At 65.7% G+C, this 223,941-nt stretch carries 204 protein-coding genes, 11 tRNA genes, 1 other RNA gene, 2 pseudogenes and 1 riboswitch; of the genes and pseudogenes, 121 read left to right on the top strand and 97 right to left on the bottom strand.

The window, feature by feature from the left end:
* Positions 1-7: 7 nt before the first annotated feature.
* The gene (locus BAC01S_RS14360; protein WP_027795392.1) at positions 8-220 is read right to left on the bottom strand and encodes a hypothetical protein; all 213 of its coding nucleotides are present in this window, start codon (positions 218-220) and stop codon (positions 8-10) included.
* Positions 221-454: 234 nt separating this feature from the next.
* On the opposite strand from BAC01S_RS14360, the gene BAC01S_RS31320 reads away from it, so the two are divergent.
* The gene (locus BAC01S_RS31320) at positions 455-652 is read left to right on the top strand and encodes a type II toxin-antitoxin system RelE/ParE family toxin (protein ID WP_456088820.1); all 198 of its coding nucleotides are present in this window, start codon (positions 455-457) and stop codon (positions 650-652) included.
* Positions 653-830: 178 nt separating this feature from the next.
* On the opposite strand, the gene BAC01S_RS31315 is transcribed toward BAC01S_RS31320, so the two are convergent.
* The 7 genes from BAC01S_RS31315 to rph form a co-directional block, all read right to left on the bottom strand.
* Complete coding sequence (locus tag BAC01S_RS31315) at positions 831-2,723, bottom strand: phospholipase effector Tle1 domain-containing protein (RefSeq protein ID WP_084168583.1); 1,893 nt, start codon at positions 2,721-2,723, stop codon at positions 831-833.
* Between the two features lie 23 nt (positions 2,724-2,746).
* Positions 2,747-3,349 carry a DUF3304 domain-containing protein gene (locus BAC01S_RS33845; RefSeq protein WP_156954414.1) on the bottom strand — a complete coding sequence of 201 codons (603 nt, stop codon included), beginning with the start codon at positions 3,347-3,349 and terminating at the stop codon, positions 2,747-2,749.
* A 266-nt stretch (positions 3,350-3,615) separates the two neighbouring features.
* Entirely contained in the window at positions 3,616-3,834 is a 219-nt protein-coding gene (locus BAC01S_RS14345) for a hypothetical protein (protein WP_027795391.1), read from the bottom strand.
* A gap of 612 nt (positions 3,835-4,446) precedes the next feature.
* Positions 4,447-4,536: transfer RNA gene (locus tag BAC01S_RS14340), tRNA-Ser, on the bottom strand.
* Between the two features lie 45 nt (positions 4,537-4,581).
* Positions 4,582-5,799 (bottom strand): radical SAM family heme chaperone HemW, encoded by a 1,218-nt coding sequence (gene hemW / locus BAC01S_RS14335; RefSeq protein WP_027795390.1) that lies wholly within the window; start codon positions 5,797-5,799, stop codon positions 4,582-4,584.
* On the bottom strand, positions 5,796-6,434 hold the full coding sequence (gene rdgB, locus BAC01S_RS14330; protein WP_027795389.1) for an RdgB/HAM1 family non-canonical purine NTP pyrophosphatase: 639 nt from the start codon (positions 6,432-6,434) through the stop codon (positions 5,796-5,798). The genes hemW and rdgB overlap by 4 nt, the downstream gene beginning before the upstream one ends.
* Positions 6,427-7,167: a ribonuclease PH gene (gene rph, locus BAC01S_RS14325; protein ID WP_027795388.1), complete on the bottom strand. Its 741-nt coding sequence runs from the start codon at positions 7,165-7,167 to the stop codon at positions 6,427-6,429. Before rph ends, rdgB begins: the two co-directional genes overlap by 8 nt.
* A 292-nt stretch (positions 7,168-7,459) precedes the next feature.
* On the opposite strand from rph, the gene BAC01S_RS14320 reads away from it, so the two are divergent.
* The 5 genes from BAC01S_RS14320 (at position 7,460) to BAC01S_RS14300 (ending at position 12,325) form a co-directional block, all read left to right on the top strand.
* Complete coding sequence (locus tag BAC01S_RS14320) at positions 7,460-8,395, top strand: YicC/YloC family endoribonuclease (RefSeq protein WP_027795387.1); 936 nt, start codon at positions 7,460-7,462, stop codon at positions 8,393-8,395.
* A 14-nt stretch (positions 8,396-8,409) separates the two neighbouring features.
* Complete coding sequence (gmk, locus tag BAC01S_RS14315) at positions 8,410-9,102, top strand: guanylate kinase (RefSeq protein ID WP_027795386.1); 693 nt, start codon at positions 8,410-8,412, stop codon at positions 9,100-9,102.
* Between the two features lie 40 nt (positions 9,103-9,142).
* Positions 9,143-9,346, top strand: coding sequence for a DNA-directed RNA polymerase subunit omega (gene rpoZ / locus BAC01S_RS14310; protein ID WP_006400783.1), 204 nt, complete (start codon positions 9,143-9,145; stop codon positions 9,344-9,346).
* A gap of 89 nt (positions 9,347-9,435) precedes the next feature.
* The gene (locus BAC01S_RS14305; RefSeq protein WP_027795385.1) at positions 9,436-11,802 is read left to right on the top strand and encodes a RelA/SpoT family protein; all 2,367 of its coding nucleotides are present in this window, start codon (positions 9,436-9,438) and stop codon (positions 11,800-11,802) included.
* A gap of 34 nt (positions 11,803-11,836) precedes the next feature.
* A complete protein-coding gene (locus BAC01S_RS14300; protein WP_027795384.1) occupies positions 11,837-12,325 on the top strand; it encodes a phage protein NinX family protein in 489 nt (162 codons plus the stop codon).
* A gap of 93 nt (positions 12,326-12,418) precedes the next feature.
* Here the strand turns inward: BAC01S_RS14300 and BAC01S_RS14295 are convergent.
* Together BAC01S_RS14295 and BAC01S_RS14290 are read right to left on the bottom strand one after the other, a co-directional pair.
* Positions 12,419-12,495: transfer RNA gene (locus tag BAC01S_RS14295), tRNA-Arg, on the bottom strand.
* A gap of 134 nt (positions 12,496-12,629) precedes the next feature.
* Positions 12,630-12,706, bottom strand: a tRNA-Arg gene (locus tag BAC01S_RS14290).
* A 118-nt stretch (positions 12,707-12,824) separates the two neighbouring features.
* On the opposite strand from BAC01S_RS14290, the gene greB reads away from it, so the two are divergent.
* Positions 12,825-13,391: a transcription elongation factor GreB gene (gene greB, locus BAC01S_RS14285; protein WP_027795383.1), complete on the top strand. Its 567-nt coding sequence runs from the start codon at positions 12,825-12,827 to the stop codon at positions 13,389-13,391.
* A gap of 12 nt (positions 13,392-13,403) precedes the next feature.
* On the opposite strand, the gene BAC01S_RS14280 is transcribed toward greB, so the two are convergent.
* On the bottom strand, positions 13,404-14,561 hold the full coding sequence (locus BAC01S_RS14280) for a porin (RefSeq protein WP_027795382.1): 1,158 nt from the start codon (positions 14,559-14,561) through the stop codon (positions 13,404-13,406).
* Between the two features lie 521 nt (positions 14,562-15,082).
* Positions 15,083-15,286 (bottom strand): hypothetical protein, encoded by a 204-nt coding sequence (locus tag BAC01S_RS31310; RefSeq protein ID WP_043202285.1) that lies wholly within the window; start codon positions 15,284-15,286, stop codon positions 15,083-15,085.
* A 407-nt stretch (positions 15,287-15,693) separates the two neighbouring features.
* Between BAC01S_RS31310 and BAC01S_RS14270 the strand changes: the two genes are divergently transcribed.
* Complete coding sequence (locus BAC01S_RS14270) at positions 15,694-15,897, top strand: cold-shock protein (protein ID WP_027795381.1); 204 nt, start codon at positions 15,694-15,696, stop codon at positions 15,895-15,897.
* Positions 15,898-15,990: 93 nt separating this feature from the next.
* On the opposite strand, the gene BAC01S_RS14265 is transcribed toward BAC01S_RS14270, so the two are convergent.
* Positions 15,991-16,179: a hypothetical protein gene (locus BAC01S_RS14265; RefSeq protein ID WP_027795380.1), complete on the bottom strand. Its 189-nt coding sequence runs from the start codon at positions 16,177-16,179 to the stop codon at positions 15,991-15,993.
* Between BAC01S_RS14265 and BAC01S_RS14260 the strand changes: the two genes are divergently transcribed.
* Positions 16,178-17,359, top strand: coding sequence for an exonuclease domain-containing protein (locus BAC01S_RS14260; RefSeq protein ID WP_027795379.1), 1,182 nt, complete (start codon positions 16,178-16,180; stop codon positions 17,357-17,359). The two genes, BAC01S_RS14265 and BAC01S_RS14260, sit on opposite strands and share 2 nt — an antisense overlap.
* Before the next feature lie 15 nt (positions 17,360-17,374).
* Here BAC01S_RS14260 and BAC01S_RS14255 read toward each other — a convergent pair whose 3' ends face one another.
* The 5 genes from BAC01S_RS14255 to pepN form a co-directional block, all read right to left on the bottom strand.
* The gene (locus BAC01S_RS14255) at positions 17,375-17,965 is read right to left on the bottom strand and encodes a chorismate mutase (protein WP_027795378.1); all 591 of its coding nucleotides are present in this window, start codon (positions 17,963-17,965) and stop codon (positions 17,375-17,377) included.
* Positions 17,966-18,087: 122 nt separating this feature from the next.
* Positions 18,088-18,237: a hypothetical protein gene (locus BAC01S_RS35110; RefSeq protein WP_027795377.1), complete on the bottom strand. Its 150-nt coding sequence runs from the start codon at positions 18,235-18,237 to the stop codon at positions 18,088-18,090.
* A gap of 582 nt (positions 18,238-18,819) precedes the next feature.
* Positions 18,820-18,895 (bottom strand) — tRNA-Thr (locus BAC01S_RS14240).
* Between the two features lie 61 nt (positions 18,896-18,956).
* A complete protein-coding gene (locus BAC01S_RS14235; protein WP_027795376.1) occupies positions 18,957-19,973 on the bottom strand; it encodes a class 1 fructose-bisphosphatase in 1,017 nt (338 codons plus the stop codon).
* 167 nt (positions 19,974-20,140) lie between these two features.
* On the bottom strand, positions 20,141-22,828 hold the full coding sequence (gene pepN / locus BAC01S_RS14230; protein ID WP_027795375.1) for an aminopeptidase N: 2,688 nt from the start codon (positions 22,826-22,828) through the stop codon (positions 20,141-20,143).
* Positions 22,829-23,110: 282 nt separating this feature from the next.
* Here pepN and BAC01S_RS14225 point away from each other — a divergent pair, with 282 nt between their 5' ends.
* Positions 23,111-23,785: a DUF4136 domain-containing protein gene (locus BAC01S_RS14225; protein WP_027795374.1), complete on the top strand. Its 675-nt coding sequence runs from the start codon at positions 23,111-23,113 to the stop codon at positions 23,783-23,785.
* Between the two features lie 68 nt (positions 23,786-23,853).
* On the opposite strand, the gene BAC01S_RS14220 is transcribed toward BAC01S_RS14225, so the two are convergent.
* From BAC01S_RS14220 to BAC01S_RS14185, 8 genes are all read right to left on the bottom strand, one after another.
* Positions 23,854-24,426, bottom strand: coding sequence for a TMEM165/GDT1 family protein (locus BAC01S_RS14220; RefSeq protein ID WP_027795373.1), 573 nt, complete (start codon positions 24,424-24,426; stop codon positions 23,854-23,856).
* An 8-nt stretch (positions 24,427-24,434) separates the two neighbouring features.
* Positions 24,435-24,661: riboswitch (yybP-ykoY riboswitch) on the bottom strand.
* Between the two features lies 1 nt (position 24,662).
* Positions 24,663-25,982, bottom strand: coding sequence for a guanine deaminase (gene guaD, locus BAC01S_RS14215; protein WP_027795372.1), 1,320 nt, complete (start codon positions 25,980-25,982; stop codon positions 24,663-24,665).
* 169 nt (positions 25,983-26,151) lie between these two features.
* Positions 26,152-27,195 carry an adenosine deaminase gene (locus tag BAC01S_RS14210; RefSeq protein ID WP_027795371.1) on the bottom strand — a complete coding sequence of 348 codons (1,044 nt, stop codon included), beginning with the start codon at positions 27,193-27,195 and terminating at the stop codon, positions 26,152-26,154.
* 28 nt (positions 27,196-27,223) lie between these two features.
* Entirely contained in the window at positions 27,224-28,282 is a 1,059-nt protein-coding gene (gene xdhC / locus BAC01S_RS14205; RefSeq protein WP_027795370.1) for a xanthine dehydrogenase accessory protein XdhC, read from the bottom strand.
* A gap of 91 nt (positions 28,283-28,373) precedes the next feature.
* A complete protein-coding gene (xdhB, locus tag BAC01S_RS14200; RefSeq protein WP_027795369.1) occupies positions 28,374-30,791 on the bottom strand; it encodes a xanthine dehydrogenase molybdopterin binding subunit in 2,418 nt (805 codons plus the stop codon).
* Positions 30,788-32,338, bottom strand: coding sequence for a xanthine dehydrogenase small subunit (gene xdhA, locus BAC01S_RS14195; protein ID WP_027795368.1), 1,551 nt, complete (start codon positions 32,336-32,338; stop codon positions 30,788-30,790). Before xdhA ends, xdhB begins: the two co-directional genes overlap by 4 nt.
* Before the next feature lie 373 nt (positions 32,339-32,711).
* On the bottom strand, positions 32,712-33,242 hold the full coding sequence (locus BAC01S_RS14190; RefSeq protein WP_027795367.1) for a disulfide bond formation protein B: 531 nt from the start codon (positions 33,240-33,242) through the stop codon (positions 32,712-32,714).
* 144 nt (positions 33,243-33,386) lie between these two features.
* Entirely contained in the window at positions 33,387-34,775 is a 1,389-nt protein-coding gene (locus BAC01S_RS14185; protein WP_027795366.1) for an amidase, read from the bottom strand.
* A gap of 143 nt (positions 34,776-34,918) precedes the next feature.
* On the opposite strand from BAC01S_RS14185, the gene BAC01S_RS14180 reads away from it, so the two are divergent.
* The 3 genes from BAC01S_RS14180 to BAC01S_RS14170 all read left to right on the top strand — a co-directional run bounded on the left by BAC01S_RS14180 (position 34,919) and on the right by BAC01S_RS14170 (position 39,079).
* A complete protein-coding gene (locus BAC01S_RS14180) occupies positions 34,919-36,676 on the top strand; it encodes a cation:proton antiporter (RefSeq protein ID WP_027795365.1) in 1,758 nt (585 codons plus the stop codon).
* Positions 36,677-36,800: 124 nt separating this feature from the next.
* Positions 36,801-38,111: a gamma-glutamyl-gamma-aminobutyrate hydrolase family protein gene (locus BAC01S_RS14175; RefSeq protein WP_043202241.1), complete on the top strand. Its 1,311-nt coding sequence runs from the start codon at positions 36,801-36,803 to the stop codon at positions 38,109-38,111.
* A gap of 248 nt (positions 38,112-38,359) precedes the next feature.
* Positions 38,360-39,079: a DUF2968 domain-containing protein gene (locus BAC01S_RS14170; RefSeq protein ID WP_027795363.1), complete on the top strand. Its 720-nt coding sequence runs from the start codon at positions 38,360-38,362 to the stop codon at positions 39,077-39,079.
* 88 nt (positions 39,080-39,167) lie between these two features.
* Here the strand turns inward: BAC01S_RS14170 and BAC01S_RS14165 are convergent, their stop codons facing one another.
* The gene (locus BAC01S_RS14165) at positions 39,168-40,286 is read right to left on the bottom strand and encodes a hypothetical protein (RefSeq protein ID WP_027795362.1); all 1,119 of its coding nucleotides are present in this window, start codon (positions 40,284-40,286) and stop codon (positions 39,168-39,170) included.
* 230 nt (positions 40,287-40,516) lie between these two features.
* Positions 40,517-41,047: a GNAT family N-acetyltransferase gene (locus BAC01S_RS14160; protein WP_027795361.1), complete on the bottom strand. Its 531-nt coding sequence runs from the start codon at positions 41,045-41,047 to the stop codon at positions 40,517-40,519.
* Positions 41,048-41,351: 304 nt separating this feature from the next.
* On the opposite strand from BAC01S_RS14160, the gene tcuC reads away from it, so the two are divergent.
* On the top strand, positions 41,352-42,647 hold the full coding sequence (gene tcuC, locus BAC01S_RS14155; protein ID WP_027795360.1) for an MFS transporter: 1,296 nt from the start codon (positions 41,352-41,354) through the stop codon (positions 42,645-42,647).
* 24 nt (positions 42,648-42,671) lie between these two features.
* Here tcuC and BAC01S_RS14150 read toward each other — a convergent pair whose 3' ends face one another.
* The gene (locus BAC01S_RS14150; protein ID WP_027795359.1) at positions 42,672-44,573 is read right to left on the bottom strand and encodes a tetratricopeptide repeat protein; all 1,902 of its coding nucleotides are present in this window, start codon (positions 44,571-44,573) and stop codon (positions 42,672-42,674) included.
* Between the two features lie 133 nt (positions 44,574-44,706).
* On the opposite strand from BAC01S_RS14150, the gene BAC01S_RS14145 reads away from it, so the two are divergent.
* The 3 genes from BAC01S_RS14145 to BAC01S_RS14135 all read left to right on the top strand — a co-directional run bounded on the left by BAC01S_RS14145 (position 44,707) and on the right by BAC01S_RS14135 (position 47,834).
* Positions 44,707-45,027: an ArsR/SmtB family transcription factor gene (locus BAC01S_RS14145; protein WP_027795358.1), complete on the top strand. Its 321-nt coding sequence runs from the start codon at positions 44,707-44,709 to the stop codon at positions 45,025-45,027.
* Positions 45,027-46,061: a cation diffusion facilitator family transporter gene (locus BAC01S_RS31305; protein WP_043202237.1), complete on the top strand. Its 1,035-nt coding sequence runs from the start codon at positions 45,027-45,029 to the stop codon at positions 46,059-46,061. The genes BAC01S_RS14145 and BAC01S_RS31305 overlap by 1 nt, the downstream gene beginning before the upstream one ends.
* A 96-nt stretch (positions 46,062-46,157) precedes the next feature.
* Positions 46,158-47,834, top strand: coding sequence for an FAD-dependent monooxygenase (locus BAC01S_RS14135; protein ID WP_027795357.1), 1,677 nt, complete (start codon positions 46,158-46,160; stop codon positions 47,832-47,834).
* Positions 47,835-47,864: 30 nt separating this feature from the next.
* On the opposite strand, the gene BAC01S_RS14130 is transcribed toward BAC01S_RS14135, so the two are convergent.
* Genes BAC01S_RS14130 through BAC01S_RS14115 form a run of 4 tightly spaced genes read right to left on the bottom strand, consistent with a single transcriptional unit; the run spans position 47,865 to position 53,145 of the window.
* On the bottom strand, positions 47,865-48,104 hold the full coding sequence (locus tag BAC01S_RS14130) for a formate dehydrogenase subunit delta (protein ID WP_027795356.1): 240 nt from the start codon (positions 48,102-48,104) through the stop codon (positions 47,865-47,867).
* 4 nt (positions 48,105-48,108) lie between these two features.
* Complete coding sequence (fdhF, locus tag BAC01S_RS14125) at positions 48,109-51,048, bottom strand: formate dehydrogenase subunit alpha (protein WP_027795355.1); 2,940 nt, start codon at positions 51,046-51,048, stop codon at positions 48,109-48,111.
* A 13-nt stretch (positions 51,049-51,061) separates the two neighbouring features.
* Positions 51,062-52,630 (bottom strand): formate dehydrogenase beta subunit, encoded by a 1,569-nt coding sequence (locus BAC01S_RS14120; RefSeq protein WP_027795354.1) that lies wholly within the window; start codon positions 52,628-52,630, stop codon positions 51,062-51,064.
* Positions 52,627-53,145 carry an NAD(P)H-dependent oxidoreductase subunit E gene (locus tag BAC01S_RS14115; RefSeq protein ID WP_027795353.1) on the bottom strand — a complete coding sequence of 173 codons (519 nt, stop codon included), beginning with the start codon at positions 53,143-53,145 and terminating at the stop codon, positions 52,627-52,629. The genes BAC01S_RS14120 and BAC01S_RS14115 overlap by 4 nt, the downstream gene beginning before the upstream one ends.
* Before the next feature lie 131 nt (positions 53,146-53,276).
* Here BAC01S_RS14115 and BAC01S_RS14110 point away from each other — a divergent pair, with 131 nt between their 5' ends.
* Together BAC01S_RS14110 and BAC01S_RS14105 are read left to right on the top strand one after the other, a co-directional pair.
* On the top strand, positions 53,277-54,362 hold the full coding sequence (locus BAC01S_RS14110) for a substrate-binding domain-containing protein (protein ID WP_027795352.1): 1,086 nt from the start codon (positions 53,277-53,279) through the stop codon (positions 54,360-54,362).
* 105 nt (positions 54,363-54,467) lie between these two features.
* Positions 54,468-54,734 carry a hypothetical protein gene (locus BAC01S_RS14105; protein WP_027795351.1) on the top strand — a complete coding sequence of 89 codons (267 nt, stop codon included), beginning with the start codon at positions 54,468-54,470 and terminating at the stop codon, positions 54,732-54,734.
* A 113-nt stretch (positions 54,735-54,847) separates the two neighbouring features.
* Here the strand turns inward: BAC01S_RS14105 and ssrA are convergent.
* The 4 genes from ssrA to ompA form a co-directional block, all read right to left on the bottom strand.
* Positions 54,848-55,217: a transfer-messenger RNA gene (gene ssrA / locus BAC01S_RS33470) on the bottom strand.
* Positions 55,218-55,308: 91 nt separating this feature from the next.
* Complete coding sequence (gene gph / locus BAC01S_RS14100; protein WP_027795350.1) at positions 55,309-56,040, bottom strand: phosphoglycolate phosphatase; 732 nt, start codon at positions 56,038-56,040, stop codon at positions 55,309-55,311.
* A gap of 25 nt (positions 56,041-56,065) precedes the next feature.
* The gene (gene ubiG, locus BAC01S_RS14095) at positions 56,066-56,764 is read right to left on the bottom strand and encodes a bifunctional 2-polyprenyl-6-hydroxyphenol methylase/3-demethylubiquinol 3-O-methyltransferase UbiG (protein WP_027795349.1); all 699 of its coding nucleotides are present in this window, start codon (positions 56,762-56,764) and stop codon (positions 56,066-56,068) included.
* Positions 56,765-56,935: 171 nt separating this feature from the next.
* The gene (ompA, locus tag BAC01S_RS14090) at positions 56,936-57,583 is read right to left on the bottom strand and encodes an outer membrane protein OmpA (RefSeq protein WP_027795348.1); all 648 of its coding nucleotides are present in this window, start codon (positions 57,581-57,583) and stop codon (positions 56,936-56,938) included.
* Positions 57,584-58,124: 541 nt separating this feature from the next.
* On the opposite strand from ompA, the gene gyrA reads away from it, so the two are divergent.
* From gyrA to cysM, 17 genes are all read left to right on the top strand, one after another.
* Positions 58,125-60,737, top strand: a complete 2,613-nt coding sequence (gene gyrA, locus BAC01S_RS14085) for a DNA gyrase subunit A (RefSeq protein WP_027795347.1) — start codon at positions 58,125-58,127, stop codon at positions 60,735-60,737.
* Between the two features lie 202 nt (positions 60,738-60,939).
* Entirely contained in the window at positions 60,940-61,551 is a 612-nt protein-coding gene (locus BAC01S_RS14080) for a DUF2059 domain-containing protein (protein WP_027795346.1), read from the top strand.
* 208 nt (positions 61,552-61,759) lie between these two features.
* Complete coding sequence (gene serC, locus BAC01S_RS14075) at positions 61,760-62,842, top strand: 3-phosphoserine/phosphohydroxythreonine transaminase (protein ID WP_027795345.1); 1,083 nt, start codon at positions 61,760-61,762, stop codon at positions 62,840-62,842.
* Positions 62,843-62,930: 88 nt separating this feature from the next.
* On the top strand, positions 62,931-64,013 hold the full coding sequence (gene pheA / locus BAC01S_RS14070) for a prephenate dehydratase (RefSeq protein WP_027795344.1): 1,083 nt from the start codon (positions 62,931-62,933) through the stop codon (positions 64,011-64,013).
* Positions 64,014-64,070: 57 nt separating this feature from the next.
* Positions 64,071-65,177: a histidinol-phosphate transaminase gene (gene hisC / locus BAC01S_RS14065; RefSeq protein ID WP_027795343.1), complete on the top strand. Its 1,107-nt coding sequence runs from the start codon at positions 64,071-64,073 to the stop codon at positions 65,175-65,177.
* A gap of 34 nt (positions 65,178-65,211) precedes the next feature.
* Positions 65,212-66,147: a prephenate dehydrogenase gene (locus BAC01S_RS14060; protein ID WP_027795342.1), complete on the top strand. Its 936-nt coding sequence runs from the start codon at positions 65,212-65,214 to the stop codon at positions 66,145-66,147.
* A 53-nt stretch (positions 66,148-66,200) separates the two neighbouring features.
* Positions 66,201-67,505, top strand: coding sequence for a 3-phosphoshikimate 1-carboxyvinyltransferase (aroA, locus tag BAC01S_RS14055; protein ID WP_027795341.1), 1,305 nt, complete (start codon positions 66,201-66,203; stop codon positions 67,503-67,505).
* A 105-nt stretch (positions 67,506-67,610) separates the two neighbouring features.
* Positions 67,611-68,324: a (d)CMP kinase gene (gene cmk / locus BAC01S_RS14050; RefSeq protein ID WP_027795340.1), complete on the top strand. Its 714-nt coding sequence runs from the start codon at positions 67,611-67,613 to the stop codon at positions 68,322-68,324.
* Positions 68,325-68,504: 180 nt separating this feature from the next.
* Entirely contained in the window at positions 68,505-70,235 is a 1,731-nt protein-coding gene (gene rpsA, locus BAC01S_RS14045; protein WP_156954415.1) for a 30S ribosomal protein S1, read from the top strand.
* Between the two features lie 26 nt (positions 70,236-70,261).
* A complete protein-coding gene (locus BAC01S_RS14040) occupies positions 70,262-70,585 on the top strand; it encodes an integration host factor subunit beta (RefSeq protein WP_027795338.1) in 324 nt (107 codons plus the stop codon).
* Positions 70,586-70,867: 282 nt separating this feature from the next.
* Positions 70,868-71,161 (top strand): lipopolysaccharide assembly protein LapA domain-containing protein, encoded by a 294-nt coding sequence (locus tag BAC01S_RS14035; RefSeq protein ID WP_027795337.1) that lies wholly within the window; start codon positions 70,868-70,870, stop codon positions 71,159-71,161.
* Positions 71,162-71,225: 64 nt separating this feature from the next.
* On the top strand, positions 71,226-72,401 hold the full coding sequence (gene lapB / locus BAC01S_RS14030) for a lipopolysaccharide assembly protein LapB (protein ID WP_027795336.1): 1,176 nt from the start codon (positions 71,226-71,228) through the stop codon (positions 72,399-72,401).
* A gap of 79 nt (positions 72,402-72,480) precedes the next feature.
* A complete protein-coding gene (locus BAC01S_RS14025) occupies positions 72,481-73,887 on the top strand; it encodes a UDP-glucose dehydrogenase family protein (protein ID WP_027795335.1) in 1,407 nt (468 codons plus the stop codon).
* Positions 73,868-74,857: a D-glycero-beta-D-manno-heptose-7-phosphate kinase gene (gene rfaE1 / locus BAC01S_RS31300; RefSeq protein ID WP_084168581.1), complete on the top strand. Its 990-nt coding sequence runs from the start codon at positions 73,868-73,870 to the stop codon at positions 74,855-74,857. Before BAC01S_RS14025 ends, rfaE1 begins: the two co-directional genes overlap by 20 nt.
* A 12-nt stretch (positions 74,858-74,869) precedes the next feature.
* Entirely contained in the window at positions 74,870-75,862 is a 993-nt protein-coding gene (gene rfaD / locus BAC01S_RS14015) for an ADP-glyceromanno-heptose 6-epimerase (protein ID WP_027795334.1), read from the top strand.
* 78 nt (positions 75,863-75,940) lie between these two features.
* Complete coding sequence (locus BAC01S_RS14010) at positions 75,941-76,300, top strand: ComEA family DNA-binding protein (protein ID WP_027795333.1); 360 nt, start codon at positions 75,941-75,943, stop codon at positions 76,298-76,300.
* A 265-nt stretch (positions 76,301-76,565) separates the two neighbouring features.
* Positions 76,566-77,468 (top strand): cysteine synthase CysM, encoded by a 903-nt coding sequence (gene cysM / locus BAC01S_RS14005; RefSeq protein ID WP_027795332.1) that lies wholly within the window; start codon positions 76,566-76,568, stop codon positions 77,466-77,468.
* Between the two features lie 63 nt (positions 77,469-77,531).
* Here cysM and mltB read toward each other — a convergent pair whose 3' ends face one another.
* On the bottom strand, positions 77,532-78,845 hold the full coding sequence (gene mltB / locus BAC01S_RS31295) for a lytic murein transglycosylase B (protein ID WP_084168580.1): 1,314 nt from the start codon (positions 78,843-78,845) through the stop codon (positions 77,532-77,534).
* 208 nt (positions 78,846-79,053) lie between these two features.
* Here mltB and BAC01S_RS13995 point away from each other — a divergent pair, with 208 nt between their 5' ends.
* Together BAC01S_RS13995 and BAC01S_RS13990 are read left to right on the top strand one after the other, a co-directional pair.
* Positions 79,054-79,980: a histone deacetylase family protein gene (locus BAC01S_RS13995; RefSeq protein ID WP_027795331.1), complete on the top strand. Its 927-nt coding sequence runs from the start codon at positions 79,054-79,056 to the stop codon at positions 79,978-79,980.
* A 139-nt stretch (positions 79,981-80,119) separates the two neighbouring features.
* On the top strand, positions 80,120-80,872 hold the full coding sequence (locus BAC01S_RS13990; RefSeq protein ID WP_407667935.1) for an enoyl-CoA hydratase: 753 nt from the start codon (positions 80,120-80,122) through the stop codon (positions 80,870-80,872).
* A 4-nt stretch (positions 80,873-80,876) separates the two neighbouring features.
* Here the strand turns inward: BAC01S_RS13990 and BAC01S_RS13985 are convergent, their stop codons facing one another.
* Positions 80,877-81,722 (bottom strand): alpha/beta hydrolase, encoded by an 846-nt coding sequence (locus BAC01S_RS13985; protein WP_027795329.1) that lies wholly within the window; start codon positions 81,720-81,722, stop codon positions 80,877-80,879.
* Between the two features lie 367 nt (positions 81,723-82,089).
* Between BAC01S_RS13985 and BAC01S_RS13980 the strand changes: the two genes are divergently transcribed.
* The 5 genes from BAC01S_RS13980 to BAC01S_RS13960 all read left to right on the top strand — a co-directional run bounded on the left by BAC01S_RS13980 (position 82,090) and on the right by BAC01S_RS13960 (position 87,602).
* On the top strand, positions 82,090-83,124 hold the full coding sequence (locus BAC01S_RS13980) for a methionine ABC transporter ATP-binding protein (protein ID WP_027795328.1): 1,035 nt from the start codon (positions 82,090-82,092) through the stop codon (positions 83,122-83,124).
* The gene (locus tag BAC01S_RS13975) at positions 83,114-83,767 is read left to right on the top strand and encodes a methionine ABC transporter permease (RefSeq protein WP_027795327.1); all 654 of its coding nucleotides are present in this window, start codon (positions 83,114-83,116) and stop codon (positions 83,765-83,767) included. The genes BAC01S_RS13980 and BAC01S_RS13975 overlap by 11 nt, the downstream gene beginning before the upstream one ends.
* A 215-nt stretch (positions 83,768-83,982) precedes the next feature.
* On the top strand, positions 83,983-84,732 hold the full coding sequence (locus BAC01S_RS13970) for an electron transfer flavoprotein subunit beta/FixA family protein (protein WP_027795326.1): 750 nt from the start codon (positions 83,983-83,985) through the stop codon (positions 84,730-84,732).
* A 21-nt stretch (positions 84,733-84,753) separates the two neighbouring features.
* Positions 84,754-85,689 carry an electron transfer flavoprotein subunit alpha/FixB family protein gene (locus BAC01S_RS13965; protein WP_027795325.1) on the top strand — a complete coding sequence of 312 codons (936 nt, stop codon included), beginning with the start codon at positions 84,754-84,756 and terminating at the stop codon, positions 85,687-85,689.
* 125 nt (positions 85,690-85,814) lie between these two features.
* Complete coding sequence (locus BAC01S_RS13960; protein ID WP_027795324.1) at positions 85,815-87,602, top strand: acyl-CoA dehydrogenase; 1,788 nt, start codon at positions 85,815-85,817, stop codon at positions 87,600-87,602.
* A gap of 91 nt (positions 87,603-87,693) precedes the next feature.
* Here the strand turns inward: BAC01S_RS13960 and BAC01S_RS13955 are convergent, their stop codons facing one another.
* The gene (locus BAC01S_RS13955) at positions 87,694-88,980 is read right to left on the bottom strand and encodes a D-amino acid dehydrogenase (protein WP_027795323.1); all 1,287 of its coding nucleotides are present in this window, start codon (positions 88,978-88,980) and stop codon (positions 87,694-87,696) included.
* 180 nt (positions 88,981-89,160) lie between these two features.
* Between BAC01S_RS13955 and BAC01S_RS13950 the strand changes: the two genes are divergently transcribed.
* Together BAC01S_RS13950 and BAC01S_RS13945 are read left to right on the top strand one after the other, a co-directional pair.
* Positions 89,161-89,649, top strand: a complete 489-nt coding sequence (locus tag BAC01S_RS13950; protein ID WP_027795322.1) for an Lrp/AsnC ligand binding domain-containing protein — start codon at positions 89,161-89,163, stop codon at positions 89,647-89,649.
* Between the two features lie 99 nt (positions 89,650-89,748).
* Positions 89,749-90,891 carry a PA0069 family radical SAM protein gene (locus BAC01S_RS13945; RefSeq protein WP_027795321.1) on the top strand — a complete coding sequence of 381 codons (1,143 nt, stop codon included), beginning with the start codon at positions 89,749-89,751 and terminating at the stop codon, positions 90,889-90,891.
* Between the two features lie 16 nt (positions 90,892-90,907).
* Here BAC01S_RS13945 and BAC01S_RS13940 read toward each other — a convergent pair whose 3' ends face one another.
* Positions 90,908-91,372, bottom strand: coding sequence for an NINE protein (locus BAC01S_RS13940; protein ID WP_027795320.1), 465 nt, complete (start codon positions 91,370-91,372; stop codon positions 90,908-90,910).
* Positions 91,373-91,481: 109 nt separating this feature from the next.
* Positions 91,482-92,591, bottom strand: a pseudogene (locus BAC01S_RS31290) (PQQ-dependent sugar dehydrogenase).
* A gap of 222 nt (positions 92,592-92,813) precedes the next feature.
* On the opposite strand from BAC01S_RS31290, the gene rpsP reads away from it, so the two are divergent.
* From rpsP to BAC01S_RS13905, 6 genes are all read left to right on the top strand, one after another.
* The gene (gene rpsP, locus BAC01S_RS13930) at positions 92,814-93,068 is read left to right on the top strand and encodes a 30S ribosomal protein S16 (RefSeq protein ID WP_027795319.1); all 255 of its coding nucleotides are present in this window, start codon (positions 92,814-92,816) and stop codon (positions 93,066-93,068) included.
* Between the two features lie 26 nt (positions 93,069-93,094).
* Positions 93,095-93,811: a ribosome maturation factor RimM gene (rimM, locus tag BAC01S_RS13925; RefSeq protein WP_027795318.1), complete on the top strand. Its 717-nt coding sequence runs from the start codon at positions 93,095-93,097 to the stop codon at positions 93,809-93,811.
* Positions 93,812-93,860: 49 nt separating this feature from the next.
* Entirely contained in the window at positions 93,861-94,628 is a 768-nt protein-coding gene (gene trmD / locus BAC01S_RS13920) for a tRNA (guanosine(37)-N1)-methyltransferase TrmD (RefSeq protein WP_027795317.1), read from the top strand.
* 161 nt (positions 94,629-94,789) lie between these two features.
* The gene (rplS, locus tag BAC01S_RS13915) at positions 94,790-95,185 is read left to right on the top strand and encodes a 50S ribosomal protein L19 (RefSeq protein ID WP_027795316.1); all 396 of its coding nucleotides are present in this window, start codon (positions 94,790-94,792) and stop codon (positions 95,183-95,185) included.
* Positions 95,186-95,269: 84 nt separating this feature from the next.
* Positions 95,270-95,959, top strand: coding sequence for a CoA pyrophosphatase (locus BAC01S_RS13910; RefSeq protein ID WP_027795315.1), 690 nt, complete (start codon positions 95,270-95,272; stop codon positions 95,957-95,959).
* A 137-nt stretch (positions 95,960-96,096) separates the two neighbouring features.
* Positions 96,097-97,038, top strand: a complete 942-nt coding sequence (locus tag BAC01S_RS13905; RefSeq protein WP_027795314.1) for a CobD/CbiB family protein — start codon at positions 96,097-96,099, stop codon at positions 97,036-97,038.
* Positions 97,039-97,148: 110 nt separating this feature from the next.
* Here the strand turns inward: BAC01S_RS13905 and BAC01S_RS13900 are convergent, their stop codons facing one another.
* The 3 genes from BAC01S_RS13900 to BAC01S_RS13890 are packed head-to-tail and all read right to left on the bottom strand — an operon-like array spanning position 97,149 to position 99,769.
* Positions 97,149-97,472, bottom strand: a complete 324-nt coding sequence (locus tag BAC01S_RS13900; RefSeq protein WP_027795313.1) for a putative signal transducing protein — start codon at positions 97,470-97,472, stop codon at positions 97,149-97,151.
* 15 nt (positions 97,473-97,487) lie between these two features.
* Complete coding sequence (rsgA, locus tag BAC01S_RS13895) at positions 97,488-98,501, bottom strand: ribosome small subunit-dependent GTPase A (protein WP_027795312.1); 1,014 nt, start codon at positions 98,499-98,501, stop codon at positions 97,488-97,490.
* Positions 98,498-99,769 (bottom strand): M48 family metallopeptidase, encoded by a 1,272-nt coding sequence (locus tag BAC01S_RS13890; RefSeq protein ID WP_043202227.1) that lies wholly within the window; start codon positions 99,767-99,769, stop codon positions 98,498-98,500. The genes rsgA and BAC01S_RS13890 overlap by 4 nt, the downstream gene beginning before the upstream one ends.
* Before the next feature lie 127 nt (positions 99,770-99,896).
* On the opposite strand from BAC01S_RS13890, the gene orn reads away from it, so the two are divergent.
* Positions 99,897-100,541: an oligoribonuclease gene (gene orn, locus BAC01S_RS13885; RefSeq protein ID WP_027795310.1), complete on the top strand. Its 645-nt coding sequence runs from the start codon at positions 99,897-99,899 to the stop codon at positions 100,539-100,541.
* 28 nt (positions 100,542-100,569) lie between these two features.
* Here orn and mog read toward each other — a convergent pair whose 3' ends face one another.
* Positions 100,570-101,193 carry a molybdopterin adenylyltransferase gene (gene mog / locus BAC01S_RS13880; RefSeq protein WP_043202224.1) on the bottom strand — a complete coding sequence of 208 codons (624 nt, stop codon included), beginning with the start codon at positions 101,191-101,193 and terminating at the stop codon, positions 100,570-100,572.
* Positions 101,180-101,788, bottom strand: a complete 609-nt coding sequence (gene yjgA, locus BAC01S_RS13875; protein WP_043202221.1) for a ribosome biogenesis factor YjgA — start codon at positions 101,786-101,788, stop codon at positions 101,180-101,182. The genes mog and yjgA overlap by 14 nt, the downstream gene beginning before the upstream one ends.
* 184 nt (positions 101,789-101,972) lie before the next feature.
* On the opposite strand from yjgA, the gene pmbA reads away from it, so the two are divergent.
* Positions 101,973-103,343 carry a metalloprotease PmbA gene (gene pmbA / locus BAC01S_RS13870; protein ID WP_027795307.1) on the top strand — a complete coding sequence of 457 codons (1,371 nt, stop codon included), beginning with the start codon at positions 101,973-101,975 and terminating at the stop codon, positions 103,341-103,343.
* A gap of 5 nt (positions 103,344-103,348) precedes the next feature.
* Here pmbA and BAC01S_RS13865 read toward each other — a convergent pair whose 3' ends face one another.
* From BAC01S_RS13865 to BAC01S_RS33840, 9 genes are all read right to left on the bottom strand, one after another.
* Positions 103,349-103,846 (bottom strand): dihydrofolate reductase, encoded by a 498-nt coding sequence (locus BAC01S_RS13865; RefSeq protein ID WP_027795306.1) that lies wholly within the window; start codon positions 103,844-103,846, stop codon positions 103,349-103,351.
* A gap of 84 nt (positions 103,847-103,930) precedes the next feature.
* Complete coding sequence (locus BAC01S_RS31285) at positions 103,931-105,463, bottom strand: sigma-54-dependent transcriptional regulator (protein WP_043202219.1); 1,533 nt, start codon at positions 105,461-105,463, stop codon at positions 103,931-103,933.
* Between the two features lie 17 nt (positions 105,464-105,480).
* Positions 105,481-107,001 (bottom strand): hypothetical protein, encoded by a 1,521-nt coding sequence (locus BAC01S_RS13855; RefSeq protein WP_407667934.1) that lies wholly within the window; start codon positions 106,999-107,001, stop codon positions 105,481-105,483.
* 139 nt (positions 107,002-107,140) lie between these two features.
* A complete protein-coding gene (locus BAC01S_RS13850; protein WP_027795304.1) occupies positions 107,141-107,965 on the bottom strand; it encodes a hypothetical protein in 825 nt (274 codons plus the stop codon).
* Positions 107,966-107,980: 15 nt separating this feature from the next.
* Complete coding sequence (locus BAC01S_RS13845; RefSeq protein ID WP_027795303.1) at positions 107,981-108,694, bottom strand: C39 family peptidase; 714 nt, start codon at positions 108,692-108,694, stop codon at positions 107,981-107,983.
* A 121-nt stretch (positions 108,695-108,815) separates the two neighbouring features.
* Positions 108,816-110,234 carry a hypothetical protein gene (locus BAC01S_RS13840; RefSeq protein WP_027795302.1) on the bottom strand — a complete coding sequence of 473 codons (1,419 nt, stop codon included), beginning with the start codon at positions 110,232-110,234 and terminating at the stop codon, positions 108,816-108,818.
* Between the two features lie 27 nt (positions 110,235-110,261).
* A complete protein-coding gene (locus BAC01S_RS13835; RefSeq protein WP_027795301.1) occupies positions 110,262-110,867 on the bottom strand; it encodes a hypothetical protein in 606 nt (201 codons plus the stop codon).
* The gene (locus tag BAC01S_RS13830) at positions 110,864-111,355 is read right to left on the bottom strand and encodes a hypothetical protein (protein ID WP_043202217.1); all 492 of its coding nucleotides are present in this window, start codon (positions 111,353-111,355) and stop codon (positions 110,864-110,866) included. Before BAC01S_RS13830 ends, BAC01S_RS13835 begins: the two co-directional genes overlap by 4 nt.
* 88 nt (positions 111,356-111,443) lie before the next feature.
* Complete coding sequence (locus tag BAC01S_RS33840) at positions 111,444-111,956, bottom strand: hypothetical protein (protein ID WP_027795299.1); 513 nt, start codon at positions 111,954-111,956, stop codon at positions 111,444-111,446.
* Positions 111,957-112,507: 551 nt separating this feature from the next.
* On the opposite strand from BAC01S_RS33840, the gene BAC01S_RS13820 reads away from it, so the two are divergent.
* Positions 112,508-113,899: a sigma-54 dependent transcriptional regulator gene (locus BAC01S_RS13820; protein WP_027795298.1), complete on the top strand. Its 1,392-nt coding sequence runs from the start codon at positions 112,508-112,510 to the stop codon at positions 113,897-113,899.
* A gap of 126 nt (positions 113,900-114,025) precedes the next feature.
* The gene (locus tag BAC01S_RS13815) at positions 114,026-114,997 is read left to right on the top strand and encodes a thymidylate synthase (RefSeq protein WP_027795297.1); all 972 of its coding nucleotides are present in this window, start codon (positions 114,026-114,028) and stop codon (positions 114,995-114,997) included.
* Between the two features lie 113 nt (positions 114,998-115,110).
* On the opposite strand, the gene BAC01S_RS13810 is transcribed toward BAC01S_RS13815, so the two are convergent.
* Together BAC01S_RS13810 and BAC01S_RS13805 are read right to left on the bottom strand one after the other, a co-directional pair.
* Positions 115,111-117,432: a DUF6600 domain-containing protein gene (locus BAC01S_RS13810; protein WP_027795296.1), complete on the bottom strand. Its 2,322-nt coding sequence runs from the start codon at positions 117,430-117,432 to the stop codon at positions 115,111-115,113.
* 212 nt (positions 117,433-117,644) lie between these two features.
* Positions 117,645-118,355 carry an ArsR/SmtB family transcription factor gene (locus tag BAC01S_RS13805; RefSeq protein ID WP_027795295.1) on the bottom strand — a complete coding sequence of 237 codons (711 nt, stop codon included), beginning with the start codon at positions 118,353-118,355 and terminating at the stop codon, positions 117,645-117,647.
* A 200-nt stretch (positions 118,356-118,555) separates the two neighbouring features.
* Between BAC01S_RS13805 and BAC01S_RS35105 the strand changes: the two genes are divergently transcribed.
* The 3 genes from BAC01S_RS35105 to BAC01S_RS13790 all read left to right on the top strand — a co-directional run bounded on the left by BAC01S_RS35105 (position 118,556) and on the right by BAC01S_RS13790 (position 120,437).
* A complete protein-coding gene (locus BAC01S_RS35105) occupies positions 118,556-118,702 on the top strand; it encodes a hypothetical protein (protein ID WP_169740121.1) in 147 nt (48 codons plus the stop codon).
* Between the two features lie 92 nt (positions 118,703-118,794).
* Entirely contained in the window at positions 118,795-119,814 is a 1,020-nt protein-coding gene (locus BAC01S_RS13795) for a GlxA family transcriptional regulator (RefSeq protein WP_027795294.1), read from the top strand.
* A 119-nt stretch (positions 119,815-119,933) separates the two neighbouring features.
* Positions 119,934-120,437 carry an acyl-CoA thioesterase gene (locus tag BAC01S_RS13790; protein WP_043202214.1) on the top strand — a complete coding sequence of 168 codons (504 nt, stop codon included), beginning with the start codon at positions 119,934-119,936 and terminating at the stop codon, positions 120,435-120,437.
* Between the two features lie 93 nt (positions 120,438-120,530).
* On the opposite strand, the gene fumC is transcribed toward BAC01S_RS13790, so the two are convergent.
* The 5 genes from fumC to BAC01S_RS13765 all read right to left on the bottom strand — a co-directional run bounded on the left by fumC (position 120,531) and on the right by BAC01S_RS13765 (position 126,684).
* Positions 120,531-121,931: a class II fumarate hydratase gene (gene fumC / locus BAC01S_RS13785; RefSeq protein ID WP_027795292.1), complete on the bottom strand. Its 1,401-nt coding sequence runs from the start codon at positions 121,929-121,931 to the stop codon at positions 120,531-120,533.
* 87 nt (positions 121,932-122,018) lie between these two features.
* Positions 122,019-123,635 carry a phospholipase D family protein gene (locus BAC01S_RS13780; protein ID WP_043202212.1) on the bottom strand — a complete coding sequence of 539 codons (1,617 nt, stop codon included), beginning with the start codon at positions 123,633-123,635 and terminating at the stop codon, positions 122,019-122,021.
* A 181-nt stretch (positions 123,636-123,816) separates the two neighbouring features.
* Positions 123,817-124,791 (bottom strand): ketopantoate/pantoate/pantothenate transporter PanS, encoded by a 975-nt coding sequence (gene panS, locus BAC01S_RS13775; RefSeq protein ID WP_027795290.1) that lies wholly within the window; start codon positions 124,789-124,791, stop codon positions 123,817-123,819.
* A 132-nt stretch (positions 124,792-124,923) separates the two neighbouring features.
* Positions 124,924-126,330 carry an MATE family efflux transporter gene (locus tag BAC01S_RS13770; protein ID WP_027795289.1) on the bottom strand — a complete coding sequence of 469 codons (1,407 nt, stop codon included), beginning with the start codon at positions 126,328-126,330 and terminating at the stop codon, positions 124,924-124,926.
* 132 nt (positions 126,331-126,462) lie between these two features.
* On the bottom strand, positions 126,463-126,684 hold the full coding sequence (locus BAC01S_RS13765) for an RNA-binding S4 domain-containing protein (protein WP_027795288.1): 222 nt from the start codon (positions 126,682-126,684) through the stop codon (positions 126,463-126,465).
* 190 nt (positions 126,685-126,874) lie between these two features.
* Between BAC01S_RS13765 and BAC01S_RS13760 the strand changes: the two genes are divergently transcribed.
* On the top strand, positions 126,875-129,028 hold the full coding sequence (locus BAC01S_RS13760; protein WP_043202210.1) for an ATP-dependent helicase: 2,154 nt from the start codon (positions 126,875-126,877) through the stop codon (positions 129,026-129,028).
* A 37-nt stretch (positions 129,029-129,065) separates the two neighbouring features.
* Here the strand turns inward: BAC01S_RS13760 and BAC01S_RS13755 are convergent, their stop codons facing one another.
* From BAC01S_RS13755 to fdxA, 8 genes are all read right to left on the bottom strand, one after another.
* Positions 129,066-129,827: a DUF4088 family protein gene (locus BAC01S_RS13755; RefSeq protein WP_027795286.1), complete on the bottom strand. Its 762-nt coding sequence runs from the start codon at positions 129,825-129,827 to the stop codon at positions 129,066-129,068.
* 186 nt (positions 129,828-130,013) lie between these two features.
* Positions 130,014-130,337 carry an AzlD domain-containing protein gene (locus BAC01S_RS13750; protein WP_027795285.1) on the bottom strand — a complete coding sequence of 108 codons (324 nt, stop codon included), beginning with the start codon at positions 130,335-130,337 and terminating at the stop codon, positions 130,014-130,016.
* Positions 130,334-131,041 (bottom strand): AzlC family ABC transporter permease, encoded by a 708-nt coding sequence (locus BAC01S_RS31280; protein WP_084168578.1) that lies wholly within the window; start codon positions 131,039-131,041, stop codon positions 130,334-130,336. The genes BAC01S_RS13750 and BAC01S_RS31280 overlap by 4 nt, the downstream gene beginning before the upstream one ends.
* Positions 131,042-131,183: 142 nt before the next feature.
* Complete coding sequence (locus BAC01S_RS13740; protein WP_027795284.1) at positions 131,184-132,089, bottom strand: helix-turn-helix transcriptional regulator; 906 nt, start codon at positions 132,087-132,089, stop codon at positions 131,184-131,186.
* Positions 132,090-132,184: 95 nt separating this feature from the next.
* Complete coding sequence (locus tag BAC01S_RS13735; RefSeq protein ID WP_043202207.1) at positions 132,185-132,664, bottom strand: CreA family protein; 480 nt, start codon at positions 132,662-132,664, stop codon at positions 132,185-132,187.
* Positions 132,665-132,828: 164 nt separating this feature from the next.
* A tRNA-Asn gene (locus BAC01S_RS13730) sits at positions 132,829-132,904 on the bottom strand.
* A gap of 67 nt (positions 132,905-132,971) precedes the next feature.
* Positions 132,972-133,047 (bottom strand) — tRNA-Asn (locus tag BAC01S_RS13725).
* A gap of 143 nt (positions 133,048-133,190) precedes the next feature.
* Positions 133,191-133,514 carry a ferredoxin FdxA gene (fdxA, locus tag BAC01S_RS13720; protein ID WP_027795282.1) on the bottom strand — a complete coding sequence of 108 codons (324 nt, stop codon included), beginning with the start codon at positions 133,512-133,514 and terminating at the stop codon, positions 133,191-133,193.
* A gap of 275 nt (positions 133,515-133,789) precedes the next feature.
* On the opposite strand from fdxA, the gene pncB reads away from it, so the two are divergent.
* The 5 genes from pncB to BAC01S_RS13695 all read left to right on the top strand — a co-directional run bounded on the left by pncB (position 133,790) and on the right by BAC01S_RS13695 (position 139,737).
* Positions 133,790-134,992, top strand: coding sequence for a nicotinate phosphoribosyltransferase (gene pncB, locus BAC01S_RS13715; protein ID WP_027795281.1), 1,203 nt, complete (start codon positions 133,790-133,792; stop codon positions 134,990-134,992).
* Between the two features lie 110 nt (positions 134,993-135,102).
* Positions 135,103-135,765, top strand: a complete 663-nt coding sequence (locus BAC01S_RS13710) for a LutC/YkgG family protein (protein WP_027795280.1) — start codon at positions 135,103-135,105, stop codon at positions 135,763-135,765.
* The gene (locus BAC01S_RS13705) at positions 135,766-137,196 is read left to right on the top strand and encodes a sodium:proton antiporter (protein WP_027795279.1); all 1,431 of its coding nucleotides are present in this window, start codon (positions 135,766-135,768) and stop codon (positions 137,194-137,196) included. It begins immediately after the preceding gene.
* A 43-nt stretch (positions 137,197-137,239) separates the two neighbouring features.
* Positions 137,240-138,229 carry a 2-hydroxyacid dehydrogenase gene (locus tag BAC01S_RS13700; RefSeq protein WP_027795278.1) on the top strand — a complete coding sequence of 330 codons (990 nt, stop codon included), beginning with the start codon at positions 137,240-137,242 and terminating at the stop codon, positions 138,227-138,229.
* Entirely contained in the window at positions 138,226-139,737 is a 1,512-nt protein-coding gene (locus BAC01S_RS13695; protein WP_027795277.1) for a DNA recombination protein RmuC, read from the top strand. The genes BAC01S_RS13700 and BAC01S_RS13695 overlap by 4 nt, the downstream gene beginning before the upstream one ends.
* An 8-nt stretch (positions 139,738-139,745) precedes the next feature.
* Here BAC01S_RS13695 and BAC01S_RS13690 read toward each other — a convergent pair whose 3' ends face one another.
* From BAC01S_RS13690 to BAC01S_RS13665, 6 genes are all read right to left on the bottom strand, one after another.
* Positions 139,746-140,240 carry a GNAT family N-acetyltransferase gene (locus BAC01S_RS13690; protein WP_027795276.1) on the bottom strand — a complete coding sequence of 165 codons (495 nt, stop codon included), beginning with the start codon at positions 140,238-140,240 and terminating at the stop codon, positions 139,746-139,748.
* Complete coding sequence (locus tag BAC01S_RS13685) at positions 140,240-140,515, bottom strand: hypothetical protein (RefSeq protein ID WP_027795275.1); 276 nt, start codon at positions 140,513-140,515, stop codon at positions 140,240-140,242. The genes BAC01S_RS13690 and BAC01S_RS13685 overlap by 1 nt, the downstream gene beginning before the upstream one ends.
* Before the next feature lie 67 nt (positions 140,516-140,582).
* Positions 140,583-141,881, bottom strand: coding sequence for a molybdopterin molybdotransferase MoeA (moeA, locus tag BAC01S_RS13680; RefSeq protein WP_027795274.1), 1,299 nt, complete (start codon positions 141,879-141,881; stop codon positions 140,583-140,585).
* 122 nt (positions 141,882-142,003) lie between these two features.
* The gene (gene mobA / locus BAC01S_RS13675; protein WP_043202206.1) at positions 142,004-142,624 is read right to left on the bottom strand and encodes a molybdenum cofactor guanylyltransferase MobA; all 621 of its coding nucleotides are present in this window, start codon (positions 142,622-142,624) and stop codon (positions 142,004-142,006) included.
* A gap of 7 nt (positions 142,625-142,631) precedes the next feature.
* Positions 142,632-143,744 carry a GTP 3',8-cyclase MoaA gene (moaA, locus tag BAC01S_RS13670; RefSeq protein ID WP_027795272.1) on the bottom strand — a complete coding sequence of 371 codons (1,113 nt, stop codon included), beginning with the start codon at positions 143,742-143,744 and terminating at the stop codon, positions 142,632-142,634.
* Positions 143,745-143,915: 171 nt separating this feature from the next.
* On the bottom strand, positions 143,916-147,056 hold the full coding sequence (locus BAC01S_RS13665; protein WP_027795271.1) for an Rne/Rng family ribonuclease: 3,141 nt from the start codon (positions 147,054-147,056) through the stop codon (positions 143,916-143,918).
* 852 nt (positions 147,057-147,908) lie between these two features.
* Between BAC01S_RS13665 and BAC01S_RS31275 the strand changes: the two genes are divergently transcribed.
* Genes BAC01S_RS31275 through BAC01S_RS13645 form a run of 4 tightly spaced genes read left to right on the top strand, consistent with a single transcriptional unit; the run spans position 147,909 to position 151,092 of the window.
* Complete coding sequence (locus BAC01S_RS31275; RefSeq protein ID WP_043202203.1) at positions 147,909-148,973, top strand: RluA family pseudouridine synthase; 1,065 nt, start codon at positions 147,909-147,911, stop codon at positions 148,971-148,973.
* 26 nt (positions 148,974-148,999) lie between these two features.
* A complete protein-coding gene (locus tag BAC01S_RS13655) occupies positions 149,000-149,659 on the top strand; it encodes an HAD-IA family hydrolase (RefSeq protein ID WP_027795270.1) in 660 nt (219 codons plus the stop codon).
* Positions 149,656-150,048, top strand: coding sequence for a Rieske (2Fe-2S) protein (locus BAC01S_RS13650; protein WP_027795269.1), 393 nt, complete (start codon positions 149,656-149,658; stop codon positions 150,046-150,048). Before BAC01S_RS13655 ends, BAC01S_RS13650 begins: the two co-directional genes overlap by 4 nt.
* A 15-nt stretch (positions 150,049-150,063) precedes the next feature.
* Positions 150,064-151,092 (top strand): S49 family peptidase, encoded by a 1,029-nt coding sequence (locus tag BAC01S_RS13645; RefSeq protein WP_027795268.1) that lies wholly within the window; start codon positions 150,064-150,066, stop codon positions 151,090-151,092.
* Positions 151,093-151,194: 102 nt separating this feature from the next.
* On the opposite strand, the gene BAC01S_RS13640 is transcribed toward BAC01S_RS13645, so the two are convergent.
* Positions 151,195-151,914, bottom strand: coding sequence for an SAM-dependent methyltransferase (locus tag BAC01S_RS13640; protein WP_027795267.1), 720 nt, complete (start codon positions 151,912-151,914; stop codon positions 151,195-151,197).
* Positions 151,911-152,558 carry a Maf-like protein gene (locus BAC01S_RS13635; protein ID WP_043202202.1) on the bottom strand — a complete coding sequence of 216 codons (648 nt, stop codon included), beginning with the start codon at positions 152,556-152,558 and terminating at the stop codon, positions 151,911-151,913. Before BAC01S_RS13635 ends, BAC01S_RS13640 begins: the two co-directional genes overlap by 4 nt.
* A 337-nt stretch (positions 152,559-152,895) precedes the next feature.
* Here BAC01S_RS13635 and BAC01S_RS13630 point away from each other — a divergent pair, with 337 nt between their 5' ends.
* The 22 genes from BAC01S_RS13630 (at position 152,896) to nagZ (ending at position 173,013) form a co-directional block, all read left to right on the top strand.
* Complete coding sequence (locus BAC01S_RS13630; protein ID WP_027795265.1) at positions 152,896-153,543, top strand: DUF177 domain-containing protein; 648 nt, start codon at positions 152,896-152,898, stop codon at positions 153,541-153,543.
* 131 nt (positions 153,544-153,674) lie between these two features.
* Positions 153,675-153,854 carry a 50S ribosomal protein L32 gene (gene rpmF / locus BAC01S_RS13625; protein ID WP_018441573.1) on the top strand — a complete coding sequence of 60 codons (180 nt, stop codon included), beginning with the start codon at positions 153,675-153,677 and terminating at the stop codon, positions 153,852-153,854.
* Positions 153,855-154,001: 147 nt separating this feature from the next.
* Complete coding sequence (gene plsX / locus BAC01S_RS13620) at positions 154,002-155,108, top strand: phosphate acyltransferase PlsX (RefSeq protein ID WP_027795264.1); 1,107 nt, start codon at positions 154,002-154,004, stop codon at positions 155,106-155,108.
* Positions 155,108-156,097 (top strand): beta-ketoacyl-ACP synthase III, encoded by a 990-nt coding sequence (locus BAC01S_RS13615; RefSeq protein WP_027795263.1) that lies wholly within the window; start codon positions 155,108-155,110, stop codon positions 156,095-156,097. Before plsX ends, BAC01S_RS13615 begins: the two co-directional genes overlap by 1 nt.
* A gap of 145 nt (positions 156,098-156,242) precedes the next feature.
* Positions 156,243-157,181, top strand: a complete 939-nt coding sequence (gene fabD / locus BAC01S_RS13610; RefSeq protein ID WP_027795262.1) for an ACP S-malonyltransferase — start codon at positions 156,243-156,245, stop codon at positions 157,179-157,181.
* A 60-nt stretch (positions 157,182-157,241) separates the two neighbouring features.
* Positions 157,242-157,991: a 3-oxoacyl-ACP reductase FabG gene (gene fabG, locus BAC01S_RS13605; RefSeq protein WP_027795261.1), complete on the top strand. Its 750-nt coding sequence runs from the start codon at positions 157,242-157,244 to the stop codon at positions 157,989-157,991.
* A 156-nt stretch (positions 157,992-158,147) separates the two neighbouring features.
* A complete protein-coding gene (gene acpP / locus BAC01S_RS13600) occupies positions 158,148-158,387 on the top strand; it encodes an acyl carrier protein (protein WP_004197638.1) in 240 nt (79 codons plus the stop codon).
* Between the two features lie 209 nt (positions 158,388-158,596).
* Entirely contained in the window at positions 158,597-159,838 is a 1,242-nt protein-coding gene (gene fabF, locus BAC01S_RS13595; RefSeq protein WP_027795260.1) for a beta-ketoacyl-ACP synthase II, read from the top strand.
* 92 nt (positions 159,839-159,930) lie between these two features.
* Complete coding sequence (locus BAC01S_RS13590) at positions 159,931-160,329, top strand: protein YgfX (RefSeq protein WP_156954412.1); 399 nt, start codon at positions 159,931-159,933, stop codon at positions 160,327-160,329.
* 125 nt (positions 160,330-160,454) lie between these two features.
* Positions 160,455-161,054 carry an RNA polymerase sigma factor RpoE gene (gene rpoE, locus BAC01S_RS13585; RefSeq protein WP_027795258.1) on the top strand — a complete coding sequence of 200 codons (600 nt, stop codon included), beginning with the start codon at positions 160,455-160,457 and terminating at the stop codon, positions 161,052-161,054.
* A 76-nt stretch (positions 161,055-161,130) separates the two neighbouring features.
* Positions 161,131-161,766: a sigma-E factor negative regulatory protein gene (locus BAC01S_RS13580; RefSeq protein WP_027795257.1), complete on the top strand. Its 636-nt coding sequence runs from the start codon at positions 161,131-161,133 to the stop codon at positions 161,764-161,766.
* A gap of 5 nt (positions 161,767-161,771) precedes the next feature.
* The gene (locus tag BAC01S_RS13575) at positions 161,772-162,833 is read left to right on the top strand and encodes a MucB/RseB C-terminal domain-containing protein (protein WP_027795256.1); all 1,062 of its coding nucleotides are present in this window, start codon (positions 161,772-161,774) and stop codon (positions 162,831-162,833) included.
* Between the two features lie 20 nt (positions 162,834-162,853).
* Positions 162,854-164,389, top strand: coding sequence for a DegQ family serine endoprotease (locus BAC01S_RS13570; RefSeq protein ID WP_027795255.1), 1,536 nt, complete (start codon positions 162,854-162,856; stop codon positions 164,387-164,389).
* On the top strand, positions 164,386-164,649 hold the full coding sequence (locus BAC01S_RS31270) for a glutaredoxin family protein (RefSeq protein ID WP_027795254.1): 264 nt from the start codon (positions 164,386-164,388) through the stop codon (positions 164,647-164,649). Before BAC01S_RS13570 ends, BAC01S_RS31270 begins: the two co-directional genes overlap by 4 nt.
* Positions 164,650-164,766: 117 nt before the next feature.
* Positions 164,767-166,560 carry a translation elongation factor 4 gene (lepA, locus tag BAC01S_RS13560; RefSeq protein ID WP_027795253.1) on the top strand — a complete coding sequence of 598 codons (1,794 nt, stop codon included), beginning with the start codon at positions 164,767-164,769 and terminating at the stop codon, positions 166,558-166,560.
* Positions 166,561-166,617: 57 nt separating this feature from the next.
* A complete protein-coding gene (gene lepB / locus BAC01S_RS13555; protein ID WP_027795252.1) occupies positions 166,618-167,511 on the top strand; it encodes a signal peptidase I in 894 nt (297 codons plus the stop codon).
* 133 nt (positions 167,512-167,644) lie between these two features.
* Positions 167,645-168,760: a ribonuclease III gene (rnc, locus tag BAC01S_RS34635; RefSeq protein WP_027795251.1), complete on the top strand. Its 1,116-nt coding sequence runs from the start codon at positions 167,645-167,647 to the stop codon at positions 168,758-168,760.
* A 63-nt stretch (positions 168,761-168,823) separates the two neighbouring features.
* Positions 168,824-169,729: a GTPase Era gene (gene era / locus BAC01S_RS34630; protein WP_027795250.1), complete on the top strand. Its 906-nt coding sequence runs from the start codon at positions 168,824-168,826 to the stop codon at positions 169,727-169,729.
* Positions 169,716-170,672: a DNA repair protein RecO gene (gene recO / locus BAC01S_RS13540; RefSeq protein WP_027795249.1), complete on the top strand. Its 957-nt coding sequence runs from the start codon at positions 169,716-169,718 to the stop codon at positions 170,670-170,672. Before era ends, recO begins: the two co-directional genes overlap by 14 nt.
* A complete protein-coding gene (pdxJ, locus tag BAC01S_RS13535) occupies positions 170,669-171,433 on the top strand; it encodes a pyridoxine 5'-phosphate synthase (protein ID WP_027795248.1) in 765 nt (254 codons plus the stop codon). Before recO ends, pdxJ begins: the two co-directional genes overlap by 4 nt.
* A 66-nt stretch (positions 171,434-171,499) precedes the next feature.
* Positions 171,500-171,907 carry a holo-ACP synthase gene (gene acpS / locus BAC01S_RS13530; protein WP_027795247.1) on the top strand — a complete coding sequence of 136 codons (408 nt, stop codon included), beginning with the start codon at positions 171,500-171,502 and terminating at the stop codon, positions 171,905-171,907.
* 62 nt (positions 171,908-171,969) lie between these two features.
* The gene (gene nagZ, locus BAC01S_RS13525) at positions 171,970-173,013 is read left to right on the top strand and encodes a beta-N-acetylhexosaminidase (RefSeq protein WP_027795246.1); all 1,044 of its coding nucleotides are present in this window, start codon (positions 171,970-171,972) and stop codon (positions 173,011-173,013) included.
* A 77-nt stretch (positions 173,014-173,090) separates the two neighbouring features.
* Here nagZ and BAC01S_RS13520 read toward each other — a convergent pair whose 3' ends face one another.
* The 4 genes from BAC01S_RS13520 to earP form a co-directional block, all read right to left on the bottom strand.
* Entirely contained in the window at positions 173,091-174,470 is a 1,380-nt protein-coding gene (locus BAC01S_RS13520; RefSeq protein ID WP_027795245.1) for a sigma-54-dependent transcriptional regulator, read from the bottom strand.
* A gap of 281 nt (positions 174,471-174,751) precedes the next feature.
* On the bottom strand, positions 174,752-174,955 hold the full coding sequence (locus BAC01S_RS13515; protein WP_027795244.1) for a CsbD family protein: 204 nt from the start codon (positions 174,953-174,955) through the stop codon (positions 174,752-174,754).
* A gap of 290 nt (positions 174,956-175,245) precedes the next feature.
* Positions 175,246-175,803: an elongation factor P gene (efp, locus tag BAC01S_RS13510; RefSeq protein ID WP_027795243.1), complete on the bottom strand. Its 558-nt coding sequence runs from the start codon at positions 175,801-175,803 to the stop codon at positions 175,246-175,248.
* Positions 175,804-175,976: 173 nt separating this feature from the next.
* Positions 175,977-177,164, bottom strand: coding sequence for an elongation factor P maturation arginine rhamnosyltransferase EarP (earP, locus tag BAC01S_RS13505; protein ID WP_027795242.1), 1,188 nt, complete (start codon positions 177,162-177,164; stop codon positions 175,977-175,979).
* 131 nt (positions 177,165-177,295) lie between these two features.
* Here earP and uvrC point away from each other — a divergent pair, with 131 nt between their 5' ends.
* The 7 genes from uvrC (at position 177,296) to BAC01S_RS13470 (ending at position 181,846) form a co-directional block, all read left to right on the top strand.
* A complete protein-coding gene (uvrC, locus tag BAC01S_RS13500; RefSeq protein ID WP_027795241.1) occupies positions 177,296-179,575 on the top strand; it encodes an excinuclease ABC subunit UvrC in 2,280 nt (759 codons plus the stop codon).
* Positions 179,576-179,683: 108 nt separating this feature from the next.
* Positions 179,684-180,274 carry a CDP-diacylglycerol--glycerol-3-phosphate 3-phosphatidyltransferase gene (gene pgsA / locus BAC01S_RS13495; protein WP_027795240.1) on the top strand — a complete coding sequence of 197 codons (591 nt, stop codon included), beginning with the start codon at positions 179,684-179,686 and terminating at the stop codon, positions 180,272-180,274.
* 167 nt (positions 180,275-180,441) lie between these two features.
* Positions 180,442-180,517, top strand: a tRNA-Gly gene (locus tag BAC01S_RS13490).
* A 62-nt stretch (positions 180,518-180,579) separates the two neighbouring features.
* Positions 180,580-180,655: transfer RNA gene (locus tag BAC01S_RS13485), tRNA-Gly, on the top strand.
* A gap of 125 nt (positions 180,656-180,780) precedes the next feature.
* Positions 180,781-180,854, top strand: a tRNA-Cys gene (locus tag BAC01S_RS13480).
* Between the two features lie 137 nt (positions 180,855-180,991).
* Complete coding sequence (locus tag BAC01S_RS13475; protein WP_027795239.1) at positions 180,992-181,261, top strand: DUF2164 domain-containing protein; 270 nt, start codon at positions 180,992-180,994, stop codon at positions 181,259-181,261.
* 84 nt (positions 181,262-181,345) lie between these two features.
* Complete coding sequence (locus tag BAC01S_RS13470) at positions 181,346-181,846, top strand: GNAT family N-acetyltransferase (RefSeq protein WP_027795238.1); 501 nt, start codon at positions 181,346-181,348, stop codon at positions 181,844-181,846.
* 23 nt (positions 181,847-181,869) lie between these two features.
* Here the strand turns inward: BAC01S_RS13470 and BAC01S_RS31265 are convergent, their stop codons facing one another.
* Positions 181,870-182,796: a cytochrome c oxidase assembly protein gene (locus tag BAC01S_RS31265; RefSeq protein ID WP_043202194.1), complete on the bottom strand. Its 927-nt coding sequence runs from the start codon at positions 182,794-182,796 to the stop codon at positions 181,870-181,872.
* 25 nt (positions 182,797-182,821) lie between these two features.
* Positions 182,822-183,397: an SCO family protein gene (locus tag BAC01S_RS13460; protein WP_027795237.1), complete on the bottom strand. Its 576-nt coding sequence runs from the start codon at positions 183,395-183,397 to the stop codon at positions 182,822-182,824.
* A 373-nt stretch (positions 183,398-183,770) separates the two neighbouring features.
* Between BAC01S_RS13460 and otsB the strand changes: the two genes are divergently transcribed.
* Both otsB and otsA read left to right on the top strand, forming a co-directional pair.
* Positions 183,771-184,520 (top strand): trehalose-phosphatase, encoded by a 750-nt coding sequence (gene otsB, locus BAC01S_RS13455; RefSeq protein ID WP_027795236.1) that lies wholly within the window; start codon positions 183,771-183,773, stop codon positions 184,518-184,520.
* 82 nt (positions 184,521-184,602) lie between these two features.
* The gene (gene otsA, locus BAC01S_RS13450) at positions 184,603-186,063 is read left to right on the top strand and encodes an alpha,alpha-trehalose-phosphate synthase (UDP-forming) (protein WP_027795235.1); all 1,461 of its coding nucleotides are present in this window, start codon (positions 184,603-184,605) and stop codon (positions 186,061-186,063) included.
* A gap of 117 nt (positions 186,064-186,180) precedes the next feature.
* Here the strand turns inward: otsA and BAC01S_RS13445 are convergent, their stop codons facing one another.
* Positions 186,181-188,016 (bottom strand): ABC transporter ATP-binding protein, encoded by a 1,836-nt coding sequence (locus BAC01S_RS13445; protein ID WP_027795234.1) that lies wholly within the window; start codon positions 188,014-188,016, stop codon positions 186,181-186,183.
* A 719-nt stretch (positions 188,017-188,735) separates the two neighbouring features.
* Between BAC01S_RS13445 and BAC01S_RS13440 the strand changes: the two genes are divergently transcribed.
* The 3 genes from BAC01S_RS13440 (at position 188,736) to BAC01S_RS13430 (ending at position 191,398) form a co-directional block, all read left to right on the top strand.
* Complete coding sequence (locus BAC01S_RS13440) at positions 188,736-189,800, top strand: glycosyltransferase family 4 protein (RefSeq protein ID WP_027795233.1); 1,065 nt, start codon at positions 188,736-188,738, stop codon at positions 189,798-189,800.
* A gap of 203 nt (positions 189,801-190,003) precedes the next feature.
* A complete protein-coding gene (locus BAC01S_RS13435) occupies positions 190,004-190,873 on the top strand; it encodes a hypothetical protein (RefSeq protein ID WP_027795232.1) in 870 nt (289 codons plus the stop codon).
* A gap of 63 nt (positions 190,874-190,936) precedes the next feature.
* Positions 190,937-191,398, top strand: coding sequence for a DUF2214 family protein (locus BAC01S_RS13430; protein ID WP_027795231.1), 462 nt, complete (start codon positions 190,937-190,939; stop codon positions 191,396-191,398).
* A gap of 166 nt (positions 191,399-191,564) precedes the next feature.
* On the opposite strand, the gene BAC01S_RS13425 is transcribed toward BAC01S_RS13430, so the two are convergent.
* From BAC01S_RS13425 to BAC01S_RS13410, 4 genes are all read right to left on the bottom strand, one after another.
* Positions 191,565-191,639, bottom strand: a tRNA-Val gene (locus BAC01S_RS13425).
* Between the two features lie 48 nt (positions 191,640-191,687).
* Positions 191,688-192,434: a DNA polymerase III subunit epsilon gene (dnaQ, locus tag BAC01S_RS13420; RefSeq protein WP_027795230.1), complete on the bottom strand. Its 747-nt coding sequence runs from the start codon at positions 192,432-192,434 to the stop codon at positions 191,688-191,690.
* 47 nt (positions 192,435-192,481) lie between these two features.
* Positions 192,482-192,931 carry a ribonuclease HI gene (gene rnhA / locus BAC01S_RS13415; RefSeq protein WP_027795229.1) on the bottom strand — a complete coding sequence of 150 codons (450 nt, stop codon included), beginning with the start codon at positions 192,929-192,931 and terminating at the stop codon, positions 192,482-192,484.
* Positions 192,928-193,752 carry a class I SAM-dependent methyltransferase gene (locus BAC01S_RS13410; RefSeq protein ID WP_027795228.1) on the bottom strand — a complete coding sequence of 275 codons (825 nt, stop codon included), beginning with the start codon at positions 193,750-193,752 and terminating at the stop codon, positions 192,928-192,930. Before BAC01S_RS13410 ends, rnhA begins: the two co-directional genes overlap by 4 nt.
* Before the next feature lie 21 nt (positions 193,753-193,773).
* On the opposite strand from BAC01S_RS13410, the gene gloB reads away from it, so the two are divergent.
* From gloB to BAC01S_RS13380, 6 genes are all read left to right on the top strand, one after another.
* On the top strand, positions 193,774-194,583 hold the full coding sequence (gene gloB, locus BAC01S_RS13405) for a hydroxyacylglutathione hydrolase (protein WP_027795227.1): 810 nt from the start codon (positions 193,774-193,776) through the stop codon (positions 194,581-194,583).
* A 151-nt stretch (positions 194,584-194,734) separates the two neighbouring features.
* A complete protein-coding gene (locus BAC01S_RS13400; RefSeq protein WP_027795226.1) occupies positions 194,735-196,393 on the top strand; it encodes a transglycosylase SLT domain-containing protein in 1,659 nt (552 codons plus the stop codon).
* Positions 196,394-196,891: 498 nt separating this feature from the next.
* Complete coding sequence (gene carA / locus BAC01S_RS13395; RefSeq protein WP_027795225.1) at positions 196,892-198,049, top strand: glutamine-hydrolyzing carbamoyl-phosphate synthase small subunit; 1,158 nt, start codon at positions 196,892-196,894, stop codon at positions 198,047-198,049.
* Positions 198,050-198,220: 171 nt separating this feature from the next.
* Entirely contained in the window at positions 198,221-201,475 is a 3,255-nt protein-coding gene (gene carB, locus BAC01S_RS13390) for a carbamoyl-phosphate synthase large subunit (RefSeq protein WP_027795224.1), read from the top strand.
* Positions 201,476-201,693: 218 nt separating this feature from the next.
* Positions 201,694-202,170, top strand: a complete 477-nt coding sequence (gene greA / locus BAC01S_RS13385; protein ID WP_027795223.1) for a transcription elongation factor GreA — start codon at positions 201,694-201,696, stop codon at positions 202,168-202,170.
* Positions 202,171-202,231: 61 nt separating this feature from the next.
* Positions 202,232-202,684: a DUF4149 domain-containing protein gene (locus BAC01S_RS13380; protein WP_043202188.1), complete on the top strand. Its 453-nt coding sequence runs from the start codon at positions 202,232-202,234 to the stop codon at positions 202,682-202,684.
* Between the two features lie 109 nt (positions 202,685-202,793).
* On the opposite strand, the gene BAC01S_RS13375 is transcribed toward BAC01S_RS13380, so the two are convergent.
* A complete protein-coding gene (locus BAC01S_RS13375; protein WP_027795221.1) occupies positions 202,794-203,336 on the bottom strand; it encodes a YhbY family RNA-binding protein in 543 nt (180 codons plus the stop codon).
* 237 nt (positions 203,337-203,573) lie between these two features.
* Between BAC01S_RS13375 and BAC01S_RS13370 the strand changes: the two genes are divergently transcribed.
* The 11 genes from BAC01S_RS13370 to phoR all read left to right on the top strand — a co-directional run bounded on the left by BAC01S_RS13370 (position 203,574) and on the right by phoR (position 216,024).
* Positions 203,574-204,236, top strand: a complete 663-nt coding sequence (locus BAC01S_RS13370; protein WP_027795220.1) for an RlmE family RNA methyltransferase — start codon at positions 203,574-203,576, stop codon at positions 204,234-204,236.
* 207 nt (positions 204,237-204,443) lie between these two features.
* Positions 204,444-206,330, top strand: coding sequence for an ATP-dependent zinc metalloprotease FtsH (gene ftsH, locus BAC01S_RS13365; protein WP_027795219.1), 1,887 nt, complete (start codon positions 204,444-204,446; stop codon positions 206,328-206,330).
* A gap of 134 nt (positions 206,331-206,464) precedes the next feature.
* A complete protein-coding gene (gene folP, locus BAC01S_RS13360; RefSeq protein WP_027795218.1) occupies positions 206,465-207,376 on the top strand; it encodes a dihydropteroate synthase in 912 nt (303 codons plus the stop codon).
* A 51-nt stretch (positions 207,377-207,427) separates the two neighbouring features.
* Entirely contained in the window at positions 207,428-208,780 is a 1,353-nt protein-coding gene (gene glmM, locus BAC01S_RS13355) for a phosphoglucosamine mutase (RefSeq protein WP_027795217.1), read from the top strand.
* Between the two features lie 353 nt (positions 208,781-209,133).
* Positions 209,134-210,165, top strand: a complete 1,032-nt coding sequence (pstS, locus tag BAC01S_RS13350; RefSeq protein ID WP_027795216.1) for a phosphate ABC transporter substrate-binding protein PstS — start codon at positions 209,134-209,136, stop codon at positions 210,163-210,165.
* A gap of 177 nt (positions 210,166-210,342) precedes the next feature.
* The gene (gene pstC / locus BAC01S_RS13345; protein ID WP_027795215.1) at positions 210,343-211,329 is read left to right on the top strand and encodes a phosphate ABC transporter permease PstC; all 987 of its coding nucleotides are present in this window, start codon (positions 210,343-210,345) and stop codon (positions 211,327-211,329) included.
* Positions 211,326-212,222, top strand: coding sequence for a phosphate ABC transporter permease PstA (gene pstA, locus BAC01S_RS13340; RefSeq protein ID WP_027795214.1), 897 nt, complete (start codon positions 211,326-211,328; stop codon positions 212,220-212,222). Before pstC ends, pstA begins: the two co-directional genes overlap by 4 nt.
* A gap of 15 nt (positions 212,223-212,237) precedes the next feature.
* The gene (pstB, locus tag BAC01S_RS13335) at positions 212,238-213,098 is read left to right on the top strand and encodes a phosphate ABC transporter ATP-binding protein PstB (RefSeq protein ID WP_027795213.1); all 861 of its coding nucleotides are present in this window, start codon (positions 212,238-212,240) and stop codon (positions 213,096-213,098) included.
* A gap of 19 nt (positions 213,099-213,117) precedes the next feature.
* On the top strand, positions 213,118-213,822 hold the full coding sequence (gene phoU, locus BAC01S_RS13330) for a phosphate signaling complex protein PhoU (RefSeq protein WP_027795212.1): 705 nt from the start codon (positions 213,118-213,120) through the stop codon (positions 213,820-213,822).
* A gap of 30 nt (positions 213,823-213,852) precedes the next feature.
* A complete protein-coding gene (phoB, locus tag BAC01S_RS13325; protein WP_027795211.1) occupies positions 213,853-214,554 on the top strand; it encodes a phosphate regulon transcriptional regulator PhoB in 702 nt (233 codons plus the stop codon).
* Between the two features lie 156 nt (positions 214,555-214,710).
* On the top strand, positions 214,711-216,024 hold the full coding sequence (gene phoR, locus BAC01S_RS13320) for a phosphate regulon sensor histidine kinase PhoR (protein WP_027795210.1): 1,314 nt from the start codon (positions 214,711-214,713) through the stop codon (positions 216,022-216,024).
* Positions 216,025-216,147: 123 nt separating this feature from the next.
* Here the strand turns inward: phoR and ppk1 are convergent, their stop codons facing one another.
* Positions 216,148-218,211 carry a polyphosphate kinase 1 gene (gene ppk1, locus BAC01S_RS13315; protein ID WP_027795209.1) on the bottom strand — a complete coding sequence of 688 codons (2,064 nt, stop codon included), beginning with the start codon at positions 218,209-218,211 and terminating at the stop codon, positions 216,148-216,150.
* 216 nt (positions 218,212-218,427) lie between these two features.
* On the opposite strand from ppk1, the gene ppx reads away from it, so the two are divergent.
* The gene (gene ppx, locus BAC01S_RS13310; protein WP_245616589.1) at positions 218,428-220,008 is read left to right on the top strand and encodes an exopolyphosphatase; all 1,581 of its coding nucleotides are present in this window, start codon (positions 218,428-218,430) and stop codon (positions 220,006-220,008) included.
* 95 nt (positions 220,009-220,103) lie between these two features.
* On the opposite strand, the gene BAC01S_RS13305 is transcribed toward ppx, so the two are convergent.
* Together BAC01S_RS13305 and sixA are read right to left on the bottom strand one after the other, a co-directional pair.
* Positions 220,104-220,922: a GNAT family N-acetyltransferase gene (locus BAC01S_RS13305; protein ID WP_027795207.1), complete on the bottom strand. Its 819-nt coding sequence runs from the start codon at positions 220,920-220,922 to the stop codon at positions 220,104-220,106.
* A 239-nt stretch (positions 220,923-221,161) separates the two neighbouring features.
* A complete protein-coding gene (sixA, locus tag BAC01S_RS13300; RefSeq protein WP_027795206.1) occupies positions 221,162-221,626 on the bottom strand; it encodes a phosphohistidine phosphatase SixA in 465 nt (154 codons plus the stop codon).
* Between the two features lie 137 nt (positions 221,627-221,763).
* On the opposite strand from sixA, the gene BAC01S_RS13295 reads away from it, so the two are divergent.
* Positions 221,764-221,840 (top strand) — tRNA-Pro (locus BAC01S_RS13295).
* Positions 221,841-221,924: 84 nt separating this feature from the next.
* On the opposite strand, the gene BAC01S_RS13290 is transcribed toward BAC01S_RS13295, so the two are convergent.
* The 3 genes and pseudogenes from BAC01S_RS13290 to BAC01S_RS35100 all read right to left on the bottom strand — a co-directional run.
* The gene (locus BAC01S_RS13290; RefSeq protein WP_027795205.1) at positions 221,925-222,620 is read right to left on the bottom strand and encodes a hypothetical protein; all 696 of its coding nucleotides are present in this window, start codon (positions 222,618-222,620) and stop codon (positions 221,925-221,927) included.
* Between the two features lie 34 nt (positions 222,621-222,654).
* A complete protein-coding gene (locus BAC01S_RS33825) occupies positions 222,655-223,188 on the bottom strand; it encodes a hypothetical protein (RefSeq protein ID WP_084168576.1) in 534 nt (177 codons plus the stop codon).
* 6 nt (positions 223,189-223,194) lie between these two features.
* Positions 223,195-223,941: pseudogene (locus BAC01S_RS35100) on the bottom strand (muramidase); the annotation flags it as partial.

Raw genomic sequence — 223,941 nt, 5'->3', positions numbered from 1 at the left:
CCGAGGCTTACTCGAGCGGGAACTGCGCGCACGGGTCGGTCGCGACCGTTGCGCAGGCATACGAGTACTCGCCGCTCTTCAGAAAGAGATCCTTGCCCTGCTGGAAGTTCGCGCGGAAGTCGGGCGAGCTTTCCCAGGCGATGAAGCCGGAGCACATCACGGCAGACAAAACGACGAGCGTGAAGGCGATCTTTTCGAGGATTTGGTAACGGTGCGGCATGGTGGTGATTTCCCGGAATGCGTGGGATTTTACCGTATTATTAGGGTTTTCACCTAGTTTTGTGTTTGGATGGTGCTGGCATCGGGCCCTGTTTTCTGTGTCATTGCCAGGGTGTAGCCAGAGGCTACACCCTGGCAATGATCGAACTGCGCAAAACCACTGAATTCGCCCGATGGATTGATGGTTTGCGCGATCTCCGGGCGCGTGCCCGCATCCAGCCGTATTTAGCGGCTGATGGATGGAAACCCCGGCGATGTGAAGCCGGTAGCGGAGGGCGTTTCCGAGTTGCGCATCGACTATGGACCTGGATACCGGGTGTATTACACACAGCGCCGCGGCGTTTTTATCATCCTGCTATGTGGGGGTGACAAGCGCACGCAGGATGCGGATATTGCTCGCGCACTGCGTCTCGCACGCGAACTGGAGAGTTGACAATGGCTACCATCGCGAACAAGGTTGAAAGTGCTTATCACCGGACTGATTTGCTGGAACAGCGCCGCCCGATGATGGAGGCGTGGGCACGACAAGTCTTGTCGTTGTAAGCGTACAAGGGGACCAACGAAAAGCCGCGCACGAGGCGCGGCTAGAATTCTGTTCCCGTCGAATGCAGTTACAGGACGCCAGCGCCTGGGATCGGATCGGGTAGTGGCGCGACAGGTGCGGGCATGTCGTCTTCAATCGGGCGCACCATGAAATAGCTAACCGTGTTCAACGCCGCGTCGTTCAGCGGTTCGGTCATCGTGTTATGGAAGACGTGGTCGAAGAAAGCCAACACCAGCGGCGGCAGCGGCTGCGGATTTTCCCAAGTCAATCCCAGTTCCTTTGCATGGGGATCCGCGATATCCGTAGCCGACGTACCCGTCATCGTGACATTCACGCCCAGTTCGGGCGAGAACGATCCACCAGAGTTGTCGATCAACGCCTGATACTCGAAGGCGGCACGGTTCGAGAAATGCGTGCCATCATTTCTTCCAAGGCTGTCATTGACCCTGCGCAGATACGACACAAATACCTTCTGGTGCGCCATGAAGTGCTTTTCGAGTGGGCCAGAAGCGCGAACGTGCCCCAAGTACGCCTGAAACAGATCGTCTACTGTATGCTTTGCTCCACCACTTGTAATGGGCTGAAAACTCTGGAACTCGGCCAGTACCGGATGCAATGGCCCCGACATCTGATCGAGTCTCAGTAGCGGCACGCCGTTAAACCAAGCTTCCTGGTGCATGCAACGTACAACGAGTTTCGCGAGTTCATTGCTTTTGCCGCCATCCTCGTTACGCACGCCACCGCCGATATCGGGCTGTGTACCGGGGAAAACGACTTCGGTGATCCGGTCCTGCGCCTGCGATTTGCGCAACGAATCGACACGCTTGTAGAAACGCAGTTCGTTGGCGGCGACGTAATGCACCACGCGCTTGACCTGATCGGGAATCTCCACGGCGTCGAGCCTACGTTTGATCAGTGACACCAGTTGCAATGCGCCATCTGCAAGGTAACGGACAACCGGTCGCGTGATTCCCCCGGTCGGCACCATACCAATTGCGGTAGCTAGCGCTTTGGTGAAGAGGGTATCGGCGTAAGACGCAGATACGCTGTCGAACAGCCCCATGAAATCGCATTCAACCGGGATACCCTGAAACTGCGCCTCACCCTTGACGAGCTTGCATTCCTTCCCGAAAAGCTGGTTCGCGAAAGTTCGTGCAACGAGCGCCCCCCGGTCGTACCCAAACACCGCGATCTTGATCCGCTTGATCTCGCGTGGATTCTTCGCCGCGTTTTTGACGATCTCCTTGAGGTCGCCCACCGCCTTATCAACGCGCTTCGCCACGCCCGTTCCAAGGAATGCAGCCGCTTTTTCATTGTCGCGGATTGACGCGACGTTTTCAGCAATCAGCATGAAGCTTACGCCTGCCCATTTCGCCTTGACGACGCCTTTCCAGTCTGTGATTTTTGCCCAGACCTTCTCACGGTTCACCTGCTCGGCAGCGACGTTTTGTCCTTCCTTGACGATCTCGCTCACCGCCATGTCGGGATTTGCCCACTTAGCTTTGGTCATGGCCGAAAGCGGCTTTTTGTACGGATCGGACACCACCCCCTGGGCTTTGTCCGTTGCGATGGATTCTGCGTCTTTCCCGACCGGCGCAAGCACGTCATGTGCAGTGACCGGGGCATTACTCAGGCGGGTGCCAAGCCCTTCGTAATAGCGCCGATATGCACCTTTCTTCTCGTCGTTCTTGTGCGCGGCAAACAAGCGGCCAATATTCGACAAGGCACCCTTCTGCGCGTCGGCTTTCTGGTCGTGGCCAAAACCGTCGAAGAAAAAGCTGATATACAGTTCCTGCTCGCAGCGATAGCAGCCATCGGGCGGTGTGTCGGGAAAGGTTTTGCTAATCGAAATTGCTCGCTGCACGGTGGCTGCGGCGTCAGGTACTTCACCCACGTACTGGGGACTGGCTGCGTCAGGATTGGACGGCTTCTTGTGGAACATGTCCACCATATCTGTCATGAATGTTTTGTGCTTGGGGGCCTTTAGCCGTTGTACGGGGTGTCTGCGATGCGTCGTCCAACTACCTGGGGTTTAACTTCTGACTCATCTAGATCGGTGGTGTACATCGCACTGATCCGGTTGCCGGGGAAGAAGTAGATTTGAATGTGACCACTCTTCGCCCCCCTTGGCATGACTGGGAGCGGTACGTCGGCTTCGTAGGTTTCCTGCGGAGCGCGGTTTCGGAATTGCTCGTCAGTTTTCCAGCCAAGGACCCACCTGACATGAAGTGTCTTGCTGCCTCGCGGAATGCTCGTGCAGCAAGTCGCACTACCTCCACCACCATTGCCTTTTGGAAAAAGATTTCCGCCCCATTGCCCTTCGACGTAAAACTGAGCGATATAGCGATCAGTTCGGTTAAATCCCATCAGATCAAACTCGCCATACGATCCGGTCTTCGTCACCGCCTGGCAAAATCCGACGCCCGCCACCAACACCAGCGATGCGACCGGTACTACGGCAATCCGGAACCCAACGGCCGGCACCCACTGCCACAATGGATGGCCGGGCTTGCGCTCCGGCAGGAACTTGCGCCGCCGTTTTCCCTGTGCGCTCGGGAACGTCTCATTTGCATTTTGCGTATTCACGTTTTGACTTCCTGAAACAGGTCAATGCGATAGAAACAGAGCCGATCACAATGTGGAGCTATTTCAGCCCCTCTCGGCTTATAACGTGCAAAGCGGGGTGTCTCAATACGAAAATGGTCAACAATTGTCAGGGCGCAATGTCGAGCACTGTCCAACCGGACGCGAGCCTGGGTGGCTCAATTTTGAGATGGTGATCGGTAGCCGCTGATCGAATACGCCGCTGCTCGGCGGGCGCTGTGCGCTTTTTTTCAGGGCGGTGCAATCGTCTAGACAGCCACGGTTTCGTCCGCATCGTCGTGGCCGCTTCCAAACAGGTTGGCGAAGAGAATGTCGTCGTCGTTGTTGGTTTTGGTGCAAACCGATGGGCGACCAAAAGCGCGATCCAGAATCGCGCACGCAGCAGAAAGGCGCACCCCTTCAGTTGTGCCGTGCTGCATGATCGCGATGATCGTTTCGATGGCGGCGGGTGCATGCTTGCCCGGCAAGATCGCGCATCTTAAGTGTCGTCTTGTTTAACGAGCCGGGCAGGCGACCGCCCGTTTTGCGTCCGAGAACCATAGTCCTACTTCCTCCGATCTAGCTTTCTCTAATTTAGACGGGCGGCCCGTCGTCTGTGTATTTGCCGTCGTCTTCTGCGTTGGCTGCTGGCTGCCGGTTGCCCGCAAGCGATACGGGCCGTGCCCAGTTTCACGCTCGACCCAATGCGCGAGTCCCGGCTCGATCTCGCCGCGGACGCGCTCAAACGCCGCCCGTCCTCCTTCGCCGTTGTCCAAAGTGCCCTTGGTGCGAAAATCATGCGGATAGCAACGTATGTTGCGCCCCACTTTGAATACATGCGCGGGCTTCGTAGAAAAGTGCGTGGTGTCCGCATTTGCTCTGGGACATTCGCATGCGTAGTTCGCATTGTCCGCACCCGCATCGGATTCCTTCGGCTCTAGCCGGATTCTAGTGGACTGTAGCGGCAACGACACAGGACGCCCGGATACCGAAAGCGCTTGGAACGGACGCGAGTTTGCGCTTGCTGATGGGCTAATTGATGGTCTGTAAAAACAAAAACCCCGCAAACATCTGAATTTGCAGGGTTTTGTGTTCCACTCTGGCGGAGGCGGTGAGATTCGAACTCACGGAAGGGTTACCCCTTCGCCGGTTTTCAAGACCGGTGCATTCAACCACTCTGCCACACCTCCGGAGCCGCGCATTGTAACCCAAAAGGTTCCCCGCCCGGCAGGGCCTCACTCCGCGTCTTTGAGAAACATCTCCTGCAGGTCGTTCAGGAAGCGCTGCCCCAGTTCGGTCGGCGCGATTTTCTCGTAATCGCGCGCGATCAGACCGCGCCGCTCGGCTTCCTGCAGCGCGGGCTCGATCGACGTCATCGGCAGGCCGGTGCGTTCGACGAACCGGTGCACCGGAAAGCCCTCCACGAGCCGCAGCGCGTTCAGCATGAACTCGAACGGCAGATCGCGCGCTCCGACCTCGCGCTCTTCCTGCACCGGCGTGCCGGCGCGCGCCTGATCGATGAACGTCGCCGGGTGCTTGTAGCGCGCCTGGCGCAGGATGCGGTTGGGAAACGACAGCTTCGTATGCGCGCCTGCGCCAATGCCGAGGTAGTCGCCGAAGCGCCAATAGTTCAGGTTATGGCGGCTCTGCCTGCCCGGCTTCGCATACGCCGACACCTCATAGCGTTCGTAGCCGGCTTCCGCCGTGCGCGCGTGAATCCAGTCCTGCATATCGGCCGACTGGTCGTCGTCGGGCAGCGCCGGCGGGAACTTCGCGAACAGCGTGTTCGGTTCGAGCGTCAGGTGATAGAGCGACAGATGCGGCGGCGCGAACGAGAGCGCCGTCTCGATGTCGGCCCGACATTCGGCGAGCGTCTGCTGCGGCAGCGCGAACATCAAATCGAGGTTGAAGTTCTCGAAGGTCTTCGCGGCGACTTCGACGGCATGACGCGCTTGCGCCGCGTCGTGGATACGGCCGAGCGCCTTCAGGTGCGCTTCGTTGAAACTTTGGATGCCTACGGAAAGGCGGTTGATGCCGCTCGCGCGAAACTGTGCGAACTTCGCCGCTTCGAAGGTGCCGGGGTTGGCTTCGAGCGTGATCTCGGCGTCGGCATCGAGCGGCAGCAGCGCGCGCACGTCCGAGAGCAGGCGGTCGAGTCCCGCGGCGGAGAGCAGGCTCGGCGTTCCGCCTCCGATGAACACCGTATGCACCTGGCGTCCCCAGACGAGCGGCAGTGCCTGCTCGAGGTCGGCGCGCAGTGCGTCGAGGTAGTCGTCTTCGGGAAAGCGCTCGCCTTTCCATTCGTGCGAGTTGAAATCGCAATAAGGGCACTTGCGCACGCACCACGGGAAGTGCACGTAGAGCGCGAGCGGCGGCAGCGAAGTCAGGCGCACGCTGCCGGACGTCGAGAACGCCTGGATCACGCGCTGGCCGGTTTGATGCGGGTCGCTCACGCGTCCTCCTTGAGGCGCGCGAGCAGGTGCTTGAGCGCCATCGCGCGGTGGCTCGAAGCGTTCTTCACGGCCGGGTCGAGTTCGGCGGCAGTGGCGTTCAGTTCGGGCAGGAAGAAGTACGGGTCGTAGCCGAAGCCGTTCGCGCCGCGCGGCGCGTCGAGCACGACCCCCTGCCAGCGGCCTTCGGCGACGAGCGGCTCGGGGTCGGCTGCGTGACGCACGAGGGCGAGCACGCAGTAGTAATACGCGCGGCGGTCCGGCTCGTCCTTCAGGCGTTCGACGAGTAGCGCGTTGTTGGCCGCGTCGCTTTTCTCGCCGCCGGCGAGCTGCGCAAAGCGCGCCGAGTACACGCCCGGCGCGCCGAAGAGCGCGCGCACGCACAGGCCCGAGTCGTCGGCGAGCGCGGGCAGCCCCGTGAGCTTCGCCGCATGGCGCGCCTTGGCGAGTGCGTTTTCGACGAAGGTGGGATGGGGTTCCTCCGCCTCGGGCACGTTGAACTGGCCCTGTGGCAGAAGCTCGATGCCGACCGTGCCGAACAGCGCCGCGAATTCGCGCAGCTTGCCGGCATTGTTCGACGCGAGCACGACGCGCGAAAGCGCGCCGGCGTCGCTGCGAGTGTTACGGCCGTCAGCCATGCGCGATCCCCAGCGCCGCCTTCTGCTTCTCGACGAGCGAGCGGATGCCGCTTTGCGCGAGGTCGAGCAGGGTGTCCATTTCGGCGCGCGAGAAGGGGGCGCCCTCGGCCGTGCCCTGGACTTCGACGAGTCCGCCTGAGCCCGTCATCACGACGTTCATGTCGGTGTCGCACGCCGAATCTTCCGCGTAGTCGAGATCGAGTACGGGCATGCCTTCGTACACGCCCACCGAGATCGCGGCGATGTAGTCGGTGATCGGCGAGCGCGCAAGGCGGCCGTCTGCAATCAGCTTCGACACCGCGTCGTGCGCCGCGACGAATGCGCCCGTGATGCTGGCGGTGCGCGTGCCGCCGTCGGCCTGGATCACGTCGCAGTCGAGGTTGATCGTGCGCGCGCCGAGCGCTCCGAGGTCGAACACGGCGCGCAGCGCGCGGCCGATCAGGCGCTGGATTTCCTGGGTGCGTCCCGTCTGCTTGCCGCGCGCGGCCTCGCGATCGTTGCGCGTGTGGGTGGCGCGCGGCAGCATGCCGTATTCGGCCGTGAGCCAGCCCTGGCCCTTGTCGCGCAGGAAGGGCGGCACGCTTTCGGAGACGCTCGCGGTGCACAACACCTTCGTGTCGCCGAATTCCACGAGCACGGACCCTTCGGCGTACTTCGTGTAGTGGCGGGTGATGCGGACGTCGCGAAGCTGGTCGGCGGGGCGGCCGCTCGGGCGCTGGATCGATTGGATCATCGTGGGAGCGTGCGCACGGGCACGAAAGGGAAGGGGAAAGCGCAATTTTACCGCCTCGACGCGACGCGCGAGGAACGGCGTCCGGGCTCGCGCGCGGGGCCGCCGCGCCGGGGCGGCGGCGCGGCTCGCGTCCTGTCCCGGGCTGGGCCGATCTGGGCGGGCCGCCCCCCAAAATGGGATAATACGGTTTCTCCGCCCCGCGTCATCATGAACACGCCGGGCGCCTCGATCCTTCCGCCGTGTCCCGCGCATCGCCACGCGCGCCGCCACGGTTTTATTCGCGAGACGAACCATGATTTACAGCATGACCGGCTATGCAAGCGTCACGCGCGAGCTTGCTTCGGCCTCGGGCACGGGCGGCGCCAGCGTGTCCGTCGAATTGCGCACCGTGAATTCGCGTTTTCTCGACCTGAATTTCCGCATGCCCGAAGACGTGCGCGTCTGCGAGCCGACGCTGCGCGAAATGCTGATGACGAAACTGTCGCGCGGCAAGGTCGATATCCGCATCAACATTCAGCGCAGCGAGCAGACCGCGAACGCGGGTGCGCTGAATCGCGATGCGCTCGATCAGCTCGCCGCGCTCGAGCGCGCCGTGCTTGAAGCGTTTCCGGAGTCGGGGCATCTGCGCACCGGCGAGATCCTGCGCTGGCCGGGCGTGCTGGCGGAAAGCGGCGTTGCACCCGAGGTGCTGCGCGACGCGGTGCTCGGCTGCGGCAAGGAGGCCATTGCCGAACTGATCAATGTGCGTGCGCGCGAGGGTGCGCAGCTCGCGAACATGCTGCTCGCGAACGTGACCGAAATGGAAGCGATCGTTGCGAAGATCACGCCGCTCGTGCCGGACCTGATCGTCAAGCACCAGCAGAAGATCGTCGAGCGGCTGCAGGAGGCGCTCGGCATCGCGGCGCCGGAGGCGAACGGCAACGGCGCGATCGGCGGCGTTTCGCGCGAGGAAATCAACGAGCGCATCCGCCAGGAAGTGACGATGTACGGCATCCGCATCGACATCGCCGAAGAATTGTCGCGTCTCACGGCGCATCTGAACGAAACACGCCACGTGATCGAGAAGGGCGGCAAGGTCGGCAAGCGGCTCGACTTCATGATGCAGGAGCTCAACCGCGAAGCGAACACGCTCGGCTCGAAGGCGGCGGCGAAGGAACTCGCGGACGCTTCGATGACGCTCAAGCTCCTCATCGAACAGATGCGCGAGCAGGTCCAGAATCTCGAATGAAGGAAGTAGCGAACATGACCGACCAGACCAATGCAGCGAAACCGCGCAATCCCTACGCGGGCGTCTATCCGGGCAATCTTTTCATGGTGGTGGCCCCCTCGGGCGCCGGCAAGTCGACGCTCGTGAACGCGCTGCTCGCCGAAGACAGCGCGATCCGCCTGTCGATCTCGTACACCACGCGGCCGCCGCGCTCGAAGGAGCGCGACGGCGAGCACTATCACTTCACCACCGTCGACGACTTCCTCGCGCGCCACGCTATCGGCGAGTTTCTCGAAAGCGCCGAAGTGCATGGCAACTACTATGCGACCTCGCGCGTGTGGATCGAAGATCAGATGAAGATCGGCCATGACGTGCTGCTCGAAATCGACTGGCAAGGCGCGCAGCAGGTGAAGAAGCAGTTCCGCAACGCGGTAGAGATTTTCATTCTGCCGCCCTCGCTCGATGCGCTTGCCGATCGCCTCAGAAAGCGCGGCGAAGACGAGCCCAACGTCATCACGCGGCGCCTTCTGGCCGCCGGCAGCGAGATGGCGCACGCGAGCGAATCGGAGTACGTCGTGATCAACGAGAACTTCGATCGTGCGCTGCAGGAACTGCGCAACGTGGTGGCCGCAACGCGCCTGCGCTTCGCCTCGCAATACGCGCGTCATACCGAGCTCTTCGTGCAGCTCGGTATCCACCAGCCGCAGCCCGGGTCGTCGGGCACATAAGGTAGAATAAGAACCTGCTGAGAATGAGAAGGAAACCGACATGGCCCGCATCACCGTCGAAGACTGTCTGAAACAAATTCCGAACCGCTTCGAACTGGCGCTCGCCGCGACGTATCGCGCGCGCCAGCTCGCACAAGGTCACACGCCGAAGATCGAAAGCCGCGACAAGCCCACCGTCGTCGCGCTGCGCGAGATCGCGGCTGGCCAGGTCGGCCTGGAAATGCTGAAAAAGGTGCCCGTTTAACGGCGCCACGTTGGCATTGCTCTAGGGCCTGAAGTTGTAACGCGCGCGAGCCGCTTTCACGTCAACGCCAACCTGATACGGAGGGGAACATGAGCACGACGCCCTCGCCGGCCACCGAGGTGGACCAGGAAGCCGAGACCGCGAGCCCCGCGCGCAACTACATCGACGCGGTCCTCGAACAGTCGTTCCGCCATCTGTTCGGACCCACCGCGACACCGGAGCAGCCCCGCAAGCACGGGGTCGTCTCCATCGCCAATCTGACCGCCGCGCTTTCGGCTTACCTCACACCCGAGGAAATCAAGGAAGTCAAAGCGGCGTTCCACTTCAGCGATGAAGCCCACCTCGGGCAGTATCGCCAGAGCGGCGAACCCTATATCACCCATCCTGTCGCCGTCGCGGAGATCTGCGCCGGCTGGAAGCTCGACGCCCAGTCGATCATGGCCGCGCTCCTGCACGACGTGATCGAGGACCAGGGCGTGACCAAGGCGGAGATCGCCGAGCGCTTCGGCGCGAAGGTCGCGGAACTGGTGGACGGGTTGTCGAAACTCGACAAGATGGAGTTCCGCAATCGCGAGGAAGCGCAGGCGGAAAACTTCCGCAAGATGCTGCTCGCGATGGCGCGCGACGTGCGCGTGATTCTCGTGAAGCTCGCGGACCGGCTTCACAACATGCGCACGCTCGGCGCGGTGCCGCCGGCCAAGCGTCGGCGCGTCGCGCGCGAGACGCTCGACATCTACGCGCCGATCGCGCACCGCCTCGGCCTGAACAACACCTATCGCGAACTGCAGGATCTGAGCTTCGCGAACTTCAATCCGAACCGCTACGCCACGCTCGAGAAGGCCGTGAAGGCGGCGCGCGGCAACCGTCGCGAAGTGGTGGGGAAGATCCTGGAAGCGGTGCAGCGCGCCATTGCGGACGCGAAGATCAGCGCCGAAGTCACCGGCCGCGAGAAGACCATCTTCAGCATCTACAAGAAGATGCGCGACAAGCAACTGTCGTTCTCGCAGGTGCTCGACGTGTACGGCTTTCGTGTCGTGGTGGAGTCGGCGCTCGAGTGCTACACCTGCATCGGCGCGCTGCACGCGCTCTACAAGCCAGTGCCGGGCAAGTTCAAGGACTACATCGCCATTCCGAAGGTGAACGGCTATCAGTCCTTGCATACCACGCTCGTGGGCCCGTTCGGCGCGCCGATCGAGTTCCAGGTGCGCACGCGCAAGATGCACGAAATCGCCGAAGCGGGCGTGGCTGCACACTGGCTTTACAAGAACGGCGGCGCCGATCTGAACGACGTGCAGAAGCGCGCGCACCAATGGCTCAAGTCGCTGCTCGACATCCAGAGCGAGGCGGGCGATTCGAGCGAGTTCCTCGAACACGTCAAGATCGACCTGTTCCCGGACGCCGTCTACGTCTTCACGCCGAAGTCGAAGATCATGGCGTTGCCGCGCGGCGCCACGGCGCTCGACTTCGCGTACTCGATCCACAGCGACCTCGGCAACCAGTGCGTCGCGGTGAAGATCAACAACGAGCTGCTGCCGTTGCGTACCGAGCTCAAGAGCGGTGACATCGTCGAGGTGATCACGGCGCCGTACTCCAAGCCGAATCCCGCGTGGCTCGGCTTCGTGCGCACCGGCAAGGCGCGCTCGGCGATCCGTCACTACCTGAAGACCATGCGGCTCACGGAGTCCGTGCAACTGGGCGAACGGCTCGTCGACCAGGCGCTCAAGGGCTACGGCTACCAGCTTTCGGACGTCACACCCGAAGTCTGGGAAAAGCTCGTGCAGTGGACCGGCAACAAGAACCGCCAGGAAATCTTTGCCGACATCGGTTTGGGCCGGCGCGTAGCGGCTGTGATGGCCAAGCGTATCGAAGTGCTGATCAACGGCCTCGAAGCCGACGACGACGAGCACCACCATACGTCGCGCGATCCGAACGCGCCGCATGCGCCGCCCGTCGTCATCACGGGCACCGAAGGCATGTCGGTGCAGCTCTCGGCCTGCTGCCGCCCGATTCCGGGCGACGACATCATGGGCTATATCGGCATTGGCCTCGGCATGGCGATCCACACGACCGACTGCCGCGTCGCGCAGCGCATTCACAAGCGCGATCCGGGCCGCTGGATCGACGTGGCCTGGGCGCCGCAGCCTGGTCGCCTGTTCGACGTGGCCGTGAAAGTGCTCGTGAAGAACACGAAGGGTGTGTTCGCACGCGTGGCCGCCGACATCACGTCGGCCGACGCCAACATCGTGCATATCGCCATGGACGACGACCTCGCACAGGAGTCGAACCTCCTGCGCTTCGTGATCCAGGTGAGCGACCGTGTACACCTCGCGAACGTGATGCGCCGCGTGCGCACGAACCCGGACGTGATGCGCATCGTGCGTGAGCGTCCGAGCGACGAAGGGCACCACCGCCACGATGGCGGCATGCGGATCGAACGCGAGCGCGGCGACTACTGAGCGGTGGGCGGGACTCCGTCCGTAGGGAGTTGCGATGAACGTAGCTGATCTGACCGGCATGACGCTCGACTATTGGGTGGCCCGTGGCCTGCATGATTTCGTCCGCGAAATTTATTTCACTGATAGCGGTACGAAGGTTGCGGTGCGCGGCAATGATCGCGGGCGTCCTTGGGACGGGCGCTTCGCGCCCTCGACGTCCTGGGAGGCGGCGGGTGCCGTGCTCGATCGGGCGCAGCGTTTCGAATTGCGCGAGCGCCATGACGATACGAAGGCGTTCTGCGTTGCGGAATTCGCCGGCAGTCACCGGACGGTCGAGGCCCATGGCGACTCGCTACGCATTGCGTTGCTGCGTGCATTCGTGATGAGCCGCTACGGCGATACGGTGGGTGAGATGCTGCGCCAGCCGCAGGCGCTGAACGGCCCGCATGCCGAGCAAGTGGGGGAGCCGAGCGATATCGGCGACGTCGAGGATCTGCCCCGCCCGGATGCCCGGATAGGCGATATCGGCTCGCCGCCGCGCTAGTCAGGACGCCGGCGCCGGCGGTCGCCGGGCAAGAAATGTGCAGCCTGGAAGACAAAAGGCCTTCCTGAATCATCAGGAAGGCCTTTCGAGAGATGGCGCGGCTGGCAGGATTCGAACCCACGACCCCTTGGTTCGTAGCCAAGTACTCTATCCAACTGAGCTACAGCCGCACGCTAAAACTGTACTACTTTCGCCTTTCGAGCGCAGCCGCGAAATTTTACAAAGTCGCGGCGCTGAAACGCGTTTTCCAAAACGTTTTTCCAAAAATTAAGGGCCTTCGTGTGAGGAAGGCCCTCGTAATAAGTGGCGCGGCTGGCAGGATTCGAACCCACGACCCCTTGGTTCGTAGCCAAGTACTCTATCCAACTGAGCTACAGCCGCACGCAGAAGTGAGATTATAGCAGAGGTTTGAAAAAAGGGAAGACTCTTATCGCGATTTGTCCTCGCGCCGGCATCGTGTAACCTGTGTGCAGGTTACAGGCATCAACACTGACTCATCATGAACAAGGCATTTGTCAAAGAATCGAACGACGGCGACGACGACGATCTCGAGGGCGGTTTGCCCGAGATTCCCGCCGGCGCCAAAAACTATATGACGCCGGGCGGCTACCAGCGCATGCGCGGCGAACTGCTGCAATTGATCGACGAGGAGCGTCCGGAGGTGGTCAAGCTCGTCTCATGGGCTGCCTCGAATGGCGACCGTTCCGAGAACGGCGACTATATCTATGGCAAGCGGCGCCTGCGCGAAATCGACCGGCGCATCCGCTTTCTCACCAAGCGGCTCGACCTTGCCGAGGTGGTGGACAGCAGCCGCCAGGAAAACACCGATCAGGTGTTTTTTGGCGCGACAGTGGAGTACGGCACCGACGACGGCGAACCGCATACGATCACCATCGTCGGCATTGATGAGGTGGATCTGGACCACGGCCGCGTGAGCTGGGTTTCACCCGTCGCGCGGGCATTGCTCAAGGCGAAGGTCGGCGACCAGGTGACGCTGTATACGCCCGCGGGCCCTGCGCCGATCGACGTGCTCGACGTACGGTATCCCGCACCGGGCGAGGCCTGAGCACAGTCGGGCCTAGAACCGGTGGCGCATACCCACCGTCACGGCAACCTGATCTTGCGTCTTCGAGGCCGAACTCAGACCGTTCAGGTAAGCGCCGACTTCCGGGTTTGAAGAGACGTGCTGCCAGTCGCTTTGCAGGTAAACGTCGGTGCGCTTCGAGAGCAGATAGTCGGATTGCAGCGCGACCGTGTTGTAATTCGGATTCACGCCGCCGCCCAGATTCGCGCGAGTGTACGTGTATGAACCGGCGAGGCTCAGGGCCGGCGTCAGAGCGTAGCGGATGTTGCCTTCGAAGTTCTGGAAGCGCGCGCTGCTCGCGTTGAACGGAACGCCGGTAGTCGCAACGCCCGATTTCGTAGGCGAGATGCTGCCGCCCTGCGTGTCGCTCAAATTGGTCTGGGTGTACACGAAGCCTGCCGTTGCCGGGCCGAACGTATAGTTGAGGCCGCCGCCGAACGTGCGCTGACGGCCGGCCAGGAAAGTCCATTCGCCCGTTTGCGCGCCCGCGAACGCAGCTTGCTTGACCTGCGGGTTGTTCATGTCGTTGTTCAGTTGCAGGTAACCGGCAGCGACGTTCAGTCCGCCGTAGTTATACGTGGCGCCAAAGCTGTAAGCCCGGTTGTTCGCGAATTCGGTGCTGTTCGAGAACGAGTATGTTGTGCCGAACTTGAAGCCCGAGTAATTCAGGCTCGAGTACTTCACCGTGTTGTTGAAGCGAATCGAGTTGTTCAGGTTGTCGTTGTCGAAGGGGTGGGCGGAGATCGTGCCGCCGGACTGCGTGCCGGTGATCGACAGCGGCGCGAGGTAGTCGACAACGCTGTCGTACTGGCGGCCGAGCGTCACGGCGCCATATTGATCGCTGGTCAGACCGACGTATGCCTGACGGCCGAACATGCGGCTCGATTGGCCTGCCGTGCCGTTCATGATGCTGAAGCCGCTTTCCAGCACGAAGATCGCCTTCAGGCCGCCACCGAGGTCCTCAGCGCCGCGCAGGCCCCAACGGCTGCCGTTGACGGTGCCGCTCGTGGCTTGCCAGGCGCTATGACCGTTCTGGTTGTTCGTGTAGGTGATGCCGGCATCGATCAGGCCGTACAGCGTCACGCCGCTTTGCGCGTGCGCGGCCGTTGCGACAGCGCCCGAGAAGGCGGTGACCATGAGAGTCTTTTTCATCGTTATGAACTCCGAGTGCAGTATGGGTTTCCAGGAACCCAGGCTTGCGGAAACCGTTCACGCGAGAGCCGGCGAGACGTGACAAGCCGCGTGGGACGCATTGATGCGACGAAATCGGTTTCCGGACAGGCAGAGTGTAGAGAGGGTGTTCGAAAGTGAAATATTTCTAAATTCACAATAAATAATTGTGAAAAGTGGAATTATCTTGGACGGGGCTTCGCGCCCTGCGGGGAGAGCTTTGCCCGTGTCGGGCGCGAATGTAAGCGAAATGTCAACCGAGTGGCGTTGTGCGATCGCTACAGCATGATTCCGGAAATCGGAATAAAGAGACGCCGTGCATCATTGTTGCTGGCGATGTAACACATGATTGTGTTATATGCGCTTAATACGCAGTTCGAGCAGCGCATATACTACAAGTGCTGCTTCTCGAAGCAGACTTTTTCGTTGACGAAAAAGATCTCCAAACCTTTGTCAGCGCGGCCCCAAGCCGCGCCTTTTTTTGTCCGCGATTTGCTGTACGCTTATTTGGCCGGCGCGGCGGGAGGCTCGAGCTGCAAGCTCCAGTCCTCCATCACATAGTGCCGCGCGTCCATTGGTGAGCAAAGCAGGTTGTGCCAGTGGTCCCCGTGCCATGGGCCGTACGCGTCGAGCTCCCCTGTTGTGGACGTCGCCGCGTCTCCCGGTTGTACCAGCCACTTAATACAGCGCCGCAGATTCTTCAGCATGATGACCTCCTGAAGCTTGCCATCCATCCAAATCTTGAGTTGAATGTTTTACTTGAACAACCCGTAAAAACACTTACGTTTGATACGTATTGGTACATATCGGGAATTCTTGCGGTGATCTCATTAACTTGAGTAACTCGGGTAAAAATGACGCAGGCTTGAATGGTGCCGCCGGCGGGTTTTTGCCCGAATTTTGATGCGCGGTGGCTTTATCGTGAAAATGGGAAAGTTGTTATAAAAAATTCGCTTGACTGGCGATTGTCGTTCCCCGTATAACGGCAATGCTGATTTTCCGGTCAAGCGCAATACCCATGCAGTTTGCTGAGTTTGTGATGAGGCGGGGATCGGTTGGCTTACGGCGGCAGGGTTAATCCCCGTGTCATCAAAATTTCGAGGGAAACTGAAACATGGAAACCGGTATCGTCAAGTGGTTCAACGATGCGAAGGGCTTTGGGTTCATCACGTCTGACGCCGGCGGCGATGACCTGTTCGCGCACTTCTCGGAGATTCGCGCGGAAGGCTTCAAGTCGCTGAAAGAAAACCAGCGCGTGTCGTTCGAAGTCAAGGTCGGCCCGAAGGGCAAGCAAGCGGCGAACATCCAGCCGCTGTAAATGCACGCTATGAATGTAGTCTGACGCAGGCGCGACGCGCATGTGACAGAACCGAAGGCCCTGGTAATACCAGGGCTTTTTTATTTTGCGTGATTAAAGATAAAGGCGCGCAATAACGCGGAGCGCCACGTTATTATTTTTGCAATCGGGGAAAATCCGGTGAATGCCGATGTGTGCCATTTGAAAGATTGAGACGTCGTATCGGGGAAGGCTGGGCATGCGGCACCCGAACAGGGCATACTTGGCGCGTTTTCTCTCATCCTTCGCTTGCTGCTTCACCATGTCCGATCTTTCCATGATGCCCGGCGCCTCGCCGACCGATTCTCCCCTGGTTTTCGTGGATCTCGAGACGACGGGCGGGTCAGTGGGGGAACACCGGATCACCGAGGTTGGCGTCGTGGAGGTGGCGGCGGGCCAGGTGACGCGATGGAGTACCCTCGTCGACCCGCGTCAGGCGATTCCGCCCTTCATTCAGCAACTCACCGGCATCACCGATCAAATGGTGCGAGGCGCACCGACTTTCGACGAGATTGCGCCCGCGCTCCTCGAACGGCTCGACGGCAAGCTGTTCATCGCCCATAACGCGGCGTTCGACCGGGGCTTCCTGCGCGCGGAATTCGAACGTGCCGGTTTCTCGTTCAATCCCGATGTCCTATGCACCGTGCGACTTTCGCGGGCGCTGTTTCCCGGCGAGAAGCGTCACGGACTCGACGCACTCGTCGAGCGGCATGCGCTTGTGCCGTCGGATCGCCACCGGGCGCTCGCCGATGCCGATCTGCTTTGGCAGTTCTGGCAGCGCTTGCCCTCACTCGTGCCGGAGGAGATGCTCGCTACGCAGATCCACCGGCTGACGCGGCGGCACCGGTTGGCGGGCGAGATCACGGACGATTTCATCGATACCGCGCCGGCCGGCCACGGCGTCTATGCCTTCTATGGCGAAGACGACGCGCCTCTCTATGTCGGCCGCAGCGTGCGCGTGCGCCAGCGCGTGCGGGCCCATCTGTCGGGCGAGCGGCGCTCGTCGCGCGAGCAGCGGATGGCGCAGCAGGTCAGGCGGGTGCAATGGTGTGCCACCGGGGGAGAATTCGGGGCGCTGCTCGTCGAAGCGCAATGGATCGCCGCGCTTCGGCCCGCGTTCAATCGTGTGCCGCGCGTAACGAGGCGCGATCCGCTATCGGCGTCCTGGCCATTCGAAGGGGCGGTGCTGGTCGAGGAGCGCGACGCGGCCGCAGGCGCGAGCGTCCTGCACCTCATCGATCGCTGGTGCTATCTGGGCGCCGTGGCAAGCGTTGCCGAGGCCGCCGAGCGCATTCAGACCGCGGGCGAACCGTCGTTCGAAGTGGCGACGTGGCGTATCCTGCAGGGCCGCCTCGAGCGTGGCCTGCGCGTGCAGCCGCTGCAGTTGCCCGGGGCAGGCGCTGTTGCGAGCGTGATTCAGGAAACCGGGAGCGCAGCCGGCTGACGCCGTACCGGACTCCTAAACGACGCCGCCTACACCGCCGCCTTCGCAGACATGGCCAAGCGCATCGTTGATCGCGCCAGCCCGTGAGGCATCGTAGCGCGTCAGCTGCTTCCAGTTCGCCAGTGCGCGTCCAAGCCGGGTAGGGCAATCCGCCGCGGCCCGCAGCGGCTGAACTTGCACGAGCGCGCCGATCAATTGTCCGGTAAGCCGGTCGAGCTGGGGGCGCGTGACGGCAGCCAGATCAGGGGCGGCTCCCGCCGGCACCTGCGAGGTGCGCCACGTGTCGAAGAGCGCTTTCTGCACTTCGGTGCTCGCGTCGATCTGGTCGCGGAAAAACGCGTGGGCAAACTCGGGGTCGACGCCGGCTGCGGCCGCCCGCTTCTGGACATCGGAGAGCAGTGCCGCCTCACGCGGGGCATCGGTGATCGGTTTGTGATGCTCCCACTTCCAGTGGGCAACGGGTTCGGCGAGCGAGAGGCGCTGCGAAACGAGCGCGATCAGATTGGTGAGCGCCGTATCGTCGCCATCGGCGCGGGCAGGGGAAAGAGGGAGGGCGAGCAGCAGCGCCGCGGCGCAAGATGCGCTTGCGCGAACGAGGAAATTCATGATGCGGTTTCGGTGGAAGTGAGCCGTCGGCCCGGGATCGCGAAACGCAAATTTAGCATTAGCGCACGGCGAAGCGGCGGGTCGTTCGATCCGCCGTTCAATGCGCGTGCGCGTTTTCCCCGTTACTTTTGTTCGTGGGCCTTACGTTGCTCGTCGAGAAATGCGCGCACGTGGGCGGGCAATTCGTCGCCGAGGAACTCGACGGCCACCGGTTCCGGATCCGGACTGAATACTTGGTCCGGGGTCGGAATCCTTGGCGGTTTGGCGTCCATGATCTTTCTCCTGTATAAGGCAATTATCCGACTCGGCCCTTCAAGCGCGCTAGTGCCGTTCACAGTAACGGTGCTTTTCAGATGTGCGTGTTGCTTTAACCGCACAACGTCACACGGTAATAACCGGCGCGGAATATAATGGGCTGGATCACTCTTCGTGCTTCGCATGCGTGCTGGTTTGGCGCTTGCGCCCGTCAGCACAGAGTTCCTGGATGCCCGCGCCACGCTGCGGCGGGCCGCGCGTGGGACTCGAGACCATCCCCCATCTCTGCGCAACGCGCGATTAACCGTTGTCGTTGACGCGAAAATCCTTAAATTTTCTTAAGCGCAAAAAAAGCGCGTTTGAGTCCATTCGCTCGATTAACTCGAGCGTAAATGCCTTTTCCTGGCGATTTACTGCGTGGTGCGTATAAACCAGGGCGGCGGTGAACGCGGACGTTCCCGCCGCTTTTTCTTGTGGCTGCAAGTCCCCGTGGTTTGCGTATCGCGCGGCGATGAGCTGGGCGACTCTTCGAGAGAGGTGAGGCCGCGGAAAAACAAAAAGCCCAGTCACAAGGACTGGGCTTTTTGCTTGAAGCTTGATGGTGCCGGAAAGAGGAATCGAACCCCCGACCTTCGCATTACGAATGCGCTGCTCTACCGTCTGAGCTATTCCGGCATCAGAGAACGAAGATTATAGGAAGGATTCGTCGCATACGCAAGCCCTCCCCGCGCTTTTTTCATTTTTTGGCTTCGCGATGGTAGCGAGTGACACGCTCGACCTCGTTCTTCGACCCGAGGAACACCGCCACACGCTCATGCAGGCTCGTCGGCTGAATGTCGAGAATGCGCGCTTCGCCATTCGTCGCCACGCCGCCCGCCTGCTCGACGATGAAGGCCATCGGATTCGCTTCGTACATGAGGCGCAGCTTGCCCGGTTTCGACGGATCGCGGCGGTCGGCCGGATACATGAAGATGCCGCCGCGATTCAGGATACGGTGCACGTCGGCGACCATCGAGGCGATCCAGCGCATATTGAAATTTTCACCGCGCGGGCCTTCCTTGCCCGCATTCAGCTCGCCAATGTACTTCTGCACCGGCTCATACCAGTGGCGTGCATTCGAGGCGTTGATCGCGTATTCGCGCGTCTCCTCGGGAATGCGCATGTTGCTTTGCGTGAGCACCCACGAGCCCAGTTCGCGGTCGAGCGTGAAGCAGTTCACGCCGTGGCCGGTCGTGAGCACGAGCACGGTTTGCGGGCCGTACACGGCGTAACCCGCCGCGACCTGCTTCGTGCCCGGCTGCAGGAACGAGGCCTCGGTGGGTTGCTGGCCGTCCGGGCAGCGCAGCACCGAAAAGATCGTGCCGATCGAGACGTTCACGTCGATATTCGACGAACCGTCGAGCGGATCGAACACGAGCAGGTATTCGCCCTTCGGATAGTTGGCCGGAATCGGGAAAAAGGTTTCCATCTCTTCCGATGCCATGGCGGCGAGGTTACCGCCCCACTCGTTGGCGTCGAGCAGGATTTCGTTCGAGAGGATGTCGAGGTTCTTCTGCACCTCGCCCTGGACGTTTTCGCTGCCGGCGGTGCCCAGTGCATCGCCCAGCGCGCCCTTGCTGACGTTGAAGCTGATCGCCTTGCAGGCGCGGGCGACGACTTCGATCAGGAGGCGCAGGTCGGCGGGCAGATTGCGGTGCTCGCGCTGCTGCTCGATCAGGTACTTCGTGAGGGTGGTACGACGTTGCAAAGCCATTGCAGGACTCCGGAAAGGCTTGGGAATAGTGCAATTCTACCCGCTCGATCTTGCCCGGCCCGGGTGCGGCGGCGCGAAAAAAATGAATAAAAAAGCCTGCCGGGCGGGCAGGCTTGCGGGGATTTCGCCGCGGCGCAGCGGCTGGGGCCGCGCCGCATTCCGGCGGCTTACGCCAGCGCCTTCTCGACGATCTCACGCACGTCGCGCGACTTCGCGCCGGCGGCGACTTTCTCCAGCGCGGCGCGCATCGGTTCGCGCAGGGCCGGCGTGAAGCGGCGCCACAACTCGAGGCTGCGCGCAAGGCGTGCGGCGACCTGCGGGTTGATCGCGTCGAGCGCGAGCACCTGCTCGGCCCAGAACGCGTAGCCCGAGCCGTCGGCGGCATGGAACTGAGCGGGGTTCGCTGCGCAGAAGCTGAAGATCAGCGAGCGCGCGCGGTTCGGATTCTTCAGGTTGAACGCGGGATGACGCAGCAGCGCGCGCACGGTCTCGATCACCGGCCGCGCCGCGCTGCCGCGCTGCGCGGCCTGCAGGGCGAACCACTTGTCGATGACGAGCGGTTCCTTTTCGAAGCGCGCGTAGAAGTCTTCCAGCGCCTTGTTCGCGAAGTCGCCGCCCGTAGCCGCCGAGGCGTTTAGCAGTACCGAGAGCGCGGCCGCGCGGTCGGTCATGTTGTTCGCCCCGTCGTACTGCGCGGCGGCGAGGCGCACGGCGTCGGCCGGATCGTCGAGTTCCGAGAGATACGAGAGCGCGAGGTTCTTCAGCGCACGATGGCCGGCCGCCTCGGGTGTCGGCTCGTAGGCGCCCGGCGTGAGGTGCTTCTCATAAGCGGCGAGCCAGTCGGCCTTGAGCGCCGTGCCAAGACGCTTGCGCAGAAACTGGCGCGCCGCGTGCACGGCGGCCGGGTCCGATTCGGCCATCTGTTCGGCCAGATACGTTTCCGACGGCAGCATCAGTGCAAGTTCGCGGAACGACGGCGAGAGCGCTTCGTCGTTGAGCACGCGGCGGAACGCGTCGATCACGTCGTCGGTGACTTCGAGCGGCTGGCCCGCGCGCGCGGCGAGCGCGAGCAGCTCGCGCGTCGCGAGGCGCTGGCCGGCTTCCCAGCGGTTGAACGGGTCGCTGTCGTGGGCGAGCAGGAAGGCCAGTTCGTCGTTGCCGTACTCGTACTCGACGATCACCGGCGCGGAGAAGTTGCGCAGGAGCGAGGGCAGCGGCTTCGCCGGCACGTCGACGAACGTGAAGGTCTGCTGGGCTTCCGCGAGTTCGAGCACGCGAGTCGTGCCTTGCGCGTTCGCCTCGCTTTCGAGACGCAGCGGCAGATCCTCGCCGGTAGCGCCGATCAAGCCGATCGCGAACGGGATCAGGAGCGGCCCCGTCTGCGTTTCGCGCGCGGCCGGCGAGGCGTTGCCGTAGTCCTGCGCGAGCGTCACGCTGTAACGCTTCTGCGCTTCGTAGTAGCGTGTCGTGACCGTCACGCGCGGCGTGCCCGCCTGGCTGTACCAGCGCTCGTACTGCGCGAGGTCGCGGCCGTTGGCGTCGGCCATGGCGGCGCGGAAGTCGTCGCAGGTCACCGCCTGGCCGTCATGGCGCTTGAAGTACAGGTCCATGCCCTTGCGAAAGCCTTCGCGGCCGAAGAGCGTCTGATACATCCGCACGACTTCCGAGCCTTTCTCGTAGACCGTCATCGTGTAGAAGTTGTTGATCTCGACGTAGCTCTCGGGCCGCACCGGGTGCGCCATCGGTCCCGCGTCTTCGGCGAACTGCATCTGGCGCAGCACGCGCACGTCTTCGATGCGCTTGGTCGCGCGCGCCGCTTCGTTTTCGTCGCCGCCCGACATGGCTGCCGAGAACTCCTGGTCGCGGAATACCGTGAGGCCTTCCTTCAGGCTCAACTGGAACCAGTCGCGGCAGGTCACGCGGTTGCCGGTCCAGTTATGGAAGTACTCGTGGCCGACCACGGCTTCGATGTTGGCGAAGTCGACGTCCGTGGCCGTTTCGGGATTCGCCAGCACGTACTTCGTGTTGAAGATGTTGAGCCCCTTGTTCTCCATTGCGCCCATGTTGAAGTCGCTCACGGCGACGATCATGAAGCGGTCGAGATCGAGTTCGAGCCCGAAGCGCGCCTCGTCCCAGCGGATCGAGTGGATGAGCGAGTCCATCGCATGGCGTGTCTTGTCGAGGTCGTGCGGCTCGACCCAGACTTGCAGCAGCTTTTCCTTGCCCGAGCCGCTCTTGATGCGCTCTTCCAGCGCAACGAGCTTGCCCGCGACCAGCGCGAACAGGTAGCTCGGCTTGCGGAACGGGTCTTCCCATTTCGCGTAGTGGCGGCCGTCGGGCAGGTCGCCTTCCGCGATCAGGTTGCCGTTCGAGAGCAGGAGCGGATACGCGGCCTTGTCGGCGCGCAGCGTGACCGTGTAGGTGGCCATCACGTCCGGGCGGTCGAGGAACCACGTAATGCGGCGAAAGCCTTCGGCTTCGCACTGCGTAAAGAAGTTGCCGCCCGAAACGTAGAGGCCCGAAAGCGTCGTATTGGCCGCCGGGTTACAGGCGCCGGTGAGCGTGAGCTCGAAACCGTCGGGCACGTTCTCGACCGTCAGGCCATGCTCGTGCGCGCGCACGTTCGCATACGGCTTGCCGTCGAGCGCCGCGCTCACGAACTCCAGTTGCTCCCCCATCAGTTCGAGGTGCGGCGTAGCGGCGGCAGCGGGGTTGCGGCGAACGCGCAGCGTGCTTTTCACGATCGTGCGCTCAGGGACGAGGTCGAACTCGAGATCGACGGTATCGATCAGGAAAGCAGGTGGCGCGTAGTCGGCGCGGCGAATCACGTTGGGCGTGGCGGTCGTATCGGACATGGTCGGGTGGGATCTCGTCGAATGGGGCGTCGCGCCCGTTCTGCCGCTTGTGGGGCGCTGCTTGTGGGCGCTGCTTTTGGGCGCTTGTGGCGCGGCGCATCGTCTCATTGTACAAAGGCTCGGCCGGCTTGTCCGGGTTGGCCGTGGAGGCGGGCGTCGGGTGCGGGGCCGCGCGCGAACTTTCCCCCATTTGCGCGAGTCAGTATGATCATCGGATTGCCGTGCCGGGGGTCGGGCGCTACCGCCTCGACCGCGCTTTCGACCAATAGACACGAGAAGACCATGAAGCATGACCGATGGACCCGCCGCGCCCTGATGCTGCTGGCGGCGTTTGCCGTGACGCTGTCCGGCTGTACGACCTACGTGACGAGCCAGGTGACGGCGTTCTCGGCGTGGGAAGGCGGCAGCGACGCCACGCGCACCTATGCCTTTGCGCGCAACCCCGACCAGAAGCACAGCATCGAGGAAGAGACCTACGAGCGCATGGTGGCCGACGGGTTGGCGCAATATGCGTTCCGCCAGGTCGACGAACGGCAGGCGCGCTATCTGGTGGGGCTCGCCTATGGCAGCCGCATGGATCAGGTGACGGTGGCGCAGCCGGTGTTCTACAACCCGTGGCCGGCGCCGTACTGGGGGCCGTTCAATCCGTGGGGAGCGTGGGGGCCCTACGCGCCCGCATACGTGAACCAGACCTATCCGGTCTATACGCACGCGCTTGGCATCCGCATCACCGACAAGGCGACGGGCAAGGAGCTCTACAACGTGACGGCGCGCACTTCCGGCGACGAGCCGTCGCTCGTGCGCGCGATGCCGTACCTCGCGCGCAGCGCGCTCTCGAATTTCCCGCTGGCGAACGGTTCCGTGCAGGAGGTCAGGCTGCCGGTCGAGAAGAACGGCGGGGCGCCGAACGAAGTGGCCGCGCCCATGCCCGCTTCGGGCGCAGCCACGGCACAGTAGGCCTTCCTGCCGGGCAAGCGAACGGCGCGGCGCCGTGGGTTTTCAGGCGCCGCCGCCTCTCGTTTCGCCTAGATTCCCACGCCCATCACCGCCAGCACGCCAAGCACGACGAACATGACGGCGGCGATGCCGTGCACGAGCTTCGTCGGCAGCTTGTGCGCAAAGCGGTCGCCCAGCAGGATGGCAGGCACGTTGGCGATCATCATGCCGAGCGTGGTGCCGGACACCACACCGAAGAAGTCGTGAAAGCGCGCGGCGAGCGCCACGGTGGCGATCTGCGTCTTGTCGCCCATCTCGGCGAGGAAGAAGGTCACGACGGTTGCGCCGAACACGCCGAGCCGCGAACGGTTGACGTTGGCTTCGCCTTCGTCGAGCTTGTCGGGCACGAGTATCCATAAGCCCATGGCGACGAACGAGGCGGCCAGCGCCCAGCGCATCACGGAAGGCGTGACGAGCGCGCCGAGCCAGGTGCCGAGCGCGCCCGCGCCCGCGTGATTGACGAGGGTGGCGACCAGCACGCCGAGAATGATCGGCATGGGTTTGCGATAGCGCGCGGCCAGGACGAGCGAAAGCAGTTGCGTCTTGTCGCCGATTTCGGCAAGCGCGACGGCACCCGTGGAAACGAGAAAGGCTTGATCCATTTTCTGAAAATCCTCGGGCCGAGATGAGTGCGAGCGACGACCCACAACCCGCCGGGCCCTGTTGCGGCGGTTATGGGTCATCGGTCTCGCTAGGCCAGAGGCTGCACCTGCCATGGCCGCGAAGGCCAAGTTTGTTGACAGGTGCCCCCGCGGATCGTGCGCCGGGCGCGTGAGCCTTCGTGGAAGGCGTGTTGCGCGGCACGATGCGGGGCGGCTACTCCCCAATGAGCGGCGGATTATAGCACAGCGCTTTGCGCGCGCTCGCCGCGGCGATGCACGCGTTTGCCGGCCGCGTAGGTCTCATGGACGGCGCGGTCGTCGCCGAGCAGCGCGAGCGCGAACAGCAGTTCTTCAAGCGATTCCGCGCGCGCCGTGCGCCGCGCGAGTAGCGGGGTGGCCCGCGGGTCGAGCACGACGAAGTCGGCTTCGCTCGTCGGCGCGAGCGTGCCGATGGTGTCGGCCAGATCGAGCGCCTGTGCCGCGCCCGCCGTCGCGAGCCAGAACATGCGCGTGGCGGTGAGGTGGTGGCCACCCATGCGCGCGACTTTATGCGCTTCGTTCATGGTCTGCAGCATCGAGAACGACGTGCCGCCGCCCACGTCCGTCGCGAGCGTCACGGGCATGGCCGATTCGTTGGCCTTGTCGAAGTCGAACAGGCCGCTGCCGAGGAAGAGGTTCGAGGTCGGGCAGTGCGCCGCGACCGTGCCCGTCTGCGCCATGCGGCGGCGGTCCTCGTCGTCGAGCCAGATGCAGTGGCCGTACACCGCGCGGCGACGCAGGAGTCCGTAATGATCGTAGACGTCCAGATAGCTGCGGTGGCGCGGAAAGAGCTCGCTCACCCACTTCACCTCGTCGGGATTCTCGGCCACGTGGCTCTGGATGAAGATGTCCGGATGCGCCTTCGCGAGCGCCTGGCAGGCTTCGAGCTGCGCTTCGGTCGAGGTGGGCGCGAAGCGCGGCGTGAGCGCGTACATCTGGCGGCCGCGCTTGTGCCAGCGGCCGATCAGCTCGGCGCTGTCGTCGTAGCCCGTCTGCGGCGTGTCGCGCAGGAACTCCGGGCAGTGACGGTCCATCAGCACCTTGCCGGCGATCATGCGCAGGTTCTTCGCCTCGCTCGCGGAAAAGAGCGCATCGGCCGATTGCTTGTGCACCGTGCAATAGACGAGCGCCGTGGTGGTGCCGCTCGCAAGCAGTTCGTCGACGAAGAAGCGCGCCGTGTCCTCGGCCACGGCCTCTTTCTCGAAGCCGCGCTCGGTCGGGAACGTATACGTTTCCAGCCACGGCAGGAGACCGGGCGCCGGCGACGCGATCATGTCGGTCTGCGGGTAGTGGATGTGCGTGTCGATGAAGCCCGGCACGATCAGCTTGTCGCGCAGGTCGTGGACGGTGGCGCCGTCGGCGACGAGGCCCGCGAGCGCGGACCACGCGCCCGAGGCGGCCACGTGGCCGTCTTCGACGATCACGACACCGTCTTCGTGAAAGACAGCGGCGTCGGACGATTGCGCGGGGTCGCCTTTGAACGTCAACAGTTTTGCGCGGTAAGCCGATTGAGTCATGGGAACTGCGTCTCCGAAATCTTCAGGTTTGAGTGAGGTTGAGGTCCCTTATGTGCGCCGTCCCTGAAAAACACGGCGCGCGAGAGCCCACGGCCCGGCGCTGTCGCGCCGGTCCCTGCGGTGTATGGCTGCCCCTTTCGGGGCGCTTAAATCGTGCTGCCCGATGCGCTTATGAGGTCGTGGCGCTCCAGTAAGCGTCGAGCTTCGCGATCAGCGCGGCGCGCTCTTCGGGGCTCACGAAAGACGCTTCGAAGCCGTTGCGCAGGATCGTGTAGACCTCCTGATCGTTCAGCTTCAGTGCGTCGATGATCGCGGTGTAGTTCTCGTTGACATAGCCGCCGAAGTAGGCGGGATCGTCGGAATTGACCGTGACCGCCACACCGTGGTCGAGCAGGTCCTTGAGCGTGTGTTTTGCCATGTCGTCGAACACGCACAGCTTGAGGTTCGAGAGCGGGCAGACCGTGAGCGCCACGCGCGTGTCGGCAAGACGCGTGACGAGCGCCGCGTCCTCGATGCTGCGCACGCCGTGGTCGACGCGGTCCACCTTCAGCAGGTCGAGCGCTTCGTAGATGTACGACGGCGGGCCTTCCTCGCCCGCGTGCGCAACGAGCTTCAGCCCTTTGGCACGCGCTTGCCCGAACACGCGCTCGAACTTCGAAGGCGGATGCCCGCGCTCGGACGAGTCGAGGCCCACGCCGATCATGCGCGGATAGCGGTCGAAGAGCGGCAGCGCGGCGTCGAACGTGGCGAGCGCGTCCGCTTCGCTGAGGTGCCGCAGGAAGCACAGGATCAGCTTGCTCGTGAGGCCGCGCTTTTCGGCGTCGGCGAGCGCGCGGTCGATACCCGCAACCACGGTTTCGATGGGCACGCCGCGCTCGGTGTGCGTCTGCGGGTCGAAGAAAATTTCGGTGTGCACGACGTTGTCGGCGAGCGCGCGCTCGCAGTAGGCCATCGTCATGTCGTAGAAGTCCTGCTCTTCGAGCAGCACGCTCGCGCCGGCGTAGTAAATGTCCAGAAACGACTGCAGGTCGGTGAACGCGTAGGCGCGGCGCAGCGACTCGATCGAGTCGTAGGCGAGCTTCACATGGTTGCGCTGGGCGAGCGCGAAGATCAGCTCGGGCTCCAGCGAGCCTTCGATATGGATGTGCAGCTCGGACTTCGGCGCGCGCGCGGCCTTTTCGGTGAGCGGGACTGCGGTGGTCGTGATGGTCATGGTTGGGTCGGTCCGTAGATAGATGACATCACGCGGAATGGGCGAGGGCATGGGCCGCGTGCGCCTCGATCGCCTGCAGGAGCTGTGCGGCGGCCGAGATGGCGATGACTTCGGGCGACTTGTCCACGATACCGTCGACGCCGAGCGGGCACTTCATCCGCGCGATCTGCAGCGGATCGATGCCGCGCGCGGCGAGCCGGTGCTCGAACTGCTTGCGCTTCGTGTGCGAGCCGATCATCCCGAAGAACACGTAGTCGCCGCGGCGCAGGATGCGCTCGGCGAGTTCGAGGTCGCGCGAATGATCGTGCGTCATCACGATGAAGCTCGTGCCCGGCAGGGCCGTATCGACGGCTTCGTCCGGGGCGTCGTTTGCGTCGATCTCGACGTTGGGCGCCGCCAGCGCCGCGAACGCTTCGGGCGACGGAAACGCGGCGTCGCGCTCGTCCACCCAGCGCACGCGGCACGGCAGCGTGCCGAGCACACGCACGAGCGCCGCGCCCACGTGCCCCGCGCCGAACAGCACGACGGGGAAGTCGTTGGGCGCGATCGTTTCGGTGAGCAGCGCACCGCCTTCGCCGTCGTGCGTGTCCCAGAGCAGGCAGTCGGGGGCTTCCACGCCCGGTTCCGGCTCGGACAGCAAGACGGGGTCGCCCGCCGCGGCGCTGCCCGTGCCGATCGGGTTGCCATTCCGCGAGGAGCGGAATGATACGCTACGCACGGTCGACGCGCCGGCCGCGAGGCGGCGCGCCAGCGTGGCGAGCCAGCCGAGGTCGCCCACGTCGAGCCGCTCGAACGCGAGCACGACCGCGCCGCCGCAGCACTGGCCGAGGCTCGGGCCGAGCGCGAGACGCTCGAGGCGCCGCATGTTCGGCGCGCGCATGCCGTCGCGCAGCACCTGGCGCGCGATCTCGATAGCCTTCCATTCGAGGTGGCCGCCGCCGATCGTATGGCGCGCGGCCTCGCGCGTCACGATCATCTTCGTGCCCGCTTCGCGCGGCGCCGATCCTTCGACGCGCGCGACCGTCACGAGCACGGCGGCGTCGCCGTGCGCGAGCAGTTGCTGCAGATCGGTCAGCCAGGCTTGCATCTGGCGGTTCTCCTTGCTTCAGGCAGTACGCTGGGCGTGCTGCCGGTTAGTCCTGGTAACTTCGCTGGTAACTTCGCGCCAGGGCTTCGCTTCATGGCTTCGCACCGACCAGGCTTTCGGCCGCCGGTGCTTCGACGGCTTGCGCCATGGCATTCGCGCGCAGGGCATCGAGCGCGTCGAGTATCGCTTCAGGCGTTGCCGGCGCGCGCAGCGGCGCGGCCTCGCGCGCCTCGGGCACTGCCGCGCCGATGGCGTTGCGGATCGCGAGAAACACCGAGAACGGCAGCAGAAGCGGCGGCTCGCCCACGGCTTTCGAGCGGAATACGGTCGGCTCCGCGTTGTCGTTGCGATAGAGCCGGGTCGTGAACGCGGCGGGGGTATCGCTGATCGCCGGGATCTTGTAGGTGGAGGGCGCGTGCGTCATCAGGCGCCCGTCGCCGTTCCACCAGAGTTCCTCGGTCGTGAGCCAGCCCATCCCCTGGATGAATGCGCCTTCCACCTGGCCGATGTCGATGGCCGGATTGATCGACTGGCCGGCGTCGTGGAGCAGATCCGCGCGCACGAGCCTCCATTCGCCGGTCAGCGTATCGACGACCACTTCGGACACGGCCGCACCATAGGCGAAGTAATAGAACGGATGGCCCGTGAGCGTGCGCGCATCCCAGTGAACCTTCGGCGTCGCGTAAAAGCCGTCCGACCACAGCTGCACGCGCTTCATATAGGCGCGCTCGACGAACTCCGCGAACGCCACCGATACACCGTTCGCCCGAACCGCACCGTCCTCGAACACGACGGCATCGGGCGTGCCGCCGCACTCGGCGGCAGCGAGCCCGGCGAGGCGTGCGCGGATGGTCAGCGCGGCGGCTTCCGCGGCCTTGCCGTTCAGGTCGCTGCCGGTCGAGGCGGCGGTCGCCGAGGTATTGGCCACCTTCGACGTATCGGTCGCGCTCACGCGCACGCGCGCCAGCGGCAGTCCGAACGTGCCGGCCACGACCTGCGCGACCTTGGTGTTGAGCCCCTGTCCCATTTCGGTGCCGCCGTGATTCACGAGCACCGAGCCGTCGCGATAGACGTGCACGAGCGCGCCGGCCTGGTTCAGGTGCGGCACGTTGAACGAGATGCCGAACTTCACCGGCGTGAAGGCGATGCCGCGCTTGAGGACGCCGCTCGAGCGGTTCCAGTCCGCGAGCGCCGCGCGCCGCTCGCGGTAGCGGCTCGAGGCGAGCAGCTCGTCGGTGAGCGGCGCGAGGACGTTGTCCTCCACGCGCTGGCCGTAAGGCGTGACGTCGCGCTCGCCGATGCCGTAGTAGTTCACGCGCCGCACGTCGAGCGGGTCGCGGTTCAGCTTCTTCGCGATGCTGTCGAGCATCACTTCCATCACGAGCGCGCCTTGCGGACCGCCGAAGCCGCGAAACGCGGTGTTCGACTGGGTGTTCGTCTTGCAGCAAAGCGCGACGATCTCGACGTCGGAGAGGAAGTAAGCGTTGTCGAAGTGGCAGACCGCGCGCGTGGCCACCGCACCGGAGAGGTCGGCGGAATAGCCCGCGCGCAGCGCGATTTCCACGCGCGCGCCGAGCAGACGCCCCTCGTCGTCGAAGCCGGCTTCGTATTCGTAGAGCGCGTCGTGGCGCTTGCCCGTGATCATGAAGTCGTCGTCGCGGTCGGCGCGCAGCTTCACCGGGCGGCCGGTCTTGTGGGCCGCGAGCGCGGCGACGCAGGCGAACACGGCCGACTGCGATTCCTTGCCGCCGAAGCCGCCGCCCATGCGCCGGCATTCGCACGCGACGCGATGCGCGGGCCAGTCCAGCAGATGGGCCACGACCTGTTGCATCTCGCTCGGGTGCTGTGTCGAGCTGTGGACCAGCATGCCGTCCTGTTCCTGCGGCAATGCGTAGGCAACCTGACCTTCCAGATAGAACTGCTCCTGGCCGCCCACGGCGAACGTGCCGGCGATGCGGTGCGGCGCCGCCGCGATCCGCTCCGCCGGCGCGCCGCGCGTGAGGCGCCGCGGCGGCAGTACGTAGTGCTGCCTGGCGCGCGCTTCGCCGATCGAGAGCACGGGCTCGAGCGGCTCGTAGCGCACCACGTCGTCGCTCGCGGCGAGCGCGGCGGCGCGGCGCGCCAGTTCCTGGCTCGTGGCGATCACCGCGAAGACGGGTTGCCCGAGGTACTGCACCGTGCCGTCCGCGAGCACCGGATCGTCGTGCAGCACGGGGCCGCAATTGTTCTCGCCGGGGATGTCGGCGGCGCTCAGCACCGCGACCACGCCGGGCGCCTCGCTCACGCGGCGCAGGTCGAGCGACACGATGCGCGCGTGCGCGTGGCGCGAGAGTCCGAGCGCCGCGTGCAGGGTGCCTTGCACCTCGGGGATGTCGTCGGTGTAGCGGGCCTCGCCGCTGACGTGCAGTTCCGCGGACTCGTGCGGCAACGGCGCGCCCAGCGCCGAATGGACCGGCTGCGCGGCGGTGCCGACGACGCTAGTGACAAACGGTTCGGACTGGCGGTTCATGGTATTTCTCCCGCGGCGAGGACGGCGTCGTCCTCGAAGCCGTCCTCGGCGCCGAAGGCGAACGCATTGACGTCGCATAGCGCGAGCGGGGCGTCGTCGCGTGTTTCCAGCCAGCAGCGCCACAGCAGGTTGCGCGCGACTTTCAGGCGGTAGATGGCGCTCGCGCGCAGGTCGGTGAGCGGCTGGTAGTCGGCCGCGAGGGCGTCCATCGCGCACCGCGCCGTGGCTTCGTCCCAGCGCGCGCCGGTCAAGGCGACTTCGGCGCGCGCGCCGCGCAGAGGCGTCGCGGCCATGCCGCCGAACGCCACGCGCGCCTTCGCGATGACGCCGTCCTCGCCGATGTCGAGCGCGAACGCCGCGCACACGGCCGAGATGTCCTGGTCGTAACGCTTCGAGATCTTGTACGTGCGAAAACGCAGCGTGGGCGTGGGGCGCGGCACGCGGATCGACTGGACGAACTCGCCCGGCGCGAGCACCGTCTTCTGATAACCGGCATAGAAGGCGGCGAGCGGCAGCGTGCGCTCCGCGTTTGCGCGGCGAAGCACGAGTTGCGCGTCGAGCGCGAGCAGCACGGGCATCGAATCGCCGATGGGCGAGCCGTTCGCGATGTTCCCGCCCAGCGTTCCCGCGTTGCGGATCGGCAGCGAGGCGAAGCGGGCCCAAAACTCGGCGAGCTCGGGGTAGTCGATCGTCAGCGCCGCGTAGGCTTCTTCGAGCGGCACCGCTGCGCCGATCGTCAGTGCCTCGGCGTCGGTCGAGAGGTCGCGCAGTTCGGCGACGTTGCCGGTATAGATCAGATCGCCAAGCTCGCGAAACTGCTTCGTGACCCACAGGCCGACGTCGGTACTGCCTGCCAGCACGCGTGCCTGCGGCCGTTCTGCGCGCAGCCTCGCGAACTCGCCGAGCGTGCGCGGGGCGAAGAACGTCGCTTCGCCGCCGGCCACGCCGTTTGCCCGGTATTCGAACGTGCTGTTGCGCGCGAGCGAGCGCAAGGCGTCTTCAATCGCGTGGCGGTCGAGCGGGATACGCGGGTAGCGCGCGTAGTCGCACATGCGCTGGGCAGCGTCGACGATGGGCCGGTAGCCGGTGCAGCGGCACAGGTTGCCTGAAAGGGCCTGATTGATCTCGTCGCGCGTGGGCAGGCCGGCGCTGGCCGGCTGGCGTTCGTAGAGCGCCCACAGCGACATGACGAAACCCGGCGTGCAGAAACCGCACTGCGAGGCGTGGCAATCGACAAGGGCTTGCTGGACGGGGTGAAGCGTGCCGTCGGCGGCGCGCAGGTCTTCCACTGTGAAGAGCGCGCGGCCGTCGAGCGTGGGCAGGAACTGGATGCAGGCGTTGACGGCCTTGAGCGCGAGCTGTCCCTCGCTGTCGAGTTCTCCGACGACCACCGTGCACGCGCCGCAATCGCCTTCGGCACAGCCTTCCTTCGTGCCGCAGGCGTGCTGATCCTCGCGCAGGTGCTGCAGCACGGTGCGCGTGACCGGCACGTCGCGCACCTCGTGCACGGCGCCCCGGCGCAGGAATCGGATGGTTTGCGTTGTCATGGTGAACCTGGGAGACATTGCGGATCAGGCGCGCGTTACGCAGGGGGCGTGCCAAAGCCGGCCTCGCGCACGTAGATCGCCATCCAGTTCCGAAGATAGCACTGCTTGCGTCAGGAAAGTATTACCCGCGCATGATGGGGGTTATCACGCTGCCGTCATGCCAGCGGGCGCGGTGCTCCGGCCCTTTGCGGGAATTTCGGTGGGCGATGCGGGGCGGGCGTTGCCGGAGAGCCGGCCGTGGGCGGGTGGGGAAAACGGCCAAACGCGGGGTGCGGATGCCGGATAAGGAGGGCGGCGTGGTCGGGGGCACGCCGTCCCGGTGAAGTCCGCCAGCCCGCGCAGCACATCGCCGCGACGGGCCTTCGGCTATCGCTCAGCGACGGAGGCCGGGCCAGGACACCTGGCGGCGGCGATTGCGCCAGAGGCTCAGGAAGACCAGGACAAAGATGCAGAGGAACGCGGCCAGCGACCACGCGGGCACCGAGAGGCCGAGGATCGGCGGATAGACGGTTTCGCACAGGCCCTGGACCTTGAATACGCCGGGCAGCCATTGCGCGGGCGGCAGGCCGTCGACGATCGGCTGGAGCGTGTCGAAGCCGCAGCTGAAGCTGGGAAACGCCTGCACCCACACGAGCCGCGCCGCGGCGACGATGCCGCCCGCCGCCGACAGCACGACCAGCCCTTCGAGCAGGCGCACGCCGCGCCAGCTCGACAGGCGCGCGCCGAGGAACGCGAAGATCGCGATCAGCGCGAAGAAGTAGCGCTGGAGAATGCACAGCGGGCAGGGATCTTCGTGCTCGACATATTGCATGTAGAGCGCGCCGCCCAGCAGCGCAAGACAGATAAGGCAAAGAAGGACCAGCAGGCGGCGCTCGCGGCGCAACAGCGCGTTATCGTCGTTCATGTCGCTCGATTTTTCGGTTTGGTGGCGCAGCGCACGGGCTGCAACGGCGTGTCCGCGATTCTAGCGCGAAGGGCGTGTAATGCGGCCATGTGCGCTTGATCGTATGGGGATTCGGGTGGAAAAGCATCGCGCGCCGCAGCCGGCTCAGCGTAACGGTGCGAGCACCGCTTCGACGCCGCGGCCGATCGCCAGCAGCGTGTCGTCGGCAAAGGGCGCGCCGGCCAGCATCAGCCCGACCGGCGCCGCGCCGTGACGGTGGCACGGCAGCGACAATGCGCACGCGTCGAGAAAATTGAACGCGCTGGGGTTGCGCAGCACGAGCGCGTTGGTTTGCGCGAATACGGCGTCGTCGTCGATAAGCGGCGCCACGCGCGGCGGCGCGATCGGCACGGTTGGCGCGATCACGGCGTCGAAACGCGACCAGAGCGTGGCCTCGGCTTCCTCGAGCACGGCCGCGCGCGCCGCGATCAGGTCGAGGTAATCGCAGGCGCGTGCCGGCTCGCCCTTCAGGATGCGGGCGAGCACGCGCGGATCGTAGTCGTCGCGATGCCGGGCGATCAGCTCGCGGTGCCACGCGTAGGCTTCGATCGGCGAGAAGCCGTAGCGATTGATCTCCGGCAAGCGGTCGAGCGCGCCGAACCGGACTTCGCTCACGATCGCCCCCGCCGCGTCGAGATGCCTGAGCGCCGCGTCGATCGTCGCGGCGACTTCGGGCTCGACATCGTCCGCGACGTAATTGGTCAGCACGCCAAGGCGCACGCCTTCCAGATGCCGTGCCGCCGGGACGTGCGGCGCGAGCCCGGCGAGGATGCGGTCGGTGAGCGCGCAGCACGCCACGCTGTTGCCGATCGGCCCGAACGAGTCGAGCGTCGGCGAGAGCGGCACGGCGCCCATCTTCGGAATTCGCGCTGCGGTGGGCTTGAAGCCCGTGAGTCCGCAGAACGCGGCGGGAATGCGGATCGAGCCGCCGGTGTCGGTGCCGAGCGCGACGGCCGCCATGCCGTCCGCCACCGAAGCTGCCGCGCCCGACGACGAGCCGCCCGCGACCCGGGCGTTGCCTCCCACGCCGCGCCCGTAGGGCGAAAGAGGCGTGCCGTAGTGCGGATTCAGCCCGAGCCCGGAGAACGCGAACTCGCTCATGTTGGTGCGTCCGATCAGCACGGCGCCCGCCTGGCGCAGCCGCGCGACCGCGACGGCGTCGGCTTGCGCGGGCGGCGCGCCAGCGAGCGCGGTGGAGCCCGCGCGCGTGATCTCGCCTTGCACGTCGAACAGGTCCTTCACCGAAACGGGCACGCCCGCGAGCGGCGACAGCACGGTGCTCGAGGCACGCAGGCGATCGTGGGCGTCGGCCGCGGCGCGCGCGCGTGCGGGATCGACGTGTGTGAAGACGGCTGCGCCCTGTCCGGCCGGGGCGGCGATGCGCTCGAGCGCGGTTTCGACGAGCGCGCGGCTCGTCGTGCGGCCCGCGGCCAGATCGGCGGCAAGCTGGGCGAGAGGCGCAAATGGGATGAAGAGGGCGGCGTCGGTGGTCATGGCGATGGGCGGTGGGAGGCGGGCGGTCCGGGCGGTGGACGCATCACATTGTAGGGCCAGATTTTCATCATGGCGTGATTGGGATCGGCGGTCGCATCAGGTAAGATGCCTCGAATAGACAGCTATTTGTAAGGATTTGTGACATGCACCAAGGAATCGGCTTCATTCAGGATCTGGCCGTCGTGATGGCGCTCGCCGGTGTCGTCACGGTGCTGTTCCATCGCCTGAAGCAGCCCGTGGTGCTCGGCTACATTGCCGCGGGCGTGATCATCGGCCCTTATACACCGCCGTTCCAGTTGATCCATGACGAGCAGACCATTCAGACGCTCGGCGAGCTGGGCGTCGTGTTCCTGATGTTTTCGCTCGGCCTCGAGTTCAGCCTGAGGAAACTGTTCCAGGTCGGCGTGACGGCGATCGTCGCTGCGCTTTCGGAGATCGTGCTGATGCTGTGGATCGGCTACGAGATCGGCCGCGCGTTCGGCTGGAGCGCGATGGACGCGCTCTTTCTCGGCGCGATCCTCGCCATCTCTTCCACCACGATCATCGTCAAGGCGCTCTCCGATCTCGGCGTCAAGCGCGAGCCGTTTGCGCAGCTCGTGTTCGGCATCCTGATCGTCGAGGACATTCTGGGCATCGCGATGCTGGTCCTGCTGGGCGGCATCGCGCAGACAGGCGAGCTTTCGCCGGGCATCGCGTTCATCACGCTCGGCAAGCTGCTGCTCTTCATGCTCGTCTCGCTGCTGGCGGGCATCCTGATCGTGCCGCGCGTGCTCGGCTACGTCGCGCGCGTGGGCAGCGACGAGATGCTGCTCATCTCCGTGCTGGGTTTCTGCTTCGGGTTCTGCCTGCTGGTCGTCAAGCTCGATTACTCCATCGCGCTCGGCGCTTTCCTGATCGGCGCGATCATGGCCGAGTCGCGCCACCTGCATCGCATCGAGCATCTCGTCGCACCGCTGCGAGACGCGTTTTCGGCCATCTTCTTCGTGACGATCGGGCTCATGCTCAATCCGCTCGTGCTGGTGGATTACGCATGGCCGATCGCGGTGATCTCGCTGGTGGTGATACTCGGCAAGCTCGTTTCGTGCGGTCTCGGCACGTTCCTCGCGGGCCGCGACGGCCGCACGGCGATGCGCGTGGGCATGACCGTTTCGCAGATCGGCGAGTTCTCGTTCATCATCGCGTCGCTCGGCCTCACGCTAAAGGTGACGAGCGGATTTCTCTATCCGGTCGCGGTCGCGGTCTCCGCCATCACGACGCTCACGACCCCCTATCTGATCCGCTTCGCCGACCCGCTTTCGCAACGGCTCGCGCGAGCAATGCCGGCCACCGTGGCGAACGTCTTCGGCCTCTATGGCCAGTGGCTGCGCTGCCTCATGCCGCGCTCGTCGGGGCCGACGTTCTTCTCGCTCGTGCGGCGCATCGTGCTGCAGGTGGTGGTGAATCTCGCGCTGGTGTCCGCGATTTTCATTGGCGTGTCTTACGGCGCCCGCTATGCCGGGCCGCCGCTCTCCGCATGGATTGCCGACGAGCGCATCCAGCGCGTGGTGCTGTGGAGCCTCGCGCTCGTGCTCGCCATGCCGTTTCTGGTTGCCGTATGGCGCAAGACCCAGTCGCTCGCGCTGCTGCTGGCCGAGGCGAGCGTGCAGCCCGAAAAGGCGGGGCGCTTCACGCGCGCGCTGCGCCATGCGATAGCCGAAGTCGTGCCCGTGCTGGCCATGGCCGGCGTTTTTCTGCTCGTCGCGGGGCTTTCCGGGGGCATCTTGCCGCCAACCGGCTATCTGATCGGCGTGCTGGTGGGGGCGGCCGCGCTCACCATGCTGCTGTGGCGCTGGTTCGTGAAGATCCACGCCTCGATGCAGATCGCACTGCGCGAGACCTTCGATGAACGCCCCGACGCATGACGCCGTGTTGCGCAGATGTGACCGGATTTGAGGAATTGTGCACAGGGCTGGCGGCCTCCGGCGGGGCGAAGGATAATCGATCCATGTTCATCGTTCGCGCGCGCGGCGCGCCCGACCCCACGTCATGAGCGAAAACAGATCCGACCTCGAATCCTCCGACGGTATTGACCGTTCCGCCCATGCCGGCTCGCCCGGCGCCTCCCAACCCAACGTTTCGTCCGGATCCTCCGGCGCCTCTCCCGCTGCATCGACCTCGTCGTCGTCCGCAGAGCCCGCCGCGGCTGTGGCGGAAGGCGAGCCGGCACAGCGCGCGTCGACCGATGCGCCCGAAAGCGCCTCGACGGTCACGCCCGGCGCACAGCCTCATGTGGTCGGGGGAAGCACGCCGCAGAGCCCGGCAACAGAAGCCGCCGGCGGCGAAGCGGCGTCCACGACCACCGAACCGCCGGCGTCCGCCGGTGCGCCGCGCCCAGGCGCGGCGCCTGCGGGCTTCGGCCAGGCGCCGGATTTCAGCGCGCAGAACCCGCCGCCGCCCAATGCCTTGCCGCCGAATCCGCCGCGCTACTTGCGCCCGAGCGATTCGGCGTGGTCGGTGCTCGGTCGCATCATCGCGGCGCGCGCGCGCCAGCTGTTCGACCGTGCGGGGCAGCGGATCACGCAACGGACGCTGCGCATCGGCGTGTCGGCGCGCATCTTCCACCCGGAACCGGGGGCCATGGGGCTGCGTGGCAAGACGCTGCAATATCTGGAGGAGTCGATTGCGCACTGGGTCATGTCGCGCGACGTGATCGTGTTCATGATTCCGACCGTCGGGCACCAGGGGATGCTGCATCCGAGCAATATCCGTCTGCGCGACTATGCGAAGCACCTTGACGGCCTCTTGCTGCAGGGCGGCGCCGACGTCTCGCCGCAGACCTATGCGGAAGTCTCGGCGCGCCCCGAGTGGCCTGGCGACCGGGTTCGCGACATGTACGAGCTGGAGCTGCTGCACGAGTTCGTCGAATCGGGCAAGCCGGTGCTGGGTGTGTGCCGGGGTTGCCAACTGATCAACGTGGCGTTTGGCGGCACGCTTTATCAGGACATCGCCACCGATGTGCCTACCGCCGGTGCTCACGTCAGCGAACGCTACGATCAGCATCGTCACGCGATCACGTTTCCCTCGGGCTCGTCGCTCGCGAGCATGTTTCCGGGCCGCAGCGAGGCCATCGTGAACTCCATTCATCACCAGGCCGTGAAGAACCTGGGGCGCGACCTCACGATCGAGGCGGTTTCGGCGGGCGATGGTCTCATCGAGGCGGTGAGATACCGTCGCGCGCCGTTCGTGGTGGGCGTGCAGTGGCACCCGGAATTCCATCGCGCAGGCGGTCCCGAACTGCTCGACTGCACGCCGCTGCTCGACGCCTTCCTGCGCTCGGCGCGCGAAACGCGTTTCTAACCTCGCGCGTTTCTGGCGTCGCCTGACGGCGCGCCGCCGCTGTGCGCCATTGCGTCGCATCTTTACCCTGGTTCGGGGCGCAGCCAAGCCCCGCAACGGGGTGATTCCTTGGGTGACTTCATTCCGCGTGTCGGTTTGACTCGATTCCAGGTAATCCCGAATTAAAGCCCGTTTTTGAGATTGTTGGGCGGGGATAATGAAGGGTTACTCTGAATCATCCACGCTGAATCATCCACGAAATGGCAGGTATGAAGTACTCAACGGCACTGCGACGCGCCTTGCCCGGCGCCGCAGCTATCTTGATGTTGCTGTATGGCGCCGCCGGGTGGGCGCAGGACGACGGCGGCGAACTGGCGCCCGTAGCGGGCAGCCGGCCGTCGCCTGGCAGCCTGACGCCGTCGCCGGCCGACTCGGCGCCGCCCGAGCCAACCGACGAGCAGGCGAGCGCAGACAATGCGCAGGGTGACGTCGCCATGCTCATGCAACTGATACACGATTCACAGCTCGTCGAGTTGCGCACGACCTACAACGGCGGCTACGGTGCGAGTCTGTTCTTCTATCCGCCGGATATGACCTGGTACGTCGTACTGTTCCAGGACAAGCATTTCTGGCGGGTGATCCGTTCGCAGGACGAAGGGCGCGCGGAGGCGATTTACGCGGATTTCGCGCGGCAGACCACACGCCTCGCGGACGTCGAGATCCGCCGTACCCAGCTCGAGGCGCAGAAGGCCTATATCCAGCGTGTGATCGCACAGTCCGAAGACCGTGCGCGCCATTTGCAGGCCGACCTCGACGTGGCGCACACTCAGCAGGCGCAGGTCAACGATCGCCAACAGCAGATGCAGGCGGACGCGGCGACGCTGCGATCCGAAAAGGCCCAGGCCCAGGCCCAGTTGCGCGATCTTCAACGCCAGGTTCAGGATCTGCAGCGGGAGGCCGAGGCAGGTCTGCCCGGCGCGAGGAAATGAGGCCGGTATAGCTCGAAGAGCGAGCCAGCCAATAAAAAGCCCGGCGTGTGCCGGGCTTCTGCTGTCTGTCTGATATGTTGCGAACGCATCACTTCGCGAAGCTGTCGGGTATTTCCGTTACTCGACGTTGCGAGACGTGGTTAACCCACTCGGTGCTATCGACCGGGACCGACAAGCGGCTGGCCGGGCGTGGCGCTGTGTAGGTGCTGGCGTAGGAGACGATCGAAGCGTATTCGTCGCTATGATGCGCGCTCGGCCTGCGGGGTGAATAATGCCCCGCTTTCGAATACTTGCCTGCTGTGCGATGTGTAGTGACGGGGTGGGGGCTCACGCGGTGTGGCGCGAACGTGCGCGCCGCATGCCGCTCATTGACGGCACGTGGCTCGATGGCGGCCGTGGATTTTGCGATGCCAGCAGCCGGCCGGGCCGGGCGCTTTTCGTCGTCTGCACCGAGAGGCAGTGCCAGGATCGCAGGCTGCGCCGTTACGTGATGACTCTCTGCCGAATACTTCGGCTGGCTCACGATGGGGGTCTCAGTGCCGGGTGCCGGCGTTGCGTTTTGTGACAGCGCAGTCAGTGCCACGACTTGACTGGTCTGGAGAGTCTTTTGCGAGTCCGCTACCGCGAGCTCGTGCGCCGTGCGTTCGTCGGCAAGCCGCTGCGAGACGGTGCCGCCGGATTCGTGATCCGCACGTATAGGCGAGGGCGTGGCCGACTGCGTGTAATTATGCGGAGCATGGCTTGCCAGTATCCATGTGAGCAATGCGGCGCCGCCGATTGCACAGGCGCCGCCCGCCAGCCTGCTTCGGTCGGCTGGCGACATGCGGCTTTTGCCTGCTGACGGGACTTGCCGCGAGGCTTCGGCATGCGGCTGGGCGGCAGGATCGAGCGAGGCGCCGGAGAAGGGCGCGGCCATGGCAACTGCCCCGTTCGCGCCGGCATGGGCCGAGTCGCCAATCGGCGCGCCTGCCGGCTCGGGAATCGTTCGGCGATGCAGGTCCCAGCGGCAGGCTGCGCGAAACGCTTCCGCACTCAGGCAGACGGTGCGCATGATGGCGGCATAAAGCGCCTTCATTTCAATACGCAGGCTGAAGTGCGGCGGCAGCAGCCTCCATTCGCCACCGAACGGCGGCGGAATGCGGTCGAGCGGGAGTACGCGCGGTAGCGCAATGGCACCCTCAACCTGAACGAACGGGATTGTCGACATCGATCTCTCGCAGCCACAGCTTGAACGAAGCGGGCTACGAGCCGCGCTTCACGCCAAGTTTCTGTTTATCGCAGGCGATGATGCAGGATAGCCAAAGCGTGATCTATCAGAAATGTCTTAAAAACTGCTATTGCCTCACTCCGGCCGCGCGAAAGCGAGCGACATGAGAGCAGGGTGCTTCGCGCGGCAGAAGGCCTCGCGCGCGACACGGTATTGAGTTTGATCAAGGCTTAGACAGTATCGAGCCGCAAGACGTAGCGCAGGGCCGTAATATCCACCCCGCCCATATGGTCGGGTTCGGCACCCGAGAACTTCCAGCCCTGCCGTTCGTAGAACGCGATCGCCGGCGCATTGCCTTCGAGCACGTAGAGGTACAACTGCGTTTCGCCGCGCGAGCGGGCCCATTCCTGCGCGGCCCGCATCAGCCGTTTGCCGACGCCGATGCCCTGATGTTCCGGCAAGGCATGCAGGTTATCCAGCAAGACGCCCCACGGCGAATCGGGCTGCTGTTCGACGCAGACGAAGCCCGCCGGTGTCGTGTCGTTCAGTTCGGCAATCAGCACGAGGCGGCGCTCGCCGCCTGGCGCTTCCATGCGCGCGCGCCACCAGGCGGCGCGTTCGTCGCCGACTTCGCGCTCGAGGAAGGCAGCGGGCAGCAGACCGCGATACGTGGCTTGCCAGCTGGCTGCATGCAGGGTGGCGATCAGCGGGGCGTCCGCGGCGGTGGCCGGGCGCAGGGTCAGGGGAAAAGCGGTGGGCATGCGGTGGCGGGGCGTCGAAACGGGTGGTGCGGAGCGTGGCGCACAGGCTTTATTGTGCATGATAAGCGCACTGGCGCGAGGACTCCCCGAAACCGCGACAAGACGCAATAATCTGACGGAGCAAAGGCCATTCGGTGCCGGTGTCGCTCCCTTGGGTAATACCCTGATATATGAGAGTGCGCACGGGCGGCATAATGGCCGCCCGCCGGGCGCGCCCGCGTGACGCTCCGCTCGCGGGCTTTCTGTTTCACTGTCTGCCCAGCCGGCCACGCAGGGTGCGGCGGACGCTTCCTTAGAGAACGTCATGTCTACCGCGCCTCACGCAGCTTCCAGGGAATCAAAGGTTCGGACCGTGTTTCGCGTCACGAGCGGCAACTTCCTGGAAATGTATGACTTCATGGTCTATGGCTATTACGCTTCGGCGATTGCCAAGGCCTACTTCCCGAGCGACAACGCGTTCGCCTCGCTGATGCTGTCGCTGTCCGTGTTCGGCGCGGGTTTTCTCGTGCGGCCGCTCGGCGCCATTATTCTCGGCGCGTACATCGACCATCACGGCCGCCGCAAGGGCCTTATCCTCACGCTCGGCCTCATGGCGCTCGGCACGCTCACCGTCGCCGTCGTTCCAGGCTACGCGACGATCGGTTTCTTCGCGCCGCTGCTCGTGCTGTGCGGGCGTCTGCTGCAGGGCTTCTCCGCAGGCGTGGAACTGGGTGGCGTCTCGGTCTATCTCTCGGAGATGGCGACCAGGGGCAACAAGGGCTTCTATGTGTCGTGGCAGTCGGGCAGCCAGCAGGTGGCCGTCGTGTTCGCCGCGCTGCTCGGCGTGTCGCTGCACCGCATCCTGCCTGTCGAGGAGATGACCTCGTGGGGCTGGCGCGTGCCGTTCATCATCGGTTGCTGCATCGTGCCGTTCCTGTTCCTGATCCGCCGTTCGCTGCAGGAAACGGAAGAGTTCGCGCACAAGAAGCATCGTCCGTCGATCGGCGAGATCATGAGCTCGATGATCCAGAACTGGGGCACCGTGCTCGGCGGCATGGGCATGGTCATCATGACGACCGTGTCGTTCTACATGATCACCGCCTACACGCCGACCTTCGGCAAGGAAGTGCTCAAGCTCAGCGAAGTCGACACGCTCGTCGTGACGATCTGCATCGGCCTCTCGAATCTGTTCTGGCTGCCGGTCTCGGGCGCCGTGTCGGACCGCATCGGCCGCCGCCCCGTGCTGCTTGTCTTCACCGTCCTCACGATCCTCACCGCCTATCCGGCCGTGCAATGGCTCGTTGCCGATCCGTCATTCGGCCGGCTGCTGATGGTCGAGCTGTGGCTCTCGTTCCTCTATGGCTGCTACAACGGCGCGATGGTCGTCGCGCTCACCGAAGTGATGCCGCCCGACGTGCGCACCGCTGGCTTTTCGCTCGCGTACAGCCTCGCGACGACGATCGGCGGCTTCACGCCGGCCATCTCGACCTATCTGATCCATGCGAGCGGCAACAAGGCCGCGCCGGGAGCGTGGATGGGCATCGCGGGCGTCTGCGGCCTCATCGCGACGCTCGTGCTCTATCGCACCGCGGAAGCACGCAATCAGTACAAGACTGTTTGACGAGCGCGGTTCGCGGAGCGGCCGTCAGGCGTCGCGCAAATCCCGCGCGACGTTTTCCACGACTTCCGCCCAGGCGCCCGGCCGGGGCTGCCGCACGAGCCGCGCGCGCGGATACCAGGGGCTCGTGTCGGTGTCCGTGAACCAGCGCCAGTCCGCCGCGAACGGCAGCATCAGCCAGAGCTTCGCGCCTAGCGCGCCGGCCAGGTGCGCGATCGACGTGTCGATCGACACCACGGCATCCAGACGCTCGATTACCGCAGCCGTATCGGCAAAATCGGCGACCTTCGGGCCCAGGCGGTGGATCGAGCGCGCGCGGGGGTGAGCGTCGAGCGCGGCATGCTCGGCGTCGCTCAATTGCGGTTGCAGCACGATCCAGTCGATGCCTTCGAGTGCGAACAGCGGATCGAGTGCGGCCAGCGCCAGCGAACGATTCTCCTGCTTCTGGAGCCGGCCCGACCACGCAATGCCGACCTTGCGCTTCGCCTGCCCGCCCAGCGAACCGCGCCACTTGCGCCGGTAAGCGGGCGGTGCCTGGAGATACGGTTTGCGGCCGGGCAGGGCGTCGAAGGTCGTGCCGAGCGCGAACGGCAGGGAGAGCAGCGGGCAATGCAGGTCGGCGGCCGGGCGCGGTGCACCCTGGGCGATCAACGTCACGCGGGCCGCCTGCGCGACGGGAGCGATGAGCTGCAGCAACTGCGGCTGCACTTCGAGCACGACGCGCCCACCTCCTTCCGCGACGAGCGGTACGAAGCGCACGAACTGCAGGGTGTCGCCGAAACCCTGTTCGGCCTGGATCAGCAGTGTCCGGCCGTCGAGCGGTTCGCCGCGCCAGCGCGGCAGGGTGTCGATGGACGCGGTGCGTTGGGGCGCAAGAGGGGGGGCGGTCGCCGGCTGGTACTGCGCCAGTTCGCGCACGGCCGGATCGAGGCGCCATTCGTATTCGGGCAGCCCGCGGCGGAAGTCGCCCAACGTGAGCCAGGCGAGCGCGCGGCTCAGATGCGCGGCGGCAAGCTCGGGGCGCACGCGCAGGGCTTCGTCGAAGGCCCGCACGGCGGCCTCGTGGCGACCCAGCGCATGGTGCGCCGTGCCGAGCCCAAGCCAGGCGAGCGCGAACTTCGGGTCGAGGCCGACGGCGCGCTCATAGGGACCGATGGCCTCGTCGTGACGGCCAAGCGAAGCGAGCGCGGTGCCAAGGCCGAACAGCGCCGGCGAGAAGCGCGGCTGGAGCGCGAGCGTGGCTTCGAATACCGTGACGGCTTCGGCGTGCTGGCCCGTAGCGTCGAGCGTATTCGCGAGATTGAAGTGCGCGGCGACGAAGCGCGGCTGCGCCGCCAGCGCGGCGCGGAACTGGACGAGCGCGCCCTCGGTATCGCCGAGCGCGTTCAGCGACATCCCGAGATTGTTGTGGGCGCCCGCGTGGCTCGGGCGGATTTTCAGCGCGCGGCGGAACGAATCGACCGCTTCGGTGTAGCGCCCGAGCGCGTGGTAGGCGTTGCCGAGATTGTTGTGCGAAGACGCGTCGCCCGGCTGCAGCCGCACCGAATGGCCGAACGAGAACATGGCGTCCTCGTGGCGGCCCAGCGCCGCATAGGCGTTGCCGAGGTTGTAGTGCGCGAGCGCGAAGGCGGGTGAAAGCGTGAGCGCGTTGCGAAAACGCTCGATGGCGGCTTCGAGCTGGCCGAGCGCCTTCAGTGCGTTGCCCAGATTCAGCTGAAGCGCGGCGTCGTCCGGGCGCAGGTCTACCGCACGGCGCACGAGGTCCGCCGCTTCCGCGTGCTGGCCCTGCTGGTGCCGCAGCACGCCGAGCAGGTGCAGCGCATCGACGTGCACGGGGTCGGCGGCGAGCGTCGCGCGATAGCCGCGCTCGGCGTCGTCCAGCCGCCCGTCGCGATGTGCGGCGTACGCGCGGGAAAAAACCTGTTCCATGACCGGAAGGGGCAAGACCTGAATAAAGCAAAGGCAGCATTTTCCCACACTCGAGCGAGTGCTCCCGAGACTTGACAGGGGGCTCTGTAAGCTCTTAACATATGAACACATATTCATATATTTGATTAAGGCCATGTCGACACTTTTCGACGACGAGCGCATCGCGCCGCTCGCCGACCTCTTTCGCCTGCTCGGCGACCCAACGCGCCTGCGCATCGTGCTCGCTTGCGTGCGCGACCGGCTCTCCGTTGGCGCGATCGCGGAGGCGCTCGGGCTTTCGCAATCGCTCGTCAGCCACCACCTGCGGCTTTTGCGCGCAGCGCGCGTCGTGCGCGCGGAGCGCGAGGGCAAGCAGGTGTTTTACATGGCCGCCGATGCGCACATCAGCACGATGCTTGAGGGAATGCTCGAGCACGTCGGCGAGCCCGCCGCCGAATATCAGGAGTCCGTCTGATGAGCGACGATCGCAAACAACGCGCCGCAGCTGAAGAGCACGGCCACGACCACGATCACGACGCGCATGCGGGTCACGGCCACGATGGGCACGCTCACGCGGGGCACAGCCACGGCCACGGTCATGGCCACCATCACCACCACCATGCTCCGGCAGCCGGCCATGGGCGCGCTTTCGCGCTGGCCGTGGCGCTGAACGTCGTGATTGTCGTCGTGCAGGCCGTATACGGCGTGATCGCCCATTCGACGGCGCTGCTCGCCGACGCCGGCCACAACCTGTCCGACGTCCTTGGCCTGCTGCTGGCCTGGGGCGCGATCCGGCTTGCCGCGCGCCGCCCGTCGGCCCGCTTCACGTTCGGTTTCGGCAGCTCGTCGATTCTTGCTTCGCTCGCGAACGCGACGCTGCTGCTCATCGCCTGCGGCGCCATCATTGCCGAAGCGATTAGCCGGTTGATGGTGCCGGCCCCGGTGGCCGGGCTCGACGTGTTCGTCGTGGCCGTGGTCGGCATGGTCGTCAACGGGTTCTCGGCGTGGCTCTTCATGCGCGGGAGCAAGGACGATCTCAACGTGCGGGGCGCATTCCTGCACATGGCCGCCGACGCCGGCGTTTCGGCGGCGGTCGCCGTGAGCGGTCTCGTGATTCTCTTCACGGGCTGGAACGGGATCGACCCGATCATGAGCATCGTGGTCGTGCTCGTGATCGTCTATGGCACGTGGGGTCTGTTGCGCGAGTCGGTGCGGCTCGCGCTCGCCGCGGTGCCCGAGGGCGTGGATGTGGAGCGCATCCGCGTGTTCCTCGCGCAGCAGGAGGGCGTGACCGACGTGCATGATCTGCACGTCTGGGCGCTCTCGACCACGGGCAACGCGTTGAGCGCGCACCTGGTGATGCCTGGCGGACACCCGGGCGACGCCGTGCTCGACGGCATCGTCCAGGCGCTCGGCGTGCGCTACAGCATGAAACACGTCACGCTGCAGGTCGATATGGGAACGTCGCAACACCGCTGCTCGCTCGACGTCGTTCCGCACGCACACTGATCTTGCGGCGAGCGGCGCCTGGTCCAGCCAGGCCAGGCCGGACCGCGCCAAGGGCGGGCGTACACTACGGTTCATGTCGACCGCATGGAGGCCTGCATGACCGTGGCTTTTTCCTCGCCGTCCGTGCTCATCGTCGGCGCGGGACCGACGGGTCTCGCCGCCGCGCTTGCTCTCGCTCGCGCGCGCATTGCGGTCCGCTTGATCGATCGCACGCCCGAGCCCGGGCGTCACACGCGCGCCATCGGCATTCAGGCACGCACGCTCGAACTCTTCGAGCAGCACCGTATCGTCGAACCGTTCCTCGAACTCGGCCACCGCGCGCACGCGGCCAATCTCTACTCGAACGGCCAGCGCCGTGCGCGGCTCGACTTCGATCCGCTCTTCACGCGCTATCCCTATCTGCTGTTTCTCGACCAGACGGTCACCGAGCGCATTCTGACCGAAAGCCTCGCGGCGTTCGGCGTCGAGATCGAACGCGGCTGCGAGTTGCTCGAGTTCACCCAGGGATCGGCGGGCGTGAGCGCCGAGGTGCGCTGCGCCAATGGCCGTATCGAATCGATCCGCGCCGCGTATCTGATCGCCGCCGATGGCGCGCATAGCACCGTGCGCCACAAGCTGGGGATGAAGTTCGAAGGCGAGACGCTGGAACAGTCTTTCCTGCTCGCCGATGTCGCCGCCGAAACGCCCTGGCCCGACGACGAGTTCCATGTGTTCGCGTCGAGCGACGGACTGGCCGCACTGTTTCCGTTCGGCGGGGGACGCTGGCGCCTGATCGCCGACCACAAGGCCGTGTTGCCCGCCGCGCCGGAAGGCACGATGCCGGTGCCCACGCTCGACGAATGCCGCGCGATCGCCGGGCAGCGCATCCATCATCCGGTTTCGCTCTCGGATATGACCTGGGCTTCGTATTTCGGCGTGAACAGCCGCATGGTGCGCCAGATGCGCGTGGAGCGCGTCTTCTTCGCGGGCGACGCGGCGCACGTGCACAGCCCGGCGGGCGCGCAGGGGATGAACACCGGCATACAGGAGGCGTTCAACCTCGGCTGGAAGCTGGCCCGAGTACTCACGGGCGGTGCGCCCGAGCGTCTGCTCGACACCTACCACGCGGAGCGCCACCCGATCGAGCGGCTCGTTCTGCAGCAGACGAGCTTCATGACGCAGCTCGCGGAGGCCGATCACGGCCCGCTGAAGCTGCTGCGCGAGCGCGTGATGCCCGTGCTGGTCGCGCTGGGGCCATTGCGCGACGCGGCGCGCGAGGCGGTGAGCGAGCTGTCGATCCAGTACCGGCGCAGCCCGCTGACGCTCGAGCACGGGCTCGACGGCGGTCCGCGCGCGGGCGAGCGCGCCCCCGACGCGCTGGCCCGCGTGATCGACGGGCCGTTCGGCAACGCGCCGGGCACGGGGCGCATTTTCGATCTGCACGACCCGGCGAGCTTTTCGCTGTTCCTGCTCGTCGACGGGGAGCCCGGGCATGCGAACCGGGACGACGACGCGGCGCTCGCGCGTTTCGCCGAAGCGGTCGAGCGGCTGTTGCCGCAGGCCTTGCGCCTCTGGCGGCTCAGCGATGCGCCGAAGGGCGGAACGACGCCCGAAGGCGAGGGCGCGCCGACGCTTGCCGAATCGTACGGACGCTCGCGGCCCGCGTTCTACCTTGTGCGGCCCGACGGGTATCTGTGCGCGCGCGGGCGCCCGTCGTCGGATCTCGACGAGCTGCTGCGTCACTGCGAGACGTGGTTCGCACCGAACGGCGCCGCGCAGGGCACCGTCGCCTGACGTGCGAAACCGGCAGTCCGCGCGCTTCGATCAGGCCGCCACGGGCGTCAGCGATTCTCGATACTTCTTCAGCGCCGCGAGGACGATTTCCGAAAGACTGGCTTCTGCCGCGCCGCTATCGAGCGCGGCCAGCAGCGTGCGCCGCATGCGCGGCTCCCAGAAGCGCCGGATGTGTTCGGCGATGCCCGTGAGCGCCTCTTCGCGATCGGGCAGCGACTCGAAGAACAAGCCGATCTGGTTGGCCATTTCGAACAGATGGTCGACATTCATGGCGTCATTTCCCTGAAGTCGCGACAGCCGCTTCCACGCGCTGGCGATGCAGTTCGAGCTGCTCGGCGCTGAAGCGCGAGTAGTCGCGCTGCCATTGCGACGGCTGCTGCACGTGGCTTACCTGGACGGCCGTGACCTTGTACTCGGGGCAATTGGTCGCCCAGTCGGACGATTCCGTCGTGATCACGTTCGCGCCCGATTCGGGGAAGTGGAACGTCGTGTACACCACGCCCGGCTGCATGCGCGTGCTCACCTTCGCGCGCAGCACCGTCTGACCGGCGCGCGACTCGATGCCCACCCAGTCGCCCTCGCGGATGCCGCGGTCCTCGGCGTCCACCGGATGGATCTCCAGGCGGTCCTCTTCGTGCCAGCGCGAGTTCTCAGTGCGGCGCGTCTGCGCGCCCACGTTGTATTGCGAGAGGATGCGCCCCGTCGTGAGCAGCAGCGGATAGCGCCGCGTGACCTTCTCGGGCGTCGCGATGAACTTCGTGATCACGAACTTGCCCTTGCCGCGCACGAACGTGTCGACGTGCATGATCGGTGTGCCGTCGGGCGCCTCTTCGTTGCAGGGCCACTGGATGCTGCCGAGCTCGTCGAGCCGTTCGTACGAAACGCCGTGGAAGGTGGGCGTGAGGCGCGCGATCTCATCCATGATCTGCGACGGGTGCGTGTAGCTCATCTCGTAGCCCAGCGCGCGCGAGAGCAGGATCGTGGCTTCCCAGTCGGCGTACCCCGCGAGCGGCGGCATCACCTTGCGCACGCGCGAGATGCGGCGCTCGGCATTGGTGAACGTGCCGTCCTTTTCGAGGAACGACGAACCCGGCAGCAGCACGTGCGCGTACTTCGCCGTTTCGTTGAGGAAGATGTCCTGCACGACGATGCATTCCATCGAGGAGAGCGCCGCCGCGACATGCTGCGTGTTCGGGTCGGACTGCACGATGTCCTCGCCCTGGCAGTAGAGCCCCTTGAAGCTGCCGTCGAGCGCGGCTTCGAACATGTTCGGGATGCGCAGGCCCGGCTCGGCCTGCAGCGCGACGTTCCAGGCATCCTCGAAGAGGGTGCGCGTGACGGTGTCGCCGACATGACGGTAGCCCGGCAGCTCGTGCGGAAACGAGCCCATGTCGCAGGAGCCCTGCACGTTGTTCTGGCCGCGCAGCGGATTCACGCCCACGCCCTCGCGGCCGATGTTGCCCGTGGCCATCGCGAGGTTCGCGATGCCCATCACCATCGTCGAGCCCTGGGCGTGCTCCGTGACGCCGAGGCCGTAGTAGATCGCGGCGTTGCCCGCCGTGGCGTAGAGGCGCGCGGCCCGGCGCACGTCCTGCGCCGGCACGCCCGTGACGGCTTCCATCGCTTCCGGCGAGTTCTCGGGCAGCGCGACGAAATCGCGCCACTGCTCGAAGGCGCGCGTTTCGCAGCGTTGCGCAACGAACGCTTCGTTGACGAGGCCTTCGGTGACGATCACGTGCGCGAGCGCGTTGACGATCGCGACGTTCGTGCCGGGACGCAGCGGCAGGTGATGCTCCGCCTTCACGTGCGCCGTATCGACGATGTCGATGCGGCGCGGATCGACGACGATCAGCTTCGCGCCCTGGCGCACGCGGCGCTTCAGGCGCGAGCCGAACACGGGGTGGCCGTCGGTGGGATTGGCGCCGATCACCATGATGACGTCGGTATGATCGATCGACGCGAAGGTCTGCGTGCCCGCCGATTCGCCGATCGTCGTCTTCAGGCCGTAGCCCGTGGGCGAGTGGCATACGCGTGCGCAGGTGTCGACGTTGTTGTTGCCGAACGCGGCGCGCACGAGCTTTTGCACGAGGTACGTCTCTTCGTTCGTGCAGCGCGACGACGTGATGCCGCCGATCGAGTCACGGCCATACTTGTCCTGGATGCGGCGGAATTCGCTCGCGGCATAGCGGATCGCCTCGTCCCAGCTCACTTCGCGCCAAGGGTCGGTGATCTTCGCGCGGATCATCGGCTTCTTGATGCGGTCCTTGTGGGTGGCGTAGCCCCACGCGAAGCGGCCTTTTACGCACGCATGGCCTTCGTTCGCCTGGCCGTTGCGGTGCGGCACCATGCGCACGACCTGGTTGCCCTTCATTTCGGCCTTGAACGAGCAGCCCACGCCGCAATAGGCGCAGGTCGTCACCACCGAATGCTCGGCCTGGCCAAGCATCACGACGCTCTTCTCCTGCAGCGTCGCGGTCGGGCACGCGGCCACGCATGCGCCGCACGAAACGCACTCCGATTCCATGAACGGCTCGTCGACGCCCGCGGCCACGCGCGATTCGAAGCCGCGCCCGGCGATCGTCAGCGCGAATGTCCCTTGCGTTTCTTCGCACGCGCGCACGCAGCGGTTGCAGACGATGCACTTCGACGGATCGTAGGTGAAGTACGGATTCGATTCGTCCTTCTGGTCGTCGAGGTGATTGGCCCCGTCGAATCCGTAGCGCACTTCGCGCAGCCCCGTCACGCCCGCCATATCCTGCAGCTCGCAGTTGCCATTGGCGGGGCAGGTGAGGCAGTCGAGCGGGTGATCGGAGATATAGAGCTCCATCACGTTGCGGCGCAGTTGCTGCAGACGGTCGGTTTGCGTGCGCACTTTCATGCCCGCTTCGACCGGCGTCGTGCACGACGCCGGATAGCCGCGACGGCCCTCGATTTCCACGAGGCACAGGCGGCACGAGCCGAACGGCTCGAGCGTGTCGGTGGCGCAGAGCTTCGGCACGTTCACGCCGGCTTCGATCGAGGCGCGCATGACGGAGGTGCCCGCGGGCACCGTCACGGCGCGGCCGTCGATTTCGAGCGTGACGTCGACATCGGCGTGACGCAGCGGCGTGCCGTAATCGGTGTCGTCGAACGGCGAGCGCGGCTTCATCGCCTGCGACTTGCAACTGCACGCGCCGGAACCGCATCCGGCGTTGGTAGTGAGCGCATCGGACATGCTGGCTCCTGAATCAGGCCGCCGCCGCGGGGGCGGTGGGGTGGGCTGCGGGTTCGAGACCGAAATCTTCGGGGAAATGATCCAGCGCGGAGAGCACCGGGTAGGGCGTCATGCCGCCCATCGCGCAGAGCGAACCGGCCATCATCGTGTCGCACAGGTCGCGCAGCAGCGTGACTTGTTTCTCCGAGGTGTCGCCGTGGCGGATCTTGGCGATCACCTCCACGCCGCGCGTCGAACCGATGCGGCACGGCGTGCATTTGCCGCACGATTCGAGCGTGCAGAACTCCATCGCGTACTGGGCGAGCTCCGCGAGATTCGAGGTGTCGTCGTGAACCACGAGACCGCCGTGGCCCACCACGGCGCCGACGGCCGCATACGCTTCGTAGTCCATGGGAATGTCCCACTGGCTCTCGGGCAGATAGGTGCCGAGCGGGCCGCCCACCTGCACGGCGCGGGCCGCGCGGCCGCTCGCCGTGCCGCCGCCGTAGTCGAACACAAGCTCGCGCAGCGTGACGCCGAACGCGAGCTCGACAAGACCGCCGCGCGCGACGTTGCCCGCCAACTGGAACGGCAGCGTGCCGCGCGAGCGGCCCATGCCGAAGTCCTTGTAGACCGCTGCGCCCTTCGCGAAGATCACCGGCACCGTGGCAAGCGTGATGACGTTGTTGATGACCGTGGGCTTGCCGTACAGCCCCGCGAGCGCGGGCAGCGGCGGCTTCGCGCGCACGATGCCGCGCTTGCCTTCGAGCGACTCGAGCAGCGCGGTTTCCTCGCCGCACACGTAGGCGCCGGCGCCCTTGGCGACGAAGAGATCGAACGGCTTGCCACTGCCTAGCACGTCCGCGCCGAGCCAGCCCGCCGCGCGTGCGCGCCGGATCGCTTCTTCGAGCGCGGCGATCGCATGCGGGTATTCGCTGCGCACGTAGATATGGCCCACGGTCGCGCCGACGGCGATGCCCGCGATCGTCATGCCTTCTATCAGCACGTACGGATCGCTTTCCATGATGAGGCGGTCGGAGAACGTGCCCGAGTCGCCTTCGTCGGCATTGCAGACGATGTACTTCTGGTCTGCCTGCGCGTTCGCGACGGTGCGCCACTTGATGCCGGCCGGGAAGGCCGCGCCGCCGCGTCCGCGCAAGCCGGACTCGATCAGCGCTTCGCAGGCGGCGGCGCCCGTCATCGCGAGGGCCTGGCGCAGTCCTTCGAGGCCGCCGTGCGCGACGTAGTCCTCGGTGGAGAGCGGGTCGGTGATGCCGATGCGCGCGAACGTGAGGCGTTGCTGCTTGCCCAGATACGGAATCTGCTCGACGAGGCCGACGCCGCGCGCGTGCTGGCCGCCTTGCAGGAAGCCCGCTTCGAACAGCGCAGCGACGTCTTGCGCTTCGACATTGGCATAGCCGACGCGGCCGTCGGGCGTTTCCACTTCCACTAGCGGTTCCAGATAGAGCAAGCCGCGCGAACCGTTGCGCACGAGTTCGATGGCGTGGCCGCGTGCGGCGGCCTCGCGTTCGATGGCCTCGGCAACCGCATCGGCGCCGAGGGCGAGCGCCGACGAATCGCGGGGAACGTAGACGCGGATCATGCGGCCTCCTTTGCGCCGATGGCAGCGGCGACAGCGGCGCTGAGGAGCGCGTCGAACTTCTGCGGCGTCACTTTGGCGTGCAGCGTGCCGTTGATCGTCATTGTCGGCGAGAGCGCGCACTGGCCGAGGCAGTAGACCGATTCCAGCGCGACCCGTCCGGTAGGCTCGTGCGCGGTTTGCCCATCGTGGCCGCGCGCCTGCGCGAAGCGGCAGCCCGTCTGTGCTTCGGCGTGCCGGGCCAGCGCCTCGCTGCCCATGCTGCGGCACGCTTCGGCGCGGCAAAGCTGGACGGTGACGGCCGCCGGCGGCGCCGTGCGGAAGTGATGGTAGTAGCTGATGACGCCGTGCACTTCGGCCCGCGACAGATTCAGCGCTTTCGCCAGCGGCACGATGGTTTCGGGTGGCACGTAACCCGCCTCGTCCTGGATCGCATGCAGGATCGCGAGCAGGGTGCGCCCGGGCTGCGTGTGCCGGCGCACGAGTGCGTCGGGCGCGATGTGTGTCGTCTCGTCCAAAGTGGGGTACCTCCTGGCGCAAATATGCACTTGTTATTCATAAAGTGCGCATATATGCTGCCGTTGTCTCGTTGTGTGAACGAACGATAGGCCGATGTATTGGGTTTCGCAATAGGAAGGGCGAATTCATAATGATCAAGGTCGAATGCCAGGCGCAGCTTGTCGTGCGCGATGCGGAAGGCCGCGAGGCAAGCCTGACGGACGTCGTGCCGCTGCTCGCGCTCGTAGCGGAAGAAGGCAGCATTGCGCAGGCCGCGCAGCGTAAGGGTTTGTCCTATCGGCATGCGTGGGGCCTGCTGCGCGAGGTGGAAGAGCGTCTGGGCGGCGCGTTGATCGCCAAGGCGCGCGGCCGCGGATCGGTGCTCTCGGAACTGGGCGAGGCGGTGCTGCGCTCGCAGCGGCTGTGCGGCGAGCGTCTGCAAGGCAACCTGCAGGCACTGGCGAGCGAAGTGGCGAGCGACCTCAACCGCTGGCTCGTACCGCATGCATTGGATCTGCGCATTCATGCCTCGCACGGTTACGCCGTGGCCTCGCTGGTGACGGCACTGGTCGCGCAGCAGCTACCCGTTGAGATCAAGTATCGCGACAGCGTCGACGCCATCACGGCGCTCGCACGCGGCGAATGCGATCTGGCGGGCTTTCACCTGCCGCGCGGCGACTTTCGCGCGGCCTGCGCCGACGCGTACCGCGGCTGGCTCGATCCTCAGCGGCATGTCTTTATCCACCTGACGCGGCGCAAGCAGGGGTTGTTCGTCGGGCGCGGCAACCCGAAGCAGATTGCCGGGCTGGCCGATCTCGCGCGCGGCGATATCCGCTTCGTGAACCGGCAGCCGGGCTCGGGCACGCGGATGCTGATCGATCTGCTGCTCACGCGCATCGGCGTCGATCCCGAGCGGGTCAACGGCTACGCGTCGTCGGAACTGACCCATTCGGCGATTGCGGCTTTCGTTGCGAGCGGCATGGCCGACGTGGGGTTCGGCGTCGAGCCGGCGGCACATCATTTCGGGCTCGATTTCATGCCAATGGCAGACGAAGATTACTATTTCGCGTGCGATCGGGCCCAGTTGGAGCGGGAGCCGCTGGCGGCCGTATTGGCGCTCCTGCGTGGCGCCGCGTTCCGCCAGAATGTCGCGCACCTCGAAGGTTACGATCCCGCCGATTGCGGCAAGGTCGTGGCGCTCGATGCAGGCTGGGCCGGACTGGAGCCGGCGCTGTAATGTAATGCAATCAGCCGGCACTGCAGCAGACGGTGCTTTCTGTGATACTTTCGGGCGGGTATTGGCCTTCTCGTTTCAGATGCGCGCCACACGCGCCAATCGACCATGAAATTCCTGCTTAATGTTTGTGTTGCTGCCGCCACTGCGGGAGCCTTGTTCGCCACCGTTTCAGTCGCTTTTGCACAGAATTCGCCGGGCCAGCCCGACGGTATTATTAGTGACGAATTTCGTCTGCAGCAGCACCCGCAGTTGCCGTTCGCGGCTTCGGCGCCGTCGAACAAATATCAGCACGGCGCGCCTTCGGAAATGCGCAAGAAGGGCGATATGGGCGATCCGAACGGCTGCAATCTGCAGTGCCCGGACGACAATTGACGGACTGAGGCTGGCGGCAGTGCGCGACGCGCCTGCCGACTGCGGCGCGCAAAAGGAAAAACTCGCGAGGCCCGAAAGGGTGTCGCGAGTTTTCGTTTTTGAGGCGGGAATTCTGGTGGAGCCGGCGGGAATCGAACCCGCGTCCAAAGGCAGTCCACACCCAGTTCTACATGCGTAGTTCTGTCGTTTGATTTAACCGCAGCGACGCGGACGAACACGCTGCGCTACGGCGATTCACTAGATTTTCGACTCTGCCGTCGTGACGCCGACAGAGCTTAACTGACGTAAATGACCTCTGGCGGTATTGCTACCGGTCTTGCGACGCTAGCCCGTCAGTGAGCCAGGCAGAGGACGGCGGCCCTTAGGCTGCCAGTGCGAACGTATCGTCGTTTGCAGTTACGTTTTTCCCATTGATTAACGAGGTGACGGGTCCTCGGCATGCCCTGACTGCTTCATAACCCCTGTCGAAACCAGGTCGGCCCCAGAGGACGGATCAATTATCCCATAGTTCGCCAGATGAGGCGAACCGCGCCCGTTTCAACAGGCGCGGGCTGGGTCAAGGAGTCGGCGGGATTTAGACCGGCCGCGCCGCTTTCCCCACCTGTTCGAGCAGGTCGAGCAGGGCTGCCGTTGTTTCGGCAACGTAGTGCGCGTTCCATTGCGACGGCGGGACTTCGTTGCCGCAGTAGCCGTAGGCGGCCGCGATCGTCGCCATTCCGGCCGCCGTGCCCGCCTGGACGTCGCGCGCGTCGTCGCCGACATAAACCACACGCTGCGGCTCGACGCCGATGACCTCGGCCGCGTGCAGCAGCGGCGCCGGGTGCGGCTTGGAGTAGGGCGTGGTGTCGCCGCTGACGACGCAGGCAGCCCGCGCGTCGAGATGCATGAGTTTCACGAGCGGATCGGTGAGGCGCGCGACCTTGTTGGTCACGATGCCCCAGCGCACGCCGCGCGCATCGAGGTCGTCCAGGACGGCATCGACGCCGGGAAAGAGGACCGTCTCGACACGCAGGTTCGCCGCGTAGTTGGCGAGGAATTCCTCGCGCATCGCCGCGAAGTCGGGATGGTCGGGCCCGATGCCGAACGCGCCGCCGATCAGGCCGCGTGCGCCCGCCGAGGCGAGCGGCCGCAGCCGCTCGAGCGGCGCAGCCGCGAGGCCGCGTGCGTGACGCATCTGATTCACGGCGGCGGCGAGGTCCGGGGCGGTATCGGCCAGCGTGCCGTCGAAATCGAACAGAACGGCGTCGCAGGCGGCGAGCGCCGCGCCGTTGCCGGATGCGGCGTCAATGAGGGTCGATGCAGTCATATCGGAGGGGATACCTGGTGCCGCGTCAGGCCTCGCGCCGGCACGCGATCATGTAATTGACGCTGGAGTCGTTCGAGAGCGAGAAATGCCGCGTGAGCGGGTTATAGGTGATGCCCTTGATCTCGACGAGGCGCAAGCCGGCGAGGCGCACGAAGCCGGCGAGCTCCGAGGGGCGAATGAAGCGCGCGTAGTCGTGCGTGCCTTTGGGCAGCATCTGCGCGATATATTCGGCGCCGATCACGGCGAGCAGATACGCCTTCAGGTTGCGGTTGAGCGTCGAGAAAAACACCCAACCGCCCGGCTTCACGAGGGTAGCGCAGGCGTGAACGATGCCGGCCGGATCCGGCACGTGCTCGAGCATTTCCATGCAGGTCACGGCATCGAACGCGGCGGGCTCGCGCGCCGCGAGCGCTTCCGCGGCGATCTCTTCGTAATCGACCGTGACACCGCTTTCGAGGCTGTGCAGATCGGCAACGCCCAGCGCCTCCCGGGCGAGGTCGATGCCCTTCACGGTGGCGCCCAGCCCGGCCATCGACTCGGACAGGATGCCGCCGCCGCAGCCCACGTCCAGCACGCGCTTGCCGGCGAGGTGCGCGTGAGCGTCGATCCAACCAAGGCGGACGGGGTTCAGTTCGTGGAGCGGCTTGAATTCCGCGTTCGGGTCCCACCAGCGATGAGCAAGATCGCTGAATTTCTGCAGTTCGTGGGGATCGGCATTGGTCATGTCGGAGCGGCCTGAAACGCGGGGGCGGATGGGTGAGGATAAGGCCTGAGTATATAGGCGGGCTCCGATGGCGGCAAAATGCCACGCACCTTCGCGGTGCCTTTCAGGGCATGCGGAATAAAAAAGCCCCGCCGAAGCGGGGCTTTGAGACCTTCGGTCGCGACTCGCGAATTACTGCTTCTGCGTGCCGACGACTTCGACTTCCACGCGGCGATCCGGTGCGAGGCAGGAGATGAGAGCCTTGCGGTTCTTCTGGTTGCAACCCGTCGTGACCGGGTTGCGCTTGCCCTTGCCTTCCGTGTAGATACGGTCGGACGGCACGCCCTTGCTGACCAGGTACGCCTTGACGGCTTGCGCACGGCGCAGCGACAGACGGTCGTTGTACGCGTTCGAGCCGATGCGGTCGGTGTAGCCGGTTGCGACGACGACTTCCAGGTTCAGCGCTTCGATCTTGCTTGCCAGATCGTCCAGCTTTTCCTTGCCAGCCGGCTTCAGGATAGCCTTGTCGAAGTCGAACAGAGCGTCAGCCTGATACGTGATCTTCTGGCTCGTGATGGCCGGCGGCGGCGGCGGAGCGACCGGCGGCTGCGGTGCCTGGGCGACCAGCGCGCCATCGCACTTGGCGTTGGCCGTGGCCGGCGTCCAGAACGCATCGCGCCAGCAAAGCTCGTTCGTGCCGTTCATCCACACCCACTCGCCCGTACCATTCACCCAGTTGTCATTGACGGCTTGTCGCGACGCCGGCACCGACTGTGCCTGAGCGGATGCAGCCATGACTGCGGTAGCTGCAATGAACGCGAGCTTTGAAAGTTTATTCATATTTCTCCTCTCGAAATTGAGATTACCGCAGGTTTACTGCGAGCCATATGACGAAGACAAGTCATACATTGCTCGAAGTATAACATTGGCGCGTTGCAGCGAACGTGTTGTGTAGACTTCGAGCAGCGTCTAACTTTGTGCGTTGGCATTTTGCCATATCGTTCCCGTCCTACGATAAAAAAAATCCGCCCCTTTCTTTGCGATCGATCGAATGTGGTACACCCGCAACAAAAAGTTCCCGCGGGATACCCTGGTATGACGCCTGGTTTCGGGCAGGTCCCGCAAACCGGCGGGTGCTGCACTGCGGATATCGGATGATTCCTGGTCGGGGTCGCCGGATGGTGCTCAGGTGGCGTTCTGAGCGGTTCGGCATCGCCCCTCTAATAGGTATACGTAGAGCGAAGGCAGGGGTGTCGTGCGTGGTAGAATCGCGTGATGCGCTGCGTCCGCGGCGTCCATGCGACAACAGGGTGCGTTTTTGCGGTGCCGCCTCGAGCTAGCATCGCGCGTGCCTCGCGTGTGTCTGTATACGACATCGATAATGGATCAATTCGCCAAAGAGACTCTGCCTATCTCCCTCGAGGAGGAAATGCGCCGCTCGTATCTCGACTACGCGATGAGCGTGATTGTCGGGCGGGCGCTCCCGGATGTTCGCGACGGCCTCAAGCCCGTCCACCGGCGCGTGCTCTACGCGATGCACGAACTGAACAACGACTGGAACCGCGCCTACAAGAAGTCGGCGCGTATCGTCGGCGACGTCATCGGTAAATACCACCCTCACGGCGACACCGCGGTCTACGACACGATCGTCCGCATGGCGCAGAACTTCTCGCTGCGCTACATGCTGGTGGACGGCCAGGGCAATTTCGGCTCGATCGACGGCGACAACGCCGCCGCGATGCGGTACACCGAAATCCGCATGGCGAAGATCGGCCACGAGCTGCTGGCCGACATCGACAAGGAAACGGTCGATTTCGGGCCGAACTACGACGGCAGCGAAAGCGAGCCGCTGATCCTGCCGGCACGCATCCCGAACCTGCTCATCAACGGTTCGTCGGGGATCGCGGTCGGCATGGCCACGAACATTCCGCCGCACAACCTGAACGAAGTCGTCGATGCCTGCCAGCATCTTTTGAAGAATCCGCAGGCGTCGATCGACGAGTTGATCGAAATCATTCCGGCACCCGATTTCCCGACCGCGGGCATCATTTACGGCGTCGCCGGCGTGCGCGACGGCTATCGCACCGGACGCGGCCGTGTGGTGATGCGCGCGGCCACGCACTTCGAGGAAATCGATCGCGGCCAGCGCATGGCGATCATCGTTGACGAACTGCCGTACCAGGTGAACAAGCGTTCGCTGCTGGAGCGCATTGCCGAGCTGGTCAACGAAAAGAAGCTCGAAGGCATTTCGGATATTCGCGACGAATCCGACAAGAGCGGCATGCGCGTCGTGATCGAACTGAAGCGCGGCGAAGTGCCCGAGGTCATCCTCAATAATCTGTACAAGGCGACGCAGCTGCAGGACACGTTCGGCATGAACATGGTCGCGCTGGTGGACAACCAGCCGAAGCTGCTGAACCTGAGGGAAATGCTCGAGCATTTCCTGTCGCACCGCCGCGAGGTGCTGACGCGGCGCACTGTATACGAACTGCGCAAGGCGCGCGAACGCGGCCACGTGCTGGAAGGCCTCGCCGTCGCGCTCGCGAACATCGACGAGTTCATCGCGCTCATCAAGGCCGCGCCCACGCCGCCTATCGCGAAGCAGGAGCTGATGAACCGCTCGTGGGATTCGTCGCTCGTGCGCGAAATGCTTGCGCGCGCCGAGACGGAAAACGCGGCGGCGGGCGGCCGCGAAGCGTATCGACCGGAAGGTCTGAACCCGCAGTACGGCATGCAGGGCGACGGTCTCTACCGTCTGTCCGACACCCAGGCGCAGGAAATCCTGCAGATGCGTCTGCAGCGCCTGACGGGGCTGGAGCAGGACAAGATCATCGGCGAGTACCGCGACGTGATGGCCCAGATTGCCGACCTGCTCGACATCCTTGCGCGCCCCGAGCGCGTAACGGTCATGATCTCCGACGAACTCACCGCGATCAAGAGCGAATTCGGCGACGAACGCCGCTCGAAGATCGAGATGAACGCGACCGAGCTCAACACCGAAGACCTGATCACGCCGCAGGACATGGTCGTCACCATGTCGCACGCCGGTTACGTGAAATCGCAGCCGTTGTCCGAATATCGCGCCCAGAAGCGCGGAGGTCGCGGCAAGCAGGCCACTTCGATGAAAGACGACGACTGGATCGACACGCTCTTCATCGCCAACACCCACGACCACATCCTGTGCTTCTCGAATCGCGGGCGCGTCTACTGGGTGAAGGTGTACGAGGTGCCGCAGGGCTCGCGCAACTCGCGCGGCCGTCCGATCGTCAACATGTTCCCGCTCCAGGACGGTGAAAAAATTACGGTTGTCTTGCCGGTCAAGGAGTTTTCGGCCGACAAGTACGTCTTCATGGCCACCGCGCTCGGCACCGTGAAGAAGACCCCGCTCGAGGCCTTCAGCCGCCCGTTGCGCAAGGGTATTATTGCGGTCGGCCTCGACGACGGCGATTACCTGATCGGCGCCGCCATCACCGACGGCGAGCACGACGTCATGCTGTTCTCCGACGCGGGCAAGGCGGTGCGCTTCGACGAAAACGACGTGCGCCCGATGGGCCGCGAAGCGCGCGGCGTGCGCGGCATGCAGCTCGAGGACGGCCAGCAGGTCATCGCGCTCCTCGTGGCGGGCGACGAGCAGCAGTCGGTGCTCACCGCAACCGAGAACGGCTACGGCAAGCGCACGCCGATCACCGAGTACACCCGCCACGGGCGCGGCACGAAGGGGATGATCGCGATCCAGACGTCGGAGCGTAATGGCAAGGTGGTCGCGGCGACGCTTGTGGACCCGGAAGCTCAGATCATGCTGATCACGACAACAGGCGTGCTGATTCGCACGCGTGTTTCCGAGATACGCGAAATGGGCCGTGCGACGCAAGGTGTTACACTCATCAGCCTTGACGAAGGCACGAAACTCTCCGGCCTGCAGCAGGTCGCAGAGGCCGACGGGGAAGGCGAAGCGGGTGATGCCGAGCCTGGCGAGGGTGAAAGCCAGGAGTAAGCAGGCGTGATGCAAAGCGACGGTCCGCGAGAAGCGGGCCGGCTAGCGCAGGAAGGTCCTGAAATGGCGCCGGGCGGATCCGGTGGCGGGCGACCGGCTGCGGGCGGCCAGCTTCGAGTGAAGCCGGTGCCGCGCGGGTCTGGGTTGTCCCTGAACGGTCCGTTCGGCAGGCAGTTCGACTAATTTCTCTAAGGGAGTAATGATGCAAAAACGATTCAAGCAGGTTTTGTTGCTGGCCGCTCTCGTGCCGACGTTTGCGATGGCTCAGGCGCTCCAGAGTCAGGCGCCCGACCAGTCGGCGCCGGCCGCTGCCGCAGCACCGATCGATCCGGCCAAGCAAGCCGCGATCAAGGACCTGCTCGACGCAATCGACGCGCAGAAGCTCGTCGGCGCAATCGGCAACAGCGCGCAGATGCAGGCGAAGCAGCTCGTCCCGGCGATCCTGTCGGACGCGCTGACGGAAAACAAGACGATGACGGACAAGCAGAAGCAGGCTTCCGTCCCGGGGCTGCAGAAGAACGCCGTGCCGAAGCTGGTTGACTCGGCAGGTCAGGTCTTCACCACTCCTTCTTTCCAGCAGGACGCGATGCAGGCTCAGTACGACGCCTACGCGAAGTACTACAGCACGCAGGAAATCAAGGATCTGACGACGTTCTACCGCAGCCCGACCGGCCGCAAGTTCATCCAGGTGCAAGACCAGGTGGGCCGCGACGTCGTGAACGGTCTGATGCAGAAGTACATGCCGCAGTCGATCAAGGCAACGCGCGCGCAGGCTGACCAGGAAGTCGCTAACGCCGCCAAGACGTCGAAGTAATCGGTCCGGCACGGGTCGGAGGGTCCCCGCGAAAGCGCGGGAAATCCGTTTCCCGTGAGCCGGCCGTAGCCGGGCCCGCGTTGGCGGGTTCGAGCTGACAGTGCGATAATGGTTGTTTGCGCGCGAGCGCAAGCAACCATTTTTCATTTCGGGCGCATTTCTCCGGGGCTTTTTTGCCGCCGCGCCTGCCTCCCAAGGTCTTCCAACGATGCGCGTCTTCAACTTCTCCGCTGGACCCGCAGCCATGCCCGAAGAAGTGCTGCGCCAGGCCGCCGACGAAATGCTCGACTGGCACGGCAGCGGCATGAGCGTGATGGAAATGAGCCATCGCGGCCCGGAGTTCATGCAGATCCACAGCGAGGCGCTGCTCGATCTGCGCGAGTTGATGGCAGTCCCGGCGAGCCACCACATCCTGTTCCTGCAGGGCGGCGGCATTGGCGAGAATGCGATCGTGCCGCTGAACCTGTTCGGGGTGAAGCCGCGCGCCGACTTCGTGGTCACGGGTTCCTGGTCGCAGAAGTCGCAGAAGGAAGCGCTCAAGTACGGCGCCTCGCACATCGCGGCCAGCGGGCGCACCGAGGCGGGCTTCACGCATGCGCCTGCCATGAGCGAGTGGAAGCTTTCGGACGACCCTGCCTACGTTCATTTGTGCACGAACGAGACGATCGACGGCGTCGAGACCTTCGAGATCCCCGATCTAGGCGACATTCCGCTCGTGGCCGACGCCTCGTCGCACATCCTTTCGCGCCCGATGGACATCGCCAAGTACGGCGTGCTCTACGGCGGCGCGCAGAAGAACATCGGCATGGCCGGCGTGACGGTCGTGATCGTGCGCGAGGATCTGCTCGACCGCGCGATGTCGATCTGCCCGTCCGCGTTCGAATGGAAGACGGTTGCCGCGAACAATTCCATGTTCAACACGCCGCCCACCTATGCGATCTACATCGCCGGGCTCGTGTTCAAGTGGTTGAAGCGCCAGGGTGGCCTCACCGCCATCGAGGCGCGCAACATCGAAAAAGCGAAGCTGCTCTACGACACGATCGACGCGAGCCGCTTCTACATCAACAAGGTGGAGCGCCGCGCGCGCTCGCGGATGAACGTACCGTTCTTCCTCGCCGACGAATCACGTAACGAAGATTTCCTTGCCGGCGCGAAGGCGCGCGGGCTGTTGCAGCTGAAGGGCCACAAGTCCGTCGGCGGCATGCGGGCGTCGATTTACAACGCGGTGCCGCTCGAGGCAGTGAAAGCGCTGGTCGAGTACATGAAGGAATTCGAAGCGAAGCACGCGTAAGCGCCGCATTTAGTACCGCGGTTAGTACCGCAGTTAGTACTATGCGCGGCTCGCGCGTGCGCATCCTTTCAGATTGCCGGTCTCACGCATGGACGACGAACTCAATTCCAAACTCAAGCCGCTGCGCGAACGCATCGACGCGATCGACGCGCAACTGATCGCGCTGCTCAACCAGCGCGCGGCGGTGGCGCTCGAAGTGGGCGAGGTCAAGAAACACTACAACGCGCCGGTGTTCCGCCCGGAGCGCGAGCTGCAGGTGATCGCGCGCCTGCAGGGACTGAGCGCCGGGCCGCTCGGCAACGAGCATATCAGCGCGATCTGGCGCGAGATCATGGCTGCGAGCCGCTCGCTCGAAAAGACGATCACCGCCGCCTATCTCGGGCCGGTGGGCACCTATAGCGAGCAGGCAATGCACGCGTACTTCGGCCAGTCGATCGAAGGCCTGCCGTGCCCGTCGATCGACGAGGTGTTCCGTTCCGTCGAGGCCGGCGCCTCCGAATTCGGCGTGGTGCCGGTCGAGAATTCGAGCGAAGGCGCGGTGTCGCGCTCGCTCGACCTGTTCCTCGAGACGCAGCTCGTGATCGGCGGTGAGATTGCGCTGCCGATCGAGCACAACCTGATGACGCAAAGCGGCAAGCTGGCGGGCGTGACGCGCGTGTGCGCGCATCCGCAGGCGCTCGCGCAGTGCCAGCACTGGCTCACGGCGCACGCCCCGCACCTCGAACGCCAGGCCGTGGCGAGCAACGCGGAGGCGGCGCGCCTGGCCGCCGCCGATCCGACGGTTGCCGCCATTGCCGGCGAGCGGGCGGCCACCCATTACGGCCTCCTGATCGCGAACGCGCTGATCCAGGACGATCCGCACAATCGCACGCGCTTCGTTGTGATCGGCAAGCAGCCGGCGGGCCCGACGGGCCACGACCAGACGTCGATGATCGTTTCGGTGAAGAACGAGCCGGGCGCCGTCTACAAGCTGCTCGAGCCGCTCGCGCGCCACGGCGTGTCGATGACGCGCTTCGAGTCGCGGCCCGCACGCGTCGGTACGTGGGAGTACTACTTCTACATCGACTTCGAGGGGCATCGCGACGATCCGGCCGTAGCCGGCGCGCTCGACGATCTCGGCAAGAAGGCCGCGTTTCTGAAGATCCTGGGTTCGTATCCGCGCTCGCGCTGAAAACGTGGTCGGGCGCCTGCCAGGCCGCCCACCAGGACCCGCTGAAGGAGACCCCGCATGACATTGCAATTCGGCCCGAACTACGTGCGCGCGATCGCGCCCTACGTTGCGGGCAAGCCGATTTCGGAAGTGGCCCGCGAGTTCGGGCTCGACGAAGCGCACATCGTGAAGCTTGCCTCGAACGAGAACCCGCTCGGCATGCCTGAGTCGGCGCAACGCGCGATCGCGCGGGCGGCGAGCGAGCTGGGCCGTTATCCCGATTCGAACGCGTTCGAACTGAAGGCCGCGCTCGCCGCGCGCTACGACGTGCCGCCCGAGTGGATCACGCTCGGCAACGGCAGCAACGACATCCTCGAACTCGCGGCGCACGCGTTCGTCGAGCGGGGGCAGTCGATCGTCTATTCGCAGTACTCGTTCGCGGTCTATGCGCTCGCCACGCAGGGCCTCGGCGCAAGGCATCTCGTGACGCCGGCCGTCCAGCATGGCCATGATCTCGATGCGATGCTCGCGGCGATCGCCGACGACACGCGCCTCGTTTTCGTCGCCAATCCGAACAACCCGACCGGCACGTTCATCGACGGCGCGACGCTCGAGGCCTTCATCGCGAAGGTGCCGCGCCATGTGGTGGTCGTGCTCGACGAGGCCTACACGGAGTACCTTGCCGCCGGCAAGCGCTACGACTCGATTGCCTGGGTGCGCCGCTATCCGAACCTGCTCGTGTCGCGCACTTTCTCGAAGGCGTACGGGCTCGCCGGCCTGCGCATCGGTTTTGCGATCGCTCAGCCGGAGCTGACCGATCTGCTGAACCGCCTGCGCCAGCCGTTCAACGTGAATACGCTCGCACAGGCTGCGGCCGTTGCCGCGCTCGCCGACACCGCGTTCCTCGAAAGGAGCGCCGCGCTCAACGCTGAGGGGTATCGTCTGCTGACGGCGGCTTTCGAGCGCCTCGAGCTCGAATACGTGCCGTCGGACGGCAACTTCGTGCTCGTGCGCGTAGGCAGCGACGACGGCGCGGGCGGTCGCGTGAATCTCGCCTTGCTCAGGCAGGGCGTGATCGTGCGTCCGGTCGGCAATTACGGCCTGCCGCAGTGGCTGCGCGTGACGATCGGCTTGCCCGAGGAGAACGCGGCCTTCCTCGCGGCGCTCGAACGCGCGCTCGCGTGAGTGTTGCGTATGTTTTCGTCTTTCCGGTGATGTCGTGAGCGTGTTTTCCTTCAACAAACTGGTGATTTTCGGCGTCGGCCTGATCGGCGGGTCGCTCGCGCGCGGACTGCGCGAGCGCGGTGCCGGCGGCCTCAATGCGGGCCGCGTGGTCGGCGTGGGACGGCGCTGGCATTCGGTCGAACGCGCGCTCGAACTGGGCGTGATCGACGCGGCCGCCGCGCTCGATGACGATGCGGCGCTGGCCGAGGCGCTCAAGGGCGCCGACATCGTGCTGCTGGCCGCGCCGGTCGCGCAGACGCGCGCGCTGCTCGAGCGCATCGTGCCGCATCTCGAAGCCGAGACGCTCATCACCGACGCGGGCAGCACCAAGAGCGACGTGATCGAGGCCGCGCGCGCGGCGCTCGGCGCGCGCGCGGCGCAGTTCGTGCCGGCTCACCCGATTGCGGGCCGCGAGTCGAGCGGCGTGGAGGCCGCGCTGCCCGATCTCTACGTCGGCCGCAACGTGGTGCTGTGCCCGCTCGCGGAGAACGCGCCGGAGGCGGTCGAGCGCATCGCCGCGATGTGGCGCGCGACGGGGGCCGTGATCGGCACGATGAGCGCCGCGCAGCATGACCGCGTGTTCGCCTCGGTGAGCCATCTGCCGCATGTGCTGTCGTTCGCGCTCGTGGACCAGATCCTCGCGTCGCCCGATGCCGAACTCAAATTCTCGTTCGCCGCCGGGGGCTTTCGCGATTTCACGCGCATCGCCGCGTCGAGCCCCGAGATGTGGCGCGACGTCTGCCTCGCGAACCGCGCGGCGTTGCTCGCCGAACTCGACGCCTACACTGAAGTGCTGGCGAAGCTGCGCGCAGCCATCGACACCGGCGACGGCGCCACCCTCGAAACGGTGTTCGCGCGCTCGCGCGCGGCGCGCAGCGCGTGGCAGGAGCGCGGCGGCAAGCGCGCCGCCGAAGCCGCACCGGACAAGTAAGCCGAAAGACCAGCCGCCCCCCTCGCGCCCGACCGAATTCTCAGGACACACCCATGGACTATCTCGATCTCGGACCCTTCTCCCGTGCGTCCGGCACGATCCGCCTGCCCGGCTCGAAGAGCATCTCGAACCGCGTGCTGTTGCTCGCGGCGCTGGCCGAAGGCGAGACCACGATCACGAACCTGCTCGACTCCGACGACACGCGCGTCATGCTCGACGCGCTCGAAAAGCTCGGCGTGAGGCTCAAGCGCGAAGACGACACCTGCGTCGTGCAGGGCACGCGCGGCGCATTCACGGCGGTGCGCGCGGATCTCTTCCTCGGCAACGCGGGCACGGCGGTGCGTCCGCTCACGGCGGCGCTCGCGGTGAACGGCGGCGACTACCGCATTCATGGCGTGCCGCGCATGCACGAGCGGCCGATCGGCGACCTCGTGGACGGCCTGCGCCAGATCGGCGCGAAGATCGATTACGAGGAGAACGAAGGCTTTCCGCCGCTGCGTATCCGCCCTTCGACGATTTCGGTCGACGCGCCGATCGCCGTGCGCGGCGACGTTTCGAGCCAGTTCCTCACGGCGCTGCTGATGACGCTGCCGCTCGTGCGCGCCAAGGACGGCGTGACGGTCGTGCAGGTGGACGGCGAGCTCATTTCGAAGCCCTATATCGATATCACGATCAAGCTCATGGAACGCTTTGGCGTGAAGGTCGAGCGCCACGGCTGGCACCGCTTCGAAGTGCCGGCGGGCGTGCGCTATCAGTCGCCCGGCAAGATCATGGTCGAGGGCGACGCCTCGTCCGCGTCGTATTTCCTCGCCGCGGGCGCCATCGGCGGCGGCCCGCTGCGCGTGGAGGGCGTGGGGCGCGCGAGCATCCAGGGCGACATCGGCTTTGCCGACGCGCTCGGCCGCATGGGCGCCAACGTCACGATGGCCGACGACTGGATCGAGGTGCGCGGGATCGGCAACGATCACGGCAAGCTCGATCCGATCGACATGGACTTCAATCTGATTCCCGACGCGGCCATGACGATCGCCGTGGCGGCGCTCTTCGCGGACGGCGCGACGACGCTGCGCAATATCGCGAGCTGGCGCGTGAAGGAAACCGACCGCATCGCGGCAATGGCCAAGGAGCTGCGCAAGGTCGGCGCCGATGTGGAGGAGGGCCCGGATTATCTGATCGTGCGCCCGCCCGCGCAACTCACGCCGAACGCGGCGATCGACACGTACGACGATCACCGCATGGCAATGTGCTTCTCGCTCGTGAGCCTGGGCGGCGTGCCCGTGCGCATCAACGACCCGAAATGCGTCGGCAAGACCTTCCCCGACTATTTCGACCGGTTCCTCGCGCTCGCGCAGCCTTGACGCCGGATTTTTCACTGACGGCGATACTGAGGTCGTCGTCATAGTGGTTCGCAGTTGCCATGTAGTTGCCTTTGTAGTCGCCTTGTAGTCACCCATAACGCCAGCATGAAATCAAACCGTCCCTTTTATCCGACGCCCGTCATTGCAATCGACGGCCCGACCGCTTCCGGCAAGGGCACGGTGGCCACGCTCGTGGCCGCGCATCTCGGCTTTCACCTGCTCGACAGCGGCGCCTTGTACCGGCTCGCGGCGCTCGCCAGCATCCGCTATACGATCGCCTGCGACGACGCGGACGGCCTTGCAAAGCTGATCGACGATCTCCACATCACGTTCCGCGAGGGGCTCGCGCAACTCGACGGCGTGGACGTCTCGACCGAAATCCGCGCGGAGGAAGTGGGCAACCGGGCCTCGGTAATCGCCGCGCATCCCTCGGTGCGCACGGCGCTGGTGGCGCGCCAGCGGGCCTTCCGCAAGCTGCCGGGGCTCGTCGCGGACGGCCGCGACATGGGTACGGTGATCTTTCCTGACGCGGTTCTAAAGGTGTTTCTGACAGCGAGCGTCGAGGCCCGCGCGGCCCGCCGGCATAAGCAATTGATCCAGAAGGGATTTTCTGCTAATATGGATGACTTGCTCCGGGATTTGCGTGAGCGCGACGCGCGCGACAGCAATCGCACGGCCGCGCCGCTCAAGCCTGCGGAGGATGCGCAGCTTCTGGACACCTCGGCGCTCTCGATCGACCAGGCGGTCGAACAGGTGGTGCAGTGGTACCAGACGTTGCCGCAACCGGCCCGTCACGACGGGCACGGCAAACAGGTGTAAGCGCAGTAGCAGTTGAGCAGTTGAGTAGTTGTAGTAGCAGTGGTGCTCCGCACGAGCGGAGCGTGTGTTAAACCCTTTAACCCCGTATGGCTTTCGCATCCGTGCCGCGAACAGGCGTTCCGGCAGCAAGGCGGGACCGGTCCAGATGACCGGCAGGCAGTCGAACCCGCAGCGAAAACCCTGCAAATTCAGATTTTTATGTCCGACCTGCAAACCTCCACCCCGATTACCGAATCTTTCGCGGCTCTGTTCGAAGAGTCGCTGACCCGCCAGGACATGCGCGCCGGCGAGGTCATCTCCGCTGAAGTCGTGCGCGTCGACCACAACTTCGTGGTCGTCAACGCTGGCCTGAAGTCCGAGGCCTACATTCCCATCGAGGAATTCCTGAACGACCAGGGCGAAGTGGAGGTTCAGGCGGGCGATTTCGTTTCCGTCGCGATCGACGCGCTGGAAAACGGCTACGGCGACACGATCCTGTCGCGCGACAAGGCGAAGCGTCTCGCTTCGTGGCTGTCGCTGGAAAAGGCTCTCGACAACAACGAACTCGTGACCGGCACGATCACGGGCAAGGTCAAGGGCGGCATGACCGTCATGGTCAACGGCATCCGCGCGTTCCTGCCGGGTTCGCTCGTCGACACGCGTCCGGTCAAGGACACGACGCCGTACGAAGGCAAGACCCTCGAATTCCGCGTCATCAAGCTCGACCGCAAGCGTAACAACGTCGTGCTGTCGCGCCGCGCAGTGATCGAAGCCACGCAAGGCGAAGAGCGCGCGAAGCTGCTCGAAACGCTGAAGGAAGGCGCGATCGTCAACGGCGTGGTCAAGAACATCACCGATTACGGCGCGTTCGTGGACCTCGGCGGCATCGACGGCCTGCTGCACATCACCGACATCGCATGGCGTCGCGTGCGTCACCCGAGCGAAGTTCTCTCGGTTGGCCAGGAAGTTACCGCGAAGATCCTCAAGTTCGACCAGGAAAAGAACCGCGTTTCGCTCGGTATCAAGCAACTGGGCGACGATCCGTGGGAAGGCATCTCGCGCCGTTACCCGTCGGGCACGCGCCTGTTCGGCAAGGTCACGAACATCACCGACTACGGCGCGTTCGTCGAAGTCGAGTCGGGTATCGAAGGCCTGGTTCACGTTTCCGAAATGGACTGGACCAACAAGAACGTTGCGCCGTCGAAGGTTGTCCAGCTGGGCGACGAAGTCGAAGTCATGGTCCTCGAGATCGACGAAGACCGCCGCCGCATCTCGCTCGGCATGAAGCAGTGCAAGCCGAATCCGTGGGATGACTTCAGCCGCAACTTCAAGAAGGGCGACAAGCTGCAAGGCGCCATCAAGTCGATCACCGACTTCGGCGTGTTCATCGGCCTGCCCGGCGGCATCGACGGCCTGGTTCACCTCTCCGACCTGTCGTGGAGCGAAACCGGCGAAGAAGCCGTGCGCAAGTACAAGAAGGGCGACGAAGTCGAAGCCGTGGTGCTGGGCATCGACGTCGAGAAGGAACGCATTTCGCTCGGCATCAAGCAGCTCGAAGGCGACCCGTTCAGCAACTTCGTTGCTGTCAACGACAAGGGCTCGACGGTTGACGGCGTGGTCAAGTCGGTTGACGCGAAGGGCGCAGTGATCACCCTGAACGCCGACGTCGAAGGCTACCTGCGTGCTTCGGAAATCGCGCAAGACCGCGTGGAAGATGCTCGCAACGTGCTGAAGGAAGGCGACAAGGTCAACGCGATGATCATCAACATCGATCGCAAGTCGCGTGGCATCAACCTGTCGATCAAGGCGAAGGATTCGGCCGAGACGCAGGAAGCCCTGCGCAGCATGTCGGCGGATTCGGGTCAGGCTGCCACCGGCACGACCAACCTCGGCGCGCTGCTCAAGGCCAAGCTCGACGGCCAGAACCAGTAAGCCTCATAACGGGGGCAAGCTGAAGTATGACCAAATCTGAATTGGTCGCGCAGCTGGCTACGCGATTTCCGCAACTTGTCCTCAAGGATGCGGATTTCGCGGTCAAGACGATGCTCGATGCGATGTCCGAGGCGCTTGCCAAGGGCCATCGCATCGAAATTCGCGGTTTTGGCAGCTTCGGCCTGAACCGCCGGCCGTCGCGCGTAGGACGCAACCCGAAGTCGGGTGAGAAGGTGCTGGTGCCTGAGAAGTTCGTGCCGCACTTCAAGCCGGGCAAGGAATTGCGCGAGCGCGTGGACCGGCGTGCGGGCGAGCCGCTGAAAGCGGACGAGCCGGACGACGATCAGTAAGCGCTCCTTGGGGTGCTTGCGGTCGTCGGCGGTCAATGCCAGATGGCCAGATATAAAGACCGGAAAAGCGCCGGGGGTGATCGACCCCCGGCGCTTTTTTTTCGCGCATACCCAGCGGTGTTGTTCGCGGATTCGCCGCCTGCCCGCGACATGCGCTACAGCGCACATCCCGGGCGGCGGGGCGTTCATTTACAATACGGGTCACTTCGGCACGGCTCGTGCTGCGGCGCAGCATGGCGGCCGGTGCCGGCGCCTTCTTCGCAACTGCCAAGAGACTCTTTCATGAGATTGATCGCCTGGGTGATCCGTGTGCTGGTATTCGTGTTGCTGCTCGTGCTTGCGCTCGCCAACACGCAAACCACAACGCTGAACTTTCTTGCCGGATATGCGTGGCAGGCTCCGCTGATCCTGATCGGCCTCGCATTCTTCGTGGTGGGGTTGCTGGCCGGGCTGCTCTCGGCGCTGCCGGGCCTGTTCCGGCTGCGCATGGAGAACGGCCGCCTGAAGCGCGACCTGCGGGCGGCGCGCGAGACGCCGCCGCCGATCGCCGAGCCGCCGCTGCCGCCGCTCATCTGATCCCATCGTTTCGCCGCGCGCCCGCAAGGCGTGCGGCTTGTGTCCCGCTTACACCGTCGCTCGCATGGATCTCGATTTCTGGTGGCTCCTCGTCATTCCCGTCGCCTTCGCGCTCGGCTGGATGGCGTCGCGCTACGACCTCAAGGCGCTTTTGTCCGAAAGCGCCAACCTGCCGCGCTCCTATTTCCGCGGCCTGAATTTTCTGCTCAACGAGCAGCCGGACAAAGCGATCGATGCGTTCATCGAAGTCGCCAAGCTCGATCCCGAAACGGTCGAGTTGCACTTCGCGCTCGGCAATCTGTTTCGCCGCCGCGGCGAGACCGACCGCGCCATCCGCGTGCATCAGAACCTGCTTTCGCGTCCGGACCTGCCCGTGAACGAGCGCGATCACGCGCTCTATGAACTCGGCCAGGATTATCTGAAGGCGGGCATGCTCGATCGCGCGGAGGAGACCTTCGTCTCGCTGCAATCGGGCGACTACGCGCTGGGCGCCCAGCGGGCACTGCTCACGATCTACGGCATCGAGAAGGACTGGAACCGCTCGATCGATACCGCGCGCCAGCTCGAAACCATGGGCGCGGGCTCGCTCGACGTCGAAATTGCCCAGTTCCATTGCGAGCTGGCGCAGGAGGCCTTGCAGCAGAAGAAGCCCGACGAAGCGCGGCGCCAGCTTGAGCTCGCGCTCAAGGCGAATCCGCAGAACGTGCGCGCCACGATCCTCGCCGGCGACGCCGATGCGGCGGGCGGCGACTGGGAGGCCGCGCTCGCCCGGTGGCGCGGCGTGGAAGAGCAGAATCCCGCTTATCTGCCGCTCGTTGCCGAGAAGATCATGAAAGGCTACGAGTCGCTCGGCCGCGCGGAAGAGGGCGCGCAACTGCTCACCGCGTGGGTCGATACGTATCCGTCGAACGATCTGCTCGACGTCGCCTACAAGTACGTTGCGGCGCTGCGTGGCGCCGATGCAGCGCACACGCTGGCGCGCACGCAAATGCAGAAGGCGCCGAATCTCGCCGGCATGGCGCGTCTGCTCGAAGCGCAGCAGGCCACGGCGGAGGAGCCGCGCAGCAGCGAGCTGCAGCTGATGCGCTCGCTCCTGCAGCAGCGCACCAAAAATCTGCCACGCTACACGTGCCAGAATTGCGGCTTCCGGGCGCGCCTCTTCTACTGGCAGTGCCCGGGGTGCAGCGGTTGGGAAACCTACGCGCCGCGCCGCGTCGAGCCGATCCCCGCGTCGAGCTGAGCGTCCGGCGTTCGTCCGCAGGCCGCATGCACGCAGGGCGGCGCTGCAACACAACACAGAATCTCTCACCGGAGCGCGTATGAAAATCACCATTGTCGGCACCGGCTATGTCGGCCTCGTCACCGGGGCGTGCCTCGCCGAGATCGGTCACGACGTGTTCTGCCTCGACGTCGATCCGCGCAAGATCGACATCCTGAATAGCGGCGGCGTGCCCATCCACGAACCGGGCCTGCTCGAGCTCATCGCGCGCAATCGTGCGGCGGGCCGCATCACGTTTTCCACCGACGTCGCCGCGAGTGTCGCGCACGGCGAAGTGCAGTTCATCGCCGTGGGCACGCCGCCCGACGAAGACGGCTCCGCCGACCTGCAATACGTGTTGGAGGCGGCGCGCAATATCGGCCGCCACATGAATGCCTTCAAGGTGATCGTGGACAAGTCGACCGTGCCCGTGGGCACCGCGCAGCGCGTCCATGCCGTGCTCGACGAAGAACTCGCGCGGCGCGGCCTGGCGGGCAGCGCGGAGCATCGCTACTCGGTTGTCTCGAATCCCGAGTTCCTGAAGGAAGGCGCGGCCGTCGACGACTTCATGCGGCCGGACCGCATCATCATCGGCATCGACGAAGACGGGAACGGCAGCCTCGCGCGCGAGAAGATGAAGCGCCTCTATGCGCCGTTCAACCGCAATCACGAACGCACGATCTACATGGACGTGCGTTCCGCCGAGTTCACGAAGTACGCGGCCAACGCCATGCTCGCCACGCGCATTTCGTTCATGAACGAAATGGCCAACCTTGCCGACCGCGTAGGCGCCGATATCGAGTCGGTGCGCCGCGGCATTGGCTCCGACCCGCGCATCGGCTATCACTTCCTCTATGCCGGCTGCGGTTACGGCGGCTCGTGCTTCCCGAAGGACGTGCAGGCGCTGATCCGCACCGCGGCGGAGTCGGGCCAGAATCTGCGCATTCTCGAAGCCGTCGAGGACGTGAACCACGGGCAGAAGGAAGTGCTGGTGCGCAAGATCGTGAGCGCGTTCGGCGAAGACCTTTCCAGCCGGCGCTTTGCGGTCTGGGGGCTCGCGTTCAAGCCGAACACGGACGACATGCGCGAGGCGTCGAGCCGGCGCCTGATTGCCGAGCTGCTCGCGCGCGGCGCCGAGGTGACGGCCTACGATCCGGTCGCGACCGACGAGGCGCGCCGCGTGTTCGGGCTCGACCTCGCGCCCGTGCCGGAGCTGCTCGCGCGGCTGACGTTCGCAACGGGCCCCGAAGAGGCGGTCGTGGGCGCCGACGCGCTCGTGATCGTCACCGAATGGACCGTTTTCAAGGCGCCGGACTTTGCGTACCTGAAGTCCGTGCTCAAGTCGCCGCGCATCTTCGACGGTCGCAATCTCTACGAGCCGGACGCGATGGCGGAACTCGGCATTGACTACCATTCGATTGGGCGACCCCATGTCAAGCTCGCAACCGATGCAACCCCCACGGTCTGACTCCGCGGCGAAGGGCCTCGCAACGCCCGCGCCTGCCGTCGAGCACGTGCCGCGCGAGCGCTTCGCCAACGCGCGCGTGCTCGTGGTGGGCGACGTGATGCTCGACCGTTACTGGTTCGGCGACGTCAATCGCATTTCGCCCGAAGCGCCGGTGCCGGTCGTGCACGTGCAGCGCCAGGAGGACCGCCTGGGCGGCGCGGCGAACGTCGCGCGCAACGCCACCGCGCTCGGCGCGCAAGCGGGCCTGCTCTGCGTGGTCGGCCATGACGAGCCGGGCGAGCGCATCGTCGGGCTGCTCGGCGAGAGCGGCGTGAACGCCCATCTCGAACGCGATCCCGCGCTGCCCACCACGATCAAGCTGCGCGTGCTCTCGCGTCAGCAGCAGTTGCTGCGCGTGGACTTCGAGAACACGCCCGCGCACGAAGTGCTGCTCGCGGGTCTCGCGCGCTTCGACGCCCTGCTGCCGTCGCACGACGTGATCCTCATGTCCGACTATGCGAAGGGCGGGCTCACGCACGTCACGCAGATGATCGCGAGGGCGCGCGCGGCGGGCAAGGCCGTGCTGGTCGACCCGAAGGGCGACGACTGGGAGCGCTATCGCGGCGCGAGCGTCATCACGCCGAACCGCGCCGAGCTGCGCGAGGTCGTGGGCACGTGGAAGTCCGAAGAGGATCTGCTCGCGCGCGTGACGAAGCTGCGCCGCGAGCTGCAGTTCGATGCGCTGCTGCTCACGCGCTCGGAGGAGGGCATGACGCTCTTCACCGACGAGGGCGTGCTGCACGCGGCGGCCGACGCGCGCGAAGTGTATGATGTTTCGGGCGCCGGCGACACCGTGATCGCCACGGTGGCCGTGGCGCTGGGCGCGGGCTTGCCGCTCGTGCAGGGCGTCGCGCTCGCGAACCGCGCGGCCGGCATCGTGGTCGGCAAGCTCGGGACGGCCACCGTCGACTACGACGAACTTTTTCGCTGACGCAGGCACACCATGACTCTTATCGTGACCGGCGCGGCCGGCTTTATCGGCAGCAATATCGTCAAGGCGCTCAACGAGCGGGGCGAGGATCGCATCATCGCCGTCGATAACCTCACGCGCGCCGACAAGTTCAAAAATCTGGTCGATTGCGAAATCGACGACTACCTCGACAAGACCGGGTTCGTCGAGCGCTTCGCGCGCGGCGACTTCGGTAAAGTGCGCGCGATATTCCACGAAGGCGCCTGTTCGGACACGATGGAAACCGACGGCCGCTACATGATGGGCAACAACTTCCGCTATAGCCGCGCGGTCCTCGACACCTGCCTCACGCAGCGCGTGCAGTTTCTGTATGCCTCGTCGGCGGCGATCTACGGCGGCTCGAGCCGCTTCGTCGAAGATCGCGAGGTGGAGGCGCCGCTGAACGTCTACGGCTATTCGAAGTTCCTGTTCGACCAGGTGATCCGCCGCGTGCTGCCCACGGCGCAGAGCCAGATTGCGGGCTTCCGCTATTTCAACGTCTATGGTCCGCGTGAGACGCACAAGGCCCGCATGGCGTCGGTGGCGTTCCACAACTTCAACCAGTTCCGCGCCGAAGGCAAGGTGAAGCTCTTCGGCGAGTACAACGGCTATGCGCCGGGCGAGCAGACGCGCGACTTCGTTTCCGTCGAGGATGTCGTGAAGGTCAACCTGTTCTTCTTCGATCATCCCGAAAAGACGGGCATTTTCAATCTGGGCAGCGGCCGCGCGCAGCCGTTCAACGACATTGCCAGCACCGTGGTCAACACGTTGCGCGCGATGGAGGGCGAGGCGCCGCTTACGCTCGGCGAGCAGGTCGAGCGCGGTTTGATCGAGTACATTCCGTTTCCCGATGCACTGCGCGGCAAATACCAGTGCTTCACGCAGGCCGATCAGACGAAGCTGCGCGCGGCGGGCTACGACGCGCCGTTCCTGACGGTGCAGGAAGGTGTCGATCGCTATGTACGTTGGCTGTCCGGCCAGGTGTAATTCGCGTCCGTCGCTCCCTAAACTGGACTCTCACTGCCGGCGACGGTCGCCGGCAGATTGTTTCAAGGGAGATCCAGCATGTTCAGAAAACTGCTCGCCGCGGCACTCTTCGTCGCCGCAGTCGGCCACGCGTTCGCGGCGGTCGACGTCAACACCGCCAATGAAGACGCGCTGCGCGGCATCAAGGGCATCGGGCCCGCGCGCGCAAAGGCCATTCTCGACGAGCGCGGCGCGCACGGGCCGTTCAAGGACGCCTCCGACCTCGGCAAGCGCGTGAAGGGCATGGGCGGCCATACGGTCGAACGTTTGCAGGCCGAAGGATTGTCGATCGGGCCGGCGAGCGCGCAGGCCGCGCACGGCAACGGTCAGACGGCACAAACCGCACAGGCTGCAAAGGCGGCGCCAGGGCAAGCGACGGTCGTGACGGTCAAGAAGTAGCTGCCGCGCCGTTCTTCGCTCGCGCGCGGTAGCGCCTGATGGTTCCTTCAGGTGGCCATTGAGGTGACGTTGACCCGTGGCCTTGACCCGCGGCCCGGGCCGCGGGCTTTTTGCGCTACTACATGGCCACCACAGTGCGCCACCGCAGCGCCGCACCCCCACCGCCGTCAGGGGTCTCCAGCGCCTGGCCGCTGCGTGGTTTAGAATCGGCGGATCACGTCCAACGCGCCATGCCTCGTGCATCGGGCCCGAAACGCAATCTGCCATGCCATACAAGACCATTGAAGACACGATCGGCAACACGCCGCTCGTGCAACTCGTCCGTCTGCCGGACGACGACATCCGTGCGCGCAACAACGTCATCCTGGCCAAGCTGGAAGGCAACAATCCCGCGGGCTCGGTGAAGGACCGTCCGGCGCTCTCGATGATCCGCAAGGCGGAAGAGCGCGGCCGCATCAAGCCCGGCGACACGCTTATCGAAGCGACTAGCGGCAACACCGGCATCGCGCTGGCGATGGCAGCGGCGATTCGCGGCTACAAGATGCTGCTCATCATGCCGGAGGATCTCTCGGTCGAGCGCCGCCAGAGCATGGCCGCGTACGGCGCGCAGATTCTGCTCACCCCGGTCAAGGGCGGCATGGAATACGCGCGCGATCTCGCCGAGCAGATGCAGCGCGACGGCAAGGGCATCATCCTCGACCAGTTCGCGAACCCGGACAATCCGCTTGCCCACTACGAGGCCACGGGTCCGGAAATCTGGAGCGAGACCGAAGGCCGCATCACGCACTTCGTGTCGTCGATGGGCACGACCGGCACGATCATGGGCACGTCGCAGTTTCTGAAGGAAAAGAATCCGGCCATCGAGATCGTCGGGGCGCAGCCGGAAGAGGGTTCGCGCATTCCGGGCATCCGCAAGTGGCCGGAAGCGTACATGCCGAAAATCTTCGACCGCAGCCGCGTCGACCGCACCGAGAACGTGAGCCAGGCCGCCGCCGAGACCATGGCGCGGCGGCTCGCCTCCGTCGAAGGCATTTTCGCGGGGATTTCCTCGGGCGGCGCGTGCGAGGTGGCGATGCGCATTGCACGTCAGGTCGAGAATGCGACCATCGTGTTCATCGTCTGCGATCGTGGCGACCGTTATCTCTCGACGGGCGTGTTCCCGGCCTGAGCGGCGTCGTGACGCGGGTGGCGCGCCGCATCGGAAAAGCGGGCGGCCACCCGGGGTTGGCGGTTACTGCTGATCGCCGGGGGCGGGCGTCGTGCCCGGCACGCCAAGGCTACCCGAACCAGTTGCGGCGCCTGAACCAGCCGGGCCACCCGGCGCTCCACTAGCCGCCCCGGTGCCCACGCCGGGCTGCGTCGCCAGCATCTGCGCCTTCACGCGCATCCCCAACTGATACACCGCGAGCGCGTAGAAGAAGCTGCGGTTGTAACGCGTCAGCACGTAGAAGTTCTTCAGCCCGAGCATGTACTGCGTGGGCCGCCCCGGCGTCGGCAGATCGACGACCGTGACCGGCGTGCCCGCTTCGGCCGCGATATCGACATTCGGCTCGTCGAGCACGAGCCCCGAGCGCAGCAGTTGCTCGAGCGGCCAGTGCGGTTCCGGCTGCCCGTCGGCGGCGGCTTGTGCGATGCCCTGGCTGCCCGCGTCGCCGGCGATTTGCCAGACCACCGGCCGGCCCGATTCCCAGCCGTTCCGCCGCAGATAGTTGGCGACGCTGCCGATCGCGTCGGCCGGGCTCGTGCGCAGGTCGATATGGTTGTTGCCGTCGTAGTCCACCGCATACTGCACGATGCTGCTCGGCAGGAACTGCGGAATGCCGATTGCGCCCGTGTAGGAACCCAGCACCGAGGTCGGGTCGATCTGCGCGCCGCGCGTCCACACCAGATAGTCTTCGAGATTCTTGCGGAACGTTGCTTCGCGGTCGGCGCGGTTCGGCGTGTTCGGGTAGTCGAACGCGAGCGTCGTCAGCGCGTCGAGCGCGCGGAAGTTGCCCATGTAGCGGCCATAGATCGTCTCGACGCCGATGATGCCGACGATCACCTCCGGCGGCACGCCGAACTCGTCGGCGGCGCGCTGCAGCGTGGCCGCGTTTGCGCGCCAGAACTTCACGCCCGCATTGATGCGCACGGGATCGAGAAAGCGCGCCTGGTAGACGCGCCAGTTCTTGATGCCCGGCGTGGGCGAGGGCGTGACGAGCTTCACCGCCGTCGCCGAATAGCTCACGCCCGCGAACAGCGCGTGCAGCGCAGTCGGGTCGAAGTCGTAGCGCGCCACCATGTCGTTGATGAATCCGTCGACATCCGGGTTGTTCGCGTAACGCTGCGGGATGATTTCCTCTTCGAACGTCTGACCCTGCTGCGTGGGCGTTTGCGGCTGTGCCTGCGTGACGGTGAGCGGCGCTTGGGGCACTTGAGGCACTTGAGGCGCTGCGGTCTGGGCACGCGCCGTGCCAGTCCATAGCGGCAGCGCGGCGCTGAGCGCGAGGGCGAAAGTCGTGATGCGCAGGCGGCCGGATGCAGACGGAGCGGACTTGAGCGTCATGGGAAGCGGAACGGTGGGAGCGAAGAGTGAAAGGGGCACGGGGCAGTATACCCGAGCGCCCCGCCGGAATTGGCGCTCCGGCGTGCAGGCTCGGCGCTTTCGCGCGAGGCCGCTGTGGTAACGTGATGACTGATTGCGTGCTTTTCCGGCGCGCCCCAAGGATGGAGACCCGTGGCGACGGATGCATGCGCCGCGGCAAGCACGACACATGACGACCGGATTCTTTACGCACCCAGACTGCCTGCTGCACGAAATGGGCGACTGGCATCCCGAATGCCCGGCGCGCCTGCAGGCCATCGAAGACCAGTTGATCGCGGGCCGCATCGACACGCTGATCGAGCGCGACGAATCGGCGCCGCTTGCCGAGGAGTCGGCGCTGTTGCGCGTGCACACGCAGGCGCATGTCGACTTCATCCGCAATACCTCGCCGAAGGAAGGCTACGCGGCGATCGACCCCGATACGTCGATGAATCCGCACACATGGCAGGCTGCGCTGCGCGCGGCGGGCGCGGCGCTCGCCGCCACCGACGCCGTGATCGCGGGGCGCTACGAGAACGCGTTCTGCAGCGTCCGGCCGCCTGGCCATCATGCGGAGCCCGCGCGCGCGATGGGCTTTTGCTTCTTCAACAATGTCGCGATCGCGGCGCGGCACGCACTGGAGGTGCATGGCCTCGAACGCGTCGCGATCGTCGATTTCGACGTGCACCATGGAAACGGCACGGAAGCGGCATTCGCGGGCGACTCGCGCGTGCTGATGTGCAGCTTTTTCCAGCATCCGTTCTATCCGTTCTCGGGTACGGACCATCCGATGCCGAACATGGTCAACCTGCCGATGGCCGCGCGCACGAAGGGCATGGAAGTGCGCGAGGCCATCGATCTGATGTGGCTGCCGCGTCTGCACGAATTCAAGCCGGAGATGCTGTTCATCTCGGCGGGCTTCGACGCGCATCGCGAGGACGACCTCGGCAACATGGGCCTCGTCGAGGACGACTTTGCCTGGATCACCGAGCAAGTGAGCGCGATCGCCCAACGCTATGCGAAGGGGCGCATCGTGAGCTGCCTCGAAGGCGGATATAACCTCTCGGCGCTTGGGCGCAGCGTGGTCGCGCATCTGCGCGCGCTCGCCGATCTGTGAAATCGCCGTGCGCTGCTGTGCCGCTTTGTCGTGCCGCCTCGTTGTCCGCAATGACACGCATCGAGCCTGAAGGAGAGTCTGCATGAGCGTTCAACCGTCCGTCCCGGCCCCGGGTGCCGAAGCGCCGCTGGTCGAAGTTATGCACGATGCCTGGGGCGTGCCGGGCGTCGTGTGCGTCACGCTGAACCGGCCCGACGCCTTCAACGCGCTCTCCGAGGCGCTCATCGACGCGCTGCAGGCGCAGCTTTCGGCGCTGGCAAAGTCGCCGGCGCGCGTGGTCGTGATTGCGGGTGCGGGACGCGCGTTCTGCGCCGGGCACGACCTCAAGGAAATGCGTGCGTCGCCTTCGCACGAGTACTACGCGCAGTTGTTCGCGCGTTGCACGAAGCTGATGCTGACGATCCAGAAAATGCCGCAGCCCGTGATCGCGCGCGCGCACGGCGTCGCGACGGCAGCCGGCTGCCAGCTCGTGGCGATGTGCGATCTGGCCGTCGCCGCCGATACGGCGCGCTTTGCCGTGTCGGGCATCAAACTCGGCCTGTTCTGTTCGACGCCCGCGGTGCCGCTCACGCGCAATGTCTCGCGCAAGGCGGCATTCGAGATGCTGATGACGGGAGAATTCATCGATGCCGCCGCTGCACAGCGCGAGGGGCTCGTGAACCGCGTGGTTGCGGCGGAAGAACTCGACGCGGCGGTGACGGCGCTGGCCGCAAGCATCTGCGCCAAGCCACGCGAAGCGGTCGAAGCCGGCAAGGGGCTCTTCTACCGGCAGCTCGAAATGGGCATCGAGGCCGCGTACCAGCTGGCGGGCCAGACGATGGCCTGCAACATGATGACCGACCCCGCGCTCGATGGCGTGCAGGCTTTCATCGAGCGCCGCGGGGCGAAATAACGCTTCAGCGGCCGCCGCCGCTGTGCGCCTGTATCCAGTCGATCGCGGCGCCGATCACGCGCTCACGCTCGAGATCGTTGAGCGTCTCGTGATAATTCCCTTCGTAGAGCGTGAGCGTGCGGTCGGGCGAGCCCACGTGGGCGCCGAACGCGCGGCTGCCGTCGGGCTCGGTGAGCTTGTCGGCGGTGCCGTGCCAGATCAGCACGGGCAGGCGCAGCCCCGCACGGCCGGCTTCGATGCGCCGCATCGCGCTGAGCACTTCGGCGCCCGTGCGCGCCGGAATCGGTCCGTGATGGACGAGCGGATCGGCAAGGTTCGCCTCGACCACGCGCGCGTCGCGCGCGAGCAGGGCGGCATCGATCTTCATCGCGGGAAAGCGCGGCCAGATCGCGCTCATCGCGCGGCTCGCGGCAATCATCCATGACGGCACGTCGCGGCCGGGCGCCAGCGCGGGGCTCGACAGCAACAGACCCGCGAGCGGCACGCCGCCGTGCGGCGCGCGTTCGATCGCATAGAGCGCTGCAATGGCGCCGCCCATGCTGTGCCCCATCAGGAAGAGCGGGGTGCCGTGCCGGGCGCAGGCGGCGCCCGCGTGGGCGACGAGGGCATACGCATCGTTCAGGTATTCGTCGAAGTGCGCGACCCACGCGCGAGGGCCGCTTGCGCGGCCGTGGCCGCGCAGGTCGATCGCATAGACGTCGATGCCCGCGGCGTTCATGGCCGCGGCAAAGGCCGCGTAGCGGCCCGCATGCTCGGCCAGCCCGTGCAGCAGCGCGATCGCGGCCACCGGCGGCATAGCGGTCGTGCGCCAGACGTAGAGGGGCAGCGTCGCGCCGTCGGGGGCGTGCAGCGTCGAGGTTTCGGGCGTCGCGCCGGGCGCGGCATCACGCGCGGCGGCGTCGAACGGCTGGTTTGTCTCCATGGCTCTTCTTGTCCTTTGCGGTGGTTGTCGTCTGCATCGTCTGCGCGGTGCGCCGCCCGATCATAGCCGCACGCGCCGTGCCGTTGGGCGGGTGCAGGGCAGCGGCGATCCTCTAATGCGATCCGGTTATGAAAATATCGAAATCAATTATTAAAAGGAATTACGACTGCCAGGGTAAAATCGAGGGCTGAATTCAGTCCAGCAACGGCGGCTGTTTGCCGGCGTCCGGCGCTTCGGTGGTCCATACGATCTCTCCGGCGCGGTGCGCGGCACGTCCGCCGTTTCGTTTTTCTCCATGATCGAAATACGCAACGTGTCCCAGCGTTTCGCCGGCCCGCAAGGCTGGATCGAGGCGCTGCACAACGTCAATCTGACCATCCCGCCGGGCGAAGTGTTCGGCATCATCGGGCGCAGCGGCGCGGGCAAGAGTACGCTCGTGCGCACCATCAATCTGCTCACGCGTCCCACCGAAGGCGATATCGTCGTCAACGGCCATACGCTTACGTCGCTCCCGCCCGCCGCGCTGCGCGAGGCGCGCCGCGAGATCGGCATGATCTTCCAGCACTTCAATCTGCTCTCGTCGCGCACCGTGTTCGACAACGTGGCGCTGCCGCTCGAACTCGCGGGCATGAAGCGCGTGCAGATCGAGGAGACGGTGCTGCCGCTGCTCGAACTCGTGGGCCTTGCGGCGCAGAAGGATCGCTACCCGTCGCAGATCAGCGGCGGCCAGAAGCAGCGTGTGGGGATTGCGCGCGCGCTGGCGAGCAAGCCGAAGGTGCTGCTCTCCGACGAAGCCACGTCCGCGCTCGACCCTGAAACCACGCGTGCGATCCTCGACCTGCTGCGCAAGATCAATCGCGAGCTGAACCTCACGATCGTGATGATCACGCACCAGATGGAGGTGATCAAACAGGTCTGCGACCGCGTTGCCGTGCTCGATGCCGGCCGCGTGGTCGAAACCGGTCCCGTGATCGATGTGTTCCTGCAGCCGCGCCACGAAGTGACGCGCGCCCTGCTGGGCGACGTGATCGCGCAGGAACTGCCACCCGCGCTCAAGGCGCGCGTGGCCGAACGCCTCGCGAAGGGCAGCGGGCATCTGCTGCGCCTGGCTTTCAAGGGCACGGGCGTGGATCAGCCGGTGCTCTCGGAGACGATTCGCCGCTTCGAACTCGATTTCAACATCCTGCACGGCCAGATCGACGAGATCCAGGGGCAGGCGTTCGGTTCGCTCGCGGTGCTCGCGGGCGGCGATCCGGCCAAGGTGGCGCAGGCAGTAGCCTGGCTGCGCGAGCAGGGCGTGGTGGTGGAGGAACTGTCCCATGTGGAGTGAAATGTTCGACATGTTCGTCCAGTCGTTCTGGGAAACGCTCGTCATGGTGGGCATCTCGGGCGTCGTGGGCGCGGCCGTCGGCTTGCCGCTCGGCGTGCTGCTCTATCTGACCGATCGTGACGGCGTGCTGCAGAGCCTCGCCGTCAATCGCGTGATGGGCGCGATCGTCAACGCCGTGCGCTCGGTGCCGTTCATCATCCTGCTCGTTGCCGTGATTCCGTTCACGCGTTTCGTGGTGGGTTCGTCGATCGGCACGGCCGCCGCAGTGGTGCCGCTCACGATCGCGGCCGCGCCGTTCATCGCGCGGCTCGTCGAAACGGCGCTGCGCGAAGTCGATCGCGGTCTCGTCGAGGCGGCGCAGGCGATGGGCGCGAGCACGAGCCAGATCGTCTTCAAGGTGCTGCTGCCCGAGTCGCTGCCGGGCGTGGTGGCGGGGCTCACGATCACGTTCATCTCGCTCGTCGGCTATTCGGCGATGGCGGGCGCGATCGGCGGCGGCGGCCTCGGCGATCTCGGCATCCGCTACGGCTATCAGCGTTTCGAGCCCGAGGTCATGCTGATCGTCGTCGTGATCCTGATCGTGTTCGTGCAGCTTGTGCAGTCGCTCGGCGACTGGCTCGTGCGGCGCCTGAGCCACAAGTGAGGAACAAATAGGGCGGGAGATCGTGGATCGCCCGTTTAGAGAAAACAGTCGGAACCCGGGGTTGTAGCCCGGGTTTTTTCCACCGTAAAATAGCACGATCGTTCGCTGCCATGCAAAAGCGGTAGCCGTGAAAAGTGCGGGCGGCAGAGGCGCTCAGCGAGGCGCTCGCTATAATGTCCGCCAGGTTGACGTATTCGTAACTTCGGAGCATGTGAATGAAAATCCTTGTGCCAGTCAAGCGTGTAGTCGATTACAACGTCAAGGTCCGTGTGAAGTCGGACGGTTCGGGCGTCGATATCGCCAATGTGAAGATGTCGATGAACCCGTTCGACGAGATCGCTGTGGAAGAAGCGGTACGCCTGAAGGAAGCCGGCGTGGCGACCGAAGTCGTGGCGGTGTCGGTGGGCGTGGCGCAGGCGCAGGAGACGCTGCGCACGGCGCTGGCGATCGGCGCGGACCGCGCGATCCTCGTCGAGGCGGGCGACGGCGTCGAGCCGCTGGGCGTGGCGAAGATCCTCAAGGCGCTCGTGGACAAGGAGCAGCCGCAACTGGTCATTCTCGGCAAGCAGGCGATTGACGACGACTCGAACCAGACCGGCCAGATGCTCGCCGCGCTGGCGAACCTGCCGCAGGCCACCTTCGCATCGAAGGTCACGGTGGCGGACGGCAAGGCAACGGTGGCCCGTGAGGTGGATGGCGGCGCGGAAACGCTGTCGCTTACGCTTCCGGCCGTGGTCACGACGGACCTGCGCCTGAACGAGCCGCGCTACGTGACGCTGCCGAACATCATGAAGGCGAAGAAGAAGCCGCTGGAGACGATCAAGCCCGCAGACCTCGGCGTGGACGTCGCGCCGCGCCTGAAGACGCTGAAGGTGGCCGAGCCGCCCAGGCGTTCGGCCGGCGTGAAGGTGCCGGACGTGAAGACGCTGGTCGAGAAGCTGAAGACCGAAGCGAAGGTCATCTAAGGGTTCAGGGAGCACAACGAAATGACGATTCTGGTTATTGCCGAACACGACAACGCGTCCATCAAGGCCGCGACGCTGAATACCGTGGCTGCCGCGCAGAAGGTGGGTGGCGACGTGCACGTGCTGGTGGCGGGCCACAACGCGCAGGCAGCGGCGGACGCCGCAGCGAAGATCGCCGGTGTGGCGAAGGTGCTGCTGGCCGATGCGCCGCAACTGGAGCAGGGCCTGGCGGAAAACGTCGAAGCGACGGTTATCGCGATTGCAAAGAACTACTCGCACATCCTCGCGCCGGCTACGGCTGCGGGCAAGAACGTCGCGCCGCGTATCGCTGCGAAGCTGGACGTGGCGCAGATCAGCGATATTACGGCGGTCAATAGCGCGGATACGTTCGAGCGCCCGATCTACGCCGGCAACGCGATTGCGACGGTGCAGTCGAGCGACCCGATCAAGGTGATCACGGTCCGCACGACAGGCTTCGACGCGGTTGCAGCCGAAGGCGGCAGCGCGAGCGTCGAGAAGATCGAAGCCGCAGCCGACAGCGGCCTGTCGCAATTCGTGAGCCGCGAAGTGACGAAGCTGGACCGTCCGGAACTGACTTCGGCATCGATCATCGTCTCGGGCGGCCGGGGTTTGGGTAGCGGCGAGAACTACACGAAGGTGCTGGAGCCGTTGGCGGACAAGCTGAACGCGGCGCTGGGCGCCTCGCGCGCGGCGGTGGACGCAGGCTACGTGCCGAACGATTACCAGGTGGGCCAGACCGGCAAGATCGTCGCGCCGCAACTGTACGTCGCGGTGGGCATCTCGGGCGCGATCCAGCATCTGGCCGGTATGAAGGACTCGAAGGTGATCGTGGCGATCAACAAGGACGAAGAAGCGCCGATCTTCAGCGTGGCCGATTACGGTCTCGTGGGCGATCTGTTCACGCTCGTGCCGGAACTGGTCAAGGAGCTCGGCTGATTGCCAGAGCAAACTTGACGCCAATAAGCGACGCCATGCGGGTTGAACCACGGCGTCCGGCATAAGACGAAGGGGTGCTACGGCACCCTTTTTTTCATGGTTCGAAAGCAGCGGAGGAGACAGACATGTACAACGCGCCGATCCACGAGATGCTGTTCGTGATGAAGGAGCTGGCAGGCCTCGACGAGATCGCGGCGCTGCCCGGTTTTGCAGATGCGACGCCCGAAACCGTGCAGGCCGTGCTTGAGGAGGCCGCGAAGCTATGCGGCGAAGTGCTCGCGCCGTTGAACGCGGAAGGCGACCGCAATCCCAGCCGTTGGGACAGCGGCAACGTGAGCGCGACGCCGGGTTTTGCCGATGCGTTTCGCCAGTTCTCCGCAGGCGGCTGGCAGGGTGTGCAGCATCCACAGGAGTACGAAGGACAGGGCCTGCCCAAGCTCGTCGCGACGCCGTGTATCGAAATGCTCAACGCGGCGAACCTCTCGTTCGCGCTGTGCCCGCTCTTGACCGACGGCGCGATCGAGGCGCTGCTCACGGCCGGCACCGAAGCGCAAAAGGCGCGCTATGTGCCGAAGCTGATCTCGGGCGAGTGGACCGGCACGATGAACCTCACGGAGCCGCAGGCAGGTTCCGATCTCGCGCTCGTGCGCACGCGCGCCGAGCCGCAGGGCGACGGCAGCTACAAGGTGTTCGGCACGAAGATCTTCATCACGTGGGGCGAGCACGACATGGCGGAGAACATCGTCCACCTGGTGCTCGCGCGCACGCCCAATGCGCCCGCCGGCGTGAAGGGCATTTCGCTCTTCATCGTGCCGAAGTTCCTCGTCAATGATGATGGTTCGCTCGGCGCGCGCAACGACGTGCATTGCGTGTCCATCGAGCACAAGCTGGGCATCAAGGCGAGCCCGACTGCCGTGCTGCAGTACGGCGATCACGGCGGCGCCGTGGGCTATCTGGTGGGCGAGGAGAACCGCGGCCTCGAGTACATGTTCATCATGATGAACGCGGCACGTTTTGCGGTGGGCATGCAGGGCATCGCTCTCTCGGAGGGGGCATACCAGAAGGCTGTCGCGTATGCGAAGGAGCGCGTGCAGAGCCGCCCCGTCGACGGATCGGCGAAGGATGCCGTAACCATCATTCATCACCCGGACGTACGCCGCATGCTCGGCACGATGCGCGCGCTCACCGAAGCCTCGCGTGCGCTGGCCTATGTGGCGGCGGCAGAGAGCGATTTCGCGCATCGTCATCCCGACGAGGCGGTGCGCGCGCAGCATCAGGCGCGCTACGAGTATCTCGTGCCCATTGTGAAGGGCTGGAGCACGGAGCTTTCGCTCGACGTGACGAGCCTTGGCGTGCAGGTGCATGGCGGCATGGGTTTCATCGAGGAGACGGGCGCCGCGCAGTACTACCGCGACGCGCGCATCCTGCCCATTTACGAAGGCACCACCGCGATTCAGGCGAACGACCTGATCGGCCGCAAGACGCTGCGCGACGGTGGAGCGGCGGCGAAGGCGCTGATCGCCGACATGGCCCGGACGGTGGAAGCCCTGGGCTCGCAAGAAGGTGCGCCGTTCAAGGCTATGCACCGGCACTTGTCGCAAGGGCAGCAGGCGCTGGCTTCGGTGGTGGACTATGTGCTCGCCAACACGAAGAGCGATCCGAACGCCGTGTTCGCGGGGAGCGTGCCGTATCTGATGCTGGCGGGCATCGTGCTGGGCGGCTGGCAGATGGCGCGAGCGATGCTGGCTTCGGCGCGGCTGAATGCAGAGGATCCGGCGTTCCACGGCGCGAAGATCGCGACGGCGCAGTTCTACGCACAGCATGTCTTGCCGCAGGCGGTGGCGCTTGAAGCGGCGATTGTCAGCGCGAAGGGGGCCGAGGGCGTGCTGGCGCTTTCCGAAGACCAGTTCTGACCGGCCTGTCACGCGGCACATGCCAATGAGAATCGGCGCCTGAGGGCGCCGATTTTTGCTTGAAGCTTGCGTGCTGCCGAAACTGCGGCCGTTATGCGTAGGCCGGACGGTGCGCGCCTTGCGTTTCGCCGAGGTAGCGGTACACGGAAAGATCGTCGGCCTTGATCGCGGGCTGCTTGCCCGAAATGAGGTCGGCGAGCAGTTGGCCCGAGCCGCACGACATCGTCCAGCCGAGCGTGCCGTGGCCCGTGTTCAGGAACAGGTTCGAGAGCGGCGTGCGGCCGACCACCGGCGTGCCATCCGGCGTCATCGGACGCAGGCCGGTCCAGAAGGTGGCCTTGGTGGTGTCGCCGCCGCCCGGGAACAGGTCGTTCACGCACATTTCCAGCGTCTCGCGGCGCGCTTCGCGCAGTGTCTTGTCGAAGCCGACGATCTCCGCCATGCCGCCCACGCGGATACGGTCGTCGAAACGGGTGATCGCGATCTTGTAGGTCTCGTCGAGCACGGTCGAAACCGGTGCGGCGTCCGCGTTCACGATCGGCGCGGTGATCGAGTAGCCCTTGAGCGGGTAGACCGGAATCTTCACGATGTTCGCGAGCATCTTCGTCGAGAACGAACCGAGCGCGACCACGAAGGCGTCGGCGCGCACGAACTCGCTGCCGCACTGCACGCCCGCGATGCGCTCGCCCGAGACGGCGAGGCTGTCGATCGGCATGTTGTAGCGGAACTTGACGCCCAATTGCTCGGCCATCGCGGCGAGGCGCGTGGTGAAGAGCTGGCAGTCGCCGGTTTCGTCGCCCGGCAGGCGCAGGCCGCCCGTCAGCTTGTGCGAGACCGCCGCGAGCGCCGGCTCGGCGCGCTGGAGCTCGGCTGCGCTGAGCAGTTCGTACGGCACGTTCGCATCCTTCAGCACGGCGATGTCCTTCGCCGCGCCCTCGAATTGCTGCTGCGTGCGGAACACCTGCAGCGTGCCGCCCGTGCGGCCTTCGTACTGGATGCCGGTGTCGGCGCGCAGGGCCTGCAGGCAGTCGCGGCTGTATTCGGCGAGGCGCACCATGCGGCCCTTGTTGAGCGCATAGCGTTCCGCGGAGCAGTTCTGCAGCATCTGCCACATCCACTGGAGCTGGAATTTCGTGCCGTCGAGGCGGATGGCGAGCGGCGCATGCTTTTCGAACATCCACTTGATCGCCTTGAGCGGGACGCCCGGCGCCGCCCACGGCGCGGCATAGCCCGGCGAAATCTGGCCGGCGTTCGCAAAGCTGGTTTCGAGCGCGGGGCCGGCCTCGCGGTCGATGACCGTCACCTCATGGCCTGCGCGCGCGAGGTACCAGGCACTTGCCACGCCGACCACTCCACTGCCCAAGACGACGACTCGCATAGCTGCTCCAATAGGTATGGTTGACGCGACGCCGGTGGTTCCAGGGCCGTCCTGCCACGTGGCGGGGCAGGGCAAACAGGAAAAAACACGCTTTGAGCGGCGTAGCTAGTGTTATTAGCTATGCTATTGTTGTATGTCTAGATTTAGTTATCGTATTTCTCAAATATTCAGGAAAAAATCATGAGAACGCAGCGCCAGCCGGTCCGCGCGCTCGACCGGCTCGATCACCGCATCCTCAAGCTGCTTCAGGAGGACGGGCGCATGGCGATGAAAGACCTCGCCGAGCAGGTGGGGCTTTCCGTGACGCCCTGCATCGAGCGTGTCAAGCGCATGGAGCGCGACGGCGTCATCATGGGCTACTACGCGCGCGTGAACCCGGGCGTGCTGGGCGCGGCGCTGCTGGTGTTCGTCGAGATCACGCTCGATCACAAGAGCGGCAACATGTTCGAGCAGTTTCGCCGCGAGGTGCAGAAGATTCCCGAGGTGCTCGAATGCCATCTCGTCTCGGGCGATTTCGATTATCTGATCAAGGCGCGCATCGGCGAAATGGCCGACTACCGCAAGCTGCTTGGGGACATCCTGCTGCAGTTGCCCGGCGCCGTGCAGTCGAAGAGCTATGTCGTGATGGAGGAGATCAAGGAAACGCTGACGATCGCAGTAGGCGACTGAGAGCGCCACGGTCCAGGTCACGCCCTGTTTTTCGCGCTCGACAATGCGGCTCGATACTGTATATTTATACAGTATCGAGCCGCTTTTTACTTTCCCCCCGTGAACGATCCCGACCGCGAGCCGCACGACGACGCCGACGCGTGGCAGCCCATTGCGCCGCCGGCGCCCCGCAAGGGGCGCGGCGCGGTCACGAACCTGCAGGGGCGCTACGAAGTGGATCGGCGCGAGACCTTCGACGACGGCTGGCAGCAGCCCGGCGCCGAAGAGGAGGGCGAGGCCCCCGCATTGCGCACGCAAGTGTTCGAAGAGCGCGCGAGAAGCATCCTCACGCGCAACCAGTCGCCGGACATCCCGTTCAGCGTTTCGCTGAATCCCTATCGCGGCTGCGAACACGGCTGCATCTACTGCTTCGCGCGCCCGACGCACAGCTATCTCGGGCTATCGCCGGGGCTCGACTTCGAAAGCCGGCTTTACGCGAAGGTCAATGCGCCGGAGTTGCTGGCGCGCGAACTGTCGAAGCCGTCCTACGAGCCCGAGCCGATCGCGCTCGGCGTCAACACGGACGCGTGGCAGCCCGTCGAACGCGAACGGCGTCTCACGCGCCGCGTGATCGAGGTGCTGGCCGAGCGTGGGCATCCGTTCGCGGCGATCACGAAGTCGTCGCTGATCGAGCGCGACCTCGACCTGCTGGTGCCGATGGCCCGGCGCAACCAGTTCATGGCCGCGATCACGATCACGACGCTCGACGCCGACAGCGCGCGCACGCTGGAGCCGCGCGCGGCCTCGCCGGCGCGGCGCCTGCGCACGATCCGCACGCTGGCCGAGGCGGGCATTCCGGTGGGCGTGAGCATTGCGCCGGTGATTCCTTTCGTCACCGAGCCCGATATGGAACGTGTGCTCGAAGCCTGCGCGGAGGCGGGCGCGACGAGCGCGAGCTATATCGTCCTGCGCCTGCCGTGGGAGGTCGCGCCGCTCTTCCACCAATGGCTCGCCGCGCATTTTCCGCAGCGTGCCGAGCGCGTGATGAACCGCGTGCGCGACATGCGCGGCGGCAAGGATTACGACGCCGCGTTCTCGCAGCGCACGAAGGGAACGGGTCTCTGGTCCGAACTGCTCAAGCAGCGTTTTCACAAGGCGGTGCGGCGGCTCGGGCTGAACGAGCGGCGGCACGGCATTCTCGACATGTCGGAGTTCGTGAGCGCGAAAACCGCGCGCGAGAAGCCGCAACTCGATCTTTTCTAGTGCTGGAAAAAGATCGTTATTGGGAGAGCACTTTCGCGGCCTCGACCTGCGATTCGAAATACGTCTGGAACGAGAGCGCGAGTCCCGACATGAGAAGGAACGCGCCGATCAGCAGCGAGAAGATCACGACGAAGACCACCGCCCAGCCCGAGCGGCTTTGGCGGCCGGCTTGCGCATTGAACTGGGCGTCCCACTTCGCGTCGGGGCGCAGGCCGTAGACGATGGCCGCGAGGAACGCCGAGAGCACCGAAACGGCGCCGATGACGGCGAGCAGCCAGCCCGCGGCCGAGGCGCGCTCGCTGGCGACGAGCAGCAGCACGCCCGGAACGCCGAGCAACGTGCCGAATACGTGCGCCCAACCCCAGAAATCGCGTGGGCCATAGAGGTAGAAGCGATGCGCGCCGAGGCTGCCGAAGAAAAACGCGAGCGCGGCGGTGAGCGTCTTGGAGCGAAAGCGCGTTGAAGGCGGGGCTTTGGACATGGGCGGGCACGAGCGCGAAGTCGTTGATGCCGCAACGGCGGCAACCGTCGGGCATTGTACGTCGTGCGCCCGCGCGCGGGGCGCCGCCGCAGAGGTAGCGTGGCACGGCCTACGGTTTCGTCCAGGTCACGCGATAGATCGCGCCCGCGTAGTCGTCGCTGATGAGGAGCGACCCGTCGGGCAGCGGCTGTACGTCGTCGGGGCGGCCCCATTGGGTATCGTCGGGATTGAGCTAGCCTTGCGCGAATACTTCCTGATGCGCGTTCGTGCCATCCGGCTTCGCCGTGATCCGCACCACACGATAGCCCACTTTCTTGCTGCGGTTCCACGAACCATGTTCGGCGATGAAGATGCTGTTGCGGTAGTCGGGCGGAAACATCGCGCCGGTGTAGAAGCGCATGCCGAGCGAGGCGACGTGTGCCCCCAGCTTCATGACCGGCGGCGTGAATCCGCTGCACGGATGACCCGCGCCGAACTCGGGATCGGCCACGTCGCCGCCGTGGCAATAAGGGAAGCCGAAGTCGAGGCCCGCGTGGGCGAGGCGATTGAGCTTGTCGTCGGGCACGTCGTCGCCCATCATGTCGCGGCCGTTGTCGGTGAACCAGAGCTCGTGCGTTTCGGGATGCCACGCGAAACCCACCGTGTTGCGTACGCCGCGCGCGATCGTCTCGTAGTGGCTGCCGTCCGGGTCCATGCGGCCGATCATCGCGTAGCGCGTGCGCTGCGGGTCGCCGGCGGGAAGGCAGACGTTGCAGGGCGCCCCCTGCGGCACGTAGAGCTTGCCGTCCGGGCCGAACGCGATGAATTTCCAGCCGTGATGGCGGTCGGCCGGCAGGGCGTTCGTCACGACGACGGCGTTGGGCGGGGCGTCGAGATGCGTATCGATGGCGTCGTAGCGCAGGATCGACGAAACGGCGGAGACGTACAAGGCGCCGTCATGCCACGCGACGCCCACGGGCATCTCCAGTCCCGACGCGATCACATGCTTGCCGACGAGCTTGCCGTCGCGCAGTTCCAGTGCATACACGTGGCCGTCCATGCTGCCGACGTACAGGATGCCCTTGGGCGAGAGCGTCATCTCGCGGGCGGCGGGCACGTCGTCCGAGAGCACTTCGATGCGGAAGCCGGGCGGCAGGTGAATGCGCTCGATGGGGAGGGCCGCGAGGGCGGGCGGCGCGGTAAGCGCGAAGAGGGTGACGGCGGCCGCCACTCCGCACATGTTCGGGGACAGAACGCGATGCAGCAGGGCCGCGAAAAGCCGCCGCAACGCCGTCTGAACCCGCGCCTGAACCCTTTCCGCACGGCCATCCCGCCGCGATCGATCGCCGTTCATCGCACTTTCCCTCCTGGATTCTCAGTTAAGTGTTTGTTATGGCTTCGGTTTCGGGATATAATCGTCTGTTTCAGTAGTCCCGAACCCCCGGTTTTCAAGGATTCTAGTATGGTCATCATCCGTCTGGCACGCGGCGGCTCGAAGAAGCGCCCGTTCTACAACATCGTCGCAACCGACTCGCGCAACCGTCGCGACGGCCGTTTCATCGAGCGCGTGGGCTTCTACAACCCGGTCGCCACCAAGGGTGAAACGCTGCGTATCGCGCAAGACCGCGTGACGTATTGGCAAGGCGTTGGTGCGCAACTGTCGCCGGCCGTCGAGCGTCTCGTGAAGGAATCGCAAAAGGCAACGCCGGCTGCTTGAGCTTCGGCTTGATGCGAGGTTCGCCGATGCATGACGACGCAAAAGCCGCAAAAGCAGATGCGCCGGCTTCGGCCAAACCGCGCAAGGATGCTGGCGCGCAGCGCCGTGCTGCGCCGTCTTTCGGCGCGTTCGTGCGCAAGCCTCAGCCTGAGCGCGCGGCAGAGGTTCCGAAGGCGGCGGGCGAAGGCCTGCGGCCCGAAACCGAGGCGAGCTTTCCGGCCGATGCAGTCGAAGTCGGCGCCGTGATCGACGCCTACGGCCTCAAGGGCTGGGCGAAAGTCGCGCCGCATGCGCAAGGCGGCAGCGCCTTGCTGGCGGCGAAGCGCTGGTGGCTCGTCAAGGGCCGCGAGCGGCAGTCCGCAGTGTGCATTGCCGCGAAGGTGCACGGCGACAGTGTCGTCGGGCAACTGGCGGGCGTAGCCGACCGCGACGCCGCGCTGCTGCTGCGTGGTTCGCGTATCTATGTGAGCCGCGCCGAATTTCCCGCCCCCGAGGCCGACGAGTATTACTGGGTCGACCTGATGGGCCTCGACGTCGTCAACGCGGCGGGCGTCGAGCTCGGCAAGGTCGCCGACCTGATCGACAACGGCGCGCAGTCGGTGCTGCGCATCGAGTATCCGTCGACAGGCAAGGACGGCAAGCCGGCCACCGGCGAGCGGCTGATCCCGTTTGTCGGCGTGTTCGTCAAATCGGTGGATCTGGCGGCGAAGCGTATCGTCGTCGACTGGGAAGCCGACTACTAAGCGTGCGTCTGCGCTCGGTTTGTACTCATTTCGCTGAACGGAGAGAGCGATGCAGTTCGATGTCGTGACGCTCTTTCCCGAGATGTTCCGTGCGCTGACCGACTGGGGCATCACCAGCCGGGCGGCGAAGCAGCAGCGCTACACGTTGCGCACGTGGAATCCGCGCGATTTCACGACCGACAACTACCGCACGATCGACGACCGCCCGTATGGCGGCGGCCCCGGCATGGTGATGCTGGCCAAGCCGCTCGAAGCGGCCATCGGCGCGGCGCAAGCCGCCCAGGCCGAACAGGGCGTGAGCGCACCGCGCGTGCTGTTGATGTCGCCGCAAGGCAAGCCGCTCACGCACGAGCGTGCCGTGCAGTTTGCACAGGAACCCGGCTTCGTGATCCTGTGCGGCCGTTACGAGGCAATCGATCAGCGTTTGATCGACCGTCACGTGGACGAAGAAGTCAGTCTTGGCGACTTCGTGCTGTCGGGCGGCGAGTTGCCCGCCATGGCCCTGATGGATGCCGTGGTACGGCTGTTGCCGGGCGTGCTGAACGATGCGCTCTCGGCGGTGCAGGACAGCTTCGTCGACGGGCTGCTCGACTGTCCGCACTACACGCGGCCTGAGGAATACGAGGGCGTGCGGGTGCCCGATGTGCTGCTTGGCGGCCATCACGCGGAAATCGAGCAGTGGCGCCGCCGCGAGGCGCTGCGCAATACGTGGAGCAAGCGGCCCGATCTGATCGAGCGGGCCAGGAAGAACAGAATGTTGAGCCGTGCCGACGAGGTATGGCTGACTAGTCTCGCGAAGGGTCCGGACGAAGCGTAAGGTTTCGGGCGGGTGCGCCGCGAGGCGCCCAAGGCGGTGCCGCTTCATGCGTGAACGGCGCCAGTTGTGAATCCATCCTCTATCGGGGCCGTAGTTGCAGCGATTCCACCGGAATCCGGCACAGGTACGAACGCCGACATGATGGCTTACGGAGTTAGTCCATGAATCTGATCGAAAAACTCGAACAGGAAGAAATCCAGCGCGTGCTGGGCGAGAAGACCATCCCCGAATTCGCCCCCGGCGATACGGTGATCGTCAATGTGAACGTGGTTGAAGGCAACCGCAAGCGCGTTCAGGCATACGAAGGCGTCGTGATCGCAAAGCGTAACCGCGGTCTGAACTCGTCGTTCATCGTGCGCAAGATCTCGTCGGGTGAAGGCGTGGAGCGTACGTTCCAGACGTACTCGCCGCTGCTCGCCAGCATCGTCGTGAAGCGTCGCGGTGACGTCCGTCGCGCGAAGCTCTACTACCTGCGCAACCTGTCGGGCAAGAAGGCTCGTATCAAGGAAAAGCTGGTGTCGAAAGACCGCGCAGCGGCTCCGGGCGAGCAGGCGTAAAAGCTGTAAGAAAAAAGCACCCTCCGGGGTGCTTTTTTTGTTTTGGACGCAAAATATCCGCCTGGCAGTGATTCGAGAGATCCGTTGAGACGTCCAGCATTTGAACCCGAGAGCTTGCCGATCGAATCGACAGGCGCCCACCTGCCGCCGGTTGCCGCCGGGCGGCTCACGCCCGAGGGCCTGCGCGCGCGTTTCGAACAGCGCCTGCCGTGGGATCCCGAGCCTCAGGAAGCCCGCATCACCGAAATGCGCGATCCGCGCGAGGCCGCGGTCCTGGTGCCGCTCGTCATGCGCCAGTCGGGCCTGACCGTACTGCTCACGCAGCGTGCCGACCATCTCAGCAACCACGCGGGGCAGGTGAGTTTCCCCGGCGGCAGCCGCGAGCCCTCAGACGCCACGCCTGTTGCCGCCGCGCTGCGCGAGGCGCACGAGGAAGTGCATCTGGACCCGGCGCGCGTCGAGGTGCTGGGTGCCCTGCCCGACTATCTGACCGGTACGGGCTTTCGCGTAACACCCGTGGTGGGGCTCGTACACGAGCCGTTCAATGTCCATGCCGACACGCTCGAAGTGGCCGAGATCTTCGAGGTGCCGCTCAGCTTCCTCATGAATCCGGCTCATCATCAGGTGCGGGTGCTGCGTTGGGAAGGCGGCGAGCGGCGCTTCTTCGCGATGCCGTATCCGGCGGAGGGCGAGGAGGGCGTGGGCGGTGCGCATTTCATCTGGGGCGCGACCGCAGGCATGCTGCGCAACTTCTATCGCTTCCTGCTGGCCTGACGGCGATTCCGGAAGGCAAGCACTCCGGACTCCCGGATGCGTGAGTGTTGTGCGTTTGCGGCCAGGCACTCAGGCACATCTGGCCCTGTGATATCTTTGCAACAATTTTCCTCAACAAGCATCGCACGGCGCGTCGCATGACCTTCTTCTCCGTATTGCTGGCTCTCGTCATCGAACAGGTGCGGGCGCTTTCGCCGAACAACCCGGTGATGGGGCTCGTGCGTCTCAATGCGGAATGGGCCGCGCACGGCTTCGACGCCGGCAAGAAGAAGCACGGCGTCATCGCCTGGCTTGTCGTCGTGCTGCCGTGGACGCTCGGCACGGCTCTCGTGTACTACGTGCTCTACCACATCAGCTTCGTGCTGGCGTTCCTCTGGAACGTCGTGGTGGTGTACTTCACGCTCGGTTTCCGGCAGTTCAGCCACTACTTCACCGACATCCATCTGGCGCTCAACAACGACGACGTGCCCCGCGCACGCGAAATCCTGCAGGAGTGGACCGGCATGGACACCGTGGACATGCCCGTGAGCGAGATCGTGCGCCACACGCTGATCCATGCCGTGGTGGCGTCGCACCGGCACGTGTTCGGCGTGTTCTTCTGGTTTCTCGTGCCGATCGGCCCGGCTGGCGCCGTGCTGTACCGTATCTCCGAATATCTCGCGCGCGAGTGGTCGCGTCCGGCCGACGAGCGCAGCGAATTGTTCTCGAACTTCGCGCAGCACGTGTTCTTCGTGATCGACTGGGTGCCGGCCCGGCTCACCTCGCTCGGCTTCGCGATCGTCGGCAATTTCGAGGATGCGATCTACGCCTGGCGCAACCACGCGAACCAGTGGCCCGATACCAACGAAGGCGTGCTGCTCGCGGCCGGCAGCGGCGCGCTGGGCGCGCGGCTCTCGGGCCCGCTCGCCGAGCAGTCGAGCCTCGACGCGCTCGCCACCACGCCGGGCGAAGGCGGCCCGTACACGGTCGGCGACGACTGCACGCCGCGCACGCTGCAGTCGGCCGTGGGGCTCGTATGGCGCGCCGTGATCCTGTGGATGATCCTGCTGCTCATGCTCACGATCGCCGTCTGGTTCTGATCCGTTCCGATCCGCCGGCGCGCTTCCCGATACCGCGTCCTCACGCAAAACGGCCCGCTTCGATGAGCGGGCCGTTTGCATTCCACGCGCTTGCTGCAATGCGGGTTGCGTCATTCGTCGCGGATGTCACGCTCTCGCCCGCACTGCCAGCAGATCGTGAACTGCGCTTCCAGCGTTTCTCCGCAAGCGGGGCAACGCCATGACGGCGCGCCGGCGGGCGGCCCGCGTTTCGCCTCGTCGATGAGGCGCAGCGCGAGTTTTTCGTCGCGCTCGTCCACGAGCCACAGTTCGGGGGCGCACTGCTCCGCGGGAATCTCGCCCATCGCGCCGCTCAGGTAGCGGTTGTGCAGCTCGCACGGCACGCCCGCGGTCGCGAGTATGTTCATCCAGTGCTGGGCAATCAGCAGATTCGGGGCGCGCACGAGCCTGAGCATGGTGTAGGCGCCCCTCTAACGCACGATCTGACTGATCTCGTGCATGAGCTGTGTATAGAGCGCGTGGCGCTCCGGTGCAATGCGCCCGTCCTCGACCGCCTCCAGAATCGCGCAGCCCGGCTCGTGCAGGTGATGACAGTTGTAGAAGCGGCAGTGCGCAAGCAGCGGGCGGAACTCGGGTAGCGCGCGTTCGAGCGTGCCTTCGGTAAGGTGGTAGAGGCCGAACTCCTGAAAGCCCGGCGAATCGATCAGCGCGCCGCCTGAAGACGTGCCATCCGTGCCATCCGTGCCGTCGTCCGGCAGCATATAGAGGCGCGTGAACGTCGTGGTATGGCGGCCGCTGTTGAGCGCCGTCGATATCTCGCGCGTGGCCGCTTCGGCGTCGGGCACGAGCAGGTTTACGAGCGTCGATTTGCCCATGCCGGACTGGCCGAGCAAGATTGTCGCGTGGCCGCGCAGATGCTCCGCGAGTGCCGCGCGCGCCGCTTCGGGCTGGCCCTTCACGGAGAGTTCGAGCACCGTGTAGTCGAGCGCCCGGTAGCGTTCGAGCCGCGCGCGCGCGAGCGGCAGCGCGGCTGCCACGTCGATCTTGTTCAGCACGATCAGCGGCTTGAGGCCGTTGGCCTCGGCGGCGATGAGCGCGCGGCCGAGCAGGTCCTCGCTGAAATGCGGCTCGGTGGCGAGCACGATCAGCAACTGGTCGAGATTCGCGGCGAAGAGTTTCGATTTGAACTGGTCGGAGCGATAGAGCAGGTTGCGCCGCTCGCCGATCGCCACGATCACGCCCTGGTCGGCCGAGCTCTGCTGATATTCGACCCGGTCGCCCACCGCCACCTCGCTTTTCTTGCCGCGCGGGAAGCACTGCAGCGGCGCGCCGCCGCCTTCGGGCGCGACGAGGTAGTGGCGGCCGTGCGCCGCGATCACCACGCCGTGCAGCGTCCCGCTTGCCGTGGCTCTGGTGGCTCCAGTGGCACCAGCCGCCCCCCCTTGCCCGCCTCGCCCGGCGGCTTTTGGTCCGCGCCGGCTCATGCGTGCGCGAGCAGTCGGTCGATCCGTTCCGAAGCGGGCGGATGCGAGTAGTAGAACGCGGTATAGAGCGGATCTGGCGTAAGCGTCGAGGCGTTGTCTTCGTACAGCTTCACGAGCGCGTTGACGAGCTGCTGCGCGTCGGTCTGGGTCGCGGCGAAGGCGTCGGCCTCGAACTCGTGCTTGCGCGAGCTGAGGCTGCCCAGGGGCGTCACGAAGAACAGGAACACCGGCACGGCGAGGAAGAACAGCACGAGCGCGAGCCCTTCGTTGCCGCCGAGCAGCGACGGCCGCACGCCGAGGCCTTCGTAGAACCAGATGCGCTGCGAGAGCCAGCCCAGCAGCGCGAGCAGCGCGAGGCTGATCGCGAAGGTCACGAGCATGCGCTTGATGACGTGGCGCCGCTTGAAGTGGCCCAGCTCGTGCGCGAGCACGGCCTCGATCTCGCTGCCCGAGAGGCGCGCAAGCAGCGTGTCGAAGAACACGATGCGCTTGGCCGCGCCGAAGCCCGTGAAGTAGGCGTTGCCGTGCGCGGAGCGGCGGCTGCCGTCCATCACGAAGAGTCCCTTGGCCGCGAAGCCGCAGCGCTGCATGAGCGCCTCGATGCGCGAGCGCAGCGCCTCGTCCTTGAGCGGCTCGAACTTGTTGAAGAGCGGCGCGATGAAGGTGGGGTAGAGCACCAGCACGAGCATCTGGAACGCCACCCACACGGCCCAGGTCCACAGCCACCAGAGGCTGCCGGCCTGCCTCATGAGCCACAGCACGACGAACAGCAGCGGGATGCCGAAGGCTGCGCCGATCACGAGGCCCTTGAAGCGATCCATGACGAAGATGCGCTTCGTCATGCGATTGAAGCCGAAACGCTCTTCGATCACGAACTGACGGTAGTAGTCGAGCGGCAGCTCCACGGCGCCGCTGATGGCGAGCACGGCCCCGATCAACGCGATCTGTCCGACATAGTCGCGCCCGAGCCAATCCGAAATCCCGAGATCGAGCGCCTGCACGCCGCCCAGCAGCGTGAGCGCGATCAGCACGACGGCGGAGAGCACGATCTCGAGCATGCCGAGGCGCGTGCGCGCGACGGTGTAGTCGGCGGCGCGCTGGTGGGCCGCGAGCGGGATGGTGGCGGCGAACCGGGCGGGCACGGCGCCGCGGTGAGCCGCGACGAAGCGCGTTTGGCGCGTGGCGAGCCAGAGCTTGGTCGCCGCCATGGCGAGCACGGCGAAGACGAAAAGGGCGCTGAAGGTCAGCGCGGGGGACAAATTAGCCATCCGTGGGGTCCGTGGTATCTATGCGACAATTATATGTTCTTGCCGGCTGGGCGACTGCAAGCTCGCTGCGTCGCAGCGTCCATCGCGCCTGGCCGCCGCGTCCTCACCGTTTTCCGGATTGCCTTCCATGACTGACACGACCTCCGCCACGACGGCCGGCCAGGCGCCGCTCGAACGTACCGACATGAACCTGATCTGGCTCGACATGGAGATGACGGGGCTCGACCCCGACACCGACCGGATCATCGAAATCGCCGTGGTGGTGACGAATTCGACGCTCGACAAGGTGATTGAAGGCCCGGTGCTCGCCATTCATCAGACCGAAGCCGCGCTCGACCGCATGGACGAGTGGAACCGCAACACGCACGGCCGCTCGGGCCTCACCGAGCGCGTGCGCGCCTCGACGGTGACCGAGGAAAGCGCCGCCGAGCAGATTCTCGCGTTTCTTTCGCAGTACGTGCCGCCGGGCAAGTCGCCGATGTGCGGCAACTCGATCTGCCAGGACCGCCGCTTCATGGCGCGCTGGATGCCGACGCTCGAGCGCTTCTTCCACTACCGCAACCTCGACGTCAGCACGCTCAAGGAGCTCTGCCGCCGCTGGCAGCCGGCTATCTACAAGGGCTTCCAGAAGCGCGCGATGCACACGGCGCTGGCCGATATCCACGAGTCGATCGACGAGCTCAAGTACTATCGCGAGCATTTTCTCGTGCCCAGCGCGAGCCAGGCGCCGGCAGAGGCGAGTGCCGGTGGGGCAAGCGGGGCGGCTCAATAAGTTCGGTTGCCTCGCTGCGAGGGGCAAATTACGCGCGCGGCGGGCGTTGCGCGCTTTTCGGCCGGAACGCCGTCACGACGTTCGGATCGGTTTCGATGTACGGCCCGCCGATCAGGTCGATGCAGTACGGCACCGCCGCGAAGATGCCCGGCACCTTCACGGCGCCGGTCTCGTCGCGCAGGCCTTCGAGCGTCTCCCGGATCGACTTCGGCTGGCCCGGCAGGTTGATGATCAGCGCCGCGTGATCGGCGGTTTCGCGGATCACCGCGATCTGGCGCGAGAGGATCGCCGTCGGCACGAAGTTCAGGCTGATCTGGCGCATCTGCTCGCCGAAGCCCGGCATTGCCTTCGTTGCCACCGCGAGCGTCGCCTCGGGCGTCACGTCGCGGCGCGCCGGCCCGGTGCCGCCCGTGGTCAGCACGAGGTCGCAGCCCAGGCCGTCCACGAGCGCCGTGAGGGTCGCGGAGATCGTGGCCGCGTCGTCGTGGATCAGGCGCGTTTCCGCGCGCCAGGGCGACTTCAGCGCCATGCCGAGCCATTCCGTCAGCGACGGAATGCCCTTGTCCTCATACACGCCCGCCGTCGCGCGGTCGCTCACCGATACCAGGCCGATCAGCAGTTCGTCAGGATGGCTACGCTCAGGCTTCGTCATCGTCGCGCTCCTCGTCCCCGCCATCGGCCGTGTCGCTGGCCTCGTCCGGGCTGCCGCTCGCGGTCTTGATCCACTGGAACAGTTCGCGGAAGTACCGGGGCGGCCGGCCCTGCTCCTGCTCGCGCCGCGCGTTGCGGATCAGCGTGCGGCCTTCCTGCGGGTCGGCGGCGGGGTGCTGGCGAATGAACTCGGTGAGCGCGGCGTCTTCGGCGAGCAGCTTTTCGCGCGTGCGTTCGATCCAGTGCAGGCGCGCCGTGGCGGCCCGGTTCACGCCGCGGTGTTCTTCGAGCGCCGTGCGCAGCGCGGCGACTTCGGCCTCGTTCAGGCCGCGCATCATGCGGCCCACGTACTGGAGCTGGCGGCGCTTGCCTTCGTGGTCGGTGATGCGGCGCGCTTCGTGGACGGCGTCCGCGAGGTCTTCGGTCATCGGCATGCGCTTGAGCGCGTCTTTCGGCAGTTCGACGAGGGCGGTGCCCAGTTCCTGGAGCGCCGTCATTTCGCGCTTGAGCTGCGACTTGCTGGGACGATCGTAGCCGTTGTCGTCCTGATCGGACGAGTCGTCGTGAATGGGTTGAATGCGGGTTTTGCGTTTCATGGGCGATATTGTAGCTTGCGGGCGCGACGGCGCCGGGCATCGCGGGATGCACGCGAAAACCCGCCTCGGTGCGGGGCCCGATACCTTGCTATGATCGCGGGATGCGCCCATGAGGCGAATTTCCCGACACACGATCAGTGAACACCATCGGGCCCAGGCGGCCCGGAACCGGACCGTAACGACAATGGCAGCAGATATCGAAGCCCGGCAACGCTTTTTCCCGCATACCCAGGACGAACTGAAAGAGATCGCCTCGGACATCCTCCGGCACGCGAAGGCGCTCGGCGCGAGCGACGCGGCAACGGAAATCTCCGAGGGCGACGGGCTTTCCGTGTCCGTGCGGCGCGGCGAAGTCGAGACCATCGAGCACAACCGCGACAAGATGGTCGGCGTGACCGTCTATATCGGCAACAAGCGCGGCAATGCCAGCACCTCGGACTTCTCGGCGCAGGCGCTCAAGGACACCGTGGCGGCCGCGTACAACATCGCGCGCTTCACGGCCGACGACGACTGCGCGGGACTCGCCGAGCGCGACCTGCTCGAAACGGCGCCGCGCGACCTCGACCTCTACCACCCGTGGAATCTCTCTGCCGAGGAGGCTGTCGAGATCGCCCGCCGCGCCGAGGACGCCGCGTTCGCCACCGACCCGCGCGTGAAGAACTCGGAAGGCGCGAGCGTCTCCGCGCAGCATTCGCAGTTCGTGCTGGCCACGAGCGGCGGCTTCCTGCACGGTTATCCGTATTCGCGCCACTACATCTCGTGCGCGCCGATCGCGGGCGAAGGCCGCAACATGCAGCGCGACGACTGGTACACGTCGCGGCGCAGCGCGAGCGAGCTGGCTTCGCCCGAGGCCGTGGGCCGCTATGCGGCCGAGCGGGCGCTGTCGCGGCTTCATGCGCGCGGGCTCGACACGCGCAAGGTGCCGGTGCTGTTCGAGGCGCCGCTCGCGGCGGGCATTCTCGGCGCGTTCGTGCAGGCGACGAGCGGCGGCGCGCTCTACCGCAAGACCTCGTTCCTCGTGGACAGCCTCGGCAAGCCGGTATTCGCACCGCATATCCAGATCGTGGAGGACCCTCACGTGCCGCGCGCGGCGGGCAGCGCGCCGTTCGACGAAGAGGGCGTGCGCACGCACCGCCGCGAGGTCGTGAAGGACGGTGTGGTGCAGGGCTATTTCCTCTCGTCGTATTCGGCGCGCAAGCTCGGCATGCAGACGACCGGCAACGCGGGCGGTTCGCACAATCTCCAGCTGAAGAGCTCGCTCACGCAACCGGGCGACGACTTCGAGGCGATGCTGAAGAAGCTCGGCACGGGTCTCTTGCTGACCGAGCTGATGGGGCAGGGCGTGAACTTCGTGACGGGCGACTATTCGCGCGGCGCGTCGGGCTTCTGGGTGGAGAACGGCAAGATCCAGTACCCGGTGGAAGAGATCACGGTGGCCTCGACGCTGCAGGAGATGTTCCGCCACATCGTCGCCGTGGGCGCCGACACGCTCGCGCGCGGTACGCGGCAGACCGGCTCGGTGCTCATCGAGCGCATGACGGTGGCGGGGCAGTAAGGCCTTCAGTCGCGCCGTTCGTACGTCACGAACGCGAAGTCGAAGTTGTTCGGCGGGTTCGCGTGCAGCGACTGGCGCGAGGTTTCGCGCCAGTGCGCGGGATCGGGGGCGGGGAAGTGGGCGTCGCCCTCGAAGTCGATGGCGATTTCGGTCACCACGAGCTTGTGCGCGAGCGCGAGCCCTTCGGCATAAAGCTGGGCGCCGCCAATCAGGAATGCCTCGGGCGCCTGATCCTGTGCCGCGAGCGCGAGCGCCTCTTCGAGGCTCGTGGCCGTGTCGCAGCCCGGGAAGCGCTTCGTGGCGTTGCGCGTCACGACGATATTGCGGCGCCCCGGCAGGGCGCGGCCGATCGATTCGTGAGTCTTGCGGCCCATCACAATGGGGGCGCCCATCGTCGTGCGCTTGAAGAAGGCCAGGTCTTCGGGCAAGCGCCAGGGCAGTTCGTTGTCGCGGCCGATCACGCCGTTGCGCGCGCGCGCGACGATCAGGGTGAGCGTCGTCATCGAGTCAGTCGAGGTAGTTAGTCGAAGTAGGGCGTACCCTGCGATTCTACCCGACGGCGTTCCCCCTCACTCCCGGCACTCCCCTCATTCCTCGTTTTCCGCCGGCGGCTCGGGCTGGTTCTCCGCCTCGCCTGCGAAAATCGTTTTTTCGTCGCGCAGGCCATGCGTGCCCATCAGGCGGTAGAGCGTCACGCGCGAGATGCCGAGGTCCGCGGCCGCCTCGGTGAGGCGGTGGCGGTGGCGCAGCAGGGCCGCTTCGATCGCGCGCTTCTCGGCGGATTCGCGCGCCTGGGCGAGCGTCACCGTCTCCTGCTCGGTAAATTGCGCGAGGTCGAGATCCTCGGCGGAGAGCAGCTTGCTTTCGGCCATCACGATGGCGCGCCGCACGCGGTTGATGAGCTCGCGCACGTTGCCCGGCCAGTTGTAGTTGTACATGGCCTCGATCGCATCGGGCGTGAAGCCGCGAATCTTGCGGGCGCTGTCCATCTTGAACTTGTGCAGCACATGATGCGCAAGTATTTCGATATCCTTACCACGCGCGCGCAGCGGCGGCTCGTCCACGCGCAGCACGCACAGGCGGTGGAACAGGTCGGCACGGAAGCGTCCGTCGCGCATCGCGGCTTCGAGATCGACGTGGGTGGCCGAGATGATGCGCACGTCCACCGGAATCTGCTCGCGGCCGCCCAGGCGTTCGATCTTGCCTTCCTGCAGGAAGCGCAGCAGGCTCGCCTGGCTTTCCATCGGCAGGTCGCCGATTTCGTCGAGGAACAGCGTGCCGCCGTTGGCCGCCTCCACGCGCCCGATCTTGCGCTGGTTGGCGCCCGTGAACGCGCCGCGCTCGTAGCCGAACAGTTCGGATTGCAGAAGATGATGCGGGATCGCGCCGCAGTTGATCGGCACGAACGGCGCCTTGCGCCTCGGCGAGCGCTCGTGGATCGCGAGCGCGGTCAGCTCCTTGCCGGTGCCCGACTCGCCGGAGATGAACACCGTTGCGTCGGTGTTCGCGACCTTGCGGATCGTGCGGAAAAGCTGCTGCATCGCTTCGCAGGTGCCGACCATTTCGTCTTCGTCGTGGCTCGCCGCCGCGACGGCCCCGGGCGCGTCGAGATCGCACAGCGACACCATGCCGAACGCGTGGCCGACGAGATAGTCGAGCGTCGCATTCGTGACCGGCAGATGGACGTAGTCGAAGCAGTAGTGGCGGATCAGCCGCCGCACTTCGGGATCGGTGAGACGCGTTGCATCGGTGAGTGCGATCCAGCCGACCTGCTGCAGTCGCAGCACCGCTTCGAGCGCGGCGAGATCGCGCGACGCGAAGCCGGTCAGATCGACGATGCCGGCGCAGGCGGACTCCGGCTTCACGAGCCGCGAGGCCTCGTGAGCCGTGCGCGCCGTGGCGAGATCCCAGCCGCGGCTCTTCAGGTAGGCCGTGAGCGCCGGGTCCGGCGTGCGGGCGACGTAGACGAGGATGCGTTCGGTTTCCGTCACGCTGCCCACGGCGGTTTCGTCGGCTTCGTCGAGCGGCCGCCCCGGTTGCGGCGGCGGCACGACGGCGGGCCGCTGGCCCGCCCCGGCGAACGGCGTCACGGTGGCGCTCAGGTGAGAAGTTTCGCGCACGATCGACCTCGTGTTCGTCAGAAGGTGTAGGGGAAACGCACGCCGACGACGAAGTTCGGTGCGTCGGGCGTGAGGCCCACGGCGACCGCGCCGTTGATCGTCAGGTGCTTGTTGACGACGTGATTCAGGCCGAAATTCAGCACGGAGGCCGTGGTTTCGCTGCCCGGCACGCCGGTCCAGCTGCCGCCCGGCGCCTTGGTCTGCGACTGCGGCTCGATGGCCATCGTGTACGAGATGCTGGCCGAGTCCTTGTCGGAGAACGCGAGCGCGACGCCGCCGCCGAACTGGATGATGTCGCCGAGCTTCACGTCGGCCGGCTCGGTCTGCCCGACCACCGACGAGATATCGGCGAACGAGCGCGAGATGTTGTACGTGTACGAGAAGCTGCCGAACAGCACGACCGGGTCGTAGGTCTTCAGCACGGACAAGCCGGCCGTGACGTTCCAGAAGCCGGTGCCGGTGGGCAGCCGCGTCGGCGCCACGAGGTTCGTGTTGTCGCCCGAGATCTGCTCCAGCTTGATGCCGAACGGCGAGCTGCCGGTGTCGGACTTCACGCGCAGGCTGCCGACCACGTCGGGGATATCGTTGGTTTCCTTCAGGAACTGGTAGTAGATCCCGAAGTTCACGTCGCCGATGTCGCTCGAATTGGCCGAGGCGTCGGAAAGCGTGCTCGCCGCACCGCCCGCGCCGCCCACGATGAACGTGCTGTGCCGGTAGATGTAGGGCACGTCGACGTCGACGCTGATGCGGTCGGTGAGACCGTAGCGCACGTCGAGGTCGGCCATCAGCTGGTGAGACTTGGTCTCGCCGAGGTTGATGTTGCCGAGGAAGATCGCGTCGAGCGCGAGGAAGCCCGAAAGCTGCAGCTGGCGACGGTCGTAGTACGTGTCGCTGATACCCCAGTCGAGCGTGAGCTTGTGGTCGAAGAGCGGGGCTTCCTGGCGCTCCGCGACGGCTTGCTCGGAGGCGGTGCGGGTGGGCTGCTCGCTCTGCTGCGTCGTGCCGACCGTCGGACTCGCCGCATTTGTCGCGTTCGCCGGATTGGCCGCGTTCGCAGGATTCGCCGGATTGACCCCAACCGGCGCGCCCTGCTGCGGGCCGCTTGCGGCCGAACTGCCGGTCGCGCCGGTGGTCGGGCCGCTGTCGGGCGAGGGCGGATTGACGGGAACGCCCGTAGCCGTGCCGGTGAGCGAACCCGGCGCGGTGGCGCCGGGCATCGCCTGGGCGAGCGGCGGCAACGGGACGGGCAGGCCGTCCGCGCCGGGCTGTTCCGCGACCGCAGTATCGGAAGCGGCGTCGGGCGCGCCCGCGCCGGGCAGGCCGCGGCCGCGCTGCTGCATCTCCAGGTTCGTGACCTGGCGTTCGAGTGACTGGATCTGCTTTTGCTGCTCGTCGACCACGCGCATCAGCGTGTTGAGGCGGTCGTCGAGCGATTGGTCTTGAAGCGCCTGTGCGTGTGCCGACTGCGCAAAGGCGAACAACATGGCAGCTGCGGGTATGGCCGCGAGCCTGAGGCGCGGCCAGCCCGTCCTGGACATCGTGTTCATTCTTGTTTCCCCCCGGGTTTGCAGACGGGCGCTTTGCCGCGCTTTGCGGTCTCGCGCCCGCTTACAGCAATGCTTCTCTGTCTCTTGCCGTACTGCCCGCGGGCCCCCCGCCCGCGACGGTGCCTCCTCGTTAGTGGCTAATGCGCAGTGCCTGTAGTAAGCCGGACTGCCGGATCATGGCGGAGCTCATCTGCTGCGTCTGCAGAGTCAGCGCCAGCCGATTGGCGACCTGCTGGTTATTGCCTGCGATCTGGAGCAACTGGGCAATGGCGCCGGCCTGCTGGGCGTTGCTCGGCACGACGCTCTGCGTCGCGATGCCGGCGGGCGTCTGCAACGAGAGGTTGATGCTGTTATTCGCGAACGAGATGCCGGCCGTGACACTGCCGCTCGCATTCGAGGCGAACGCGCTCGTCTGGTTGTTGGCGCCCGTGAGCTGCGGCAGCGAACTGCTGTAGTCGATGGTGGCGCCGTTGCTGCCGCTATTGCTGTTGCCGGCAACCTGCGTGATCTGCGATATCCCGTTGACGGCCACGTTCTGACCGCCCGTGGCGACGGCATTCGGATTGGCGCCGGTGTTATGCGAATTGTTGCCGCCCGTGACGCTGGCCGACGTCTGGATCTGGGCCGTCAACTGGTTGGTGACGCTTTGGGTGACGCTGAGTGCGCCTTGCGCGACTGCCGTCGCGCCATTCGGCAATTGCCATTCGGAAAGCAGGCTCAGAACGAACCCGGAAATCATGTTGCTGCCGGCATACTTGCCGGTCTGATGGGAGAGCACGTCGTCGTCGACGGGCTGGCACTGAATGTTCTGCTGCTGCGCGGCGGCGCCGACCGAGAGAAAGGCAGGCAACGTCTGGGCTTCGATGCCTCCGGCGACAGGCGCACCGCTCGCATGGCTGCAGGCGAGCGCGACGAGCGCTGCCGTGACGCCATACTTTGAGAGCTTGCAGTTCATGGCTGGATCACTACATCAGAACATTACGGCCTTTTCGAGGCCGTAATCGACAAAGGGTGTCGCCGCCATACCGTTCGCCAGGGCGTTGGCGCGCAGCTTGAGTGCGAGCGACTGGTTGTTCTGCAGTAACGGAGAATCCTCCCTGAAGGGTTTGCCGAGCACCGCGAAGACGAGGCCGTTCCAGGTCTTCGCGAAATCGTCCTCGGCGACGATGCGATTGCCGAGCGCCGGATCCGCAATGAACACGCGGCCTTCTTCGGCATGCTTCACGATCACGAAATGCTCGTAGCCGTCGATGTTCATGAGGACGAGCACGGGAATCTGCAAGTGATAGAGCGCGTCGGTGTTGACGCGAAAACCACGTCCGCGCAGGCCGATCGTTTCCACGAACTTCTTCATGTCGAGCATCGAAAAGCCGTTCTTCACGACCACCTCGGGCGTCGAGTACACCATCATCCGGCGAATCAGTTCGACCTCCGGAATATCGATGTCGTAGCCGTCCTTGAGAAGTGTCGCGAGTGCAGCGGCGCCACAGCTGTAGTCGAACTGCTGGGTGATGATGCCGCTGTAGCGAATGTCCTTCATCGAGCGAATCGGCAACTTCACCGGCACGCCAATGAGGTTAGTCGCATCGAGCGTCGACTGTGCGTGGGCTTGCGCACACAAAACACAAGCTGCGAGCGCAACGACGCAAGCTTTCGACGCCGGGAACCGGTCGAGCCCGGGCATGGTGGTCTCCTGTCGATCCGGAGTCGGCTTTTTATGCCTGCTCCGGTCCCACGCAGGTTGTTGCTACGGGAAACGCGCCGGCTGCTGCAGTGGCAGCCGGCGCGCGTACTGCGCCAGGCGGTTACTTCGAGATGGTCAGAGCAGCGATGGCAAGGCCGTTGTGCTGGACGTTGCCCGCGCCGCCGGCGATGTTCACGCCGATGTTGCCGCTGGCGCCGGCGAGCGCATTCGCGGCCATCGAGGCGGTGCCGCCGAACGAGCCGTTGAAGTTCATGCTGGCCGTCTGGTTGTTCTGGTCGGTGGCGACCATGGCAGCGCCGCTCGGGGCCTTCGTGTCGGTGCTGCTGGCGGCGGCGAGGCTGTTGTTCTGCGCGTTGCCCACGCCGGCGGCGACGTTCACGCCGATGTTGCCGGTTGCGCCGGCGAGCGCGTTGCTGCCGATGGACGCGTTGACGTTGAAGTTGTTGATCGACGCGTCGCCCGAGGTCGACTGATTGTTGAAGACCTGGGCATTGCCGAACACGCTGCCCGCATCGATCATGGCCAGCGACGCATCGTTGCTTTGCGCGTTGTCCACGCCTTCCGTGATGTTGATGCCGACGTTACCCGACACGCCCATGGCACCCGAGCTGCCGTCGCCGATGTTCGCGTTGAGCGAGCCGGTCGGGATGCCGTTGTAGTGCGTCGTGACCGCGCCCACCGTCGTCGTGCTGGTGGTGTCGTCATGCGACTTCACGCTCCACTGGGCGTTGACCGAGCCCGAGTTGACCGAACCGTTCACGCTATAGCCGCTCGACTGCTCGCCGAAGGCCTGGTAGCCCGAGCCCTCGTTCGCCTGGGCACCCCACACCGCGCCCTGGCCCGAGCCTTCCGTGCCTTCGAAGTAGCCGCCTACGCCCGAGCCCTTGGCATAGCTGGACTCGTTGTAGCCGGCCGAGAGGCCGCCCTGGACGTAGCCGCCACCGCCGCTGTTGCCGAAGAACGGGTTGCCATAGTGATACGAGCCATACGAGCCGCCGGCGTGGCCGCCCGCGGAGAGGTGGCCGCCCTGGCTCTGGTTCGTGTTGTAGAAGTAGCCGCCGATGCCCGCGCTCTGCTGGCTATATTCGTAGCCGCCGCCGGCTGCGAACGCCGACTGGTTGCCATAGGCATAGCCCGACGTTGCTTCGAAGCCTTGCGCGCCGGCCGATGCATGGTAGCTCGTCGTCGTGAGCGAGCCCGATGCCGTGCCGCCGATGTTGGCCGTGTTCGTCGTGTTGTGCGTGAAGGTGGTCGTCGAGCCGGTCTGATAGGAGCCCGTCGGCAGGTTCGGCGTCAGCGTGACGCCGTCCGAGCCGAGGTTGACGTTCTGCGTGTTGTTGACGACGGCGCCGGTGGTGCTCGACACGCCGACGCAGCCATACAGCAGAACGCCGCCCCAGAGTTCGGCGCCCTGGGTGACGCCGGTTGCGTTGTAGATGAACGGGTCCGCCCAGCTATGGGCGAAGACGCTGCCCGACGATACCGCGAGAACTGCCGCAGCAATGAGAGTGCGCTTCATGATGTCGCTCCGATACTGATTGGTCAGTTAGAAAAGAGTGCCCGCCGGGGGACGGAGCACAAAACTGTTCGCCGTAGCATTACCGGCTCCGACGGTCTGGTTCACCTGCACGAGACCAGTCGCATTCCTGAACGCCGTACTGCCGATACTCGCTTCACGAATGCCACTGGACTCGGCCGATCGGCCCGGACCACCGTTCGTTGCAGCTGTCGCAGACAGATCCCCGTCCGAGACAGTTTCAACACCGATCACAGCAGTGCCGATTCGGGCACTGTTGCTTTGGGTATTTCCTGCGCCCGCAGCCTGGTTCACGAGAACCGCGCCCGACGCGTTCGCAAAGGCGCCCTGGCCGATGCTCGCGGTCGCGACCGGCACGCGTGCCCGCGCGCTCGCGGTCTGTTCGCTGCTGATGCCGTTGACCATGATTGAGCTTCCGCTCGTGATGGTCATCTGGTTGGACTGCGCGTTGTTCAGGCCCGCCGCCTCGTTGACGGTGACCGCGCCGACCGTGCCGGTTGCCGCGTCCGCGCCGATCACCGCATTGGCGGTGACGACACCCTGGGCTTGCGCGGCGCCCGCGCCGGCGAGCAGGGCGGCGGCGAGCGCGGCCGGAAGAAGCCGGCGGCCGTTCATTTCACGGCTCCGAGGGCGGCCGAGATCGGCGCCAGCGCGCCGGTCACGGCGGACGTGATCGAGCCGCCCATGCCGCCGGCCTGGACGCCCGCGCCCATCGCCATGTTGTTGCCGCTTTCCCGGCCGCTCAGGACGCCGGTGAGCACCTGCATGCTGGCGGCCGTGGCGCCGGCCGTGTTGCTCGCGACGACGCCGGTCGAACCGTGAGCGCTCGTGAGTTCCGCGTCGGAGACGACGGCGGCCATGGTCGGGTTGAACGTGTTGGCCGGGAACGTGGTCGCCCGCACGAGCACCGGATCCTGGCTCCTCGGCACGCTGTCGAAGGCGCCGCGCGGCGTGACATCGCGCTCGACGATGATGTCGCCCGGATTCGTGACCTGCTGCGCCATGGCCACCGCCGTTACACCTGCTGCAAGGCAGCCGCAGAGCACCGCGGCGATCCTTGCTGAACGCCGGCCCGCGGCTGGCGTGGTGATGCGTGCTGACATGTTGGTCTCCTGCAGTCCGGGGCGCACCGCTGTGCGCCGCGCCGGACACCGCGCCGCCCGGGCGGCGCGGGTTGCTTTCTCGATCGGATTACTTCCTCGTGTAACTGGCCACATTGCCCTGGGCGGCCGAACCGTCGACCGGGATCGGCATGGGGGCGGGCGGCGCGATTTCGTCCCACAAGGTGACGTTGTTGCCGCCGTGCATCAGCTGCGGCGTGGCGGCCACCATCACCATGCCGACGGCGCCGCCGCGCTGGCGCGACAGCGTCTGGTCGTCCAGCGCGCCGATGCCGGCCACCACGCTGTCGTCGTCTTCCGGCGACGGGTCGGCGGCGAGCGGGCCGCTTGCGGCGCCCGCGTCGTCGTCGTCAGGCGTCGCGGCCAGCTTCAGCGTCGCGGACATCGCCCACGGCGCACCGAACGTGTCGGGCGTTGCAGGAATGACATCGGCGAACACCTTCGCGGCGGCCGAGGCGACCTGCGCGCCGGCATCGAACGATTGCGCGTGCACCGACGGCGCAAGGGCAAGCAGCGCGGCAGCCGCGAGGGCGGCGGCGCTGGCATTGAACTGGCGTCTGGTGTTGAGGTGGACGAGTCGCATGGCGTATCTCCTGGTGCCGGAGATTTAGCGAAACGTGTGCCATGTGCCGCAAACCGTTGATGCGCTTCGATGCGCGATATTTTCTGCGAAATTTGAATGGCCGATTTTCGTCAAAATGTTTCAGTGTTGAAACGAGCAATGCTGAATCGGGTCCGCAGATTGCGCAGACGTAACATTCCGGAATGCCGCCTTATTCGGCGATGCGTGAAGAGAAAGGAAACATCTGATTTATTTTCTTCGGACGATATGGGAATATCCCGCCCTGGAAGCCTTTCCATCCGGCCCGCATTGATTCGCCGGGCATATTTCCTATCCACGAGCCCAATGCATATAGTAAGCTTCAGAAAACGTCGTACTGCCCAAAAGAAAAAAGGCCAAAAGGGCCACTGACACACACACGCCACGACTCGGGGTTATGCCGTCAGCAAAAAGCATGTTTGTTCGCCGCCAATCCGATCAATGCGGTGAAATGGCGCTTAATGCTGCGTGTCTGGACATTCAGGTGCGTGCCGTCAATCTCCAACGCAGTGTTTGGCGAGAGGATCTGAATAATGGAATCCGCAACGCGGCAATTGATTTACGTGACGCGCGAACCCGACAAGGTGCTGCACCAGCGATTCGACGAGCGCGGCTGGCAGGTGGAGGTGGTCGGCACCGCACGTGACGCGCGGCGGGCGCTGCGCGCAGGACTTCCTGCCGGCGGCCTGCTCGACCTTTCCAGTCATTTCCATCTGAATGAGATCGGCTCGTTCGAGCCTTGCCTTACGTTGCCTAACGTCGGCTGGGTTGCGGCCACCACCACGGGCCAGCTCAAGGACGCCACGCTGCGCCGGCTCGTGCGCGACTACTGTTTCGATTACGTAACGGTGCCGTGGAACGGCGAGCGCATCGTCGATTCGATCGGCCATGCCTATGGCATGGTTTCGCTCGTCGAGCCGGCCTCGAACGACACCACGGGCGGCACCGAGGGCGAAATGGTGGGCTCGTGCGAGGCGATGCTCGCGCTGTTCCGCTCGATCCGCAAGGTCGCGATGACCGATGCGCCGGTGTTCATCTCGGGCGAATCGGGCACGGGCAAGGAGCTGACCGCCGTCGCGATCCACGAGCGCTCGTCGCGGCGCACCGCGCCGTTCGTGCCGATCAACTGCGGCGCGATCCCCCCGCATCTGCTGCAATCCGAGCTGTTCGGCTACGAGCGCGGCGCGTTCACGGGCGCGAGCCAGCGCAAGGTCGGCCGCGTGGAGGCGGCCAACGGCGGCACGCTGTTCCTCGACGAGATCGGCGATCTGCCGCTGGAAAGCCAGGCAAGCCTGCTGCGTTTCCTGCAGGAAGGCAAGATCGAACGCCTGGGCGGCCACCAGTCGATTCCGGTGGACGTGCGCATCATCTCGGCAACGCACGTCGACATGCGTGCGGCGATGCTGGAAGGGCGCTTCCGCCAGGATCTGTATCACCGGCTTTGCGTGCTGCAGATCGACGAGCCGCCGCTGCGCGCGCGCGGCAAGGACATCGAACTGCTCGCGCGCCATATGCTCGAGCGCTTTCGCAAGGACGGCGGCCGGCGCCTGCGCGGCTTCTCGCCCGACGCGATCGCGGCGCTCCATAATTACAGCTGGCCGGGCAATGTGCGCGAGCTCATCAATCGCGTGCGGCGCGCCATCGTGATGTCGGAGGGGCGGGCCATCACGGCGCGCGACCTCGAACTCGGCGATTACGTCGAGGTGGTGCCGGTATCCCTCTCGCAGGCGCGCGAGGCGGCCGAGCGCCAGGCCATCGAACTCGCGCTGCTGCGCCATCGCGGGCGTCTTGGCGACGCGGCGCAGGAGCTCGGCATCTCGCGCGTGACGCTGTACCGGCTGCTATGCGCGCACGGCATGCGCCATATGGAAAGCGATCCGCTCGCGCCGCATCCGGGAGGACTGGCTTCGGGGGGCGGGGCGTAAGTTCGGGGCCGGCGGGGCGTGCGACACGCGCCGCCCGACCTGACCGCCGCGCGCTTGCTAAAATCGGGGTTTTCCATCCGAACCGGGCCAATCGGGCGTTGAGCCTGCCCGCCGAAGGAACCCCGCATGAAACAGTATCTCGAGCTGGTCCGCTCGATTCTCGACACCGGCACCTGGCAGGAAAACCGCACGGGCATCCGCACGATCAGCCAGCCCGGCGCGATGCTGCGCTTCGACCTGCAACAGGGCTTTCCGGCCGTCACCACGAAGAAGCTGGCGTTCAAGTCCGCCGTCGGCGAGCTGATCGGCTTTCTGCGCGCCTCGCGCAGCGCGGCCGACTTCCGCGCGCTCGGCTGCAAGGTCTGGGACGCCAACGCGAACGAGAACGCGCAGTGGCTCGCGAATCCCTATCGCGAAGGCCCGGACGACCTCGGCGGCGTGTACGGCGTGCAGTGGCGCCGCTGGCCCGCGTACAAGGTGCTGGATGCCGGCGCGACGGCGCGCATTGCCGATGCGCAGTCGCGCGGCTATGCGCGCGTGGCGGAATTCGTCGAGGACGGGCGCCCGCAGGTGCTGCTCTACAAGGCGATCGACCAGTTGCGCCAGTGTCTCGACACGATCATGCACAACCCCGCCGACCGGCGCATTCTGTTTCATGCGTGGAATCCGGCTGTGCTCGAAGAGATTGCGCTGCCCGCCTGCCACCTGCTGTATCAGTTCCTGCCGAACGCGGCGAAGCGCGAGATTTCGCTGTGTCTTTATATCCGCAGCAATGATGTGGGCCTCGGCACGCCGTTCAACCTGACCGAGGGGGCGGTGCTGCTGTACCTGGTCGCCCGGCTGACGGGCTACACGCCGCGCTGGTTCACGTACTTCATCGGCGACGCGCACATCTACGAGAACCAGCTCGACATGCTGAACGAGCAGTTGCGCCGCGAGCCGTTCGAAAGTCCGCAACTGGCGATCTCGGAGCGCGTGCCCGAGTATGCGAAGACGGGCGTGTACGAGCCGGAATGGCTGGAGAAGGTCGAGCCCGCCGATTTCTCGCTGGTCGGCTACCGGCATCACGAACCGCTGACGGCGCCGATGGCGGTTTGAGCGCGCTCAGCACCGTCTGGATATAGGCGGCACCGGCGGCCGCCTCATGAAAAAGGCCCGCGAACTCAGGTTCGCGGGCCTTTGCGCTTGGTGGCCATGCTCAGTGGCCGTGCTCAGCCGTGCTGGTGGTCGTCGTGACCGCGGTTCGCGTGCTCATCCGGATGGGGCGCCGGACGCGGTTCCGCGTGCGGTTGAGGCTGCGGGCGCGGCTCCGCACGTTGCTGCGGCTGTGGGCGGGCCTCCGCATGCTGCTCCGGTTGCGGACGGTTCTCCGGCCGTTGCTGCGGTTGCGGCTGCGGGTGGTATTCCGCGCGCGCCTGCGCCGGTTCGGGACGCGGCTGCGCCTGCGGTTGCGGGCGAGACTCCTCCCGAGCCTGCTGGGGCGCCTGCGGCCTGGCCTCGGGAGCCTGCTCGAAGCCGCGCTGCGGCTGACCCTGCGGCTCGCGGACATTCGCCGCTTCGCGTGCTTCGGGCTGCGCCGGACGGCCGGCGCCGTTCCCAGGTTCACCGCGCGTGGCCATCGGCGCATGCGGCTGCGTCCAGACCGGCTGATGCGCCTCGGCCTGGCCCGGCGCGTTCGGCGCACCGCCTTCCGGGCGGCCCCCGGCCTGCGGCGGATGCGGCACGCCATGCGCTTCTTGCACCGGCTCACGGGCGTTCGCCATGTTCGGCTGGCCGCGTTCGGGCGCGGGCGCGCCGGCCGCCATGCCGCCCGGACGGCCGGGTTGCGGCGCCGCGCCCGCGGGGCGTTCCGCTTCGCGCATCACCGGCGAATGCGGCGGCACCACGCGCACGTTCTGCGGCGCCCAGCCGCCGTGCGCGGCCTCGAGCGGCGCATGGGCCGGGGCTGAGACGCGCACGACCGGCGCGCCGGCCCCCGGCACCGCGCCGCCTTCATGCGCGAAGCGCTGGGCGAGGGTGTCGTGGAAGGCGGGCGGCGTGACGGCCGCGCGCGTTGCCACGACCTGGCGCGCCTGCAGCGCCGCGGGCGGGCGATAGTTCGCGCGCTGCAGCGCGCCGCCGAAGCTGCCCCGCACCGGTGCGATGCCCGGCGTGCCGGACTCTATGCGGGCGTTGCGCCACTGCTGCGGATCGACGCGTTGCGCGAAGCGCGCGACGGGCTGACCGTGGACGAAGTCCGTCGCCGGCACCGCCGTCACCGCACCCGGCACGCGATAGTTGACGAAGGTGTTGTGCACGTTGACGTTCGTGATGTTGGTCACGTGCACGTTGTTGACGACGACCGTCTGGTTCACGCGCTGATAGTAGTGCGGGCTCCAGCCGCCCCAGCCGGGATGCCACGGCTCGCCCGGCCCGAGCGCGAACCAGGCAACGCCTGCCGCGGCCACGCCGCCCACGGTCAGGTCCACGCCCCAGTTCACGCCGCCGCCCCCGCCGCCGACGAAGGCCACGAGCGCCGGCGCATAAACGGGTGGCGCGCTCTCGACGAGCGGCCCGGGCACCCACGCCCAGCTGTCGTCGACATAGGCCCAGCGGCCATAGTGATAGGGCGCGAAGCCCCACGGGGCATCGTCGACCCAGGTCCAGCCCCACGGCGCCTGCCAGACCCAATGGCCGTCGTGGTACGGCGCCCAGCCCGCGGGCTCGGCGTTCGGCACCCAGACTTCGCCGTACTGCGGGTTCTCGCGCCAGCTGCCGTTGGCATCGAGGTCCTCGTAACCGGGCATGTCGCGCGAGACATAGCGCGCCGAGATCGAGCGGTCCTCGGCTTCGTCGCGAGCCAGCGCCCACTGGTCGAAGGCGTCGGGCGGCGGCGCGGCGTTGCTCGCCGTCTCCTGCAGGCTGGTGCCGCCGAACTGGATCTGCTGACCCGCCGACATCGGAATCTGGCCGTTCTCGCCGTACACCGTCACGCTGCCGCTGCGCACGGTCACGGTCGTCGAGCTGCCGTCCGGCGCCACGTCCACGCGATAGTCGCCGGGCTGGTTCACGCCGAGCGCGAGGTTCGGCGTGTCGATTTCATAGGTGGTGCCGGCGGGCAGCTCGCGCACGCGCGTCGAAAGCGTGCCTTGCGCGACCTTCAACTGGGCGGCGTTGTCGCTGAGGTTCAGGATGTCGAGGCTCGTTTGCGCTCCCATGCGCACGGCCGTCGAGCCGATATGGAGTTCCGAGCGCGCATTCGCGTCGTTCCAGAGCTGGTCGCCCGTCGTGAGCGGGCGGTTCACCTGGGCGTAGGACCAGTCGGTGGTGCCGGCCGGTTCGGTCGTGACGGCGCCGGCCATATAGTCGAGCCGCGCGACGCGGCCCGGCGGATCGACGTTCGCGCCTTCCTGCGCGCTGGCGTCGGGCGGTGGCGCGGACTGCGCGAATGCCGGGGCGGCGGCGAGGTTCAGCGCGGCAAGCGCGGCGCAGGCAATCAGCGTGTGGCCGGTAAGCCGGCGAAATGAGAGGTGGGTCGGTGTGCGCTCTTTCATGTTTTTCTCCATGGCGCACCGCTTGTACGGCGCGTCCTGTGAAGCACTGTAACGGCCGTGCTTGTTTCCATGCGCGCGGAATTGTAAGACCTTCTGCTCCAGATGTAACAGAACGTGTTGCCACGTAAGGATTGCAAGGTGGGGCGTGCGAAGGCCCTCCCCGGCGCGAATTGGCGGGCAGATCTCGATCGGGAAAGGGATGGCGTGGCGATCTAACCAGCCGTCAATGCGTCGAACTCGCGCTGTCCCGCCGGCGTGATGCGCAGCACGCGCGGCCGGCTCGCATGTTCGACCCAGCCGTTCGCGAGCCAGCAATCGAGCAGCGCGGCACCCAGCGCGCCGCCCAGGTGCGGCCGCCGCTCGCTCCAGTCGAGGCAGGTGCAGGCGAAGCGGCGCCGCTTCGCGCGCAGCGCGCCGACATCGACGCCCAGACCGCGCAGCCGTGCGGTGCCATCGGGCGTGGCGTCGAGATAGCCGCCGTCGAAGACGAGCAAGCCGTCGTCGACGAAGCGCTCGAACACGCTGACGGCGACTTCGCCCGCCATATGGTCATAGCAGGTGCGGGCATGGCGCATTTCCAGCGGCACCGTGCGCGCGGGCCGTATTGCCGGCTGCGGCGTCGCCGCTTCGGCGATGTTCATGAGGGCTTCGACGGCCGCCGCGATGTCGGGCGTCGCGATCCGGTAGTAGCGATGGCGGCCGCGCACGTCGAGCGCGAGCAGGCCGCCTTCGGTGAGGCGCGCGAGGTGCGCGCTCGCCGCCGAGGGCGAGAGCCCCGCGATCAGCGTGAGTTCGCCGGCGGGCCGCGCACTGCCGTCCATCAGCGCCCAAAGCATGGCGGCGCGGCCGGGGTCGGCGAGCAGCGCGCCGATGCGCGAGAGGCCGGGGAAGTGGCGGTTTTCGTCGGCAAGCGGGGCGGCCATGACGGTTCCTTGCGAGGGCGGCACGCGGGTGCCCATGAGCGTTACTCTAGCCGCGCACGGCATTCGACGTTTCACGTTGGCCTGAAATATGAAGCTTCCCCGCGCCGATCTCTTGAGGGGCCCCGTGGAGGCGGGGTCGCTTCTGTGTGTGCCGGGGCCGCTGCGCTAGAATCTAGACACCTCTTTCACCGCATGCCGAGATGAAACGCTTTCTGGCCCTCGCGGCTGCCTGCTCCCTCGCCTTGCTGTGCGCGGCTTGCGCACAGGGCGGTCCTGCGCCGTCGAACGACGTGAGCGGGGTCACGATGTACGGCACCCTCGACGAAGGCATCGTCATCCGGCGTTGAGCATGGCCTGGCAGGAATTGATGCCATCGTGACATGACTGCCAGCCGGAGCGATGCGATGATGATTGCATCGCGTCTTTCCGGCTTCGCGTCATGTCTCAATCCTCCGCCGTACATCACGTCGTTTTCGCCGTCGCCCCCGATCTCGTTCTGCTCGATGCGTGCGGACCCATCGAAGCGTTCTGGCGCGCCGAACTCGCGGTACGTGCCGCCCGTCCCGCGCAGGCAGCTCGCGGCGAGCCCTGTGCGTACCGCGTCACGGTCGCCTCGGTGGCGGGCGGCGTGCTTCCGACTTTCGCGGGCCTGCCCGTCGTCACCGAACGGCTCGACGCGCTCGATGCCGCCACCATCGACACGCTGATCGTGCCGGGAACGCCCATCGACGATGCTACGCGGCTGCAGCCCGAACTCGTCGCCTGGATCGCGGCGCGCGCGCCGCACGCACGGCGCGTGGCGGCGGTGTGCACGGGCGCGTTCTATCTCGCCGCCGCCGGTCTGCTGGATGGCCGCCGCGCGACGACGCATTGGCGCAACGCAGCCGAGCTCAAGCGGCGCTTTCCGCAGGTGGAAGTCGATCCCGATCCGATCTTCCTGTGCGATGCGCGCGATGGCCGCGTGGTCTGGACTTCGGCGGGCGTGACGGCGGGCATCGATCTGTCGCTCGCGCTGATCGAGGAGGACCATGGCCACGCCGTGGCGATGCAGACCGCGCGCCGGCTCGTGGTGTTCATGAAGCGGCCCGGCGGCCAGGCGCAGTTCAGCGAGGCGCTGGCGGCGCAGTCCGTGGCGGGCGGCACGTTCGACGCCCTGCACGGCTGGATGGCCGCGAACCTGCATACGGAACTGAGTGTCGAGCGGCTTGCCGAGGCGGCGCGCATGAGCCCGCGCACGTTCGCGCGGCGCTATACCGAAGCGGTGGGGCGCACGCCGGCGCGCACGGTGTCGGCGATGCGCGTGGAAGCCGCGGCGCACGCGCTCGTGCAATCGCGCCGGCCGCTCAAGCGGATCGCCGCCGACTGCGGCTTCGGCAGCGAGCAGAACCTGCGGCGCGCATTCGAGCGCAGCTATGGCGTGCTGCCGCTCGAATACCGGGAGCGCTTCGCGGCGGCGTAGCGCTGCGACGGGAAGGCAGGACTCGGCCCGACGCTGCGCCGGCCCGGTTGCAACCGTATAATCGACGCCTTCCCATAAGCACGCTGCGCAAGCGGCAAACCCCACGAGCGGAGCCCATCATGAGTACGCCTTCCCAGCCGCTGGACCGTTCGGAAACGACGTTCCGCTTTCTGGCCGAGCCGACGTCGGTGAATTTTGGCGGCAAAGTGCACGGCGGTGCGCTGATGAAATGGATCGACGAGACCGCTTATGCGTGCGCGGCCGTCTGGTCGGGCCGCTACTGCGTGACGGTGAGCGTGGGCAACATCCGCTTTCGCCGGCCGATCCTCGTCGGCAACATGGTCGAGCTGCGCGCGCGCGTGGTGGCGACGGGCCGCACGTCGATGCACATCCACATCACGGTGCACGCCGGCGACCCGAAGAGCGGCCAGTTGCGCCTCACGACCGACTGCCTGATCGTGTTCGTTGCCGTGGACGAGAACGGCAATCCGATTCCCGTGCCGACGTTCACGCCCGAGACCGAGGAGCAGCAGCGCCTCGCCAGGTACGCGCTCGACGTGAGGCATGCGCTCGACGCGATCGTCGAGCTGAAGCCCGAGGAAGTCGCGAAGGGTCAGGTCTGAAGGGCGACGCCAATAGCGCGATGAAAACAAAGCGGGCGGCGAGGATTCGATTCCTCGCCGCCCGTTTGCGTTGGGCGAAGACGAAAGCGCTCGCTACTTCTTCAGATTCCCCACCATGTCGGCGGGCTTGACCCACTCGTCGAACTGCGCCTCGGTGACGTGGCCGAGCGCAAGCGCGGCGGCCTTGAGCGTCGTGCCTTCCTTGTGCGCCTTCTTGGCGATCTGCGCGGCCTTGTCGTAGCCGATGTGCGGGTTGAGCGCCGTCACGAGCATCAATGATTCGTTGAGCAAAGTGTCGATGCGCGTGCGATTCGGCTCGATGCCCACGGCGCAGTGATCGTTGAAGCTGAGCGCGCCGTCCGCGAGCAGGCGGATCGACTGCAGCACGTTATGCGCGATCATCGGCCGGAACACGTTGAGCTCGAAGTTGCCGCTTGCGCCGCCGAAGTTCACGGCCGCGTCGTTGCCGAACACCTGGCAGCAGAGCATCGTCACTGCTTCGGACTGCGTAGGGTTCACCTTGCCGGGCATGATCGAGCTGCCGGGCTCGTTCTCGGGAATCGAGAGTTCGCCGAGGCCGCAGCGCGGGCCGCTCGCGAGCCAGCGGATATCGTTGGTGATCTTCATGAGGCTTGCCGCGACGGTCTTGAGCGCGCCGTGCGCGAACACGAGCGCGTCTGCCGCGGCCATCACCTCGAACTTGTTGGGCGCCGTGACGAAGGGCACGCCCGTGAGCTTGCCGATGGTTTCCGCCACTTTCTGCGCGAACTGCGGATGCGCGTTCAGGCCCGTGCCGACGGCGGTGCCGCCCTGCGCGAGCTCGTAGAGATGCGGCAGCGCCGACTCGACATGCTTGATGCCCTGGTCGAGCTGCGCGACATAGCCGGAGAACTCCTGGCCGAGCGTGAGCGGCGTGGCGTCCTGCAGGTGGGTGCGGCCGATCTTGACGATGCCGGCGAAGGCCTTGGCCTTGGCGTCGAGCGTGTCGCGCAGCGTCTTCAGCGCGGGCAGCAGATGCTTGACGATGCCGTAAGCCGCGGCGACGTGCATGGCCGTCGGGAACACGTCGTTCGACGACTGGCCGCGATTGACGTCGTCATTCGGGTGAACGAGGCGGGCTTCGCCGCGCTCGCCGCCCAGAATTTCGCTCGCCCGGTTCGCGATCACCTCGTTGAGGTTCATGTTGGTCTGCGTGCCCGAGCCGGTCTGCCAGACCGCGAGCGGGAACTCGCCGGGGTGCTTGCCTTCGATGATCTCGTCGGCGGCCTGCATGATCGCGTGCGCCTTCTTCTCGTCGAGCACGCCGAGGGCAAGGTTGACCTCGGCGGCCGCGCGCTTGATCGTGGCGAGCGCGTTGATCAGTTCGGGCGACTGCTTCTCGGTCGAAATGCGGAAGTTCTGCAGGGAGCGCTGCGTCTGCGCTCCCCAGAGGCGCGCGGCGGGCACGGCGATCTCGCCGAACGTGTCGCGCTCCAGTCTTACGTCTTCGGTCATGGTGCACTCCGGTGGATGGCGCGACGCCGGCCAGGGCGCGGGCGTCGCTTTCGGGTCCGCTTTTGTGTCCGGTCGAGGACGGCGGCTTCACAGCTGATTGTCGACCGGCAACAGCAAGAATAGCCCGGTCAGCAGATTTCGGCAGAAACCGGCGTTGGGGTCGACGTTATATGTGTGGATCATGCCGTCTTCCTCGTCGGTCCACACGAGCGGCGAGGCCGTGGCCGCGGTTTCCGCGGGCGTGGCGAGCGTCACGTGGTAGCTGTGCGTGGGCGAGGTCGCGCGCGCGAAATAGCCCGCTACCTCGTGCGCGAGCACCGGGCTGTCGATGGTCAGCGCAAGCTCGGTGTTCAGGCTCGCGGAGCGCGGGTCGAGATTGAGCGAGCCGATCACGACGGTCTCGTCGTCGATGACGTAGGCTTTCGCGTGCAGGCTCGAGCGCGAATGCGAGCCGGCGATGCTGACCCGCCCGCGCGAGGGCACGTCCTCCTTGAACTCGTAGAGTTCGGCGCCGGCGCGCAGCAGCGGCACGCGGTAGGGGCTGTAGCCGGCCTGCACGGCGACGGCGTCCGTGGCCGCGAGCGAGTTGGTCAGGAACGCCACGCGCACGCCGCGCGCGGTCAGCTTGCGCACCTCCTCGACCCCCGCGTCGTGCGGCACGAAGTAGGGCGTGAAAGCCAGCACGCTGCTGTGCGCCGTGTGGATGCGGTCGAGCAGCGACTGCATGGCTGCGCCCACCTCGCCGCTCGGGGCGGCCTGCGCGTCGGCGATCTTCTCGGGCGAGTCGGCGACGAACGAGCAGTTCGCCCATTCGAGGTCGAGCTGATGCCGCGCGATCTGAATGTCGAGCGGTGTCGCGTTGAGCGGCTTCGCGTTATAGGGATCGGCGTTCCCGTGCCAGTGGCGGCGCAATTCGTCGCGCGCGGCGTCGAGCTCGTGCGGATCGAACTGCTGGCGGTTCAGCGCGCTCAAGGGGTAGGCGACGCTGCTGTTCCAGTACGCGTCGAAGCTTGCCGAGATCTGCGCCGCGACCGGGCCGGCCGCGAGCACGTCGAGATCGGTGAACTGCAACGTCGGGCTCGCGCTGAAGTACTCGTCGCCCAGATTGCGGCCGCCCACGATGGCGAGCTGGTTGTCCACGATCATCGCCTTGTTGTGCATGCGGCGCGTGAACTGGTCGAGGTTCGTGAAGAGGTTCGCCGTGCGCGTGATCATGCCTTCGCGCGCGCTGCCATACGGGTTGAACACGCGAATCTGGATCATCGGGTGCGTGTTCAGGGCCGCCATCAGACTGTCGATGTCGTGGAAGTTCAGGTCGTCCACGAGCATGCGCACGCGCACGCCGTGATCGGCCGCGTAGAGCGCCGCGCCCAGCAGCAGCTTGCCGGTCGTGTCCTCGTTGGCGATGTAGTACTGCATGTCGAGCGTTTTCGTCGCGGCCCGCGCGAGCGCGATGCGCATCTGCAGGGAGTCGGTGCCGGTGGCGAGGAGGCGAAAGCCCGACTGGCCCGGGTGCGCCGCTTCAGGCGCCGCGAGCGCGGTGCCGAGGGCGGTTGGCGTGGTTTGCGGCAGCGCCAGGGTGGTTTCGCGCGGCAACGCCGTGGCGGGCGGGCGCGTGGCGCAGGCGGCGAGGAGCGTCGCGCAGAGGAGGGCAAGGGCGGTGCGCAGGGTTCGCGCGAACAGGCGCGCCGCATGGCGGCGCATCGGGGCTTCGGTCGGTGCGGGTGGCGCAGTCAAGCGGGGTCTCCCGTGCGGTCGTGGCGCGCAGTCGTTTCTTCCTGCGGAGTGGGCCCGATTCTACGGGAGCGTCCTCGCTCGCGCGTTGGCGGGGTGCGCTCGGGTATGGGCGAAAGCGGCGGTGCTTCAGCGCGGCCGCCTGCCAGTTTCAGCCGCGTGGGGTGGTGGCCCGGGCGCGCGGCTGCAGCGCCTCGTCGGCATCCCGCGTGCTGCCGCGCGCCGGCTTGCCGGCCCAGTAGCCCGCGAGCAGCGACCCCGAAAGGTTGTGCCACACCGAGAACAGCGCGCCGGGCAGCGCGGCGAGCGGCGAGAAGTAGAGCTTGCCGAGCGTCGCAGCGAGCCCCGAGTTCTGCATGCCGACTTCGATGGCGAGCGTGCGGCACACGGACTCGTCGAAGCCGAGCAGGCGTCCGCCCCAATAGCCGCCGAGGAGGCCGAGGCCGTTGTGCAGGACCACGCCGAGCGCGACCAGCGGCCCGACCGTCGCGATGCTCGCGTGCGTGCCGCCCACCACGGCGGCGATGATCGCGAGGATCGCCGCCATCGAGACGAGCGGCAGCGCCGGCTCGATGCGGCGCACGAGCCCGTGGGCGAGGCGGTTGACGACGAGACCGATAAGGATCGGCAGGCCGACGATCTGCAGGATGCTCAGCAGCATGCCGCGCACGTCGACCGTGATCGAGGCATCGACATAAACGCGGGTGAGGAGCGGGGTGGCGAATACGCCGACAAGCGTGGAGAGCGCGCTGATCGTGACCGAAAGCGCGACGTCGCCGCGCGCGAGATAGATCATCACGTTCGAGGCGGTGCCGCTTGCCACGCTGCCCACGAGCACCATGCCGGCCGTGAGGTCGGGCGGCATGTGCAGCGCCTTGGCGATTGCCCACGCGGCGAGCGGCATCACGAGGTAATGCAGGAGGATGCCGGCCAGAACGGGCGCGGGGCGCGTGAACACGCGCTGGAAGTCGGCGAAGGAGAGCGTGACGCCCATCGCGAGCATGATGATCATGAGCAGCGTCGTGACGTGCGGCGCGATCGGCGCGACCGCGCCCGGCGCGAAGTAGGCGACGAGGGAGACGAGCACGGCCCAGAGCGGGAAGAGTCGGGTGATCGGGGCAAGCATGGCGGGGTGGTCTCCGGTTTTATGGGCGAGGCTGCGTTCGTTGTCGGCCGATGCGCTTGCGCGCCGCATGGACAGCGGGACGGCGAGCATGGGCCGGCCATTTTAACCGGATGCTTAACTGCCCGAGGCGCGTCAGACCTGGCGGGTTCCGGTGGCCGCGGCGACGACGCGCCGCAGGCTCATCCGGTGAAAACGCAGCGTCATCAGCACGGCGACCGTGGCAAGGCCCGCGGCGAGGCCCCACCAGAGCCCGCGCGCGCCCAGCCCGAAGTGGAACGCGAGCGCGTAGCCGATCGGGAAGCCGATGCCCCAGTAGCCGAGCGTGGCCGCCATCATCGGAATGCGCGTGTCCTTCAGGCCGCGCAGGCAGCCCGAGCCCACGGTCTGCACGCCGTCGGCGATCTGGAACAGCGCCGCCACGCCGAGCAGCGAGGTCGCGAGCGTGACGGTCGCGGCATTCGCGGGATCGTCGAGGTGCAGATAGAGCCCGACGATCCAGTGCGGCGCGAACACCATCACGAGCGCCGAAAGCGACATGAAGCCCCCGCCGAGCGCGAGCGCGACGAAGCCGGCATGACGCGCCGCGCCCGGCTGCCCGGCGCCGGACCAGTAGCCGACGCGCACGTTGGCCGCCTGGCCGATCGCGAGCGGCACCATGAACGACACGGAGGCCACGTTCAGCGCGATCTGGTGCGCGGCGAGCGGCGTCTCCCCGAGCAGGCCCATCAGCAGGCCGGTGACGAGGAACAGCATCGCCTCGACCGCGTAGGTGATCGCGACGGGCCAGCCGATCGAGACGAGTTCGCCCATCATGGGCCCCGTGGGCCGCCGCGCGGCGACGAAATGTTGGTGCGAGGGCCGCAGGTGCAGCAGCGCCATCAGCACGATGGCGGTGAGCCAGACCGTGATCGCGGTGGCTGTCGCCGAGCCGAGGAAGCCGAGGTGCGGCAGTCCCCACGCGCCGTGGATCAGCCCGTAGTTGAGGAAGCCGTTGACGAACACGCACGCGAGCGACACCCACAAGAGGCGCTTCGCGGCGCCGATGGCGGGCAGGAACGAGCGCAGGAGCCCCACGCCGATCAGGCTCGCGGGCGCGCCCCAGCGCAATACGGCCGCATATTCGCCGACGTGCTGCGCGAGCAGCGGCGGTTCGCCGAGCCTGAGCAGGACGGGACCCGCGAACGAAAGCAGCACGAACGCGGGCAGCGACAGCAGCAGCGCGAGCGCGAAGCCGGTCCAGTAGATATGCGGCACGTCCTGATCGTTCTGCGCGCCGCGCGCCTGGGCGACGCTCACGCTCACCGACGTCAGCACACCCTGCAGCACCGTCACCACCACGAAGAACAGGTTCGCGCCGAGCCCGCCCGCCGCGAGCGAATCCGCGCCGAGCGAGCCGAGCAGCACCGTGTCGGTCACGCTCATGGCCATCTGCGAAAGCTGGGCGATGGCGAGCGGGGCGGCGAGGCGCGCGGTGTCGGCGGCGTGGCGGGAGAGAGTGGGCGGCGCGATGGCGCGCGCGGCGAGCGTGGGTCGGGTCATAAAAGACAAGCGGCGCGAAGAGTCGCGCCGCGCGGCATTAGGGCGTTTTGTCGGACGTTCTGTCGGAATCGACAGCTTATTGCGGGTTAGCCCTGTTGTCGATCATGAAGCCCATTTCTGGTGCATTTTCTTTCATTCCGCTTCGCGGATCGCGATGCGCGTGTCGCCCAGCAGCACGACCTGGCCCGCGCGGATCTTGCAGGTTTTGCGCAGCTCGACCTCGCCATCCACCTTCACCGCCCCCGAAGCGACGATCTGCTTGGCCGAGCCGCCGCTGTCGGCGAGGCCCGTGATCTTCAGGAGGTTGTGCAGTTCGACGAATTCGCCGGTCAGCGTGAAATCGAGATTGGGCATGGCTGGGTTGGCCTGAGATGCAGGTGCAGGAGCGTTCGAAGGGTTCGCATCATACGGCATGCGCCCAGTGGGGCCAACGAGGGCGCTTGGGACATAAATACCGCCAGATCGCGTCTGGATCGGCGCTTGCCGGCGTGGGGTGTATGGATATACAGTATGCGTCGCCCCTTGTTTCCAGACGCCCACTGCCGTGTCCAGCGTAGTCGAAAACCCCGCCGCGAGCGACGCTGTTGCCACCGTCGCAACTGCCGTTGCCAACTGGCTCTCGAAACTCAACGATGCCCAGCGGGCGGCCGTCGAGCACGGTGGCCCGGACGGCTTCGCGCCCGGCGCGGCGCTGCCCCCGCCGCTCTTGGTGATCGCCGGCGCGGGGTCGGGCAAGACCAATACGCTCGCGCATCGCGTCGCGCATCTTGTTGTCAACGGCGCCGATCCGCACCGTATCCTGCTGCTTACGTTCTCGCGCCGCGCGGCCGAGGAGATGAAGCGCCGCGTCGGCCGCATCGCCGCGGGTGTGCCGGGCGCGTCGGCGGCGCTCGCGCAGGGGCTCACGTGGGCGGGCACGTTTCATGGCGTCGGAGCCCGCCTGCTGCGCGAGTACGCCGAGCAGATCGGCCTCTCCCCGGCCTTCACGATCAACGACCGCGAGGATTCCGCCGACCTGATGAACCTCGTGCGCCACGAGCTGGGTCTCTCGGCGAAGGAGCGGCGCTTTCCTTCGAAGAACACCTGCCTCGCCATCTACTCGCGCGTCGTCAACACGGGCGACACGCTCGCGAACGTGCTGAACCGCTCGTTCTCGTGGTGCCTCGAGTGGGAACCGCAACTGAAGGCGCTTTTCGCCGCCTACGTCGATGCGAAGCAGAAGCAGAACGTGCTCGACTACGACGACCTGCTGCTCTACTGGGCGCACATGGCCGCGGAACCGTCGCTTGCCGCCGATCTGGCGGGCCGCTTCGACCACGTGCTGGTGGACGAATATCAGGACACCAACCGCCTGCAGGCCACGATCCTGCTCGCGCTCAAGCCCGACGGACGCGGTCTCACGGTGGTCGGCGACGACGCCCAGGCCATCTACTCGTTTCGCGGTGCGACGGTGCGCAACATCCTCGATTTTCCGGCGCAGTTCGATCCGCCCGCGCGCCAGGTCACGCTCGAGCGCAACTATCGCTCGACGCAGCCCATTCTCGCCGCCTCGAATGCCGTGATCGACGCCGCGCGCGAGCGCTTCACGAAGAACCTCTGGAGCGACCGGCCCTCGGCGCAGCGCCCGCGCCTCGTAACGGTTGCCGACGAGGCCACCCAGGCGCGCTACGTCGTCGAACAGATTCTCGAGGCGCGCGAGGCGGGCATGAAGCTCAAGCAGCAAGCCGTGCTGTTTCGCGCCGCGCACCACAGCGCGACGCTCGAAATCGAGCTCGCGCGGCGCAACATCCCGTTCGTGAAGTTCGGCGGACTGCGCTTTCTCGACGCCGCGCATGTCAAGGACGTGCTCGCGGTGCTGCGCTGGACGGAGAATCCGCTCGACCGGGTGGCGGGATTTCGGGTCGCCCAGTTGCTGCCGGGCGTCGGCCCCGCGACGGCCGCGCGGCTGCTCGACCAGGTCGCGGCCTGCACGGGCGCGTATCGCGCGGCCGAGGCGCTGACCGCATTCGCGCCGCCGCCGCGCGCCGCCGAGGACTGGGCCGCTTTCGCTGCGCTGATCGACGATATCGGCCGGCGCGCGACGCCGTGGCCCGCCGAGTTCGAGCGCGTACGCCGCTGGTACGAGCCGCATCTCGAACGCAACCACGAGGATGCGGCCGTGCGCCTCGCGGACCTGCTGCAGATGGAGAGCATCGCGAGCACCTATGCCTCGCGCGAGCGCTTTCTGACGGAACTGACGCTCGATCCGCCCGACGCCACGAGCGCGGAATCGGCCGATCCGCTGCTCGACGAGGACTACCTGATCCTCTCGACGATCCACTCCGCGAAAGGGCAGGAGTGGCGCAACGTGTTCGTGCTCAACGGCGTGGACGGCTGCATCCCGTCCGATCTCGGCGCGGGCAGCGACGAGGAGCTGGAAGAGGAGCGGCGTCTGCTTTACGTGGCGATGACGCGCGCGAAAGAGGATCTGCACATTGTCGTGCCGCAGCGTTTCTATGTGCACAACCAGACCGCCTCGGGCGACCGTCACATATGGGCTTCGCGCACGCGCTTCATTGCAGCCGCGGCGCTGCCGCTCTTCGAGTCGCGCGCGTGGCCGCCTGCGCCCGCCGTCGCGCCGCCGAGTGCGGCGGGCCTTGCCGCCGCCGCGCAGGCGAAGATCGAAATTGGCGCGAAGCTCAGGAAGATGTGGGATTAGGCGGCCCGGGCTACGCGCCCCGAGCCAGGCGTCCCCTTCAATTCGACTGGCGGCGCGGCTGGCTGCGCTGCGGCGGCATGAAGAAGTTGCGCAGCCATGCGGCGAGGCGCGTGAAGATGTCGTCGGGTTCCTCGACGAAGATTTCTGGCTTGAGCAGGCGCAGATACTCCATGATCTGCTGCGCCTCCTGCTTCTGGAACACGCCATGCGTGATCGCGAGCCGCAACAGGCCGCGCAGTTCGCCGAGGCGCTCGCGCGCCGTGCTGCCCGAGCTCGTCTCGCAGCCGATCTTCGCTTCGTAGATGCGCTGGCGCAGCGACTCCATGAGGCGCCAGGCCGGCGTCTGCATCTTCTCTTCCAGCGTCTGCATATCCTCAACGGACGACTTGATCTGCGCCGCGAGCGGATCGATCAGCACCTGCTCGCCCTGCGCCTCGTCCACGATCGCCGCCGCCCATTCGCGGCACTGCTTGGCCAGCTCCTCGGGCGTCCATTCGGGGCGCGAGGCGACACCGAAGCCGAACTCGCCCGCCTGCTGCAGCAGGATCGAGACGACTTCGGGAAATTCCTTGTCGAGCGTGCGTTTCGCCCACGCGTACTGGCCGCCCGTCAGCATGCGGTGTACCGCGTGCTCGGTGAGCGGCATCATATTGTCGAGCAGCTTCGCGCGCAGGAAATCCTCGAAGGATGGCGTCGCAAACTGCGGGTCGAGCTTCAGCGAGACGCGCAGGAAGGCGTCGAAGTCCTTGCGCAGCGACGCCAGCGTTTCGTCCTTGAGATTGAGGGTGATGTGCCCCATTGTGGTTGCCCCGTGTGATCCTTGCCGCACTGCGCCGTGCTGGCTGTCGCCCGGCACGGGTGACGCCGTGCGGCGCCTCCGCGAACACGCGGGCGACGGCGCCAAAGCAGGCCTTGACGGGATTAACGGCCTCGTGGGGCGAAACTTGAGACGGGCCAGGCGGGAGGCGGCGCGCGGCCGCGCACCCTAGCGCAAAACGACGCCCTGCCAGAGGAAGAACACGCCGAGGCCGACCGCGATCGTGACGAGCGGCCGCCGCGTCAGCACGCTGACGACAATGGCGGCGAGCGCGCCCACGAGCTGCGGATTGCGCCAGCTGAGCTCGGCGCCGTGACCGTGCGGCGAGACGGCCATCGGCACGATGATCGCGGTGAGCACCGTGACGGGCACGAAGCCGAGCGCGGTGCGCACGAGCGGCGGGAACACGAGCCGCTCGCCGAGCACGAAGACGGCGGTGCGCACGAGCCAGGTGATGAGGGCCATGCCGAGGATCAGGGCGACATAGCTCATTGGCGGGCTCCGGCGGCGCGAGGTTCGGCGCGAGGTTCGGTGTGGGGTTCGGCACGACGGGTGACGCGCGGCAGCGACATTGCTACGCCCACCACGACGCCGGCGAGCACGGCGGCGAGCAGCCCGAGCTTGTACGGCCAGCCCTGCCAGAAGAAGGCGAGCGCGCCGGCCGTGACGGCGGCGGCGACATAGCGCACGGCGACGAGCTGCGGCACGACGATGGCGATGAAGGTGGCGACCATCGCGAAATCGAGCCCGAGCGATTGCAGGCCCGGAAATGCGGCGCCGAACAGCAAGCCAACGGCGGTCCAGATCTGCCAGTTCACGTACATCGCGATGCCCGAGCCGAGGAAGTGCCAGGGCGAAACCTCGCCGCCGGGCGGATGGCGGCGGAAGTGCGCCCAGGCGACGGCGAAGACTTCGTCGGTGAGGAGCCCGCCCAGCACGAGACGCCAGCGCAGCGGCAGGTGCGAGACGTAGGGGGCGAGCGTCGCGCTGTAGAGCACGTGACGCAGGTTGACGACGAGCGTGGTCGCCCAGATCACGACAAAGCTCGCGTGCGAGGCGATCAGGCCGAGGGCGATGAACTGCGCGGACCCGGCGAACACGGCCAGCGACATGAACTGGCCATGCCAGAGCGCCAGCGGGCCCGAGGTCACGAGCGTGCCGAAAATGACGCCGAACGGCGCGGCGCCGACCATCATGGGGATCGTGTCGCGTGCGCCTGTGGCGAACTCGTGGGAGCGAGTGGGATGCGTGGTCAAGCTGTCCTCCTGAGACTGGAGGACAGCGTAGCGCTTGCGCGCGCACCTGGCTTGTACGTTCTTGCGGCGGCGCCGACGGAGCTTACGGCGCCTGCCAGCGTCCCGGCGGCACGCCGAACATGCGGCGAAAGTGCCGCGTGAAGTGACTCTGGTCGGTGAAACCGGCGGCGCTGGCGACGTCGGCGACCGTGGCGCCCGCGCGCAGCGGCGCGAGCGAGCGCTGCAGGCGCAGCTGCGTGCGCCATGCGTGCGGCGGCAGGCCGGTCGCGTGCGTGAAGAGCCGGGCGGCGTGAAACGGAGAAAGGCCGACGGCTTTGGCGAGATCGGCGACCCGCAATGGCGCCGTGAGATCGGCGGCGAGCAGGGCCTTCATCGTCTCTACGCGCGCATCGTTCGGCGACGCGCGCACGGGCGCCGCCTCCGTGTGGGCATGGCGCGCGAGCAGGGTCGAGAGCGCGTCGATAAGGGCGCCTTCCACCCGCAGCAGATCGCTGCCGGGGCTCTCTGGGCCGGTCGCGACCGGACTGTCGGCATCGGCCTTGATCGGCACCGCGCCGCGGCGCCGGTCGACATCCGCTTCGAGCAGCCGGTGCGCGTGGGAGAGGCGCCGCGCCAGATCGGCATCGCGGATCACCTCGGAGCCGAACCACGGCAGCGGCTGCGTCCGCCCGGCGATTTCGTCGGCCAGCCCGCGCAGATAGTCGATCGGCACGTACATCACGCGATAGCGCCAGCCTTCGTCCACCGCGCGCGAACCCGTGTGCAACTCGCCGGGATGGATGATCGGCACGGTTCCCGCCTCCGCCACGTACTGCGCGCCCCGGTAGCGGTAGCACTCGGCGCCGTCCTCGATCACCGGAATGGCGTAGGCCTCGTGCCAGTGCGGCGCGAACGTGTGCTCGTGATACTCGGCTGTGACGAGATCCGCGCCGGGCAAGAGCGGTGTGCGCCAGTAGCGGGCGAAATCTCGGAAACGGCGGGCGGTCATGGCGGTGGGCAATCGGGGTGGGCGTCTTTCAGTGTAGCGCGCCCGCGAGCGCACGTAGGCGTACGCAAGCGGGCGGGCGCGCCACGGGGAGGGCGCTAGCGCAGCGGGATCGTCGTGCCTGCCGGCACCGGCACGGCGGTGACGCTGTTCTTGGCGCTGCCGCTCACCACGCGGTCGCTGTAGGTCAGATAGACGAGCGCGTTGCGCTTCGCGTCCACCACGCGTACGACGTGCAGCGTCTTGAAGAGGAAGGACATGCGCTCGTTGAACACGTCGTCCTGCTGCTTGAGCGGCCCGGTGAAGGAGATCGGGCCGACCTGGCGGCAGGCGATGGAAGCTTCGGTCGGATCTTCGGCAATGCCGAGCGTGCCCTTCACGCCGCCCGTGCGGGCGCGCGAGACATAGCAGGTGATGCCGCGCACCTGCGGGTCGTCATAGGCTTCGACGACCACGCGGTCGGATCCGGTGAGGTGAAAATTGGTGTTCACGCTGCCGATCTGCTCGGCGTGGGCGGTGGCGAGCGCGAAGCCGAGGGCGGTGCCGCTCAGCAGGGCGATGAATCGAGATACGGACATATCGGATTCCCGAGGGTAGCGAACCGTCATTATCGGGCAGGCCGGTTCGCCCGCCGGTGCCTGGTGCGCGGATAGCGGGCGAAGCCACGCGACAGCGGGTGCCGCGGGAGGGGCGCGCAAAAAGAAAAAGGCGTTGCGCGATTTCGCGCAACGCCTTCGATTTTTGGCTCCCCGACCTGGGCTCGAACCAGGGACCTACGGATTAACAGTCCGGCGCTCTACCGACTGAGCTATCGGGGAACAGCAATGCAGCAACTCTTTACACCATAAAAAAGCCCGTTGTGGTTAACGGGCTTTTGCGATTCTTTGGCTCCCCGACCTGGGCTCGAACCAGGGACCTACGGATTAACAGTCCGGCGCTCTACCGACTGAGCTATCGGGGAACAACAAAAGCAGAGAACGAGATTCTATGAGGCGCCGAGGGATCTGTCAACACCTCGGCCGCATCCCAAAAACAAATCCGTTCCGGCACGAAACGACGGGCGGTACGGCAGCCGGCGCGGTTCAGCGCGGCACTAACGCGCGATCAACGCACCAGCAGCGCGAGCTTGTCCTTCACGTCCTTGAATTCGTCGGCTTCGGGCAGCGGGGCCTTGGTCTTGGTGATGCTCGGCCAGTCCTTCGCCAGTTCGGCGTTCAGGGCGGTGAAGTGTTGCTGGTCGCCCGGCACGTCTTCTTCGGCGTAGATGGCGTTCACCGGGCACTCGGCCACGCACACGGCGCAGTCGATGCACTCGTCAGGATCGATCGCGAGGAAGTTGGGACCTTCGCGAAAGCAGTCCACCGGGCACACATCGACGCAATCGGTATAGCGGCACTTGATGCAGCTTTCGGTCACAACGTGGGTCATTCAGGCAGCTCCTGCAAGCTTTTGTATCGTGGGAGGGCGCATGGGCCGAAACCAGCATTGTAACTGAACGCGAATTTTCCCTGCGAGAGGCCCGCAAAGGGGGCTTAGATCGTTTCGTGATTAGTTTATGGCGCGGCGCAGGGCATTCCGATTGCCCCGCCGTAGTTGCTCCGGACCGGCTGCAAAGCGCGCGGGCGTGCCGGGCAGGGCGGTAAACGCGTGCGCATTCGGGTAACATGGGGCGCGTCCTCAGAATGCAGTCCGGCTGGCTCATCATGATCATTACTTCGCTGCTCGATACCGATCTGTACAAATTCACGATGATGCAGGTGGTGCTGCATCATTTCCCGGCCGCGAGCGTGGAATACCGCTTTCGCTGCCGCACGCCGGGCGTCGATCTCGTCCCTTACGTCGACGAGATCAGAAGCGAGATCCAGAAGCTCTGCCGGCTGCGTTTTTCCGAAGTCGAGCTCGACTACCTGCGCCGCATGCGCTTCGTCAAGGGCGATTTCGTCGATTTCCTCGCGCTCTTCCATCTGAACGAGAAGTACATCTCCGTGACGCCGTCGCCGAAGAACAACGGCGAAATCGACATCGAGATCAAGGGGCCGTGGCTGCACACGATCCTCTTCGAGATCCCGGTGCTTGCCATCGTCAACGAGGTCTATTTCCGCAACACGCAGCACCATCCGCAATACGACGAAGGCCGCGAGCGTCTGCGCCGCAAGATCGAGCTGCTCGGCGCGAAGCCCGAGTTCGCCGACTGCAAGATCGCCGACTACGGCACGCGCCGCCGCTTCTCCAAGCGCTGGCACGAAGAAGTGATCCTCACGCTCAAGGAGGATCTCGGCGAGCAGTTCGCGGGCACGAGCAACGTGTACTACGCGATGAAGCACAACCTCACGCCGCTCGGCACGATGGCGCACGAGTACCTGCAGGCGTGCCAGGCCCTCGGGCCGCGTCTGCGCGACTCGCAGATCTACGGCTTCGAGATGTGGGCGAAGGAGTATCGCGGCGACCTCGGCATCGCGCTTTCGGACGTGTACGGCATGCAGGCCTTCCTGCGCGACTTCGACGTGTACTTCTGCAAGCTCTTCGACGGCGCGCGCCACGATTCGGGCGATCCGTTCGAGTGGGGCGAGCGCCTCCTCAAGCACTACGAGGACAACCGCTGCGACACGCGCACGAAGACCATGATCTTCTCGGACGCGCTCGACATCCCGAAGGTGCTGCGGCTCTACGAGCGTTTTCGCGGGCGCTGCCGGCTCGCATTCGGCGTCGGCACGAACCTCACGAACGACCTCGGCTACCAGCCGCTGCAGATCGTCATCAAGATGGTTCGCTGCAACGGGCAGCCCGTCGCGAAGCTTTCCGACTCGCCCGGCAAGAACATGTGCGACGACAGGGCCTATCTCGCGTATCTGCGCCAGGTGTTCGGTATCGCGCAGCCCACCGAAGAGGAATGCGCGGGCAAGTAGCACCTTGAGCGGCGCGGGGTGGCACGCGAGGTGCGCCGTTATAATCGGCACCCATGCCCCGCGCGCGAGCGCGTCGCGCTTTTCTTCAACGCAACGAGGATCGATCGCTCATGGACACCACGGCCGCCCGCCGCAGCATACTCGCGCGCATTCGCGCGGCCCAGGGCCGCGAGGCGGCGCCCGCCGCGTCCGAACGCGAGGCCGTGGCCGACTATCTGGCGCGTCATCCCGAAGGACCGAGGCCCACGCTGGAAGGCGACCTCGTCGCGCGTTTCGTGCGCGAGGCGCAGAAGATGTCCAGCACCGTCGAGGAAGTCGAGGGCATGGCCGCCGTGCCGGCCGCCGCGCAGCGCTATCTCGTCGAACGCGGCCTTGCCGTCGAGGCAGTGGCCTGGGCCACGCTCGCTTCGCTCGACTGGGCTGCCGCTGGCCTGACGGTCGAATTTCGCAAACCCGAGGATCGCGATCTGGTCGGCCTCACGGGCTGCTTCTGCGCCACCGCCGAGACCGGCACGCTCGTGTTGCTTTCGAGTCCCGACACCTGGGCTTCGGGCGCGCTGCTGCCCGAAACGCACCTGGCCGTCGTGCCCGCGTCGCGCATCGTCGCGGGCCACGAGGATGCCTTCGCGCTAATGCGCGCCGAACGCGGCGAGTTGCCGCGCGCCGTGAATTTCGTCTCGGGGCCGTCGCGCACCGGCGACATCGAACAGACCATCATCCTCGGCGCGCACGGACCGTACCGCGTGCACGTCATCGTCGTGCATGGCGCGTAAATGACGCACAAGGGCTGTGCAGCGGCGCTTGCCGCCGCTCTGGCGCTGCTGCCCGCCTGCGCGCATGCCGAAGGCGTCGATGGTGCGGCGCTCCCCGCCACCTGGGGGCTGCCGTTCGCGGGCATGCTGTTCTCGATCGCCTTCTATCCGATGTTCGCGCCGGTGTTCTGGCATCGGCATTTCGGCAAGATCGCCGCGGCGTGGGCGCTCGCATTCCTCGTGCCGTTCGCGGCGACGCACGGCATCGCCGCCGCCTGGCCGATGTTCCTGCATGCGCTGATCGACGAATATCTGCCGTTCATCGTCCTGCTCGGCTCGCTTTACACGATCGCGGGCGGCATCTGCGTGTACGGCACGCTGCGAGGATCGCCGCGCACGAATACGGCGATCCTCGCGCTGGGCGCGCTGCTCGCGAGCTTCATGGGCACGACCGGCGCGGCCATGCTGCTGATCCGGCCGCTCCTGCGCGCGAACGATAACCGGCGGCACAACGTGCATGTCGTGGTGTTCTTCATTTTTCTCGTGGCGAACGCGGGCGGAATGCTCACGCCGCTCGGCGATCCGCCGCTCTTTCTCGGCTTCCTGAACGGCGTGGGTTTCTTCTGGACTACGCAGCATCTCATCCTGCCGATGCTCTTTGTCTGCGGCGTGCTGCTCGCCGTATTCTATGTGATCGACGTGCGGCTCTTCGCCCGCGGAGACGAAGCGCGCGCCGCGTTCCTCGACCCGACGCCTCCGACGCCTGGTATGGGCTGGCTCGGCATCGGCGGCAAGTTCAATTTCGCGCTGCTCGCGGGCGTGATCGGTCTCGTGCTGCTGAGCGGCGTCTGGAAGCCGGGTATCGCGCTCACGGTGCCGGGGGCGCGCATCGAACTGCAGAACCTCGTGCGCGACGCGGGCCTCGTTCTGCTCGCGGTCGCGTCGCTTGTTTTCACGCCACGCGAAGCGCGTGCCGGCAACGAATTCAACTGGGCGCCCATCGCCGAGGTCGCGAAGCTTTTCGCAGGCATCTTCGTGACCATCACGCCCGTCATTGCGATTCTGCGCACGGGCGAGGCGGGCGCATTCGCGGGCATCATCCGCCTCGTGAACGACGCGCCGGGCCGACCCAACGACGCGATGTATTTCTGGGCAACGGGCCTCTTGTCGTCCTTCCTCGACAATGCGCCGACCTGGCTCGTGTTTTTCAATCTCGCGGGCGGCGACGCCCAGACGCTCATGACATCGGGCGCCAGGACGCTCGCGGCGATTTCCGCGGGTGCGGTGCTGATGGGAGCAAACACCTACATCGGCAACGCGCCGAATTTCATGGTGAAGGCGATCGCGGAATCGCGCGGCGTGCGCATGCCGGGTTTCTTCGGCTATCTTGGCTGGTCCTGCGCGATACTTGTGCCGATATTTCTTGCGGCGACCTGGCTCTTTTTCGCCTGAGCGTCGCCCGCGTATGCAACCGAAACCGAAGTGGAGAGCAACGATGCAGAAGATCCTCGTGGCGCGGCCCATTTTTCCCGACGTGATCGAGCGCCTCAAGCAGCATTTCGAGGTGGACTGGAACAACGGCGACGCGCTGCCGGCCGACGAGCTCGCGCGGCGTCTCGCCGACAAGGACGGCGCGCTCACGGCCGGCGACCCGATCAACGCCGCGATGCTCGCGGCCGCGCCGCGCCTGCGAGTGGTCGCGAATATGGCCGTGGGGTACAACAACTTCGACATGGCGGCGTTCAATGCCGCGAACGTGCTGGGCACCAACACGCCCGACGTGCTCAACGAAACCACGGCCGACTTCGGCTGGGCGCTGATGATGGCGGCCGCGCGCCGCATCACGGAATCGGAGCACTACCTGCGCGCGGGCAAGTGGGAGAAGTGGTCGTACGACATGTTTATCGGGCCCGACGTCTACGGCTCGACGCTCGGCGTCGTCGGCATGGGCCGCATCGGCCAGGCGATCGCGCGGCGCGCGCAGGGCTTCAACATGCGCGTGATCTATCACAACCGCTCGCGCGTCGCGCCGGAAATCGAATCCGCGCTGAATGCCGAATACCGCACGAAGGAGGCGCTGCTGCGCGAGGCCGATCACGTCGTCCTCGTGCTGCCCTACACGGCGGAAAACCATCACACGATCGGCGCGGCGGAGCTTGCGCTGATGAAGCCCACGGCGACGCTCACCAATGTCGCGCGCGGCGGCATTGTCGACGACGCCGCGCTGGCCGAGGCGCTGCGCGAGCGCCGCATCGCGGCAGCGGGCCTCGACGTGTTCGAAGGCGAGCCGAAGGTGCATCCGGCGCTGCTGACCGTGCCCAACGTCGTGCTCACGCCGCATATCGCGAGCGCGAGCGAGGCGACACGCCGCGCCATGGCGAACCTCGCCGCCGACAATCTCATCGCCGCGCTGGGCGAGGGGCCGCGCGCGGGACGCCCGCCCAATCCGATCAATCCTGACGTCATGGGGAAAGCCCGTTCATGAGTCCGTTGCTGTTGATGTCCGTCGCGACGCTGCTGGTCGCGATAGCTCTCGTTGTCGCGCTCGTCGTGCTGATGCGCGCTCGCCGGGGCGACGAAGCCGATGCGGCGCACGCGCTCCACGAAGGGCTGGATGCGTTAAGCGACCGCCTCGCCGCCTCGACCGAGACGCAGTCGCGTGCCGCTGAGCGCATCGAACGCGAACTGCGCAACGAAATCGCGCGCACGGCGCAGGCCTCGCGCAGCGAGTTCGGCGGCGGCTTCGCCCAGGTGCAGCAGGCGCTGGCCGCGCACCTCACCAGCATTGCGACGGTGCAGAACAACCAGATCGACGGTTTCGCGCAGCAGCTCGTCAAGCTGACCGAGACCAACGCGCAGCAGCTCGAAGCGGTGCGCCAGAGCCTGCAGCAGCAGGCGCAGCAGGCGCGCGACGAGCAGGGCGCCGCGCTGCGCCATTTCGGCGGCGTGTTGGCGCAGCAGCTCGCGCAGCTCACGGAGGCGAACGACCGGCGCTTCGCCGAAGTGCGCGCGACGCTGGAGCAGCGCCTGAAGGACATCGAGGCGAACAACGCCGCGAAGCTCGAAGAGATGCGCCGCACCGTCGACGAAAAGCTGCATGCGACGCTCGAACAGCGCCTTGGCGCGTCGTTCAAGCTCGTGTCGGATCGTCTGGAGCAGGTGCATCGCGGGCTGGGCGAGATGCAGACGCTGGCGGCCGGTGTCGGCGACCTGAAGAAGGTGCTCACGAACGTGAAGACGCGCGGCACGTGGGGCGAGGTCCAGCTCGAGGCGCTGCTCGAACAGATGCTCACGCCCGACCAGTACGCGAAGAACGTGGCGACGGTGCCGAAGAGCAACGAACGCGTCGAGTTCGCGATTCGCCTGCCAGGACGCGGTCTGGGCGAGGGCGCCGACGGCACGGCCGCGCCCGTGTGGCTGCCGGTGGACGCGAAATTCCCGCGCGAGGACTACGAGCGCCTGATCGACGCGCAGGAGCGCGCCGACGTGCCGGCCATCGAGGAAGCGGGCCGCGCGCTGGAGGCGCGCGTGCGGGCCGAGGCGCGCACGATTGCGGAGAAGTACGTCGCGCCGCCGCACACCACGGACTTCGCGCTGCTGTTTCTGCCGACCGAGGGACTCTACGCGGAGATCCTGCGCCGCCCGGGTCTGACCGACCTGCTGCAGCGCGATTTCCGCGTGACGGTGGCCGGCCCCACCACGCTCACGGCGCTGCTCAACAGCCTGCAGATGGGTTTCCGCACGCTCGCCATCGAGCGCCGCTCAAGCGAGGTGTGGCAGGTGCTGGGCGCGGTAAAGACGGAGTTCGGCAAGTTCGGCGATGTGCTCGCAAAGACGAAATCGCAGCTCGAAACGGTGACGCGCTCGATCGAGGCCGCCGAGGTGCGCACACGCGCGATGAACCGCAAGCTGCGCGACGTGGAGGCGCTGCCGGGCGAGGAAGCGACGGACCTGCTGGGCGACGCCTTGCGCAACGGCGCCGCCGACGAATAGGCGCGGGTTCAGGCCGGCTGTTCGGCCGGCGTGGCGAGGCGTTCGAGCGCCTCGCCGGCCACGCGCACGACGCGCCATTCCGGCAGCACGGTGGCGCCCATCTTCTCGTAGAAGCTGATGGCCGGCTGGTTCCAGTCGAGCACGGTCCACTCGAAGCGTCCGCACTGACGTTCCACGGCGATGGCCGCGAGCGCGCGCAGCATCGCCGTGCCGAGGCCGGTGCCGCGCTGCGACGGCTGCACGTAGAGGTCTTCGAGATAGAGCCCGCGGCGGCCGAGGAAGGTCGAATAATTGTGGAAGAAGAGCGCATAGCCGACGATCTTCCCGGCCTCTTCGGCGACCAGCGCCTCCGCCGCGGGACGCGCGCCGAAGAGCGCGTCGGCGAGCCCCTCGGGCGTGCCGACGAACAGATGCGTGAGTTTTTCGAACTCGGCCAGTTCGTACATCAACGCGTGCATGGCGCCGACGTCGGCCGGCGCGGCTGCGCGGATCGTCGCCGGCATTACGCTTCCTCCGGCGCGTCGGTAAGGTGGATTTCGATGCCGCCGAAGCGCGCCGCGACCCAGTTATAGGCGTGGCAGGCGATCCACAGCAGGATGAAGCCGACGATGGCGTTGAGCAGCAGCGCGCTGAAGACGGTGGCCAGTTCGAAGGTGCCGTAGCGCAGGAACGCGACGACGGCGACGAGCAGCACGAGCGGCACGCTGAACGTCAGGTACACGAGGATGAGCGCCTTGGCAGTCTGCCCCGCGGCAATGAACGAGATCTGTTTTTTCATGTGAGTCGGTCCGTATGACGTGGTGGACGTGTCGAATTCGACAAAGGCTGGAATGGATTGGCCCGTGTTAGACGAGTCCGTCGAAAAGCATGATCTCGACGGCTTCGCCGGCGTCGAGATCGGAGGCTTCATGGGCGAGCACGATAAAGCAATTTGCCTCGCTCATGGTGCTGAGCGCGCCGGAACTTTGTGATCCCGTTGGCGTGACGCGCCATTCGCCGCGTTCGTCGCGGTGCGCCTCGCCGCGCTGGAATTCGGTGCGGCCGGCCCGCTTGCGGATCGGCGCGTCGCAGCGCGCCGGGATCAGCGGCACGGGCTGCGGGGCGGCGCCTGCCATGGCCAGCAGGGCGGGGCGCACGATCTGGTAGAACGTCACCATCGTCGCGACCGGGTTGCCCGGCAAGCCGAAGAGGAGCGCCGCGCGCCCCGCGCCGGGCCTGCCGCCCGACCAGATGCGGCCGAACGCGAGCGGTCGGCCGGGGCGCATCGCGAGGCCCCAGAACGTGACATCGCCGAGCGTCTGCAACTGCTGGCGCGTGAAATCCGCTTCGCCAACCGAAACGCCGCCCGAAGTCAGTACCACGTCGGCGCACTCGGCGCCCAGCTTCAGCGTGGCGGCGAGGGCGGCCGGTTCGTCGCGCACGAGGCCGAGGTCGATGGCTTCGACGTCGAGCCGCTTGAGCATGGCGCCCAGCGTGTAGCGGTTGCTGTCGTAGATGCAGCCCGCGTCCAGCGGCTCGCCCGGCGAGCGCAGTTCGTCGCCGGTCGAGAAGTAGGCCACGCGCAGCCGTTGCTTCACGTCGACGTCGGTGAAGCCGAGCGAAGCGATCAGGCCGATGTCGGAGGCGCGCAGGATGCGGCCGGCGCGCAGGGCGGCGCTGCCCTGCGCGAGATCTTCGCCGCGGCGGCGGCGGTTTGCGCCGCGCGCGACGGCTTGCGCGGCAAACGTCACGCGATCGCCTTCGCGCTGCGCGTGCTCCTGCGGGACGACCGTGTCGCAGCCGGCGGGCATCGGCGCGCCGGTCATGATGCGCGCGCACGCGTTCGCTGCGATTCCGCCCGCGTACGGATGCCCTGCAAAGGCCTTGCCTGCGACCTCAAGGGTCAGCGTGTCGCCAGTATGGGTTTGCAGCGCGGCACCGTCGAACGCGTAGCCGTCCATGGCGGCGTTGTCGTGCGCGGGGACGTCGATCGGCGAGACCACGTCCGCGGCGAGCACGCGCGCCAGGGCATCGCGCAGCGGTACGCGCTCGCTTGCGGCCAGCGGCGTGACCCATTGCAGCACGATGGCCTGGGCGGCGCTTACGGGCAGGGCTTGAGGATCGTAACGGCTGACGCAACCGGACAAAGTGTTAAGCGTGGTCATCGGGTGGAGAGGCGGCGCGTTAAGCCCGGTCGGGTGCGGCGGTCGTACGGGTGGGCATGCCTGATATGCCTCGGGGCGGTGGCTCGCAGGGCGCTCCTGCATTGCTCCCGTTATCCCGTTAGTCAGGCACGGTCGAGGTCGGCGAGCTGCTGCAAAGAGTTGATATTGTAAAACGCACGTTCCTCGGCAAAGGCCACTTCGACTGTCTTGTGGCGCCCGTACCACGCGCGCACCTTGCGCTCGCCCGCGTTCAGAAAACTCGCGAGGTCGTCGGCAAGCGCCGTGCGCAGCAGCACGAAGACCGGGTGCAGGGAAACTTCGCCGGCGGTGTTGGTGGTGGTGACGGTCGCGATGCCGGCGTTTTCGGCGAGTGCCGCAGTCGACAGCCGCGTCGCCAGATCGGCGGGCAGCCAGGGCGAATCGCACGGTGCGGCCAGCAGCCAGTCGGTGCGCGCCGCGGCGAGCCCGGCCAGCAGGCCCGCGAGCGGGCCGGGGTAATCGGGAACGGTGTCGGCGAGCACCTGCGCATGCCATGGGGCGCCGAGCGCCGCGTAGGTTTCGGCGTGGCGGTTGGCGCTGATCGCCAGTGTGCCGACCTGGGGCGCGAGCCGCGCGAGCACGTGCGCCGCGAGCGGCCGGCCATGTAGCGCCTGCAGGCCTTTGTCGGCGCCGCCCATGCGCTGGCCGCGTCCGCCCGCGAGCACGAGTCCCGTGATGGCGGCGGCGGGCAGGTTGGCGAACATCGGCAATTTATCCGCCGATATAGGACATTTCGATGCGGCGTTCGTTGGACTCTGCGGGAGCGGCGGCACTGCCGCGCAACTGCGAGTAGCGGTCGGCGCGGCCTTCCCAGACCTGGGCGATGGCCGCCGAGACCGCTGCGTCGCCGGCGCCGTTGCGCAGGAGCGCGCGCAAGTCGTATCCCATCGAGGCGAACAGGCACAGGTACAGCTTGCCCTCGGTCGAGAGGCGCGCGCGCGTGCAGGTGCCGCAGAACGCGCGCGTCACGCTGGAGATCACGCCGATTTCCCCTGCGCCGTCGGCGTAGCCCCAGCGTTGCGCGGTCTCTGCCGCGTCGTGGGCTTCGAGCGGCACGAGCGGAAAGTGCTCGGCGATGCGCGCGACGACGTCCGCCGAGGGCAGCACCTCGGTCATGTTCCAGCCGTTCGAGCTGCCCACGTCCATGTATTCGATAAAGCGCAGCGTCACGCCCGAGCCGCGGAAGTGCCGAGCCATCGGCACGATTTCGCTGTCGTTGGTGCCGCGCTTGACCACCATGTTGACCTTCAGCGGCGCGAGGCCCGCGGCCTGCGCGGCCGCGATGCCCTCGAGCACGTCGGCGACCGCGAAGTCGGCGTCGTTCATGCGGCGAAAGAGCGCGTCGTCGAGGGCGTCGAGGCTCACGGTGACGCGCGCGAGACCGGCGTCGCGCAGCGTGCGCGCCTTGCGGGCCAGCAACGACCCGTTGGTCGTGAGCGTGAGGTCGAGCGGCTCGCCTTCGGGCGTGCGCAACGCAGCGAGACGTTCGATCAGGAACTCGATGTTCTTGCGCAGGAGCGGTTCGCCCCCGGTCAGGCGGATCTTCGTGACGCCGTGCGCGACGAAAAGCCGCGCGAGGCGCTCGATTTCCTCGAGCGAGAGGAGGGCGGCGTGCGGCAGGAACGGGTAGTTCTTGTCGAACACTTCGCGCGGCATGCAGTAGACGCACCGGAAGTTGCAGCGGTCCGTGACCGAGATGCGCAGATCGCGCAAGGGCCGCACGAGGGTGTCGAGAACCTCGCCGGACGGCGCGCGCGCGGCACCATCCGCCGCGTGGGGCGGCAGCGTGCGGGCATCGGCAACAGGAATGATGCGTCGGGACATCGTGGCTTCGTTCGGGTGTTGGTTGAATTTTAGCCGAACCTCCACCCCGTCCGCCTCACGGAGAGGCAGTGATATATCAAAAAAAAGCCCGCCGATATGGCGGGCTTCCTTTGCGCCAGGCGACGCGGGCGCGACGCCCGGCATCTCCTGGCGAGACAGGCCTTACTGCGCCTAGCGGTTCGTTTCGACCTGCTGCATCGGCGTCGTGTCGACCTGCTGCATCGGCTTGCGCTCGCGCGGCACGCGGGCCGGCTTCACGATCAGTGCGGCTGCGGTCTGAGCCGCGTGCAGCTTGCCGGTGTCGGTGTTGACCCAGACGAGGCCAGCGGCAGCCAGCATCGGTTCCAGCGTTTCGGCCGACAGCGCGGTTATGGCGGCCGGACGGGCCGGGGTCTGTGCCACGGGCGCGGCTGCGACGGGTTCGGCCGCAGGTTGCGCTGCCGGCTCGACCGCTTGCGGCGCCGGTTGTTCCGCCGGTCGTTCTGCCGGTCGCTCGACGGGTTGCAGCGCAGCCGGGGCTTCCACCCGGTCTTCCCGGACAGGGGGCGTTTCAGCCGGGAGCGGCTCGACCGGTGCGGCTTCCGCCACGGGGGCAGCCGTCTCGGCCGGCTCTGCCGCGACAGGCGCGACCGGTTCGGCAACGGCAGGCGCGACGGACTCGACCGGCGCCGCTTGAGCGGGCGCTTGCGCGGACGTTTCCGCCGGTGCTTCCGTCCGGGCAGCTTCCTGGATCACGACGGCTTGCGGCGCTTCCGGCAGGGCCGTCACGACCACCGATTCGGCGACGATCGTGTGCACGGTGACGTCCGGCGTCGGCGCTTCGGCTGCGGCTTGCGCGGCTGCGGCAACGGGCGCCGCGGCGTGTTCGGCTTGCGCCGGCGCTGCTGCCTCGGCCTGAGCGGCGTCTTCCTGCGCACCTTCAGCGCCCACGTCGGCGACGCCTTCGGTTTCGCGTTCGCGACGACCGCCACGGCGGCCGCGACGGCGGCGGCGGCGTTCCTCGCCTTCACGCGGCGCGCCGGCATCTTCATCGGTGGCACCCGGTGCGACGCCTTCCGTCAACACAGCGCCGGTATCTTCGACAGCGGCGGCGTCGAGACGCGCTTCCTGGGCTTCGGCGGCTTCGGTTTGCTGCGTACGGCGGCGTTCACCACGCTCGCCACGTTCACGGCGCTCCCCACGTTCCTGGCGCTCGCCGCGCGGTGCGGCGGCTTCTGCCTGATCGGTGCGGTGCTCGCCGCGTTCCACGCGTTCGATGCGCTGTTCGCGCTCGCCGCGAGCCTCGCGGCCTTCGCGTCCCTCACGGGCTTCACGGCCTTCGCGTCCCTCGCGCGGGGCACGACCCTCGCGGCTTTCGCGCGGCTCGCGTTCCTCGCGGCGCGACGACTGCCCGGCGCGCGCGCTGCCTGCCGCTTCGCCGCGGCCAGCCGCGTCACGGCCACCCGAACGACGATTGCGGTTGCGATCGCCGCCGGTTCCTGCCCCGGCCTTCTCGCCGCGCTCACCACGCGCTTCGCGAGCCGGGCGGGCCGCCTTGTCCTGCTCGGCCGGCGCCGGTGCGGGCACCGCGGCCGGTGCGCCGCCGAAGATACGCTTGACCCAGCCGAAGAATCCGCCGCCGGCCGGCGTCACGGCGACCTGAGCGGCTGCGGGTGCCGCCTCGGCAGGCTTGACCGGCGCGCTCGGCGCCGGACGCTCCGGCGTAATGCCTTTCACCGCGGCTTCCTGCTTGGGCTTGGCTTCGGCGGTGCGCTTGCTGTAACCCGTTTCGGACTCGAGCTCGCGAGCCGCTTCCTCGGCCATCTTCCACGAGGCGCGCGGATCGTCGAGGCGCGCGTCGTCGTGACGCAGGCGCTCGAGCTTGTAGTGCGGCGTTTCGAGGTGCTTGTTCGGAATCAGAACGACGGCGACCTTGAAGCGCGACTCGATCTTGTTGATCTCCGAACGCTTTTCGTTCAGCAGGAAGGCGGTCACTTCGACCGGCACCTGGCAATGGATCGCCGCGGTGTTTTCCTTCATTGCCTCTTCCTGGATGATGCGCAGGACCTGAAGCGCCGACGATTCCGTATCGCGGATATGACCCGTGCCGTTACAGCGCGGGCAGGTGACGTGGCTGCCTTCCGAAAGGGCCGGGCGCAGACGCTGGCGCGACAGCTCCATCAGGCCGAAGCGCGAGATCTTGCCCATCTGCACGCGCGCGCGGTCGTGGCGCAGCGCGTCCTTCAGGCGCTGCTCGACTTCGCGCTGGCTCTTGGCCGACTCCATGTCGATGAAGTCGATCACGATCAGGCCGCCCAGGTCGCGCAGACGCAGCTGGCGCGCCACTTCGTCGGCGGCTTCGAGGTTGGTGCGCGCGGCGGTTTCCTCGATGTCGGCGCCCTTGGTGGCGCGCGCCGAGTTCACGTCGATGGCGACGAGGGCTTCGGTGTGGTCGATCACGATCGCGCCGCCCGAGGGTAGCGGCACCGTGCGCGAGTACGCCGTCTCGATCTGGTGCTCGATCTGGAAACGCGAGAAGAGCGGCACGTCGTCGTGGTACCGCTTCACCTTGTTGACATTGTCCGGCATCACGATATCCATGAAGGCGCGTGCCTGGTCATGGATCTCGGTGGTGTCGATGAGAATTTCGCCGATGTCGGGCTGGAAGTAGTCGCGGATCGCGCGGATCACGAGGCTCGATTCCAGATAGATCAGCATCGGCTGGCCGGTCGTGCCGGCCTGCGACGCGGCTTCGATGGCGCGCCACAGTTGCAGCAGGTAGTTCAGGTCCCACTGGAGCTCTTCGGCGGAGCGGCCGATGCCGGCCGTGCGCGCGATGATGCTCATGCCGTCCGGCAGTTGCAGCTGCGCCATGGTTTCGCGCAGTTCCTGACGGTCGTCGCCCTCGATGCGGCGCGACACGCCGCCGCCGCGCGGGTTGTTCGGCATGAGGACGAGATAGCGGCCGGCGAGCGAGATGAAGGTGGTCAGCGCCGCGCCCTTGTTGCCGCGCTCTTCCTTCTCGACCTGGACGATCAGTTCCTGGCCTTCCTTGAGGGCGTCCTGGATACGCGCGCCGCGCATGTCCACGCCTTCGCGGAAGTACTGGCGGGCGACTTCCTTGAACGGCAGGAAGCCGTGGCGGTCTTCGCCGTAGTTGACGAAACACGCTTCGAGCGAGGGCTCGATGCGGGTGATGACGCCCTTGTAGATATTGCCTTTGCGCTGTTCGCGCCCGGCGGTTTCGATGTCGATGTCGATCAGCTTCTGACCATCGACGATGGCGACGCGCAGCTCTTCCTGCTGCGTCGCGTTGAACAGCATTCGTTTCATTGAACGGCTCCAGAGCGGCTTCGCGCGCAGTCCGTCGCGGCGCCGGGCGAAAGGCCGGGCGGCACCTGGACGGGCAGCGGCATGCCGCGCCTTATCGTGTTTTCACAAGCACGCGGGAGCAGGAACGATGGCGGGGAGAATTGCCTTCAGTGGATCTGGCCGGGGCGACGCGCAGCACGATGGCTGCGATGCCCGGACGGACCGCGGGGCTCATGCGAATACGGCTTCAACAAGCGGCGCGAGTTGCCGCGGGAGCGCGACGACGCGTAGTACCTGCGCTTCCCATCCGGGCGCCGGGTGCGCGATGCAGAGCATCGGAACGCACGGCCGCGACCGGTACAACCGGCATCGACCGCAGCGGCGAACCGCGCGCGCTGCTGGCCGGATCAGGTTTGCGGCCCCCGGTTTCAAACCGGCCGGCCGCGCACGGGAAGCTTTCAGATAACGCCCGTCTTCCCCCTCGGGGTGTCTCGCCATTGTTGACGTCGCCTTGTCCCGCACGTTACGCAGGACGCTTCGGGCGCTCGCCGTTATTCGCCACCGGCGCGTCCTCTCGACGGCCACTTCGACCGTGCGGCGGGATTCGCCGGATGAATTCTTTATACCAACCTTCCGTTACCGTCGGAGCCTGCTGTCAGCCGAACGTGCCTGTGGGCGCCGTCCCTGCCGATGCGGACTTCCGTGCGTGCAACTCGTTGCTTCTCAACTTTCGGGGCAAGCAACTGGCCCCGGGCGCAAGTAAAATAATGGTTTATCGCTTGCTGCCAGCGCAGGCGGCGCGGTTTCGGGACCCGACGGATTGTTAGCCGTTCGGTCGACCTTCGCGCGAGCGCTGGGCAAATTATATTCAGAATGAAAGGGTTAGGCAAAATATCCCAGAATCAGGTCGCAAGCGACCAGGTTTCCTACGTCGAAGTCGATGAAGACTCGGCCGGTCAGCGCATCGACAATTTCCTCCTGCGCGTCTGCAAAGGCGTGCCCAAAAGCCATATCTACCGGATCCTGCGCAGCGGCGAAGTTCGCGTGAACAAGGGTCGGATCGACGCCCAATACCGGCTTGTCCTTGGCGACGTTGTGCGCGTGCCGCCCATTCGCACGGCGCAGGCCGACGCAGGCGCCGCCGTGGCCGCGCCCGTGCCGGCCGCGCAGTTTCCGGTGCTTTACGAGGACGAAGCGCTGCTCGTGATCGACAAGCCGGCGGGCGTGGCGGTCCACGGCGGCAGCGGCGTGGCGTTCGGCGTGATCGAACAGCTGCGCGAGGCGCGGCCGCACGCGAAGTTCCTCGAACTGGTGCATCGGCTCGACCGCGAAACCTCCGGCATCCTCATGCTGGCCAAGAAGCGCGCGGCGCTGGTGGGTCTGCACGAGCAGATTCGCGAAAACCGGATGGACAAGCGCTACTACGCGTGCGTCCACGGCGACTGGGCGAGCGACTGGGGCCGCCGCCGCGCGGTGAAGGAGCCGCTGCACAAGTTCCTGACCCCGGAAGGCGAGCGTCGCGTGCGTGTGCAGCCCGACGGCCAGCCTTCGCATACGGTCTTCAACCTCGTCGAGCGCTGGCCGGAGTACGCTCTGCTCGAGGCGGAACTGAAGACGGGCCGCACGCATCAGATTCGCGTGCATCTGGCGCACCTCGGCCTGCCCATCGTCGGCGACGCCAAATACGGCGATTTCGCGCTGAACAAGGCGCTCGCGCGCCCGGCGGCCAAACCCGGCATCAAGCGCATGTTTCTGCACGCGTACCGGCTGAAGCTGGTGCATCCGATCACGGGCGAGACGCTGCAGTTCGAAGCGCCGCTGCCCGCCGAGTGTCGGCGCTTCGTCGAGTCGCTGCGCGCGCAGCGCGACGGCGCCGAAGGCGGCGAGGGTGCGGAACCGGGGCGAGACGCGGGCAAACCCGCCGCGCAACCCGAATAGAACAATACCGTTTGGAGAAGCACCGCATGGCCAGAGAACAATTTGACCTGATTGTGTTCGATTGGGACGGCACGCTGATGGATTCGACGGCCCACATCACGCGCAGCATCCAGGCGGCTTGCCGCGACCTGGGGTTGCCCGTGCCGGGCGACGAAGCCGCGAGCTATGTGATCGGCCTCGGCCTGCGCGAGGCGCTGCAGATTGCGGCGCCCACGCTCGATACGGCCGACTACCCGCGTCTTGTCGAGCGCTACCGCGTGCACTACCTGCTCAACGAGCAAAAGACCGAGCTCTTCGCCGGCGTGCGCGAGATGCTGGCCGAACTGCGCGAGGTCGGTTATCTGCTGGCCGTGGCGACGGGAAAGAGCCGCGTCGGCCTGAACCGCGCGCTCGACGAGGCGCGCCTCACGAGTCTCTTCGACGGCACCCGCTGCGCGGACGAAACCTTCTCGAAGCCGCATCCGGCCATGCTTCACGAGTTGACGCGTGAACTGGGGCAAGATCCCGGCCGCACGCTGATGATCGGCGATACGACGCACGATCTGCAGATGGCGATCAACGCGGGCGTGGCGGGCGTGGGCGTCGCGTATGGCGCGCATGCGCCCGGATCGCTCGAAACCCTTGCGCCGCGCTACATCGCCCCCGATGTGGCGGCGCTGGCTGCCTGGCTGCGGGAGCACGCATGACGGAGGCGCTGATCGATCCGGTGCGAATTTGTGCCGCGGAGGACCTGCTCGACGGCGGCGCGGGCCAGCGCATGAGCGCGACCTACGTGGGCGGCGAGGCGGTGGTGTTCTTCGTTCGCTATGGCGGCGAGGTTTACGGCTACCTGAATCGCTGCGCTCACGTGCCCATGGAGCTGGACTGGGTGGAAGGCCAGTTCTTCGAGTCGTCCGGCCTCTATCTCATGTGCGCGACCCACGGCGCGATCTACGAGCCCGACACCGGCAAATGCGTGGGCGGTCCGTGCCGCGGCGGCCGCCTGCGGCCGGTGCGTGTCGAAGAACGGGACACGCCCGAGGGCCGTGCGGTATTCTGGCTCCCCGATGGCGATCTCCGCCCGACCCAACCCTGACCACGCACGGCTCGCATGTCCGACAATCCGACCCCTGAATCGAACGAACCGGTCCGTCCCAAATCGGCTGAAGGCGCGGCTGAAAGCGCATCTGGCCGCAACGCTCCCGCGCCCGGCTGGGAGCGCGAGGCGCTCGAGCGTATCGCGCTGGCCGCGATCCACGAGCAGCGCGCGGCGCGGCGCTGGAGGATATTCTTCCGCTTCGCCTTCCTCGCGGTGCTGCTGGTGATCGCATGGAGCGTGCTGGACCTCTCTGGCGCGCGCGTCGAGGGCGACAGCCGCCACACGGCGCTCGTGTCGCTCGACGGCGAGATCGCGTCCGATACGAGCGCGAACGCCGAAGACATCAACAGCGCGCTCGACAGCGCCTTCGACGACGACGGCACGGCCGGCGTGATCCTGCACATCGACAGCCCCGGGGGCAGTCCCGTGCAGGCGAGCATCATCAACGACGAGATCCTGCGGCTGCGCAAGAAGTACCCGGCTATCCCGCTCTACGTCGTGGTGGGCGACATGTGCGCGTCGGGCGGCTATTACGTCGCGGCGGCCGCCGACAAGATCTACGTGAACAAGGCGAGCATCGTGGGCTCGATCGGCGTGCTGATGGACGGCTTCGGCTTCACGGGTCTCATGGACAAGCTCGGCATCCAGCGCCGCCTGCACACGTCAGGCGAGAACAAGGGCTTCTTCGACCCGTTCTCGCCGGAGACCCCGCAGATGGACGCCCACGCCCAGGACATGCTCGATCAGATCCATCAGCAGTTCATCGACGCGGTGAAGACCGGCCGCGGCAAGCGGTTGCACGATACGCCCGACCTTTTCTCGGGGCTGTTCTGGACGGGCGAGAAGAGCGTGGAGCTGGGTCTTGCGGACGGTTTTGGCGACACCGACTACGTGGCGCGCGAGGTTATCAAGGCGCCCGATATCGTCGACTACACGGTCAAGCAGAGCCTCACCGACCGCGTGGCGAAGCGTTTCGGCACGGCGGTGGGCTCGGCCGCGATGCACGCGCTGATCGCGAGCGGCCAGATCGCGGTCCACTAAAACCGCGGCTTTATGGCGAGCGGCCGTCCGCGCCTCGTGCGCGGGCGGCCGTTGTGCTTGGGGGCGGTGGCTTCGCGTCGTGTCGCGTCGGACCCTGTGGCGTCAGGCGGCGAGCAGCAGAAAAATGGCCGGTCGCTTGTGCAGATCGGGCGCGGGCTTTTTCTTCCAGTCGGCCACCGTTCGGCTCACGATCGTTTCCGTCGGCAGCGTGAGGTCGACGGCGACGCACACGAGCGTCGAGGGCGCGCAGTTCGCGAGCAGCGCATCGAGCATCGTCCGGTTGCGGTAGGGCGTTTCGATGAAGATCTGCGTTTGCTTCGCCTTGCGCGAGTGTTGCTCCAGTTCGCGCAGCTTCTTGACGCGTTCGTTCGCGTCGACCGGCAGGTAGCCGTGGAAGGCGAAGCTCTGGCCGTTCAGGCCGGAGGCCATCAGCGCGAGCAGGATCGAGCTGGGCCCCACGAGCGGCACGACCTTGATGCCGCGTTCGTGGGCCCGCCGCACGAGCAGCGCGCCGGGGTCGGCCACAGCGGGCACGCCCGCTTCCGAAACGAGACCCGTGTCGATCCCGGCGAGCAGCGGCGCGAGCAGCTTGTCGATCTCGCCGGCCGGCGTGTTGACGTTCATCTCGCGGATCTCGATCTCCTGGATCGGACGCGTCGTGCCGACCCGCTTGAGGAAAGCGCGTGTCGTCTTGGCGTTTTCGCCGATGTAGCTCGCGAGCGTACCCGCGCGCTCGCGCACCGCGGCCGGCAGGACGGCCGCGAGCGCGGCCTCGTCGCCGTCGCCGAGCGTGTTCGGAATCAGATAGAGCGTGCCGGTCATTGGGCCTCCAGCAGCGGGTAGCCTGCCTCGAGCAGCATGCGCGTGAGCGCGATGAGCGGCAGGCCGATCAGCGCGGTGGGGTCGTCGGATTCGATCGCTTCGAGCAGCGCGATGCCCAGACCTTCGGACTTTGCGCTGCCGGCGCAGTCGTAGGGCTGCTCGGCGCGCAGGTAGGCGTCGAGCTTCGCGTCGGAGAGGGGCCGGAAGCGCACCTTCGTCACGACGTCGACCGTATCCGTTTGGCCGGTGGCGGTGTCGAGCAGGCTGAGCGCGCTATGGAAGAGGACTTCGCGGCCCCGCATCGACTGCAACTGGGCCAGCGCGCGCTCATGGGTGCCGGGCTTGCCGATCTGCTTGCCGTCGAAGGTTGCCACCTGGTCGGACCCGATCACGAGCGTGCGGCCGGCCGCGGCGGGCAGGGCGGCCGCTACGGCGCGGGCTTTGGCTTGCGCCAGCCGCAGCGCCGTGGCTTCCGGCGTTTCGCCGGCGTGCGGCGTTTCGTCGACAGCGGGCACCGCGGTGTCGAACGGAATGCACAGCCGCTCCAGCAATTCGCGGCGGTAGCGCGAGCTGGAAGCGAGAATCAGCGCGGGGCGGCTCGGGGAGAGGTCGATGCCTCGGCCCGTGGGGGAGATGTCCTGCATGTTCGGTCGATCGTAGAAAAGAGGGGCGGATAGATGGCGCTCAAAGGGAAAACTCTGCCCGCACAGACACTTGCGTGCAAGCCGTTAAGTGTTTGACTCCAAAAGATAAAGGCGTTATGATTTTGGGCTTTTCATCGGTCTGCCTTTTGGCTTGACCCTTGCTTGACCCTTCGGCTTGGCCCCCGAGTTGGTCCCACGCACTTCGGGTAGAGGTGAGCGGCGAAAGCCGGGAAGTCAAAAGTAGGGCGCAGTTCGCGGGCAGTTCGCAAGCGCGGCTTGCCAGTCGTAGCGACACGCGCGAGACTGGCGCGTAGACAACGACGCGCAGGAGCGCACAATGACCGAACAAACTGGTAAGCCCGCGGGCGCCATCGCTTCGCTTAACCCGCGCGACCTCGATCTCTTCGAATTCGCGCGTAGCGCCCGGGAAGCCGCAGGGGCCGTGCGCCTCTCGCAACTGCCGCGCATGTTAAACGAAGTCCCGGCGGACGCGCCAGATCGCGACACCGCCTTCACGTGGCAGGCGGCGGGGTTCACCCAGGCGGAATTACAGGATGACGGTGCCGAAGGGCCGCAGCCGTATCTGCGGCTTGCGATTCACGGTAGCGCATGGCTTGGGTGTCAGCGTTGCCTCGCTCCCTACGAGCAGGCTTTCGACGCTGACCGGGTCTTCCGTATCGTCCAGACGGAAGAGGAGGCGGACGAGTTTCCGCTCGACGACGATGACGTCGATGTGATTGTTGGCTCGCGCCATTTCGATCTCGTCGACTTGATCGAAGAGGAGCTGTTGCTCTCCCTGCCGCTCGTGCCGAAGCACGAAGTCTGTCCGGCAGTGCACGAAAGCCTCGCCTCGGGTGCCGATGGCGCGGAAGGCGTGGACTCCGTGGACGACGTGCCGGAGCAGGAAATCGAGACGGAAGAGCGCGTCAACCCGTTTGCGGCGCTCGAATCGCTCAAGAAGGACGGTCCTGGCAGCAAGCATTGAAGCTGCTGCCGGTGGCGCGCAGTACACCGCAGTACCCATTCGTAGGCCCCATCCGGGAGTCCTGCCAACCCCTCGGGTGGCGGCGGCCGGATCGGGTTGTGTTAGAATTCGCGAAATTCTCAGGAGTTATCATGGCAGTTCAACAAAACAAGAAGTCGCCGTCGAAGCGCGGCATGCACCGCTCGCACGATTTCCTCACGGGCGCTCCGCTGGCTGTCGAGCCGAGCACGGGTGAAGTGCACCTGCGTCACCACATCAGCCCGAACGGCTACTACCGCGGCAAGAAAGTCGTCAAGACCAAGAACGACTAATCGTTCCACTGCGCGGTGTCCGCTGGGTCTGCTGGATCATCAAGCGGCGCTGCGCATGGCGATTCTGTTCGCTTGACAATTTTTCGGCTCGGCAAAAAAGGCGGCATTCAACTGCCGCTTTTTTGTGCCTGAAATCCGTCGCATTCCATGACTGTTACGCTCACGATAGATTGCATGGGAGGCGACCACGGACCGTCCGTGACGGTGCCTGCCGCAATCAATTTCGTCCGCTCGCACCCCGACGCGCATCTGCTGCTCGTGGGCGTCGAGTCGGCGATCCGTGCCCAGTTGAAGAAGCTGAAGGCGCTGGATAACCCTGCGTTGTCGGTCGTTCCCGCCACCGAGGTCGTCGAAATGGACGACCCGGTCGAAGTCGCGCTGCGCAAGAAGAAAGATTCGTCGATGCGCGTCGCGCTCAATCGCGTGAAGGACGGCGAGGCGCAGGCGTGTGTTTCCGCGGGCAACACCGGCGCGTTGATGGCCGTTTCGCGCTACGTGCTCAAGACGCTGCCCGGCATCGAACGTCCCGCGATCGCTTTTCCGATGCCGAACGTGACCACCGGCTATACGACGGTGCTCGACCTCGGCGCGAACGTCGACTGCGAACCGCAGCATCTGCTGCAGTTCGCCGAGATGGGGCATGCGCTCGTCGCCGCGCTCGAAAACAAGGAGCGGCCAAGTATCGGCCTCCTGAATATCGGCGAAGAGATCATCAAGGGCAACGAGACCATCAAACGTGCGGGCGAGCTGCTGCGCGCGAGCACGCTGAACTTCCGCGGCAACGTCGAAGGCAACGACATTTACAAGGGCACCGTCGACGTCATCGTCTGTGACGGTTTCGTTGGTAATGTCGCGCTCAAGACGTCGGAGGGCCTCGCCGACATGCTCACGAAGGGGCTTCGGGAAGAGTTCGGGCGTTCGTGGCTCACGAAGCTGGCCGCGCTCGTCGCGATGCCCGTGCTGCTGAGCTACAAGAAGCGCTTCGATCCCCGCAAGTACAACGGCGCCGCGCTGTTGGGACTCAAGAGCGTCGTCATCAAGAGCCACGGCTCCGCGGATGCCTACGCGTTTGAGTGGGCGATCAAACGCGGGTATGATGCCGTCAAAAATGGCGTGCTGGAGCGTCTCGCTCGCGCCATGGACGAGAACGCCGGTTCGCTCGAACAGGCGGCCGGCGGGTCCGGCGACAGCCAGCCCGGTGCTCAGGCCGCGGGCGAGATTCCGCCCGGCACCGCATCTTCCTCGAAGGCATAATGGCTCAATCGACTCTATATACCCGCGTGCTCGGCACGGGCAGCTATCTTCCGCCGGACCGCGTGACCAACCAGGAACTGGCTGAGCGTCTCGCCGCGAAGGGCGTCGAGACGAGCGACGAGTGGATCGTCGCCCGCACTGGCATCCATGCGCGCCACTTCGCCGCCTCCGACGTCACGACGAGCGATCTCGCGCTGGCTGCCTCGCAGCGCGCCATCGCCGCAGCCGACGTCGATCCGCAGTCGATCGACCTCATCATCGTTGCCACGTCCACGCCCGATTTCGTATTCCCGAGCACGGCCTGCCTGCTGCAGAACAAGCTCGGCATTCGCAATCACGGTGCCGCGTTCGACGTGCAGGCCGTGTGCGCGGGTTTCGCGTATGCGGTCTCGGTCGCCGACAGCCTGATCCGCAGCGGCCAGCACCGCACGGCGCTCATCGTCGGCGCGGAAACCTTCTCGCGCATTCTCGACTTCAACGATCGCACCACCTGCGTGCTGTTCGGCGACGGCGCGGGCGCGATCGTGCTGCAGGCATCCGCCGAACCGGGCGTGCTGTCGAGCGCGCTCCATGCCGACGGCAGCTACGCGCACATCCTCTGCACGCCGGGCAACGTGAACGGCGGCGTGATTGCCGGCAACGCCTTCCTCCATATGGACGGCCAGGCGGTGTTCAAGCTTGCCGTGAACGTGCTGGAGAAAGTCGCGCTCGAGGCTCTCGACAAGGCGCAGTTGAACGCCGACCAGATCGACTGGCTGATTCCGCACCAGGCCAATATCCGCATCATGCAGGGCACGTGCCGCAAGCTCGGCCTGCCTGCCGAGCGCATGGTGGTGACGGTGGGCGAGCACGGCAACACGTCGGCGGCGTCCATTCCGCTCGCACTCGATGTCGCGGTGCGCGACGGCCGCATCAAGCGCGGCCAGAACGTGCTCATCGAAGGGGTCGGCGGCGGCTTCACGTGGGGCGCATCCGTCATCCGCTATTGATTTCGACTGGGCTACGCACGCCGCGCCCTACCGCGCGCGGCCGGCGGGCGCACGTTCGAGGCGCGTTTGAGGCGGCATATCGCATACCTCATGTGCGCCAGATCGCGGTGCGCCGCCCATCTGAACTGACCGAATTGGGGACGCTATGAAATTCGCATTTGTTTTTCCGGGCCAGGGCTCGCAGGCCGTCGGCATGCTCGATGTTTTTGCCGATAGCGCTGTCGTGCGCGAAACGCTGCAGGAAGCTTCGGACGCGCTGAATCAGGATCTCGGCAAGTTGATCGCCGCAGGTCCGGCCGACGAACTGAATCTCACCACCAATACCCAGCCTGTCATGCTGACCGCTGCCTGGGCCGTGTACCGCGCATGGCAGCAGGCGGGCGGCCCGGCGCCTGCCGTGGTCGCGGGTCACAGCCTTGGCGAGTACACGGCGCTTGTCGCAGCCGGCGTGCTGGCTTTCCGCGATGCGGTGCCGCTCGTGCGCTTTCGCGCGCAGGCGATGCAAAGCGCAGTGCCGGTGGGCGAGGGCGGCATGGCCGCCGTGCTGGGCCTCGACGACGACACCGTGCGTGCCGCCTGCGCGGAAGCCGCTGCGGCGACGGGCGGCGTGGTCGAAGCCGTCAACTTCAATGCGCCGGCGCAGGTCGTGATCGCGGGCCATAAGGGCGCGGTGGAAAAGGCCTGTGAGGTCGCCAAGGCGAAGGGCGCGAAGCGCGCGCTGCCGCTGCCGGTTTCCGCGCCGTTCCACTCGTCGCTGCTCAAGCCGGCGTCGGACCAGCTGCGTCAATATCTCGCGGACGTGAAGCTCAATGCGCCGTCGATCCCCGTCGTGAACAACGTCGACGTGGCGTTCGCAACCGATCCCGAAGCCATTCGCGAAGCGCTCGTGCGCCAGGCGGCCGGTCCGGTGCGCTGGGTGGAGTGCGTGCAGGCGATTGCCGCCCAGGGCGTCACGCATCTGATCGAATGCGGTCCGGGCAAGGTGCTGGCGGGCCTGACAAAGCGTATCGACGGCAACCTCGTGGGTGCGTCGGTGGCCGATCCGAAATCGCTCGAAGAAGCACTCGCGCTCGTCGCCGGCTAGGTCATCACCGGCCAGGCGGCTTCCCGGGTCACACTCGCAACGGATTCAAGAAATAGACAGATGGAAAAGACTCTCGACAACCAGACCGCCATCGTGACGGGCGCCTCGCGCGGTATCGGCCGGGCGATCGCGATCGAACTGGCGCGCCAGGGCGCCATGGTGATCGGCACCGCCACGAGCGAAGCGGGCGCGCAAGCCATCGGCGCGGCCTTCGAGGCGGAAGGCCTCAAGGGCCGCGGCGCCGTGCTCGACGTCAACGACGCGGCGGCGGCCGAAGCGCTGATCAACGCCACGGTGAAGGAATTCGGCGGCCTTGCGGTCCTCGTCAACAACGCGGGCATTACGCAGGACAACCTCGCGATGCGCATGAAGGACGACGAGTGGGACGCCGTGATCGACACCAATCTGAAGTCGGTGTTCCGCCTTTCCCGTGCCGTGCTGCGTCCGATGATGAAGGCGCGTTCGGGCCGCATCATCAACATCACGTCGGTGGTCGGTTCGTCGGGCAACCCCGGCCAGGCCAACTACGCGGCGGCGAAGGCGGGCGTGGCCGGCATGACGCGCGCGCTCGCGCGCGAGATCGGCAGCCGCGGCATCACCGTGAACTGCGTCGCGCCGGGCTTCATCGACACGGACATGACGAAGGATCTGCCGGCCGAGCAGCAAGCCGCGCTCAAGCAGCAGATTCCGCTGGGCCGCCTGGGCAGCCCCGACGACATCGCGCATGCGGTCGCGTTCCTCGCGTCGCCGCAGGCGGGGTACATCACCGGCACCACGCTGCATGTGAACGGTGGCATGTATATGTCTTAACCGGATTCGGGTACTATCCGCGCCTTGATACGCCTAATGGGTGCGGTCGCGGATAGTGGCCATCCGGAACCTCGAGCGCCGCTTTTCTGCCAGTTCAAACCTGCTAAAATGCGCGCACTCGCATTCATGAGCTAACTTTTTTCCCTTGGAGGGGTAATGGACAACATCGAACAGCGCGTCAAGAAGATCGTCGCCGAGCAACTGGGCGTCGCCGAAGCCGAAATCAAGAACGAGGCTTCGTTCGTGAACGATCTGGGCGCCGACTCGCTCGACACCGTTGAACTCGTGATGGCCCTCGAAGACGAATTCGGCATGGAAATTCCCGACGAGGAAGCCGAGAAGATCACGACGGTCCAGCAGGCCATCGACTACGCTCGCGCGAACGTCAAGGCCTAAGGACATTCCGGCGCTTTTTGTCCGCAGTTGTCTCGTAATGGCCAGCGCCGCTGCGGCGCGAGCGGCCCGAGAGGACATTCGCCTGTGAACCCGCACACGCCCGCACCCGCTGCAGGGCTTTTGCCGGTCAACTAGCCACAGGGCTCACAGGAGCATTTCCTGTGGCCTCTGTGGCTTTTGTTTTTGTCATCTATGGAAAAGGGGTTACCGTGAGCCGCCGTCGAGTTGTCGTTACAGGCCTGGGGCTGATTTCGCCTGTTGGCAATAATGTTGCCGACGGCTGGGCCAATCTGGTCGCCGGCAAGTCCGGCATCGCCAACATCACGAAGTTCGACGCCACGAACTTCTCGACCCGCTTCGCCGGCGAAGTGAAGAACTTCAACGTCGAAGACTACATGCCGGCAAAAGAGGCGCGCCATATGGATACGTTCATCCATTACGGCATTGCGGCCGGCATGCAGGCGATGCAGGACAGCGGGTTCGAGATCACCGAGGAAAACGCCGAGCGCGTGGGCGTCGTGGTGGGCTCGGGCATCGGCGGCCTGCCGATGATCGAAATCACGCAGACCGAACTGCTCAATCGCGGTCCGCGCCGTATTTCGCCGTTCTTCGTCCCCGCCTCGATCATCAACATGATCTCGGGCCACCTCTCGATCAAGTACGGCCTCAAGGGCCCGAATCTCTCGATGGTCACGGCCTGCACGACCGGCCTGCACTGCATCGGCGAGGCTTCGCGCCTGATCGAGTATGGCGATGCCGACGTGATGATCGCGGGCGGCGCGGAATCGACCGTCTCGCCGCTCGGTATCGGCGGCTTCGCGGCGGCGCGTGCGCTCTCGCAGCGCAACGACGATCCGGCCACGGCAAGCCGTCCGTGGGACAAGGACCGCGACGGCTTCGTGCTGGGCGAGGGCGCGGGCGTGATGGTCCTCGAAGAGTACGAGCACGCGAAGAAGCGCGGCGCGAAGATCTACGCGGAAGTCTCCGGCTACGGCATGAGCGGCGATGCGTATCACATGACCGCGCCGCTCGAAGACGGTGACGGCGCGCGCCGCTGCATGCTGGCGGCCATGCGCAACGCGGGCGTGAACGCCAACGAGGTGAACTGGCTCAGCGCACACGGCACTTCGACGCCGCTCGGCGACCTCGCGGAAACGATCGCGATCAAGCGCGCCTTCGGCGACCACGCGAAGGATATCGTCGTGAACTCGACGAAGTCGATGACCGGGCATTTGCTCGGCGGTGCGGGCGGTCTCGAGTCGGTGTTCACGGCGCTCGCCGTGCACAACCAGATCTCGCCGCCGACGATCAACATCTTCAACCAGGATCCGGAATGCGACCTGGACTATTGCGCGAACACCGCGCGGGAGATGAAGATCGACGTCGCGCTGAAGAACTCGTTCGGGTTCGGCGGCACGAACGGCACGCTGGTCTTCAAGCGTCACGCTTGACGCGCACGGACGTCCACGCGGCCGCGCCGGCAAGCCCGGCCGGCCGCAATCCTGCCTTTCTTTCGCGGCACGAAGGCGCGCCGCGAATTGTCTTGCGCCTTTCCCCCACGTTGTTTTGCGTCCTCGCGGCGGGTATCGCCGCGGCGACGGCGGCGGTCTGGACGGCGCTGTCTCCATGGTTCGGCGCCGCGCGCGCCGTGCCGCCCGCACTGGCGATTCTGGCCGCTTGCGGCCTGTCCGTCGTGGCCTGGTGTCGCAGGCAACCCACTGCCCTTGAAATCGGGCCAGATTCGTTTGTCACCTATTCGCGCGCGGGTGCCCGTCTTTTTCAGGGACGTCTGATGGGCGCGTCGCAGTGGGGAAGCGCCTTGCTTGCGTTGTCGGTGCAGGGCGAGGCGGGGCGCGCCACGGTGCTCGTCGCGGCCGACGCGGTCGGGCGCGCAGCCTTTCGCGAACTGGCTGTCCGTGCGCGCTGCGCGGCCGGACGCTGAGCGATTCCTTGCGCCGCGCCAGTCGCTGTAACGACTGTAACCGCTGTTACTCGCGTAACGTGAGGGGTGGTGGGGGGCGCTACAATGGTGCCCCCGCGTCTACCATGAGCTAACGGATTTTTCAGGTGAGCGAAAAAGAAATCGACCAGGTGCTGGTCGAGCGCGTGCAAAAAGGCGACAAGGCCGCGTTCGAGCTTCTGGTCTCCAAATACCACCGCAAGATCATCCGGCTGATCTCGCGCCTCGTGCGGGATCCCGCCGAGGTCGAGGACGTGGCCCAGGACGCCTTCATCAAGGCGTACCGGGCGCTGCCGCAGTTTCGCGGCGAATCGGCTTTCTATACGTGGTTGTACCGTATTGCGGTCAATACGGCCAAGAATTACCTTGCGACCCAGGGAAGACGCGCCCCGACTTCCACCGAAGCGGATGCAGAAGAAGCGGAAACTTTCTCGGATGCCGATCAACTAAGGGATATCAACACGCCCGAGTCGATGTTGATGAGCAAGCAGATCGCGCAGACGGTCAATGCTGCCATGGCGGTTCTGCCGGAAGAGCTGCGCACCGCCATTACTCTGCGGGAAATAGAAGGTTTGAGCTACGAGGAAATTGCTGAGATGATGGGGTGCCCGATCGGTACCGTCAGATCAAGAATTTTCCGCGCTCGCGAAGCCATTGCGGCAAAATTGCGTCCGCTGCTGGACACACCGGAAGGCAAGCGCTGGTAAGCCGGCGGCCTGCGGGGCACGGGTGCGATTCACCGGGTTAGTGTCATAAAGGGTCTGTAAGGGAATGGGGAGCATCATGGGATCGGTCTCGATGCAGTCGGTGTCAAGCTCGCACGGCGAGCGTCTGTCCGCCTTGGTCGACGGGGAACTCACCGTCGAAGAGCATCTGAGCGGTATCTTTTCTGAACTCGATCGCGAAGGCCGTGCCGCCTGGTCGGACTATCACCTGATCGGCGACGTGCTGCGCTCGGACGACCTCGCGCTCGACGCGGCGGCGAGCCGGTCGTTCATGACGGGGTTTGCCGCGCGTTTCGAGGCCGAGCCGCATGTGCTCGCGCCCGCCGCGCTGCCGGCCGCGCGCGAAGGCGCGAGCCGCGTTGGCCGCATTCTCGCGCTGCGTCACCGCGTCGTGCCTACGCTGGCGGTTGCCGCGGCCGCCGCTACCCTCACCTGGATCGTCGTGCCGCAGATGCGCGGTGCGGGCCTGGCGAGCGGTGGCGCGCAGATCGCTTCGGTCGGCTCGTCGCAGGGCATGCAGCGCGTGGCGATGAATGCGGCGCCCGTGCAGGCGGCCGCCGTGCAGGACGGCAACATCATTCGCGACGCGCGTCTGGATGAGTATCTGGAAGCTCACCAGCAGTTCGCGCAGCAACCGGCGATGGCGGATTCGATGCCGTTTGTCCGGGCTGCCCTCACCACGCAAGGCCAGTAAGCTTGATGCAGACATTGCGGTTCAATAAAACGACAATCTGGGGGCGGCTGCCGGCATTGCTATGCTGTGTGGCCGTAATGCTGACCGCTCTGTCTGTGGCCAACCGGGCCGACGCGCAAAGCGCGCCGGCTGCCGATCTCGCCACGCCCCAGGCCGCGGCTCAATGGCTGGACCGCCTCCAGCAGGCCGCCCAGCAGCAGAATTACGAGGGCACCTTCGTCTATCAGCGCGGGGCTTTCGTGCAGTCGTCGCGTATCGAACACTACGCCACGAAGAACGACGGCGAGTACGAGCAGATCGAAAGCCTCGACGGCAAGCCGCGCAAACTGCTGCGTCATAACGACGACGTCTACACCTTCGTGCCCGAGCGCAAGCTCTGTGTGATCGAGAAGCGCCAGAACAAGGACGCCTTCCCGGCGCTCCTCAGCTCGGGCGGCGATCAGGTCGTGACCGTCTACACGCCGAAGGCGCTCGGCGGCGATCGCGTCGCGGGCATCGACAGCCAGGTCGTCGAGCTCGATCCCAAGGACGGCTATCGTTTTGCCTACAAGCTGTGGGCGGACGCGAAAACCGGACTGCTGCTGCGCGCGCAGACGCTCGATCCGTCGAACGGGCAAGTGCTCGAGCAACTGTCGTTCACCCAGGTCCAGATCGGCGTGCCGGCGGACAAGACCGCCATCCTCAGCGGCATACGCAACACCACCGGCTGGACCGTGGTGCATCCGCCGCTGGAGCCGGTGGACATGGAGGCGCAGGGCTGGAGCTTCGGCACGCCCGTGCCCGGCTTCCACAAGATCCGCGAACTGCGTCGGCCGATGGCCGCGCGCGACGCGAACGATCCGCCCATTCCCGTGGATCAGGCCGTTTTCTCCGACGGCCTCGCCGCGATCTCCGTTTTCGTCGAGCCCGCCGAGAACAACAGCCGCAAGGAAGGCGCGGGCAGCAACGGCGCCACCCATGTGCTCGTGAAGCGCCGCGGCGATTACTGGATTACCGTGCTCGGCGAGGTGCCCCAGACCACGTTGCAGCAGTTCGCGTCTGCCATAGAATACAAGGCTCCCAGGTAAATCCTTCGGCTGACTACGATATGACGATTCTCCCGCTGCGCAAATTCTTCGCGGCCGCGGTGGTTGCGGCTTGCTTGCCGTTCGCGCCGCAGGTGGCGTCGGCGGCGCCCGCGGCCAATCTGCCCGACTTCACCGATCTCGTCGACAAGGTCGGGCCTTCCGTCGTCAACATTCGCACGACCACGCGCGTGAGTTCCGCGCAGCCCGGCTTGCCGCCTGGCATGGACAACGGCGACATGTCGGAGTTTTTCCGCCGCTTCTTCGGTATTCCGCTGCCGCAGAGTCCGCAGGGGCAATCGCCTCATGGTGGGCAAGGTGGCCAGGGCGGGCAAGGCAGCCAGGGAGGTCAGGGCGGCGATCAGGATTCGACGCCGCCCGATAGCGGCAGCGATAGCGAACAGAGCAGCGGCGTCGGCTCGGGCTTCATCCTTTCGAGCGACGGCTACGTGATGACGAACGCGCACGTCGTGGACGACGCGGACACCATTTACGTCACGCTCACGGACAAGCGCGAGTTCAAGGCAAAGCTCGTCGGCGTGGACGACCGCACCGATGTCGCCGTCGTGAAGATCCAGGCAAGCAGCCTGCCGGCGGTGACCATCGGCGATTCGAACAAGCTGCGCGTCGGCGAGTGGGTTGTCGCGATCGGTTCGCCGTTCGGGCTCGAGAACACCGTGACGGCGGGCATCGTCAGCGCCAAGGGCCGCGACACGGGCGACTATCTGCCGTTCATCCAGACCGACGTGGCCGTGAACCCCGGCAACTCGGGCGGCCCGCTCATCAACATGCAGGGCGAGGTCATCGGCATCAACTCGCAGATCTATAGCCGCACCGGCGGCTTCATGGGCATTTCGTTCGCGATCCCGATCGACGAGGCCATGCGCGTGGCCGACCAGCTCGAGAAGACGGGCAAGGTCACGCGCGGCCGCATTGCGGTGGCGATCGGCGAAGTGACGAAGGACGTGGCCGACTCGCTCGGTCTGCCGAAGGCGCAGGGCGCGCTGGTGTCGAGCGTCGAGTCGGGCGGCCCGGCCGACAAGGCCGGCATCCAGCCGGGCGACATCATTCTGAAGTTCAACGGCCAGTCCGTGGATACGGCCACCGACCTGCCGCGCATGGTCGGCGACACGAAGCCCGGCACCAAGGCAACCGTCACGATCTGGCGCAAGGGCCAGACGCGCGACCTGCCGATCACGATTGCCGAAATGCAGAGCGACAAGTCGGCGAAGGCCGACCAGAAGTCGGCGCCGCAGCCGAAGCCGCGGGCCTCGAACGCACTGGGCCTCGCGGTGGTCGACATTCCGTCCGACCAGCTCGCGCAACTGAAGATCAAGGGCGGCGTGCAGGTGGATTCGGTCGACGGCCCGGCGGCCCGTGCCGGCCTGCAGAAGGGCGACATCATTCTGCGGGTGGGCGATACCGACATCACGGGCGCGAAGCAGTTCGAGGAAGTCACTGCCCATCTCGATCCGCAAAAGATGGTGGCGGTGCTCGTGCGGCGCGGCGACAACACGCAGTTCGTGCCGCTGCGTCCGCGCAGCGCGGGGCAGAAGTGACCTTGCAGCGCGCGGTCGTGCCGCAGCTCGTGCTGTACGGCCGCGCGTGGTGTCATCTTTGCGAGGAAATGCGCGCGGCGATCGAGCCGCTGGCCGCGGTAGCCGGGGCGCGGGTGGAAGTGATCGACGTCGATTCCGACCCCGCGCTACAGGCGCGCTACGACGAACTCGTGCCGGTTCTCATGTGTGACGGCGTGGAGCTGTGCCACTACCGCCTCGACGAAACGCGCCTGCGCGAGGCGCTCGGGATGCGTGCCTGATACTCCGAAACCTGCCGTCGGCACCCCTTTTCGGCTAAAATAGTCCGGTTTTTCATCTGTTTACGAGGCGTGCCACGCAATCGTTGGGGCGCGCCTTTTTCGCTTGATCGGCACTGAATGGATCATATTCGTAACTTCTCGATCATTGCGCACATCGACCATGGCAAGTCGACGCTCGCCGATCGCATCATCCAGCTTTGCGGCGGCCTGTCCGACCGCGAGATGGAAGCTCAGGTGCTCGACTCGATGGATCTCGAGCGCGAGCGCGGCATTACCATCAAGGCGCAGACCGCTGCGCTCACGTACAAGGCGAGGAACGGCGAGGTCTACAACCTGAACCTCATCGACACGCCGGGCCACGTCGACTTCTCCTACGAGGTGAGCCGTTCGCTCTCCGCGTGCGAGGGCGCGCTGCTCGTCGTCGACGCGAGCCAGGGTGTGGAGGCGCAGACGGTCGCGAACTGCTACACGGCAATCGAGCTCGGCGTGGAAGTCGTGCCGGTGCTCAACAAGATCGACCTGCCCGCGGCAAACCCCGAAAACGCGATCGAGGAAATCGAGGACGTGATCGGCATCGACGCGACCGACGCCACGCGCTGCAGCGCGAAGACCGGCCTCGGCGTGGAGGATGTTCTCGAAGCGCTGATCGCCAGGGTGCCGCCGCCCGAGGGCGACCCCGAGGCGCCGCTGCAGGCGCTCATCATCGACTCGTGGTTCGACAACTACGTGGGCGTCGTGATGCTCGTGCGCATCGTCAACGGCACGCTGCGTCCGAAAGACAAGATCAAGCTGATGGCCACCGGCGCGCAGTACCCGGTCGAGCACGTCGGCGTGTTCTCGCCGAAGTCGCGCAATCTGGACGAGCTCTCGGCGGGGCAGGTGGGCTTCATCATCGCCGGCATCAAGGAACTCGCCGCGACCAAGGTGGGCGATACCGTCACGCACGCGACGAAGCCGGCCGAGGAGCCGCTGCCGGGCTTCAAGGAAGTGAAGCCGCAGGTGTTCGCGGGTCTCTATCCGGTCGAGGCGAACCAGTACGACGCGCTGCGCGAATCGCTCGAAAAGTTGAAGCTCAACGACGCTTCGCTGCAGTACGAGCCGGAAGTCTCGCAGGCGCTGGGCTTCGGGTTCCGCTGCGGCTTCCTCGGCCTCTTGCACATGGAGATCGTGCAGGAGCGTCTGGAACGCGAGTTCGACATGGACCTCATCACCACGGCGCCCACCGTGGTGTACGAAGTCGTGCAGCAGGACGGCAGCACGATCAAGGTCGAGAACCCGGCGAAGATGCCGGAGCCCTCGAAGATCGCCGAAGTCCGCGAGCCGATCGTGACCGTGAACCTGTACATGCCGCAGGAGTACGTGGGCTCGGTCATCACGCTCTGTACACAGAAGCGTGGTAACCAGACCAACATGCAGTACCACGGCCGCCAGGTGCAGCTGACTTACGAAATCCCGATGGCGGAAATCGTGCTCGACTTCTTCGACCGCCTGAAGTCGGTGTCGCGCGGCTATGCCTCCATGGACTACGAGTTCAAGGAGTACCGCACCTCGGACGTCGTGAAGGTCGACATGCTGATCAACGGCGACAAGGTCGATGCGCTGTCCATCATCGTCCACCGCTCGCAGTCGCAGTACCGCGGCCGCGAGGTGGCGGCGAAGATGCGCGAGATCATTCCGCGCCAGATGTACGACGTGGCGATCCAGGCCGCCATCGGCGCACACATCATTGCGCGCGAGAACATCAAGGCGCTGCGCAAGAACGTGCTGGCCAAGTGTTACGGCGGCGACATCACGCGCAAGAAGAAGCTGCTCGAAAAGCAGAAGGAAGGCAAGAAGCGGATGAAGCAGGTGGGCTCCGTGGAAATTCCGCAGGAGGCCTTCCTTGCGATCCTGCGCGTCGAGGACAAATAAGACTGCCGCCGCATCGAGTCGCGCTGCGTCGCATAACGTTGAATAACGGATAACTACATGAATTTTGCGCTGATCCTTTTTGTGCTCGTGATCTTGACGGGCATTGCGTGGGTGGCAGACAAACTGGTTTTCGTGCCGCGCCGGCGCCTCGCCGCCGATGCCGCAGTGGCGGAGTTCGATCGCCAGCAGGCGCGCGTCGGCGAGCGCTTCGCCGACGAAAACGCGGCCGTCACGCGTCAGAGCCTGCGCAACGAGAAGCTGCGCCAGCCGTGGTGGCTCGAGTACACGGCAAGCTTCTTTCCCGTGATCCTGGTCGTGTTCCTCGTGCGCTCGTTCGTCGTGGAGCCGTTCAAGATCCCGTCGGGCTCGATGGTGCCCACGCTGCTCGTGGGCGATTTCATCCTCGTGAACAAGTACGACTACGGCCTCCGCCTGCCGATCACGAACACGAAGATCACCCAGGGCCGTCCGCTTCAGCGCGGCGATGTGGTCGTGTTCCGCTATCCGATGGACGAATCGGTCGACTACATCAAGCGCGTGATCGGCCTGCCGGGCGACGTGGTCGCGTATCAGGACAAGCAGCTCACGATCAACGGCAAGCCCGTGCCCGAGACGCCGCAGCCCGATTACTTCGACGAAGAGCGCATTGGCTACGCGAAGCAGTTCACCGAAGACCTCGGCAGCCGCAAGAACAACATCCTGAACAACCCCGCGGTGCCGCCGTTCATCATCGGCGCGGAAGACTACCCGTATCGCGACAATTGCCAGTACAACGCGCGCGGCGTGATCTGCAAGGTGCCGCCGGGCCATTACTTCATGATGGGCGATAACCGCGACAACAGCGCCGACAGCCGCTATTGGGGCTTCGTGCCCGACGCGAACATCGTCGGCCGCGCGTTCTTCATCTGGATGAACTTCAGCAGCCTGAAGCGCATCGGTTCGTTCGAGTGACAACCCCGTTGTCGATGCGCGCAAGGTCTTCGCGCGCCACTTGAAGAAACCGCGCTAACCTCGCAACATCCACGCTTTTTCGCCTGCCGCTCCGGGTTTTCGCCGGGACGGGCGGGCGCGTTATACTCTGTCCATGCCCCTATCTCCGCTGGAAAGCCGGTTGCGCTACGAATTTCGCAATGCGGAATTGTTGCGCCAGGCTTTGACCCACCGTAGTCACAGTGCCACGCATAACGAACGCCTCGAATTCCTCGGTGATTCGGTTCTGAATTGCGCGGTGGCGGCCCTATTGTTCCAACGTTTTAGCAAGCTGGACGAAGGCGACCTCTCGCGCGTGCGCGCGAATCTCGTCAAGCAGCAGTCGCTCTACGAAATTGCTCAGGCCCTCAATATTGCGGACGGCCTGCGGCTTGGCGAAGGCGAGTTGCGCAGCGGCGGGTTTCGCCGTCCGTCGATCCTTGCGGATGCGCTGGAAGCCATCTTCGGGGCGATCTTTCTCGATGGCGGCTTCGACGCCGCGCAGACCGTCATCAAGCGCCTTTACGTGCCGATCCTCGATCACATCGACCCGCGCACGCTGGGCAAGGACTCGAAGACGCTGCTGCAGGAATATCTGCAGGGTCACAAGATCGCATTGCCCACCTACACGGTCATCGCCACGCATGGTGCGGCGCACAATCAGCAGTTCGAGGTCGAGTGCACGGTGCCGAAGCTGGACGTGAAGGTGTCCGGTTCGGGCGCGAGCCGTCGCGCTGCCGAACAGGCCGCGGCCAAGAAGGCGCTGGACGAGGTCATGGCGGCGGCGCCGGCGCTGGCCGCCAAGCCGCGTCGTTCGAAGGGCGCGCGCGCTGCCAGAACGGAACCCGAGGTGGTGCCGGGCGTGACGGGCGTACAGGGCGCGCTCGATCTGCGCACGCCGGAGCGCCGCGAGCGCGCCCAGCGTAGCGAGCGCCAGCCGGCCCCGGCCGAGGCAATCGACCGGGTTCCGCCGCCGCAGGCGGCGCCGGTTGCGGTCATTCGCGCGGCCCACGTGCAGGAACGTCCGGGCGAGAAGGAGAAGGGCGGCCCGCGTACCCCCGAGCGTGCCGAAGTCGGTCCGCAGGCCGCCGCTGAATCGCGCCCGGCGGCACGCGGCCGCGATGCCGCCGAAGCGCCCCTGCCTGGCCATCCCGGCCACCCGGCTGCGGCGGCCGCCGAGCCGGATCATGCTGTCGCGCTGCCCGTGCGCGCGGCCGATGCCGGCCACTGATCCCAACCCGTGCGCGCCGCGCGCGCGGTCGCTGTACTCAACGCTTTTTTGTCCGGTCCGATCATGAACGCTCCCACTTCCACTCCTGCCGGTTTTCGTTGCGGCATGGTCGCGATCGTCGGCCGGCCGAACGTCGGCAAGTCGACGCTGATGAATGCCCTCGTCGGCCAGAAGATCAGCATCACGTCGCGCAAGGCGCAGACCACGCGCCATCGCATCACGGGCATCAACACGATCGACGACGCGCAATACATCTTCGTCGACACCCCCGGCTTCCAGACGCGCCACAGCACGGCGCTCAATCGCTCGCTGAACCGCGCGGTGACGTCGACGCTGAGCTCGGTCGACGCGGTGCTGTTCGTGATCGAGGCGGGCAAGTTCGGTCCCGACGACCAGAAGGTGCTCGATCTAATTCCGCCCAAGGCGCCCACGATCTTGATCGCGAACAAGATCGACCGCGTGAGCGACAAGGCCACGCTTTATCCGTTCATCCAGGAAGTGCAGAAGCTGCGCGAATTCCGCGAGATCGTGCCGCTTTCGGCGAAGAATTCGGACGATATCAAGCACCTGCTCGAAACGCTCAAGCCGTATCTGCCCGAAGGCGAGCCGATCTACGGCGAGGACGATCTCACCGACCGCAGCGAGCGTTTTCTCGCGGCCGAGATCCTGCGCGAGAAGGTGTTCCGCTGGACCGGCGACGAGCTGCCGTACACGAGCACGGTGCTGATCGACAAGTTCGAACAGGAAGGCCGGCTGCGCCGCATCTTCGCGACGATCCTCGTCGAGCGCGACACCCAGAAGGCGATGGTGATCGGCCAGAAGGGCGCGAAGCTCAAGCAGATCAGCACCGAGGCGCGGCTCGACATGGAGAAACTGTTCGACGGTCCCGTCTATCTCGAAACCTTCGTGAAGGTGAAGAGCGGCTGGGCCGACAACGAAGCCGGGCTGCGCGCCTATGGGTATGAATGACGGCGAAGCCGTAAGCGTTCACGACGACCAGGAGGCGCTCGACGCTTCGCGCGACGACGCGCACGGCCCGGCAGCGGTGCCGGCCGAGCCCGAACCGGCCGCACCTGAGTCGGCCGCACCGCGCCGCAAGCGCGCTGCCAAAGCGCGGCCGGCGGCCCGCGTCGACGATGGCGAAGGCGAGCCCGCACGCCGCGTATCGGCGCCGCGTGCGCCGCGCGGCACGTCGTCGGACTTTCGCGTTGCCGAGCAGCCGGCCTTCGTGCTGCATAGCTATCCGTACCGCGAAACCAGCCTCATCATCGACGTCCTCTCGCGCGACCACGGCCGCATCGCGCTCGTCGCGAAGGGCGCGAAGCGTCCGCATTCGGCGCTGCGCGGCGTGCTGCAGACGTTCCAGCCGCTCACGCTCTCGTGGACCGGCAAAGGCGAAGTCCGCACGCTCACGGGCGCCGAATGGGTGGGCGGCATGCTGCCGCTCACCGGCGACGCGCTGCTGTGCGGCTTCTATGTGAACGAGCTGCTCGTGAAGTTCTGCGCGCGCGAGGACCCGCATCCCAGCCTGTTTCGCCATTATGTCGTGACGCTCACGCGCCTCGCGCACGACGAGCCGCCCGTGCAGGTGCTGCGCTCGTTCGAGCGCGTGCTGCTGCGCGAGACCGGCTATGCGCTGGCGCTGAACCGCACGGTGAACCGGAAGACCGTGATGGCGGAAGGCCGCTACGTGTTCGACCCCGAGCGCGGCGTGCGCGAGGCGTCGGACGAGTGGCCCGCGCAGTGGCCGGTGCTGGCGGGGCAGACGTTGCTCGACATGGAGCAGGACGATTACCATCGTCCTCAGACCGTCGCGCAGAGCAAGGCGCTGATGCGTTTCCTGCTGAATACTTACCTTGGCGGCACGCCGCTCGCGACGCGCCAGATCCTGATCGACCTGCAGAATCTATGAGCTTCTTTCTCACCTCTCCCAACGTGATCGATCTCGGTGTGAACATCGACCACGTCGCGACGCTGCGCAACGTGCGCGGCACCGCCTATCCCGATCCGATCCGCGCGGCGCTGCTCGCCGAAGAGGCGGGCGCCGACGTCATCACGCTGCATCTGCGCGAAGACCGCCGCCATATCGTCGACGCCGACGTGCGCGCGCTGCGCCCGCTGCTGAAAACGCGCATGAACCTCGAATGCGCCGTGACGGCCGAGATGCTCGACATCGCGTGCGACATCAAGCCGCAAGACGTCTGCCTCGTGCCCGAAAAGCGCCAGGAGCTGACGACCGAGGGCGGCCTCGACGTCGCCGGGCACTTCGACGCCGTGAGCGGCGCGTGCCGGCAGCTCGCGGACGCGGGCATCCGTGTGTCGCTCTTCATCGACCCGGACGAGACGCAGATTCGCGCGGCGCACGAGACCGGCGCGCCCGTGATCGAGCTGCATACCGGGCGTTATGCCGAGGCCCACGACGCCGGCGAGCAGGAGCGCGAGTACGAGCGCGTGGTGGTGGGCGTGAACTGCGGCATCGGTCTTGGCCTCAAGGTCAATGCGGGCCACGGCCTGCATTACACGAACGTGCAGCAGATTGCCGCCATCGACGGCATCGACGAGCTGAACATCGGTCACGCGATCGTGGCGCACGCCGTCTTCGTCGGTTGGGAGAACGCCGTTCGCGAGATGAAGGCGATCATGGTCGCGGCGCGCCTCGGCGCGCGCGCGTAATCCGGCGCGACGGTCAGGCCACACCGGCGACGCCACGGCGTGCCGCCGCACTTCGACGAGGAGCTCATGGCGATCTACGGCATCGGTACCGACATCATTCAGGTCAGCCGCGTCGCGGCGGTCATGGAGCGCACCGAGGGGCGCTTTGCCGCGCGCGTGCTCGGCCCGCAAGAGCTGGCCGTCTACGAGGCGCGCAAGGCACGTTCGGCCGTGCGCGGGCTCGCCTATCTGGCCACGCGATTTTCGGCCAAGGAAGCGGCTTCGAAGGCGATCGGCCTCGGCATGCACATGCCCATGACCTGGCGCTCGGTGCAGACCCTCAACGAGCCCGGTGGCAAGCCGATGATCGTCGCCTCCGGGCCGCTCGCGCAGTGGCTCGACGAGCGCGGCATCACGATGCGAGTGACGATCAGCGACGAACACGATTACGCGGTGTCGTTCGTCATCGCAGAAATCAGCAAATCCGCGGACTGACAGGTCCGCCGAATTCCCCGCTGCGCGGCCGCCGTCGCGCAGCTTCTACGCAAGAAGACTCAATGAAGAAACTCCCCGGACCGGTGATGCTCGACGTGGTCGGCAAGACGCTGACCGACGACGACGTGCGCCGCTTAGCTCACCCCATGACCGGCGGCGTGATCCTGTTCGCGCGCCACTACGAGAACCGCGCGCAGCTCGTCGCGCTGACGGACGCGATTCACGCCGTGCGCGACGACCTGCTGATCGCCGTCGATCACGAAGGCGGCCGCGTGCAGCGCTTTCGCACCGACGGCTTCACGGTGCTGCCCGCCATGGGGCGTCTTGGCGAACTGTGGGACAAGGACGTGCTGCTTGCGACGAAGCTCGCGACGGCCGTGGGCTACATCCTCGCGAGCGAGTTGCTCGCGTGCGGTATCGACCTCTCGTTTACGCCCGTGCTCGATCTCGGTTATGGCCAGTCGCAGGTGGTGGGCGACCGCGCGTTCCATCGCGATCCGCGTGTCGTCACGCTGCTCGCGAAGAGCCTGAACCACGGTCTCGCGCTGGCGGGCATGGCGAACTGCGGCAAGCATTTCCCGGGTCACGGCTGGGCCCAGGCCGACTCGCACGTGGCGGTGCCGGTCGACGACCGGCCGCTCGAGGCAATCCTCGGCGAGGACGCGATGCCCTACGACTGGCTCGGCCTTTCGCTCGCGGCCGCGATGCCGGGGCACGTGATCTATCCGAAAGTCGATTCGAAGCCGGCCGGGTTCTCGCGCATCTGGGTGCAGGAGATCCTGCGCGGCAAGCTGCGCTTCACGGGCGCGATCTTCAGCGACGATCTTTCGATGGAGGCCGCGCGCCAGGGCGGCACGCTGACTGAGGGCGCGCGCGCCGCGCTCGAAGCGGGCTGCGACATGGTGCTGATCTGCAACCAGCCCGACGAGGCGGAGAAGGTGCTGGATTCGCTGCGCGTCGTGGAGCCGGCGCGCGCCATGCGCCTCGAGTCGGCGAGGCGCATCCGGCGGCTGCGTCCGCGCGGCAAGGCGCTGCGCTGGGACCGGCTCATCGCGGAGCCCGCGTATCTGTCGGCCCAGACGTTGTTGCGCAGCGTGCTGCCGTAAGCGCGGCGCATGAACGTAAATGGCCGCCCCTAGGGGCGGCCATTTGTTTTTTTGCGCCAGCGACAGAGCCTCTACGTTCAGTTCAGGCGCATCCGCTGGAGCTTGTTGTAGAGCGTCTTCGGGCTGATGCCGAGCAGCGACGCCGCGCGATGCCGTGTGCCGCCCACCGCGTCGAGCGTCGCGCGGATCAGCATTTCCTCGACGTCGGCGAGCGGTGTGCCCACCGTCACCTGGACACGGCCGCCGTTGACGTCGCGCGGGCGCGCGCCACTGCTTTCTTCGGCCTGCAGGGTTTCCAGCACGTCGCCGGAAGCTTCCCAGGCGAGCCGCACGCGCTCCTGCAGTTCGCGCACGTTGCCGGGCCAGTCGTAGGCCAGGCACTCGCGGATGAACGCCGGCGCGATCAACCGGGTCGTCGCGCCGCCGCGGGCGTGGGCTTCCTGATTGAGTTCGTCGACGCAGGCCGCGGCAAGCAGCGCCGCGTCTTCCTCGCGTTCGCGCAGCGGCGGCAGCACGAGCGCGGCGGCGTCGAGGCGCAGCCACAGCTCCTCGTTCAGCAAGCCCTGCGCAACGGCGTCGCGCGGCACGGCGCGCGTGGCCGCGATCAGGCGGAAGTCCGTGCCGACCTCGTTGCTGCCGCCCACGCGCATGAAGGTCTGGGAATCGAGTGCGCGCAGCAGCGCGGTTTGTTGATCGCGCGGCAGGTCGATGAGCTCGTCGATGAAGAGCGTGCCGCCGCTCGCCTCGCTGACGAGTCCCGGCTCGCGCTGTTCCGCACCATCGAAGGCGCCGCGCTCGTGGCCGAACAGCAGGCTCGCGAGCGGCCGGCCGTTCGCGGCCTCCGCGCTGACGGCACGGGCGTCGTACACCACGAATGGCGCCTTGCGGCGCCGGCTCAGCTGGTGCAGCGTGCGCGCGGTGACTTCCTTGCCGGTGCCGGCTTCGCCCTGGATCAGGATCGCGGCTTCGGTGGGCGCGAGCTGCTCCAGCATGTCGTAGACGCGCTGGATCGCGCTGCTGCGCCCGAGCATGGGCCCGAAGCGGCCGATCTGACGCAGCAGCGAGCGCAGCACCCGGACTTCCTCGGTGAGCTCGTAAGGGCGTGGAATGCGTGCGAGCAGGCTGCGCAGGCGCGGAATGTTGACCGGCTTGAGCAGATAGTCCCAGATGCCGTGGCGCAGGCCCTCGATTGCGCTTTCGACCGTGGCGTTGCCGGTCATGACGATGACGGGCAGGGCGCCGCTGGGCTGCGCGGGCAGATGAGGGAGCAGTTCGAGCCCGCTGCCGTCGGGGAGATTCAGATCGACGAGTACGACGTCGGGGATGAAGCGCGCGAGCGCGGCCCGGGCTTCGGCGAGCGTGGCCGCGGTATCGACGGAGAAGCCGTCGGCGGCCACGATCGCGGACAGGCCGGACAGGCTGTTGGGATCGTCTTCGACAATCAGGGCGTGTGGCATGGCGAGGCGGCGTTACGGATAATGGGAGGCGGAATCAGGGGCAATCAGGCGCAATTGCCCGCCGCGCAGTCCGGATGCGCAGCGGCGCGCCGTGCAGGGCGCGGCACGTCAGGATTCGGCGGGCAAATTCGGTGCAGACGTTTCAGATCCGGTCCTCCAGAATGGCGACGGCGCGCGGCGCCTCCCCCGGCAAGGCCGGGCGGGAGGCCGCGTCACGCGACCGTACTACCCCCAAATGCTTCCGGCAGGGAGACGGCCCGTACCAGCCATGCCAGGGCGCGTCAGTTACGATGCGCCTCGATCCAGCGCCGCACTTCCTGCTCGGCTTCGTCACGGGTCTTGCCGTAACGCTCCTGGATCAGACCGGCAAGCCGGTCGACACGTCCTTCGGCCTTGATCAGCTCGTCGTCCGTCAGCTCGCCCCAGGCGGCCTTGGCCTTGCCGATCAGCTGTTTCCACTTGCCTTCTGCGATGTCGTTATTCATGGGTCTCTCCTGGTTGGGTTCACGTCCCGCGAGGGCTGATCCCGGCACAGCAGAAACCATGCCGCGGGTGGTCCATTCCCGGCGCGCGCCGCACGATTCTCGTGCGCGGCGCAAGCCGGTAAAGACTTCCCGTGGCATTCACAAACATACACGCTTGGGAAAAAAAGAAAAAGCGCCCCAAAAGGACGCTTAAGGGACGCTTTCTGCCGGAACCATTCGCCGCGCATGAACGCGGCCTGCCGGTAAATATGGCCAGGATATGGCCAAAAGCGGATGACCGGAGGCGGCGCTTACGCGCGGCTGCGGTATTCGTTCGTGCGCGTGTCGATTTCGATCTTGTCGCCGATGTTGCAGAAGAGCGGCACCTGGAGCTCGAAACCGGTGTTCAGCTTGGCCTGCTTCATGACCTTGCCCGACGACGTGTCGCCCTTGACCGCCGGCTCCGTGTAGACGATCTCGCGAACGAGCGTGGTCGGCAGTTCGACCGAAATGGCCTTCTCGTTGTAGAACACGACTTCGCAAGCCATGCCGTCTTCGAGATAGTGCAGCGCGTCGCCCATCATGTCGCCTTCGACTTCGAACTGGTTGTAGTCGGCGTCCATGAACACGTACATCGGGTCGGCGAAGTACGAGTAGCTCACTTCCTTGCGGTCCAGCACGACGACGTCGAACTTGTCGTCTGCCTTGTACACGGTTTCCATGCCTGCGCCGGTCAGCAGGTTCTTGAACTTCATCTTCACGACGGCGGCGTTGCGGCCCGATTTGTTGTACTCGGCCTTTTGCACGACCATGGCGTCATTGCCGATCATCACGACGTTGCCGACGCGGAGTTCCTGTGCGATCTTCATAAAACAGTCCTGTCCAGATTAAATAGCTTCAGTGTGCTCGACGGCAAACGTCGCAAGCGCGTTCGCGGGACACTCCGGACGCGGGACGCTCCAGAAAAAGGGAGCGGTTGCGGCGGGGTACTTGGGGAGTGGCCGTCGTGAATCGCTTGAGACGGCTGCCGTCGGATAACCGCTTATTTTAACTGACTTTTTGCGAATTCGGCGAGATTTCCGGCGAGGTCGCCGGGTTGCGCGAGTTCCGCTGCCCAGCTTGCGGCGCGCGCCGAAAATTCGGGCAAATGGCGTGCGAACGCGGGCCAGTCAGGTGTGCCCCGGCCATTCCACGCATGCCAGAAGGCCTCCAGCGCACTGCGCGCCGCGGCGGGCAGCGGTCGGGCATAGTGCTCGAGGGCGGCGTCGAGTTTGGGAAGATGCGCGTCGTCGGCTTGCGGGTAGATGTGCCAGACGAACGGCTTCGCCGCCCATTGCGCACGCACGAACGAGTCTTCGCCGCGCACGAAGTTGAGGTCGCTCACCCATAGCAGCGGGTCGTAGCCGCGCTGCTCCGTGAAGGCGAGGCTGTGCGCCTGCAATGCGCCGCGCCGCGCATGCTCGCCGGGCTCGAACGCAGGCAGGCCGAAGAAGCGCGCCACGGCACCCGAGATGCGGCCCTGCGGGACCAGCAGCACGATGGGAGAGACGTGGCTTTGCCATTGGGCGAGCAGACTGTCGATGGCCGGATTCTCGTAGGCGAAGAGCGAGATCACGGTCGCATCGGGCGCCGACGGTGGTGCGCCGGCCGTGTCGCGCCACCAGGCGGTGCGCGCTTCGGTCGAGTTTTCGAAGGCGAGGCGAGCGGCGTCGAGGTCGCGTTCCTTGAGCACGCCGCCGGTGCCCGGGCCGAGCCCCGGAAAGAAGAAGTGCTTGATGAGCGGATAGCGCGGATGCGGCGAAGGCCGCAAATGGAAGTCGGCCACCCAGTCCTCGGCGCTCAGGTATTCGAGGTTGAGCCACACCGGCGTACGCGCGCGCGCTGCCATGGCCGCGACGTAGACGGGCGGCAACTCGCATGCGAACGCCTCGATCACGACATCGGCGATTTGCAGCGTCTCGCCCGCATGCGCGGGCGCGTGCCAGTGCTCGACGACGACGCCCTCGACGGTTTGCGTCGCACGGGCAATGTCGAGCACGGGGCAAAGTCGCGCGAACGCGTGCAGGTCGTCCACGAACACGCGCACCTCCCAGCCGTGCTCGCTGGCGAGCTGGCGTGCAAGACGCCAGCAGACGCCGATGTCGCCGAAGTTGTCGATCACCGCGCAGAAGATGTCGCAGGCGACGGCGGAGGGGGATTCGGCTTCGGTGGACAGCATGGCATCAGTCATGGCGGGTGGGTTCGGCCGGGCGCGGAATGATCTAAACTTGCAATTCTAAGACGGTGCCGGGCCCGCGCGGGGCCGGCATGGATGCGTTGCGGCGGGCAACTGGCCCTTCCGCCGAATTACCCGACTACTGGATGACCGATTCCGACGTTTTCGACCCCAAGAAGGCGCTCTCGCAACTGCCGCACCTGCCTGGCGTCTATCGTTACTACGACGCGCAGGGCGCGGTGCTGTACGTCGGCAAGGCGCGCGATCTGAAGAAGCGCGTATCGAGCTATTTCACGAGGACACTGCTTTCGCCGCGCATCGCGATGATGGTCACGCGCATCGTGCGCATCGAAACCACGGTGACGCGCTCCGAGGCCGAGGCGCTGCTGCTCGAAAACAACCTCATCAAGGCGCTGACCCCGCGCTACAACATCCTCTTTCGCGACGACAAGTCCTATCCGTTCCTCAAGCTGACGGGGCACAAGTTCCCGCGCATGGCGTATTACCGTGGGGCCGTCGATCGCAAAAACCAGTACTTCGGGCCGTTTCCGAGCGCATCGGCGGTGCGCGAGAGCATCCAGATCCTGCAGCGCGTGTTCCAGTTGCGCACCTGCGAGGATTCGGTGTTCAACAACCGCACGCGGCCCTGCCTGCTGCATCAGATCGCGCGCTGCACGGCGCCGTGCGTCGGCGCGATCGGCGAAGAGGACTACGCGCGCGACGTGAGCAACGCCTCGCGGTTCCTGCTCGGGCGGCAGAACGAAGTGATGAAGGAGCTCGAAACGAAGATGCACGCGTTTGCCGCCGAGCTCAAATTCGAGCAGGCGGCGTCCGTGCGCAACCAGATGAGCGCGCTTTCCACCGTGCTGCACCAGCAGGCGATCGAGACCGGCAGCGAGAGCGACGTCGATATCCTCGCCGTGGTGGCGCTGGGCGGGCGCGTCTGCGTGAACCTCGCGATGGTGCGCGGCGGCCGGCATCTGGGCGACAAGGCGTACTTCCCGGCGCACGTCGAACGCGTCTTGACGGACGAGGAGGGCGGCGTCGCGGAGGAAGTGGACGGCGAGGCCGTGCTCGCGGCCTCGGCGTTGACCGCGCTGCCGGCCATGGCGCGCCGGGCGCTCGAAGCGGCCGCGGGGCTCGCAGCCGGCACGTCGAACGGCGAGCCGGCGGGCGAGACCGACGAGATGGACGCCGCCGGGGCCGTGCCCGATCCGCTCGCCATTGCCGCGGACCTGCCGCCCGAGGCGCAGGCCGATGCGCAAGAGTCCGGCGAAGACGCGGACGAGCTCGACGCAGCCGGCGATGAAGCCGGCGATGAAGCGGCCGACGAGGCTGTCGATGAAGCGGCACCGGCCGCGGGTCGCAAGCGTCGCGCGACAGGTATCGAATCCGAGGTGCTCGACGCGTTCATCGCGCAGCACTATTTCGGCAATCGCGTGCCGCCGGTGCTCGTGGTGAGTCATCCGCTCGCGAATCGCGAGCTCGTGGAGGTGCTCACCGAACAGGCCGGCCACAAGGTGACGCTCGTGCGCCAGCCGCAGGGGCAGAAGCGCGCCTGGCTCGCGATGGCCGAGCAGAATGCGCGCCTCGCGCTGGCACGGCTGCTCTCCGAGCAGGGCTCGCAGCAGGCGCGCACGCGCTCGCTCGCGCAGCTGCTCGGGCTCGAGCTCGACGACCTCGTGCATCTGCGCATCGAATGCTTCGACATCAGCCACACGATGGGCGAGGCGACCCAGGCATCGTGCGTGGTCTATCACCATCACAAGATGCAGTCGGGCGACTACCGCCGCTACAACATCACCGGCATCACGCCGGGCGACGACTACGCCGCCATGCGCCAGGTGCTCACGCGCCGCTACGAGAAGATGGTTGCGCAGGCGGCGGAGAACGAAGCAGACGAGGCGGCGCAGCAAGCCGGCGGCGCTTCCGCTCCGCTGGCGGGCCCCGAGGGCGCCGACCCCGCGGCGGCGGGCGGCACGCTGCCGCATATCGTGCTGATCGACGGCGGCAAGGGGCAGGTGGAGGTCGCGCGCCAGGTGTTCACGGAGCTGGGGCTCGATCCGGCGATGCTGGTGGGCGTCGCCAAGGGCGAAGGGCGCAAGGTGGGTCTGGAGACGCTGGTGTTCGCCGATGGCCGCTCGCCGCTCGAGCTCGGCAAGGAGAGCGCGGCCCTGATGCTCGTCGCGCAGATTCGCGACGAGGCGCACCGCTTCGCGATCACGGGCATGCGGGCGAAGCGCGGCAAGACGCGCCAGACCTCGCGCCTCGAAGAGCTGGAGGGGGTGGGCGCGAAGCGCCGCCAGCGTCTGCTCGCGCGCTTCGGGGGATTGCGCGGGGTGATGGCGGCGAGCGTCGAGGACCTCGCGAGCGTCGAGGGCATTTCACGCTCGCTCGCGGAGCAGATCTACCAGCAACTGCACTGAACCCGGGCCGCGCGCCGCGCCGCCATTTAGCGGCCGCCTTTCAGTTGCTTGTGGCAGGTGCGGCTACGCGGCACAATTGCAACTCCCTTCGACAGACAGCGCCAGCCGATGCCGTTCAATTTTCCTATTCTCCTGACGTGGCTGCGGATCGTACTGATCCCGCTGGTGGTCGGCGTGTTTTATCTGCCCGAGTCGATGCTGAGCCAGACGCACCAGAACACGGCGGCAATGCTGATCTTCGTGCTGGCGGCGCTCACCGACTGGTTCGACGGCTATCTCGCCCGCAGGTGGAACCAGACCTCTTCGTTCGGCGCGTTCCTCGACCCTGTCGCGGACAAGCTGATGGTCACGGCGGCGCTGCTGATCCTCGTGCACCTTGCCCGGCTCGACGCGGCGATCGCGCTCGTGATCGTCGGCCGCGAGATTGCGATCTCGGCGCTGCGCGAATGGATGGCGCAGATCGGTGCGTCGAAGAGCGTTGCGGTGAATTCGCTCGGCAAGTTCAAAACGGCGTGCCAGATGGTGGCGATCCCGATGCTGCTCTTCTATGCGCCGCTCACGATAGGCGGCGTGACGCTGTTCGATTCGCGCGTATGGGGCGCGTGGCTGATCTATGTCGCGGCGTTTCTCACGATCTGGTCGATGCTCTACTACATGAAGCTCGCCTGGCCGCAGATCCGCGAGCGCGGGAGTCTTTGAGCGCGCGCGAGGTGTTCCCCATTCAAAAAGTTTGCCGGCGGGACTTGACACGATTCAGCGGGTTATACATAATCTCACTTCTCCGCTGCACGACAAAGTCAGCAGCAAGCAGATGCGGTGGAAATCGCCGCAGATGCAGTCAAGTAGCGGTGAGATGATGTAAAGATGCGGGAGTAGCTCAGTTGGTAGAGCGCAACCTTGCCAAGGTTGAGGTCGCGAGTTCGAGACTCGTCTCCCGCTCCAGAATTCTGGTGCGGCGTATTGAGCAGGTAGCGCAGCATTATGGCAGTAGCAGGCAGGACCACGCGGGAGTAGCTCAGTTGGTAGAGCGCAACCTTGCCAAGGTTGAGGTCGCGAGTTCGAGACTCGTCTCCCGCTCCAGATACCCCGGGGAAGCAGCGCTTCCCCTTTTGTTTGGCAGGCTTCGTCAGTATGTCGATCTGCCGCACAAATCTGTCCCTTCGTTGCGGGCGCAAGCGCGCTTCACGTATGGACAGTCCGCTTCCGGCGCGATAGCAAAGCGGTTATGCAGCGGCCTGCAAAGCCGTGTAGGCCGGTTCGACTCCGGCTCGCGCCTCCATTCAAAAAGCCCTGACTTGTCAGGGCTTTTTCTTTTTCCTCTCCGTCTTTTCTGCCGCTGCCTGCCCGGGTTTCGCTCCGCACGCGCATATCGCTATGGTATTTAGTCAGGAATGGAAATTAACGGAATATTTCGCCATGGCCATCGAACTCCCTGAAGACGCGCGCCGCGACGCCATCGCGTCGATCCAGCGCTACTTCGACACCAACATGGACGAGCCCATCGGCAATATCGCGGCCGGCGCATTGCTCGGCTTTTTCCTCGAAGAGATCGCGCCGGCGGTCTACAACCAGGCGGTTGCCGACGCGCAGGAGCACATGCAGGCACGCATCACGGATCTCGACATCGATCTGCACGAAGCGCCATTCCAGTACTGGCGCAAATACGCGCAGCCAAAGCGTAAATGATGCATTGCGCATCGAGCAGCGCCTGCACGGCGTCGGCAGGGCGCGGCATAATTGCAGCTTCATGATGCTCGACGGAAAGTCCCGATGACCACGCAGTCCCGCGCGTTGCCGCTTGCCCACCTCGATTGGCGCTGGAAAGCCTTCGACGCGCTCGAGCCCCGCGAAATTTACGCGATGCTCAGGGCGCGGTCCGAAGTGTTCGTCATGGAGCAGGAATGCGTCTATGGCGATATCGACGGACTCGATACCGGCGCGTGGCACCTGTTCGCGTGGGATCCGTCGGGTGCGCGCCCGGTGCTGGCGGGCTATCTGCGCGTGCTGCTGCCCGATGCGGACGACGCAGACGTGCGCATCGGCCGTGTGCTGACCACCGTCGGTTATCGCGGCATCAAGCTCGGCAATGCGCTGCTCGAGCGTTCGATCCATCACATCGCGCAGCAATGGCCCGGTGTCCCGATGCGGCTGCACGCCCAGGCCCATTTGCAGAAGTTCTACGGCGCGTTCGGCTTCAGGCCCGTTTCGGAAGTCCACGACGAAGACGGCATTCCGCACGTGTGGATGCGGTCGGCGTCACTGCCGGAATAACCGCGGCGCCGCGCCGGCGCGGTTCAGGTGCGCTGGGGTTCGCGGTCGTGTGCAACTTCAGGCGCACCGCCAGGAACCTTGCCGGATGCGCCGCCCGGCACGGCGGACGGCAGCGGACGTGAAGGCCGGTCGCGGCCGCGCAGGCGTCCGCGCGCCGAAAGCCGCATCCAGTGGCGCAGCGCAACGAGCGCGCCAATCACGCTCATCATCGACCCCGGAATCCACAGCAACAGGCCGCCGATCTGCTGGTCGCGCATCGGGCTGAGCCAGGTGAAGGCGCGTCCGCAGATCGAGTACACGGGGTAGAGTTCGCGCGGCGTAAAGAAGATGAACGCGCCGAGCAGGATCTGCGGCGGAATCGCCGCGATCACCACCAGCACGCGCTTGCCCGGCGCGAGCCGCGCGGGCGGAGCGGAGCGTGCATCGAGCACGAGCCACCAGAACATGAGGCCGTCGATCACCATGCTCCAGTTCATGACGCGATAGAGGCGCCAGTCGAGCATCGCGATGAAGTGGATCGGCGAGAACAGCCAGAAATAGATCAGTCCGACGAAGAGTGCGACGGCAACGACCGGATGCATCACGACATCCAGCGCGAGACGCACGGGGCGCGCCGCGAGCGCGGGCCGCACGAAGCGTTGGCGCCATGCGAACGGAATGCCCGCGCGCAGGGCCGCGCCCGGATAGGCGAGCGCGATGAAGAAGGGCCCCAAATGATGCAGCACCAGGTGCTGCGCACGGTGCATGAAGAACTCGTGCTCGAAGTAGTAGTCGAGCCGCGTATGCAGCGCGATATAGAGCGCGCCGAGCCCGAACCAGAACGAGATGCGCCGCGCGAGCGACACGCGTGCATGGCGCTGCCCGCGCACGAAAAGAAGCGCGGCGGCCGCGATGGCGATCACGACCGTAGGCGAGGGCTCCCAGGGATCGAGCCAGTAGAGCAGGTTCATGGTTGGCAGATCTCCCGCTTCAGGCTCAACCCGTATCGTCGATCACACGGCGCACGTCGTGCGCGATCGCATCGGGCGCGTCGTTGTCGGTGGCGAGCAGCCGTGCGCGGCCTCGTGCGTCGAACACATACACCGCCGAACTGTGCGTGACGTCGTAGCTCCCGTCGGGATTGGCCTTTTCCATCTGGTACGCCACGCGATAGCGCTTTGCCAGCGACTCGATCTGGCCGTCGCTGCCGGTCAGGCCCAGCGCGTGCTGCGCGTCGAATGCCGCGACGTAGCTGTGCAGCACGGCAGGCGTGTCGCGCGCCGGATCGACGCTGATAAAGAGTATCCGCACGCTGCGTGCCTCGGGACCGAGTTTTGCGAGCGCCTGCATCAGCCGCGCCATGGTTTCGGGGCAGATGTCGGGGCAGTGCGTGTAGCCGAAGTACACGAGCGTCGTTTGTCCGCGGAAGCTCGCGCCCGTGACCGGGCGGCCGTTGTCGTCGGTGAGGCTGAAGCCGAGGTCGGGCAGATGGCCGGTCACATTGGTGAGCTGCCAGGGATCGGCGGGGCGCGAGCACGCGCTCGCAAGCAGGGTTCCCGCCACGATCGCGATACCCCCGGCAAGCCGCGCGCGGGTGCCGCGGCGGCGCACGGCGGATCCCGCGAACGTCAGGGCGGAAAGCACGGCGAGAGAGAGCTTGCGGAACAAAGGATGTCTCGGTATTTCGCTTGGTGATTCGTCGCAGGCGGCCAGCGGAGGCCGACAGTTTTCTGCGACTGTAGCAAAATTAACGATGGACTGCCGGGCATGAAGGAAGCCCGACAGCGAGCAGCGCAGGGAACCGTGCGGATGGCGCTTCCAACCTTACACGCTCGAAAATCGACCGAAGGCGAGGTAAGATGCGCACACTTTCTCCAGCAGCCCAGCGCTCGCCGGACCCGCGGGAACAATACGCGGCCAGCGCCGAGGGACGAAAAAACACGTAATGCAAGGACTACCGGCTGTATTGCCGCCCGATCAGACGGCTTTCTTCTTCGATTTCGACGGCACGCTCGTCGAACTCGCGCCGACACCCGATGGCGTGCTCGTGCGTCCCGACATGCTCGCGCTGCTCGGCGAACTGCGGCGCCTCACGCACGGCGCGGTGGCGATCGTGTCCGGGCGCGGCATCGACAGCATCGACGCATTCCTCGGCATGCCGGACCTGCCGGTGGCGGGCCTGCACGGCGCCGAGCGGCGCGATGCCAACGGCGACACGCAGCGCGTGGGTTTCAACGATCAGCGGCTCCTGCACATGGAGCAGGTGCTCGCGGAAGTGGTCCGCACGCATCCCGGCATGCTCCTCGAGATCAAGGGCGCGGCGTTGGCGCTGCACTACCGTAACGCGCCGGAGCACGAACCGGCGGCGCGCGAGGCGACCACGCGGCTTGCCGGCGAATTCGCGCAGGCCTACGTGCTGCAGCCCGGCAAGATGGTCTACGAAATCAAGCCCAAGGATGTCGACAAGGGGCGCGCACTGCGCGCGTTCCTCGACGAGCCGCCGTTCGCGGGGCGCTGTCCGGTGTTCGCCGGCGACGATCTCACCGACGAGAAGGGTTTTGTCGTCGTCAACGCGCAGCACGGCCTTTCGATCAAGGTCGGCGGCGGCGATACGATCGCGCAGACGCGCGTCGACTCGGTGGATGCGCTGCTTGCGTGGCTGACGTCGCTCGTTGCGGCGATGCGCGCGGCGTGACGCGCGGCCCCTCTGCGGCCGGGCCGCTGCATCTGCTGCACCCGCGGCACCTTTATTCACTCCTCGACGGAACCCGCATCTCATGAGCCGATTGATCATCGTGTCGAACCGGGTCGCACCCATTTCCGAGGGCGGCCCGGCGGCGGGCGGTCTTGCGGTGGGGGTTTATGACGCGCTGAAGGAAACCGGCGGCATGTGGTTCGGCTGGAGCGGCGACGTGCCGACCTCGGGCCAGCCGCAGATCCGGCTGGAAGAGCGCGGTCCGGTGACGTTCGCCACCATCGGGCTGCTGCGCCGCGACTACGACCAGTACTACCGCGGGTTCTCGAACGCGACGCTCTGGCCCGCGTTCCACTATCGCGCCGATCTCGTCCAGTACGATCGCCACGAATACGCGGGCTACTGCCGCGTGAACGCGTGGCTCGCGCAGCAGCTCGTGCCGCTCCTGCGCGACGACGATGTCATCTGGGTTCACGACTATCACCTGATCCCGTTTGCGCAGGCGCTGCGCTCGGCGGGCGTGAAGAACCGCATCGGCTTTTTCCTGCACATTCCGTTTCCCGCTTCGCAGGTGCTGCTGGCGGTTCCGCCGCATCGCGACCTTGTCGAGGCGCTGTGCGCGTTCGACCTCGTCGGTTTCCAGACGAAGCCCGATCTGCGCGCGTTTTGCGATTACGTCGTCAACGAGGCGGGCGGAACGGTGGAACGACTGCCGGACGGCGTGGCGCGCATCGAGGCATTCGGCCAGACGCTGGTCGCCAACGACTACCCGATCGGCGTTTATCCGGACGAAGTCGCGGAGCTCGCCAAGGCCGGCGAGCGCGGCAAGCCGGTGCGTACGCTCAAATCCACGCTGCATGGCCGCAAGGTCATCATGAGCGTGGACCGGCTCGACTATTCGAAGGGGCTCGTGGAGCGCTTTCGCGCGTTCGAACGCTTGCTCGACCAGCACGCCAGCGAGCGCAACAAGGTCTCGTTCGTGCAGATCGCGCCGCCCACGCGGGCCGACCTGCATGCTTATCAGGACATCCGCCTCAAGCTCGAGGCGGAGTCGGGGCGGATCAACGGCCGTTTCGCCGAGCTCGACTGGACGCCGATCTGGTACATCCATCGGCAGTACGAGCGGGCCGTGCTGGCGGCGCTGTTCCGCGCGTCGCACGTCGGCTACGTGACGCCCTTGCGCGACGGCATGAACCTCGTCGCGAAGGAGTACGTGTCGGCGCAGGATCCGGAGAATCCGGGCGTGCTCGTGCTTTCGCGCTTCGCGGGCGCGGCGCAGGAGCTCACCGGGGCGCTGATCGTCAATCCGCTCGACATCGACGGCATGGCCGACGCCCTGGCCGCCGCGCTCACGATGCCGCTTGCCGAGCGCATGGCGCGCTATCAGGACATGATGGCGCAACTGCGCGAGAACAACGTGTCGGTCTGGCGCGACCGCTTTCTGCGCGACCTCACGCAAATCGGCGAGCGTCGCGGCGTCGCGCTTCCGGTCGCCCACGCGCCGCAGGGCGAAGCGCGAGGGCAGGTTCAGGACGCGCGCTGACCGGCGTGTTCGCGCGGGGCGGGATCCCCCCGCCTTGGCACAGAAAAAAGCCGCTTCCGGCGTTCAGTTCAAACGGGAAGCGGCTTTTTTGTTTCCGTTGCAGATGCGGGAAACGGCTCAGGCGACGTGTTTCTCGTCGCTCTTCTTGCTGCCGAGATGCAGGGTGGAATGCTTGCCGTGCTGCTTGGCGAGCAGCTCGCGATAGAGACCCGGACGGTTGCGCAGCTCTTCCGGGCTGCCGTCGTCGATCACCTTGCCCGAGCTCATCACGATGATGCGGTCGAAGTTCTGCAGCGTGGAGAGGCGGTGCGCGATGGCGACTACTGTGCGGCCCACCATCAGCCGGTCGAGCGCCTGCTGGATGGCTTCTTCGGAGGCGCTGTCGAGCGCCGAGGTCGCTTCGTCGAGCAGCAGGATCGGCGCGTTCTTGAGGATCGCGCGTGCAATCGCGATGCGCTGGCGCTGGCCGCCCGAAAGCTTCACGCCGCGGTCGCCCACGATCGTGTCGTAACCTTCCGGCATCGCTTCGATGAAGTCGGCGCAGCGCGCCTCGCGCGCGGCCGCGATCACTTCCTCGCGGCTCGCCTCGGGGCGGCCGTAGGCGATGTTCTCGTAGATAGAACGGTGCAGGAGCGAGATGTCCTGCGGCACGAGCGCGATGGCGTTGCGCAGACTGTCCTGCGTGACCATTGCGATGTCCTCGCCGTCGATCCGGATCGCGCCGCCCTGCAGCTCGTAGAACCGCTGCAGCAGCGCGAGCACCGTGGTCTTGCCCGCCCCCGACTTGCCGATCAGGCCGACGCGCTGGCCGGCCGTGATGTGCAGGTCGAAGTGGTCGAGAATGGGCTTGCGGTGCGGATAGGCGAAGGTCACGCTTTCGAAGTCCACGCGGCCGCCCTGGGCGATGAGCTCGGCGGCGTCGTCGCGGTCGGGCATGCCGTGCGGCTCGAGCAGCGTCTGGACGGCTTCCGCGAGACGCGCGACGTGCTGCGTCACGTCTACGAGCGCCACGGCGAGGTCGCGCGTGCCGTGCAGGATCGTGAAGCCGAGCGAGCTCACGAGCACGATGTCGCCCGAGGTGGCGCGGCCCTGACTCCATAGCCACAGCGCCCAGCCGAGCAGGCCGGCCGAAAGCATCGCCGTGATCACGGCGTGCAGGAGACGCAGCCTTTCGAGGTAAAGCAGGCTCATGCGGCGCGCGTCCAGTTCCGCCTTGACGGTCGCGCGAAAGCGCGTCTGCTCGCGGAAGGTCATGCCGAAGGCGCGCACGAGCGCCATGTTGCCGATCACGTCCACCAGCTCGCCGTCCACGGCCGCAGCCTTGGTCGCGAACGCGTGGTGACGCGAGGAGCCGTGCCCCGCCAGCTTGAAGAGGATCACCGAGAGAATGGCCGAGCAGCACAGCAGCACGGCGGCCATCAACGGGTTGACCGAAACGATCATGACGATCGCGCCCGCCACGGCGATACAGGGCGGCAGCACGTTCCACGCGGTCGTGTTCTCGGCCGTGTAGATGGCGTTCGAAGTCGCCGTGATGCGGCTTGCCAGCGTACCGGGCTGCTTTTCCGCGTAGTAGGTGGGCGAGTGGCCGCTCAGGTACTGGAAGAGATCGCGCCGCAGATCGCCCGTCACGGCGACGAAGGTGTGCGCCGCGAACCAGCCGCCCACGCGCCAGAGCAGGTTGTCGGCGGCAATCAGGCCGACGAGGATCGCGAACGCGGTCCACAGCGGCCCCGGGTGGTGGCGGCCCGCGCCGAGCACGTCGATCAGGTGCTTGATCGCGTACTGCGAGGCGAGGGCGCAGCCGACGGCGGCGAACACGCTGGCCAGCACGACGGCGTGCGCGAACGGGTGACGCCGGATATAGCGAAACAGGAACGCGAGCGGACGCCGCGCATAGCTCGCGAGCTTTGCGTTATGGGCATTACGCTGGGCGATGGTCAGATGTTCCAATTGATCGGTGGTCGGTCTGACGGAGCTGGGTCCGTGCAAGTTGAAAAAAGGAATGGGAAGGCGCGGTAGCGGCAGCCCACGACGGACTTTCCAGCATTGTAAACACCCCCTGCGCGTGGTGCATCGCCTATGGCCATGGGACGCGCATCATATCGCGACGCCATGACGCGGGGTATGGCTTGCCGACAGTCTGTTGCTGCGCAGGTTCAACGGGCGTTGCGAGCCATTTTGGAGATACAATTGCAGATTACATTTACGCCGCGTGCATGGCGTGCCCGACAACGGGCGCTGCGGCGCAGCAAAGTTCGGAAGTGCTGTCGCAATTGCCGTGCGCGGGGCCGCCCGATCTGCATCCGGCCAGGCGATCCAATCTAAAACTATCTTTTAAAACAAGAGGTTGTGGATTGTTTCCGGTTTGTAACAACGTAAAGTATTTGAAATGTTTTGGGTGGCGTGGGTCCCGAACCGGGATAATGCCGACTCGGATAGCGTAGGGAATCTGACAGCTTGTATGTCAACGACCGCGAACCCTGCGCGTTTACCGCCTGAGCCGTTCCGTCTGCCAGAAAGCGCGACGGCCAGTGTGTCGGCAAAGCCGGCGCGGTTAGCGGTACGGAACGCCCGGGATGACGTGCGGCAAGGGTGCCGGCGCCACCGAGGGTCGATTGTCAAACTTGCAGTACTTTGCCCGATTTATTACGAGGAAGGAGTTCACCACTATGCGAATCGCTCAAATCGCTCCGTTGCACGAGGCGGTTCCTCCCAAGCTGTACGGCGGCACGGAACGGGTGGTCTCCTACCTGACCGAAGCGCTGGTCGAACAGGGTCACGACGTTACGCTGTTCGCAAGCGGCGATTCGATCACCTCGGCAAAGCTCGAAGCGTTCTGGCCGCAGGCACTGCGCCTCGACCCGACGATCCGCGACGTGATGGCTCCGCACATGCTGCTGCTCGAAGAAGTGCGCCGCCGCGCGCATGAGTTCGACGTGCTGCATTTCCACATCGACTATTACCCGTTCTCGCTGTTCCAGCGCCAGGAAGTGCCGTTCGTCACCACGATGCACGGCCGTCTGGACCTGCCCGAACTGCAACCGATCTTCAACGCGTTCAGCGACGTGCCGGTCGTCTCGATCTCGGACAACCAGCGCATCCCGCTGCAGCAGGCCTGCTGGCAGCAGACCGTCTATCACGGCCTGCCGGAAGACGTGCTCAAGCCGATCCCGAATGTCGAGCCCGGCTACCTCGCCTTCCTCGGCCGCGTTTCGCCGGAGAAAGGCCTCGACAAGGCGATCCGCATCGCCGGCCAGGCGGGCATGAAGCTCAAGGTCGCCGCCAAGATCGACAAGGCCGACCGCGCCTATTACGAAGAAGTGATCAAGCCGCTGATGGCGCTGCCGCACGTCGAGTACATCGGCGAAATCGGCGAGCACGAAAAGCGCGAGTTCCTCGGCAATGCGCATGCGCTGGTGTTCCCGATCGACTGGCCGGAGCCCTTCGGTCTCGTCATGATCGAAGCCATGGCCTGCGGTACGCCGGTCATCGCGTTCAAGCGCGGCTCGGTGCCGGAAGTCATCGACAATGGCGTGTCGGGCTTCGTCGTCGAAGACGAAATCAGCGCCGTCGCTGCGATCAAGCGCCTGTCGACGCTGCCGCGCGAGAAGGTGCGCGCCGCATTCGAGGCACGCTTCTCGTCGAAGGTGATGGCGCGCAACTACGTCGCCGTGTACGAAGAGCTGCTGCGCCAGAAGCGCCGCACGGTACTGCGCGAAGTCGCAGCCGGCTAAAACGCCGCCAGCACGCCGCCGGCTTTGTGCCGCAGCGGCGGGCGCCGTCCCGTCGTGTTTTTCAGCAACGCCCCTGTGCCCGCGCACCGGGGCGTTGTCTTTTATGTGCGCGTGGCGCGCACGGCGTGAGAGCGGGCGGCAATGTCCCTATAATGGCCGTTCTGCTGGACCAGCAGCCACGACGAAAACAGAGGAGAAAAGTTTTGGCGAGATCCCGACCGACGCCCACGGTCGCCGTACCCGGCGCCGGGACGATGTTCGCCTTGCGCGCGATCGGTCTCGTGATCCTCGCGCGGTGGCTCTTCTCGATGGCGCAGATGAATTTCATCGCGTCGCTCGAAGGAATGGCCTCGTCGCCGTGGGCGTGCATCAATCTCGTGTTCCTGTTTCTCCTGATCGCTCTGCCGGGCGCGAAGGCGCGCGTTGAGCGGCCGTTCCATCCGTTGCCGCAGTGGCTGCGCCAGGCGCTGCGATTCTTCGGCCTGCTCGGCTGCCTGTTCGCGCTGTGGTCGGTGGGTGCCTTCGTCTGGATGTCCGGCTGGCGGCGCGCGGTGCAGGCCGTGGCGGCAACCAACGGCTGGCTCGTCGTCGCGCCGGCGCTGTATGCCGCCGTCGTGTGGATCTGCCGCCCGCGTGCGCTCTGGCGCTCCAACATCGCGGCGCGCCGCTTCGCGATTGGCCGCTATGCCGTTTCGCTCGACGCCGCCACGCGCACCACGATCGTCTGGCTGGAAAGCCGCAAGGTCGGCCAATACGACGCGCGCGAGCTTTCGGTGCGCTGGCTGCAGGAGGCGCCGCCGGCTGCCGTGCCGGCTTCGTCGCCGAGACCGGAGGGCGCCGCGCTGGCGGAGGCGGCGGCTACTGCTGCCGGGCCGTCATCGCCGGTGCCGCCCGCCCGCGCCGCAGCCGGGCAGCACGCGGCTGCGGCGCATCGTCGGCCGAAAGTCGAATTGCTGTGGGATTCTCCCGCCGCAGCAGGCCATAACCGTCAAACCGTGTTTCGCGTGCGGCTTGCCACCGACGGGGATCGCGCGGCCGCGCGTGCGCTCGACGCCGCCCTGAAGCAAGTCTGATTCTCCCGGCGGCGCGCTCCGCTTTTGGCTTGCCGTGGCTGTCGTCAACCTGGAGGCGTTGCGATGTACTCACGCTGGTTGCTTGCCGCCGTTCACCTCCTCGCTTTCGGCTACGCGCTCGCCTCGATCCTGCGGCGCTCGCGCGGGCTGCGCCGCTGCATGTCGACGGAAGATCTGCCGGGCATCTTCAGCGCCGACAACGGCTGGGGACTCTCCGCGCTCGTGCTGATCGTTACCGGGGCGATGCGCGCGTTCGGCGGTTTCGAGAAGGGCGCATCGTACTACTTTCACGAGCCGCTCTTTCACGTGAAGATGGCTGCGCTCGTGCTGATCCTGTTGCTCGAGATCGCGCCGATGATGGCGCTGCTGCGCTGGCGTACCGCCGTGCGGCGCGGTGATGTGCCGGATCTGACGAAGGCGCCGAAATATGCGCGCATCGGCGCATGGCAAACGGCGCTGCTCGTGGTGATGGTGTTTGCGGCTACGGGTATGGCGCGCGGGATCGGACTCGATACGGGGGCTTGATGCCGAGCGCGGTCGACCGGGGTTGATCGCGTGCGATGCGGGCTTGGTCGAACCGTGCCTGGAATCTAAGGAATGCGAAGTAATGCCTCGCAATGAAAAAAGCCCCCAGACTTGCGTCTGGAGGCTTTTATTCTTCGGTGCTTGTCTTTACCAACACCAGAAATTCTGGTGGGTAGTACTGGGATCGAACCAGTGACCCCTGCCGTGTGAAGGCAGTGCTCTACCGCTGAGCTAACCACCCGAAGAGCTTTGAATTATGACGGGCTTTTCGAATCTTGTAAAGTCATTTTTAAGCAATTTGCGCATCCGCCGGCCTTGCCTCCTCCGGGGCGGGCTGCGTGCGCCACACGCTCGTTCCCTTGACCGACTTGTCGAGGTCGTCGAGCACGGCGTCGTGCGCCGCCAGCTCTTCGTCGGTCGCGGCGATCACGGGCAGCGCGAGCGTTTCGATCTGCACGCGCGGCGCCGCGACGTCGCCGGTCGCGGCCGTCTCACCCAGCATGTCGATAACGAGACTCTCCTGGCCTCGCGTCATTGCGAGGTAGACCTCCGCCAGCAGTTCCGAGTCGAGCAGTGCGCCGTGCAGCGTCCGGTGCGCGTTGCTGATGCCGAAGCGGTCGCACAGCGCATCGAGCGAATTGCGCTTGCCCGGGAAGATCTGCTTGGCCTGCACCAGCGTATCGATCACCTCGCCGCAGTGCTCCTTCAGCGGTGGCTTGCCGAGCAGCGCGAGCTCCGCGTCGAGGAAGCCGATGTCGAACGGCGCGTTGTGGATGATGAGGTCCGCGCCCTGGATGAAGTCGAGGATCTCGTTGGCTACCTCGGCGAACTTCGGCTTGTCGGAGAGGAACTCGGTCGTCAGGCCGTGCACCGCGAGCGCGCCGGGGTCGCTGTCGCGCTCGGGGTTGACGTAGAAGTGCAGGTTGTTGCCGGTGAGACGGCGGTTCACCAGCTCGACGCAGCCGATTTCGATGATGCGGTCGCCCGTGCGGGCGTTCAGGCCGGTGGTTTCGGTATCGAGAATGATCTGGCGCATGTCGGATCAGAAAAATCGTGTGTTGCGATGGGCGAGCGCGCGGGCGCTCAAAGTTCGGCGAGCGAGGCGACGCCGCGATTTGCGAGCGCGTCGGCGCGTTCGTTTTCCGGATGGCCGGCGTGGCCTTTCACCCAACGCCATTCCACCTGGTGCTGCGCGACGAGCGCGTCGAGCCGCTTCCACAGATCGTCGTTCTTGACGGGCGTTTTCGCGGCCGTCATCCAGTTCTTCTTCTTCCAGCCGTGGATCCACTCGCTGATGCCTTTCTGCACATACTGCGAGTCCGTGTGGACGATTACGCTGCACGGCCGCTTGAGCGCTTCGAGCGCGGCGATCACGCCCATCAGCTCCATGCGGTTGTTGGTCGTGACGGCTTCGCCGCCAAACAGTTCTTTTTCCAGTGTGCCGAAGCGCAGCAGTGCGCCCCAGCCGCCGGGGCCGGGGTTGCCCTTGCAGGCGCCGTCGGTGAAGATTTCGACGAAGTCGGGTGAGCTCATGAGTCCTTGTTGCGTGTAGGGGAGGGCGTCGTGGCGGCGGCCTTCAGGCTCGGCGCCAGCACCGGTTTCTTGACCTTCAGCGGGCCGACAAGGCGCATGCCGCGCACGCGCTTGATCGCCGTGACCATATACACCGCGCCGAAGATCGGCCACCAGCGGTCGCCGGCGGCCTCCATGAAGGCATAGCGTCCGAGCCACTGGTCGGTGGCGAGCGGCGGGCGATAGCAGCCAAAGCGCCCGCGCTCCAGTTCGAAGCCGAGCAGCTTGATCCAGTCCTTCAGGCGCGTGAACGCGATCAGGTCCTGGCGCGCGGGCAGGAACGATTTACCGGTCAGCTTGCCGGCCGACTGGCGCGCGCCCCACAGCGAGAGCGAGTTGAAGCCGACGATCACGAGCTGCCCCTCGGGCATCAGCACGCGTTCCGCCTCGCGCAGCAGGCGGTGCGGGTCGCTCGTGAATTCGAGCGTGTGCGGCATCACGATCAGGTCGACGCTCTGCGCCTCGAACGGCAAGTCGAGGAAATCGCACCAGACCGTGCTGCGGCCCTCGGGTGCATGGCGCCGCGCGGCTGCCGCGCCGCCGTCGGCCGGCGGCACCGCGTAGGGTTCGCTGGCGGCGCTCGCCGCGTCGAGCACGAGCCCGCGGCACGGCATGCGGTTCTCTCGCAGGGCGTCGAGATGCGGCATGCCGAGCTGCAGCGCGTGGTAGCCGAAAATATTCGACACCACACGATCGAGCTGCTCCTGCTCCCAGTCGAGGACATACCTGCCGGCAGGCGAAGCGGTCCAGGCGGGCCAGTCTATAATCGTTCGGTCAGACATGTCGAAGAATACGCCGCCCCAATGAATAGTCCGCTTGAGTACGAGTACGTACCGGTTCCGGCCTTTGATGACAACTACATCTGGGTCGTGTCGGACGGCCGCAATGCAATCGCCGTCGATCCGGGCGAGGCCGCGCCCGTTCGCGCGTATCTGGCGAAGCGAGGCTGGCGGCTCGTCGCTATTTTACTCACCCATCATCACAACGACCACGTCGGCGGGGTGGCCGATCTGCTGAACGGCCAACGCGTTCCGGTTTATGGCCCGGCCGGCGAGGCGCTCGGGCCGCTCGATCCGTTCGTCACGCGCGTAAAAGGCGGCGATCGCGTGCAACTGGCGGCGCCTGCGCTGGACTTCACCGTGCTCGACGTGCCCGGTCACACGCGCGGCCATATTGCGTACTTCCAGGCGGGCGATCCGGCGGGCGTGCCGCATCTGTTCTGCGGCGACACGCTGTTTGCCTGCGGCTGCGGCCGCCTGTTCGAAGGCTCGCCTGCTCAGATGCTTGCCTCGCTCGATTCGCTCGCGGCACTCCCCGGCAAGACCGAGGTGCATTGCGCGCACGAATACACGCTGTCGAATATCCGCTTCGCGCTGGCCTGCGACCCGGACAACGCCGCGCTGCATACGTGGAGTCGCGACGCGGCGGCGTTGCGCGAGCGCGGCGTGCCCACGCTGCCCACCACGATCGCGCACGAACGTGCCGTGAATCCGTTCCTGCGCGCCGGTGATCCCTCGGTCCAGGCGAGCCTTGCCGATCAGCTTCATGAAACGGTGTCCGATCGGCTGGCGGCGTTCACCTTGATGCGCGAATGGAAAAACCGGTTCCGCTAACCCGAGCGTGTCAAGGGGCAAGCTCATCCGCAAAGTACGGAAGCGCACCCAAGCTACGGATTTTCATGGTTTTTTCGAATATTTCTGGTTGACGCAAACGTGTACGTTCCGTACCATCGGCTGCAAATTCCAGCCATGCAAGTAGACGTTCATGCGATTTATTTTTAGTGCGCTGCTGGTCCTGATGCTCGCCGCTTGCGCGAGCGGGGGACCATCTGCGAGCAATTCCGCCAACAATCCCGCCTCAGCCGATCCCCAGCAGGCCGCCGCCGACCAGCTCCGCAAGACCTCCGCAGCCCAGGAAACCATCGACGTCGACAATGGCTCGGTCAGTTCCCTGACGAGCCAGGACGCCGATCTATGGGGGCGTATTCGCCGCGGTTTCCAGATGCCCGACCTCCAGAGCGATCTGGTGGACATGAATGCCCAGTGGTATGCCGAGCGGCCCGAGTACGTGGCACGCATGACGGAACGTTCGCAGAAGTATCTGTACCACATCGTCGAGGAGCTTGAGGCGCGGCACATGCCGACCGAACTGGCGCTGCTGCCGTTCATCGAATCGGCGTACAACCCGCAGGCGCTTTCCGTCGCGAAGGCGGCAGGCATGTGGCAGTTCGTGCCGGACACGGGCCGCACCTACAACCTCAAGCAGAACATGTGGCAGGACGAGCGCCGCGACGTGCTCGCCTCGACGAGCGCCGCGCTCGACTATCTCTCCCGCCTGCACGACATGTTCGGCGACTGGTATCTCGCGCTCGCCGCCTACAACTGGGGCGAGGGCAATGTGCAGCGCGCGATCGCGCGCAATCAGGCGGCCGGCCTGCCCACCGACTACGAGAGCCTGCGCCTGCCCAACGAGACGCGTAACTACGTGCCGAAGCTGCAGGCCGTCAAGAACATCGTGATGAACCCGCAGCAGTATGGCCTCACGCTGCCGTCGATTCCGAACCACCCGTATTTCGTCACGGTCACCACGTCGCACGACATCGACGTGGATGTCGCCGCGAAGCTCGCGAACATGACGCCCGACGAATTCCGCTCGCTCAACCCGTCGTTCAAGAAGCCCGTCATTCTCGGCGCGACGCAGCCGCAGATCCTGCTGCCGTTTGATAACGCAAGCGCTTTCGAGCACAACCTGAAGGCTTACACGGGTCAGCTTTCGTCGTGGACCGTCTACACCACCGATACGCGCACCACGCCCGCCGCGCTCGCGGAGAAGATCGGCGTGGATGCCGATACGCTGATGTCGGTGAACAAGATTCCGGCGGGCATGCGCCTCAAGGCGGGTTCGACCCTCGTGGTGCCGCGCACCGATAGCGATGACGACGAGGACATCAGCGCCGACGTTGCCGAAAGCGCCGTGCTCGCGATGGAGCCGGACGTGCCCGACACGCGCAAGATGCTGATCCGCGTGCGCCGCAAGCAGGCGATGGATGCGGTGGCGAGCCGCTATGGCGTGTCGGTTGGTCAACTGAAGGGGTGGAACAAGACGCATCGCGACTACGTTATGCCGGGCCAGGTGCTGGTGCTGCACGTGCCGGTCGGCAAGGCGATGCCGAGCGAACCGGGGCCGGAACGGATCGCGACGAACGTGTCGGGCGGCGGCGTGCAGCGTATTGGCACCAAAGTGGCAGACACGGGCTCGAAGTCGCGCTACGATAAGAAGCACGGTCGTGAGCGCGCCGAGGTCGTGAAGGTTTCCGATCCGGTCAAGGCCAAATCGTCGAGCGCCGCGCCCAGCAAGGCGTCGAAGGGTACGGCAAGCCGCCAGAAGGCCGGCACCCACGCGCAAAAGCAGACATCAAAATAGCGGCTTGCGAAGGGTGACCACATGCGTTGCGGGGGCAGCGCATGGCAGTTCGCTCCGATCACTCATCGTTTTACTTCTTTGTGCGCCGTCGCCCTTCGGGGGACGGCGTTTTCGTTGCAGGCCGCGCCGGGAGGCGCCCGTCCATCCTGCGTTATCCTGGAATTTGAAGGAAGGGGTACTTTCGCGCTATAATTTCAAGGTTTGAGCTTATCAACCCGCACCCTAGCGCCTACCTCCTCCCATCCGTTCATCCGCCGCCCGCGCATTGCGCTTTTCGCCGCCGGTGCCGCTCGATTCCCGTTCCCGAAGCCTTCCGGCCGGGGCGCGAGACCCGGAGGCAACCAGGCTGAGACGAAAGCCGCCGCAAAATGCGAAATAAGCGACGAATTGCGAGCGAGCCGCGCGCGCATCCATAAAACGATGCCGACGCCGCAGCCGCCGCAAGGTCACCGGTCGGATAAACAGGTCGGCACAGGGTGTTCCCCCAAGGAGTCTCCCGTGTTGCCGTCATTCTCTCCCGCTCTGCTCGCGCTCGCCGACGGCACGGTCTTTCGTGGTTACTCGATCGGCGCGCCGGGTCATACCATCGGTGAAGTCGTGTTCAACACGGCCATCACCGGTTATCAGGAAATCCTGACCGACCCGAGCTACGCACGCCAGATCGTTACCCTGACGTATCCGCATATCGGCAACGTCGGCGTCAACGCCGAAGATGTCGAAGCCACGAAAGTCCATGCCGCCGGCCTGATCATCCGCGACCTGCCGGTGCTTGCCTCGAATTTCCGTATGGAGCGCACGCTCGGCGATTATCTGCGCGACGAGGGCGTGGTGGCGATTGCCGGTATCGATACGCGCAAGCTCACCCGCATTCTGCGCGACAAGGGCGCGCAGAATGGCGCCATTCTCGCCGGTTCGGATGACGAGGCGAAGGCAATCGAGCTCGCGCGCTCGTTCCCTGGCCTCGCGGGCATGGACCTCGCCAAGGTGGTCTCGACCGGAAAGTCGTACCAGTGGAACACCACCGAGTGGCGTCTGGGCGAAGGCTACCGCACGCAGTCGGCGCCGAAGTACAAGGTCGTCGCGTTCGACTACGGCGTGAAGCAGAACATTCTGCGCATGCTGGCCGAGCGCGGCTGCGACGTCACGGTGCTGCCGGCGCAGGCCAGTGCGGCCGACGCGCTGGCGCTGAACCCGGACGGCGTGTTCCTCTCGAACGGCCCCGGCGACCCCGAGCCGTGCGACTACGCGATCCAGGCCGCGCAGGAATTCATCGCGCGCGGCGTTCCGACCTTCGGCATTTGCCTTGGCCACCAGATCATGGGCCTCGCCGTCGGGGCGAAGACCATGAAAATGAAGACGGGCCACCACGGCGCGAATCATCCGGTGAAGGATCTTGGCGACGGCCGCGTGGTCATCACGTCGCAGAATCACGGTTTCGCCGTGGATGCCGACACGCTGCCCGCGAACGCTCGCGTCACGCACGTCTCGCTCTTCGACGGCACGCTGCAAGGCTTCGAGCTGACCGACAAGCCCGCGTTCTGCTTCCAGGGGCACCCGGAAGCGTCGCCGGGCCCGCACGACATCGGCTATCTGTTCGACCGCTTCACGGCGCTGATGGACAGTGCCAAGGGCGACAAGCGCACGGCAGCGGCTTGAGTCGCGGGCCAAGGCACACAAGCAGAAGAGGGCGCGCAGCGAGCCGCGAACGCAAGCAATAAAGCCGGCCGCTGCGCTGGCCACCGCGCACGCCCGACGGCGAGCAGCAAGACGTGAACGCACGCGCTGCCCGCCCGAAGTCAAGACACAGAAATATTTAGCGAGAGCGTTATGCCCAAGCGGACAGACATCAAGAGCATTCTCATCATCGGCGCGGGTCCGATCATCATCGGCCAGGCGTGCGAGTTCGACTATTCGGGCGCGCAGGCCTGCAAGGCGCTGCGTGAAGAGGGCTACAAGGTCATCCTCGTCAACAGCAATCCGGCGACGATCATGACCGACCCGAACACGGCCGACGTCACCTACATCGAGCCGATCACGTGGGAAGTGGTGGAGCGCATCATCGAGAAGGAGCGCCCCGACGCGATCCTGCCGACGATGGGCGGCCAGACCGCGCTGAACTGCGCGCTCGACCTGCACCACCACGGCGTGCTGACGAAGTACGACGTCGAGCTGATCGGCGCGTCGCCGGAAGCCATCGACAAGGCCGAAGATCGCCAGAAGTTCAAGGACGCGATGACGAAGATCGGTCTCGGTTCGGCGAAGTCCGGCGTCGCGCACTCGATGGAAGAGGCGCTCAAGGTGCACGCGGAAATTACCGCGGCCACCGGCACGGGCGGCTATCCGGTCGTGATCCGTCCGTCGTTCACGCTGGGCGGCTCGGGCGGCGGCATTGCCTACAACCGTGAGGAATTCGAAGAAATCTGCAAGCGCGGTCTCGACCTCTCGCCCACGCGCGAACTGCTGATCGAAGAGTCGCTGCTCGGCTGGAAGGAATACGAGATGGAAGTGGTCCGCGACAAGGCGGACAACTGCATCATCGTTTGCTCGATCGAAAACCTCGACCCGATGGGCATTCACACCGGCGACTCGATCACGGTCGCGCCGGCGCAGACGCTCACCGACAAGGAATACCAGATCCTGCGCGACGCGTCGCTCGCGGTGCTGCGCGAAATCGGCGTGGATACGGGCGGTTCGAACGTCCAGTTCTCGATCGACCCGCGCACGGGCCGCATGATCGTGATCGAGATGAACCCGCGTGTGTCGCGCTCATCCGCTTTGGCTTCGAAGGCCACGGGCTTCCCGATCGCCAAGGTCGCGGCGAAGCTGGCCGTGGGTTACACGCTCGATGAGCTCAAGAACGAAATCACGGGCGGCCAGACCCCGGCTTCGTTCGAGCCGACGATCGACTACGTCGTCACGAAGATTCCGCGTTTCGCGTTCGAGAAGTTCCGCGAAGCCGACCCGCGCCTCACCACACAGATGAAGTCGGTGGGCGAGGTGATGGCGATTGGCCGCACGTTTCAGGAGTCGTTCCAGAAGGCCTTGCGTGGCCTTGAAGTGGGCGTCGACGGTCTCGACGAAAAGACCGCCAGCCGCGACGAGATCATCCGCGAGATCGGCGAAGCCGGCCCGGACCGTATCTGGTACGTGGGCGACGCGTTCCGCGTGGGCATGACGCGCGAAGAGATCTTTGAAGAAACCGCGATCGACCCGTGGTTCCTCGCGCAGATCGAAGAGATCGTCAGGAAGGAAGCGGCTGTAAAGGGCCGCACGCTCGCAAGCCTCGCGAAAGACGAGCTGCGCTTCCTCAAGCAAAGCGGCTTCTCGGATCGCCGCCTGGCGAAGCTGCTCGGCGCGAACGCCGCCGACGTGCGCAAGCGCCGTATCGAGCTGAACGTGCGCCCGGTCTACAAGCGCGTGGACACTTGCGCGGCCGAGTTCGCCACGAAAACGGCCTACATGTACTCGACCTATGAGGAAGAGTGCGAGGCCAATCCGACGAACAACAAGAAGATCATGGTGCTGGGCGGCGGCCCGAACCGGATCGGCCAGGGTATCGAGTTCGACTACTGCTGCGTGCACGCCGCGCTCGCGATGCGCGAAGACGGCTACGAAACGATCATGGTCAACTGCAATCCGGAGACCGTTTCGACCGACTACGACACGTCCGACCGTCTGTACTTCGAGCCGGTGACGCTCGAGGACGTGCTCGAAATCGTCGACCTGGAAAAGCCGGTTGGCGTGATCGTGCAGTACGGTGGCCAGACGCCGCTGAAGCTTGCGCTCGACCTCGAAGCGAACGGCGTGCCCATCGTCGGCACCTCGCCCGACATGATCGACGCGGCCGAAGACCGAGAGCGTTTCCAGAAGCTGCTGCAGGACCTCGGCCTGCGCCAGCCGCCGAACCGCACCGCACGCGCCGAAGACGAAGCGCTCAAGCTCGCCGACGAAATCGGCTACCCGCTCGTGGTGCGTCCTTCTTACGTGCTGGGCGGCCGCGCGATGGAAATCGTCCACGAGCCGCGTGACCTCGAACGCTACATGCGTGAGGCCGTGAAGGTGAGCAACGATTCTCCGGTGCTGCTCGACCGCTTCCTGAACGACGCGATCGAATGCGACGTGGACTGCATCTCCGATGGCGAAGCCGTGTTTATCGGCGGCGTGATGGAGCACATCGAGCAGGCAGGCGTGCACTCGGGCGACTCGGCGTGCTCGCTGCCGCCGTACTCGCTCTCGAAGGAAACCGTCGCCGAACTGAAGCGTCAAACCGGTGCGATGGCGAAGGCGTTGAACGTGGTCGGCCTGATGAACGTGCAGTTCGCGATCCAGCAGGTTCCGCAGCAAGACGGCTCGAAGAAGGACGTCATTTACGTGCTGGAAGTGAACCCGCGCGCTTCTCGTACCGTACCGTACGTTTCGAAGGCCACCAGCCTGCCGCTCGCGAAGATCGCGGCGCGCGCGATGGTGGGCCAGAAGCTTGCCCAGCAAGGCGTGACGAAGGAAGTCGAGCCGCCGTACTTCAGCGTGAAGGAAGCGGTGTTCCCGTTCATCAAGTTCCCGACCGTCGACCCGGTGCTCGGACCCGAAATGCGTTCGACCGGCGAAGTGATGGGCGTGGGCAAGACCTTCGGCGAGGCGCTCTTCAAGTCGCAGCTCGCGGCCGGTTCGCGCCTGCCGGAGTCGGGCACCGTGTTCATCACGGTGATGGACTCGGACAAGCCGAAGGCGGTCGAGGTGGCGCGCATGCTGCATGAGCTCGGCTACGGTCTCGTCGCGACGCGCGGCACGGCTGCTGCCATCGAAGCGGCCGGCGTGCCGGTGAAGGTGGTCAACAAGGTGAAGGACGGCCGTCCGCACATCGTCGACATGATCAAGAACGGCGAGATCGCACTCGTGTTCACGACCGTCGACGAAACGCGCGCCGCGATCGCCGATTCGCGCTCGATTCGCATGAGCGCGCAGGCGAACAAGGTCACGTACTACACTACGATGTCGGGTGCGCGTGCCGCCGTAGAGGGTCTGCGCTATCTGAAGAACCTGGAAGTCTATGATTTACAAGGCCTCCACGCTCGCCTAAACTAAGGCTTCGAGTGTCTGTCCAATAACGGAACGGGCAGACAAACCAGCTGAATATGTGCCGCGGTTAAGCGGTGTTCCAACAGGGTTTTCAGGCTGCGCCAGATCGCGCTGCCGCCCTCGCGGGATGCACTTAACCGCGGTGATTTTTTATGGCCGCAACGATCGCGCAAGCGCTCGTGGTGCGGCCTCATTTCGGCCTTGACCGGCCATACGAGTTGTTTATGAGCACGATTCCCTTGACCAAGCGCGGCGCGGACCAACTTCGCGAAGAACTCCAGCGCCTGAAATCCGTCGAGCGCCCGGCGGTCATCAATTCCATCGCCGAAGCGCGCGCACAGGGCGACCTGTCCGAAAACGCGGAGTACGACGCGGCAAAGGAGAAGCAGGGCTTCATCGAAGGCCGCATCTCCGAAATCGAGTCGAAGCTGGCGGCGGCGCAAGTCATCGATCCGGCTACGCTCGAAGCGGACGGCCGCATCGTGTTCGGCTCGACGGTCGATCTCGAAGACCTCGAGTCGGGCAAGTCGGTCACTTATCAGATCGTCGGCGACGACGAAGCAGACCTCGAGCATGGCCTCATCTCCGTGAGCTCGCCTATCGCGCGTGCGCTGATCGGCAAGTCGGAAGGCGACGTCGCCGCGGTGCAGGCACCGAGCGGCGTGCGCGAGTACGAAGTCATCGAGGTTCGTTACGTCTGACGGGCGCGCGAACGTGACAACCGTTTCCCCGGCTCCGCACCGCCTGTTCGGGCTCCTCGCCATGTTGTGGGTGGGCAGCCAGCTGACCATCGGCTATGCCGTCGCGCCTGTGCTGTTCGCGTTGCTTGAGCGCATGACGGCCGGCACGGTCGCGGCCCAGCTTTTTCGCATTGAAGGGTGGCTGGGCGCGGTGTGCGGCGTGCTGATGCTCGTGCTCTCGAACCTGCTCGCGCGGCGCGGCGCCTTGCAGTACCGGCGGTTGCGCTGGCTGCTGGTGGGGATGCTCATGTGTGTGCTGGTGGGCTATTTCGCGCTGCAGCCGTTCATGAACGCGCTGCGCGTCGAGGCGATGAACGCCGGCATGGACATTGCGAACTCGCCTTACGCGAGCCGCTTCGGCATGCTGCACGGCGTCTCGAGCCTCTTCTATCTGGTCGAGAGCCTGCTGGGTATCGTGCTGGTATGGCTCCTGCCGTCAGTGCGCGGCGTTGTGCCGCAGGGCCATTCACGCTGAATTGCGTTCGCGCGGTGGGCAGCGCACGCTTTTCGTCCCCTCGGAAACGACAACGCGCCGCCGGCAAGGCCGGGCGGCGCGTAGATAGCTGGTCACCTGGCTTCGCGACTTACTTCGATCCTTGGTGGGCGCGCTTGCTGCTGGTCTGGCGCTTCTTCGCGCGCTTGATGTTGCCGCCTTGCGTGACACGCTCGTTGCCCTTGACCACGACCTTTTGCGCTTTCGGCTTGCGCATGGGATTGTCGGCCGGCTTGACGACCTTGACCACGCGGGGCGCGGCGCCGCGGCGCGCATCGCCCGCGCTCGGCACGTCGCCGGCCGGGCGCTTGACGGTGCCGCGTGCGCCGGCACGGGCCGTCGTGGTCTTGGGGGCGGCTTCCTCGGGCTTCCAGATCACGAGCAGCTTGCCGATATGCTGGATGGGGGCGGCGCTCAACCGGTCGCAGATCTCTTCATAGACTGCGATGCGCTCTTCGCGCTCGTCCCCGAACACGCGGATCTTGATGAGCTGGTGCGCGGCGAGGTGAACCTTGATTTCCTTGAGGACGGCGTCGGTCAACCCTTCCGCGCCGATGAGCACAACCGGTTTGAGCGCATGAGCCGCGGAGCGCAGTTCGGCGCGCTGTTCGGCAGAAAGAGAGAGGGCGGGCATGGGATCTGGCAGACTCGACTAAAATGACGGCCCCGGCGGGCGGCAATCAGCGACATGCATGCAGCATGAGCGGCTCGCCCGGCGGACAGCGCATCGGAACTACGGAAAAACCGTGGGAACGGCCAGGCGCGGGCGAAAGCCGGCGTGACCTCTGCCGGACGGGCCGCGGCGGCCGCACGAATAAAACGCGTATTATCCGCTAAAAGCGCGCAATCACGCAGCAAGAGTTCATTTTTAATGGCAAAGAACCGCTTCAACCAGTCGTGGCTGCACGACCACATCAACGACCCGTACGTGAAAATGGCGCAACGGGAGGGCTATCGTGCCCGCGCTGCCTACAAGCTCAAGGAAATCGACGAGCAGGACAAGCTGATCCGCCCCGGCATGGTGATCGTGGATCTCGGCGCGGCGCCGGGCAGCTGGAGCCAGTACGCGCGCAACAAGCTCGCCTTGGGCACCAAGCGCGACGAGCAGCGCCAGGGCGGCATCGACGGCACGATCATCGCACTCGACCTGCTGCCGATGGAGCCGGTTGCCGACGTCGACTTCATTCAGGGCGACTTCCGCGAAGACGAGGTGCTCGCGCAACTCGAGGAACGCGTGGGCGGACGCCCGGTTGATCTTGTAATTTCGGACATGGCGCCCAATCTCTCGGGGGTGGCATCGGCCGACGCTGCGCGCATCGAGCATGTCTGCGATCTTGCGCTCGAGTTCTCGCAGAATCATTTGAAGCCGGATGGTGCCCTTTTAGTAAAATGTTTTCACGGCAGCGGCTATAGCCAGATCGTCGAGAAATTCAAGCATCAGTTCAAGATCGTGGCCGCCCGCAAACCGAAAGCTTCGCGGGATAAATCGGCCGAAACGTTTATATTGGGTAAACAGCTGAAGCGGCCCCGTTGAGAAGGGGGCATTCTCCCGTGCGCGAGGCTCGTCCGCTACGTGTCCCCGGTGGCTGCAAACGCGGCCGGAAGGCTCGCTGGACAAGGCTCTGAGGCTATTCCCGCGTTAGTGAATCGTTATGGCGGGGCCTGGCGTAGTGGATTAGAATGCTTTGGTGGTGTCGCAAGGCAAATGTAGGCGCCCGTCAATGAGTGAAGGAGTGGTGCTTTGAACAACAACATGTTTTCCAAGGCAGCAGTGTGGCTGGTGATCGCACTGGTGCTGTTTACGGTGTTCAAGCAGTTCGACAAGCCCCGTGTCCAGGAAGGCGTTTCCTATTCGCAGTTCATGGACGACGCGAAGAACGGCAAGGTCAAGAGCGTCGTGGTGCAGGGGCGGAACCTCACGGTCACTCCGGCTGATGGCCAGAAATACCAGATCGTCTCCCCGGGTGACATCTGGATGGTCGGCGACCTGATGAAATACGGCGTGCAGGTGAGCGGCAAGGCCGACGAAGAGCCGAACGCGCTGGTCTCCGCGCTGTACTACCTTGGGCCGACGATCCTCATCATCGTGTTCTGGTTCTACATGATGAGACAGATGCAGGGGGGCGGCAAAGGCGGGGCGTTCTCCTTCGGCAAATCCCGCGCAAGACTGATCGACGAGAACAACAACGCGGTCAACTTCTCCGACGTCGCGGGCTGCGACGAAGCCAAGGAAGAAGTGTCCGAACTCGTCGACTTCCTGCGCGATCCGCAGAAATTCCAGAAGCTCGGTGGCCGCATTCCGCGCGGCGTGCTGCTGGTCGGCCCTCCGGGCACCGGTAAGACGCTGCTCGCGCGCGCCATTGCCGGCGAGGCGAAGGTGCCATTCTTCAGCATCTCGGGTTCGGACTTCGTGGAAATGTTTGTCGGCGTGGGTGCGGCCCGCGTGCGCGACATGTTCGAGCAGGCCAAGAAGCATGCGCCCTGCATCGTGTTCATCGACGAAATCGACGCGGTCGGCCGTCATCGCGGCGCCGGCATGGGCGGCGGCAACGACGAGCGCGAGCAGACGCTGAACCAGATGCTCGTCGAAATGGACGGCTTCGAGGCGAACTCGGGCGTCATCGTGATCGCGGCAACCAACCGTTCCGACGTGCTCGACAAGGCGCTGCTGCGTCCGGGCCGTTTCGACCGTCAGGTCTATGTGGGTCTGCCTGACATCCGTGGCCGCGAGCACATCATGAAGGTGCACCTGCGCAAGGTGCCGATCGCCAACGACGTGGACGCGGCCGTGATCGCGCGCGGCACGCCGGGCTTCTCGGGCGCGGACCTCGCGAACCTCGTGAACGAGGCCGCGCTCTTCGCGGCCCGCCGCGGCAAGCGCATCGTCGAAATGCAGGACTTCGAAGATGCCAAGGACAAGATCTTCATGGGTCCGGAGCGCAAGTCGGCCGTGATCCGCGAAGAAGCTAAGCGCGCGACGGCCTACCACGAGTCGGGCCACGCGGTGATCGCGAAGCTGCTGCCGAAGGCCGATCCGGTGCACAAGGTCACGATCATCCCGCGCGGCCGTGCGCTGGGCGTGACGTGGCAGTTGCCGGAGCACGACAACGAAACGTATTCGAAGGACTATCTGCTCGATCGCCTGGCAATCCTGTTCGGTGGCCGCGTGGCGGAAGAGTTGTTCCTGAATCTCCTCAGCACGGGCGCATCGGACGACTTCAACAAGGCAACGCAGACGGCCCGCGCAATGGTTGCGCGCTTCGGCATGACCGATGCCCTCGGGCCGATGGTCTATGTGGACGACGAGAACGACGCCAGTCCGTTTGGCCGCGGCTTCACGCGCACGATTTCGGAGGCGACGCAGCAGAAGGTCGATGCGGAAATCCGCCACGTGCTCGACGAGCAGTACAACCTCGCGAAGCGTCTCCTGGACGAGAACCGCGACAAGGTCGAGGCGATGACCGCCGCGCTGATGGAGTGGGAAACGATCGACGCCGACCAGATCAACGACATCATGGCGGGCCGTCCGCCGCGCTCGCCCAAGAGCGCGCCGGGTGCCGGCGATGCGCCGTCGTCGGGCGGCAGTTCGAGCGAGGTCAAGCCCGGTAGCGCCACCGCGCCGGCTTGAGCGGGATCCGGTAAAGTTGCGGGCCGATGTGCGGGTCACATCGGCCCGCTTCACATTTCTTCCGACATTTCTTGCCATCGCTTTCGGTTGGCGCAAGCGCTGTTATCGATCTGACGTTTGTTGACGTGCCCAATATGTCCTTGCAGGGTAATCTCCCGATCGAGCCGGCTCCCGAGCCGCTGAAGTGCGGCCGTTTCACGCTGACCTTCGAGCGACCGCTCGTGATGGGCATTCTGAACGCGACGCCAGATTCGTTTTCGGACGGTGGCCGCTATATCGAGCGTGGCGAGGCGCTGCGTCGCGCCGAGCAGATGTTGCTCGACGGCGCCGACATCATCGACATCGGCGGCGAATCGACGCGGCCAGGTGCGCCGCCGGTGCCGCTCGACGAGGAGCTCGAGCGTGTGATTCCGCTCATCGAGCAACTGCGCAGCGCGAGCGTGCCGCTCTCGGTCGACACCTGCAAGCCGGAAGTCATGCGCCACGCGCTTGCCGTCGGCGCCGACCTGATCAACGACATCTGGGGTTTCCGGATACCGGGTGCGATCGATGCTGTGCGCGCGAGCGATTGCGGCCTCTGCGTCATGCACATGCTGGGCGAACCGCAGACGATGCAGCTGGGCGAGCCGGCGTATGTCGACGTCGTGGGCGAAGTTCGCGAGTTTCTCGCGGCGCGCGTGGCCGAGCTGGAGGCGGCGGGTGTCGCGAAGGCGCGTATCAGCGTCGATCCGGGCTTCGGTTTCGGCAAAGCGGTGATCGAGCACAACTATGCGCTGCTCGCGCACTTGTCCGATACGGCGCCACGCGTGGGCGAGGGCCGGGCGCCGTATCCGGTGCTGGCGGGCATGTCGCGCAAGTCGATGCTGGGTGCGCTCGTGAATCGTCCCGCTTCCGAACGTGTCGCCGCCAGCCTGGCCGCCGCGGTGTGCGCAGCCGAGCGGGGGGCGGCAATCATTCGTGTTCACGACGTCGCACAGACCGTGGACGCGTTGAAGGTATGGGCCGCCATGCACGAAGCCGCGCGCCGTCCGGCCCACCGTGTATAACACTGAGCGCGGAACTGAACAGTAGCCGTGCAGAAAGAGGGGAATCGAAGGATGGGACGTCGTTATTTCGGAACGGATGGGGTACGCGGCAAGGTCGGCTCGGCGCCGATCACGCCCGATTTCGTGTTGCGGCTCGGCTACGCGGCGGGCAAGGTGCTCGCCGGCTCGGCAGCGGCTTCGGGTCCGCGTCCGGCTGTGCTGATCGGCAAGGACACGCGCATCTCGGGCTACATGCTGGAGGCGTCGCTCGAGGCCGGGCTCTCGGCGGCGGGCATCGACGTGATGCTGGCCGGCCCCATGACCACGCCCGGCATTGCCTATCTCACGCGCGCGCTGCGGCTTGCGGCGGGTGTCGTGATCAGCGCGTCGCACAATCCCTATTACGACAACGGCATCAAGTTTTTCTCCGCCGACGGCAACAAGCTGCCCGACGAAGTCGAAACGCAGATCGAGGAGCAGCTGGAGTTGCCGCTCGACTGCGCGCCGTCGGCCCAGCTTGGCCGCGCGCGGCGTCTCGATGATGCGCGCGGGCGCTACATCGAGTTTTGCAAGAGCACCTTTCCGCAAGCATTTAGCTTGCGCGGGCTGAAACTCGTCGTGGACTGCGCGAACGGCGCAGCCTACGACATCGCGCCGCACGTGTTCCATGAGCTGGGCGCCGATGTGATTCCGATCGGTGTTTCGCCGAACGGCTTCAACATCAACGACGGCGTCGGCGCGACGGCGCCGGACGCGCTCGTGCGCGCCGTGCGCGCGAATCACGCCGATCTTGGCATCGCGCTGGACGGCGACGCCGACCGCCTGCAGGTGGTGGACTCGCACGGCCGCCTCTTCAACGGCGACGAACTGCTCTACGTGCTCGTGAAGGACCGCATCGCGACGGACGGCGAAGTGGCGGGCGCGGTGGGTACGCTGATGACGAACCTGTCGGTGGAGCAGGCCGTCGAGCGCCTTGGCGTGAAGTTCGTGCGCGCCGCCGTGGGCGACCGCTACGTGCTGGAGCAGTTGCGCGAGCATGGCTGGCAGCTGGGCGCCGAGGGGTCGGGCCACATTCTGTCGCTCGATCGCCATACGACAGGCGACGGCATCGTTTCGGCGCTGCTCGTGCTGGCCGCGATGAAGCGCAGCGGGCAGACGCTCGCGGAGATGCTTGATGGCGTGCAGCTGTTTCCGCAGCGGCTCATCAACGTGCGCATCGCGCAGGGCGCCGACTGGAAGGGCAACGCCACGATCCAGAAGTCGATTGCCGATGCCGAGGCCGAGCTCAAGGGCCGCGGCCGCGTGCTGATCCGCGCCTCGGGCACGGAGCCGGTGCTGCGCGTGATGGTCGAAGCGCGCGAGGAACGCGACGCCAATCACCACGCGGAAGCGATAGCCGAGACGGTCCAGCGCGCCATCGCCTGAGCCGCAATCCCGCCTACATCGTGCGCCGCGGCGGCGGCATCGCCGCGCACGATGATTTTGTCCTCTTTGGAGTTGCATCCAGAGAGGTTTCAATACGCTTTCGATGACAGGTAAATTCGCCAAAACCGTCCGCGCCGCGTCCTCTCGCCGCAGTCTGCAAACCTTTGCGGGGCGTCCTCAAACGCCTGTTGTACGGGCCGCAACGGCCCTGAAGTCACCCTCTTCTCCAGTCAAGTCCTGCCTTTCATCCGGTAATCGTATTGTCACGATCAATTCATGAATCGTCACGGTACTGTCACATAGAGACCCTAAGCTTCGCGGTGTCGTTCATCCGCTCACACACTGGAGGTCTCATGAAATTGATGCAAACCGCGCTCGCTGGCGTTGCTGGCGCGCTCTTCGCGATTGCAGCGCAGGCAGCCGATATCACCGGCGCGGGCAGCACCTTTGCAGCACCGATCTACACGAAATGGGCGGACGCCTATCAAAAGTCGGGCGGCGGCAAGGTGAACTACCAGGGCATCGGCTCCTCGGGCGGTATCAAGCAGATCCTCGCCAAGACCGTTGACTTCGCAGGCTCGGACGCGCCGCTGAAGGACGACGATCTTGCCAAGGATGGTCTGTTCCAGTTTCCCACGGTGGTTGGCGGCGTCGTGCCGGCAATCAACGTGCCGGGCGTGAAGGCCGGCGAAATCACGCTGTCGGGCCCGGTGCTCGGCGACATCTACCTCGGCAAGATCAAGAAGTGGAACGATCCGGCCATCGTCGCGCTGAACCCGAAGGTCAAGCTGCCTGACCTCGACATCGCCGTGGTCCGCCGCGCCGACGGTTCGGGCACGAGCTTCATCTGGACGAACTACCTCTCGAAGGTCAACCCCGACTGGAAGAGCAAGGTCGGCGAAGGCACGACGGTGAACTGGCCGACCGGCACGGGCGGCAAGGGCAACGACGGCGTCGCGGCCTTCGTGCAGCGTCTGCCGGGCGCGATCGGCTACGTCGAGTGGGCGTACGCGAAGCAAAACCACATGGTCTACACTGCCATGAAGAACGAAGCGGGCGCGGTCGTTCAGCCGGACACCGAGACGTTCAAGGCCGCTGCGGCCGGCGCCGACTGGAAGAAGTCGTTCTACCAGATCCTCACGAACGAGCCGGGCAAGGACGCATGGCCGGTCGTGGGCGCGACATTCGTGCTGCTGCACACCGCGCAGGACAAGCCGGATCAGGGCAAGGAAACGCTCAAGTTCTTCGACTGGGCGTTCAAGAACGGCGGCGCTGCTGCGAACGACCTCGACTACATCTCGCTGCCGCAATCGGTGGTGGACGAGATCCAGTCCCAATGGAAGACGAAGGTCAAGGACGCGAGCGGCAAGCCGATCGCTGAATAAGGCGGCGTAACGCCATGCCGGACGGGGCCGACGCGGAAATCGCGCGAGCCCCGTTCGGCCGTTTTGAAAGAGGCCGTTCGTTATCCGGTTGTAAGGCCGGAAGGCGGACGGGCTGCAGTCCCCAGCTGCATGACGGCCGCCAGGCTCGCACCTGACGGCATCTGGAAACAGGTCACCATGTCCGACTTCCCGCTCGTGTCGAATCCGTCCGGCAACGCGGCGCAGCAAAAAGCGCCCAGTCCGGCCGGCGACATCATTTTCGGCGGCCTTGCGCGCCTCGCCGCCATCGTCACGTTACTGCTGCTCGGCGGCATTATCGTGTCGCTCATCATCGCTTCGCTGCCGACGATCCAGAAGTTCGGCTTCGCATTCCTCTGGACTGCCGACTGGGATCCACCCAGCGAGCAGTTCGGCGCGCTCGTGCCCATTTACGGCACGATCGCTACCTCGATCATCGCGCTCATCATTGCCGTGCCCGTGAGCTTCGGTATCGCGCTCTTCCTCACCGAGCTTTCGCCCGCCTGGCTGCGCCGCCCGCTCGGCATCGCCATCGAACTGCTGGCGGCGATCCCGTCGATCGTCTACGGCATGTGGGGTCTGCTCGTGTTCGCGCCGATCTTCGCGCAGTGGTTCGAGAAGCCCATCGGCCAGGTGCTCGGCGGCATTCCGTTCGTCGGGGCCCTGTTCCAGGGCGCGCCCATCGGCATCGGCATTCTGTGCGCCGGCGTGATCCTCGCGATCATGATCATTCCGTACATCGCTTCGGTGATGCGCGACGTGTTCGAAGTCACGCCCGTGCTGCTCAAGGAGTCGGCCTACGGCATCGGCTGCACGACCTGGGAAGTGATGTGGAAGATCGTGCTGCCGTTCACGAAGACCGGCGTGATCGGTGGCGTGATGCTCGGCCTCGGCCGCGCGCTCGGCGAGACCATGGCCGTCACGTTCGTGATCGGTAACACGAACCTGCTCGACAACGTGTCGCTCTTCTCGCCCGGCAACAGCATCACCTCGGCGCTCGCCAACGAGTTCGCCGAGGCGGAACCGGGTCTGCATACCTCCGCTCTGATGGAGCTGGGCCTGATCCTGTTCGTGATCACGTTCATCGTGCTCGCGATCTCGAAGGTCATGCTGCTGCGCCTCGAAAAAGCGGAGGGCGCACGATGAGCGAGCCGCGGATGTTGATTCCCGGCGCCACCTACGGCGCCGAACTGGACAAGATGCGCGGCAAGCTGCAGCACCGCCGCCGCGTGGTCAACGCGATCGCCCTGACGTGCTCGCTCGCCGCCATGGCGTTCGGCATCATCTGGCTCGTGTGGATTCTCTATACGACGCTCTCGCTCGGCGTGGGCGGACTTTCCGTGGCGCTCTTCACGCAGTCCACGCCGCCGCCGAACACCGACGGCGGCGGTCTTGCCAATGCGATCGTCGGCAGCTTGCTGCTGGTCGCGATCGCCACGTTCGTCGGCACGCCGATCGGTATTCTCGCGGGCGTCTATCTCGCCGAATACGGCCAGAAGGGCTGGCTCGCCAGCGTGACGCGTTTCATCAACGACATTCTGCTGTCGGCGCCGTCGATCGTCGTGGGCCTGTTCGTGTACGCGCTCTTCGTGGCGAAGATGGGGCATTTCAGCGGCTGGGCGGGCGCGATCTCGCTCGCACTGCTGCAGATCCCCATCGTGATCCGCACGACGGAGAACATGCTCAAGCTCGTGCCGAACGCGCTGCGCGAGGCGGCTTTCGCGCTCGGCACGCCGAAGTGGAAGATGGTGATGTCGATCACGCTGAAGGCTTCCGTCGCGGGCATCGTGACGGGCGTGCTGCTGGCCGTCGCGCGCATTGCCGGCGAAACCGCGCCGCTGCTCTTCACGGCGCTGTCGAACCAGTTCTTCAGCGTGAACATGAATCAGCCGATGGCGAACCTGCCGGTCACGATCTACAAGTTTGCGATGAGCCCGTTTGCACAGTGGCAGTCGCTTGCCTGGGCCGGTGTCTTCCTGATCACGCTGGGCGTGCTGGGGCTGAATATCCTCGCGCGCGGCATCTTTTCGAAAAAGTAAGGGCGGAGTCATCCGATGAACATGGCAGAAAGTCACATCAACACCGCTGGCCACACCGGTGTGCCGGCAGCAGGTTTCGAACCTGCGGATCCCGCCCAGGGTGCGCGTGAGCAAACGCTCGGCAAGCCGAAGATCGAGGTGAAGGATCTCAACTTCTTCTACGGCAAGTACCACGCGCTGAAGAACATCAACCTGCAGATTCCCGAAGGCAAGGTGACGGCGTTCATCGGCCCGTCGGGCTGCGGCAAGTCCACGCTGCTGCGCACCTTCAACAAGATGTATGCGCTCTATCCGGAGCAGCGCGCGGAAGGCGAGATCCTCATGGACGGCGAGAACCTGCTGACCTACAACAAGGACATCTCGCTTCTGCGCGCGCGTATCGGCATGGTGTTCCAGAAGCCGACCCCGTTCCCGATGTCGATCTACGACAACATCGCGTTCGGCGTGAAGATGTTCGAGACGCTCTCGCGCCCGGAAATGGACGATCGCGTCGAATGGGCGCTCACCAAGGCCGCGCTCTGGAACGAAGTGAAGGATAAGCTGGGCCAGAGCGGCTACGGCCTCTCGGGCGGCCAGCAGCAGCGCCTGTGCATCGCGCGCGGCATTGCGATTCGCCCCGAAGTGCTGCTGCTCGACGAGCCGTGCTCGGCGCTCGACCCGATCTCGACGGGCCGTATCGAAGAGCTGATCGCCGAACTGAAGAGCGACTACACGGTCGTGATCGTCACCCATAACATGCAGCAGGCCGCGCGTTGTTCGGACTACACTGCATATATGTATCTCGGTGAACTGATCGAGTTCGGCGACACCGAGAAGATCTTCATCAAGCCGGTCCGCAAGGAAACGGAAGACTACATCACGGGCCGTTTCGGCTGACCGGGAGAGGGAGCAAAACATGTCCGACAAGCATCTGTCCAGCCAGTTCGACGCCGACCTCAACCTCATTTCGTCGAAGGTTCTCGAAATGGGCGGCCTCGTGGAGTCGCAGATCATCACGGCGATGCAGGCGCTCAACGAGTTCGACGGCGAGGCCGCGGAGCGCGTGATCATCGCGGAAGACCGCCTCAACACGATGGAAGTCGAGATCGACGAGGAGTGCAGCAACATCATCGCGCGCCGCCAGCCGGCTGCACGCGACCTGCGCCTCGTGCTCGCGATCTCGAAGACCATCACGAACCTCGAGCGTGCCGGCGACGAAGCCGAGAAGATCGCGAAGCGCACGAAGCGTTTGCTCGAAGACGGCGCCTCGCGCGGCGTGAACATCGCCGAGATCAAGGTCTCGGGCGAGATGGCCGTCTCGATCCTGCGCCGCGCGCTCGACGCGTTCGCGCGCCTCGACACGGTGGCCGCCGCGCAGATCGTGCGCGACGACAAGGCCATCGACGAGGAATTCCGCGCGTTCGTGCGCAAGCTCGTGACGTACATGATGGAAGACCCGCGCACGATCTCGGTGGGGCTCGACTATCTGTTCATCGCCAAGGCGATCGAGCGGATCGGCGACCACGCGAAGAACATCGCGGAGTTCATCATTTACATCGTGAAGGGCACCGACGTGCGGCACAAGTCGCGCGACGCGCTCGAACGTGAAGCATTGAGCTGATTCAACTGGATAAAAGGTCAAGAGGTGCCGATGCCTAGCAGCATTCTCGTCATCGAAGATGAGCCCGCGATTTCGGAGCTGATTTCCGTGAACCTGCAGCACGCGGGGCATTGCCCGATCCGCGCTTACAACGCGGAGCAGGCGCAGAACCTGATCAGCGACGTGCTGCCCGATCTCATCCTGCTCGACTGGATGTTGCCGGGCAAATCGGGCGTGTCGTTCGCGCGCGATCTGCGCAACAACGAGCGCACAAAACACATTCCGATCATCATGCTGACCGCCCGCGGCGACGAGCAGGACAAGGTGCTCGGCCTCGAAATCGGCGCGGACGACTACGTCACGAAGCCGTTCTCGCCGAAAGAGCTGATGGCGCGCATCAAGGCGGTCCTGCGCCGCCGCGCGCCGCAGCTTACCGAGGACGTTGTCGCGATCAACGGCCTGAAGCTCGATCCGGCCACGCACCGCGTTGCCGCCCACGCGGAAGGCAGCGAAATCAAGCTCGATCTCGGCCCCACCGAGTTCCGGCTGCTGCACTTCTTCATGACGCACCCCGAGCGCGTGCACAGCCGCACGCAGCTGCTCGATCAGGTGTGGGGCGATCACGTGTTCGTCGAAGAGCGCACCGTGGACGTGCACATCAAGCGACTGCGCGCCGCGCTCAAGCCGGCGGGGTGCGATGCTATGATCGAAACGGTGCGCGGCAGCGGCTACCGTCTCGCGAAGAGCGCTTGACGCACAACTTGTTTTAGCCGCGCCGCACGCCGCGGCGCGGATATGTATCGATTGCGTGCGCTCACGCATCGACGCAGCGCGCCCCGGTCCTGGCGTCCCGACCAGACGCCCCCGACCGGGCGTCCCATCGGACTGTCTCTTTCAGACCGCAGGAACATGAACATCATCTGGGCGCGCTCCCTCGTTTCAATCGCTTTGCTTGCGCTCGTGTGCACGGGCATCGGTGCGCTATTCGGCGTCAAGATCGCGCTTGCGCTGGCTGTTGCCGCGCTGCTCGGGCAAATGCTCTTCAGCACGTTTCACAAGCAGCGCCTGTGGCGCCTGCTCGACGCGCCGGTCTACGGCGAAGTCCCCAGCGCTCCCGGTGTCTGGGGCGAAATCTATTACCGCCTGCACAAGCTCGCGAAACGCTGGCATGCCCAGGTGCGCCAGGTGGAGCAGCAGCATTCGCGTTTCATCCAGGCGATCCAGGCCTCGCCCAACGGCGTCGCGATGCTGGACGACCATGACCAGATCGAGTGGTGCAATGCCATTTCCGAGGTGCACTTCGGGCTCGACGCGAAGCGCGACCTGCGCCAGCACATCACGCACCTCGTGCGGCAGCCGGACTTCGTGCGTTACCTGAACTCGAACCACTACGAAGACATGCTGATCATGCGCGGTATGGGCGCAAAGCGGCAGAACGTGATCTCGGTGCAGGTGTTTCCCTACGGCGATAACCGCAAGCTGGTGCTCTCGCAGGACATCACGGAGCTCGAGCGCACCGACGCGATGCGCCGCGACTTCGTCGCGAATGTTTCGCACGAGTTGAAGACGCCGCTCACCGTGCTGTCGGGCTTCCTCGAAACGATGCACGAGCTGCCGCTTTCGGAGAGCGAGCGGGCGCGTTACCTCGAGCTCATGGAACAGCAGGCGGCGCGCATGCGCCACATCGTGACGGACCTGCTGGTGCTCGCGCAGCTCGAAGGCGAAGGGCAGCAGCCCGGCGATCACATGGTCGATATGCGCGCGGTGCTCTGTCATGTGCGCGAGGACGCGGAGAACCTGTCGAGCGGCCATCATCGCATCACGGCCGATTTCGACGACAGTCTCAGCGTGACCGGTTCGGAGACCGAAGTGCTGAGCGCGCTCGGCAATCTTGCGACCAACGCGGTGCGCTATACGCCGGAAGGCGGCACGGTGCATCTGTCCTGGCGCGAGGAGGGCCGTAGCGCCGTGTTTTCGGTGACGGACAGCGGGCTCGGCATTCCGTCCGCGGACATTCCGCGCCTCACCGAGCGCTTCTATCGCGTAGACCGCAGCCGCTCGCGCGACACGGGCGGCACGGGGCTGGGCCTTGCGATCGTCAAGCACGTGCTGCAGCGCCACGATGCGGCGCTCGAGGTCAAAAGCGAGGAAGGGCGCGGCAGCACGTTTACGGTGCGTTTTCCGGTCGGGCGCACGGCGCGGCGTCAGCCGACGCCGGCTTGAGGCGCCGCGCTTTACGGCGTGCTTCGTCCGGGCGATAAAAAGGCCGCGCAATGCGTAATTGCGCGGCCTTTTTGTTTGCGGGGCGCGCCGCATGAAGCGACGCGGCGCATTAACGTTATGGCGTCACGGGCAGAACTTCGCGAGCAGGTTCAACTGCGCATTGCGCACCGACTTGCCCGCGCGGCGGCGCCGGTAGTGGCCATCGCTCTGCATGAGCCACGCCGACTGGTTGTCGCCGAGAAAGGTCGACAGGCCTTCGGCGATCACGCGGCGCTTCAGGCGCCGGTCGTCGATCGGAAAAGCCACTTCGACGCGGCGGAACAGGTTGCGGTCCATCCAGTCGGCGCTCGACAGATAGACGTTTTCCGCGCCGCCGGCATAGAAGTAGTAGATGCGGTGATGCTCGAGGAAGCGCCCGACGATCGAGCGCACCGTGATGTTCTCGGAGAGGCCCGGCACGCCGGGTTTCAGCGAACAGACGCCGCGCACGATCAGATCGATCTTCACGCCGGCCTGCGAGGCCTCGTAAAGCTCGTCGATCACGGAAGGTTCGAGCAGCGCGTTCATCTTCGCGACAATGCGCGCCTTCTTGCCGGCGCGCGCCGCGTGGGCCTCGGCGCGTATGGCCTCGATCAGCTTCGGGTGCAGCGTGAACGGCGACTGCCACAGCTCGTGCAGCGGCAGTTCGCCGCCGATACCGGTCAACTGCTGGAACACGTGATGCACGTCCTCGCAGATCTTCGGCTGGGAAGTCAGGAGACCGAAGTCCGTATAGAGGCGTGCCGTGCGCGGGTGATAATTGCCCGTGCCGAGGTGCACGTAGCGGCGCAGCACCATGCGGCCGTTCTGGGCCACGCGGCGCACGATCAGCATCATTTTTGCGTGGCACTTGTGGCCCACCACGCCGTAGACCACGTGCGCGCCCACGGCTTCGAGCTGCGAGGCCCAATTGATGTTGGTTTCCTCGTCGAAGCGCGCGAGCAGCTCCACCACCACCGTCACTTCCTTGCCGTTGCGCGCGGCCTGCATGAGCGCGTCCATCAGCGGGGAATCGGTGCCGGTGCGGTAGATGGTCTGCTTGATCGCGACCACGTTCGGATCGTTCGCGGCCTGCAGCAGCAGCTCCAGCACGGGCTGGAAGCTTTCGTACGGATGATGCAGCAGCACGTCGCCCTGGTCGATCACGTCGAACAGATTGCTGTTCGCGGCGATGCGTTTCGGAATCGCCGGTACGTGCGGCACGAACTTGAGGTCGGGGCGGTCCACCATCTCGGGCAACTGCATGAGACGCACGAGATTCACGGGGCCGTCGACGTAATAGCAGTCCTTTTCGGTGAGGCCGCTTTCGTCGAGCAGACGCTTCACGAGCTGCACCGGCGTGTCGGCCGACACTTCGAGGCGCACCGCGTTGCCCAGGTGCCGCGCGGGCAGTTCGCCCTGCAGCGCAACGCGCAGATTCGTGATTTCGTCTTCGTCGACGAAGAGCTCGCTGTTGCGCGTGATGCGGAACTGGTTGCAGCTGCGCACGACGAGCCCCGGGAACAGCTCGCCGATGAAGCGCTGCAGCAGCGAGCCGAGCAGCACGAAGCCATGCTGGAAGCCCGAGAGTTCCTGCGGCATGCGCACGAGGCGCGGCAGCGCGCGCGGCGCCTGTACGATGCCCATGACGGCCTGGCGGCCGAAGGCGTCCTTGCCTTCGAGCTCGACGACGAAGTTCAGGCTCTTGTTGAGCACGCGCGGGAACGGGTGCGCGGGGTCGAGCCCGATCGGCGTGAGCACGGGCAGCAATTCGTCGAGGAAGATGCGGCGCGCCCACTCGGTCTGCGCTTCGTTCCAGGCGTCGGTGCCGTGAAAGTAGATGCCTTCCTGCTCGAGGGCCGGCAACACGGTATCGTGCAGCATGCTGTACTGGCGGTGCACGAGCCGCTGCGCGCGCTCGACCACGAGGTCGTACACGTGCTGCAGGGACATACCGTCGGGAGAAAGCGCGCCCGGGTTGTCGCGCATTTGCTCCTGAAGCCCGGCCATACGGACTTCGAAGAATTCGTCGAGATTGCTGCTGGTGATACAGATGAAGCGCAGGCGTTCGAGCAGGGGGACCGCGGGGTCGGCCGCTTGCGCGAGCACGCGCTCGTTGAATCCCAGAATGCCCAGCTCGCGATTGAGTAAGGGGTAGCGGATGGACATCGGCAATGAAAACTGAATGTCAGGTTTGGATTCGAACAGACGCTCGGAAATTCGCACAGTTTGGTGACTTTATCGTGACATTCGCAGTGTCATAAATTTTACGCTGCATTTTCACGAAAAAGACAACCCGGATGGTAATGATGCACAGTGGTTCATGCTCACTAGTTCATCCTTGCTGGCATGAGGAGCGACATTGTGAAAGCGGGTACGCTTAAAATGACACATTTGAACAGCGCGGCCGCTGCCCGAATGGCCGCGCTCGCACGCATGGAGCCCGCCCCCTCGATGGTCACCAACCCGCAACTGCTTGCCGCCGTTGATCTTGGTTCCAACAGTTTTCGTCTGATCGTTGGTCGGGTCGAAGAGACCGAAGCCGGCAGCCAGATCTACCCCGTCGACGCCCTGCGCGAGCCGGTGCGCCTTGCCGCCGGCCTCTCCAGGGACAAGATGCTCGACCGCGCCTCGCAGGTGCGCGGCTGGGACGCTCTCAAGCGCTTCGGCGAACGTCTGCGCGACTTTCATCCCGATCACGTGCGCGCGGTCGCGACCAACACGCTGCGCGTCGCCAAGAACTCGCGCGAGTTTCTTGTCGAGGCCGAAAGCGCGCTCGGCTTCCCGATCGAAGTGATCGCGGGGCGCGAAGAAGCGCGCCTCATTTACGCAGGCGCCGCGCATTCGGTGCCGGCGAGCGCGGGCAAGCGGCTCGTGGTCGATATCGGCGGGGGGTCCACCGAGTTCATCATCGGCGCGCACTACACGCCTATCCGCATGGAGAGCCTCTATATCGGCTGCGTGAGTCACAGCCGCCAGTTCTTCCCGTCGGGCAACGTCGACGAATACACGATGCGCCAGGCCGAACTCGCGGCCACGCGCGAAATCCAGATCATCTCCGGCGACTACCGCAAGACCGGCTGGGAACAGGCGATCGGTTCTTCGGGCACCGCGCGCGCGCTCGCCGAACTCGTCGAGGCAAACGGCTTCAACGACCCGGGCATCACGCACGGCATCACGCGCGGCGGCCTCGAGCGGCTCAAGCGCGCGCTCATCAAGGCCGAGAATGTCAACCGCCTGAAGCTTGTCGCGCTCAAGCCCGACCGCATTCCGGTGCTGGCGGGCGGCCTCTCGATCATGATCGCCGTGTTCGAGGAGCTCGGCATCGACTATGCCGATACCACCGACGCCGCACTGCGCCTTGGCGTTCTCTACGACCTGCTCGGGCGTTCGCAGCACGAGGACATGCGCACGGTCACGGTGGAGGGCTTCATGCGCCGCTATGGCGTCGATCGCGCGCAGGCGGGGCGTATCGGCGAACTGGCCATACGCTTCTACGACCAGCTTGGCGAGTCCGACGAGGAGCGCCTGGAGGAAAGCCGCATGTTCCTCGGCTGGGCCGCGTCGCTGCACGAGATCGGCCTCTCGATTTCGCACAGCGCGTACCACAAGCACTCGGCCTATATCGCCAGCAACGCCGACATGCCGGGTTTCTCGCGCACCGACCAGGCGCGGCTCGCGGCACTCGTGCTCGGTCACGTCGGCAAGCTCGGCAAGCTTTCGCAGACGCGCGACGTGCAATGGCCGCTGCTGTTTTGCCTGCGTCTCGCGACGCTGCTGTGCCGCCGGCGCGCCGACGTCGGGTTGCCCGAGATCGCGGTCGCGCAGGACGGCAGCGGCTATGAAGTGCGCCTGCCCAACGCGTGGGTCCAGAACAATCCGCTCACCGATTACAACCTCGTGCAGGAAGCGGCGGAGTGGGGCAAGATCGGCATGCCGTATCGCGTGGTTTATACGGAGGACTGATCGTTTTCGCGGTATCTGCAATGAGACGCCCGGCCTGCGAGCCGGGCATTGTATTTCTGCTTCCTGCACTGCCGCGTGCGCGGCAGCGTTTGCGCCTAGTGCCCGGCTGTCTCGCCGAGGAAGTGGCGCGCGTAGCGTTCGTTGATTTCCGAAAGACGGAAGAGCGTAAGGAAGTCGGCGCAGTTGAAGTCGGGATCCCAGGCGGGCGCGCCGCAGATCTTCGCGCCGAGGCGCAGATAGCCCTTGACGAGCGGCGGCGGCACGGCCGGAGCGCCTGTGCGCAGTTCCTCGACCGGCAGCGGCGTATGGGGGAACGCGCGATATTCGGGCGCCGTCAGCGCATTCGCGCCGAGCGAGGCGTAGAGGTTGGCGGCGTAGTGGCCGCCGTCGGCCATCGAGACGCTCGCGCAGCCGAGCATCGTTTCGTAGCCGTTGTGCGTCATATAGGCGCCAAGCCCGCCCCACAGCGACATGATGACGCCGCCGCTGCGGTAGTCGGGGTGCACACAGGAGCGACCCACTTCGACCATCTTCGGGCGCAGATGAGCCAGACGCGAGATGTCGAATTCGCTCTCGGCGTAGAGGCGGCCGACGCGCGTGGCTTCGTGCGGCGGCAGCACGCGGTAGGTGCCGACGACCTTGAGCGTGTCGAGATCGCGCACGAGCAGGTGATCGCAGTAGTGGTCGAATGCGTCGACATCGAGGCCGGCCGGGCCCGTGAGACGTGCGCCCATTTCCTCGGCGAACACACGGTAGCGCAGGCGCTGGGCTTCGCGCAGCTCTTCGTCGCTGCGAGCCCAGGCCACCTGCAGGCGATGCTGCGCGGTGACCGTCTCTTCGGCGCGCGGCAGGCGGCGGTTCGTCTCGAACAACGTCGGGGCGAGCGGCAGGATGGGCGTCGGCAGATCTCGCATGGGGCGTCCTGGTCGAGAGGTAACGGAACTTTTCCGGCAAATGTAGTAAGGCGCGGTTACGGTTACATGGCAGTGCAATGACGATTCGGTGACTGCGCGTAAGGTGGGTGTAGGTGGGGAGGGACTGCGCCGGATGCCTGGCAATGCCTGGGCAACCGAAGTGGCTGTTGCCGTCGTAGCGGGCGGCAGGGGCCTGGGTGGCGCGCCCGCGGGGCGGGCGGCTGTGATGGTGCTGCCGACTAGATCAGGTCCGGTGTGATCGCGGCGTGCAGGACGGCCTGCTCGCCGCCGTTGCGCTCGCGGCTGGCGAGCCAGACCACGGCGCCCTTTTTCAGCGCCCAGCTACGCGGATCTTGTCCGCTGGAGAGGAGGCGCGCCGCCACTTCGCCGAGTGTGGGCTGATGGCCGACGATGAGGACCGTGGGTGCGGCGCCCTGCGGCCAGCCTGCTGCGGCGAGCACGGCATCGACGCTCGCGTTGGGCGCGAGTTCGCGCACGACGCGATACTGGTCCGTCAGCGCTTCGGCGGTCTGGATCGTGCGGGTAGCGGGGCTCGCGAGGATGAGGGTGTCGTCGGGCAGACGGGCGCGTAGCCACTTCGCCGTGCTCTGCGCCTGCTTGCGCCCGCGCGTGGTGAGCTGGCGGGCGAGATCGCTGGCAGCAAAGTCTTCGGCTTCGGCGTGGCGCCAGAGGATGAGGTGCATTGGCGTCTCCTGGATCGAGCGGCGTAGGTCAGGTCGATTGCCCGATCCCCGCATCTTGCACGCCCGGGGTGGCTGGAGCAAGGCGCGGCGGCGCAGTTTGACGGGGGAAGGTGGGGCCGTTACAATCTCTGATTCGTCGGAGCGTAGCGCAGCCTGGTAGCGCATCTGATTTGGGATCAGAGGGTCGTAGGTTCGAATCCTATCGCTCCGACCAATAGTTTCAAGCACTTAGCCCATCCTTAACCGGATGGGCTTTTTGCTTTCTGGGTCCGTGTAGGCACTGTGTAGACAAATTCAATCAACCCCGGAAGGGTTGCTGGCGGAGAGATCCTGATTCGTGGCACCACCACGGGGATTCCGCAGGAAGGCTTGCATGGCGGCGCGCAGCCTGCACCGCCTCATAGTGGCGTTGCCAGTCTTCGGGCGTGCCGTCCACGCTCGCGGCTGGCGGGCGCATCAGCACGGCTTCCGCTTCTTCGCGCTCGTTCGTGTATATCACTATGTCCGCTCGCGGCACGTCCGCCGCCAGCACCAGCGGCTGTCTCGCCGGGTTGGCAAAGCGCATGGCGAACCAGCAGGCGATATCGTGGTCGAGTGTCCAGCTATAGCCGGTTCGCGCCAGGCTCACCGACGCGCCGGATGTGCCGCGCCAGATGTGCACTGTTTCGCCCATGAAGTCCGGCAGGGGAAACGCTGCATACCGGAACATTGCCGCCAGGCGGCGGCGCGTCCCGGCAGCGCCAATCAGCCTGGCGTAGTCGTGTTCCCAGACCGCCTCCAGGTACATGCGAAACGCGGGCCGGGGTATCTTTGCATCCCACATTGCCACGGCCACCGCGCCGCGCTTGTCGTTGCTGAGTGCAACGGCCAGTTCCAGGGCCGTGTCAGGGTCGCCAGAGAACGCTGGTTCCACGTACTCCATTGCCCAGGGGTCCGCATACCGCAGCACGACATTCATGGCGTGCTGCCGGAAAATAGGCTTTTCACGTGACATACAGTCCCCTTAGGCACAGATACTTAGGCCTTCATTAATTCATATAATCGGTTTGATAGCCTGAAAATTTATTCCCTTCGAATTCGAAGCAAAATTTCCCGTTCGTGGTAGCTCGATAAACGAGTATTGAACCATCAATGCATATCTTGTTGCTGTCCGCAGAGAAAGTCAGCCTTGGCTTTCCCATTTTCTTTGAATTTCCCATATTGACCGAACCAGTGTAGTAGTCAAATGGCATCGGATAGGCAACTCCAGTTTGGGCATCAATGATCACCAGGCTATCGCCGTAGTACTCGGAAGGACGCCACTCTTTTATCTTCAGAAGAATGTAATGCCCATAAAAATTTGCAACCTGATTGGCAATCGCGCCTTTGATTTCTGATACATGCCTCTCGTCACAAAAATCAATGGGCGAATACATAAAAGAGCACTCGTAATTATGAGAATAAGCGATTTCAACGTGATCGAATGGATGATTGATCGTATTTGTCAATGACTTGGCGTGGCACGTTACAGCGCCAATACCATATACAACAATCAGAAAGAATAGGCGAGTGATTTTCTTCATTCTATGTCAACGTGATTGTGAGATTTCAACAAGAATATCCCGGAGTTTATTTGTGGACGGCATAAATGCGTGATTATTTGCCCCTTCGTAATAGGAGAGTGTCCCGTCCGAGACTCTTCCATCCTTTATATGACAGTTAACAGGGGCGGCAATAGACGCCCACTCTTTGGATGCCGCATATTGAGCATCATCTATCGTTCCGACGCCTTGCTTAATGAACTTGGCCAAAACACCTTTGCCAGCATGAGCAATTAAGAAATCGCTAAACATCCGTTCTTGCATGTCCTCGTCATATTTCTCGTCTCCGGTTAAGCCCAGCTTGATCATTCCCTCCCGGAGAGTCGGGATGATTGTTTGATATTTGCCTGTTGTATAAAATCTCGCGGGATCTGTATAAGAGAGATGCTCCGTTGCAAGAATTTCATTTATTGTTTTTCCAGTAACAGTCCCCTTCGGTCTTGTCATATATGAATGACCTACTGCGCCATGAGGCCCGTTTGTTCCAGTGTTATATGATTCATATCCACCTTCACCGCCGGAGATAATATCCCCGATCTTTCGAATCAATTCATCAAGGCTGCTTCCCGATTTAAAGAAATTTCCCACCAGCCCAATCGGGTGCATGTGCCACACGTCAGGATCAGCCGGGAAACCCTTGACAGTCTTCACCTTGTCCCACCATTGCAGCTTCCTGATACGCTCCATTTCGATTGTCCACGCGGGCTTGCCGAGTTCACCCATCAGCGACAGGAA

Source organism: Paraburkholderia acidipaludis NBRC 101816 (assembly GCF_000684975.1).
GTDB classification, from domain to species: Bacteria; Pseudomonadota; Gammaproteobacteria; order Burkholderiales; family Burkholderiaceae; genus Paraburkholderia; species Paraburkholderia acidipaludis.
The sequence above is the reverse complement of the archived record's forward strand: the minus strand, read 5'-3'. Positions and strand labels throughout refer to the sequence as shown.

Excerpts from the sequence above, each read along its gene's own strand:
- BAC01S_RS14360 (WP_027795392.1), bottom strand. The coding sequence starts at position 220 with ATGCCGCACCGTTACCAAATCCTCGAAAAGATCGCCTTCACGCTCGTC.
- BAC01S_RS31320 (WP_456088820.1), top strand. The coding sequence starts at position 455 with ATGGATGGAAACCCCGGCGATGTGAAGCCGGTAGCGGAGGGCGTTTCC.
- BAC01S_RS31315 (WP_084168583.1), bottom strand. The coding sequence starts at position 2,723 with ATGACAGATATGGTGGACATGTTCCACAAGAAGCCGTCCAATCCTGAC.
- rdgB (WP_027795389.1), bottom strand. The coding sequence starts at position 6,434 with ATGGCTGACGGCCGTAACACTCGCAGCGACGCCGGCGCGCTTTCGCGC.
- rph (WP_027795388.1), bottom strand. The coding sequence starts at position 7,167 with ATGATCCAATCGATCCAGCGCCCGAGCGGCCGCCCCGCCGACCAGCTT.
- BAC01S_RS14320 (WP_027795387.1), top strand. The coding sequence starts at position 7,460 with ATGATTTACAGCATGACCGGCTATGCAAGCGTCACGCGCGAGCTTGCT.
- gmk (WP_027795386.1), top strand. The coding sequence starts at position 8,410 with ATGACCGACCAGACCAATGCAGCGAAACCGCGCAATCCCTACGCGGGC.
- rpoZ (WP_006400783.1), top strand. The coding sequence starts at position 9,143 with ATGGCCCGCATCACCGTCGAAGACTGTCTGAAACAAATTCCGAACCGC.
- BAC01S_RS14305 (WP_027795385.1), top strand. The coding sequence starts at position 9,436 with ATGAGCACGACGCCCTCGCCGGCCACCGAGGTGGACCAGGAAGCCGAG.
- BAC01S_RS14300 (WP_027795384.1), top strand. The coding sequence starts at position 11,837 with ATGAACGTAGCTGATCTGACCGGCATGACGCTCGACTATTGGGTGGCC.
- greB (WP_027795383.1), top strand. The coding sequence starts at position 12,825 with ATGAACAAGGCATTTGTCAAAGAATCGAACGACGGCGACGACGACGAT.
- BAC01S_RS14280 (WP_027795382.1), bottom strand. The coding sequence starts at position 14,561 with ATGAAAAAGACTCTCATGGTCACCGCCTTCTCGGGCGCTGTCGCAACG.
- BAC01S_RS31310 (WP_043202285.1), bottom strand. The coding sequence starts at position 15,286 with ATGCTGAAGAATCTGCGGCGCTGTATTAAGTGGCTGGTACAACCGGGA.
- BAC01S_RS14270 (WP_027795381.1), top strand. The coding sequence starts at position 15,694 with ATGGAAACCGGTATCGTCAAGTGGTTCAACGATGCGAAGGGCTTTGGG.
- BAC01S_RS14260 (WP_027795379.1), top strand. The coding sequence starts at position 16,178 with ATGTCCGATCTTTCCATGATGCCCGGCGCCTCGCCGACCGATTCTCCC.
- BAC01S_RS14265 (WP_027795380.1), bottom strand. The coding sequence starts at position 16,179 with ATGGTGAAGCAGCAAGCGAAGGATGAGAGAAAACGCGCCAAGTATGCC.
- BAC01S_RS14255 (WP_027795378.1), bottom strand. The coding sequence starts at position 17,965 with ATGAATTTCCTCGTTCGCGCAAGCGCATCTTGCGCCGCGGCGCTGCTG.
- BAC01S_RS35110 (WP_027795377.1), bottom strand. The coding sequence starts at position 18,237 with ATGGACGCCAAACCGCCAAGGATTCCGACCCCGGACCAAGTATTCAGT.
- BAC01S_RS14235 (WP_027795376.1), bottom strand. The coding sequence starts at position 19,973 with ATGGCTTTGCAACGTCGTACCACCCTCACGAAGTACCTGATCGAGCAG.
- pepN (WP_027795375.1), bottom strand. The coding sequence starts at position 22,828 with ATGTCCGATACGACCGCCACGCCCAACGTGATTCGCCGCGCCGACTAC.
- BAC01S_RS14225 (WP_027795374.1), top strand. The coding sequence starts at position 23,111 with ATGAAGCATGACCGATGGACCCGCCGCGCCCTGATGCTGCTGGCGGCG.
- BAC01S_RS14220 (WP_027795373.1), bottom strand. The coding sequence starts at position 24,426 with ATGGATCAAGCCTTTCTCGTTTCCACGGGTGCCGTCGCGCTTGCCGAA.
- guaD (WP_027795372.1), bottom strand. The coding sequence starts at position 25,982 with ATGACTCAATCGGCTTACCGCGCAAAACTGTTGACGTTCAAAGGCGAC.
- BAC01S_RS14210 (WP_027795371.1), bottom strand. The coding sequence starts at position 27,195 with ATGACCATCACGACCACCGCAGTCCCGCTCACCGAAAAGGCCGCGCGC.
- xdhC (WP_027795370.1), bottom strand. The coding sequence starts at position 28,282 with ATGCAAGCCTGGCTGACCGATCTGCAGCAACTGCTCGCGCACGGCGAC.
- xdhB (WP_027795369.1), bottom strand. The coding sequence starts at position 30,791 with ATGAACCGCCAGTCCGAACCGTTTGTCACTAGCGTCGTCGGCACCGCC.
- xdhA (WP_027795368.1), bottom strand. The coding sequence starts at position 32,338 with ATGACAACGCAAACCATCCGATTCCTGCGCCGGGGCGCCGTGCACGAG.
- BAC01S_RS14190 (WP_027795367.1), bottom strand. The coding sequence starts at position 33,242 with ATGAACGACGATAACGCGCTGTTGCGCCGCGAGCGCCGCCTGCTGGTC.
- BAC01S_RS14185 (WP_027795366.1), bottom strand. The coding sequence starts at position 34,775 with ATGACCACCGACGCCGCCCTCTTCATCCCATTTGCGCCTCTCGCCCAG.
- BAC01S_RS14180 (WP_027795365.1), top strand. The coding sequence starts at position 34,919 with ATGCACCAAGGAATCGGCTTCATTCAGGATCTGGCCGTCGTGATGGCG.
- BAC01S_RS14175 (WP_043202241.1), top strand. The coding sequence starts at position 36,801 with ATGAGCGAAAACAGATCCGACCTCGAATCCTCCGACGGTATTGACCGT.
- BAC01S_RS14170 (WP_027795363.1), top strand. The coding sequence starts at position 38,360 with ATGAAGTACTCAACGGCACTGCGACGCGCCTTGCCCGGCGCCGCAGCT.
- BAC01S_RS14165 (WP_027795362.1), bottom strand. The coding sequence starts at position 40,286 with ATGTCGACAATCCCGTTCGTTCAGGTTGAGGGTGCCATTGCGCTACCG.
- BAC01S_RS14160 (WP_027795361.1), bottom strand. The coding sequence starts at position 41,047 with ATGCCCACCGCTTTTCCCCTGACCCTGCGCCCGGCCACCGCCGCGGAC.
- tcuC (WP_027795360.1), top strand. The coding sequence starts at position 41,352 with ATGTCTACCGCGCCTCACGCAGCTTCCAGGGAATCAAAGGTTCGGACC.
- BAC01S_RS14150 (WP_027795359.1), bottom strand. The coding sequence starts at position 44,573 with ATGGAACAGGTTTTTTCCCGCGCGTACGCCGCACATCGCGACGGGCGG.
- BAC01S_RS14145 (WP_027795358.1), top strand. The coding sequence starts at position 44,707 with ATGTCGACACTTTTCGACGACGAGCGCATCGCGCCGCTCGCCGACCTC.
- BAC01S_RS31305 (WP_043202237.1), top strand. The coding sequence starts at position 45,027 with ATGAGCGACGATCGCAAACAACGCGCCGCAGCTGAAGAGCACGGCCAC.
- BAC01S_RS14135 (WP_027795357.1), top strand. The coding sequence starts at position 46,158 with ATGACCGTGGCTTTTTCCTCGCCGTCCGTGCTCATCGTCGGCGCGGGA.
- BAC01S_RS14130 (WP_027795356.1), bottom strand. The coding sequence starts at position 48,104 with ATGAATGTCGACCATCTGTTCGAAATGGCCAACCAGATCGGCTTGTTC.
- fdhF (WP_027795355.1), bottom strand. The coding sequence starts at position 51,048 with ATGTCCGATGCGCTCACTACCAACGCCGGATGCGGTTCCGGCGCGTGC.
- BAC01S_RS14120 (WP_027795354.1), bottom strand. The coding sequence starts at position 52,630 with ATGATCCGCGTCTACGTTCCCCGCGATTCGTCGGCGCTCGCCCTCGGC.
- BAC01S_RS14110 (WP_027795352.1), top strand. The coding sequence starts at position 53,277 with ATGATCAAGGTCGAATGCCAGGCGCAGCTTGTCGTGCGCGATGCGGAA.
- BAC01S_RS14105 (WP_027795351.1), top strand. The coding sequence starts at position 54,468 with ATGAAATTCCTGCTTAATGTTTGTGTTGCTGCCGCCACTGCGGGAGCC.
- gph (WP_027795350.1), bottom strand. The coding sequence starts at position 56,040 with ATGACTGCATCGACCCTCATTGACGCCGCATCCGGCAACGGCGCGGCG.
- ubiG (WP_027795349.1), bottom strand. The coding sequence starts at position 56,764 with ATGACCAATGCCGATCCCCACGAACTGCAGAAATTCAGCGATCTTGCT.
- ompA (WP_027795348.1), bottom strand. The coding sequence starts at position 57,583 with ATGAATAAACTTTCAAAGCTCGCGTTCATTGCAGCTACCGCAGTCATG.
- gyrA (WP_027795347.1), top strand. The coding sequence starts at position 58,125 with ATGGATCAATTCGCCAAAGAGACTCTGCCTATCTCCCTCGAGGAGGAA.
- BAC01S_RS14080 (WP_027795346.1), top strand. The coding sequence starts at position 60,940 with ATGCAAAAACGATTCAAGCAGGTTTTGTTGCTGGCCGCTCTCGTGCCG.
- serC (WP_027795345.1), top strand. The coding sequence starts at position 61,760 with ATGCGCGTCTTCAACTTCTCCGCTGGACCCGCAGCCATGCCCGAAGAA.
- pheA (WP_027795344.1), top strand. The coding sequence starts at position 62,931 with ATGGACGACGAACTCAATTCCAAACTCAAGCCGCTGCGCGAACGCATC.
- hisC (WP_027795343.1), top strand. The coding sequence starts at position 64,071 with ATGACATTGCAATTCGGCCCGAACTACGTGCGCGCGATCGCGCCCTAC.
- aroA (WP_027795341.1), top strand. The coding sequence starts at position 66,201 with ATGGACTATCTCGATCTCGGACCCTTCTCCCGTGCGTCCGGCACGATC.
- cmk (WP_027795340.1), top strand. The coding sequence starts at position 67,611 with ATGAAATCAAACCGTCCCTTTTATCCGACGCCCGTCATTGCAATCGAC.
- BAC01S_RS14040 (WP_027795338.1), top strand. The coding sequence starts at position 70,262 with ATGACCAAATCTGAATTGGTCGCGCAGCTGGCTACGCGATTTCCGCAA.
- BAC01S_RS14035 (WP_027795337.1), top strand. The coding sequence starts at position 70,868 with ATGAGATTGATCGCCTGGGTGATCCGTGTGCTGGTATTCGTGTTGCTG.
- lapB (WP_027795336.1), top strand. The coding sequence starts at position 71,226 with ATGGATCTCGATTTCTGGTGGCTCCTCGTCATTCCCGTCGCCTTCGCG.
- BAC01S_RS14025 (WP_027795335.1), top strand. The coding sequence starts at position 72,481 with ATGAAAATCACCATTGTCGGCACCGGCTATGTCGGCCTCGTCACCGGG.
- rfaE1 (WP_084168581.1), top strand. The coding sequence starts at position 73,868 with ATGCAACCCCCACGGTCTGACTCCGCGGCGAAGGGCCTCGCAACGCCC.
- rfaD (WP_027795334.1), top strand. The coding sequence starts at position 74,870 with ATGACTCTTATCGTGACCGGCGCGGCCGGCTTTATCGGCAGCAATATC.
- BAC01S_RS14010 (WP_027795333.1), top strand. The coding sequence starts at position 75,941 with ATGTTCAGAAAACTGCTCGCCGCGGCACTCTTCGTCGCCGCAGTCGGC.
- cysM (WP_027795332.1), top strand. The coding sequence starts at position 76,566 with ATGCCATACAAGACCATTGAAGACACGATCGGCAACACGCCGCTCGTG.
- mltB (WP_084168580.1), bottom strand. The coding sequence starts at position 78,845 with ATGACGCTCAAGTCCGCTCCGTCTGCATCCGGCCGCCTGCGCATCACG.
- BAC01S_RS13995 (WP_027795331.1), top strand. The coding sequence starts at position 79,054 with ATGACGACCGGATTCTTTACGCACCCAGACTGCCTGCTGCACGAAATG.
- BAC01S_RS13990 (WP_407667935.1), top strand. The coding sequence starts at position 80,120 with ATGCACGATGCCTGGGGCGTGCCGGGCGTCGTGTGCGTCACGCTGAAC.
- BAC01S_RS13980 (WP_027795328.1), top strand. The coding sequence starts at position 82,090 with ATGATCGAAATACGCAACGTGTCCCAGCGTTTCGCCGGCCCGCAAGGC.
- BAC01S_RS13975 (WP_027795327.1), top strand. The coding sequence starts at position 83,114 with ATGTGGAGTGAAATGTTCGACATGTTCGTCCAGTCGTTCTGGGAAACG.
- BAC01S_RS13970 (WP_027795326.1), top strand. The coding sequence starts at position 83,983 with ATGAAAATCCTTGTGCCAGTCAAGCGTGTAGTCGATTACAACGTCAAG.
- BAC01S_RS13965 (WP_027795325.1), top strand. The coding sequence starts at position 84,754 with ATGACGATTCTGGTTATTGCCGAACACGACAACGCGTCCATCAAGGCC.
- BAC01S_RS13960 (WP_027795324.1), top strand. The coding sequence starts at position 85,815 with ATGTACAACGCGCCGATCCACGAGATGCTGTTCGTGATGAAGGAGCTG.
- BAC01S_RS13955 (WP_027795323.1), bottom strand. The coding sequence starts at position 88,980 with ATGCGAGTCGTCGTCTTGGGCAGTGGAGTGGTCGGCGTGGCAAGTGCC.
- BAC01S_RS13950 (WP_027795322.1), top strand. The coding sequence starts at position 89,161 with ATGAGAACGCAGCGCCAGCCGGTCCGCGCGCTCGACCGGCTCGATCAC.
- BAC01S_RS13940 (WP_027795320.1), bottom strand. The coding sequence starts at position 91,372 with ATGTCCAAAGCCCCGCCTTCAACGCGCTTTCGCTCCAAGACGCTCACC.
- rpsP (WP_027795319.1), top strand. The coding sequence starts at position 92,814 with ATGGTCATCATCCGTCTGGCACGCGGCGGCTCGAAGAAGCGCCCGTTC.
- rimM (WP_027795318.1), top strand. The coding sequence starts at position 93,095 with ATGCATGACGACGCAAAAGCCGCAAAAGCAGATGCGCCGGCTTCGGCC.
- trmD (WP_027795317.1), top strand. The coding sequence starts at position 93,861 with ATGCAGTTCGATGTCGTGACGCTCTTTCCCGAGATGTTCCGTGCGCTG.
- rplS (WP_027795316.1), top strand. The coding sequence starts at position 94,790 with ATGAATCTGATCGAAAAACTCGAACAGGAAGAAATCCAGCGCGTGCTG.
- BAC01S_RS13905 (WP_027795314.1), top strand. The coding sequence starts at position 96,097 with ATGACCTTCTTCTCCGTATTGCTGGCTCTCGTCATCGAACAGGTGCGG.
- BAC01S_RS13900 (WP_027795313.1), bottom strand. The coding sequence starts at position 97,472 with ATGCTCAGGCTCGTGCGCGCCCCGAATCTGCTGATTGCCCAGCACTGG.
- rsgA (WP_027795312.1), bottom strand. The coding sequence starts at position 98,501 with ATGAGCCGGCGCGGACCAAAAGCCGCCGGGCGAGGCGGGCAAGGGGGG.
- BAC01S_RS13890 (WP_043202227.1), bottom strand. The coding sequence starts at position 99,769 with ATGGCTAATTTGTCCCCCGCGCTGACCTTCAGCGCCCTTTTCGTCTTC.
- orn (WP_027795310.1), top strand. The coding sequence starts at position 99,897 with ATGACTGACACGACCTCCGCCACGACGGCCGGCCAGGCGCCGCTCGAA.
- mog (WP_043202224.1), bottom strand. The coding sequence starts at position 101,193 with ATGACGAAGCCTGAGCGTAGCCATCCTGACGAACTGCTGATCGGCCTG.
- yjgA (WP_043202221.1), bottom strand. The coding sequence starts at position 101,788 with ATGAAACGCAAAACCCGCATTCAACCCATTCACGACGACTCGTCCGAT.
- pmbA (WP_027795307.1), top strand. The coding sequence starts at position 101,973 with ATGGCAGCAGATATCGAAGCCCGGCAACGCTTTTTCCCGCATACCCAG.
- BAC01S_RS13865 (WP_027795306.1), bottom strand. The coding sequence starts at position 103,846 with ATGACGACGCTCACCCTGATCGTCGCGCGCGCGCGCAACGGCGTGATC.
- BAC01S_RS13855 (WP_407667934.1), bottom strand. The coding sequence starts at position 107,001 with ATGTCCAGGACGGGCTGGCCGCGCCTCAGGCTCGCGGCCATACCCGCA.
- BAC01S_RS13850 (WP_027795304.1), bottom strand. The coding sequence starts at position 107,965 with ATGAACTGCAAGCTCTCAAAGTATGGCGTCACGGCAGCGCTCGTCGCG.
- BAC01S_RS13845 (WP_027795303.1), bottom strand. The coding sequence starts at position 108,694 with ATGCCCGGGCTCGACCGGTTCCCGGCGTCGAAAGCTTGCGTCGTTGCG.
- BAC01S_RS13840 (WP_027795302.1), bottom strand. The coding sequence starts at position 110,234 with ATGAAGCGCACTCTCATTGCTGCGGCAGTTCTCGCGGTATCGTCGGGC.
- BAC01S_RS13835 (WP_027795301.1), bottom strand. The coding sequence starts at position 110,867 with ATGAACGGCCGCCGGCTTCTTCCGGCCGCGCTCGCCGCCGCCCTGCTC.
- BAC01S_RS13830 (WP_043202217.1), bottom strand. The coding sequence starts at position 111,355 with ATGTCAGCACGCATCACCACGCCAGCCGCGGGCCGGCGTTCAGCAAGG.
- BAC01S_RS33840 (WP_027795299.1), bottom strand. The coding sequence starts at position 111,956 with ATGCGACTCGTCCACCTCAACACCAGACGCCAGTTCAATGCCAGCGCC.
- BAC01S_RS13820 (WP_027795298.1), top strand. The coding sequence starts at position 112,508 with ATGGAATCCGCAACGCGGCAATTGATTTACGTGACGCGCGAACCCGAC.
- BAC01S_RS13815 (WP_027795297.1), top strand. The coding sequence starts at position 114,026 with ATGAAACAGTATCTCGAGCTGGTCCGCTCGATTCTCGACACCGGCACC.
- BAC01S_RS13810 (WP_027795296.1), bottom strand. The coding sequence starts at position 117,432 with ATGAAAGAGCGCACACCGACCCACCTCTCATTTCGCCGGCTTACCGGC.
- BAC01S_RS13805 (WP_027795295.1), bottom strand. The coding sequence starts at position 118,355 with ATGGCCGCCCCGCTTGCCGACGAAAACCGCCACTTCCCCGGCCTCTCG.
- BAC01S_RS35105 (WP_169740121.1), top strand. The coding sequence starts at position 118,556 with ATGAAACGCTTTCTGGCCCTCGCGGCTGCCTGCTCCCTCGCCTTGCTG.
- BAC01S_RS13795 (WP_027795294.1), top strand. The coding sequence starts at position 118,795 with ATGTCTCAATCCTCCGCCGTACATCACGTCGTTTTCGCCGTCGCCCCC.
- BAC01S_RS13790 (WP_043202214.1), top strand. The coding sequence starts at position 119,934 with ATGAGTACGCCTTCCCAGCCGCTGGACCGTTCGGAAACGACGTTCCGC.
- fumC (WP_027795292.1), bottom strand. The coding sequence starts at position 121,931 with ATGACCGAAGACGTAAGACTGGAGCGCGACACGTTCGGCGAGATCGCC.
- BAC01S_RS13780 (WP_043202212.1), bottom strand. The coding sequence starts at position 123,635 with ATGCGCCGCCATGCGGCGCGCCTGTTCGCGCGAACCCTGCGCACCGCC.
- panS (WP_027795290.1), bottom strand. The coding sequence starts at position 124,791 with ATGCTTGCCCCGATCACCCGACTCTTCCCGCTCTGGGCCGTGCTCGTC.
- BAC01S_RS13770 (WP_027795289.1), bottom strand. The coding sequence starts at position 126,330 with ATGACCCGACCCACGCTCGCCGCGCGCGCCATCGCGCCGCCCACTCTC.
- BAC01S_RS13765 (WP_027795288.1), bottom strand. The coding sequence starts at position 126,684 with ATGCCCAATCTCGATTTCACGCTGACCGGCGAATTCGTCGAACTGCAC.
- BAC01S_RS13755 (WP_027795286.1), bottom strand. The coding sequence starts at position 129,827 with ATGGGGCACATCACCCTCAATCTCAAGGACGAAACGCTGGCGTCGCTG.
- BAC01S_RS13750 (WP_027795285.1), bottom strand. The coding sequence starts at position 130,337 with ATGAGCTATGTCGCCCTGATCCTCGGCATGGCCCTCATCACCTGGCTC.
- BAC01S_RS31280 (WP_084168578.1), bottom strand. The coding sequence starts at position 131,041 with ATGATGGTCGGCGCCGCGCCGTTCGGCGTCATTTTCGGCACGCTCGTG.
- BAC01S_RS13740 (WP_027795284.1), bottom strand. The coding sequence starts at position 132,089 with ATGACCGCCCGCCGTTTCCGAGATTTCGCCCGCTACTGGCGCACACCG.
- BAC01S_RS13735 (WP_043202207.1), bottom strand. The coding sequence starts at position 132,664 with ATGTCCGTATCTCGATTCATCGCCCTGCTGAGCGGCACCGCCCTCGGC.
- fdxA (WP_027795282.1), bottom strand. The coding sequence starts at position 133,514 with ATGACCCACGTTGTGACCGAAAGCTGCATCAAGTGCCGCTATACCGAT.
- pncB (WP_027795281.1), top strand. The coding sequence starts at position 133,790 with ATGATCATTACTTCGCTGCTCGATACCGATCTGTACAAATTCACGATG.
- BAC01S_RS13710 (WP_027795280.1), top strand. The coding sequence starts at position 135,103 with ATGGACACCACGGCCGCCCGCCGCAGCATACTCGCGCGCATTCGCGCG.
- BAC01S_RS13705 (WP_027795279.1), top strand. The coding sequence starts at position 135,766 with ATGACGCACAAGGGCTGTGCAGCGGCGCTTGCCGCCGCTCTGGCGCTG.
- BAC01S_RS13700 (WP_027795278.1), top strand. The coding sequence starts at position 137,240 with ATGCAGAAGATCCTCGTGGCGCGGCCCATTTTTCCCGACGTGATCGAG.
- BAC01S_RS13695 (WP_027795277.1), top strand. The coding sequence starts at position 138,226 with ATGAGTCCGTTGCTGTTGATGTCCGTCGCGACGCTGCTGGTCGCGATA.
- BAC01S_RS13690 (WP_027795276.1), bottom strand. The coding sequence starts at position 140,240 with ATGCCGGCGACGATCCGCGCAGCCGCGCCGGCCGACGTCGGCGCCATG.
- BAC01S_RS13685 (WP_027795275.1), bottom strand. The coding sequence starts at position 140,515 with ATGAAAAAACAGATCTCGTTCATTGCCGCGGGGCAGACTGCCAAGGCG.
- moeA (WP_027795274.1), bottom strand. The coding sequence starts at position 141,881 with ATGACCACGCTTAACACTTTGTCCGGTTGCGTCAGCCGTTACGATCCT.
- mobA (WP_043202206.1), bottom strand. The coding sequence starts at position 142,624 with ATGTTCGCCAACCTGCCCGCCGCCGCCATCACGGGACTCGTGCTCGCG.
- moaA (WP_027795272.1), bottom strand. The coding sequence starts at position 143,744 with ATGTCCCGACGCATCATTCCTGTTGCCGATGCCCGCACGCTGCCGCCC.
- BAC01S_RS13665 (WP_027795271.1), bottom strand. The coding sequence starts at position 147,056 with ATGAAACGAATGCTGTTCAACGCGACGCAGCAGGAAGAGCTGCGCGTC.
- BAC01S_RS31275 (WP_043202203.1), top strand. The coding sequence starts at position 147,909 with ATGAAAGGGTTAGGCAAAATATCCCAGAATCAGGTCGCAAGCGACCAG.
- BAC01S_RS13655 (WP_027795270.1), top strand. The coding sequence starts at position 149,000 with ATGGCCAGAGAACAATTTGACCTGATTGTGTTCGATTGGGACGGCACG.
- BAC01S_RS13650 (WP_027795269.1), top strand. The coding sequence starts at position 149,656 with ATGACGGAGGCGCTGATCGATCCGGTGCGAATTTGTGCCGCGGAGGAC.
- BAC01S_RS13645 (WP_027795268.1), top strand. The coding sequence starts at position 150,064 with ATGTCCGACAATCCGACCCCTGAATCGAACGAACCGGTCCGTCCCAAA.
- BAC01S_RS13640 (WP_027795267.1), bottom strand. The coding sequence starts at position 151,914 with ATGACCGGCACGCTCTATCTGATTCCGAACACGCTCGGCGACGGCGAC.
- BAC01S_RS13635 (WP_043202202.1), bottom strand. The coding sequence starts at position 152,558 with ATGCAGGACATCTCCCCCACGGGCCGAGGCATCGACCTCTCCCCGAGC.
- BAC01S_RS13630 (WP_027795265.1), top strand. The coding sequence starts at position 152,896 with ATGACCGAACAAACTGGTAAGCCCGCGGGCGCCATCGCTTCGCTTAAC.
- rpmF (WP_018441573.1), top strand. The coding sequence starts at position 153,675 with ATGGCAGTTCAACAAAACAAGAAGTCGCCGTCGAAGCGCGGCATGCAC.
- plsX (WP_027795264.1), top strand. The coding sequence starts at position 154,002 with ATGACTGTTACGCTCACGATAGATTGCATGGGAGGCGACCACGGACCG.
- BAC01S_RS13615 (WP_027795263.1), top strand. The coding sequence starts at position 155,108 with ATGGCTCAATCGACTCTATATACCCGCGTGCTCGGCACGGGCAGCTAT.
- fabD (WP_027795262.1), top strand. The coding sequence starts at position 156,243 with ATGAAATTCGCATTTGTTTTTCCGGGCCAGGGCTCGCAGGCCGTCGGC.
- fabG (WP_027795261.1), top strand. The coding sequence starts at position 157,242 with ATGGAAAAGACTCTCGACAACCAGACCGCCATCGTGACGGGCGCCTCG.
- acpP (WP_004197638.1), top strand. The coding sequence starts at position 158,148 with ATGGACAACATCGAACAGCGCGTCAAGAAGATCGTCGCCGAGCAACTG.
- BAC01S_RS13580 (WP_027795257.1), top strand. The coding sequence starts at position 161,131 with ATGGGATCGGTCTCGATGCAGTCGGTGTCAAGCTCGCACGGCGAGCGT.
- BAC01S_RS13575 (WP_027795256.1), top strand. The coding sequence starts at position 161,772 with ATGCAGACATTGCGGTTCAATAAAACGACAATCTGGGGGCGGCTGCCG.
- BAC01S_RS13570 (WP_027795255.1), top strand. The coding sequence starts at position 162,854 with ATGACGATTCTCCCGCTGCGCAAATTCTTCGCGGCCGCGGTGGTTGCG.
- lepA (WP_027795253.1), top strand. The coding sequence starts at position 164,767 with ATGGATCATATTCGTAACTTCTCGATCATTGCGCACATCGACCATGGC.
- lepB (WP_027795252.1), top strand. The coding sequence starts at position 166,618 with ATGAATTTTGCGCTGATCCTTTTTGTGCTCGTGATCTTGACGGGCATT.
- rnc (WP_027795251.1), top strand. The coding sequence starts at position 167,645 with ATGCCCCTATCTCCGCTGGAAAGCCGGTTGCGCTACGAATTTCGCAAT.
- era (WP_027795250.1), top strand. The coding sequence starts at position 168,824 with ATGAACGCTCCCACTTCCACTCCTGCCGGTTTTCGTTGCGGCATGGTC.
- recO (WP_027795249.1), top strand. The coding sequence starts at position 169,716 with ATGGGTATGAATGACGGCGAAGCCGTAAGCGTTCACGACGACCAGGAG.
- pdxJ (WP_027795248.1), top strand. The coding sequence starts at position 170,669 with ATGAGCTTCTTTCTCACCTCTCCCAACGTGATCGATCTCGGTGTGAAC.
- acpS (WP_027795247.1), top strand. The coding sequence starts at position 171,500 with ATGGCGATCTACGGCATCGGTACCGACATCATTCAGGTCAGCCGCGTC.
- nagZ (WP_027795246.1), top strand. The coding sequence starts at position 171,970 with ATGAAGAAACTCCCCGGACCGGTGATGCTCGACGTGGTCGGCAAGACG.
- BAC01S_RS13520 (WP_027795245.1), bottom strand. The coding sequence starts at position 174,470 with ATGCCACACGCCCTGATTGTCGAAGACGATCCCAACAGCCTGTCCGGC.
- BAC01S_RS13515 (WP_027795244.1), bottom strand. The coding sequence starts at position 174,955 with ATGAATAACGACATCGCAGAAGGCAAGTGGAAACAGCTGATCGGCAAG.
- efp (WP_027795243.1), bottom strand. The coding sequence starts at position 175,803 with ATGAAGATCGCACAGGAACTCCGCGTCGGCAACGTCGTGATGATCGGC.
- earP (WP_027795242.1), bottom strand. The coding sequence starts at position 177,164 with ATGACTGATGCCATGCTGTCCACCGAAGCCGAATCCCCCTCCGCCGTC.
- uvrC (WP_027795241.1), top strand. The coding sequence starts at position 177,296 with ATGACCGATTCCGACGTTTTCGACCCCAAGAAGGCGCTCTCGCAACTG.
- pgsA (WP_027795240.1), top strand. The coding sequence starts at position 179,684 with ATGCCGTTCAATTTTCCTATTCTCCTGACGTGGCTGCGGATCGTACTG.
- BAC01S_RS13475 (WP_027795239.1), top strand. The coding sequence starts at position 180,992 with ATGGCCATCGAACTCCCTGAAGACGCGCGCCGCGACGCCATCGCGTCG.
- BAC01S_RS13470 (WP_027795238.1), top strand. The coding sequence starts at position 181,346 with ATGACCACGCAGTCCCGCGCGTTGCCGCTTGCCCACCTCGATTGGCGC.
- BAC01S_RS31265 (WP_043202194.1), bottom strand. The coding sequence starts at position 182,796 with ATGAACCTGCTCTACTGGCTCGATCCCTGGGAGCCCTCGCCTACGGTC.
- otsB (WP_027795236.1), top strand. The coding sequence starts at position 183,771 with ATGCAAGGACTACCGGCTGTATTGCCGCCCGATCAGACGGCTTTCTTC.
- otsA (WP_027795235.1), top strand. The coding sequence starts at position 184,603 with ATGAGCCGATTGATCATCGTGTCGAACCGGGTCGCACCCATTTCCGAG.
- BAC01S_RS13440 (WP_027795233.1), top strand. The coding sequence starts at position 188,736 with ATGCGAATCGCTCAAATCGCTCCGTTGCACGAGGCGGTTCCTCCCAAG.
- BAC01S_RS13430 (WP_027795231.1), top strand. The coding sequence starts at position 190,937 with ATGTACTCACGCTGGTTGCTTGCCGCCGTTCACCTCCTCGCTTTCGGC.
- dnaQ (WP_027795230.1), bottom strand. The coding sequence starts at position 192,434 with ATGCGCCAGATCATTCTCGATACCGAAACCACCGGCCTGAACGCCCGC.
- rnhA (WP_027795229.1), bottom strand. The coding sequence starts at position 192,931 with ATGAGCTCACCCGACTTCGTCGAAATCTTCACCGACGGCGCCTGCAAG.
- BAC01S_RS13410 (WP_027795228.1), bottom strand. The coding sequence starts at position 193,752 with ATGTCTGACCGAACGATTATAGACTGGCCCGCCTGGACCGCTTCGCCT.
- gloB (WP_027795227.1), top strand. The coding sequence starts at position 193,774 with ATGAATAGTCCGCTTGAGTACGAGTACGTACCGGTTCCGGCCTTTGAT.
- BAC01S_RS13400 (WP_027795226.1), top strand. The coding sequence starts at position 194,735 with ATGCGATTTATTTTTAGTGCGCTGCTGGTCCTGATGCTCGCCGCTTGC.
- carB (WP_027795224.1), top strand. The coding sequence starts at position 198,221 with ATGCCCAAGCGGACAGACATCAAGAGCATTCTCATCATCGGCGCGGGT.
- greA (WP_027795223.1), top strand. The coding sequence starts at position 201,694 with ATGAGCACGATTCCCTTGACCAAGCGCGGCGCGGACCAACTTCGCGAA.
- BAC01S_RS13380 (WP_043202188.1), top strand. The coding sequence starts at position 202,232 with ATGTTGTGGGTGGGCAGCCAGCTGACCATCGGCTATGCCGTCGCGCCT.
- BAC01S_RS13375 (WP_027795221.1), bottom strand. The coding sequence starts at position 203,336 with ATGCCCGCCCTCTCTCTTTCTGCCGAACAGCGCGCCGAACTGCGCTCC.
- BAC01S_RS13370 (WP_027795220.1), top strand. The coding sequence starts at position 203,574 with ATGGCAAAGAACCGCTTCAACCAGTCGTGGCTGCACGACCACATCAAC.
- folP (WP_027795218.1), top strand. The coding sequence starts at position 206,465 with ATGTCCTTGCAGGGTAATCTCCCGATCGAGCCGGCTCCCGAGCCGCTG.
- glmM (WP_027795217.1), top strand. The coding sequence starts at position 207,428 with ATGGGACGTCGTTATTTCGGAACGGATGGGGTACGCGGCAAGGTCGGC.
- pstS (WP_027795216.1), top strand. The coding sequence starts at position 209,134 with ATGAAATTGATGCAAACCGCGCTCGCTGGCGTTGCTGGCGCGCTCTTC.
- pstC (WP_027795215.1), top strand. The coding sequence starts at position 210,343 with ATGTCCGACTTCCCGCTCGTGTCGAATCCGTCCGGCAACGCGGCGCAG.
- pstA (WP_027795214.1), top strand. The coding sequence starts at position 211,326 with ATGAGCGAGCCGCGGATGTTGATTCCCGGCGCCACCTACGGCGCCGAA.
- pstB (WP_027795213.1), top strand. The coding sequence starts at position 212,238 with ATGAACATGGCAGAAAGTCACATCAACACCGCTGGCCACACCGGTGTG.
- phoU (WP_027795212.1), top strand. The coding sequence starts at position 213,118 with ATGTCCGACAAGCATCTGTCCAGCCAGTTCGACGCCGACCTCAACCTC.
- phoB (WP_027795211.1), top strand. The coding sequence starts at position 213,853 with ATGCCTAGCAGCATTCTCGTCATCGAAGATGAGCCCGCGATTTCGGAG.
- phoR (WP_027795210.1), top strand. The coding sequence starts at position 214,711 with ATGAACATCATCTGGGCGCGCTCCCTCGTTTCAATCGCTTTGCTTGCG.
- ppk1 (WP_027795209.1), bottom strand. The coding sequence starts at position 218,211 with ATGTCCATCCGCTACCCCTTACTCAATCGCGAGCTGGGCATTCTGGGA.
- ppx (WP_245616589.1), top strand. The coding sequence starts at position 218,428 with ATGACACATTTGAACAGCGCGGCCGCTGCCCGAATGGCCGCGCTCGCA.
- BAC01S_RS13305 (WP_027795207.1), bottom strand. The coding sequence starts at position 220,922 with ATGCGAGATCTGCCGACGCCCATCCTGCCGCTCGCCCCGACGTTGTTC.
- sixA (WP_027795206.1), bottom strand. The coding sequence starts at position 221,626 with ATGCACCTCATCCTCTGGCGCCACGCCGAAGCCGAAGACTTTGCTGCC.
- BAC01S_RS13290 (WP_027795205.1), bottom strand. The coding sequence starts at position 222,620 with ATGTCACGTGAAAAGCCTATTTTCCGGCAGCACGCCATGAATGTCGTG.
- BAC01S_RS33825 (WP_084168576.1), bottom strand. The coding sequence starts at position 223,188 with ATGAAGAAAATCACTCGCCTATTCTTTCTGATTGTTGTATATGGTATT.